Origin of the sequence: Methylomonas fluvii (assembly GCF_014850975.1) — a bacterium.
GTDB lineage: Bacteria > Pseudomonadota > Gammaproteobacteria > Methylococcales > Methylomonadaceae > Methylomonas > Methylomonas fluvii.
In genome coordinates this window covers 1,497,095-1,702,054 of record NZ_JACXST010000003.1, presented here as the reverse complement: position 1 = coordinate 1,702,054, position 204,960 = coordinate 1,497,095, and the positions used below count along the sequence as shown (strand labels likewise).

The following is a 204,960-nucleotide window of genomic DNA, read 5'->3' as shown; positions in this document are numbered from 1 at the left end:
GGGAGGGTGTTATCTCGGGCATGGTATTGGCGTGAGGCTTTGCGGTCAAATCGAAGTGCCTAACGCTTGAATTTGGCAGGTTTTACGATTGCTTCAAACCACGGCCCATTCGATGGCAAACAGACGCTTAGTTTCGGTTTTCTGCGTCAAACGGCGTTCCAGAGTTTCGATGAGCTGGTCGCGTTTTACAATGACGTCGTCTTCGACTTGAAAGATTTCCTGGCGTTGGCGGCGTTGCTGTTTTTCCAGCTTGAGAATTTTTTGCTGGATGTCGTGCTGTTCGTCCAGGTTGGTTGCCATTCGGGCTTGGCGTTGCAGGATTTTGATTTGTTCCTTGGTGTCTTTCAGCGCCTTTTCGGCGGCCAGCACCATATCGTCGGCCCATTTTTCCAGTTTTTCCCGCGCTTCGTTGAAATGTTTGTGGTTGGCTTCCAAGGATTGGCTGATGGTGGCTTTGACGTGGCGTTGCGCGTCTTGCTGCAAACGTTGCTCGATAGCATCCGGCCATGAGGTGATTCCGGCCATTTCGGCATAACAACTGAACAGTTTTTCGCAGGTTTCCTGGTCTAGTGGGGAACTATCATCAGCGATTGCCGAGAACAACAAATATTCCTCGCGTTGGTAGCTTTCGATGGCCAATGCCGTCAATACCAAATATCCAAACTTACCGCGCAAAGCTTCCACCAGATGCAAACGAGTCCGATGCTGGCTGATGTTGAAAACCACTTTGGCGACCGGCGTGTCGATGATTTTGCCGTGGTCGACAACATATTCGCCTAGCGGATGCGACAGCCGGTACAAGAAGTTACCGTAATCGGCATTTGATTCGGCAACCGACTGGGCATTATGGTCGGGTTTGGGTGCCGATTTGGAAATCAGGTGGTAGCGGCCAGTGGCTATGCCTTGCAGCGGCGACTGCACTAAATCGAAAATCAGTTGCTGGTCGTCGAATCGTGCCCTGTCCTGCAGCATGAATTGCGTTAGCAACCAAAAGCGTTTGCCGAATTTATCCAGTTGCGCTTTGGCATCGCTCAGTTGGACTTTCAGGCGTTCGTGAACGTCTTCATCAAAGTTTTCCAGTAACAGTTTACGGGTGTCGGTCATGCGGGCCTGAATGCTTTCGTCCAATTCGGCTTGCAAGGCTTTGAAAGCGGTTTCAATCTCGGCAGGCGTGCGGCATTGCTGGTAGATGGTCAATATCCGTTTTTCGAAATCGACGCCGGATTCGATGCTACCCAAGACTTCATCAGACGCACCAAATACGCCGTTGAACAGGTTGAACTTCTCGGTCAGCAGTTCTAGGACACGGCGGTCAGCATCGTTGCGCTCATTGAGAAAATTGATGACCACTACATCGTGTAGTTGTCCGTAGCGATGGCAGCGACCAATACGCTGTTCGACGCGCTGTGGGTTCCAGGGCAGGTCGTAGTTGATGACCAAGGAACAGAATTGGATGTTGACGCCTTCCGCAGCAGCTTCGGTGGCAATCAGGATGGTGGCCTGATTGCGGAAATGTTCAATCAATGCGGCACGAATATCGATGTCGCGGGAGCCGGTGATGCGTCCGGTATCGCGGTTGGCAAGCAGCCATTGTTGATAGATGGCGGTAGCTTCCGAGCTGTTGTTGGTACCACTGAATTCGACCACTTCGCCGGCATAGCCGTTGGCTTCCAGAAATTGCTTTAAGTAGGTTTGGGTACGCTTGGATTCGGTAAAGATGAGCGCTTTGCGCTGAGCGTCGGTGGCGGCCATTTGCTCGAAACCGATGTCGAGGGCATTTAATAATGTGCGGGTTTTGGTGTCGGTACCTATACTTTTGGCCCAGTTAGCCAGGTTGGCCAATTCGGCAATTTCCTGATTCAGCAGTTTGCGGTCGATAGTTGGCGGTTGGTTTTCGGTTTCGGTTTCGGCTTCCGGTGGATCGATGTCGAGAATTTCGTCGAGCAGATCGTCTTCCATGTCTTCTTCACTAACCAGTAGTTCGGTGAATTCGGGATCATCTTTGACTTTCTCGTCCCGCAACGTTTCCAACCGCTGTTTCATGGTCTCCAAGGTGCCGGCGATTGCCATCGACGATGACGCCAACAATTTACGCAGAATTAATTCGGTCAGATGGCGTTGCCGTCTGGGTATGGCGTAACTGCTTTCGCGCATTAGAAACGCCGTGACCGCTTCGTAGAGCTTGTGCTCGTCGTCGGTTGGACGGAAAGGACGGGTGATGGCGCGCCGTTCGGTATAACGAATATATTCCGTAACTTGGTTACGCAACGTGCGACGACAAAACCCGCCAAGACGTTGTCGCAGACCTTCCAAATCACCGCCCGCATTGGTGTACTGACTGCGGAAGGCATTAACGTCGCCGAAGATGTGCTCGTCTATTAAGGTGGATAAGCCGTACAGCTCTAGTAGCGAGTTTTGTAGCGGGGTGGCGGTCAATAAAAGCTTACGTGAATCTTCGGTTGCCCAGCGAATGCCCTGGCCGATTTTGTTGCTTTCCCGGTAAGCGTTACGCAGTTTGTGCGCTTCGTCGATGACCACCAAATCCCAGGCGATGGCTTTGAGTTCATCGCGAATTCGGTTGGCATAGTTATAGGACAACACCACGATAGCCTTCTGGCTTAACGGCGATTTGCCCAATTTAACCGCATCCCGCCAGGTCCGGGCATCCAACACCACTGAGGGAAGGTTGAATTTTTCTTCCAGCTCAATCGCCCATTGTTTACGCAAAGAAGCCGGACAGATCACCAATAGCCGGCGTTTTCGTTCCGACCATAACTGGCACAGCACGATACCGGCTTCTATGGTTTTACCCAGACCCACTTCGTCGGCAAGCAGAACACCCTTGGAAATGGGTGAGCGCAAGGCAAATAATGCGGCTTCAATCTGATGCGGATTCAGGTCGACGCTGGCGTCGAACAACGATTGCGACAAACGGCCAACATCGTTGGCGGCGTGTTGTCGGGTTAGGTCGTAGGAATAATACTTGGCGTGGAAGGGTGTAATGCCTTTAGGAGCGGTCAATGCGCGCTCCTAAAGATCAATGATTGTAGGGCTGCGTTCATAAGCTGTTTTTATTCCCTTGAGCTTGGAGCGGTTACTGCAAGATTTATTTGCGGTGATTACTAACTATATCTATCCCTAACAATGGTAGCAGATCGGAATACTGGTCTTACGGCTCTCCTACCAAAGTTTGGTGAGAGTGTAAGTTTGATAGTCTAGCTGTGGGCTGGAGGGTGTCCTGAATTTTGTGTAAACGGGTTTTGGTTTAGTGGCTTGGCATCCTATTCTCCATGATTGGGGGAAATATTGGAAACCAAGTAATGGTTGAGGATGGGCTCCCATTTAGTGTAAAGAATGTTGCACTGTTCAAATACTACAGTAGAAACCTAATCTTTCCGTTTTTCATAAAAAAATACATGGAGAATTTGGCGGTAAATTTGCAGTTTTCTGCTGTTGGTGGTGCCCAGCCCTTTGTTGCGTTGGGAACATTACGGAATCTTGTCATGGCTTTGCCACCGCTTTCAGAACAACACCGCATCGTCGCCAAAGTCGATGAACTGATGGCCCTCTGCGACCAACTAAAAGCCCGCCTCGCCGCCGCTAATCAATTACAGCAAAAGCTGGCGGATGGGATGGTTGAGCGGGCTATCATGCCATGATGTTCTGCTCAACGCCTGAGCAGAAAAGCCGCCTTCAGTCATTTTTCCGAGCGTTTATACCGATGGGCAGTGCCAGCTATGGCGTTTGCCGAGCTGGTTTGTGCTGGGCGAAGCCGATGTGGCCGATGTGAGGATTGATTTCGGTCCCGCCAGGTCAACGGGAAATTGTTTGGTGTGCTTAGCTTGACGGCGCTAAATTGCTTTACACCCAGCAGACAACGCTGCCGGGTGTAAAGGCTGACCGTATTATGCAGTAACGCTGGATTTGCGACGGCCAGTGTACAAAATGCCCATAAGAGCGCTGGTCATCAACCAAGCGGTAGCAGGTAGAGGAACTGCGGCAACGCCTGAACCTGGGAAATCGGTGGTTGCTTGAGAGGGTTTGATATCAAAAGCAAATAATCTTTGCTCGTTATTTGCACCATGAATACTGGAGTCAACAAAAGCCAGGCTCCAAGAGGTTTGGCCTAGCAAGCTGATCGCGCTGCTTGAATGTTCCGTTACCCAGCCGCTTGGAGACCACCAGCCCAATTGAAAATTGCTGGAACCCAAAAGCACACCACTCGAGGTGGCGGTACTAACAGCCACATCGTTACCGCTGGCGGCAAAGGTGACGGTTGCCGCATCGAAGAAGCTCTATACTGGAGTGATATTCAAATCGCCGGTGGTGCTGCTCAGGGAAGCGGTATCTTCAAACAGGGCAAATTTTTCCCCGGTAGGGATGTTAAACAACAAGGCGTACAGGTTGGCAAATTGGCTGTCGCTGTTGGTGGGGGCCCAAACGCTTGCGGAGCTTGCGTTAGACATAGCCAGCAGGCCAGCAACGATACCGGTCTTTACAAGAGTATTTAGTTTCATGTTTTTGATGTCCAAAGTTAAAAGATTCAGCTGAATTTTAAAATTTGTGACTATCGGCACAATCGCACTAAAGGCTCATGACAGGAATGTCAGTTCGGCAGATGTTCGCCAACATCAGGCTTAATGCACCTGGGCTATTGATTCAGGCCCTGGAATGCGAATAAGCCAATACTGCTTATCCATTCCGCACGGCTTAATAACGCGCTGTTACTTAAACACCAGCCATGGCGCAACAAAACCTAAATGCGCGTCATTGCTGATGCTGTGGATTATTGCGTCCGGCTGCCGGTAATTTGCCACAGATGTAAGGGCTGGCGGCTTGTAAAGTGCTTATGCCGGCAAACAGCAAGGGTTTGCGACCCGACCGATCAATGGTCGTCGCCGGTCAGATTGCAATAGGCATTGCTTTTTGGCTCCGGCCAGCAAAGGGAGGAGCTGGCCAAGAGCATCAGCGATTTGAATGGGTGTGCCCAAAACGGCAGGCGGATGAGCGCTTCGCTTAAACACCGATCGGTTCAAGTCGCGGTTTGGAACCACCATTTTTCGGTGGGATTTTTTGATATTTCAAAGGAGCCAGTTAAATGAACACGCAATTAACGCAAAATTTTAGGGTTCTGAATACTGAAGAACTGCAACAGGTATCCGGCGGTTGGTGCGGAACGCCTTACCCCGGTTTTTGGAAAGGGCCAAAACCTGGTCCGCTGCCCGACTTGTTTAATGGCGCGGTCAGCAAGCTATCCATGGTCAGTTTGAATCCGCAACCGTTGCCACCCGCTGAAATCAGCTTTTTCGCGTAGTAAGTGCTCAAGCTTAGAAAAGCCGGCCCAGTGCCGGCTTTTTTACGTGGTGGCAAGCCAATAAAGGCTGAGTTAGTGTCCTAGAGAAAAAAAGCCATGCCGCCAACAAATTGCTTGCTAACGGCATGGCAGGTAGGAGGGAACGCTGGAAGATTTACACGCTGGCTTTTTTGCGTTTACCCAAGCCCATGACGCCCAGGATGCCGCTTAGAAACAGCCAGGTGGCAGCCGGCAGCGGTACGGCGGAAACACCGGATACCGAGAAGGCTTGGTTAAACGTGGTGCCGCCAACGATGTCGGTGCCGATTCTCAGCCAGTCAGGGTCCAGGTTGCCGTCGCGTATCCAGGATTGCAGGTCCGGCGTGAACGGACCGCTGCCGCCGACTATCGGTTTGGCCGCAGACAACCAGAGGAAATTGCCGTTTTTCAATTCCACCTGCGGTACGAAAAAGTAATGGTCGGCCGCCAGCGAGATGGCGTCGTTAAAATTAATGTCAAATCTGACTTCCTGCCCGGAAACAGCGCCTTCGCCACCGGTGGTTTGGTTGGGTAGCGGATGAATGCCGTTGATTACCGAATTGCCGGCCGAAGCGTTACCATTCAGTAAAGTGACACTATAACTCAACGAGTTGCTGGCCGATTCGCGGCCCAAAAACGCCACATCCGAAGGTGAGTTGACGCGGGTAGGCACGCGGCCGGAGGGTGGGTTTACCGAATCCTTACCGAATACCCGGTAGATTTCCACATTTACATTGGCGATGTCACCCAGCGTGGCGCCGTTGGCTAGTAAACCGGTGAATGTGGCTTGGTTTAGTTGGGTGTGTTGCGTCAACACGAAGTCGTCTGCGGATTCTATTTCCTGGCTGGTGCCGCCGGCTTGCGCGCCGGTGGCGATTCGGTAATCCGGACCGCCGGTGCTGAACGAGAAGGCTGCGGCGTCGGCGTTGGCGGCGAACAAAGTGGACATAGCCAGAAGGGGGATTAATTTGGTTTGCATATCGGTACTCCTAAAACGGTTAAAGTGCTGAGAATGTGTCTCGGATAAAGAAACTGCTGGCAGCTTCTGTCTCTAACAATGCGAGTAGCGTGCCAAGAGTGATTTTTATAAAAATATAATTAAAATCAGTGCTTTAAGATTGATTTTTCTGCGCTTGTGCCGGCGAGTGGGTGCGACAAAGGTTGCAGCAAAGGTGCTCGCAAGCGCAGCGATGCAGGACCCTAAGCGGCGGAGGGTGGTTGACAGAGTGGCTTATTCAGCAACTTTTGTCTCAGGGGGACGGAGCGCTTATAAATCAATGCCGTTAAGTTAAGCCGTTCGTGGTGAGCCTGTCGAACCATGATCGGCTTAACCATTCACCCTTCGACACGCTCAGGGTGAACGGTTAAACCTTAACTTATAAAGGCATTGGTTAATAAACCTGGCCCGATGATCGCAGCAAAAGGCCGTTGATTCAGCGCGAAATTTAGGCTTACCGCGATTTCAATCGAGGATAGAATGAAGACCGGATTCGTAAACCACGCTTTGACACACGTAAACATGACGCAGAAAAGTATGTTTGGGCTTTTTTTAGCGGCTGGCATGGGGATGGCCTTAACGATGGTCGCGCGGGCGCAAACCCCGGAACCGCTGGCGCCCTTGCCGCTCAAGGTGGCTTTAGATGCGCCGCGCGTGCTGTTGGGCCAACGCTTATTTCACGATCCCAAACTCTCCGACCAAGGCCAGCGCTCTTGCGCCAGTTGTCATCCGCTAGACAGCGGTGGCATGGACGGCAAAGTCCGCGCCGAAGCGGCGGACGGGATTTCGCGGCTGCGCAATACCCCCAGCTTGTTCAATGTCTCCTTCAACTATTTTTTTAATTGGGATGGGGTCGTCACCACGCTGGAAGCCCACACCGAAAAAGTCATGCTTAATCCGAAAATCATGAACGCCAAATGGCCGGAGTTGCTCGAGCGTTTGCGCGGGGTGCCGGATTATGTCGATGCATTTACTCGAATCTACCCGGACGGATTGACCAAAGCCAACGTCGTCGATGCCTTGAGCCATTTTGAACGCAGTTTGATCACGCCCAATGCCCGCTTCGACCGCTTTCTACGCGGTGAAACAACGGCGCTTGACGCTGACGAACAGGAAGGCTTTCATGGGTTCAAGGCCCTGGGCTGCGTGGCCTGCCATCAGGGCGTCAATCTGGGCGGCAACCTATTCCAGAAGTTCGGCATATTCGGCGCACCGCAAGGCCAGCAAGGCCCAGTAGACGAGGGGCGCTACAGCGTAACCGGCAACGACAGAGACCGAGGCGTGTTTCGGGTGCCCAGCTTGCGTAATGTCGCTGTGACCGCGCCCTATTTTCACGATGGCCGTGCCGCTACTTTGGAAGCGGCGGTGGATACGATGGCCGAGCATCAACTGGGTAAGCGGCTGGCGGCGAAGCAGCGCGATGCTATCGTTAAATTTCTAAAGACATTGACCGGGGAATACGCCGGTAAGGCTTTGGTCGCCAGCCAAGCAGCCAAACCATGACCGCGATTTCCTGGCAGCCCAGGCTGATCGTCGCCGGTCTGTTGCTGGCCTTGACCTATCTCTGGCTACAAAGCGCCAGCCCGGAACTGGAGCGGCGTAACCGTCTGCAAAGCACGTTGCGTATCATCGAATTGCGCGATGCGGAACTGATGCGCGATATTTTGCTGGCCCGCGCCGGCCTGCTCGCTAACTACGATGCCCTGACCAAAGCCGGTCAGGAGCTGCTGCGCTTGTCGCAGAGTTTGCAAACCGAATTGCAAACGGTGGAGCAGGGGCAATTGCTTGGTAATTTAGCGGACCAGTTAACCGCAACAGTCCAGGAGCGCTTGGGGCAGATCGAATACCTAAAATCCGATAATGCCTTGCTGCGCAATTCGGTGATGTCCTTCGACGAAATTGGTAAAACCTTGCGGGCCGCCGCAAAGCCCGGTGATGCCGCCAAGCTGGGCAATTTATGGCGCTTGATGTTTAGTTTCATGGACAGCCCGCAGCCGGAATTGGCCGTGGAAATTCAGCAGGAGCTTGATCGGCTAGCCGGGCTGGCCGCACAGTCGGATGATTATCGGGTGCTGATCGCCCACGGCCGACTGATTATCGACGTGTCGCCCAAAGTGGATTCGCTCTTGCGGCAGATCATCGCCCAGCCTATCGTCAGCCGGGTCGATGATTTGCAACAAGCCCTGCGCCAGTACAGTGGCAGCGTGGAGCAACAAGCCGAAGCCTATCGTTTGGCGCTGTATTTGGTCGCCGTCATCCTGTTGGCGTATTTGCTGTATCAATTTGTCATGCTCAGGGCGAACACGCTGGCTTTGCGAAAGGTCCACGCCAATTTGCAACAAGAAACCAACGAACGCCTGCAAGCCGAATCCTGGTTACGGGAAAGTGAAGCCCGGCTGCGCGCCATTACCGACTCGGCGCATGAGGCGATTGTCTCTGTGGACATGCAAGGCAATATCGTATCCTGGAACCAGGGCGCGCAACTGATGTTTGGCTTTCCGGCAGGCCAGATGCTAGGTCAGCCATTTCAGCAATTGCTGGCAAACCCGTCGCCAGACTTTTTCGACCAAATTCGCGAAGCAGGGGAGATAAATCGACTTACTAGTCCGATGCTGGATTCGATAGCTTTAAGGCAGGACAGCAGCGAGTTTCCGGTCGAATTGTCGCTATCCCGTTGGACGCGCGGGACCGAGCACTATTTGACCGCAATCATCCGCGACATTAGTGTCCGCAAGCAACTGGAACAGGTCGCCCGCCAGCAAGAACTGCAACTGATTCAGGCCAATAAAATGACGGCCTTGGGTACTTTGGTATCCGGCGTCGCGCATGAAATCAATAACCCCAATCAACTGATTCTGTTTAATTCCGGGTTACTTGCCGATATTTGGAGCGATGCGCTGGAGGTGTTGGAAGAGCATTATCAAACGGCCGGCGAATTTGCCTTAGGCGGCTTGCCTTACAGCGAAATGCGCAATAGCGCGGCGGTGTTGATCCGCGATGTCAGGGATGGCGCCAAACGCATTGAACGCATAGTCGCGGAACTGAAACATTATGCCCGCCCGCCCAGCAGTGAGGCTGCTGTATCGTTTGCTATTAACGATGTGGTGGCGCGGGCGCTAGCTTTACTGAAGCATTTGCTAGACCAAAAAACCCGGCATTTCAAAACCGATTTGGCCGAGGGCTTGCCGGAGCTGCGCGGCAAGCCGCAGCAAGTGGAACAGGTGCTGGTCAATCTGTTGATTAATGCCCTGGAAGCGCTCCCTGACCCGGAAAAATCCGTCAGCGTTACCACCAAACTGTTGAATGACGGCCGGCAGTTGTGTGTGGAAGTGCGAGACGAAGGCATCGGTATTGCCGCCGAACATATCCAACAACTCTGCGACCCGTTCTTTACCACGAAACAAGCTAATGGCGGCACCGGCTTGGGTTTGGCGATCAGCGCTTCATTGCTGCGCGCCCAAGGCGGAAGCTTAAGTTTTTCATCCGAGCCGGGGCAAGGCACCTGTGCGCGGGTTATTTTTTCGGTGAATTCCGGGCCGGCGATGGCAGCGAATCATGCAATGTAAAGACCTGGGCAATCTGCCTATCTTGTTGGTGGACGACGAAGCGCAGTTGTTGCACAGCGCCAGTTTGGTGTTGCGTAGCGCCGGTTTTAGCGAGGTGCTGACGCTGGACGATAGCCGGACGGTATTGCCATTGCTGGCAAACCGGCCCATCGGCGTAATCGTGCTGGATTTGACCATGCCGCATCTGTCCGGCCGGGAATTATTGGAGCAGATAGCCGTTGAGTATCCGGAAATCCCGCTGATAATGATGACCGCCACCAACGATTTGCAGATTGCGGTGGCGTGCATGCGCAGCGGCGCCAGCGATTATTTACTGAAGCCGGTGGAGCAAAACTGTCTGGTGGCCGCAGTGCGGCGGGCGGTGGAAAGTAGGGTGCTGCGCGCAGAATTTTTGTCGCTGAAAGAGCGGATGCTTACCAATAGCCCGCATGAACCCAGCGCATTCGCCGACATCGTCACGCAAAGCCCGGCCATGTTTGCCATCTTCCGTTACATCGAAGCCATCGCCGCTTCGCCGCAGCCGGTGTTGATTAGCGGCGAAACCGGGGCCGGCAAGGAGCTGATTGCCCGCGCCTTGCATCGGCTGTCCGGGCGCGCGGGTGATTTGGTGGCAGTCAACGTCGCCGGCCTGGACGACACCTTGTTTTCCGATACGTTGTTCGGCCATGCCAAAGGCTCGTTCACCGGCGCCGAACGGGCGCGCGACGGTTTGTTGGCCAGTACCGGCGATGGCACGCTGTTTCTGGATGAAATCGGCGACCTCAGCATCGCATCGCAAGTCAAGCTGTTGCGTTTATTGCAGGATGGTTCGTTTTATCCGATAGGCGCGGATCGGCCCCGGCAGAGCAGGGCGCGCATCATCGTGGCGACCCATTGTGATGTCAGACGCCAGGTTGATTTGGGCAGCTTTCGCAAGGATTTATACTTTCGCTTGCGGACCCATCATATCCAACTGCCGCCGCTACGCGAACGCCGGGAAGACTTACCGCAGCTGACGCTGCATTTTGTGGAGAAAGCTGCCGACAGCCTGGGCAAGCCCGCACTCAGCGTACCGCCGGCGTTGTTTCAGTGGTTGCATAATTACGCGTTCCCCGGCAATATCCGCGAACTCGAAGGCATGGCCTTCGATGCGGTGGCTCGTAGCCAGGGCGCGGTGCTGTCCTTACAGAGTTTCAAGGAGGCCATTGCCGAGCACATGCCAAGCTCTGGCGAAGAGGATTTGGCAAGTGCGAATCTGGCATCGTCCGGCAATTTCCCGGCGCGTTTGCCGACGCTGAAAGAAGCCGAAGAGTCGCTGATCAGCGAGGCCTTAAAGCGTGCCCAAGGCAATCAGGGCGTCGCAGCCGGCCTGTTGGGTATTAGCCGGCAGGCACTCAACAAGCGGCTGATTCGCCGCGACGCGGAAAGCTTGTGAGCCGGTAACTTTTTTGTTCGGGCGGTATAGATGCCGTCAGACGCCATCGAATTTAATATAACAACGCTAAGGAGAGCCAAGCGTGGCTTTAATATCTTTACGACAACTTTTGGATTATGCCGCCGAACACAGCTTTGCCGTGCCGGCTTTTAACATCAGTAATATGGAGCAAGTGCAGGCCATCATGCAGGCGGCGGATGCCTGTGACAGCCCGGTGATTATGCAAGGTTCGGCTGGCGCTAATCGCTATGCCGGCGAGGTGTTTCTGCGGCATTTGATCTTGGCTGCCGTCGAGCAATATCCGCATATTCCGGTGGTGATGCACCGCGATCACGCGCCATCGCCGGATATTTGCGCTCAAGCTATTCAATCGGGATTTAGTTCGGTGATGATGGACGGTTCGTTGCTGGAAGATATGAAAACGCCGGCGTCGTTTGTCTATAACGTCGAGGTGACCCGCCGCGTGGTGAATATGGCGCATGCCTGTGGCGTGTCGGTGGAAGGTGAAATCGGTTGCTTGGGTTCGCTGGAAAGTCAGCAGGATGCGGATCACAGCCGCTTGCTGACCGATCCCGACGAGGCGGTGGAATTTGTCAAACAAACCCAAATCGATGCGTTGGCGGTGGCCATAGGCACCAGTCATGGCGCGTATAAATTTAGCAAGCCGCCGACAGGCGAAGTGTTGGTGATCAGTCGTTTAAAAACCTTGCAACAGCGTCTGCCGAATATGCATTTTGTCATGCACGGCTCCAGCTCGGTGCCGCAAGACTGGTTGCAAGTTATCAACGCATACGGCGGCGATATTCCGGAAACCTATGGCGTGCCGGTGGCGGAAATTGTGGAAGGCATTAAATACGGGGTGCGCAAAGTCAATATCGATACCGATTTACGCATGGCCTCCACTGGCGCGATTCGCCGCTTTGTCGCCCAACCGGAACATGCCGCGGAATTGGATGCCCGCAAGATTTACCAAGCCGCCAGAGATGCGATGCAGACGCTTTGCCAGGCACGTTACGAAGTATTCGGTTCAGCTGGACACGCCGGTAAAATTAAAGCCAAGCCATTAAGCGAAATGGCGCAGCGCTATAAGTAGGCCATCGATGAGCCGCTCGGATCTCCGCAGATTGCGGGAAATCCGGGCACGGCCCTGCCGATGCGCGTCGTCGTTATTCCCACCTCTTGGTCGCGGACCCACAAACGCGACAGACTCAATTATTGCCGGAAAGCCCACTGGTCTCTGTTTTTTACCTGGCTGAACAAAGGTATTGAGGTTTAGGGCAGCTAAAGCCTTATCAGGTCGAACTTTAGCGGGCGCGATATTTGCGGATCGCTAAGAAGAGGGCTACCAATCCCCTCAAGTAATTTGAATTTAACCACCAAGGTTGGCGAGATATTCAGGCCCGCAAGCGGATTGACAGTCTTGTTAAGACAAAAAAAATAATCATCTTAAAAATGTTACAATCCCAGGCCGCTTAAGTTTGTCTGAAAGTGTGTAGTTCATTTATCTGTGATGCTGGAAACGGCCTGCGGCATAGTATTCGGGAGGTAAGGTGAGAATTTTAGTTGTGATTTTAATGGCATCGCTTGGATGGTCGATAGGCGCTTGCAGCAAGGCGAATCAGATCAATGCGCGGAGTTTGCAGTCTGCGCAGAAGTCCGTTTTTTATATTAAAGAGCATTTAGCGCTGGAGGAGCGGATACCGTTTGAGGTGGCCTATTGGCTGTTGCGCGATCAAATCAAGAACAATGATGAATTCTTGCAAGCCATTGACGGGAAAACCTCGAAAGAGTTGATCGATTTGGGGAAGGATAATTTCGCTAAACGCAAAGCCTCCGGTGATACGGAATATGCCCAGTATGAAAATTGGGAACAGATGATTTCAAAATCTATACAACAACGTGGCGTTCAAGACACTGCTGACAGTACTGATCCCCGCGATAAGAAGGGCTATCCGCGAGTCGATTACAAAATGCATGCGATGTAATTTAGTTCCAATGGCTACCCGCCATAAGAATTCGTTAGCTTGAATTTATTTAAAGCATGGATGAACTGGGACTGTTGTATGAAAAATAAAAAATAGTTCACACATTTATGGCATTTTGCTATCCTCGCAAAGAATCAGGTTTTGCTTAAGCCTGGAACTTATGCCGATCAGGCTGGATAGAGAGATCAGATATATGAAGGATGCCTTGCCGTTATTAGCAGTGTTGTTAGTGCTTGGAGATGTGAGCCTGGTTTTTGCCGAATCATCAGCTTATTTACCAGTTGTTGGAACGCAAGTACAGAAATCGAGTGCACAGCACCTTGACGAACTTCCTGACGTCGAGGTGGCTGAAAACGTCGAAAAAGCGGCAACCTTTTCCGGCACGACGGCGGTGATCGATAAAGAAACCTTGGCGCGCGACCAGGTATTTACCGTCAACGAAGCCTTGCGCAAGGCACCGGGCGTGTTTGTCCGCGACGAGGAAGGCTTGGGTATTCGCCCCAATATCGGTATACGCGGCATGAATCCGTTTCGGTCCACCAAGGTGTTATTTCTGGAAGATGGCTTGCCGTTCAACTTCGCGCCCTATGGCGACAACGACATTTACTATCATCCGCCGATTGAGCGCTACGACGGCATCGAAATTTATAAAGGCGCCGATCTGACCCAGTTCGGTCCGCAAACCCTTAGCGGCGCGGTGAATTATCTGACGCCGAAAGTGCCGACCAAGCCCGGCGGCTTTGCCAGTTTTACCGGCGGCAATCGCGACTATTTGAACGGTCACGTTCGTTACGGCGGCATGTTCAATGGCATTCCCGGTGTCGATAGCGCCGGCGGCACCATCGACTATATCCACAAGGAAGGCGATGGCGCCCGCGATAACACCTTCGCCAAGCTCGACGATGTCAATTTAAAGAGCATCATCGATATCGATGCCAGGCACCGCTTGACCTTGCGCGGCGACTTTTATCAGGAAGATTCGCAATCGACTTTCGGTTTGACCGAGGCCGAGTACCGCAACTTCGGCTCGCGTTACAACCCGTTCAAAAACGATCGTTTTACAACTAACCGCTGGGCGGCGTCGGCGACGCACGAATACAGTTTCAATAAAGATGTGACGCTGGAAACCAGTTTTTATTGGTCCGGATTTCACCGCGATTGGTGGCGGCAGGAAAATCAGCAGCCGACCGATACCGTGGGTTGCGGCACGGCGTTTCGCGCGGCCCGGATGAATGGCGAGGCCGTGAATGTCGATACCGATTGTCCGTGGGTGCGGGGTCGCTTGCGCGATTACGAAACCTGGGGCGTGGCACCCACTCTTCACGCCAAGCATGACTTGTTCGGCGTAGAAAGCCAGCTGGAAGCCGGGTTTCGCGCGCACATGGAAAGTCAATACCGGCGCACCGAGGAAGGCACATCGGGTATTGCTCGCAGCGGCACGCGCAGCGAATTTCAGGAACGTTTTGCCGAGGCCTATTCCGGTTTCGTGCAGAACAAATTGATCTGGCGCAACTGGACCGCAACACCCGGCGTGCGGGTCGAGTCGGTCAGTTACGAGCGTTTGAACAAGTTAAACGGCGCGCGGGGCGGTTCGTCGGTAACCGAGCCCTTGCCGTCGTTTGCGATGACCTATTCGCCGGTTGACGAAGCGACGCTGTTCTTTGGCGTGCATCGAGGGTTTGCGCCGCAACGGGTCGAGGATACGATTGGCGCCGACGGCAACAGTGTGGAGATCGGCGCCGAGAAAAGCTGGAATTTCGAGTTTGGCGTCCGTAGTCAACCGCTGCGCGGTATCAAAAGCGAGTTGACTTTCTTCCATAACGATTTCCAGGTACTCACCGCATTGGGTACGGTGGGCGGCAACGATTCGCCGGTCGCTCAGGGCTCGGCCCTGTTCGAGGGTGTGGAGTTTTTCAATCGGGTCGATTTGGGCGATGTGTTTGGCTGGAATCATAATCCTTATCTGCAAATTGCTTATACCTGGCTGCCGACCGCCGAATCGACATCGGCGTTCCGCTGCATGCTGCGCTCCAACGGCACGCCGCAGCCGGAAAGCAGTTGCCCGAGCGGCAATGTTTACGGTTCCGAAGCGGGAAAACGCTTGCCCTATGCGCCCGAAAACTTGCTGACCGCTACCGTCGGTTATTCGCATTCCAACGGCTTCGATGCGCATTTCGAAACGGTGTTCGTCGATCAACAATTTGGCGATTTCATGAATTTGCAAAGCGGTGCCCAGCATCCCAACGGTGCCGGCAGCGTGGAAGCCCTGTCCGGGCAATACGGCAAAGTTAACGAATACATCGTGGTCAATTTTGCCACCTCTTACAAAGTGCAAAAGAATCTGACTTTGCACGTCGCGTTGAAAAATATGTTGGATAACGATTATCTGGTAGACCGGGTGCGCGGTATGTTGCCGGGATCGCCACGGTTGGTGCAGGCAGGTATTAAATACGAATTTTGAGGGAATTATTAACGAAAAGAGGGTTAGAAAAAATAGTAAGAAAATTTATTTTAATTTCATAATAGTGCTAAAATTGCTCCGCATTCCGAATAATAAAAGTACAGTTTGTTAAGTTCTGGATATGTTTTTGCCGTCGGATTCTATGAAGGATTTTTTCGTGTATGAGGCTTAATGGCGCAATAAGTGCCTCAGAAGGAAATGCTGTTAATCTCGTTTAGAGTAAGTGCGTTTCTAATGCTTATTGCGCCTTTTTTAAGGAAACGCCAAACGAAATTGAAAATAACGTATTTTAGAGTTTTATCGAGTATTTAGCGGTTTTTTTTGCGATAAGAATTTAGGTCTGTGAGTTGATTTTTCGAATAACTTTGACTTTGCTTAAAGTCAAGTTCAATGCTGCCAGTTCGCGGAATAAATAATACCCTTACCGCACAAGGCATAGCGGAAATGCAAAATAGATATAAAGGACTTAGAAATTTAGCTTGCTAACAGGATGAAAAATTCAGTCAGCCGCGACCGGTTGAATTTCTATAGTTTCGGTAAACTCGGAAGTGGCTTGGCGCTTCTGTCTATGTGGTTAGCAGGGCATCAAGATTTTTATTTCAATACCTGCCAAATGCCAATCAAATTTTATGACTTAGTTTAGGGGAACGCTATGAATAGTAAGGCAAGATACTTTCAGATATTTGGTTTGGCGGCATTTTTGCTGCCGCTCTCTGTTGACGCACACCCCCTGCATATCGGGGCTGCGGAAGTTGGATTTCTAAGCGGCATAATTCATCCGCTAGAAAGTTTTGACCATATTTTAACGATGCTGGCCGTCGGATTGTGGTTATCTCGATCCGCCAAACAAACCATTTATCTCATGCCTTGGGCGTTTGTGGTTTTGATGTTAATCGGAGGCGGCCTGATTTTTATGCCTGTTGATTTAGTTCATGCCGAAATCATTATGAATTTATCGGTATTGCTGTTGAGCTTGATGCTGGCGTTTAGATTTAAGGCTTCATTACTTATAGAAGCGATTATCGGCGGTAATATCATGCTATTTCATGGTTACGTGCATGCCTATGACATATGGTTGGATGAGGATGCCTTAGCTTATACCGCTGGCTTCGCCATGATGACTGCGATGCTGATGGCAACCGGGATTGTTGTCAAAAACCGGCTGTTAAATTGCCTCGAAGCCAAATATCCGCTCGCAGGGCGGACGGTCTAACGCCAGTTTAAATGCGGAGATATTCTCGAATCCTGGTTTATACGAAAGGTCCCCAGATTAAATCATTCACGTTAAAAGGAGTACAAGATATCCTGAAATAAAATGCTACATTAAATACAGCCTTTGTTTACCTTAAAAAATAAATTATTCATCGAAGAGATTTAGATATGACATTAAAGAAAATATTTATCGCATTTATCATGTTTTTTGCAATGCTGGGTTTATCCGGTTCAGCATTTGCAAAAGAAGCCAAGAAAAATGTGCCTGAGATATTGAAAGATGTGGATGCTAAAGTTCAATTAGCCTTGAATGCCATTCCGTCAGGCAACTCGCAAGAAATTGCCACGCTGATTAAGGATATTTCCGAAAATGCCAGCGAGCTGAGCGCCAACTACAAATTTGAATTCGAACGTGACAAGGTGGTGCTGAGGTTGAAAAAAGCCAGAGACTTAGCAAAAAAATCTGATTTTGCAGGTACAGAACAAGAGCTGAAAGAAGTCCGCGAAGCATTTGCAAAATTGACAAACTACTTGTAACCGAAAATATCCGGACAAACATACAACCATGGACTGGTTCCCTGGTTGTATATCCTGCGCATAATCCGGTTTTTAACCAGCCTTAATTGCCGCTACCAAACGCCTGATTGGCGAACGGATTAAAGTTGGGTTGTACCACCACATTAAAACCAAAGGCGGTACTTTGGTGGCATGTATTACAGGCGGCGGTTAGCCCATTGTAATTATCTATAAATCCCTGCAAATTTTTGTCCTTGATAGCTTGTTCGATTCCCGCCAGTGGCTTATCCATATATCGGGCGATCAATTCCGGAATCGGCTGTTTAATTTCTTTGTGGGTGGGATGATACTTGCCGGCGTCCGCAAAGCCTTCGTGTAACTCATCGATTTCATATGCGGCTAGCTCCCAGTTTCGCTCCTGTCCGGCAAACCAAAGTTTGGTATGGCGAGCGGCTGTTTGCGCCATGATTTCACCCAGTCCGGGCGTAAAAAATGCGTTCTGTTGCTGCTCGTGTTCATGGTGATGTAAGTCGGCGCAGGCAAGTAATAAGCTGGTCGAGCCAATCAGCATGGTGGCAGCTAAGCGTGATAAGTTCATGATGGTCTCCTGAGCCGATGTTATTGGAAGTGGTTTTGGTAAGTTTTGGTCAATTCGGCAAGCGCTGCGATGGCACGCCGAAGTGGAATATAGCGTTTATCCCTTCGACCATTTGTAAGGCATTTTTGGATTTACGCAGGCTAGGCGTCGGCAGGTTTTGATCTCAACAGCCGAGGCAGGAAGTAAGCCAATGCCGCTACTAATATCCCGATCACAATGAAAAATATCCACAGCGGCTTTTCGGTGGCGGGTTGTTCGACAACCAAGGCGACTGTCAGTGGGATATGCAAGGCGCTAATTTCCGGATCTGTATGCAAATCCGTGTCGTTAACCAGTAATGTTGCTTGATATTTTCCGGGGGACTTAAAATCCACGCCCACGGAAACCACGCCCTGCTTGGCAACTGCCATCGGCAGTTCGGCAAGCGTTGCGCCGTCTTCGCGCAGAATTTTCAACGCCACCGGTTTTTTGCGAACGTCTCTATCCAGCAAATCCAAGGTAATCTGGGTTTTGCCCACTGACGGGATGTCGATGCATTCCGCAGTCGGCAGGGTTTTGCTGTCCTTGGTTTGGCTGGGATCGAATTGGTAGGCCGCGAAGTTGACCACATAGTAATTGTTGCTTTGCATGCATCCGTACATGTCAAAGGCGCCGCCCACGCCTTTTCGATTGCCGCCCAGCGGCACCGAGGCGCCGGCTTGCCAGGCAAACGCGCAAAGTAGCGTGGCTAGCAGCCAGGTTTTCAAAGTAGTCATGGTTTTACCTCGGTGCTGTCGGTCACTGTAAATTTCAGTACGCCGCTGACGATCAATCCGTCCTCAGTGACGACCCGGTAACGGATCGCGTGCGGGCCGGGCTGCAAGGCTCTGGTGCTGGCGGTTAGGCGATGGCGTTCGCCGAGCACCAGCCGGGTATCCGCATTGTCGACACGTTTGCCCTGGCCATCAACGACTACCACGGAGGGTGAGCGTTCGCTGACATTGCCGCTAAACCAGAGTTTGATATTGCCATCAAAGTTCGCTACCTCGGTATTGTCTTTGGGCTCGGATTTGAGCAATACGCCTTCCGCAAGGCATGCCAAACTGAAGCCCATTAGCACCAGTGCGGCGGCGATTGTTTTCGCGGTCTTGTGAGTCATAAATGTCAGCCAGCCTTTTCAGAATAATGCGGCAATAAATAGCACGATGGGGTCGGAAAGCGGATGGAAGAAGCCCAGTGTAATCAAGCCTAAGGCGGCGATAAAAACCTTAGTCCAAGCGCTTAGCGATAAATTTTGTTTGCGCCAGAGCACATGGAATAGCAGCCAGCTGACAAACCATACGAACAACGCCAGGGTTTCTTTGCCGGTGTAAGAGCCGATACTGCCGTCGGGACCGCTGCCCTGTGAGCCGGGTATCCAATAACCAAAGCTGTGTACCATGTTGTCCAGTCCGGGGGAAAGCCTGGAAATATGGTGGCTGACCATTAGCGTGAAAAAGGCCAACAACACCGATAAGCTGGCGGCTACTGCCGGACCTGTATAGGCTGTTCGCTCTGTGCTTGGCTGCTGAAGTTGATCAGGTTTCATCGTAAGCTCCCTAAACGAAACGCAATTTGGCCAGAATCAGGCCGACTACGAAGCCGAGCATCAAAAAGCTCCAGGACACCAGGATAGTGATGCCGACAAATTTGCATAAGTCGCGACGGATTTGCATCGGCAGGCCGTAGTAATAGAGTAGTACGGTGGCGGACAGCATTAACGGAAACGGGAACAGCGAGATGAATTCCTTGAATTCCATCAATACGTTATGAAACAGCGGTCGATGTGCCAAGATCCAGTCGCGCGGTCCGTCCTGGCCCCGATAGCGCATATAGATCCAATTACCGCTAATCGCGCCGGCCAAATTCAGCAAGGTGGCGGCCAGCAACCAGCGACGCAACGACTCCAAATTGACTTTCATACCTTTAATCAAAGGAAAAGCTCTATGCGTCAAAAAGGTGCCGACTAATACGGCCAAAATGGCGCTTACGCCGTGTATGCCGGCTTTCAGGCTGTAGGCGGACGGAAACCAGAAATCCGCGGCTACAAGCGTGAGCAACAGCAAGAGTGCGATCAAAATCTGACTGCGTATCAGAATCTTGGTGAAGTTATCGTGCGTGTATTGCCCGGCGGACATGAAATGCCTCTATCAAAAAGTGAGCCGGAAAACCGGTGGAATGTTATCTGTTTCGGCAATGGCTGGGCCGCCCCCGCGTCAGTAGAGATGGGCTTGCGTTATAATTCTGTGGTTTCCCATAACAATAAGCATAGGAGCAGACTGTGGAGCGTTTTACCATCTCACTCAGCGACGAACTGGCCGCGCAATTCGACCAATGGATAGCTGCGCATAGTTATTCGAACCGTTCAGAGGCTGTCCGCGACATACTACGCAAGGAAATAGAAACCAAGCGTCTGGTTCAGGATCAAGCCATCTACAGTATTGCCACCTTGTCTTATGTCTACAATCATCACGAGCGCAATCTGGCGGAACGTTTGACCAACCACCAACACGAAGCCCACGATCTGGTGGTGTCATCTATGCACGTGCATCTGGATCACGATGACTGTCTGGAAACTTTGTTTCTGCGCGGTTTAACGGCGCAAATTCGCTCACTCGCCGATAAATTGTCTGCCGAAACCGGTGTACGGCACAGCTCCCTTAACCTGATACCCATAAAAATTGCTACCTTGCAACATTCCCATCACGGTCATTCTTCGCACGCCCACTTTCATACGCACAGTTAAAAAGCGACTAGCCCGCTATAGCATCTTGTCAACTGAGCAATAGGTCGCAGAATGCAGACTTAAGAATGTTTTTTTTATTTTCATACACAATCAACCTCAATGTCTAGTTCGGTTTTTCGCAGCGAAGCGATTGAACGCGAATTGCGGATGGGTTTCCATAGAAAACCGTGGACAATCTGCTTGGGTTTTTGACGGCTACAGGGTGTGGCGCAAGCCTTGCCAATGCTTGCTTTAAGCGGCTGATTCGGCTGAATTCGCGGCATTCTCAAAAATGCCGAAACCGCAACGTATACTGAAATTTAAGCGCGAAATTTTTAAATTCATATTTTTGCGGTATCATCTGACCCCTCTTCAAGTAGCGCAAACGCTTTGCCATAGACACCATGAAATCCAGTCCTACCAGCAAATTTGCCGATGCCGGACGTAGTCCCGGCAAGCTATTGCTATCGTTTGGGTTGCCGTTTTTGTTGTTGTTGGCCTTTTTGAGCACGCAATTTATCGATTTCGATGATATAGGGTGGAGTAACGGTTTTAATCACCCCCTGATCGGTCTCGATCACTTGGTCACCATGTTGGCCGTGGGTATCTGGGCTGCGCAATTGCGCGGACAGGCCATCTGGATGTTGCCGCTGGCCTTCGTCGGCGTGATGAGTTTGGGTGGATTGGCCGGTGCGGCCGGCATCGCGCTTCCCAGCGTCGAAGGCATCATCCTGTTGTCGTGCGCGGTGTTCAGCGTATTGATTACCCGCAAGGTGCGTTTCAGCGCCAAAGTTAACGTGTTGATCGTGGCGTTTTTTGCGTTCTTCCACGGTTACGCGCACGGTCAGGAAATATCCACCTCGGCCAGTTTGATTTCATACACCTTGGGCTTCATGCTGGCGACCTTGCTGTTGCATGGCGCGGGGATATTGGTCGCCAAACTGGTGGTGTTTTGCGTCACGTGTCTGTTGACTGCGATGTTTGCGAACGCGGCATTGGCCAAATCCGCTGATGCTGACCGTGAAGACCATTTGAATGCGCCTGCCAAATTACTGGTGCACCATGCCGGTTTGCCGCAAACAACTTCAACTTGGTGGGCAATGCAGGCCGCGGGAGGGGACTATGCTCGTTCGCTCGCCCTGCAACTAGAGCTTATCGCTGATTTGCAAGCATGCCGAGACATGGCAAGCGTTGCTGTCACGCACGGGGCTGTTGGTAAGCTAAAACTATCGTTTAACAAGCCTCAGGGTGGCAGTGGTGCTCAAGATTATCGCTTGCTTGTCGACACCCAACCTTCTCAGCTTGTAGCTATTTGCCCGGATCGAGCGTTGTTCGACGCCGATCATCTGGTCAATGCCGGATTAGATTTCAAGCACTATTACCGGGATGTCAACCACACCCCCGGCAAGCATCTGCTCAGCAACGGCGTCGGCCTCACTTCGCCGCCCGTTTCGAAAGTTTTAGCCTCCTCGCAAGCGTTTCAAAATTCCTGCACCACCTCGAATTCCTTCATTGAAGAGTTTGCTCTTCAAGCGAAATTTGCCCGACCTTACAGCGGCAATCTCCCTACCCAAACGACCATACACTTCAGGCCTGATGGCGCCGTTGGCAATCAAGATCCTAGTCGGCATTCTGCCAGCGCCCGCTTGGTTTGCCCTACAAATTTTCTATCGTCTTTAACCGCCGAGGCTAAGTCTCTAGGCGGGATTGTTAGCATTCATTTGCTTTGGGTAAGCCAATTGCGCTTGCCGTTTGCAATGTCAGTAAAACCGCTCGACAGAGCGATTCCCTATCCAAACATAACAATAAAAACCAACAAAGTATTCAACTTATGAGGAAGACAATGCACAGCCAAACTCACGTCCGCCGAGCCCAAGTCGTTTATGCGCTAACACCTGTTAACGGTCAGTAAAGGAGCTGAAATGAATCCGTATAACGCCATGATGAAAAAGAAACCGTTGATTGTTGCCCTGGAAATCATTTTGGGCCTAAGCTGCGCGACCTTGCAGGCCGCGCCAAGTGCCGAGCCGGTTGAGCAGGAGACACAATCCGAGCCTGCGGAACAGGTTAAACAGCCGAGGAAAACCAAGCATGCCGCGAAGGCTGAAAAAGCCGAAGAACTGGAAGCAGTAGCGGTAGAGGAAGATGGTAGAGGCAAAAACCTGATCGGCATCGCCGGTTCAGCCTCACAAGGCGAGGTTGACCAGAAACAATTTGAACACCGGCCGTTCTCCCGCAACGGCGAACTGATCGAGGTCGTCCCCGGTGCGGTGGCGACGCAACACAGCGGCTCCGGCAAGGCCAACCAGTACTTCCTGCGCGGTTTTAACCTGGATCACGGTACCGATTTCACGACTTACGTGGATGGCATCCCGATGAACATGACCACCCATGCGCATGGTCAAGGTTATATGGACATCAACAGCATCATTCCCGAGCTGGTGAAAAAAGTCGAATATGGCAAAGGCCCGTATTATGCGGAAGTGGGCGATTTCTCGGCGGCCGGTTACGCCAAGATGTTCACAGTAGACAAGTTAGATAAGGGTATCGCCAAATTTACCGCCGGGTCGTTCGATTACTACCGGACCCTAGTTGCCAATTCCTCCAAAGTGGGCGATGGCGATTTGCTGTATGCCGGCGAATTCAATCTCTACAACGGCGTTTGGGAAGTGCCGGAAGACTCTAAAAAGTTCAACGGCCAGCTGCGTTACACGCTGGATCGTGGCGATTGGGGCATGTCGATTAACGGCAAGGCTTACACCAATAGCTGGACCGCTACCAATCAGATTCCCCAAGCAGCTGTCGACAACGGCAGCATCGGCTTGTATGGCAGTATGGACCCGACCGACGGTGGCGAATCCAACCGCTACAGTGTCTCCAGCAGTTTTTGGAATCAAGGCGACAATTGGAAGAACGATGCCAATCTGTACGCGCTGTATACCGATTTGCACTTGTTTTCCAATTTCAGCGGTTTTACCCGCGGCCCGGAAGGCGACCAGATTCTGCAATCCGAACGCCGTATCCAAACCGGTGGCCATTTCGAACATACCCGCTATAACAAGCTGTTTGGGTTTGAAATGGACAACAGTGTCGGCTTGCAATTTCGCAACGATCAGATTCTGGATTTAGGTCTGTATGAGACTCAGGCCCGGCAAATCCTGAATACCGTCAGCAAAAGCAATGTCGGTGTGACTACTGTCGGTACCTATTTTAAAAATACCACGCACTGGCATGAAAAAGTCCGCACCGTCGCCGGTTTGCGCGGTGATTTCATCAACAATGAGGTTGAGGTGCTGGATAACAAGAACCACGATCCCGGCATCAACGCAGCCAACTCCGGTAGCCGTGGCAAAGCGATGGTTAGTCCGAAGTTAAGCTTGGTGGTCGGCCCTTGGTACGACACCGAATATTTCTTCAACGTCGGCTATGGCTATCATTCCAACGATGCGCGCGGTACTACCTTGCAAGCCAATCCCAATGACGGCAGCCCGGTCGATTCGGCCGCAGCTAGAATCAGGCCTGCTGCCTGGTCGCGCGGCGGCGAGGCGGGTATTCGTAGTAATTACATTCCCGGTTTGAGCAGTACCTTTGCTCTATGGTGGTTAGAGTCCAGCCAGGAGCTGGTATTCGTCGGCGACGAGGGCACTACCGACGTCACCGGCAAATCGCATCGTTACGGTGTCGAGTTCACCAACTATTACAAACCCTTCGAGTGGCTGACGCTAGACGCCGATTTTGCCTTGACCACCGCCAAGTACGCAGCCGATAACGCGTATATCCCCAACTCGGTAGGCCGTGTCGTTTCTACCGGCGCTACCATCGAGGCGCCGAACGGATTGTTCGGTACCATCCGCTTGCGCCATTTCGGACGAGTTTATCTGGGACAGGATGATAACGGCGCCGATCAATGGTCAGGCGACACCAACATCGTCAACCTGGGAGCCGGCTATAAGCAAAAGCAATACAAGTTTGAAATCGATATATTCAATATCCTCGGTTCGCAAAGCAACGACATCGCCTATGCCTACGGCTATGAATATCCGCAAGGTTCGGCCGGTTCCGGCATCCTGAAACATCCGGTCGAGCCACGCATGGTGCGCGGCACCATCACGGTCAATTTTTAAGGACCGCCAGATGAAATTTCGTACTTTGAAAGACTTAAGAGGGTTGGTGGCTGTGCTGATGATGTCGCAGTCTATGTGGGTCTACGCGCATCCGCCGGGCTTGAGCTCCTTGGATGTGACCATTAAACCCGCGCAACTCGATGCCAAAGTCACGTTTGCGTTGCAAGACATCGAAGCCTTCACGCCGATGGATGCCGATTTGGACGCGGAGGTGACCGATGCCGAACGTGAAGCGGCCAAGCCGGCTATTGCCAAACTGTTGGCCGAGCAACTGCGCGTGAATATCGATAGCCATGATGTTCTGCCCAGCGAACCAGGACAGGTCAGTTTCGACGAGCAAAATAATGCGCGGGTGGAACTGCACTATGCGGGGCCGGTGCAAACCGCTTTGTTAGTGCAGTCGAAGTTTTTGGCTTTGCTGCCCGACGGCCATCAGCAGTATTTGACGGTCAGGGACGCCAACGGCAAAGCGCTCAGCGAGAAAATGCTCGGCAAACACGACGACCAAATCAGTTTACCAATCGCCAACGTCGCGGCCGCGGAGTCCCCCCAAGCTCCGTTCGCGGCGTTTGGCGATTTTTTTAAACTGGGCATCGAGCACATCCTCACCGGTTACGATCATTTGCTGTTCCTGTTCGCGCTGTTGGCGGTGACTCATAGCTTTTGGCCGGCCTTGAAAATCATCACGTTCTTTACCATCGCCCATTCCATCACGCTGGCTTGCGCCGGGCTTAATCTGATTGAATTGCCGAGCAGTTTCGTCGAGCCGTTTATTGCCGCGACGATTATCTACGTGGGGGTAGAAAACATCATCCGCGGCGACCATCCCAAGGGCCGGCATTGGCTGACCTTTGGCTTCGGTTTGATTCATGGTTTTGGGTTTGCCGGGGTGTTACAGGAAATGGACATTTCTTCCGGCGACACCGGCATCTTGCTGCCCTTGTTGTCGTTCAACTTGGGCATAGAAACCGGGCAAATCGCCGTCGCCGCTATCGTGTTGCCGATGATCTGGTGGTTGAACAATCAGGTCGAGGCCTCTGCGAAATTTTTGAGAGGCGGCTCGGTCGCGGTCAGTTTGATGGGAGCATTCTGGTTGGTGGAGAGAACCATGTTGTAAATAAAACCGAACGGCGGCTTTGCTAAGCCGCCGTAAAACTCGCAAGGCCGGCTCAAGCTGGTCTGACTCAATCCCAATCCGAAAAAAATGGTTCTTTCGAGCCACGGCCCGTTATTGCCTGTCGTTTAGGTTAATGCGGCTGCCGTATGTCGAGCAAGAGATTGATTGGTAAAGATTTTTTAATAAAACAACAACAATTTTATAGAGGAGGAAGGCCGTGGAACTCACCCATACGCTAGAACAAATTCTGTACATGATCTCGTCGTCGCTCTACCTGCCGGTATTGCTGATCGTCACCTTACTGGCCGCTTATTCGGTCTACACCTGTGGCCGCTTGGCGCAGGAATGGCTCGAGCGGCGCCAAGCCGGATCGCGTACGGTGCGCTTATTTACTCTCGATCTGGCTGTCGCGCTGGGTCGCCAGCAACGCGCCAATGCCGCGCCGCTGGATGTCGAACTGGAACTGTTACTGCAAACACATGAGCATCGGCAATTGATCAAACTGGATCAGGTGCGTTTCGTCATTAAATTGGGGCCAGCGCTGGGCTTGATGGGTACTTTGATTCCGATGGGCATTTCCCTGGCCGCCTTGGCGCAAGGCAATATTCCCAGCATGGCCGGCAGCATGGTCACGGCCTTTACAGCCACCGTCACCGGTCTGGGTTGCGGTGTGATTACCTATTTGGTGGCACTGGTGCGCGAGCAATGGTTGCGCGCCGATTTTGCGGCGATGCGCCACCAGGCCGAACTGGCCGCCAGCCGGGTATTGGATGTGCAGGATTTGGCAATCGAGGAGGACGGCCATGCGCTATCTGAGACGCTCTAGTCTGCACCGCAACAGCGAGCCGTTGGAAGACCCGATTGCCGGCGTCGCCAATTTGTTCGACGCCAGCGTGGTGTTCATTGTCAGCATGATGGTGGCCTTGTTCATGGCCTACAACATGCTGGATCTGATGAACCCGGAATCGACGGTAACCATGACCAAGGAAAACGCCGATGGCACCATGGAAATCGTCAGCAAGAAAGGCTCGCAAATCAAGGTATCCAAAGTCACCGACCGCAAACTCAGCGGTTCCGGCGAGCGTTTGGGCACCGCCTATCGATTGAATGACGGCAAGGTGATTTATGTACCTGAATAAATATCGGGCTTGGCTGCTGACCCTGCTGCTATGGCTGGCGGCCGGCTCGGCCACTGCCGAAACGCCCATCAACCTGAGCCTGATCCTCGGCGACCTGGATTCGCAAACCGCCGTCGCGGCCACCGCCAAACTGCAAAACGATCCGCTGTTGCAAGGCGTGAAGTTGCGTGTTTATTCCAGCTCCAAATTGGCCCAGGCCGATCAGGCCGAAATGCAACAGTCCAATCTGGTATTGGCGCAGATCACCGGCCGCGGCATTCTGCGCGAGGGCGGCGAGGTGTTTAAACAGATCGCCGCGCATGGTGGCAAGCTGTACGCGGTGGGTTTGAGTTACGACGCCGATTTCGCCGACTACGGCCTGCAACTGGATAAAGACCTGCAAGCCTATATGTCGGCCGGCGGCGCGGACAATGCCGCCAATATGGTCCGGCTGGCCTTGGCTAAACTCAAAAACGTCCAGGCCGACATCGCAGAGCCGCAAGCCCAGCCGGAAATCGGCGCCTTCGATGTACGCAGCAAGCAATTGTTTGCCGACTTCGACAGCTACCAAAAAGCTTATGCCGGTTACAAAGCCGACCGGCCCTGGATCGCGATTTTGTTTTACCGCTCCTCGGCCTTGTCCGGCCAAACCGATACGGTAAAAACGCTGGCCGAACAACTGGAAGCCAAGGGTTACAACGTGCTGCCGGTATTCGGCTATCCCTACGACAAAACCCTGGAAAAAATGCTGGTCGATGGCAACGGTAAATCTCGCGTCGAAGCTATCGCCGCGCTGGCCTTGAAGATCGGCGCCAGCCCGGACAAGACCGTTCCCACACTGACGCGTCTGGGCGTGCCGGTGCTGAACGGCATCGCCTTGAACAGCCAAAGCCAGGTGCAATGGACCGAATCGGCGACCGGTCTGGATGTGATGGAACGGGCCTGGCAAGTGGCCTTACCGGAATTCGCCGGCGAAATTGCCCCGACCGTGGTCGCCAGCAAGGAAAGCGTGCACGATAAAGCCACCGGCCAGGATTTCGTCCGCGAAGTGCCGATCCCGGAGCGCATCGCCCGCTACGCCGACCGTTTAGACAAATGGGCCAAGTTGCGCCATACCGCCAACGCCGACAAAAAAGTCGCGCTGCTGTATTACAACTACCCGCCCGGCAAGGAAAACATCGGCGCGTCGTATTTGAACGTGCTGCCGGAATCGCTGTTGAACATCATGCAGCGCATGCGCCAGGAAGGCTACCAGTTGGGCGACGCGCCAACCGACGGCGCAGCCTTGAAAGCGGCCGTGAAAAATCACGGCATCAATCTGGGTAACTGGGAACCGGGCGCGATTGCCGAAGCCGCCGCCAGCGGCCGCGCGGTCTTGTTGCCAATTGCCGATTATCGAAAATGGTTCGATGCCTTGCCGGAAACCTTCAAGGCGGCAATGCTGAAAGCCTGGGGCAAGCCGGAAGACAGCAAGATCGGCTCCTGGACCGACAGCAAAGGCGAACGCTTTTTGATCCTGCCGGCGCTGCAATACGGCAATCTGCTGCTCGCGCCGCAACCGTCGCGCGGCTGGGAGCAGGACGTCAAAAAGCTTTATCACGACGTGAGCATGCCGCCGCACCATCAATATGTGGCGTTTTATTTGTGGCTGCAAAAAGGCTACCGCGCCGATGCGATGATTCATCTCGGCACCCACGCCACCCACGAATGGCTGTCCGGTAAGGAAGTCGGCTTCACGGCCGCCGATCCCGGCGAGATTTTGATGGCCGACGTGCCGCAAATTTACCCCTACATCATGGACGACGTCGGCGAAGCCTTGCAGGCCAAGCGCCGGGCGATGGCCACTATCATTTCCCACATGACGCCGCCGCTGGACAAGGCCGACTTAAATCCGGAACTGGCCAAACTGGCGGGTTTGCTGGATGACTACAACGTCGCTGCCCAAAAAAGCGAGCAATTGGCGAAGATTCGGCTGGACGAGATTAATCAAATCGCCAGCAAGGCCGGCTTGTTGAAAGACCTGAAAATGGAACGGGCCGAAACCGGAGACCAGTTGGAAGAGCTGGAGCATTACCTAAAGGAAATCCGCGAGAAAAAAGTGCCGCTGGGTTTGCATACCTTTGGTAAGGCGCCGGACGAAGCGGCTAGACAGCGTTTCGCCGAAGCCATCGTCGCCCGCGATCCCAAGCTGAAAGGCGAGGCGTTGAAACAAAAAATCCAGGCTACGGCCAAATTGCTGGCAGACAGCGCCAACGCCGAAATGGACGCGCTGATCGATGCGCTGGCCGGCCGCTACATCCCGGCCGGTAGCGGCGGCGATCCGTTGCGCAACCCGGATGCCTTGCCGACCGGCAAGGATTTGTACGGTTTCGACCCGTCGCGGATTCCCAGCGAGGCGGTGTACAACGAAGGCGCGCGGCTGGCAGAGCAAGTGGTCGCTGACTTTAAAAAGCAGCACGGCCAGTATCCGGAACGGCTGGTGTTCAATTTGTGGGGCGTGGAAAGCTCGCGCCATGAAGGCGTGATGGAAGCCGAAATCCTGCATCTGCTCGGCGTCAAACCGCATTGGGACGAACGCGGCCGCACCCAGGGCGTGGACGTCATCGCCCGCGACAAACTGGGCCGGCCCAGGGTCGATGTCACCATCATCCCGTCGGGTTTGTACCGCGACTTGTTCGCGTCGGTGATCAAACTGCTGGATCAGGCTGAAACCAAGGCGCAGGAACAAGACGAGCCTGACAACCCGTTGCGCCGGCATATCCAGGAAACCCAGGCCGAGTTGATGAAACGCGGCTTGAAAGCCGAGGAAGCGCTGGACATGGCTTCGGCGCGCTTGTTCAGCGTACCGTCCGGCGCCTACGGCACCAATCTGGACCGGGCGATTCCGTTGTCCAACACCTGGACCGACGAAAAGCAACTGGCCGACGTGTTCTTTAACCGCATGCACCACGTCTACGGCCGTGGCCATTGGGGCGAAGCGGCCAGCAAGGACGCAACGCTGGCGGTGGATTTGTTCAAACTGTCGTTGAAGGACACCGACGCGGTGATCCACAGCCGCTCCAGCAACGTCTACGCTACGCTGGACGGCGACGACTTCTTCCAATATCTGGGCGGCACCGCGATGGCGGCGCGGCAGGTCAACGGTAAAACGCCGGAAGTACTGGTTGCCGACTTGGCCGACCCGACCGCCGCCAAGACCATGAGTCTGGAGCGCTACCAGGGCCGGGAAATGCAAAGCCGCTACCTAAACCCGAAATGGATAGAGTCGATGTTGAAAGAAGGTTACTCGGGAGCGCGCTTCATCAATATGGTCGCGGAAAACCTGTGGGGCTGGCAGGTGACGGTGCCGGAAGCGGTCGGCGCCGAGAAATGGCAGGCCATGTACGAAACCTATGTCGAGGACAAATACCAGCTCGACATCCAGAAAAAGTTCGAACAGGCCGACAACCTGCTGGCTTACCAAGCCATGGTGGATCGGATGCTGGTGGCGGTGAACAAAGGCTATTGGAAGGCCGATCCGGCGGTGAAAGCCAAGTTGGAGCAGGTTAACCGGGAAGTGATCGCCAAGGCCGGCGTGGCTTGCAACAAGGACACCTGCAGCAGCCCGGAAATCACCAAACTGGCCGAGCAGCAGGATGCGGCCAAGGCTGCGAAAGCCGCCGCGCCGGGTGCGCAGGCGCAACCACCGGCGGCTTCGGCGTCTCAGCCGCCACCGCAGCCGACCCAAGCCCAGCAGCAAGCTCAAGCTCAACAATCGCCGGCCCAGACTCAAGCCGCGCCGAATACCGCCAAGCCGCTGGAAGGCTATGAAATGGAAGAGAAGAAAACTGCCAGCGAGAACGCCGAACAGCAACAAACCTTGAGTGCGGCGCAAAGCTGGTGGTTGGGCTTCGTGGTCTTGCTGTTGTTTGTGATCGGTTATCTGCGCGGTTATTGGGAGCAAGGGCGGCAAAAACCTAAAAGTCCCGGCTGACGGCGTTCCCGCGAAGGCGGGAACCTCAGAATACCGGAAATCTGAATCGCCGCTTTGGCGGCGATGACTAGGTTTTTTGGGCCTATTGGCCGTCTCGCCGTGATAGACGCAATGCCCTGAGCGGTTTGCTCTCGATGTAAGAAAAATTAAAAATAAATCCAACACAACCACATAAAGCCGTTTTTGTTTAACGGTGCATCACAGGAGGAAGTGACTTTGTCTCGTTTACACGTAATAACGCTGTTGGCCTTGACCAACCTGGCTTACAGCAATCAAATCCTGGCGGAAGATAGCGACCAAACGACCGCTGGGCAAACCGAAACCGCTAACACCGACGATTCGGCTGGCAACGACGGCACGCTGGGCACGATGGTGGTGACCGCTACCCGCTCGGAAATGAGCGCGGCGATGGCGCCGGCCAATGTCAGTGTGATTACTGCCGAAAATACGGAAAACCGCCTGACCCAACGTATTGGTGACGCCTTGAAGGATGTGCCGGGGGTGTATTTACGCGGTAGTGCTTATGGCACCAGTTTCCCGGGCTCCAGTGTTAGCTCGTCTGCATTCCACGGCATCAGTGGTACGAATCGATCTTTATTTTTAGTGGATGGGCTGCCGGTAAACAATGCCAACTCAGGGCTTGTTGATTGGAATATTTTGAATATGGATGACGCTCAGCAAGTGGAATATGTCCCTGGGCCATTTTCAGCGCTATACGGTAGCGGCGCGATGGGCGGCGTACTGAATGTGATCTCCAAAGTACCCACTAAACGCGAAGGGCGCCTGTCATTTGGCGCCGGTGGCGCGGCTGTTGACCAATGGGGCATCAAGGGCCGTTACCGGGATCGTTTTGAAAATGGTTTAGGTATTTCGGTGACGTTTAACCATATGGACAGCGATAACTGGGCGGTTTCCGATTACGTGACAGCCTCTCCGGTAAGCTTTACGCCATCGGCTACCGTGATACCGAATCCGGTAGTCAGAGCGAACACAGCTACTGCGTTAAGAAACGCCTCGACACCTGTATTTGGCGCCATGCCGACCGCAACCACCCAAGGTGGTTCGACTTATATCATAGGTGATAAAGGGGAACGCCCTTGGGAGCAGAACACCGCTTCCTTGCATCTGTATTACGATCTGACTGATCGAACCGAGATTGATGGTGGTATGAGCTGGAGCCGCAGCGAAACCAGCGCAGGCACATTTAATAGTTATTTGACCACTGCCGGAGGCGCGCCAATAGCCATCGCTAACGGAAACCCCACCGTCAATTCAGTCGCCGGCGTGGCCGGCCTGGCGCAAAGCAACAACTTGAATTTGAATGGCCAGCGCCTTTCTGTCTATGAACAGCAGTTCTTGCATTTCCTGCCTTCCGTGGAAGACACGCGGCGCTATTTTGCGCACCTGAAACATGATTTTGGGCATGACGTGAAATTGAATGTCGATTTTCAATATATGGATCACGAGACTTATTCACCCAGCCCAAACAGCGCGGCGTTAGACGATACCTTAAGTGGTGGCAGAGGCCAGTTAACCGTCACGCCTAGCCAACGGATCGACGGTAATGTGGCATTGCGCTTCCCGTTTTTGTGGGATCAACGTAACTTTGTCACCGTCGGTTTTGGCGCAAACCATAACAATTTGGAAGGTCAAAAACGTTTGGCCTTGAGTAATTGGCAAGATTGGTCCTCAGTGACGAATACTGTTTACGATGGCAAGGGCGAGTCGAGTATTTACTCGGCCTTTATTCAGGACGAAATTTGGCTGCGTAAAAATTTGATTGCCCATCTCGGGGTGCGCTATGACGATTGGTCCACATCAGGCTCTATCGTACAAAAGGCCACGGTCACTTCCACAGGCACCACCACTAACCTGACGCAAAGTTACAGCGAACGCTCAGTGTCGCAATTCAATCCCAAGTTCAGTTTGACCTGGTTGCCGGCGGATGGCTACAAGCTGTTTGCTTCAACCGGTTGGGCATTTCGTCCACCCACCAACTCGGATTTGTATTCGACATCACAAACGGCTAGCGGCAGTGTTTTTACCCTGACGCAAGCCGGGCCGAATTTAAAACCGGAAACCATGTATTCATGGGAAGTTGGCGGAGAGGCCACCCCTGTTGAGGGTACAACGATTGCTGCCACCTATTTTCATCACTACATCTCTGATTTGATTTACCGTAAAGATACGACATTGAGCGCAACCAATCGGCTCCAAGAGCGGCAAAATGCGGGTGAAGCTGAGGTTGAAGGCGTGGAGGCCAAACTAAGGCAGAAATTGTATTGGGACTGGCTGCATTTTACGGGAACCTACACCTTAAATGATTCGATAATTACCAAGAATGAGGCGAATCCGCTGTCGATTGGCAAGCAGATGGTGTTGTTACCGGAGACCATGTTCAGTGGCGGCTTGGATGTCAAATATGAGAAATGGAGCGGTGGCATTATTGGGCGCTATGTCAGCCAGCAGTATACGAACGACCAAAATCTGGATCAGGTAACCAACGTTCCCGGCAGTTATGACCCTTATTTTCTGGTCGACACCCGTATCGCCTACCAGGCGACGAAAAATATCGATCTGTCGTTTTCGGTGAATAATCTGTTGGATCGGGAATATTCCTCTTTTTACCAACAAGCCGGCCGAACCGTTTATGGGGAAGTGTCTTACAGCTTCTAATGCGACTGACTGTCGCTGCCGGCGCAATCTACTCCGGATATTCGCAAACCGAGTACCCGGAGTATTGGCTATTGGCAGTTTATAGCGCTCGCTTAGCGTGCACAGTTCACAAAAATTGGCGATGTAAGCGCTGGCTTTGCTGTCTTCATCTGTTCTTAATCTTTTCCTAATCAAGACTTAAACATTGCTCTCTAGAATCAAGTCATAGATCAATTGTTCTCGATAAAGGGGATTTATGTTTAGAGTGGCAAGTGTCGTGGTAATTAGTCTGTTGGTTTCGCCATTAGCCATGGCTGACGGGCATGGACGAGGTCATCACAAACATCACCACCACGACCGATATGTCGAGGTCGAGCGGGCGTATGTTCCGGGTCGGGTTGTGCAATACGTGCCGGCACCGCCGCCCGCACCGCGCTACAACAGTTACGACCAACGATCCACTCAGGGCTTGGTAGGCGGCGCGTTAGGTAGCGCGGCGGGTTACGAGATGAGTAGAGGCGATCCGTTGGGAGCAGGCATCGGTGCCGCCGCAGGTGCCTGGATCGGCAACGGCATGAGCCGTTAATCAGCAGTTACTGCCAATTAATTAACCGGCTTTGAATTTTGGGATGACTCATGCGACAGGAGGACAAAATGAGAATAAAAAATGGTAAAAAATATCAACAAGAGCAATACAGCAGAGTAGAAAAGCTATTGAATGTATTGTTGTTTTTTGTCGTTGTTTATTATAGCTATTATGTGTTGTCTTTCTCCCAAATGGGTGCTTGAGACCACTGACAGCTGCGGTTTATTGTCCGTTTGTGTTCCTGCCATACAGTCCGGATAAGCAAACGCTAGATCGAATCAGAACCCTGCAAGTCCCAAGACTTGCAGGGTTTTTTATTGCCCGTTGTTGAACAATATCGAAGAGACATCTAAAAATCCTAATTCCGGAACAAACTGCCGATTGATCCGTTGTTGACGACACGGGTGTTTCGGAGATTCAATCCCAGCCCTTGAATGTGCTGGCTGCGCTTAGTTTATTGTTAACCTGTTCAAGCCGTTGACAATGCCGGACCCAGCTGATAGCTTTGCTGTCTGGCACTCACTAATATCGAGTGCTAACGGAATTTGGGGGATGACGTGGCTGGCGGACAAGATTTAAACGAAAGATCGCTGTATTTATTAAAAACCTTGGTTGAGCGTTATATCCAGGACGGCCAGCCTGTTGGTTCGCGATTATTATCTAAAGATCCGCAGCTAAAGCTTAGTCCGGCCAGTATCCGCAACGTGATGGCAGATCTGGAAGAGATGGGTTTGATCCATTCCCCGCACACTTCCGCCGGCCGAGTACCGACCGTGAGTGGCTATCGTTTATTTGTTGACAGTTTGTTAACCGTCAAGCCTTTGGCATCCAGCGAATTGGATCAGCTGCAACATGGCCTGAAAGGACAGGCGGATAAGGCTAGCGACGTGTTGAACAAGGCTTCGAAATTACTGTCGGACGTCACGCGGATGGCCGGCGTGGTGACTTTGCCGCGCCGAGAAAGCGTCACATTGCGACACATCGAATTCCTGCCTATGTCCAATACCCGGGTGTTGGTGATTTTCGTCACCGACGACCAGGAAGTGCACAATAAAATTATTCATACCCACAAGCAATTCAGTCCTGCGGAATTACAACAGGCTGCCAACTATTTGAATTCGGTTTATTCCGGCCGCAGCTTGGCGAAAATTCGCGATTTGATCGTGCGAGAGATGGAGCACGATCAGCGGCAGGTCAATCAAGGCATGATGGACGCGGTGAACATGGCGCAACTCACCTTCAGCGAACAACCCAACGACGACTATGTATTGAGCGGAGAAACCAATCTAATGGGTTTTTCCGAGTTGTCGGACATGGAGCGCCTTAAGCAGCTGTTTGAAGCGTTCAGCCAAAAGCGCGGCGTCATTCATTTATTGGATCAGTGTTTACAGGCCGAAGGCGTGCAGATTTTTATCGGTGAAGAATCGGGTTACAGCGCATTCGATCATTGTAGCCTGGTGACGGCACCTTATTCAGTAAATGACGAAGTGGTGGGAGTGTTGGGGGTGATTGGACCAACCCGCATGGCTTACGAAAAAGTGATTCCGTTCGTGGATGTGACGGCAAAATTATTGGGCGCGGCCTTGAATCCCAAATAAATGGCCCTATCGTTAGGCCAACCAAAAAATTTAGAACCATGGAGTAAGTAATGAGTCATCAGCAATCTAGCCACGAACCACAATCGGATAGCGATTTGATCGCCGAAGTTTTGGAACAAACCAAGCCAATCGACGCGGACGAACAGCCAACCGAAGCCTCTGGTGCCGCCGCAGTCACTGTGGAAGCTTTGCAGGAACAATTGGAGCAAGCCCAGCAACAGGCTGCCGCCAATCTGGATAAAGCCATCCGCACCATGGCTGAGATGGAAAATTTAAAAAAACGTGTGCAAAAAGACTTGGACGACGAACGCAAATACGGTCTGGCGAAATTTGCGAAAGAATTGCTGAGTGTTCTGGATAGTTTGGAATTAGGCCTGCAAGCGGCAACCGGCGATAGTCCGGAGATAGTCAAATTGCGCGAAGGCAGCGAATTGACCATCAAACAATTTGAGTCGGTATTTGCCAAGTTTAATATCGAAACCGTCGACCCTATCGGTCAAGCGTTCAATCCGGAATTGCACCAAGCGATGGTCATGCAGCCAAGTGCCACCGCCCAACCCAATACCGTATTAAACGTCTTCCAAAAGGGTTATGTATTGAACGGCCGTTTATTGCGTCCTGCCATGGTAGTGGTGGCGAAAGCCGACGACAAACCGGCCGATAGCGCAAAAATCGATGAGCAGGCTTGAAATTAAGACGATCAACCGCATATCGCTAACAACTTTTTAATTTATTACCAATTCAAGTCTGGAGAATATCAATGGGCAAAATGATCGGCATCGATTTAGGAACCACCAACTCCTGCGTCGCAGTCCTGGAAAATGGCACCGCGCGGGTTATCGAAAACAGCGAAGGCGCGCGCACCACGCCTTCCATCATCGCCTTCACCGGCGACAACGAAGTGTTGGTCGGCCAGTCCGCCAAACGTCAGGCGGTGACCAACCCTGAAAACACTTTGTTCGCGATCAAACGCTTGATCGGCCGCCGCTTTAAAGAAGATGCGGTACAAAAAGACATCAAAATGGTGCCTTACAAAATTATGGAAGCCAACAACGGCGACGCCTGGGTGGAATGCCACGGTAAAAAAATGGCGCCGCCCGAAGTATCGTCACGTGTGTTGATGAAACTGAAAAAAGACGCTGAAGCGTTCCTGGGCGAAGAAGTCACCGAAGCGGTTATCACCGTACCGGCTTACTTCAACGACTCGCAACGTCAAGCCACCAAAGACGCCGGCCGTATCGCCGGTCTGGACGTCAAACGCATCATCAACGAGCCGACTGCGGCGGCGTTGGCGTTCGGTATGGATAAACCGAAAGGTGACACCACCATTGCGGTCTATGACTTGGGCGGCGGTACTTTCGATATTTCCATCATCGAAATCGCCGAAATCGAAGGCGAGCACCAATTCGAAGTATTGGCCACCAACGGCGATACCTTCCTGGGCGGTGAAGATTTCGACTCGCGCATTATCGAATTTTTGGCAGGTGAGTTTAAACGCGACAGCGGCATTGATCTGCACAACGATCCGTTGGCGCTGCAACGTCTGAAAGAAGCCGCTGAGAAAGCTAAAATCGAATTGTCTTCGGCCGAGCAAACCGACATCAATCTGCCGTATATCACCGCCGATGCCTCGGGTCCGAAGCATTTGAACGTCAAACTGACCCGCGCCAAATTGGAGTCGCTGGTTGACGAGCTGATCGAACGGACCAAAGGACCTTGCTTGCAAGCGATTAAAGACGCCGGTATTTCGACATCTAAAATCAACGATGTGATTCTAGTTGGCGGTCAAACCCGCATGCCGAAAGTGCAAGCGTTCGTTAAAGAATTGTTCGGCAAAGAGCCGCGTAAAGACGTTAACCCTGATGAGGCGGTTGCGTTGGGTGCGGCGATTCAAGCCGGTGTATTGGGCGGCGACGTTAAAGATGTGTTGTTGTTGGACGTAACACCTCTATCTTTGGGTATCGAAACCTTGGGTGGGGTGATGACGAAATTGATCGAGAAAAACACCACGATCCCAACCAATGCCTCGCAAACCTTCTCGACTGCGGATGATAACCAAACCGCGGTGACCGTGCATGTATTGCAGGGCGAGCGGGAAGTGGCTGCCGGCAATAAATCGCTGGGTCGTTTTGATTTGCAGGACATTCCACCGGCACCGCGCGGTATTCCGCAAATTGAAGTGTCGTTCGATATTGATGCTAACGGTATCTTGAACGTCTCGGCGAAAGACAAAGCTACCGGTAAAAAGCAATCCATTGTGATTAAAGCCTCCAGCGGTTTGTCGGACGACGAAGTCGAACGCATGATCAAGGACGCCGAAGCACACGCCGACGAAGACCGGAAACTGAAAGAATTGGTTTCGGCCCGTAACTCAGCGGAAGGCATGATCCACGCCACCGAAAAATCGCTGAAAGAATTGGGCGATCAAGTAGCCGGCGACGAAAAATCGGCCATCGAATCGGCGATCAAAGACCTGCAAGCAGTGCTTAAGTCCGACGATAAAGACGCGATTGAAGCAAAAACCCATGCCTTGACCGAGTTGTCCGGTAAATTGGCCGAGCGCGTTTACGCACAGAAAGGTGCGGAAGGTGGTGCCGAGGCTGGACATGCGGCCGGCGCATCTGAAGCGGCTGCGGAGCACGATCACAATGTAGTCGATGCGGAGTTTGAAGAGGTTAAGGACGATAAGAAATAAATAAGTAAGTGGGGCATAGGGCGGGGGCGAGAGCCATCCGCCTTTTTGTCTATCAAGTAGCGGCGTCTCTGGCAGCTATCGTCACATATTTTCTAAAGAGCTGAGTTCATATGGATTTTGATAACCCAGGATTCCGACTACTAAACTTGCTTGAACAAGGTAAAAAAATTCCTGCTAATAAAGTATGTAGGGATGCCTGGTCGGAGTTATTAGATGCGCCAGTAGCAAGTCCTCAATTACTGGGTAGACTGGGAAAGGTTATGGAACTAGTCGCAATTGTAGAAACCGAAATTCGAGAAGCGTATCCAGATGAAGCCAGTACCTGTGAGCATTGGACATCTCAAGTAAAGGCTGCATTTATGAATCAGCACTTGCAAGGAGAGTGGGATACTTTTATTGCTCACATTGATGGTCATTCGCTTAATTATTTACGGATGCAGGCTAGGATGTTACAAATGCTTTCAAATGCGAAATCCGTGGAATATGAAGTGTTAGAGCAATCAAGGAATGATCTGAATGATATTTTAAATGAGTTGTTGGCTTCAGAAATTGATTTTGAAGTTAAAAAATATTTATCAAGAAATCTTAGAGGTTTGATCGCTGCTATAGACGAATATAAGCTAACTGGAACCACGGGGTTATTTGACTCCATAGAGATATTGGTAGGGCACTCTTTTTTTGATTCAAAATATAAGAAATCAATTAAGGAGACGAAAATTGGGCAGAAAATTATAGATACAATAGGTTTGCTAGCTGATGCCATGACAATAGCAACGGGGCTGCCTCAGATCGGTGGAGCAATTTCTAATCTCATTGCATTGAGTCAGAAATAATTTTGTAGCCATGTAGGGTACGCACCGCGTACCTTTTTGTTTTTCCGAGGTAGATATGCAAACTGCTGTTAGGGAAGTCAAAGAATTACTTAATAGATTGCCCGAAGAAAGCGGCTATGAAGATATTCAATATCATCTTTATGTCATGGCTAAAATTCGGCAAGGAATCACTAGGGCAGAAATCGAAGGGATTGTTCCGCACGAGGAAGTCGAAAAACAATTTGATTGCGTGTTTGTTTGAATACAACCTTCCAAGGTATTTTTTGAGGTAAGAATTATGGATAGCACAGTAATCGAACGCGAAGCCCTTCATCTTCCAGCGGCGGAACGCGCTAAACTTGCTCATAATTTACTGTTAAGCTTAGAAAACCTCTCCGATGCTGAATTGCATGAAGCTTGGCTAGACGAAGCTCAACGACGTGCCGATGAAATAGATCAAGGTTTGGTCGAATTAATTTCAGCGGAGGAAGTCAGCGCTAAAGCGCGGTTATTGTTGAAATGAACTATCGATTTCACCCTGGCGCTCAGCATGAACATTTAGAAATTATCGGATTTTACGAATCAAGGCAGCCAGGTTTAGGTGTTGCCTATTTGGCGGAGTTTGAGAGTTTTATGATTAGCGTCGCCAATATGCCCGGACGTTATCGAGTTGAGCGAAAACCTAATATCCGAGTGGTTTCCCTACTTAAATTTCCTTATAAAATTATCTTTAGGGACACTCATGCAGGTGTACAAGTTTTGGCGGTTTCGCATAAGAAAAGAAGGCCCGATTATTGGTTGGGTCGGTTATAACTGAATATATCAACACTGAATAATAATACCGAAGACATTTAAATGGCCGCAAAAGAAGACTTTTACAAACTGCTGGAACTGGATCGCAACGCGAGCGAAGCCGAGATCAAGAAGAGCTATCGCAAGATGGCGATGAAATTTCATCCCGACAGAAATAACGATAATCCGGAAGAAGCGGAGAAGAAATTCAAACTGGTCAAGGAAGCTTACGAGGTGCTGTCCGACCCCAAAAAGCGTGCCGCTTACGATCAATTCGGCCATGCCGGCGTCGATTCGTCGATGGGCGGCGGTCGCGGTGGGTTTAGCGGCGCAGAGAATTTTAGCGATATTTTCGGCGATGTATTCGGCGATATTTTCGGTGGCGGTCGGCAGCAGCGCAGCAGCGTGCAACGCGGTGCCGATTTGCGCTACAACCTTGAACTGACCCTGGAAGAAGCGGTGGGCGGTACTGAAGCGACCGTCAAAGTGCCGGTATTGGTGGCTTGCGTTGAGTGTAACGGCAGCGGCGCTAAAAAAGGCAGCAGCCCGGTCACCTGTAATACCTGTCATGGTCACGGCCAAGTCAGGATGCAACAAGGTTTTTTTTCGGTACAACAAACCTGTCCGACTTGTCGGGGTACCGGCAAACAAATCAAGGATCCTTGCCCGAAATGTTACGGTCAAGGCCGCGTACAGGAAACCAAAACCCTCAACGTCAAAGTGCCGGCCGGTGTGGATACCGGTGACCGGATTCGTTTGGCCGGTGAAGGCGAAGCCGGTGCGAACGGCGGACCAGCCGGGGATTTATACGTACAAGTGCAGGTCAAGGATCATCCGATCTTCACCCGCGATGGTGCGAATCTTTACTGCGAAGTGCCAATCAGTTTCCCGATGGCTTGTTTGGGTGGTGAGCTGGAAGTACCTACGCTGGACGGCAAGGTGATGTTGAAAATTCCACCGGAAACTCAAACCGGACGCATGTTCCGTTTGCGCGGCAAAGGTGTGAAACCGGTTAGGGGCGGCGCGGTCGGTGATCTGTTGTGCAAGGTGCAACTGGAAACCCCGGTACATCTGACCAAAGATCAAAAAGCCATGATTGAGAAGTTGGGCGAATCCTTATCCGGCGGCGGCAAACACCACAGTCCGCAAGAGCATGGCTGGATGGATGGCGTTAAAAACTTCTTCGACAAGTTGACGGGATAAACCATGGTGCGGATTGCGGTAGTGGGCGCTTCCGGGCGCATGGGTTTGTGTTTGTTGAAAGCTGTGCTGGCGGCCGAAAACGCCGAGTTGACGGTAGCGGTATCCCGTCCGGATAGTTTGGCAATTGGCAAGGATGCCGGTGAACTGGCCGGTGTGTCGGCGGCTGGCATTAAGGTCAGCGCTGATCTGGCAGCACTGGCGGACCAGTTTGACGTATTGATCGACTTCACCCGGCCCGATGCGTCAATGGATTACATCGAAATCTGCCGCCAAGCAGGGAAACAGGTGGTGATCGGCACCACCGGTTACAGCGAGGCGCAAAAAGCCGCGATTGCCGAAGCTGCCCAGGATGTGGCAATAGTCATCGCACCCAATTTCAGCGTCGGCGTCAACCTATCCTTAAAGCTGCTGGAAATGACCGCCAAGGTGATGGGCGATTACACCGACATCGAAGTGATTGAGGCACATCACCGACACAAAGTCGATGCGCCATCCGGTACCGCGTTGCGGATGGGTGAAGTGGTTGCTGCTGCGTTGGGGCGCGATCTGAAAGACTGCGCCATCTATGGCCGCGAAGGCGATACCGGCGCCCGCGACCGTAAAACCATCGGCTTTTCCACGATTCGGGCCGGCGATATAGTCGGCGAGCATACCGTGATGTTTGCCGACGAAGGCGAACGCGTGGAAATCACCCATAAAGCCACCAGCCGTATGACCTTCGCCAATGGCGCGGTAAGAGCGGCAGCTTGGTTGGCGGACAAACCGAAGGGGTTGTTCGATATGCAGGATGTGTTGGGTCTGAAAGGCTGATCAGGCCTTAAATCTTGTCTGCACGCCGCTGAATCAGCTAAGGCTTATATTCTTAGCGGCGTTACCTCGCCAGTCAGTTTATAATGCCGGTAATCCGCGATAACCTGAGCGTGATCGAACGCCAACAGGCTGGGCAGATTGTCGAAGTTGAATAAACCAAAGTTTTTAGCATCGTCGGCCGCCATCGGGGTGCCATGCGCTTGCGCCAGGTAGACGGCGGTGACTGTGTGGTTGCGTGGGTCGCGTTGCGGATTGGAGTAAAGGCCCAGCAGTACGGTTAGTTCCACATCCAGACAGGTTTCTTCCTTGGCTTCGCGGATGGCCGCGTGCTCAAGCGTTTCGCCGACATCGACAAACCCGCCGGGCACAGCCCAGCCATAGGGTGGATATTTTCGCTCTATCAACACGAAGGGGCGCTGTGGATGGTCGATCAATTCGATCAAAATATCGGCGGCTAACAAGGGGGTGACGGGCTTTGCCATGGCATTCCTGAAAATGATGAGTTTTAGCGCATTGAAAATATGAGCGTTCTGCTAAATTTAACCATGTTTTCAAGCGTTTCTGAAATTCTCGATGCTTTTTCCGCGACCAATTAATCATGAATTAATCTGCTTTGCATATCATCCCGGCCGCTTTACACGGCGCTTTTAAAGTCGAATCAAATTTCCAAGAATCAAAACATGAATGAGTTTATTCCCGGCCAACGCTGGATTAGTAATACCGAATCGGAACTCGGTTTGGGTATGGTCATAGACGCCGAATTTAACCGCGTCACCGTGCTATTTTTAGCGACCGGCGACCGGCGGGTGTACGCCAGAGATAACGCGCCGTTGACCCGGGTGCAGTTCAACGAAGGCGATGTGATCGAATCGGCGGATTACGCGAAAATTAGCGTGCAGCAGGTGCAGCAACACAATGGTTTATTGACCTACATTGGAGTCGATGAAGACGGCCAGCTGCAACAAATTGATGAGATGGAGCTTAACCATCATATTCAATTTAACAAGCCGCAAGACCGCTTGTTTACCGGGCAATTCGATCCGACGGCCTGGTTTTTATTGCGCTACGAAACCTGGCGGCGCCAGCAACAGCACCAACAAGCCGCGACCAAAGGTTTGCAGGGTGCACGGGCTTCGCTGATTCCGCATCAGCTGTATATCGCCCATCAAGCCGCCAGCCGCGCCTTGCCGCGCATTATGCTGGCCGACGAAGTGGGTTTGGGTAAAACCATCGAAGCCGGTTTAATCATCCAACATCGCTTGATTAACGGCTTAAGTAAACGTGTGTTGATTTTGGTACCGGAAAGTCTGTTGCATCAATGGTTGGTGGAGATGCTGCGCCGCTTCAATCTGCGCTTCAGCATTTTCGACGAAAGCCGCTGCTTTGCCAGTCCCGACGAGAACCCGTTTCTCAGCGAGCAATTAGTGCTGTGTAGCCAGCGCTTCTTTGCCGATTCTCCGCATCGCCAGCAACAAGCCTTGGATGCCGGTTGGGATCTGGTGGTGGTCGATGAGGCGCATCATCTGGAATGGAGCGAAGACGCGCCTAGCGCCGACTATTTATTTGTCGAGCAATTGGCCTTGGCGTCCCCCGGTCTGATTCTGTTGACCGCTACCCCTGAGCAGTTGGGTAAGGAAAGCCATTTTGCGCGCTTGCGCTTACTCGACCCGGATCGTTTTTATAGTTTTGAACAGTTTTTAATTGAAGAAAGCCAGTTTGAGCCGGTGGCTCGACTGGCTAATTTGCTGATTTCCGGCGAAGCGTTGGATGCCGGACAGCAGGAGCAATTGAAAGTTTTATTAAAACAGGACAATGTCGACAAACTGCTGCAACAGGTTAACGACAGCCAAGCCAATGCTCGGGAAGAGTTGATCAAATTGTTGCTCGATCATCATGGCACCGGCCGGATTTTATTTAGAAACTCTCGGCAAACCGTGCAGGGCTTTCCGGATCGGCAACGCCATGCTTATCCGCTGCAAGGTGAAGACACGGCGGACTTAGCCAACAGCCCTTATCTGCATTGGCTGGTTGCGCAGTTGAAAGCCTTGGGCGATGAAAAGTCCTTATTAATCTGCAAACGTGCGGAAACTGCGATCCAACTGGAGCAATTGTTACGGCAGCACGTTGGGCATACCGCCGCGGTGTTTCATGAAGGCATGAGTATCGTCGAGCGGGATAGGGCGGCGGCATTTTTTGCCGACGAAGAGAGCCGGGCGCAAGTGTTGATTTGCTCCGAGATTGGCAGTGAAGGGCGCAATTTTCAATTCGTGCGCCATCTGTTTTTGTTCGATCTGCCGGAAAATCCCGATTTGTTGCAGCAGCGTATCGGTCGTCTGGATCGTATCGGCCAAAAGCATGTGATTCAAATTCATATCCCTTATCTGCTCGATAGTGCTCAGCACGTATTATTCCGCTGGTACGACGAGGGCTTGGACGCATTCCGGCATAATTGTTCGGGGGCCGCACAAGTCTTGAAGTTGCTCGGCGATGCTCGTGACAGAGCGTTGCTCAGCCGCGATGCGGCGGCAGTAGAAGCCTTGATCGCCAACACCAAGGCCCTGAACAGCCAGGTTGAAGAGGAATTGCATAAAGGCCGCGATTTGCTGCTGGAACTGAATTCTTGTCGGCCGCAAGAAGCCGCGCGCCTGGTGGAAGAGATCAGTGCCGGCGAACGCGACGGTAGTTTGTGGCCGTTTATGGAAGCGATGTTCGATTGTTATGGCGTCGATGTCGAAGATCATTCGCGCGATTGCCATATCCTCTGGCCTAGCGAAAATCTGCGCATCGCCCATTTTCCGATGCTGCAAGACGACGGCTTGACGGTAACCATCAACCGAGACATCGCGCTGGCCAGGGAAGACATGCAATTTCTGTCCGCCGAACATCCTATGGTGTTGTCGGCGATGGATTTGGTGTTATCCAGCGAGACCGGCAATGCCGCGGTCAGCGTGGTTAAACATCCACAACTGAAAGCTGGTCAATTCCTGCTGGAGTTGTTGTTTGTTGCGGAATGCAGCGCGCCCGCCGAATTACAAATTGGCCGGTTTTTACCGCACACGCCGCTGCGAGTTTTGGTCGATCAAAATAAAAAGGATCTAACGGCTGTTATTAGCCACGACAGCTTGGTCGAGACTGGCGATAGCTTCGATAAGGCGCAAATCAGCCAGTTTTTGAACAGTCAACGCCAGCATATTCAGGATATGATCAAAGTCGCGGAGCAGTTGGCGGGCGCGCAAATGCAGAAGTTGATAGCGGAAAGCAGTAATCTGATGATTGCCACGCTAACCAGTGAAATCAAACGTCTGGTGCGGCTGAAAAAGATCAATCCCGGCATCAAGGAGCAGGAAATAGAGCAACTCAAGGAAATGACCATGCTCTCGCACGAAAGCATACAGGAAACTCAGTTGCGGCTGGATGCGGTGCGGTTTGTGATTACCAGCTAACTTGCCGACAGCGATTTACGGCGAGCAGGTGCCGTTTTGTGCCGGGATGACGATTAAGCGGTTTTGATCAGCACGGTGGTGTCGTCCAGTTCCACGCATTCAAACATCAGATCGTCGATAGAACCTTCGACGTGGTCGACATAGTGCAGACCGCACTCGGAGTCGACATGTTGATGTTTCAGAATGCCGTGTACACTGAACGGCGTTCCCGATTCAGGCAATACCATGGTGATTTTAACTTTGCCGGCAACATCGGGACTGATGGGGTCTTGAAGTTTAACCCTGATGCCGCTATAGCTGATGTCCAGAATTTCCGCATTCAGCGAAATTTCCCGGGGTGTTCTGCTATTGAAAATAATGCCGGCCTGCAGGCCTCTAGGTTTTACTCTACGGTGAATTCGTTTTTCGAAACTCATGTGTTGTGGCCTCTGCTGAAGAATCGCGGTAACGCTATTGAGGATTTAGTGTAGGTGCAAAGTCAGTTTTTGCTACTGTGGCGTGCCCATCATGCCATATCTTTTCTATTCATACACCCGTTAATTACGGGTATAAAATAAGGTTTTTGCATGTTATTTTCAGAATTGGGTTTGTCCGAGCAACTACTTAAGGCGGTTGCTGAACAAGGTTATGAAACCCCGACGCCGATTCAGGCGCAGGCCATTCCGGTCATTTTGCAAGGCCGCGATGTGCTGGCGGGTGCGCAAACCGGTACCGGCAAAACCGCCGGATTTACCTTGCCTCTGCTGCAGCTATTACAAGAACAACCGGTTCCACAAAAGCCGCGGCCGGTTCGAGTGTTGATTTTAACGCCTACCCGCGAATTAGCGATGCAGGTCTATGAAAGCGTCAGAACCTATGGCAAGCATTTACCTTTTTTTGCCGAGGCGATTTTTGGCGGCGTCAGTATTAATCCGCAGATTCAGAAGATCCAGCGCGGCACCGATATTGTCGTTGCTACGCCCGGCCGTTTGCTGGATTTGATTCAGCAACAGCATCTGGATTTGTCGAAGGTCGAGCATTTCGTACTCGATGAAGCCGACCGAATGTTGGATATGGGTTTTATTCGCGATATTCGTCGAATCATCGCTTTGCTGCCCAATAAACGCCAGAACCTGCTGTTTTCGGCGACCTATGCCCCGGAAATTAGCGCGCTAGCGGAACAAATCCTCAATGACCCTGTAGAAATCTCGGTCGCGAAGCGCAATGCTGCCGCCGATACCGTTTCGCAGCTGGTGTATGGCATTAACCGCGAATACAAGCGCGAATTACTGTCCTACCTGATCGGCAATGGCCATTGGCAGCAGGTGTTGGTGTTCGTCCGCACCAAGCATGGCGCGGATCGTTTGGCCAAGCAATTGATCAAGGACGGCATTCGTTGCGCGGCTTTGCACGGCGACAAGAGTCAGGGCGCTCGTGTCCGGGCCTTGGAGGAATTTAAAAACGGCTCGATTACCGCACTAATTGCCACCGACATCGCCGCGCGCGGCTTGGACATCGATCAATTGCCACATGTGGTGAATTTCGATTTGCCGCAAGTAGCGGAAGATTATGTGCACCGTATCGGCCGTACCGGTCGCGCCGGCGCTGAAGGGCAGGCAATTTCGCTAGTTGATCCGGAAGAGGCGTACTTGTTGGCTGCCATCGAAAAGCTGTTGAAAAGGCAGATTCCGCGAGTCGACGATACTGGCTATCCAAACGTGTCATTGGCAGTGACCAATAGCAAGCCGCAACCAAAACCGGCTCAGCCGAACAAGCCGGCGGCCAGACGGCCGCAAAATGGCCGGGCAGGGGAGTCGGCTAAACGAGCGCCGAATTCGCGCAAACCGCGTGCGCAAACTGCCAAGCCCCGCTAATCCGTTTGACGTGTCGTGCCCGGTCATGGGCACGGCCGTGGTCTCTCGCCGAATGCTCGTTTATTCAGCAACCGGCTCCGCGAAAATATGGATTGCCAGCCATATGGATTCAAGGTCCGGATGGGTCCAATCCACCCTATGCCGGCAATGCGCCGGAATCAGCAGATAGTCGCCGGGCTTTAGATCGACTGGTGCGGATTGGGCAAATGCCAGCCGCGCTTCGCCTTGTAACAACATCACCCACTCGTCCTGATTTTGATCGTACCAGTCGTTTTCGGCGCTGCAATGGCCCTTGGAAACGATGCGTTCAATGCGAATATTAGGCTTGCTAAGCAAGGTTTGGCATAATTCTATTGGCAACTGAGCTGGAATGTCTGTAAAAATGCACGAACTGCTGATGTTCATAAAAGCGGGTACATAATAAAAAATTGGGGGAGGGGAATGAAAATGAATAATACGTCTTTTACTGCGTTAATGGCGGTGGTTATCGATAAACTACCGGGGATTATGCAACTGTCGCAACGCAGTTGCGATTCTGCTAAATGCGTGGATTTTTTGGCGCCGCTGTTGCTGCGGCTATATTTGGCGCCGGTATTTTGGATGGCAGGTACCAAAAAATTCGCCAATTTCTCTGACACGGCCGAATGGTTCGGTAATGCTGAATGGGGCTTGGGTTTGCCGGCGCCGTATGTGTTGGTATTTATGGTGGCGCTATTTGAAATCGTCGGCGCCTTGTTTTTGCTGTTAGGTTTTGCCACGCGGCCTATCACCTTGCCACTAATGATCATCATGGTGGTCGCAGCGGTCAGTGCGCATCTCCAAAACGGTTGGTTGGCCATTGCCTCCGGTAGCGGCATTTTTGCCAGCGAACGCACGATAGGTGCGATTGAGCGACTGGAGCGTGCCAAGGAAATTTTACAGGTGCAGGGCGACTATCAATGGCTGACCGAGAACGGCGCCTTGGTGATACTGAATAACGGGATAGAGTTTGCCGCCACCTATTTCGTCATGTTGCTGGCTTTGTTTTTCCTGGGCGGCGGCCGGTTTGTCAGTGTGGATTATTGGTTGGCCCGCAAGTATTTGCCTGAACTAGCACCCAGGGCCTGACTACGACAGCCCAAACCGAGCTGTTGGCGCTGATCCATTCGTCGGCCTGTCGATCCGAAACATGACCGATTAGGCCGGCATCCAGCCATTGCTCAACTTGCGCCTTGTTGTCGCGCGAGACCTGATACGCCACTTCCACCAGATCCAGTTCCTTGGCGACCGAGATCGCCAGTCCTGCCGCGAAAAATCGTTGCAACTCGGCCCAGGGAATGGACGAGGTTTCCAAATTCACCTTGGCTTTTTCCAGATCGGGGAGTGAGTCGTTCATTAACATTTTCCGGTTGGGATGTTGTAGTATGCCCAGCTATTTTATCGTAACCCGGTTTATAAAACAGAAGTGAGGATTCATCGATGTCGCTATTGAGTTCATTTAAAAAGCGTTCCACCCTGGACGCGGCTATCAAGCAAGTTGCCCAGGCCCGTAAAAGCGAAGGCAGCAAAGCCGAGCAACTATACAAGGGTGCGTACCAAGGCTTTGCAAATGTCATTGCCGACCATTTGATCGTATCCGAAGCACTGTATCACTGGGGGTTTGGGCTATTACACGAAGCCCGGACGCAAGAGCCCAAATTGGCTATTGAAATTTACGAAGACGCCATTTCCAAGTTTTCTTTTTGTTTGCTGATTTCGCCTAACTATTTAGGGGCGGCGATAGACGGTGGCGTAGCATTTATGGAATTGGCTCGCATCAGTGCCGAGGCGGCGAAGCCCGACCTTTACGATTTGGCGGAAGATTTTTTCGAAAAGGCCTGTGGTATTCAAAAAGGCAGCGCGGCTTACAATCTGGCCTGTGTTTATGCGTTACGCGGCGATAACGATGCCTGTTTGGCCGCGTTGCAAACTGCCAGGGAGTTTGGCAGTTTGCCCGACGAACAAAATATATTGCAAGACGAAGACATGGCAAGTGTGATCAACGCCCAATGGTTCAAGGAGTTTATGGAGGAGGTTCGCGTCACGCCCGCACCGGAAAAAACCAAACTCAAGGATATTGAAATTAATGTCGAGCCGGGCTTCAAGATAGAGAAAAAAGAGGACTTTGATTACTACTCATAAATTAATAGGCCATTCAAACTTGAATACCCTGCGGGCACCAAGGCTTGGCGGGGTTTTAGGTCTGAATGAGTCAGCCTGTCCATCTGCGCGGTTTTCCATATAGGCAAGCCGTTTTTGTCCGCGGACGAGGGATGAAAAGCAATCTAATGGCATAAAAAGTTAAAGGCGTCCTCGGCGCAGATGCCGTCCGATTGCAATCGATACATAAAACAAGCGACCGATCTCGGTTTCCACCGGCAATTTAAACCAGCCGGCGCGTCTTAGTCAAAACCCCAACCGACCACGGCGCGTACTTTGGTCGTCATCCTGGCGCCGATTATCCCGCCTTAAAACCATTCTCAAAACTTGACCGCCGGCATTAATCCGGTCTGTCCATCCAGGTCGTGCGTGGTGCCGGCAAGATGAACTCTTTACTATGTCTTTCAGGATTTAGCTGATAGTGAATGCGCTTTGGTTTCGATGGCAGGCTTGGCGTCGCCGGCATCCTTGTAACGTTGAGCTGTTTCATCGAATGCTTCGGCGATAGCCAAAAAGGCATCGGTGATATCCGGATCAAAGTGAGTTCCCCGGCCTTTAGCGATCAGCCGCACAGCTTCTTCGTGGGGATACGCTTCTTTATAAACGCGTTTGCTGATAAGAGCGTCGTAAACGTCGGCGACTGCCATCAAACGGGCGCTAAGCGGGATTTGCTCTCCCGAAAGCCCTTGCGGATAACCGGCGCCATCCCATCTTTCATGGTGGCAATAAGCAATCTCCACCGCGTAATTTAAAAATGACCAGTCGCTGTCGCCAAAATCCCGTGCCGCCGACAAGATGGCAGACCTGCCCTCCTCGCAGTGCGTTTTCATAATCTTCCATTCATCCGGCGATAGTTTTCCCGGCTTAAGCAGTATCGCATCGGGAATGGCAACCTTGCCGATGTCGTGCAGAGGCGCGGATTTAAACAACAGTTCGATGGCGCCATCGGAGAGACTATAGCGAGCATTGGTGCGCAACCGTTCGGCCAACAGTTTTACGTATCGTTGGGTACGGCGTATATGGTTGCCGGTCTCGTTGTCCCTGACCTCCGCCAACGCACAAAAAGCCGCGATGATGGAGCTTTGCGCGGCGATCAGCTGCCTATCTTTGCGGAACAACTCTTCCGTGCGCTCGGCCACTAATTGCTCAAGATTTTCGTTATGCTGTTTCAGCTCGCGCCTGGTGGTGGCCAGGGCCAGATGATTACGGACCCGGGCCAACACCACCGGTGCGGATGCCGGTTTGTGAATAAAATCCTCGGCGCCTAGCGAGAGGCCACACTCTTCGTCTACAGCGCTATCCAAGCTGGTCAGAAAAATCACCGGAATATCGCGAGTCGCGAGGTTGGCTTTAAGTTGCTTACAAACCTCGAAGCCGTCGATGCCCGGCATGACGACATCCAGCAATATCAGGTCCGGCGCGTCCCGGCTAATCAGCGCCAAAGCCTCGGAGCCATCGCTGGCAAAGCTGGTGCTGTATCCCTTGCCCAAGATGTTGCTCAACACCTCGATATTATTTAAGGAGTCGTCTACGATCAGGATTTTTGGTCGTTTATCTTGGCTATTCATGGTCTGTCCAGCTATTGCGTTCTAAGAGTTTCTCTAATGCAATCAATGCTGCATCGTAGCGCAATTCGTGTGTCGCTTGCGCAATTTCCGCAAATTCCAAGGCTAGTTCTTGATCGCCTATCTTGCGGACGAGATCGGTGACCGAATATCGGGCATCCAGGTTCTTAGCTTTCAACTGGCGAAGTAATTTTTTTAGGTCGGGCAGCAGGTTGGCATTTTTAAACAGTTCTTCTGAATTGACCGATAAGGCAAGCAGTTCATCGTCAGCATTTGCTTCAGACTGACTCAATAAAAGGTGTGCTGCCTCGCATTCCTGTGCAAGTATTTCCGTTTGCGCCGTCAAATTCCTCTCTTCTGCGCTTTTGAGCATCCGGCACAGTCGGTCGGCCGAAGCTTGAAGCGCGCCGAAACCTAAATTGCCGGCCTCGCCTTTCAGGCTGTGAGCGACGAAAAACAGTTGCTCTGTATCGCCGTCGACAAGCTTTTGGCGCAATAGCGTTGCAGCGTTCCGATGCTGTTCGGCAAATGCGAGCAACAGGCGCCGGTAAAGATAAATGTTGCCTCCCAGCCGAGCCAAAGCCGCTTGCACCGCCACGCCTGGCAGATTGCTCTCAAGTTTGGCAATGGCTTTGGTATCCGGGCGAATGTCGGCAGCTTTTTCCTGTTGCGCTGCAGCGGGTTTGGGTTTGATCCACTTCGCCAGGGCATTGGCAAGTTCTTCCGGTTCGACAGGCTTGGCGATGTGGTCATTCATGCCGGCCGCTACGCAGGCCTCTTTATCCTGATTCATCGCCGCCGCGGTCATTGCGATGATGGGCAATTCCTTTAACGCCGCCGATTGGCGAATCCTACGGGTGGCCTCCAGGCCGTCCAGCACCGGCATATGCAGGTCCATCAACACCGCATCGAAACTGGATTTCTCCAGCCATGCCAAGGCCTCCAGGCCATTGTTGGCAGTCGTGACCTCCAGACCGCCTTTGATGAGAAATTCCTGTGCTACCTGTTGATTGAGTGGATTATCCTCGACCAGCAAGATCCGAGCGCCGCGGATGGCTGCCAGCGTGGTTCGGGTGGCGTTGAATACTTCGGCAACGGGAACAGGCTGGCTGGTTTCGTTTCGTTGCAGTTGGATCAGGGTGTTGAGCAGGCTGGAGGGTGTGACCGGCTTGGCGATGATCGCATCCACTCGAATGTTGCCGGCCGACTTGGCCAGCACCTCGCGCTCATAAGCCGTGATCATGATGGATATTGGCGGCCGGCTGTTATGCTCGCTATGAGCTATGAGCTATGAGCTATGAGCTATGAGCTATGAGCTATGAGCTATGAGCTATGAGCTATGAGCTATGGCCTCGGCCAGCTCCAGACCGTTCATGCCGGGCATTTTCCAATCCAATAACAACAACTCGAAGGGTTTGCCGCATCGCGCTGCTTCGGCGAACAAGCGCAAACCTGTTTCGCCCGAACCGGCTGTCACCACCTCGAATTGCCAACTTTCCAGAATCGAGCGCAGTATCGTCAGCGAGGTTTCCTGATCGTCGACCACCAGGGTGCGCATGGGGTGCAAACCCTGCAAACGCCGGCCTTGTGTCTGCTCGCTGGATGAAACGCCGGCCGGTAGGCCTAGTCGAACCGTAAAGGTAAAGGTACTGCCGGATCCGGGTTCGCTCTCCAGGGTGATTTCTCCCTCCATCAATTCCACCAGACGTTTCGAGATTGTCAGCCCCAAGCCGGTGCCGCCGAATTTGCGGGTGATACTGGCGTCGGCCTGTGCGAAAGGCTGGAACAGTTGGCCGGCTTGTTCAGCCGTGATGCCGATGCCGGTATCTCTCACCGCAAAACGCAGGCGTATGGCATCGTCCGTTCTTTCCAGAGTCTCGACGCGAAGGTGGACTTCACCCTGTTGGGTAAATTTAATGGCGTTGCCGACCAGGTTGTTAATGACCTGGCTGAGGCGGAGCGGGTCGCCCTGCAACTGATTGGGCACATCCAGCGCCATATCGATGAACAGCTCGAGGCCTTTTTCATCGGCACGTATGGAGAACAAGTCTGCTGTCGCCCGCAGTATTTCTTCCAAGCTGAATTCGATGGCCTCGATGTCTATGCGCCCGGCTTCGATTTTCGAGTAATCGAGAATGTCATTGAGAATACCCAGCAAGGCTCGCGACGAATTCAATACCTTGCTGAGGTAATCGTGTTGCTTCCGGTTCAGTTCGGTATCCAGTGCCAGTTGCGTCAGGCCGATGATGGCGTTCATCGGTGTGCGTATTTCGTGGCTCATGTTCGCCAAGAAATCGGATTTGGCCAGGTTGGCATTGTCGGCTTGTTTCCTGGCGTCCAACAACTCCGTCGTGCGCTCGTTTACCAGGTGTTCGAGATGACTTTTGTAGTGCTCCAATTCGACTTCGTAGCGTTTACGGTCGGTAATGTCCATGCGTATGCCCAGGATGCGGGTGACCATGTCGTCTTCGCCGCGCTGCACGCAGAACGCTTTAACACTTATCCAGCGATAGCTGCCGTTGGCATGGCGCATCCGGGCTTCGTAACTGTAGGCATTGGCCTGCTTTGATAATACGGCAGCAATTTTTTCGGCGATGCCGGCCCTGTCGTCCGGATGGAGACGCTCCAGCCATTCGTTACGATCACCCGGACCGGGTTTTGCTTGATAGCCCAGCATCGTGAAATAAATCGGTGACATCTCGAAACTGTCCTTTTTGACATCCCAATCGAAAACGCCGATTTGTGCCACATCCATCGTCAAACGCAGACGCTCTTCCGATGTTTTGAGCTGCTCTTCGACTTGCTTACGTTCGGTAATGTCGAGCGTAAAACCGTTGATTTGTCCACTTTCTTCATCCAGATAAGCAGACATCGAGAACCATTTGGTTTGCCCGGTTACGAGCACCGCTTGCGCTTCAAAGTCGCGTACTTCTTTATTTGTCTGCAGCAACTGATAAAACAACTTCAATTGATTGAGATCGGCCCATAGCTTATCGGCCGGAACATAACGTTGCAGAAAGGTATCGACGGAGTCGCAATCCAATTGGCGTGCCAAAGTGAGATTCAGAAAGCTAAACTGACCTGCAAAATTTCTCTGAAAAATGCCGACCGGAGCATTCTCGATAATGTAGCGGTAATTTCTTTCGTCGTTCTGCCATTTTAAACGGCTGTGCCGCGCAACCAAGGCTAACACTAACGAAGCGATCAAGATGACGAGTCCGGCCGTGCCGTACCAAACTAAATGTTTTCGCCACTCGGCTAGATAATCCTGTTCGGCGATGGCAGCCAGCACGTACAAAGGATAATCGCCGACCCGCCGAAAACTGTAGAGGCGTTTGACGCCATCGGCCGGGCCGGGCTGTAGATAGGAGCCGTGGGTCATACCCTGGGCGATGTATTGGTGCAGGGGGTGGTTAGGCATGGTTTTGCCTAGATTGGCTTCCAGATGCGGATGGCGAGCCCAAAGCCTCATTTGTTCGTCGCGGAGTAAAACCGCGCCGTGCTCGCCTAGGTTCAGCGTCGCGTAAAAACTTTCGAACGAACTCAATTGCACGATGACGTTAATGTATCCGGCAAAGCCGCCGTCGGGAAAATCGATACGCCGGGTCAGGGAGATATGCCAGATGCCCAAGGTACGGGATATTTCCGGCGGGGAAATGTGTAAGCCAAGCTGGCGATGATTCCTGTGAATTTGAAAGCTTTCTTTGTCGGCGACATTGATGGCTGGCTGGGCGTCGATGGAACTGTAGATACAATCGCCGTTGGCATTGAATATCTGGATTCCGCCGATCTCGATCACCGCCGCTTGCTGAATATCGTTAGCCTTTTCCTTCAGCAAGGCTTGCATAGCATGGTTTTCAACAGCGTTATCGAACTGGCTGCTGCGCATGTCGTCGGGTCGAATATGCCCCTGAAGATCTTTCAGAATCAGATCGATTTTTTGTATTGTGGCCAGCGCATGCCCCTCCAGAACCAGAGCGATATTTGCCGTTTCGATACGCGCGTGTTCTATGTGTTTATCGCGCTCTTGCTGCAGGCTCAAGGCCATCAGCGCCGCAAATCCCAAGATACCGACCAAGCCCGCGGCGATTGCCAACCCAAATGCCGATATTCTTGGAAAACGTTGTTTCACGTGCCACTCCCGGCTATAAATTATCACCTAAATTGGGCAATTGCTAAAAAGCCAAGGATTCAAAGTGAGCCGCTGAGATGGCCGCGCATAAACTGGCGCGAGGCGAATTCCATAGTGAACGGCTTATACAATCCCACCGAATCAACAATTCGACAGGCTTATTTTGCGCCGCGGCCTTGCTATCAGAACTTGGCTAATCTTGAAACGAGAAAACCGAACGCATCCGGCAAATATTTCCGCTACTGTTGGTAGCAGGCATTTACAATCGCCCGCAATTTTTCCAGGCCCAATTCGCGGGTAAGCGCTATATTGCGGTCGGGAATGCCCTCCGGGTCGGGATGGCTGGCGACGGCTTTTTCGATGCTGTCTTCGCGAATCAGATGCAGCATGGGGTAGGGGGAACGGTTGGTGTAATTGCTGGGGTCGTTTGTCGGCGTTTGTGCAAAGCAATAGTCTGGGTGAAAACTGGCCAATTGGTAGATGCCTTCGTAGCCTTGATCGATCAGCAATTGCTCGGCGATAGCCAGCAAATCTAGGAAATCTTCGAAGTCGGCAAACCCCTCATTAAATATCAGCAAGGTGGTTTCGGTATCGGGCTCGGAATCAAGATGCGCGCACTCGGCAATGACCGCTTCCAGGCTATCCTCAATGCTGTTGCTCGACACGACCTGATAGCGAATACTGCCTTTTTCCTGCTCGCGCCGGGCAAACGGGCAGATATTGTATTCAATAACAAAAGTTTTTAGCCAAGCCTGCGTAGCGGCGATAATTTGTTGGTTAGTCATGGTGATCGAAAAAAAATGAAGAAAAGCACTAAACACTGTCTTTGGCTGTTGGCGTTATTGCCGGCTTTAGTAAACGCCGAAGTCTATCAATGGACCGATTCGCAAGGTCGCCGCCATTATGCCGATCATGGCAATGAAAACGCCAAAGTCTTAAGCATCGATCCTGGCGTCGCCTCCTATCGGGTAGAAAAGGTGTTCGATGGCGATACTATCTTATTAAGCGACGGCCAGAAAGTCCGTTTTTTAGGGATCAATACCCCGGAGGTTGCCGGCCGTAACAAGTCAGCAGAGGCCGGTGGCGAGCAGGCCAAGGCCTGGTTGAAGCAAAAGTTGGAGCATCAGAAGGTATTCCTGCAAGGCGATGTGGAAAAACAGGACAAATATCAGCGTACTTTGGCCTACGTGTTTACCGAAGACAAGGAGCATATCAATCTGGAACTGGTAAAACGCGGATTAGCCACGGTGAATATTTTTCCGCCGAACTTCAAATATCTCGATAGCTTGCTGTCGGCTCAGCGCAGTGCCGAGCAAGCCAAATTAGGGATTTGGGGTGACCAGGCCTATGCGCCGCTGGCTGCGGAACTGCTCGATGAGGGCAATTACCAGGGCTGGAAGCGCTTAACCGGACGCATTCGCGCGGTCAAAAGGACGGCTAAACACAGCTACTTGCAATTCTCCGATGCGGTATCCATCAGTGTCGAGCCAATATCGGCCGGCTTGTTTCCGCCGCTGGAAACCTATGTGGGTAAGGATGTGGAAGTGAGGGGGTGGGTGAGGCGCTCGAAACAACGTTTTGCCGTGCAGGTGCGGCATCCGGCGGACATCGTGTTGCGTTGATGCTGGCGCCGGGCCGCTTACTCTTCTTCGGCGAATAAAGCCTGGATCATTTGCTTTTCCTCGTCGTCGAGGATGTGCTCTGCGGAAAACCAGCGAGTGCGTTGAAACGGGATTTCCCGCTCCGCGTCGCGCAGTCCCGCTCGACGATCAATCTCGCGGCGCTCGGCCCGCCGCCGATCCAAAACCCGCCGATCTTGTTTTGGCCACAGCACATATTGTTGCTGAACGAAAGCGATCCACTCTGCGGAATTGAAGGCGAACGGATTAGTCCGGCGTTCTTGCTGACGGCGCGCCCCTCGGCGGCGTGCCGAATCATCGCTAGTCATCATAGTGGCTACCACTGACCTATGCCGCCGCATACACGCATGCTGTAGAGGACAACCGGCGAATTGATGTAAAAAACATACTTCCTAAATAACATTCGACCAAAATAATAAGCTTCTCAAGAAAATCTGAGTATCTAGGTAGGGATTTTAAATGTACCCGCCCAAATGCTCAATCAAACTTAGTTCTCGGATGTCATTTTACGGGACAAAGTTCCCGGTAAGCGCGGCAGTTGATCAGTCAGCACCAGCAATTTGGGTGGCGATCTAAAAATCCGGTTGCTATTGAACTGCGGTTGTTAGTTTTGAAATGAGCTGTTGGTCGGACGACAGGCCGCTTATGCTTGCAAAACGGCTTTTGACAGCGCTGATGGCAGCCCGGGAGACATTCTTGGCTATGCCTTATTCCGCCGAACAAGGCAGGCCTGCAAGCGCTTTTTATTGTTTTGGCGGCTATGGCGCTATGCGCCATTCGCATCTGGAGAGCTCTGGGAACAATGTATTGATTAATAGCCGCGAATCGACCAAGCCTTTTTTCATCAGCGCAATCAATGTTTTATTAGTGGATCCAACCGGTACGACAGCCCATTCCTTAGGGCATTTATTCAGCAGATTTTTTTGAGCAGTAGTAAGTTTTTCTCTAGTCATTGTTACACCTATTTTCGGATTTGGTATTGCTAACGGGTCTTGTAAATGGAGTTTTACTTGAGGTTGGCATACGGTAAGTCAAAAAACAGGATTTGTTAAATTAGTAATATTCATCAGGCCTATCAATGGCGTGCATTTGGGTCTATTGAGCCTCGCATTTATGGAAACAAAGGTTAGCGAAGGGCCGGTTTAATGGGATAGATGCACTCAGATTCGGCAGGCCTCATAGATCCGGGCGAGTTCCAGCAGATTCGTCGCGCCGGTTTTCTCCATCACCTTGGCGCGGTGGATTTCAACAGTGCGGTGACTAATCCCCAAACGTCTGGCTATTTCTTTGTTGGTTAGACCGGCCACCACCATCCCCATAATCTCGAGTTCGCGTGACGTCAGCCCGCTTAGCCGATTTAGCCCTTTTATGGCCTGTGCCTGGGTGTTGATTTCACTCTGTAGCGCGGCCTGTACCCTGTCGAGCAATAGTTCGGTACTGACCGGTTTGGTCAGAAAATCAACGGCTCCCGCCTTCATCGCGCGCACTGTCATCGGTATGTCGCCATAGGCGGTCAGGAAAATAATGGGAAGGTGGATGTGGCGGCGGATAAGTTCGGCTTGCAGTTCGTGACCATCCAGACCCGGCATGTTGACATCCAGTACCAGACAGCCTGGCTGTTCCGGACAATAGCTTTCCAGAAAGCACTCGGCACTGGCAAATGTTTGATACGCGAGGCTCGCAGTTTCAAATACTAAACCCAAGCTGTCGCGGACCGCATCATCGTCGTCCACCACGAATACACAGGGCTGAGTATTCATTTCGCAAACGGCAAGGTAAAGAACAGGCTGAGGCCGTCGCCGACATTCCGCTCCGCCCACAGTTGGCCGCCATGGGCTTGAATCAAGGCGCGGCTGATGGCCAAGCCCATTCCCAGTCCCGCGGGTTTAGTCGAGTAAAAAGGTTGAAAGAGGGATTTCAGGGCAATCGCATTCGCCAAGCCTTTACCGCTGTCACAAACACAGACTATTGCCATATCAGGATCGTCTGCGTATCGGCCGGTGGTTACGCGCAATACTTCGGAGAGCTTACCGTGTTCCTGCATCGATTCCAGACCATTACTGATCAGATTGACCAGCACCTTTTGAATTTGCAGCGCATTGACAGTGGTCTGAGGCAAGTCGGCGGCGAGGTCTAGTTCTATGTTAAAAGTGTCTAGGGTTTTGTCGTTTTTCACAAACGCGCAGGCTTCTGTCACGAGAAAATTAATATCGATCCGTTCACCGACGGTCTCGGTTTTATTCAAATGGCTAAATAATTGTCTGATGACTTCACCGGCACGCTGAGCTTGTTGCACGCAGGCTTCCAAAACATGGTTGAGTTTTTGCGAATCCGGTTTTTCGGATTGGTAGAGGCGTAAGGCCACATCGGCATACGAGGAAATGGCGGCCAGGGGTTGGTTTAGTTCGTGGGCAATTGCCGCTATCGTCTGCGTCGCCAACGATACCCGAAATGACTGTTCCATCCGATTTCGGCGTTCGCTCAATTCCCGGGTCAGTTTGTAGTCAGTGATGTCGAAATTGATGCCCAGCAATCGATAAGGCCGGTTATTTTTATCGTGCAATAAGCTGCCGCGCGAATGGATCCAGCGGTAGGAGCCATTCTTGTGGCGCAAGCGGAATTCCAGTTCGTAAGCAGGTAAATGTCCGGACAGGTAGTCTTTAGTGCTTGCCAGGACCCATGCCCGATCATCCGGATGCAATCGAGATTCCCACTCTTCCCAGCGGTTCTGCATCTCATGGTCGTCAAAACCGATTTGCCGTTTCCATTCCGGCGAGAGAAATAAGGTTTGCGAGACTAAATCCCAGTCCCAATAACCGGCGTTCACTTCGTCGATGATCAGTGCCAGACGGGTCTCGGTATGCCGTAACTCCGCGTGAGTGCGCTTCAGTTCGGTAATGTCTACATGGGTAATAATCATGCCCTGGAAACCTTGGGTAATGCGTTTGGCATGCATCATAAACCATAGCTCGCCAAGCGCGGTTCGACAGGGATATTCCATCATAAACTCTTGCTGGTGGCCGGCTATCAGGGCCTCAAGGCCGGTCAAAGCCTTCTGTGCGTCCCGGTCGCCTGTCGCCGACGAGCGGCGGCAAACCTCAAGGTAGTTGGCGCCTTCCGACAATTGACTGGACGAACCGCCGTTCTCGATAGCAAAGCAATCCCAAGGCGCGTTGACCGTCGTCACCAAGCCGCTATCATCCAATACCGCCACATGCGCGGGCAGCGAATTCAGAACACAGCGTACGAAAGCCTCGTTGCGGCGCAGGGCGTCATCAGCCACTTTCAGCGGTGTAATGTCCAAAAATGCGCCAACGGCTCCGCGCGGTTGGCCCTTATCGTCCAGCAAGGGCGATGCATTGGATACCACGGTAATCACTTTGCCGTCCGGGCGGACTATATCCAGTGTCTCGCCGCTCACCACTTCTCCCCGGCACGCACGCTGAATCGGCAGATCTTCAGCGGCCAGCGGATAGCCGTTTTGCAATACTGTTATGGCCGGCGGGATCTCGCTGGACAGTGATAGTTCCGAGGTGGGGGGTAAGCCTAACATCTGCTCATTGGCCCGATTTCCACGGATATGTTGCCCGCTATTGTCACCGGCGATGGCGAGTCCAATGGGTACCGTGTTGTAAATAACCTGCATTTCCTCCAGACGGCGTTCCAAGCGTTGGTTCAATAGGGCAATTTTCTGCTCGGACAGTTTGCGCTCTTCGATGTCGATCACATGCACCACAATACCTTTCAACCTGCCGGCTTCATCGGCATTGGGAATATAGGTCGCGTGCACCCAGCGGGGTTTACCGTTGCCATAGGGAATTTGCTGGTCAAAGCTAACCGGCTCGCCCGTCAATGCCCGTTCCAGATACGGCCGGACCATGTCCCAGGCCGCACCACCCAGAATATCCGGTACGCTGCGGCCGATAACCTGTTCCGGAGAAATACCGAACCAGTGTTCGTAAGTCGCATTCACCCGTACATAGCGAAAATTGACATCCAAATAGGCGATCAGCGCCGGCGTGGCATCCATGATCAGTTGCAGTTCCCTATCCTGGTCGCGATAGACCGATTCAGCCTGTTTTCGCGCGGTAATATCTTGGAGATAGCCATGCCACAAAATGCTGCCGCCCTGTTCCCGCATCGGCATGGAATGACCTTCAATCCAGATTTCGCCTTTACTAGGGTGTTGGTAGCGAAAGGTGTCGCGCCAAGGCTTCAGGCTGCGCGCCGATTCGCTGATGGTTTCGTTGATCAGTTTGATGTCGTCGGGATGCACCCTGGCAAATACCGGACTAAAGTCTTCGGCCACTTCTTCGGGAGGCAGTCCGTACAAGGATTCAAGTGCCTGACTGGCATAAGGCATGCTGGCTGAACCATCCGTAGCCAAACGAAAAGAACAAATAACGCCCGGTACGGAAGCCGCTACTTTGGACAGCTGATCCTGCAAATGATATTCGGCTGGTAGTGGGCTGTGCCCGTTCGCATCGCGCAAGATGAGGGAATAAAAGAATTGCCCGCCTGTGTCTATCTCGGTAATGGCGGCTGCCATCGGAAACTCTTCGCCGCTAGCGCGCATACCGGTGACTGTGCGAAGTTCGTGCGCCTGATGATCGCTATCGCCTCCTGGCTTTGGCGCTGAATAAATGGCCGGAAAGCCAGCCGGAATAAAGCGTTGGATAGCGTCGCCAATGGCTTGACCCGCCTGGCAGCCGAACAGCTTGCCGGCTGCGGGATTGAATAATACGACACGGTATTGTGCGTCGATGCAGACGATGGCATCCCGGGCCGATTGTATAACCGCCGCGCACAGCACCGGGCTTTGCGCCTGCAGCGATGATTTTGCCTGCGTTTGACGAGTGCGGTCGGTGAGAGCAATGCGCAGTTCCGTCTGGTCGGCGAGATCGGTAAGCATCAGGCAGTCGAGTCTGGCAGGAAATGCAGCGTTATCGCCACGCAGCATTGGCAATTCGCAAGGCTGATTTTCGCCGCGTTGCTGAATCTGCAATAAATGCTGTTGCCAAAAGCCGCGGCTCTGATCGGCAATCAAGCTTGAAAAATGACGGCCAATTAAGTTTTGGCGCTCAACACCCAACAATGCTGCGGCCGCAAAGTTGATAGCGGATATTCGCTGGTTCGGGCTGAGTGTGAGGTAGGCGATCGGGGCGAAATCGTAAAGATGCTGGAAGCGGTCTCGCGATTGCTGAAGTATATGTTGGGCCTGAATGAGCGATTGATTTTGGGTTTCTAATTCAAGCAGACGTGCTTGCAGTTCATGTAAGGTTGTCTCTGAAGCATCTGGGGAACAGGTGGTTTTGTTTGAGCTTGGGCGTCTGTTCTCCGCTTTTTGTCGAACAGTACTTTCAGTGTGTGCGGACTTACAGCGCTCGTCAGTCATGAGACATCTTCCATTTTGGACAGAGTTTAGATCGCTTCAGGCTTTCTTACTATGGTTGTAACTCAAGCCCTATTGTGCGGATGAGGGTGGCCTGGAAGCCCTGTTTCGGCAATAGCGGGAGTTGGCAGCCGGGTTTTAACCCGGCCATAAGCCGAAATAGCTGGCCTTAGTTTGTGAAGATCTATGCCTAGACTTGGCTTCTTGCCCCGGTTCGCGCAGAAGTATGCTGGCGAAAAATTAGCCCTGTCAAACTTATCTGCAATCTAAGTAGCAGTACGTATTTTTAGCGGATAGCGGCTGTGTTAAAACGCGCTATGTTGGTATGGATTTACCGTTTCAGCAATATGAATACCTGATGCAGCCCTCGCCAAACAATCCGGAAATAACTGATGAGTGAAATGGACCAGCCAAGACAAAACCAGCTTCTCGCCATGCTGCCCCCGCCTCATTATGCCTATGTTTTCAGTCTACTGGAACGGGTTGAAATGAGTTGTGGCGATGTGCTTTGTGAACCGGATGAGTCATTGCGTTATGTCTACTTCCCGGTGACCGGGGTGATAGCCGAGCTTTACTTTACTGAGCATGGCGCTTCCAGCGAACTGGCTTTGATTGGCAACGAAGGCATGCTGGGCATATCGCTGTTCATGGGCGGTGAATCCATACCGTATCAAGCCTTAGTGGTGACGCCGGGCTACGCCTATCGTTTGCGCAAAAGCGTATTTGATGAGGAAATTGAGCGGATGGATGGACAGTGTTGCGGAGCGCTGCAAGGGTTGTTACTCCGCTATACCCAGGCACTGCTGACGCATATGACGCAAACAGCGGCTTGCAACGGGCACCATGCAATTGAACAACAATTCTCGCGTTGGCTATTGATGATCCTGGATCGGCAGAGCGGGAGCGAGATCGCAATAACGCAGCAATCCATCGCCAGTCTGTTGGGCGTGCGCCGCGAAGGCATCACTGAGGCTGCCGGGAAATTACAGCAAGCCGGGGTCATTCGGTATTGCCGTGGTCAAATCAGCGTGCTGGAGCGCGCCGGCCTGGAAGCGCAAAGTTGCGAGTGTTACCAGGTCATCAAAAACGAGTTTGCTCGGCTACTTGCTGTCAGCGCCAATCCGTCGCTGCTGTCCAAACCTATTACCGCCATTACCACTTATGGACATGCTAAAGATCTCAGGAGACGCTACGCGTTTGGCTGATAAAGGCTACCGGCGTTGAAAAATCGCCCCGTGGTTTTGTCTGGTCACTCCGGCTATTGAAACCCAGTCACCGATAGGGGGCGATTTTATGAGTACTGCATCAGCCAAAGCCAATAGCTGCTTACTTGTTATGGACCACGATCCTGCCAGCCGGATGGCGAACAAACATTCCTTGGCGGCGTTTCGGGATCATGACTCGGCGTTTTGTGAGGGAGAACCCAGTCATCATGGTCTTAAACTCGCCGAAGACCGCCAGCCCGAAAGAATGCGCTGGGACCGGCAATCACCGGATATGCTGGCCGCCGACTACATTGCCAATCAAGCGGAAACGGTCGAGCAGGCTAATGTCTCCATCCTGATGCAGATGGAATTGGATGATGCGGCCGTTGTCACGGACCAATCTGACGACTGCGCTGGCAACGCGGACGCCGCATCGCCCACTGACGTCTGCCGAGAGCAGGATGAACAGCACACGCTTGCGGAGAAGGACGAGGCCCTGGCGCAATTGCGTGAGGCGGAAGCTAAGTACCGGGCCTTGGTGGAACAAATGCCGGTGATTGCTTATATCGCATCGCTGGAAACGCCGGTAAAGCTGTTATATGTCAGTCCGCAAATTGCTCAATTAGGTTTTCCCGAGCAAGCTTGGCTTGATGATCCGCAAGGTTTGCTGAAGCGGGTGCATCCGGACGATCTGGCAGTGGCCGTAGAAGCCTATGCCTATACCTATGAACATCATGCGCCGCTGCGGTGCGAATACCGATTACGCAAACAGGATGGAAGCCATCGCTGGTTTCTCGACGAAGCCAACGTAGTGCGGAATGAAGCCGGCGAAAGTTTGTTTTTGCAGGGTGTCCTGATTGATATTACCAAAGACAAAGAAACCGAACAGGAGCTGAGCTATTACCGGCAACGTTTGGAGGAGTTGGTATTTAAGCGTACGGAACAACTGGAAAAACAATGCGCCATCCTCAAGTCCGCCAATGCCAGTCTTGACGCCACTTTGGTGAAGCTCAAACACGCCAATACCGAGGCGCGCAACAGCGAGAGGCGTTTTCGCTTACTGCTGGATTCGGCCGGCGAAGGTATTGTCGGTCTTGATGTGAATGGTCGCTGCAGTTTCGTTAACCGGGCCGCGTTGCAGATTTTGGGTTACGCCGATATAGACGTGCTGGGGCAGGACATCGTTGCCATGATAGCGGAGGATTTGACCTTAGCGCTGGAAGCGCTCAAGTTGCCTGATATGGCCCGCGACATCATCGCTCAACGTAGTACCGCTAATTTTAAACGCAAGGATGGCCGGTCATTTCCGGTTGAATATTCGTTTTATCCGGTCGCGCTGGATGGATTTGTCGACAGCTTGATGTTGGTGTTTTGGGATATGTCGGCAGCTCACGCCAAACGCCAGAGTTTGGCCTATCAGGCTAGTCACGACCCCTTGACCGGGCTGCTTAATCGGACCGCTTTTGAACAACGCGTGGCTAGAGTATTGGCGAGCGCCCGTCCCGGCTATTTTCAACATGCGCTCTGTTATCTCGATCTGGATCATTTTAAGCAGGTCAACGATACCTGTGGACGCGCGGCCGGGGACGAATTACTGCGCAGAATAAGTAGCGTTTTGTCCTTCAAACTGCGGCAACGCGACACTCTGGCCCGATTGGGTGGCGACGAATTCGCGTTGTTGCTAGAACACACCACACTTGATCAAGCGCGAAATATTGCCCATGAACTATGCAATAGCCTGCGCAATTTCAAATTTAACTGGGGTGATGCCGAATTTACCGTGAGCGCTAGCATTGGCGTAGCTGCTGTGACCTGTACCGTTCGGGATGTTGATGAGTTTTTAAGTAACGCCGATAGCGCGTGCTACAGAGCCAAGGAAAAAGGCCGGAACCAGGTGCATGTATTTTTACCTGATAACGTCGAGCGCCTCGATCAATTCCTGCAATGGAAAGCTTGAAGATTTTGCTAAAACGCATTTTGTGTATGAAGAACGGAGCCAGCGAATCACTGGGTGGCAATCCGGCCCTATTTATCAACGGCATCCCGCTCCGGCTATGTTTATCGAAGCCAATTAGGGGACTTCGCCAACAGGTGCGGAGCGAAAGGTAATAATCGACCGAATAAAACACTCAGTGTTCAGGATGAATGTCAATCTACTCGGAGTATCGCCATGAAACACTACCTATTGATAATACTGGGCATTTTACAATGCCTGATCGTCGTGCAAGCCATTGAGCATGCGCCTGCTAAACCCATCAATCAAGAACAGTTACAGACAATAGTGCCTTACGCGGTGCAGGGGACGGTACAAACCTTTACTAAAACGGTGCACGGCGGTGTCCAGCATGTGGTGATCAAATCCGCGGACAATGATGCCTCGCAAATCAAATTAATTCAGGGGCATTTGCAAAAAAGGGCGGAACAATACCAAGCGGGTAATTATGCGGCGACGGAACGTCTGCATGGTGCGGAAATGCCGGGGCTGGCGCAGTTAAAAAAGGCAAAAGTCGATGATATTAAAGTTCAATATCAAGCTTTGGATAACGGCGGACAGATTCATTTTTCTACCGAATATCCCCAATTCGTTCAGGCCCTGCACGAATGGTTCGATGCTCAAGCCGAGGACCACGGCAATCCGGACATACCTGATCACAATAGCCATCATTCGCCGGCTGCTGAATGATGGCGGAGGCGTGTCTGTTCGGGGCAACCCCAGGCGCGCATGAGGGCTTACTGAGCCGGCGCGGTTCGTTGAGTGGTATGAGTCGCTGGTCCTTCTCTCTGTGTACCGGCGACAGCTTCTCTTTGATCTGCGTATTAGGTCCTTTTACTATCAAAAACAAACCCACAGCGTGTCGGGGCTATAGCCTCAATTCAATCAGCATCCCACTGCCAATCCGCAAACCAGTCCGGCAAGTCGCGCGACTCGCCTAGCGCAAGTAGCCGATGATCAATGCCGTCATGGTTGCCCCACACCACTTCGCTCAGCGCACCATCACTTACGCGCGCTTCGATGTCTTTGCAGTACAGCCCCTGATCGCGCTGGACATAGAAACCGTAAGTTCGGCAAGCGATAGGGCGGTGTGCATAGACCAGGCAAGCGCCATTGGCTTTGTCCAACATCGGACAGATGACCGGGCGCGCTGTTTGGCCGGCTAACGCTGCAATCTCCCCACCGATTTTCCGAAATTGTTCCGGCGGTAAAGCCATCAGGCCTTGTTGCAGACAATGCCATTCGTCTGCGGTGATCTTGGGTACTGCGGCAAGCCTGCGGCAACAGCCGTCACAACCCTGGCGGCATAGCCAATCGGGCTGGTTGTCGCGGATGGTTTTTACCCGCGTGTCGATATCTGCATGGAGTTGGGTGAGGTTTTTCATTGGAACATACTGCCTGTTTAATCGGGTTTTGCAAAGCCTTTCCGAGCGTGACGCCGGTTCGTGTGTACTGAGCAGCCGGCGGCGTTTTAACCGGATTCTAATCAAAGCTTAAGTAGATTTTAAGTCGCCAAACTTAGAATTTTTCGCAAGTGAACGACTTACGGAGCGATTATGTGTGACTCGAATACTGCTATCAATCAACAGCTTGGCGAAAAACGCATCGGCGGCGGCATCTATGTTGCCATTGACGGTCTTTTAAAATACTGCATCACTGCGCCCCTACTCGAGCTGCCGATAGATTTTAAGGAATGGTACATACCCATCGGCAGCATTATCTCGCAACTTTATCCACTCTATTGCGTGCCGGAGCAATCCTCCGTAGCGCCAGCCGCTCCATATCTCAAACAGCAATGTTGAGATTTTAGCTTACGATTTAAACATGCCTTTTGGAGAAAAAAATGACACAAAAATATTTCGGCAGTATGTTGTTACTTGCCACGTTAACCAGCGGTTGCGCATCCATGAGTGGCTGGCATCCGATCATCGACCCGCGCTTGGACCAACAGCCGCAAACCACGCAACGCGACATGGTCGAGTGTAAGTCTCTTGCGGAACAAGCGTCGGATATCACCAAAGAAATCGGCATGGGCGCCGGTGTCGGTGCGGTTACCGGTGCAGCGGGCGGCGCGGCAGTCGGTGCGATAGCCGGCAGCGCCGCCACCGGCGCAGCCGGCGGTGCAATATTGGCTATCCCCGCGGGATTATGGGAAGGTTACAAAGCTAACGAGGGCTTTAAACGGGCATTTAAAACCTGCATGCGCCAACGCGGCCATACCCTGGTTAACTAAAGAAAATATCTGAAAATCCTGATTTTTGCCATGGAGGGCGAGGATGTTTAAAGGTCGGTTCAATGGTCTACATACTATAAATATCCGTTATCAGGCATGGGCTTGATAATATATCTCCTGGATATTTATCGAACTTATTTAGAACCGACGATGCGTGAATTAACCGACCGAGAGCTGTATCAGGCCCTGCAATACGCCAAAAGCCAGGATGAAAACGCTGGCCGCAGCATACTTCAGCAATTCCAAACCGAGCAGAGCGCCTTGGCGCAAACGATCTTTGGCGTGTTTTCGGCTTTGATTGCCGACAAGGATAGAAATTTGGCAAATCTATTCATGGATCTTTGTTTCGATGTGATTTGCGTATTCCGGCATGCCTTTGGCGATTTGCCGGAGCAAAGAGCATTGAGTATGGAATGGTTACAGAATACGGCCGCCTTACTCGATGCGGAGTTGCAGGCATTTATGCCGGGTAACCCGATGGATACGAAATTTCGCGACAAATTTCAGAATCGATTTACCGAGCGTCTGATCGAGAGCAATTCGCAAGCCGGCTTGGTTAAATTCATGGATGATTCCATCAGCGCCTATGTTGCCGATAGCCCGGCGGATCCTGATGCGGTTCGTACTGCTAGAACCATGATTTATGTCGTTATTCAGCTATTTGGCGCGATGTACGATCAGGCGGAACGCCAAGCAACGGCTTAATGATTCCAGAGATTTAGAAGAATCTTTGTGGCTTCGCGCCGAGTTGAAAAATCTGAACTCGGCGCTCTGTGTCACGTTTAATGCAGGGCGGCCAGGGCGCTGACGTAGTCAGGCTCGTCGGCAATTTCGCTGACCAACTGGGTGTAGATCACTTTGTCGTTTTCGTCGATGATCACGATAGCGCGGGCGGTTAGGCCTGCCAGGATGCTGTCCAATAATTCGACACCATAGTCATGGGCAAATTTAGAACGAAAGGTCGACAGCGGCACGACGTGTTTGATGCCTTCGACTTCGCAAAATCGCACTTGCGCGAAGGGCAGGTCAGCCGACACAACCAGCACTACGGTATTGTCCAGGTGCGCAGCCTTTTCGTTGAATTTGCGCGTCGAGGTGGCGCAGGTGGGCGTATCCAGGCTGGGGACAATGTTCAGCACTTTACGTTTGCCGGCGAATTCAGCCAAGCCGACGTCCTGCATTTTACGATTGGTTAATTGGAAATCCGGCGCTTGCGTACCTACCGCCGGTAAATCGCCGATAGTGTTGATCGGTTTGCCTTGGAAAGTGATAGTTGCCATATGTTGCTCCCTGTATGTTTTTATTTTTTGCGTTTGCTGAAATCGATCAAGCGTTTGCGTTTTTTCACCTGGCGATCACTTAGCGGATTTTTCTGGCCTTGAAACGGGTTTTCCGGCGACTTGAATACCAAGCGTATCGGCGTGCCCGTCAGTCGCAACTGGTCGCGGAAATAATTCATCAAATAGCGTTTGTAGGCACCGGGCAGGGCATCGGTCTGGGTGCCGTGGATCACGACAACAGGCGGATTGCGGCCGCCCTGGTGCGCATACTTCAATTTGATGCGGCGGCCGCCGACCAGCGGCGGCTGATGCGCTGCCAGGGCATCGGTCAAAATCCGGGTCAGCAAGGGCGTTGACATATCGGTCATCGCCGAGTCGTACAAGGTATGCACCACGTCGAACAACTTCCCAACACCGCTGCCATGCAGCGCAGAGATCGGATGCTTTTCGGCAAACTCTAGAAACGATAATTTGATTTCGATTTGTTTCTTGACGAAATCACGGTGCTCGGCGTTTAGACCGTCCCATTTATTCAGACCGATGATCAAGGCCCGGCCGGCTTCCAGCACCAAGCCCAAAATGTGTGCATCCTGATCGGTCACGCCTTCGCGGGCATCGATCAAATAAATCACCACATGCGCTTTTTCGATGGCTTGCAGCGATTTGATGATGCTGAATTTTTCCACCGTCAATGACACTCTGGAGCGGCGGCGCATGCCGGCGGTATCGATTAACGTGAATTTCTGGCCGTTGCGCTCGAACGGAATATAGATACTGTCGCGGGTGGTGCCGGCTTCATCGAATACCACCACGCGTTCTTCGCCCAGCAGGCGATTCACTAGCGTCGATTTGCCGACATTCGGCCGGCCGACGATCGCAATGGCGATACCCGGATCTTGTTCTTCGAATTCGTCCTCGACTACTGGCAATAATTCGTCAATGCGATCCAGTAAATCGTGGACATTACGGCCGTGGGTAGCGGCAATCCCGATCGGTTCGCCCAGCGCCAGGCTATAGAAATCGTTGGTCACGGTATTGCTGTCGATGCCGTCGACCTTATTCACCACCAGCACCACCGGTTTGCCGAGTTTGCGCAGCATATCGGCTATCGCTTCATCGGTGGCGTTCAGGCCGTCGCGGGCATCGACCATGAAAAACACCACATCGGCTTCCTGCAGCGCTATTTCCACCTGCTTTTTGGCGAAGACGTCTATGCCTTCCTGCTCGTTGGTAATCCCACCAGTATCGACTATCAGGCAATCGCGCTCGCCGCGTTTGACGCGGCCGTACTGGCGATCACGGGTCAGGCCGGGATAATCGGCAACTAATGCTTCGCGACTGCGCGTTAGGTAATTAAACAGCGTAGATTTGCCCACATTGGGGCGGCCCACTAGGGCGATCACAGGTAACATGAATTTATTTTGCTCTCAAAGCGGCCAAGGTGCCGTCTTTGGCGTAAATGAAAACAGTGTCGTCCACGACTACCGGCTTGGCTTCTATCGCCGCTTTACTGACCTGAATCCGGCCCAATTGGCGGCCGTCGCTATTGGACAGCCAATGTACATAGCCTTCGAAATCGCCGGCCACCACATAATTTTGATAAACCACCGCCGCCGTCAATTGGCGGTTGTGTAAGTCTTTTTGTTTCCACAGCGAGGCACCGCTGCGTTGATCCAGTTGCCAGACCTCGCTTTGGGTATCGCTGACATAAAGGTAGCGATAATCCAGACTCAGACCGGTGTAGGACGACACCGCTTCGTTGCGCCACAGCACGTCGCCGTCCACTTCGGATACCGAAGACGTGCCGCCGGTGAAGCCGGCAATATAAATAGCGCCGCGCGCCGCGACCGGATCGACATCCAGATCGACCAAGCGTTCGACTTCGGACCGACCGCTGGGTATTGCGATGGTAGCTTCCCAGATGGATTTGCCATCTTTCAATTGCAGGGCTTCCAGCTTGCCATTAGCCGAGCCGGCAATCACATTGTCGTCAATGATGATGGGTGCACCGGTGCCGCGGATACTCAAGGCCGGCACGTTGTGCTCAAAGGTCCAGAGTTGCGCGCCATTCTCTTCTTTTAGGCCGATGATTTTGCCGTCGGTAGTACGGACGATGACGATGCCGCGACTCACCACAGGGGCGGCCAATACTTCGCTGGGCACGTCGATTTTCCAGCGTTGTTCACCGTTGGCTTTGTCAAAACCTATAACTTCGCCGGTGCTGGTACCCATCACCACCGTGTGTACACCGAGTCCGGGACCCGCTGAAAAGCTGTAATCGGTGTTGTTTTCCCAGGTCAGACTACCGTTACCGGCGCCACGCGCCTGTAAATGGCCTTTGTTGTCGGCAACATACACGGTGCCTTCGGCAACTGCGGGTATCAGTTTCAGGTATTTTTCGTCCGCGCCATTACCGACGGATTCTTTCCACAGCACCTCGACTTGCACTTCCGGGGTATATTCCTGCAAGGCAGCCGGTGGATCGGCGTTGTCGTCGTCACCGGTGATATATTCCGTTAAGCCCGAGATAAAATCGCGTCCGGCATCCAATCCCGCGCAGCCGGCCAGCATCGGCAGGCAGGCAAGCAGCGGGAGAACTGAGCGGTATCTGAAATTCCTGATTGACATGCTAAAGCGTGTATCCGTTGGCGTGAGCTTAATTGGCGGGCGCAGGGGCAGCGTTGCTAGGCGTTGCGACGTCGTCCAGCTTGAACTGCGTCAGCGGGGTGGCTTGACCGGTTCTGATGGCGCTTTGGTAAGCGCTACGGGCTTCGTCCAAGCGGTCCAGCGCCACGTACAGATCGCCCTGCAATTCGTCGTAACTGGCGGAAAAGCCTTCCGATTTGGCCGGATCGACCGCAGCGATCAATTGCAAACCTTGTTCGTATTGGCCGGTAGCCAGCATTAACTGAATCAGGCGCAGACGGGCCACATGTCTTAATTCATCGCTGTCGGCTTCTTTGATCGATTTTTCCAGAATGGCTTTAGCGCCTTCCAGATCGCCTTTTTGCACTTTACTTTTGGCTAGTTGCAGGCCGGCATAGTGGGCGTAAGCGGTGCCGGGAAATTCGATAGGCAAGCGTTCCGCCAGTTTTTCGGTGGATTCGCCATTGTCCTTGGCCGCGCTGTCCAATAATTGTTGGTACATTTGCGAGGCTTGATTGCGTTTGTCCAGTTGGTGGTTTTGCCAAAGATTCCAGCCGCTCACCAATACTATTGCGGTGACAACACCGGCGATCAATGAAGTCTGATTGGCTTCCCACCATTTTTTCAACTGTTCCAGTTGTTCTTCTTCGGTATCGTAAATTGCCACGGTAGTTCTCTTCTATTATCAGGTTACAAGGGATTATTGGCTGCAACAGTCTTGCAGGGTTTGCAGGAGTTGGTCGTGATTGTGCGTACTTTGTTCTGCGTCGATGCGCAAGGGTTTCAAGGCCACTTCGCCGCGTTGGGCTTCGTCGTCGCCGATAATGATGGCGTACTCGGCGCCGGATTTATCGGCTTTTTTAAACTGGCTTTTGAAGCTGCCGCCGCCGCAATTGACTTGTAACTTCAAGCCTGGAAGCGCATCGCGGATGCGTTCGGCCAGGCGCATGCCGGCGGCTTCGGCATTTGTGCCGACGCGTATCATGTAGACGTCGGTGCTGGTGGCAACCGGGACGTGATCCAGCAACTCCAATAGAGCCAGGATACGCTCCATGCCCATCGCAAAGCCGATGGCGTGATTAGCCTTGCCGCCCAGTTGTTCGATCAATCCATCGTAGCGGCCGCCGGCGCAGATAGTGCCTTGCGAACCCAAGTGTTCGGTGACCCATTCGAATACGGTCTTGCCGTAATAGTCCAGGCCGCGCACCAAGCGGGTATTTAGTTGGTAGGTAATGCCCAGATCGTCCAACGTAGCTTTTAGGCTATTGAAATGTGCCAGGCTTTCTTCGCCTAGGTGCTCAAGCAACACCGGAGCCTGCTGCAGCATGGCCTGCATATCCGGATTTTTACTGTCCAGGATCCGTAACGGATTGGTTTCCAGACGGCGCAAGCTGTCTTCGTCCAAAACCGCCAGATGTTGTTGGAAATACTCGACCAGTTTGCCGCGATAGGCCAGACGTTCTTCGCTGGTACCCAAGGAGTTGATTTGCAGCTCGACTTTGTCGCGGATGCCCAGTTGCTTCCAGAGTCGGTCGGTCAGCGCGATGATTTCCGCGTCGATGTCCGGGCCGGGCATGCCGTAGGTTTCCACGCCCAGCTGGTAGAACTGCCGGTAACGGCCTTTCTGCGGGCGTTCGTGGCGGAACATGGGGCCGTAGTACCACAAACGATGGCTTTGGTTATGCAATAAACCGTGCTCCAGGCAGGCGCGTAGACAGCCGGCGGTGCCTTCGGGGCGGAGGGTTAACGAATCGCCGTTGCGGTCGTCGAAGGTATACATTTCTTTTTCGACGATGTCAGTCACTTCGCCGATCGAGCGTTTGAAAAGTTCGGTTTTTTCGACGATGGGCAGCCTGATTTCCTGATAGCCGTAGGCACCCAGCACTTGTCTAGCCTGGCCTTCCAGCCATTGCCAATAGGGCGATTGCTCAGGAAGAATGTCGTGCATGCCGCGGATGGCTTGGATAGCCTGTTGTTGTTTTGCCATGATCTTGTTTGTTGCCGGATTATTTGCTGATCGCGGTTTTGACTTGTTGTGCTTCTTTGGAAGCAGGAAATGAGCTAATCAATTGCTCGCGGTATTCTTCGGATATTTTACTGTTACCCAGCGCCCGTTCGGTTTGAAAGGCTATCCACAGCGTTTCAGGGGTATGTTTGGCGACACCCAGGTAGCGTTCCAGAAACGCCCTGGCCGACATGAACTGGCCATTCTGATAACTGATACGTTGCATTTCCTGTAAGGCAGGTGAGTAATCGGGCTGAGATTGTAAGGCCTGGCGAAAATACTCTTCGGCGCGCTGCATGTCGTTCTGCTTAACGTAACAAACGCCCAGATTGGTTAATGCAAACCAAGGTCGGTTGTTCATTGGCGATGCCATCGAGTCTTGGAGCAGCGCGATGCCTTTGTCGAATTTGCCTTGCTCGCACAAGAAGCGGCCGTAGTTATTCTTGATGCTGAAATTATCCGAATCCTTATTCAGCGCGGTTTGATAGCTGTCGCTGGCTGCTTCGGTTTGTTTGATGCGCTCGTAAAAGACCGCCAGGGCGTTATGGGTTTCCGGGTTGCTGGAATCCAACCGCACGGCAGTTTCCAGCTTTTCCTTGGCGATGTCGAGCATGCCCATATCCAGATAACGCGCGCCCATTTGTAGATTGAGCTTGGCTTTTTCGGCATTACTCATCGTCTCGCGGGTGTCCGGTAGCAGGCCGCAAGCGCCTAGCAATAAGCTCATCAGCACTAATCCGCGAGCAGCCCGCCTATTGGCCATGCGAGAGTCCTTGTGCTTGCAATTTTAAATGTCTGCGGCTTTTATCCTGTACTTGACCGACCAATTGCCCACAGGCTGCATCGATGTCTTCACCGCGGGTCTTGCGGACGGTCGTGACGATGCCGGCATTATGCAGAATATCCCGAAATTTCAGGATGGCGGCGTTACTGGAGCAACGGTAATGTGATTGCGGAAACGGATTGAACGGAATCAAATTCAGTTTGGACGGCACGGTTTTCAATAGCTTGACTAAGGTGCGGGCGTCTTCCGGGCTATCGTTGATGCCATCCAGCATCACGTATTCAAAGGTGATGTGCTTGCGTGGACCGGTTTTGGCGTATTCGCGGCAGGCTTCCATCAACTCTTTTAGCGGGTATTTGACGTTGATCGGCACCAATTGGTCGCGTAATGCGTCATGCGGGGCGTGCAAGGAAACGGCGACGCTGACGTCGCAGACTTCGTTCAGGCGCTTCATTGCCGGGACGATACCCGAGGTGCTGATGGTGACGCGGCGTTTGGACAGGCCGTAACAAAAGTCATCCATCATTAAATTCATGGCTGCCACGACGTTGTCGAAGTTCAGCAGCGGCTCGCCCATGCCCATCATCACTACATTGGTGATGCGGCGTTCCGGTCCCAGGCGTTGCTGAGCCAGATAGAGCTGGCCGATGATTTCGGCGGTGGAGAGGTTGCGGTTGAAGCCTTGTTTGGCGGTCGAGCAAAAGGTGCAGGCTAGGGCGCAGCCCACTTGCGAGGACACGCATAGCGTAGCGCGGCGTTCTTCCGGGATGTAAACGGTCTCCACCCGATTGCCGCAGTGCATCTGCACGGCCCATTTACAAGTGCCGTCGGACGCCAATTGTTCGGCGACGATTTCCGGGACTTTGATCTGGCAGTGTTCTTTTAAATGACTGCGTAGCGATTTGCTCAGGTTGGTCATCTCGTCAAAATCCGAGATGCCTTCCTGATAAATCCATTTCAACACCTGGGTGGCGCGAAACGGCTTTTCGCCGAGCTCGACAAAAAAGGCTTGCAAGCCTTTTCTGTCGAAATCCAGCAGATTAATCAATGCCGGCTTAGCGGATACGGTCGCAGAGTTCATTAGCAGAGAAGAAGTAAGCGATTTCTCTCGCGGCAGATTCTGGCGCATCGGAACCGTGGACGGCGTTTTCGTCGATGCTGACTGCGAAGTCGGCGCGAATGGTGCCGGCCGCCGCTTCTTTAGGATTGGTGGCGCCCATCAGTTCACGGTTTTTCAGAACCGCGTTTTCGCCTTCCAATACTTGGACAACGACAGGGCCGGAAGTCATAAAGCTAACCAAGTCTTTGAAAAAGCCACGTTCTTTATGCTCGGCATAAAAGCCTTCGGCTTGCTCTTGGGTCAGTTGCAGCATTTTGGATGCGACGATGCGCAGGCCGTTTTTTTCGAAGCGGCTAACAATTTCCCCAATCACATTTTTAGCGACTGCATCAGGCTTGATGATTGAGAAAGTACGTTCGATTGCCATTGTGTAACTCCAGTGAGGATGTTGATTGAAAAATTAATTGCGCATTATAGCTTGTCAGGCAGGGTGTTGAAAAACGCCCTGCCGTATAGTGTGTTCCCGAAGCCGCTGAAGCGGTCCGGTTTGTGCTGAGCCGAGACCAAATTTTGGCTAGATGGAAATTTTATCGCTGCGATGGTCGTTGCCGTAGAACCAGTTAACCAACATCCGGGTGCCAGTGACCGCGGTAAATACCGAAGTGGCAATCCCAATCATCAAGACCAGTGCGAACCCCTTAACCGGGCCTGTGCCAAAGCCGAACAACAATACTGCCACGATGAAGTGGGTAACGTTGGAGTCGAGAATAGTCGCAAACGCTTTCTCGTAACCGACATATATGCTGGCCTGCCGGCTCAAGCCGTTACGCAGTTCCTCGCGGATCCGTTCGTTGATCAATACGTTGGCGTCCACCGCCATACCCACTGTCAAGACGATACCGGCCATGCCTGGCAAGGTCAGAGTGGCTTGCAACACGGACATGATGGAGATCAGCAGCACGACGTTGAATAACAAAGCAAAGTTGGCGATCAAGCCGAAAGCGCGGTAATAAGCGACCATGAAAAACACGACCAGCAGGAAGCCGGCGGTAATCGACATCATGCCTTGATCGATATTTTCCTGACCCAAGCTGGGGCCGACCGTGCGTTCTTCGACGATTTCAACCGGAGCAGCTAAGGCGCCGGCTCTGAGTAATAAGGCCAAGGTGCGGGCTTCTTCTGGGCTATCCAGACCGGTGGTTTGGAAGCGTTTGCTGAAGCTGTCGCGAATGGTGGCGACGCTGATGACTTTTTCGACTTTTTCCTTGTGTTGGACTTTCTCGCCGTTAACGACCCGGGTTTCGGATTTGTATTCGATGAACACCACGGCCATCGGCTTGCCGATATTTTCCTGGGTCATCTTGCCCATTTTCTTGGCGCCGACGCCATCCAATGTAATGAATACGGCAGGCGAACCGTCTTGATCCAAGCCTGATGACGCATCGGTGATCTGGTCGCCGGTGACGATAACCGCGCGTTTCAACAGCACTGGTGCGCCGTTTTTGTCTTTATATAAGCGGCTGCCGATAGGTTCGTGACCGCCCAACGCCGATTGCACATCATGCTCCACGTCCACCAAACGGTATTCCAGTGTGGCGGTGGTGCCTAACAATTCTTTTGCGCGGGTGGTGTCTTGCACGCCGGGTAATTGCACTACAATGCGGCTATCGCCTTGTTGTTGAATGATAGGCTCGGCCACACCCAGTTCGTTGACCCGGTTGCGCAGCGTGGTAATGTTTTGGCCCAGCGCGGATTTCTTGATTTCGCGCAGGTTGCGTTCGGGGATGTTTAATGTAAATTCATTCGGACCGCTTTCCACTAAATCCAGGCCGCGGAAGTCTTTATTGAGTACTTCTGTGGCGGCCACTCTGGATTCTTCGTTAGGCAACACGACTTTGATGCCGCCTGCTTCCTTAGAAACGGATTGATACCGAACCTTTGCATCGCGGAAGGCCGAGCGAATATCGTTGGTGTAGCGTTCTTCGGCTTGTTTCAGTGCGGAGTCCATGTCAACTTCCAGCAGGAAGTGCACCCCGCCGCGCAAGTCTAAGCCCAGGTGCATAGGGTTTGCACCGAAAGCGCGTAGCCAAGCCGGGGTGGCAGGCGCTAAATTCAAGGCGACTGTGGCTTTGCCAGACATTTGTTCGCGCAATATGTCTGCCGCTTTCATTTGTTCGTCGGTGTTATTGAATCGCGCCAGGATTTTGCCGTCGGCAAATTCAAAGCTTTTCAACGTGAAACCAGCGTTTTTGATGCTGGCGGCGACTGCGTCAGCCTGAGACTGCTGCAATGGCGTCGGACTAGACGAAGCCAATTGCACTGCCGGGTCGTTGCCATAAAGATTAGGCAACGCGTAAATCGTACCGACTAACAGCACGAAAATTACTAGGATATTTTTCCAGACAGGGAAATGATTTTGCATGGTTATTCCATTAAAAGCAGTGACAGCCAGGCTGTTGCGAATAAAAGCGGGGTATATCGCAGGGTTAAAGCAAACTTATTCTTTGGTTTTTTTGCTGTTCAAGGTTTTGTAAGTGCCTTTAGGCATCATGTTGGCGATGGCATGGCGCTGCACTTGAATAAAACTGTTATCGGATACTTCCAGTTTGACGAAGTTGTCGTCCAGTTCGGCCACTTTACCCAAAATACCGCCGGTGGTGACCACCTCGGCGCCTTTACCCAACGCAGCCAGCATTTGTTTCTGTTCCTTGGTGCGCTTGGATTGTGGGCGGATGAACAGGAAATAGAAAAATATCAGAATACCCAATGGGAACAGCATGCCTTCAAAACCGGGTTGTACGGCGGAGGGCGCTGTTTGGGCCAGCGCATCAGAAATCAAGAAACTCATGGTAATCCTCTTATTGTTATCGTCGTTTTAATGGTCCGGCCGGGCGGACAGGCGCGCATTATGCCACACTAGCAGTGCTTATCACATTACGCTGTCAATTTGCCCGGATTATGCTAGCGTTCGGCCAATTGCCTCGCCCAGTTGTACCGCTCTGCCGCTGGAGACGTCGTCGTTCCAAGCTATTTTTTCTTTACCGAACAGGACGATAATCGTCGAGCCCATATTGAACCTACCCATTTCCACGCCTTTTTCAATAATCGGCGGATTGTCATCGTAACGCCAAGTTCTGGGCTTACTGAAGCTTGGCGGCGTTACGACACCGTGCCAGACGGTTTCGACGCTGGACACGAAAATCGCGCCGACCAGAATCAAAGCCATTGGTCCGGCGGCCGTGTCAAAAATACAGGCTACGCGTTCGTTACGGGAGAACAGATTCGGCACGGCGCCGACGGTAGTGTTATTCACGCTAAACAGCCGGCCGGGAATATGCACCATTTCTTTCAAAGTACCGGTTAGCGGCATATGCAGACGGTGATAATCCTTTGGCGATAAGTAAATGGTGGCGAACGAGCCATTTTCAAAGGCCTGTGCCCGTTCGGCGTCGCCGCCCAGCAATTCCAATGCGCTATAGTCGTGGCCCTTGGCTTGAAAAATTCGACCGTTGCTGATCGGTCCGGCTTGGCTGACCGCTCCGTCTGCCGGACAGGCTATGGCGTCGGCGGCTGAGTTAATCTGTCTGGCGCCGTCTTTTAATTCGCGGGTAAAAAAATCATTGAAGCTGGCGTAGTGCTCCAGGTCTTGAAACTTGGCTTCCTGCATATTTACCCCGTACAGCTGCACGATGGACTTGATAAACAGGTTCTTCCAGATTTTGTTTTGGCAGTGAGTCAGTTTGGACATCACGCCGGAGAGTGCGTGATGCGGCAATGCGTATTGCGGCAGCACGGTAAAAGTTTCTTTTAAATTCATGATTCGGAATCGGGGGTTTTGCCGCTGATGAAATACGCAAAGGCGATGACTTCGGCGACAGCAATATAGAGTTGTTGGGGGATTTCCTCACCGAGCGGGACTTGCGCCAAAATTCGCGCCAGCTCCGGTTCGTTTTGCAGCGGTACGCCGTGTTTTTCGGCGATGGCCAGAATTTGCTGAGCGGTAAAACCTTCGCCTTTGGCGGTGACTTTCGGCGCATTTTTGCCGTCGTATTGCAGGGCGACGGCAATATCGCTGTTGTAGAAAGTTCTGCCGCTCACGCTAATTTACGGCAGATTGACCAATTCAGGGGCTTGCCAGCTTGGATCGCGATGCTCGGCGATTACCGTGGTGTAAATGCCGCCGCGCACATTGAACTCGGCGCGCAGACGCATGAAATTGGGCGAAATTGTCGCGACGATATGATCCAAAATTTCGTTGGTGACAGCCTCATGAAACGCGCCACGTTCGCGGAAAGTCCACATATACAGCTTCAAAGACTTGAGTTCCACGCATAATTTATTGGGTACATATTCCAGCACCAATTTGGCAAAGTCGGGCTGGCCTGTCATCGGGCACAAACAGGTAAATTCCGGTATGTCGATGCGAATCGTAAAGTCGCGCGCCGGCCTGGGGTTTTCGAAAGTGGTGAGGTCTGCGCTGGGTTTTGTAGTCATTGCTTAATTTGGGTTGTTAGGGATTCCGGAGTGGCGAATGGGATGTCCGCCGGTTAAGTCTGGCGATATTTTACCAGCTAAGAAGCAAAAACGTATTAAGCATTTAAACTCAATGAGTTATCGTGTAATTTTGCGCTGGCGCTTGTGTCCGGTCCCGGGTTTGTTTCTCCTGAATCAGTCGAAACAATTGATGGGCAGAATTGTCAACAACTTGCGGCGAATGATGTAAAATTATTGTTAAGGCGAATCGCAAAAACCGCTAAGATGTGAGTCTAACTTGCAGGGGAGTCGACGATGGAAATCAACACTACATACCCAAACCCAAATTCCTTGGCTAGCCAAGGTGTATCCAAAGATCAAAAAGCCGGCGGGATTGAAGCGTTGGCCGAACGCAGGAAGGTTGCCAATTCGCAAAATCAGGCGGAGAGACCCGAGCCGAGCCCAAGCGACACGGTCAGTTTGTCCCAGGAATCTTTGAAATTGGCGCAGGCTGCCAGCGGACAAAATAGTGACAGTCAGGCCCAAATTAATAGCCCGGAACAGGCGCAACAGCTGCTTGGAAGGTTAATCTCGGATATCCAAAACAATCCCGGTCAAGCGCAATCCGCTGTCGCTAATCGGCGGCCTAACAACTTAGGCGCATTGTTGAATTAGCTGCGGGCCGTTTTTAGGCCAGGGCATCGACGGCAAGAGCCAGTCTTGATGACTAGCTCGCTTCTTTCTAATCCGTTAAAACCACGTGGTTTTCCGGAACCAAATACCTCAACACGGCCGCCATCCTTTCAATTTCGATAGAAATTAACCGTAACAGGCTTCTCGATCAGTTTTTAGATTCCTAGAATCTTGGACTCCCACCTCGACAGGCCAGCACCGAGTGCAGCCAACAGATTAGAAAGAACCGCTGTTTCAGGCCGGGTCAATCATTAATCGTCATCGTTAACCGCCATGCGATACCCCACCCCCACTTCGGTGAGCAAATAACGGGGCCGCGCCGGATTGGCTTCCAGTTTGTGCCGCAATTGCCCCATATAAATACGTAGATAATGTTGATCATGTATGTGTTCAGCACCCCAAACCTCTTGAAGCAGTTGGCGATGAGTGACGACCACCCCGGCATGGCGGATTAGAATGCCGAGTAGCCGAAATTCGATTGGGGTTATGCGCACTTCGTGGTCGGCAACAAATACTTTGCGCCGTGTCAAATCAACTTTTAACTGACCGGTTTCAAAAGTCTCTTGATTGCTCAGGCTACGTGCAACCCTGCGCATTAAAGCTTGTAGCCGAGCATGCAATTCGCCGCTGCCAAAGGGTTTGGTCAAGTAATCGTCGGCCCCTGCATCCAGCGCCATGATCTTGTTTTGTTCCTGGCTGCGCGCCGACAATATCAGGATGGGCAGGTCAGACAGTTGTCGCAAGCGTCGTGTTACCGCGATTCCGTCCATGTCAGGTAAGCCCAGATCCAAGATCACCAAGTCGGGATTGGCATTGCTCAGCATCGCCAGGCCGGATTTGCCGCAGTCGGTTTCGATCATGGACCAGCCGCGAAGGCTTAGGCTGGTTTTTAGAAAACGTCGGGTTTGCGCGTCGTCTTCTATTAACAAAATTAAAGGCGCAGTAGTCATGCCAGGCTTCCAAGCGCTTCCGATTCGGCCAGCGGCGGCGGTTCGTGCAGCGGTAGTTCGATAAGAAACTCCGCGCCCTTACCGATGCGGTTTTTCACATAAATCATCCCGCCATGTGCCTCGATAATCGCCTTGCACAATGCGAGTCCCAGGCCGACCCCGTTTTGCCTGGTTTCGGAGGTGCCGCGATAAAACTTTTCGAAAATCTGAATTTGTTGGTTCTTGGCGATGCCCGGACCGTAATCCCCTAAGGTTAAGCGGAATTGATCGCTCAGCGATACAGCTTCGATGTCAATCGGGCTGCCTGGCGACGTGTACTTAACCGCGTTTTCGATTAGATTGACCAACACCTGTTCTATCAGCACGGCATCTATCCAAACAAGAGGCAAGCTATCAGGCAGCAGGGTGCGGACCGGTCTGTCCTTTAACTGCCTATCCATACGGTTCAGAGCGCTGCCGACGATTTCCTCAATGGTGTTCCAGCTCCGGTGCAAAATGATTTGACCGCTACTCAAGCGGGCCATGTCCAGAATTTTGCCGGTCAACTCCGACATGCGTTGCGCTTCTTCCAATACCGATTGATTCAGCTCTTGGCGTTCCGAGGCTGATAATCCGGCATCATTCTCGATAGCGGTACCGACCGCGCCAATGATGCGAGTCAAAGGTGTGCGCAAGTCATGGGAGATCGAGCTTAACAGGGCGTTGCGCAAGGCTTCGGTTTCGGCTTGCAGATTGGCCTCGCGGGCTCGAGCAGCTAGCTGAAATCGCTCCAAGGTTTGCGCGATTAAATGGCAGAAGGTGTTTACTTCCGGCGTTTGACTGGCCAAGGCTTCGGTTTGCAGGATGGTTAACATGCCTTGCGCGGCGCTAGATCCTTCTAGCGGGTAATAGCTTAATGGGGGCTGCAGTCTGACTTCACCTGTCTCGAAGGCCTGCTGCGCTAGTGTAAGGTCGAGGCTTTGCAGTGAAATGGGCAATGCTTGAGTCGTTTGGACTTGCAGGCAGTTTTCGGTATTGGCAATCAGCAGAATCGAATCGGTACCAAATTCGTTGTCGATATGTTCGGCCGCAATGCGTGCGACGGCGTTGTGATTCTGTGCCGCCGCCAGATCCCGACTCAATCGATAGAGCGCATTGGTATGCGATTCACGCTGTTTGGCTAACTCGGCTTGCATGCGCGATTTTTCAAGCAGACTGCCGGTGACATTCGCGACGATGATCATCACCGCCAAGCCGACGATATTTTCCAAGTCGCTAATCGCAAAGGAGAATATGGGGCGGGCAAAATAAAAGGCAAAGGTTGGTGCACTGAGTAGCGAGGCGACGATGGATGCGCTGCGGCCGTAGCGGCTGGCGACCAGAAATACGCCCAGTAAGTACGTCATCAGGATGCTGGCCGGTCCCAACAGATCGCGCAAAGGCCAATCGATCAGCGTGCAAATGAAGGGAGCGGCGATGCCCCAGGCATGGCCGAGGAAGCGCTCACGCTTTTGCGCGGATAGCCAGGCTTCAGATAGTGTCATCGGGACGTCGATATTAGCGCGTGGAGTGGGATTGTTAGCCATTCGACCGGTCAGAAAGATCCGGCATTGACCAGCATATGCGTACCGATACTGGCGAAGTAAGCCAACAGGATGACCGGGCACCATTTCATGTGGCTAGCAAAGGTGTATTGCCCCTTGGCTTGTCCCATCAAACCGATGCCCGGCGCAGAGCCGATGGCCAGCAGGCTGCCGCCGACGCCGAGGGTCAAGGTCAGCAACAACCATTGTCCTTGCGGAATATCCGGGTGCATGGTTAACACCGCAAACATAAGCGTACCGTTGTCGACGAATGCCGACGATAAACCGATCATCACATTCGCCAGAGTCGGGCTGAATTGTCCGTATAACACCTGAGAAATGGCATCAAGATAGCCGATAAAGCCCAAGCCGCCAATTCCCATCATCGCGCCGTAGAAAAACAGTAAGGTATCCCATTCCAGTCGGCCCACTTTATCGAAAATATCCAGGCGCTTGGCTTCGTTAGTCATCAAGTTTACGTCGCCGCCGCCGAAAAATAGCGAAAACTCCGACTGTTGTGAACTGCTCGGTTTATCGGATTTTTGGAGATAGAAATAAAAGAATTGTAACAAGGACAGGCCTGCCATCATGCCGGCCGCCGCCGGCAATCCCAACGCCATGTCAAAACCAACCGCCAAGCTGATGGTGACGCCGAATAGGAATAAGATGCGCTTGGCGCCGCGGGGTAACGAAATTTGCTCGGGTTCGACGATAGGTTTGTCTTTAGGTAAGGCAAAATGCATAGCCGCAGCCGGGACCAGAAAATTTACGAGACAAGGCACGAACAATTTAAAAAACTCGGTAAAACCCAGCATGCCATGTTGCCAAACAAATAGCGTCGATATGCCGCCCAGTGGGCTAAACGTACCGCCGGCATTGGTGGCAATGACGATGTTCAAGCAGCCTAAGGAGACAAAGCGCGGGCTATTTTTACCAACAGCCACCACGACAGCGCCCATTAATAAACCGGCAGTCAGGCCGTTGACGATACAGGAAATTAAAAAAACTAAAAATCCCGTTATCCAAAATAGTCGGCGATAGCTGAGGTCTTTACTGACCAGCCAGATCTTCAGCGCGTTAAAAATGCCCATGTCCTCCATCGCATTCAAATACGTCATCGAAACCATGATGAACAAGAGTAATTCAATATACGCCTGCAAGTTGCCCTTGAAGGCGGTAGTCGCCGGTAAGCTATTACCGTGTTGTTGATATGCCAGGACAATGACAAACCAGATTAAAGCTGCCGCTAGCAGCATGGGTTTGGATTTACGCAGATTGGTTACATCTTCGAGCATCGCCGAGATATAGGCAACGATCATCACGACCAGCGAAAAGTAGCCAACCCAATGTTGAGTAAGGTCAAGATGAAAGGTCTGTGGCGCTGCCGGCGCCGAGTCGGCAGAAACGAGTTCCGGAAAAATCAGTGATACCAATCCAAACAGATAATTGACCCGCAGCATGCGTTCTCCGGTTAATGAGATTAATTAAATGCCGCAAAATTGCTTGGTTTCCGGCAACTTTTGGCGATCTGCGGATTTTATTTTTAGCCGTGTAAAAAAGGCGTAAAGAGCTGGTGTTTGCGGGTAATGCCGCGGTATGCGCAAAGCTGAAGTCAACTGTATTATCTGGCGGTTTTCGGTTGCTGTAGTTGGCGGTCTGACTTATAAGTCGATTTGGTCAAGCGATGCCCGCAATCTGTTTACGTATTGATTTTCGAGACGAAATGCTGAGCTCGGTTTGGGGCCCGGTGTTAAGCCGATTTAAATTCCATTCGAATCGAAACGGCATTTCGACGATAATAGCCGGCTTTGTAATCCGCGCCGGAATCCCCATCGCCAGTCATGAAGCTGGAAAAAATCAAACTTTCGGGTTTTAAATCCTTTGTCGATCCCACCACGATACCGATCAATGGCAATCTGACCGCGATTGTCGGTCCTAACGGTTGCGGCAAATCCAATATCATCGACGCAGTGCGTTGGGTGATGGGCGAGAGCTCGGCCAAGCATTTGCGCGGCGGCAATATGGCCGACGTGATTTTCAATGGCTCGTCGGGCCGCAAACCGGTCAGTATGGCGTCAGTCGAATTGGTGTTCGACAACAGCGAGGGCAAGGCTGGCGGCGAATATTCACAGTACGCCACCATTTCCATCAAGCGCCAGGTTAGCCGAGATGGGCAATCGCTATTCATGTTGAACGGCTCCAAATGCCGGCGCAAGGATATTACCGATCTGTTTTTGGGTACCGGTCTCGGTTCGCGTAGCTATGCGATCATCGAGCAGGGCACGATTTCGCGGATGGTGGAAGCCAAGCCGGAAGATTTGCGGGTGCATATCGAGGAAGCGGCGGGGGTTTCCAAATATAAGGAACGGCGCTCGGAAACCGAAACCCGCATGCGCCATACCCGCGAGAATCTGGAGCGCTTGAACGACTTGCGCGACGAAGTCGAAAAGCAAATCAAGAATCTGGCCAAGCAGGCCGAAAAAGCCGAAAAATATACCGAGCTGAAAAAGCAGGAACGCCAATACAAGCAAGAGCTGTTGGCGATGCGCTGGCAAAACTTTCAGCGTTCTGCGCAGAAGTTGGAAGAAAAGCTGCAAAGTATCGCCGCCGAACACAATCGTTTGTTCGTGTTGCTGCGCGATACTGAAAAAGGCATGGAGTTGAAGCGCGGCGAACAAAAAGCCCAGCAGCAGCACCTGGATAGCACCCAAGCCGAATATTATGCCGTGGTCGCCGAAGTCAGTCGACTGGAACAGACCATCAAGCACAATCAAAAAAGCCACGAAGAAACCCTGGTTGAGATCAATCGCTTGAAACTGCAAGCCGAACAGGCGCAATCTGAATGCGAACAAGATAGGCAACAGCTGGAAGAAATTCGTCAGACCTTGCTGGAAGCGGAAGAAACCATGATCGTGGCCCGCGAGCGCGAGGAAGATTTGCTGGGCATTCAGCAAGACGCGCATCTGCAAAAGCAGCAATGGCAGCAGCAGTGGGAAGCTTTTTTGGCGGAAAACGCCGGTTATCGAGAGCAAGCCGAAGTGCAGCGGACCAAGCTGGTACAGCTGGAAAATCAAAACCGCCAGTTGCAGACCCGCTTAGATAAATTAAATAGCGAACGCGGCGGCCTAGCTGACACCCAATTGCAACTGGAATTGGAAACCTTGGATAGCAGTATCGAATTGATCGAAGCCGAGCGCGAGCAGTTGCAGCAACAGCTGGATACCGTTTTGCAGCGCATCGCCGAACTAAGGCCGGCCATCAAACAGCTGCATGATAGCCTGCACGCCAGTCGCGCCGAGTTGCAGAAGGTTAACGGCAAGATCAGTTCCTTGGAATTATTGCAGCAGCACGCGATGGGCAAGGACAAAAAAGAGTTAGGCGTGTGGCTGGAACAAGTCGGGTTGGAGCAACAACCGCGCCTTGCCGAGTTTCTGGATGCCGAGGAAGGCTGGGAAACCGCCGTGGAAACGGTGTTGGGCAGTTACCTGGAAGCGATCTGTGTGGATAGCGCCGATTCGATATTGGGCGAGTTGCAGGATTTGACCAAGCAGTCTTTGGTGGTTTTTGAAACGCACGCTAACCCGGCCGGCGCTAGTGCCGACTCCGTCGCATTGGCGAGTAAGTTGCGCAGTCGCTGGGATTTATCCAGTTTGTTGAGCGGCATTTATTGCGCTGAGACTATGCAGCAAGCCCGGCAAATGCATCTGCAGGCGCACGAGTCGGTGGTATTGGCCGACGGCACTTGGTTAGGTAAGGACTGGATCAAAATCAGCCGTGGTAGCGACAGCAAGGCTGGGGTATTGCACCGAGAAAAGGAATTACGCGAACTGAAGCAGCGGCAAAGCGAATTGCAGATGATGATAGCCGAGGACGAAGAGCAATTAGCCCACTCCGAACAAGAGTTGAAGGCCGCCGAGAGTAATCGCGAGCAATATCAACAAAAGGAAAAGCTGCTCAGCGCTGAGTTTTCCGCGAAGAGCGCCGAATACAGCGCGCAGTCGGCTCGTTTCGAACAGCAAAAACGCCGCCTGGAACAGCTCGATCATGAGATCGAAGAAATCAGCCAGCAGCTGGCGGAAAACGCTGAGAGTATTTCCGAAGCGGAAATGATCAAGCAGGACGCCGAGCAGGCCTTGGGTGATTTGGGTGACAAGAAAACCGAATTGGAGCAACTAAATCAACAGATTCAAGCGCAACAGCAAAACACCGATGCCTCGGTTGATGAAGCACGCCGGCATTTGCATCGTTTGCATGCGCAAATCGAATCGCTGAAGTCTTCGGAAGTGCTGACCGCGAAACAGATCGAGCGCTTGCAATTGCAGCATCAGCAATCGGCTGATCGAATCGCTGAATTGGAAAACAAGTTGCACTTTTCATTAGCACCGCTCGACGATGAGAAAATGCAGTTGGAAGAATTGTTGGAGCGTAAAGCCGAATTCGAGGATAACTTGCAGTCCGAGCGTCAGGCCCAGCAAGCCAGCGAACAGACGGTCAGTCAGTTGGCCGAGCAATATTCGCAAACCCAACGGTCCCTGGAAAAACAAAAAGAGGCTTTGGATCAGGTACGTTTCGAGCAGCAAGATAGCCGAGTCAGGCAGCAAACCATTGCCGAGCAATTGACGGAGGTGGATGCCGATCCGGAGGTGATTCTAAGCAATCTAACCGAAGGCGCGAGCGAAACGAAATGGAAAAATGCCGTCGATGAGCTGACTGATCAAATAGAAAAGTTGGGATCCATAAATTTGACAGCGATCGAGGAATTCAAAACCCAATCCGAACGGATGAAGTTTTTAAACGAGCAGCACGACGACTTGGTTGATGCCTTGAATACTTTGGATCAAGCGATTAGCAAGATCGACAAGGAAAGCCGCCAGCGCTTTAAAGAGACTTTCGACAAGATCAATAGTGGCTTGAAAGAAAAGTTTCCGCGTTTGTTCGGTGGCGGTCAGGCTTATCTGGAGTTAACCGAAGACGACTTGCTTGAAGCCGGCGTCAACATCATTGCTCGGCCGCCCGGCAAGCGCAACAGCTCGATTCATTTGTTGTCCGGCGGTGAGAAAGCTTTGACTGCGGTGGCTTTAGTGTTTTCGATATTCGAGTTGAACCCGGCGCCGTTTTGTTTGCTGGATGAAGTCGATGCGCCTCTGGATGATGCTAACGTCGTGCGCTTTTCGCAGATGGTGGAAGACATGTCGGCAACCGTACAGTTTTTGTATATTTCGCACAACAAAGTCACAATGGAAATTGCAAAACATCTGGCAGGTGTTACCATGAAGGAGCCTGGAGTATCCAGAATGGTGGCGGTTGATATTGATGAAGCAGTGAGCATGGCAGAAAGCTAATGGATAAAGAATTATTAAGAGTCGTGATTATTTTGATCGGCGTGCTGGTGATGATCGGCATGGTGTTGTGGCATTTCGTCAAATCGTTGCGAGAAAGACGCACGCCTGACGATTATTACGACGAGGACTCTTACGACGACCGGGTGGTTGACGAGTTTTCGGTTGAGGAAGACGACGATGAGATGGATGTATTTGCGTTGGGCACCGAGTTGGTTGATGGAGATGCTCTGTTAGACGATCAAGCCATCAAGCCCAGCCCAAAACCCACTGCTGATGCCTCTCGCAAGGATGTCGAGAAAAAACAAGCCGCGACTTTGGCTCATTCGCGGCGTTTGGAATTGCCAGCTTTGATCGAGTTCAGCATCGTTGCCCGTGCCGACCAAGGCTTTAATGGCGAAGATCTGTTCGAGGCTTTCGAACGTGTGGGCTTACGCTATGGTAGTGTGCGGGTATTCGAGCGTGTGGATGCTAACCGTATGGTCGATTTCGCGGTCGCCAGTATGGTTGACCCCGGTACTTTCCCTGACACCGGGCTACAAGACTTTTATTGTCCCGGCATCGTGTTTTTTATGCAACCGCGCGAAGTCGATGCGCCGTTGGCGGTATTTGATGACTTCATGGAGACCATCGATACGTTGGCCGACGAACTTGACGGCGTTGTCTGGGATAACCAGCGGCAGCCGCTGACTGCTGAAACAGTCGCGCAATTCAGACAAATATTGGCCAAGGCCGCCTAAAGCAGTACCTCGCGGGGGCAGGGCAGCCGCCGCATTTATTCTGTAAACCTAACGAATTAACTAGAAGCTAAGTGGATCAAAAAAATATCAGAAATTTCTCCATCATTGCCCATATCGATCACGGGAAATCGACATTGGCAGACCGATTCATTCAAATTTGTGGCGGCTTAAGCGACCGGGAAATGGAGGCGCAGGTACTCGATTCCATGGATCTGGAACGGGAACGTGGCATTACCATCAAGGCGCAAAGCGTCACCCTGGATTACAAGGCCAGCGATGGCGTCACCTATCAGCTGAACTTTATCGACACGCCGGGCCACGTGGACTTTTCCTATGAAGTTTCGCGCTCCCTGGCGGCTTGCGAGGGCGCATTGCTGGTTGTGGATGCCGCCCAAGGCGTCGAAGCGCAAAGCGTCGCGAATTGCTACACCGCCATTGAACAAGGTTTGGAAGTCGTGCCGGTCTTGAATAAGATCGATTTGCCGTCAGCTGAACCCGAGCGGGTGATGGAAGAAATTGAGAATGTGATCGGCATTCCGGCCGACGAAGCTTTGAAGATCAGTGCGAAGACCGGCATCGGCGTGGAAGCGGTGCTGGATCAATTAATTCAAAAGATTCCGCCCCCGGCCGGCGACGAGAATGCGCCGTTACAGGCTTTAATCATCGATTCCTGGTTCGACAACTATTTGGGCGTGGTGTCCTTAGTGCGCATCGTCAACGGTAGTCTGCGCAAAAAGCAAAAAATTACCGTCATGTCGACCGGTAAGTCGTTCTTAGTCGACAAGTTGGGCGTTTATACCCCCAAGCAATTGGAAAAGCAGCAACTCAACACCGGTGAGGTGGGATTCATCGTCGCCGGCATCAAGGATATTTTTGGCGCACCGGTTGGGGATACCATTACCGCGACAGATAACCCTGCCACTGAAGCCTTACCGGGTTTTGAAAAAGTCCAGCCCCGAGTGTTTGCCGGTTTGTATCCCGTCAGTTCCGACGACTTTGGCGCCATGCGCGAAGCGTTGGATAAATTGCGACTAAACGACTCGGCACTCAATTACGAGCCGGAAACCTCGCAAGCGCTGGGTTTTGGCTTTCGTTGCGGTTTCCTCGGCATGTTGCATATGGAGATTGTCCAGGAACGGCTGGAGCGAGAATACAATATCGATCTGATTACCACCGCGCCGACCGTTATTTACGAAGTGGAAACCCATGGCGGCGAGATCGTCATGGTCGATAACCCGGCTAAACTGCCGGATGTCGGCACCATTGTTGAGATTCGCGAACCTATCATTTTGGCGAATATTCTGGTGCCGCAAGCCTACTTGGGCAACGTGATAAATCTGTGCATCGAAAAACGCGGCATTCAGAAAAACATGCAGTATGCCGGTAGTCAGGTGTCGCTGAGCTACGAGTTACCGATGAGCGAAGTGGTGCTCGACTTCTTTGACCGTTTGAAGTCGGTCAGTCGTGGTTATGCGTCTTTCGATTACGAATTTTTGCGCTTCGAGCCGGCGCCGCTGGTTAAGCTGGACGTCTTGATCAATGGTGACAAAGTCGATGCCTTGTCTATTATTGTGCATCGGGATTTGAGTCAGAATCGTGGTCGAGATTTAGTCGAAAAGATGAAAGACCTGATTCCACGACAAATGTACGAAGTGGCTATCCAGGCGGCTATCGGTGCAAAAGTCATCGCCCGCTCTACGGTCAAAGCCATGCGCAAAAACGTCACAGCCAAATGTTATGGTGGTGACATTACCCGTAAGAAAAAGCTGCTGGAAAAACAGAAAGCCGGTAAGAAACGCATGAAGCAGGTGGGTAGTATCGAGATTCCACAGGAAGCCTTCCTGGCGGTGTTGCAGGTCAATAAAGAGTAATAACGATCAATTATGGATTACGATTTTTCATTTTTCCTGGTGGTAGCCAGTTTTGTCACCGGCGTTGTCTGGGGTGGCTATAGCTTATATCTGAAGCGGGCAAATTTGCCTTATCCTACTGAGAACGAGCCGCTATTGGTCGAATATGCCCGTTCGTTTTTCCCGGTGGTATTGATCGTATTGTTGCTGCGCTCGTTTCTGTTCGAACCTTTCCGGATTCCCTCGGGATCGATGATGCCGACATTGTTGGTCGGTGATTTTATTTTGGTGAATAAATTCAGTTATGGGGTGCGTTTACCGGTGCTGAACACCAAGGTTATCGAAATGGGTGAACCCAAGCGCGGCGACATCGTGGTGTTTAGGTTTCCGAAACAACCGGAAGTTGATTACATCAAACGGGTGATTGGTTTGCCGGGTGACCGCGTCGCTTACTTTGATAAAAAGCTTTACGTCAACGGCGTACCCGCCAAGCAAGTGTCGTTGGGACGTTATCAAGGCGTCGGGCAGGGCAGCAATATGAGTGGTGCCGAGCGTCTGGAAGAGGATTTGTTGGGGGTTGAGCATTCCATCCTGGTGAGTCACGGGGCTTCGTCTGTAGAGGATGTGTTCGTGGTGCCGCAAGGCCAGTATTTCGTCATGGGTGATAACCGCGACAACAGCAACGATAGTCGTTATTGGGGTACGGTACCGGAAGCTAATCTGGTGGGTAGAGCCTTTTTTATCTGGATGAATTGGGACTGGCAAAATAACGGTATTGCTTTCGACCGGCTAGGCACCGTGCTGCGTTGAGCGGTTTGCTGCGAGATAATCCGAAAAAACAATGCTTAATGCGGTGGATTCTCAATAGTCGGCGGTTTGTTTCTAATTTTTCTCGGGGGTAGTGTTATGCCGTCATCATTAAAAAAACAACGCGGTTTAACTTTTTTGTCCATTGCCTTTATTTTGGCGTTAATTGGTTTTTTTACCTTATTGATTCTAAAAATTGCGCCGATTTACATTAATCATAGTCGCGTAGTTAACGCCTTGAAAGCAGTTGAAAACACTACTGATATCGTGACTAAATCCAAGGCAGATATAAAGGGCAGTCTGGAAAAGCGCTTTGATATGAACTATGTCGAGCATGTTACAAACGACAATATCAAAATCGTTGCTCAGCCCGGTTATGTGCGGGTTGACATAGACTACGAGCGTGTGGAACCCATCATGGGAAATTTGAGTGTGTTGGTTGAGTTCCATGAGGGATTCGAAGCTGGCAACAAGTGATTAAGAAGCCTGAAATTCTTGCCGGCAAGTTGGGTTTAAGGTTTAACGATCCCGGCTTATTTGCGATGGCTTTGACTCATCGCAGCATGGGTGCTAGAAACAACGAGCGTCTCGAATATTTGGGCGATTCCGTGCTGGGCTTCGTCATCGCCCAAAAACTATACGAACTGTTCCCCGATGCGGGAGAAGGCGCCTTAAGTCGGCTACGCGCCAGTTTGGTCAACCAGAATTCGCTGGCGGAAGTGGCTAGGCAGCACAATATCGGTGATTATTTGATTCTCGGCTCCGGCGAATTGAAAAGCGGTGGTTTTCGTAGAGATTCGATTCTTTCGGATGCGTTGGAAGCCATCATGGGGGCCTTGCTGAAAGACCAAGGAGTTGAGGTTTGCCAGCAGTGGATATTGCGATTATTCGATGACAAACTGACCGCGCTGAAAGTAGACGATTGGACCAAAGACCCGAAAACCCGTTTGCAGGAGTTGATGCAAGCCAGCCGTAAACCCTTGCCGATTTACGAATTGGTCAGCATGTCCGGCGCGGATCATGCCCAAACCTTTGAAGTGAAATGCACCATCGCATTAACACCGGAAACGCGCAACGGCGTCGGTATTTCCAGAAAAAAGGCCGAGCAGGCTGCTGCCGAAAATATGTTAAATTTTTTACAATCCAGGGATAAATGAACTGCGGATATGTTGCTTTAATCGGTAGGCCCAATGTCGGCAAATCGACGTTGATGAATCATTTGCTGGGTCAGAAACTCAGTATCACCTCAAGAAAACCGCAAACTACCCGGCATCGAATTCTGGGTATCAAGACGACAGCCGCCGGACAAGCCATTTTTATGGATACGCCGGGCATGCACAGCGATGAAAAAAAGGTATTGAACCGTTATCTGAATAAGACTGCGGACAGCACCCTGCTGGGAGTCGATGTCGTGATTTGGTTGTTGGATGGCCTGTATTGGCACGACTATGACGAAAAGATTTTCAAGAAACTCGAGCAAGCCGGATTGCCGGTTATCTTGGCCATTAACAAGGTCGATAAAATCAAGGATAAGGACGCGGTGCTGAAGTTCTTCGCCGAGGCCCAGCAAAAATATCCGTTTCAGCATATCGTGCCGGTTTCGGCTTTGAAAAATACCAATCTTGAACTGCTGGAACAGCACATCATGGCTTTGCTGCCCGAGGCCGAGCTCATTTATCCGGAAGATCAAATCACTGATCGGCCGGAGCGCTTTTTTGCTGCCGAAATTATTCGCGAAAAACTGACCCGGCGTTTAGGTGACGAATTACCTTATGCGCTGACTGTGGAAATCGAACGTTACGAGGAGTTTCCGGAGCTTTGCAAAATATACGCGGCGATTTTGGTAGAGCGGGACAGCCAAAAATGCATCGTCATCGGTAAACAAGGCGAAATGCTGAAAAAAGTCGGTAGCGAAGCGCGGGTCGATATTGAAAAATTGATCGGCCAAAAAGTCTATCTGGAATTGTGGGTCAAAGTGAAAAAGGGTTGGTCGGATAACGAGCGCGCCTTACAGAGTTTAGGTTTTAGCGATTTTGGCCATTAATGAGCGGCTCGGCCGTTTATTTACAGCCGGGGTTTGTTCTGCAGCATCGGCCATACCGGGAAACCAGCGTATTGTTAGATGTCTTCACGCGGGATTTTGGCGTGATTTCCATGCTCGCCAAGGGCGTACGTAAGGAAAAGTCGAAAATAGCCGGGTTGTTATTGCCTTTCAGCGCCTTGCGGCTGTCTTTTGTCGATAAAAACGAATTAAAAATTCTTTCTCAAGTGGAATATGTCGACGGCTACCCTTTAAAGCGCTTGGCGCTGTACTGCGGATTTTATGTGAACGAGCTGGTGCAGATATTTGTACACAAAGACGATCCCCAGCCCGAGATATTTAGCTGCTACGAGCGCTGCTTGAGTGGTTTATTGCTTGGTGAATGTATCGAGCAGACTTTGCGCTATTTTGAACTGGATTTATTGCAAGAGGCTGGCTACGCCGTTGCGATGAATTCGGAAGCTAACGGTAATCCCATCAAGATAGGTCAGCGCTACAATTTTTTGGCTGATTTCGGCATGGTCGCGGATAACGAAGGTTTGATCGGTGGTGAAACCTTGTCCATATTGGCCGCAAGAGCTCCGTTGGAAGGCCGCGCTTTGCTCGAAGCCAAGCTACTCTTCAGAAAAATGCTGGATGGACATTTGCAAGGCAGGCAGCTAAAAAGCAGGGATGTTCTGGCAAAAATTATTAAGTATTTATAGGCGAAAGACAAAAGTCAGGATAGGTTGACCGTCTTTCATCCCTCTTTCTCATCCGCTTGCGGACTCATATTCAATGGAAAAACAAATCATCTTATTAGGTGTCAACATCGACCATGTTGCGACCTTGCGCCAGGCTAGAGGTACTCGTTATCCCGAGCCGGTGCAGGCTGCGCTGATCGCCGAGCAAGCCGGTGCCGATGGCATTACCGCGCATTTGCGCGAAGACAGACGGCATATTCAGGACAGAGATATTTATTTGTTAAAGGATATGTTGCACACCCGGTTGAATCTGGAAATGGCCGTGACCGATGCCATGTTGGCGCTTGCGGTTAAAGTTGAGCCGCAAGCTTGTTGTTTGGTGCCGGAGCGCCGAGAGGAATTGACGACCGAAGGCGGTCTGGATGTGGCCGGTGCCGCGGACAAGATGCGTTCTGCCTGCCAACAATTGGCGGATGCGAATATAGAAGTCTCCTTGTTTATCGATCCGGATTGTCGGCAAATCGACGCAGCGGTCCAGGCGGGTGCGCCGGTGGTGGAGTTACATACCGGCCGCTATGCCGATGCCGCAAGCAAACTAGAGCGGGAGAAAGAATTGCAGCGAATCCGCGCGGCCGCGGCCTATGCCCACCAAGCCGGATTGCAAGTCAATGCCGGCCACGGCTTGAATATCGCCAATGTGGAGGCTATTTGCCGGATCGAGCAGATTGTCGAGCTAAATATTGGTCATTCCTTGATTGCACAGGCTTTGTTTTTAGGCCTGGATAGCGCGGTCAGGGACATGAAGCGCGTCATGCGGGAGTCGCGTTTACACGGTTGATGTAATGCAGAACGAACTCGAGTTTTATCAATTAACCTCGATAGGCAATCGAGAGGTCAATCAGGATTGCATGGCGCACCGGGTGTGCGCTAATTACGCATTATTTGTCGTCGCTGACGGATTAGGCGGGCATTACTCCGGCGAAAAAGCGTCACAATTTTTTTGCCGTAGCTTGATTGCTCTGGCGGAAAAGTATCATGCTCATATATCCTCAGTGAAGGCAGAAACGGTCATGGCCGCTTGGATTGCGGAAGCTGTCAGGAATATGAGTGAACTATTTGCCGGCGATCCGTTTGCAAGCGATGCTCACACCACCTGCGCAATTCTGTATCTGGACAAGGAGCGAGCGATAGTGGCGCATTGCGGAGATTCGCGAGTTTATCGGATCAATTCCGAGCAAGTCCTATGGCGTACAAAAGATCATTCGGTGCCCCAACAACTGTTTAACGAGGGAAAAATCAGCGAATGGGAGATGGGGGTTCATCCCGATCAGCATAAGCTGACACGAAGTATCAATGTGTTGAGTGCGCCTGCGGTAGATATTGCCTGTTTCCCACCGATGAAATGCGGCGAAACCTTTCTGCTCTGTAGCGACGGTTTTTGGGAGTTTGTAAAGGAACAGGAGTTGTTGGCGTTATCTCAAGAGGGTAGCGGAAAGCCGGAGTTGCAGAAGATGGCAAAAATGGCAGTATTACGCGCTCAAGGTAAAAGCGATAATGTCACCGTGCAGTGGGTAAGGCGGCGTTAGCTGTTTAGCAGGAGGGCAGGGGCTGAACCATGCAGCCCCAGTAAACCGGATGGTTTAGTGTGTTGCCAAGCCGTGCTTTTGAATCCGGTAAAGCAAGGTGTCTCTGGAAATGCCCAATAAGCGCGCCGATTTGCTGCGATTGCCCTTGGTTCTGTTCAATGCTTGCAGAATCATATCTGCTTCCAGCGCATCGAGTTGTAGACCCAACTCCGGCAAAGTAAAGTCAGAGCTGACTGTTATTGCGCTGCGGTTAAATTCGTGGGGCAGATTTTCCGGCTCGATTACTTTGCCCGCCAGCAGAATACTTAGTCTTTCGCAAAGATTGCGCAATTCACGTACATTACCCGGCCATTTGTAGCTGCGCAGCGTTTTTATGGTTTGTCTGCTGAAAGTAGGCGGCTCCAGGGAATGTGCGGCCGAGAAGTGCGTGAAAAAATGTTTGGCCAGTATTTCTATATCTTCGGTGCGCTGATGCAATGCCGGCAATTCCAGCGGCACTACATTTAAGCGGAAATACAAGTCCTGGCGAAACTGACCGTTTTCTATCAATTTGGTGAGGTCGGCATTGGAGGCCGCAATTACGCGCACATTCACCATGTAGGGTTTGGTGCCGCCAACGGGCAAACATTCTCCCGACTCCAGAAATCGCAAAAGCTTTGCCTGGATTCCTAAGGGTAAAGAATTGATTTCGTCCAGAAACAAAGTGCCGCCATCGGCTGCTTGAAACAGACCTTGCTTGTCTGATACCGCGCCGGTAAAAGCGCCTTTCTTATGACCGAATATTTCTGATTCAACCAAACCTTCAGGGAGTGCCGCGCAATTTAAGGCGATGAAAGGTTTATTTGCGCGGGGGCTATCCTTTTGAATTGCCGTTGCCAGTACTTCTTTTCCCGTGCCGGTTTCGCCTTTGATCAGCACGGTAACGTCGGTCGCCGCAACGATACGAGCGCTGCGAATCAATGCTTCGATTGCGGGAGATTGTCCAATAATAGGATCGAAGTTATCCACTGTAAAACCTCTCAAAACGTCATGATGTGTTCAACGCGCATTGGATAGAGCCATGGGAAGGATGCCAATAGCGCAAAGATAATAAACAAGGCTGCAACCGCGTGTTTAAAGTGCCGGATTTTCGAAAGCCTCGCCAGTAATGAGGTCATTATACCGACACCCATCACGGCAGGTAAAGTGCCCAATCCAAATGCCAACATCGTGAGCGCGCTGTGGGTAATGCTCCCCGTGGTAACTGCTAGTGCCAATGCCGTATAAATCAGGCCGCAGGGTAGCCAGCCCCACACCATACCAAACAACAAAGCTTGGGTGCGGTTTTGTACCGGAATCAATCGGCGGCCGAATGGTTCGATCAGTTTCCAGAAGCGTGCGCCCATTTTTTCGATGTAGGCAAAGTAAGGAAACCAACCGCCGAGGTAAAGTCCCGCTCCCGCCATCACCACGGCCGAGAGCAGTTGCAAAAATCTGTGCGCTTGACCTTGAGCAAAAGGTAAAGTTAAAAAGGCCTCCAGAGCGCCCACCAAGGCGCCGGCCATCGCGTAGCTTAGAACCCTGCCGATGTTGTAATTCAACACTATGCCAAACAGACGGCGTTTATCGTTACGAAGTTCGGGTTTCAGACTGTAAGTAAGGGTGCCGATAATGGAGCCGCACATGCCTATGCAATGCAGGCTGCTGAATAAACCCATTACAAACGCGGCAAGATAGGAAGCATTAAAGTCGAGGTAAAGATGCATAAACAAAAAGCCGGGGTAATAAGGTATGGAGTGGATTAGCTGGGATTATAGACGCTTTCCTAAACGGTAACGATGCGCAGATATCTAAACTACCTGCCATTGGACAAGTTATTCGCGCAGATACGATTCCGGCCTTGATGCTTGGCCTGATATAACGCATCGTCCGCCGCTTTCAGTAAACTGGCAACGTCGTCGAATGTGTGGGCCTGCAGCGTCGCAACGCCGATGGATATGGTCACGAAATTGTTGGGATTGTTCTGCGTATGCCGTATTTTCAGGTTCTCTATGGTTTCGCGGTACTGCTCGGCACGCATCAGGGCGCCTATGCTGTCGGTGTTGGGAAGCAAGATAGCGAACTCTTCGCCGCCCAATCTTGCCACCAAGTCTTCGGGTCTGTGGGTAATTGTTTGTAAGGCACGCGCCACCCGTTTCAGGCATTCGTCGCCCATAGGGTGGCCAAAGTAGTCGTTAAATTGTTTGAAATTGTCAATATCGGCAATTAACAGCGAGAGCGGCATGCCGGTGCGTTTGGACTGGTTCCATTGGCGTTCCAGGGCGGCGTCAAATGCTCTGCGGTTGGGTATCTCGGTCAGGCCATCCAGCGACGCCAGTTTTTCCAATAAATCGGATTTGGTTTTTAGCTGAATTTGAGTGCGTACTCTTGCTAAAACAATCGACGGCGAAAACGGTTTGGTGATGTAGTCGCTACCGCCGATTCGAAAGCCGTGCACCTCATCTTCTTCCGAGCGTTTGGCGGTCAGAAAAATAATCGGAATATTGCGGGTTTTATCCGACGACTTGAGCTGATGGCATATTTCATAACCATCCATGTCGTCCAGGATGATGTCCAGCAGGATCAGATCGGGAAGCTGGCTGGTAGCGATATGTAAAGCCAGTTCACTATGCACGGCTACTTTTACCGTGTAATGGGGTTCGAGAATATTCTTGATAAGATCCAGATTTTCCGGGCTATCATCCACGGCCAGAATGGTATGCGTGTTTCTACTTTCCATTTTCCTATATCCGATGTTCCAGTATGTGGTTGAGAGCTTGCGCGGCATCTACAAACTGGTAATTGGCAATTTGTTTTTTGATGGGCAATAAGATTTGCAGCAGAGCTTTTTCATCGATATGGCGCATAATCCGCTCAAGTTGCTGGTCCGAGTCGGAGTCGAAGGTTTGCAGTTTATCAATCAATATGGCCAACTGTTGCCGAGTTTCCAGCGTCGAGTAGCGTGGTTCAGCGTCGCCCTGGCTTTCGCTGTTGGTCAAATTACTGTTGATACTACTGATAACCTTGCTCATCTCCAGTGTTGTAGCGGCAATATTACTATCGATATGCGGGACGTCGGCAATATTGGCGCGGAAATCGATTAGCGAAGCTTCCAACTGCACTAAGTGGCTTTGCAATTGTAGCGCGCCGAGCGAGCCGACCAAACCTTTCAAAGTATGGACTAATTGATAGGCCTTGTCGTACTGGTTATGTGTTAAGGCTTGGCTGATTTCGTTCATGGTATCCGCATGATTTTCAGCAAATTTTAGTAACACTTTCCGATAGACGGCCAGGTTGCCGGCGGTATGTTGTAAGCCGGCGGAGGTGTCTATGCCATAAAGATAAGGAAGCGGATTGCTTTCCTGCTGTTCGCTGTTGGGATCGGTCTGGGGCATTCGGTCAGTTCGCGGTTTAATCCATTTTGCCAGTGTGGCGTAAAGTGTTTCCGGTAATATCGGTTTGCTGATGAAATCGTCCATATCGGCTTGAAAGCATCTGTTGCGATCATTACTCATTGCGTTAGCGGTCATCGCTATGACCGGCAAGGTTTGACAGCCGGGTAATGCTCGTAGTTGTTTGGTGGTTTGATAGCCATCCATCACTGGCATTTGCACGTCCATTAGCACGCAGTCGTAAGTGGTTTGTTGCAGTTTGCCCAAGGCGATTTCGCCGTTTTCGGCCACGTCGACTTGCAAATGTGCTTGATCCAGCAGTTCGATGGCTACAATTCGATTCACTTCGTTGTCTTCAACCAGCAATACTCGGGCACCGCTGATATGCTGCAATTTCCCGGTATCGAAGGGGAGCTTTTGTTGGTATTGCGCGTTGCGTATTGAAGCAAGGCTGGTGATGCCCAGTTTGACGCTAAAGGTAAATGTCGAGCCGAAGTTTTCTTGGCTGGAGACGCTGATCGTTCCGCCCATTTGTTCGACCAATTGTTTGGAAATGATCAGACCCAAGCCGGTACCACCGTAATGACGCGTGACGCTACTGTCGCCTTGGCTGAACGCCTGGAATAGTTTGGCTTGTTTTTCTGCATTCATGCCGATGCCAGTATCGCTGATACTAAACTGCAAACAAGTCTGTTGCGCGGAGCGCTTAAGTTCGGTGAGCGTGACTCTTACCTCGCCATGTTCGGTAAATTTGATCGCGTTCCCGATCAGATTGATAAAAATTTGCCTTAGCCGTTGCGGGTCGCCGATCACCGGGAGAAAAGTTAGCGTCTTAGGTGGGCGAATCAAGGCTATGCCTTTGCTGGCACAAAGTTCGGACATCGTGGAAAACACCTTATCCAGCATTTCTTCCAAGAGAAAAGGTACGGATTCCAGTTGCATTTTTCCAGCTTCCATTTTGGAAAAGTCCAGAATATCGTCGATGATGGTCATCAACGAGCGCGAGGCGGTTTCCACTCTTTCCAGGTAGTCGCGATGTTTGGCGGAGATGCTGCTGTTCAGACATAATTCAACCAAACCGATAATGGCATTCATCGGCGTGCGGATTTCGTGGCTCATATTGGCGAGAAATTCCGATTTTACCCGTGTTGCCTGTTCTGCCTGCTGCTTGGCTTCCAACAGCCTTTGCTCGGTTTGCAGCCGGTCGGTGATGTCTTGCATGGTGCCTTGAACGCCAGTGGGTTTGTCATTAACATCGCGAATAACTTGTCCGCGTTGGTGGACATGACGAATTTGGTCGTTACCGAGCACTATCCGATGTCTGAAATCGATACTGCCGCTACTGATCGCGTTTTGCATCGATGTTTTGAAAAAGCTTTGGTCGTCCGGGTGAACCAGTGTGCTTAAAATGCTGGAAAAGTTGGGGGTAAAAACAGCTTTACTGGTTGCGGTGATCCGATACATTTCGTCCGACCAGCTAAAGTGATTGTCCGGCAAATGCCAATGCCAATCGCCGATATGGGAAATACTTTGCGCATCCAGTAAGCGCTGTTTTTGGTCTTGCAGCGCATTGATGGCGCGGCTGCGTTCCAGTTCGGCGGTAATTTGCAACGCGAATAATTTCAGGGTGTCTGTGGCAAAGTTGGTATCGGGAATGGGCCGACAATAGGATACCGAGATAAATCCGAAACTATTTTGTTGTTTATCGTGTAACGGAATGCCCAGATAACCCTGAATTTGTTGGCGTCGCAGCCAGTCGGCGTCGGGGAATCGTTTCGCTACATCGTGTTCGACGCAACAAATAGTGCCGGCGGCCACCTCGCGGCAAGGCGAGTTATCTAGGCTGAATTCCCGGTTGCTGACAATTTTGCCTTTTGCGCAAAGCGATAGGCTGCGGGCACGTCCATTGCCTGTTGTTTCGGCAATTAATGCAAAATCGGCTCCCAGGGTTTCCACGGTCAATAGCGTCAGATTATCCAGCAGCGACGCGGCACTTTGCGGCAGGTTGCTGGAGACGATATTCCTAATCACACTGGATTGCTGGCGCTGCTGAGTGATGTCGCTAACTAGGCCCTGATAGTCGATAATCTTGCCTTGCTCGTTGCGCACCACCATCTTGCGGTCTTGCACCCATTTTATACCGCCGTTTTGGGCGACGATGCGATAGGGTTGATGCGCTATTTCGGAGCAGTCCGGATCGTTGCGGCAGGTGGCTATCTCGCGAAGGAAAACCCCGACATCGTCGGGATGGATCAGGTTGAGATAAAACAGATTGCCGGTAATCAATTGTTCGACACTGTAGCCGAATAGCTGGCGGGCGTTCTCAGTGGCGAATTCTATCGGTAATCCTTCGGAATTATTCCATTTCAATACCACTGCCGCGCTCTGGCTGATAATTTGATAGGCGCGTTGCAGATTATGCTCCGACTGCTTACGCACGCTGATGTCTTGGTGCGTGCCGCATAGCCGGCTTGGACCGCCGCTGACCGGATCGTAGGCTACAACGGCGCCGGAGCCTTGTATCCATACCCAATGGCCGAGTTTATGGCGCATGCGAAATTCCACGACATAGGGGCGGTCGGAGGCTATATGCTTGGCAACGAATTGTTTCACTCGTTGCCTGTCTTCCGGATGCAGGCGTTTGTCCCAGTCGCTGACATAGTTATCCAGCTCGTCATGGCTGAGGCCCAACATGTCCAGCCAGCGTTGATTCACGGAATGTTTGCCGCTTAGATAATTCCAATCCCAGTAGCCTAACTGGGCGCCGTCTATTACCAGGGCCAATTGTTCTTCAATTTGCTTTCGCGGCGTGATGTCGATATGGAACTGAATTAATTGACTGTTGTTATGCGTGGACAGGCGGGTAAGCGAGATTTGCTGCCATGTTTGATTTGGAAAGGCAAAGTCGCTGGCCGGCATAGCCTTGCCGGCCTTGATATGTTGGCATAAGGGGCACTCAGTTTCGGTATGGCTGGTCGGGTGAAACCAGGCGTGTATGGCTTGTCCGGCTAATTCTGCCGGGCACTTGCCCACCGACAAAGCTGCGGCTTGGTTGGCATGGCGAATAATCCCCTGATTATCGACCACGATGGCGGATTGGGTGAGATGGTCGTAAAAATCGCCGATGGGTGCCAGTCCAGAGGACAGATGTTGCCGATTTGACAGAAGTTCGCTAAAGATCAGCAAGGCTGCCAGACCGGGCAGCAACACTATCAGTATTTTGGTCAGTTCACCCGTGCCGTTTATGTTTTGATAGAGTACAACGGTAATGTCACTTATCAACAGCAAACACACTGCGACCAGCACGAACCGGCGTATCTGATTGGCAGTGTTTGCGAGTTTATCTGTCATAGTTTGCTGATGTCGGGGATCTGACCGGGAGGCACGGGAAAAATCTTAGACCGGGTATCGGTAAATGTGAATCCGTGTCGCCGGAAAACTGTCCGGTGCTTAGCAAATTGGGATTTTATACGCAGCTCCGGCCTGTTCTTTAACCAGTTTGGGAACCAGATAGCCGGGTAGATGGCTTTGCATATCTTCGAGTAATTGCCTGGCTACAGTTTCGGATACTTCAAAATGGCCGGTGCCGCTGGCATGATCCAGTACATGCAGATAGTAGGGCAAAATACCTAGTTCAAACAGTTTTTCGCTCAGTTCGCAGAGCGCCGTGCCGGCATCGTTAACTCCCTTCAGCAGAACGCTTTGATTCAATAAAGTGATGCCGTGGCGGCGTAAATCGCTACAAACTGCTCCAACGGCAGGGCTCAGCTCATTCGCATGATTGGCGTGAAATACCATCACAACTTGTTGCGAAAGGCTGGATAAGGTGTTCAGCAGTTGTTGAGTGACGCGCATTGGCAACACGATGGGCACTCGGCTATGAATGCGAATACGTTTGATGTGTTCAATCTCACCTAGCTGTGCCAACAGCTGGCCGAGTTTTTCGTCATTGAGCAGCAAGGGGTCGCCGCCGCTGAGTATCACTTCGCTTATTTCCGGATGGCTAATGATGTAGCTAAGCGCTTGTTGAACTTTTTGGGTCGACAACTGCAACTCCGCATAAGGAAAATTCCGCCGAAAACAATACCGGCAGTGCACCGCGCAAGCGCCGGTGCTGATCAATAATACCCGGCCATGATACTTATGAATAATACCTGCTTCGGCGACCGCGCCGAGGTCGCCTACCGGATCATGGTTGTAGCCCGGATAGTCGATCAGTTCGTTCTGAGTCGGCAGCACTTGTCTTAGCAAGGGGTCATTTGGATCGCCGCGGCGCATGCAATCAGCAAAACCGCGTGGCACGCGGAGCGGAAAGGCTTTGAAATCCGGCAGCATTGCCACGCTGTCTGTTGAAATATTCAAAAAGTCACAAAGGGCCTCGACGCTGGTAAATGCGTCGGCCAGCGCCTGTTGCCAGCCGGCGGTTTGGGTGTTCAATGCTGCTCCAGTTTCCGATTAAAAATCTTATCCATTATAATCGCCCGACTATTATTTGTTTCACGAGGAAAAAATGGCGACTTTTAGCACCAACGAGTTCAAGGGCGGTTTGAAAATCATGCTGGACAACGACCCTTGTTCGATTATCGAAAACGAGTTTGTTAAGCCGGGCAAGGGGCAGGCGTTCAATCGGGTCAGGATCAGAAATCTGAAAACCGGCCGGGTCATCGAGCGTACCTTCAAATCCGGCGATACCGTCGAAGGTGCGGACGTCGTTGATAAGGAAATGCAATATTTGTATAGCGATGGTGAGTTCTGGCATTTCATGGTGCCGGATACTTTTGAACAGTACCAAGCCGATAAAAATGCGGTCTCCGATGCCATTAAATGGCTGAAAGAACAAGATATTTGCACGATGACCTTGTGGAACGACTCACCGTTATCGGTTACGCCGCCCAATTTCGTAGAATTGACCATCACCGAAACCGATCCTGGTTTGAAAGGCGATACGTCCGGCGGCGGCGGAAAACCTGCAACGCTGGAATCCGGTGCCGTGGTGCGCGTACCCTTGTTTGTACAAATCGGCGAAGTCATTAAAGTCGATACCCGTACCGGCGAATACGTCTCCCGCGTCAAAGAGTGACGGTAAGCTGGCAGCCGAGCTGCCCACTGGCGCATTTGCGCACTCGCGCGCAAATGCTGGCAGCGATACGGCGTTTTTTCGAGGCGAGGGATGTGCTGGAAGTCGAAACGCCGCTATTGTGTCCAGCCACGGGTACCGATCCGCAGCTGGATTTTTTCAGCAGTCAGTTTAACTTCCCCCCCAGCCGACCCATCCTGTTTCTGCAAACCTCGCCTGAGTTCGCGATGAAACGGCTGTTGGCTGCTGGCAGCGGCAGTATTTATCAGATCTGCAAGGCGTTTAGGAATGGTGAAGCAGGGCGCTACCACAATCCGGAATTCACGATTTTGGAATGGTATCAGGTTGGCTACGATTTGCGACAATTGATGGCGGAAGTTGCCGAATTATTGTCGCAGCTGTTGCAACCTTTTCATGCCTCATTGCCAACCAAGCAAATCAGCCACCAACAACTATTTTTGGATGCCACCGGCTTGGATCCGTTGATTTTTTGCGTCAGCGATTATCAGGCTTATGCGTCTGCGAATGCGCTTCCGGAGGCTTTCGACCTATGCGGCGACGATCATGCCTTGTGGCTGGATTTTATTTTTAGCCATTGCGTCCAGCGGATGATGGATAAAAATACGATTTATTTGCTGCATAGCTATCCGGCAATACAGTCTTCGCTGGCGCGCCTGCATGTCGATGATCCAAGGATCAGTGAGCGTTTTGAAGTGTTCATTAATGGCGTGGAACTGGGCAATGGTTTTTATGAACTTGCCGATCCGCAAGAGCAGGAGGCACGTTTTGATAAGGAAATTGCTTATCGGCTAAGCCATGACTTGCCGGTAGTTAGCAAAGATGAAGCATTTTTGCAGGCATTGAAATTCGGTTTGCCGGATTGCAGCGGGGTAGCAATTGGTTTGGATCGGCTGCTGATGATTGCTTTGGGCAGCGAGTCTATTAGCGATGTGCTGGCTTTTCCGGTCCGGGTTTGAGGCTCAATGTTGAACAGTCTGAAAAAACTCCCCCTTCGCCGAAGGGGGGATGTAGTCGGTAGGTGTCCCTAAAAACGATTAAGCGATTTGCTTAGTAGGGCCAACTGAGCGAGCTTTTTTGCTGGTCCGGGTGATCTGCAGCATCTAGCGCCGTTTGTATGTCGTCTAAGAAAAAGCGTCTGAGACCGCGGCCAAGGCGGTGGGCTAGCACCGGCAGAGCTTGATCTTTGTCTAGGTAGGCCACGGGTTCGCGCCCCTTGCGGTAATGGTGTAGCGCTCTTCTGACTGCACCGCACAGATAGCACTCTGCACCCTCAGGAAGAGTGGCGTTTAAGTCGCGAAGTAGATGTGGAGTTATTTTATTCATAGCATCCCCCTCCTCATTCGGAGTGTTGGGCGGTAATCCTTATGCCATGCGAAGATCCGCAACCAGGATCTGTTATTTGATAAAAATAACGTGATTAACTTATCAATTTGGTAAAAAAAGTCAACGAGTATTTGGGGTGCTTTTTTGACGTATATCAATACCTTGGATGACTGCTTCGCAAGTTATCCGGTGGCAAGCTTAACAAGAAGAAAGGGCGGACAAGACTGTCCGCCCTCAGGTTTATCTTAATCCTGCTTTTCGGTTTTGCCTGCAGGGGTACGCAGCCTGATACCCAATTCTTTCAATTGTTCTTCGCTGACCAATGCTGGGGCGTTGAACAGTGGGCAAGCGGCAGTCTGGGTTTTCGGAAATGCGATGACGTCGCGAATCGAGCTGGCGCCAGTCATTAACATCACCAGACGGTCCAAGCCAAAGGCGATGCCGCCGTGCGGTGGCGCGCCATATTTCAAGGCATCCAGCAAGAAGCCAAATTTTTCGCGGGCTTCTTCGTGGCCGATACCCAGAATGTCGAATACGGTTTGCTGCATCGCGGTGCGGTTGATCCGGATCGAGCCGCCGCCGACTTCGGTGCCGTTCAACACCAAGTCGTAAGCGCGCGACAGAGCAGTGCCGGGGTTGGCGACCAATTCTTCCACCGAACAGCTCGGTGCGGTGAACGGATGATGGATAGCCGTATAGCGTTGGGCTTTTTCGTCCCAGGCAAACATTGGAAAATCCACGACCCAAAGCGGTTTCCAAGGTCCAGTCAGCAGATTGCGATCCAAGCCCAGTTTGACGCGCAGTGCGCCCATGGCTTCGTTGACGATACCGGTTTTGTCGGCACCGAAGAAAATCAAGTCGCCGTTCTGCGCGCCGACTTTTTCCATGACTTTGGCCCAGACATCAGCCGGAGCGAATTTGACGATAGGCGATTGCAAGCCTTCGACGCCGGCCGCCAAGTCGTTAACTTTGATATATGCTAGGCCCTTTGCGCCGTAAATGCCGACGAACTTAGTTAATTCGTCGATCACGCTGCGGCTCAAGTCGCCGCCTTCAGGCAATTTCATTGCCACGACGCGGCCGTTTGGATCGTTGGCGGGGCCGGAGAAGACTTTGAAATCCACGCCTTTCATTTCCTCGGCAATGTCTACCAGTTCCAGCGGGATACGCAGGTCCGGACGGTCAGAACCGTAACGATTCATGGCTTCGGCATAACTCATGACCGGGAATTGGTCGCCCAAATCCACGTCGATGATGTCCTTGAACAGGCGGCGGATCATTTCTTCCATCACCGCCATGATTTGCTGCTCGTTCATGAACGAGGTCTCGATATCGAGCTGGGTAAATTCCGGCTGACGATCAGCGCGCAAGTCTTCGTCGCGGAAGCAGCGCACAACTTGGTAATAGCGGTCCATGCCGGCAATCATCAGCAGCTGTTTGTAAAGCTGCGGAGATTGCGGTAAAGCAAAGAATGAATTTTGGTGGGTACGGCTAGGCACGATATAGTCGCGCGCGCCTTCCGGGGTAGCTTTGGTCAGATACGGCGTTTCGATTTCGAAAAACTCGTGATCGTCCAGATATTGACGCAGGTTGCGGGTCACATCGCGGCGTACTTTCATTTTTTGTTGCATCGCGGTGCGGCGCAGATCGATGTAACGGAAACGCAGGCGGGTCTCTTCGTTGACTTCGATGTCGCTTTCCAACGGGAATGGCGGCGTTTCGGCTTCGTTCAAGACTTCAATATGTTTGCCCAATATTTCAATTTGGCCTGTAGACATATTGGGATTATGCGTGCCTTCAGGCCGGTCACGGACGATACCTTCGATACGCAGCACGTATTCACTGCGGACGTGTTCGGCAATCGCAAAGCTTTCGGCCATATCGGGATCGAACACCACTTGCACCAAGCCGGCGCGGTCTCTCAAGTCGATAAAAATAACGCCGCCGTGGTCACGGCGGCGATGTACCCAGCCGCACAGGGCAACGGTTTGACCTAGATGTTGGGTGTTCAATTCTCCACACTTGTGGCTACGCATAGTTGTTCTCGGGTTAATCAAAATACGGGGGTAGGTAAAAATTAGGAATTGCCAGTCATTTTAAAAAACTGGCAGTTACCAAGGGTTTCCTAATGGTTATGGTTGGGACAGCCACTGCAACTGCTGGCTTTTTCTGGAGCTTTGCTTTCGCCGGCCACATTTTTCTTCGTGCCGCTTTTAAAATCGGTTTCGTACCAGCCGCCACCTTTCAAACGAAATCCCGCCGCAGAAATTTTCTTTTTTAATTCCGCTTCATTGCAGGCAGGGCAAACGACCAGGGGCTCGGCACCCAATTTTTGCAGCGCTTCGTGTTCGTGTCCGCAAGCATTGCATTGGTATTCGTAAATAGGCATCTGCTTCTCCAGTTTAAATTGTCTAAAACGGCTTACTAAGGGCGGGGTTTTAAATTTTCAAGGCCCTTAATGTTAGAATAACTGGCTATTTTAAATGAAAACGCCCGGAGATTATGGATAAATTGACCATCCGCCAACCTGATGATTGGCATTTGCACGTCAGAACCGGCAGTATTTTAAAAACGGTGATCGGTCATACTGCCAGACAGTTCGGTCGCGCTATTATCATGCCGAATCTGAAACCCCCGGTCACCACGGTCGCGCAGGCCTTACTTTACAGGCAGGAGATTTTGGCTGCTTTGCCGCCAGATTCCACGTTTCAGCCTTTGATGACTTTGTATCTAACGGCAAGTACCTCCGTTGAGGAAATCAAAAAGGTGGCCGATGCCGAGCATGTTTATGCGTTTAAACTGTATCCGGCCGGAGCAACCACCAATTCCGATGCCGGTGTTGCCGACATTGAAGCAGCTTATGCTTTATTTGCGGCGATGGAGCAATACGGCGTACCGCTGTTAATCCACGGCGAAGTCACGGATGCGGAATACGATATTTTTGACCGGGAAAAAATATTTATCGATAGTAAGTTAAGCAAACTTGCCCGGCAATTCCCGGCATTACGCATCGTCCTTGAGCATCTTACTACCCTGGAAGCGGTGCAGTTTGTCGAAGCCGCTGCCGCGAATGTCGCCGCGACTATCACCCCGCAACATTTGCTCTATAACCGCAATGCCATTTTGGCGGGCGGTCTTCGTCCGCATTTCTATTGTTTGCCCATTTTAAAGCGCGAGCAGCATCGCCAAGCCCTGATAAAAGCCGCTACCAGCGGTAACCCCAAATTTTTCCTTGGTACCGATAGCGCGCCGCATTTGACCGGCTTGAAAGAAAATAGCTGCGGCTGCGCCGGTTGTTACAGCGCGCATGCGGCATTGGAATTGTATGTCGAAGCCTTTGAGCAGGTTGGCGCATTGGATAAGCTGGAAGGCTTCGCCAGTTTTTACGGTGCGGATTTTTACGGTTTGCCGCGGAACTCTGCGAGCGTTACGTTGGAAAAACAAGCCTGGATCGTGCCGGAAGCCTATGCCAATACCGATGACACTATTACCCCATTACGGGCTGGCGAGAGTTTGTCGTGGCGCTTAGTGGCCGCCTGATCCCTTGTGATGAGTGGGGCAATTCAACCCGCTTAACGGTTTGTTTCAACCTATCCTCTCGGCCTTTTGATGTCGGCTTGAGATGTCTTGGGCTTTGTCGGCTGTATTAGTGTTGGCATGAAATTGGCTTAAGCTTTTGTCATAACGCTGGCGTGATTCTGATCGCTTGGATGTCCAGCGCCCGGATCGATATTTTCTCGAAAAATGACCATACCCGATAAACTGATTTACCGCTGGGGCATCCTGCCGCTTTGGCTTCTGTTGTCCGCAAGCGTTTATTTTCGCTCGACCATACCCATCGATGAAACGCGCTATCTCAGTGTGGCTTGGGAGATGTGGCTGCGCGGCGACTTTCTGGTGCCGTATTTGAATGGTGAAACCTACAGCCATAAGCCGCCATTATTATTTTGGTTGATTCAAGCCGGGTGGTGGATATTCGGCGTTAATCAGTGGTGGCCTAGTTTGGTCGGGCCGTTGGCTGCATTGGCAAATCTGTTGCTGACGCGGAAATTGGCGGAAAAACTTTGGCCGGAGCAAGCAGCGGTAGCATTGGCGGCGCCGTGGGTCTTGACTGCAACCTTGCTGTGGACCTTATTCGCCACGTCCATCATGTTTGATATTCTGCTGACTAGCTGTGTGTTGTTGGGAATGCTCGGTTTGCTGGAAGTCTTGCAAGGCTCGGAACGTAAGGGTTGGATGTTGGTGGCGGCAGCAGTGGGTTTCGGTATTTTAAGTAAAGGGCCTGTGGTTTTTTTGCATCTAATCCCTGCCGCAATTTTGGTCGTGGTTTGGGCGCCGCGTCCGATTGTTTTTAGTCGCTGGTTTAGTGGCTTGTTAATAGCAGTCTTAACCGGAGCCGCGATAGCGCTGGTTTGGGCGCTTCCTGCCGCGATTGCCGGTGGCGACCAATACGCCAACGCGATACTTTGGCATCAGACCGCTGATCGCGCAGTCAGCACCAAAATCCATACCCGTTCGCTGTTTTGGTATCTGCCTTTTTTACCGATGTTTTTGTTCCCCTGGTTGTTCTGGCCGCATTTCTGGGGCAGTTTGCGCGGCAGCCGATTTTTGAATGATAGCGGCCTGCGCTTTTGTCTGGTTTGGCTGGTATCAACCTTTGTGGCGTTTTCGTTATTGCCCAGCAAGCAAATTCATTATTTGATTCCGATGTTACCGGCGTTTGCGTTGTTGGTAGCCAAGGTGGTGGTGAATACCCAAAAGCCGAGATTGGGCGGCGAGTGGTTGCTGCCGGGGCTGTTCGCCGCAATCGGGGTGTTTTTAGTTTATCTGTCCAAGGTACCCGGCTTGTCGACATTGAACTGGGTTCAGACTGTGCAGCCGGCATGGGGTTTGAGTGTGTTGGCTATTGCCATCATGTTGGTGCTATTGGTTTGGATTAAGCGCACGTTGTCGGTTGCGGCAATCTCGACAGCGCTGGTGGCGGCAATTTTCGTCGGATTTATATTTTTCTTCCGCTATGCCGGCGCGGCATACGACCTGCAACCAGCCGCGTTAAAGGTGAAAAGCTTTAACGATCAGCATATTCCTTATGTTTATGTTGGCAATTACCAAGGGCAATTCAATTTCTTGGGGCGATTAACCCAGCCACTGCCGGTTTTACCTGCTGAACGGCTTGCCGATTGGGCGGCACAGCATGCGGACGGTTACCTGATTTCTCTGGAAAAAAATCAGCCTAGCGACGCCGTATACCTACAGCCGCATCGGGAATATTGGGTGGTATTTCGGCGCGCGGGGCAGGCTGCTGATGTCAAGCCCCTATAACTCAAACCTGTACAAAATTCTTATCCGTGCATAAGCGTTTGATACAATTCACAACTTTTTCAACTTTTACCAAGATATGAAGATTTCTGTAGTAGTCCCCGTTCACAATGAAACGGACAATGTCGAATTGCTGATCGAGGAAATCCATCGCGCGCTGGGCAATGGGGAAACCTATGAAATGATTTTTGTGGACGACGGCAGTACCGATGACACCGGCGTCAAACTGCAAGGTGCGATGCAGCAATATCCGACTCTGCGGGTGCTGACACATCAACGCAGTTGCGGACAAAGCCGTGCAGTGCACACCGGTGTGTCCGCGGCGCGCTACCCATGGATTGCCACCTTGGACGGCGACGGCCAGAACGATCCGGCCGATATACCCAATCTGGTCGCGGCCTGGCGCGAACAAAACGACAGCCAATTATGGATGCTGGCCGGCTTTCGGCATAAGCGTAACGATACCGGTTGGCGCAAGTTTTCCTCCAAATTTGCCAATGCGGTGCGGCAGTCAATTTTGCATGACGCCACGCCGGATACCGGTTGCGGCTTGAAGTTATTCTTGCGCGATAAGTTTTTGGCCTTACCGTATTTTGATCATATTCACCGTTTCTTGCCGGCGTTAATCCGGATGGCGGGCGGAAATGTCATTTCCGTAAAAGTGAATCATAGGCCGAGAAATTTCGGCACGTCGAAATACGGAACCTTGGATCGGGCGCTGGTTGGCATCGTCGACTTGCTGGGTGTGGTTTGGTTGAAAAAACGCCATAGCCTGCCGATTGTTAGCGAGATTCAGCCTGACTAGTCGCTGGATTCAACCCATTTGTTCCGCCGTATTTTAGGAGTCGTTAACATGGATAATGGTATCGTTTATTTTTTTACGCATTTGGCGGATAAATGGCAGCACCACTTGTCCGTCATGGATTCGAATGACATCATTTGGCTCAGCATCGGTTTGGTGGGGCAGACTTTGTTCATGATGCGTTTTATCGTGCAATGGATACACAGCGAGCGGCATCAGAAGAGCATGATTCCGGTGAGTTTTTGGTATTTCAGTTTGTCGGGTGGTGTCATCGTGTTGGCTTACGGTATTCACCGTGTGGATCCAGTGATTATCTTGGGTCAATTACCCGGTACTTTCGTATATGCCAGAAACCTAATGTTAATTCGCCGCGAACATCGTGATGCGTTGGCGGAAATGACCGAGCAAGATCTGGGGACCTAATCGATTTGACTACCCGGAAAACTACATAAGCTATTTTGGTGCAAGGGTTTTTCCTAACTATTGAAAACAGACTGAATTTTTACCCTAAACTATGGCCCGAGCAAATGGCGTTTTGGCGAGGTGTGCGATGAGGGTGTTAATTTTGCTGACGATGGTTCTGAGTTATCACTCGGCAAGCGCGGAAGTGTTTAAATGTATCGGCAAGGACGGCAAAACCGTTTATCAGGCCAAATCTTGCCAAACCAGCGATAAAACCGTGCAGTTGGATATTCAAGCCAATGAAGCACAAGAGGCAGCGGCCAAAGCCAAGCTGGAAGCCTTGCAAAACGAACAGGAAGCTGCCAAAGCCGCCAAACTGGAAGCTGAAAGACGGGATGCGATGCTGAAAAACCAAACCGAATCGACAAATGCCCTAAAGCAAAGCGCGATTGCGCAACAGCAGCAAGTTGAAGCGGAACAACGCCAAGCGGCAGCCCTGGAAAGACAAACGCAACAAAACAGTAATCGGGTGCTGATTGTCGCGCCTCCCACCGCGTTACCGGGCATGCCCGCGCCGGTGACCACCGAAATTTTACGTTAGTCAGCCTCGGGAACCTCATGCTCTGGTTAAAAGCCTTACATTTGATTTTTATGGTGACGTGGTTTGCCGGCTTGTTTTATTTGCCCAGGTTATTTGTTTATCACGCCATGAGCGATGACAGTATCAGCAATGAGCGCTTCAAAGTAATGGAGCGCAAGTTGTACTTTGGCATCATGACACCGGGCATGATTTGTACCTTTATCTTTGGCGTGTGGATGTTGGGCGATTACGCCTGGATGCTATATTCCGGAAGTGGTTGGTTGCATCTAAAGTTGGGGTTATTGGGCTTGCTAGTGGGTTACCATTTGTTTTGCGGCAAGTGGTTATTGGATTTCAAGCATGATCGCAACCGGCATTCGCATGTGTATTTCCGCTGGATCAACGAGATTCCGGTATTGTTCTTAGTCGCCATAGTCTTGCTGGCCGTCGTCAAGCCATTCTAGTTAGCGGCATCCTCGGTATGTTTGCTCCTGTCGCGAGCATGTTGTTTACCCAATTCAGCCAAGCGTTCCGGTGTGCCTATGTCCATCCACAAGCCGGAAAACTTCTCCCCGCTAATCCGCTGCTGTTGCATGGCTCGGTTTAACACCGGTCTTAGTTTTAACGGGGCAATGGGGATGTTGGCAAACAGCTTGGGATGATAAACGCCGATACCGCTGAAGGTTAGTTTGTTCACGCCTTGTTCCGACAAAACACTGTCGGCATTCAGCGAAAAATCGCCTTCCGGATGATGTGGCGGATTATTAATCATCACCAGATGAGCCAGATCGATGGCTCTGGTCCGCAAGTTGGCCAGCGGATAATCGCAAATAATGTCGGCGTTAAGTACCAGGAACGGCTTATTGCCCAGCAGAGGCAGGGCCTTGGCGATGCCGCCGGCGGTTTCCAGTGCGGTTTCGACTTCATCAGAATACTCAATCGAGACATTCCAGCGCTTACCATCTCCGCAATAGTCTTTAATCTGCCCGCCTAGATGGGCGATGTTGATGACGATTTCGGTAAAGCCGGCGGCTGCCAGGTTTTCCAGCGTGTATTCGATCAGCGCCTTGCCGGCTGCTTTCAGTAAAGGTTTGGGAGTGTGGTCGGTCAAGGGCCGCATTCTTTCGCCGCGCCCGGCCGCCAAAATCATTGCCTTCATGCAGATGCTCCGGTACGTGGCAGCACCTGTTCTTGCAGAAACTGCTGCATGTCGGTTAACTCGGGATAGAGCTCGCAAACCCTGGCGATATAAGCCAGGGTGCGCGGAATGTCGGCCAAATAATCGGATTTTCCATCGCGCAGATGCAGTCTGGCGAAAATGCCGACTGCTTTCAGGTGGCGCTGCATGCCCATCAGATCGAACCAGCGTTTGAACCGATTGAAATCGGCTTTCAGCAGTCCGGCTGCCAACAAACGTTGATGATATTGCTGGGCCCAGCTGATGACTTGCTGTTCGGGCCAAGCGATGTAACAGTCGCGCAGCAGCGACACCAAATCATAGCTGATAGGACCGACGACGGCGTCTTGGAAGTCGATAACACCCGGCGAGTTGTGTTTCAACACCATCAGGTTGCGCGAGTGGAAGTCGCGGTGCACGCAGACTTGCGGCTGTTCAAGCGCCGAATCGATCAACATAGTGTTGAGAGATGTAGCGAGCGTATCGTGAATCGTAATGCCCAATAGTTTTTCCAAAAACCATTCGTAAAAAATACCGAGTTCTCGGAGTAGCAAGGCCTTATCGTAAGCCGGCAAGCCGCAATCGAGCGGATTTACGCCGGTTTGCAATTTGAACAAGCTGTCCATGGCTTGCCGATACAACACTTCGGCATCGCCGGTTTGTAAGCGGTCGAGAAAGCTTGTGGAGCCAAAGTCTTCCAGCAACAGAAAACCTTGTCGGCTATTCTGTTGATAGATATTCGGGACATGAATATCGCTTGGTTTCAGCAATCCGGCGACGCGTACGAACGGTTCGGTATTTTCCTTGTCCGGCGGTGCGTCCATGGCAATGTGGCAGCCGTCCCGGTGCTCAACTCGGAAATATCGCCTGAAGCTGGCGTCGCTGGAAGCCGGGGTGATTTGTTGTATATCAAGTGCGACGTCGTTATTGAGCCAATCGACAAGCTCCGCCAAGCGGCGGTCTGAGCTGGAAACGTACATTTTTATTAATTGCGGGTCAACCTAAGGTAAAATGATGAGAAGCATTTTATTCGATTTCCATTCCGCTAAGTCAATTTAGCTGCATTCGCCAAAACATGAATTATCGGTTTTATACAATTTCTTCAGCATTATTGTTTTTTACGGGCGTCGCCTCTGCTGCCAATAATGGGGCGTGGAATTGTGAGCAAACCAAAAATGGCGAATGGACTTGTCTAAATCAAACACCTGCTGGCAACGAGCCAACTGCTCAGCCGCAAGTGATTAAAACTACCCCACCGCCCCAAACCAAGCCCGCACAGCCGGAAACCGTCGCTCAGCCGCCCACTCCGGTTGTGCCCGCACCCGTTCAGCAGGCGGCCAAACCGGAACCGGAGCCGGAAAAAGTTAAGGTGGTCGAAAAGGCGGTGGAAAAAGCCGTTGCCGAGCCACAAAAGTTGCGGGTTAAAGTCACTGAAAATCAAAAGCCGGTGCTGGAAAAAGTCGAGCCCAAGACCGAGACAGCCAATGCCAACACCGGCAAAGTGCCGGGTTGGACTTGCAAAACCGGTGATGATAAGAGCGGTTGGAACTGTAATCTGGTGGGTGCCGATCCGAAAGGCGAGGCCCATGTCGTAGCAGATGGCGGCGGCACTGAAGAGTCCGGTTCGTATTTGTTTACGCCTACCTTTGATCGCAAACAAGAGCGGGATTTTCAAACCTTGCGGGCCGAGTTTGATAAAGATCCTTGGCAAAGCTGTGAAGTGTGGGGCGCTAAAAAGCGCAAAATCAGAGCCACCTCCGCCGAGGTTCGCGATGCGGCGACCACCGACATCAATGCCGACTTTTCGGAAGTGTTCGATGGCGAAGTGCTTAATTTTGCCGGCAATGTCGATATGGTGCGCGCCGATCAGCACTTGATTGCCGACAAGGCCAGTTACGATACGGTTGCCGAGACCTTGGACGCGCAAGGTAGCGTGTTATACAGCGAAGACCAAATGGCGTTCTCCAGCGAGACCGCCTCCTTGAGCCTGGGTAAAGACGAAGCGCGCTTGCGGAAGGCGCAATTTATCGTCGCGGAGGCGCCGTTTCGCGGTAATGCCGAGGTGGTTTATCGCGAGAGCAAAGGTTTGTCGCGTTACAACGACGCCGCATTTACCAGTTGTGCGCCGGGCAACCAGGACTGGATTGTGCATGCGTCGCGGATGAAAATTAACCGGGACAGCGGACAAGGCTCAGCGAAAAACGCTTGGCTGGAATTTAAAGGCGTACCGGTGCTGTACACGCCGTATATTTCCTTCCCTACCGACAATCGCCGTCTGTCGGGCCTGTTAGCGCCCACCTGGGGTAACACACAGCGGAACGGTTTCGACTTTTCCGTGCCGTTTTATTGGAATATCGCCCCCAACTTCGACGATATCGTCACGCCGCGTTACATGACCAAGCGTGGCGAGCAATTACGTAATAAATTCCGCTACCTGACCGATATGTCCAGAGGCACGTTTTCTGCGGAATATATGCCCAACGATCAATTGGTCAACAAGGCCCGTTACTCGGCAAGCTGGAAAGACCAAACCAGTTTGCTACCCGGTTTAAATTCCTTGTTGGATTTGAACTATGTGTCCGATAAAACCTATTTCAACGACTTGAACAATGCCTTGGGCTTCCAAAATACCAGCTATTTGCCCAGTACCGCGTTGCTGAGTTACGGCGGCGCGGTTGCCGGCACCGGAGTGGGCCTGTCGGTTGGTGCATACCATTACCAATCGGTGGATAAAACCATTCCCGATGCCGCAATGCCCTACGATATGCTGCCTCGCGTCAATTTCAACGTGGCGCGTGCGTTCGAAGGCTTGCCGGTTACGCTGGCGATGAATAACGAGTTTACTCATTTCTACCACACCGATTTGGTAAACGGTCAGCGCTTCAATATTGCACCATCGATTAGTTTGCCATTGGAAAGTAGTGCTGGATTTGTCATACCTAAAATTACTGGTCAGTACACTCAATACCAGTTAAGTAGTCAGACTCAGGCGGGATTGCCATCTACAATAAGCCGTGCATTACCAATTTTTTCGCTGGATAGCGGCATGACATTCGAAAAAGAATTGAATTTGTCCGGTTCTCCATATCTGAATACCTTGGAACCTAGATTATTTTATTTGTACATCCCTCGTAAAGATCAGAGCAACATTCCCGTTTTCGATACTGCTTTGTACGATACTAATTTTTACAGCTTGTTTAGGGAAAATCGCTTCGCCGGCGGCGATAGAGTTCAGGACGCGAACCAGGTTACTTTAGCTGCGACATCGAGGTTCATCGATTCAAATACTGGCTTAGAACCATTGAAGTTGAGTATTGGTCAGATCCTCTATTTCCAGGATCGAACAGTGGATTTGTATGATAAAAATAACCCAACCGTGCGTCCGTTTACAGCCCCCCAAACAAGCAGTACGTCCAACCTGATCGGAGAGCTCAGTGGGCAATTCAGCCGTAACTTGTCATATATGACCGGAACGCAATGGGATCCTGAAGCTAATGGTTTTGCCAGAGGCCAAGTTGCATTAACGTATCGCAGGCAGCCAAACGAGATACTTAATCTAGGGTATCGCTATCGCCGTAATCCTCTGGATAGTTTACAAACTATCTCGCAAACCGATGTATCGTTCCGCTTACCTTTGTTTGGCGAATGGTATGGCTTCGGACGTTGGCAATATTCTTTGAATTTCGACAAAACCACGGAAAGTTTCATTGGTGTGGAAAAGGAAAACTGTTGTTGGCGCTTCCGCATCCTCGGTAGGCGCTTTATCAATGGTGCGAACACCGGTACTGTTACCTTTATCGATCCGAGCACGAAGCCGGAAACGGCGTTTTTCGTACAGTTGGAACTGAAAGGTCTGTCGAGCTTCGGTGACAATGTCGATACCTTCCTGCAAACCAACCTGAAAGGCTATCGCAAAGCCAGCTATTTTGAGTAAGCAACGCATGATAAAAAAATGGTTAGTGATTTTCTGTTTGCTCCTGGGTGCTTACATGGCTCCGGGTCAGGCTCAGGTATTGGACCGGATAGTGGCGGTGGTGGAAGAGGATGTGATTCTGGATCGCGAACTGAATAACGAGGTCGGGGCCATCGTCAGTAAATTGCGAAGTAACAACGTGACGATGCCGCCCGAATATGTGTTGCGGAAACAGGTGTTGGAACGCATGGTAGTCGACAAGTTGCAACGGCAACTGGCGGCTAAATCGGGTGTACAGGTCAGCGATGAAATGCTCAGCGCTTCGGTCGCCGATATAGCCAGCCGGAACGGCTTGTCGGTTGAAAGTTTTCGTAACGAGTTGGCCAAGCAAGGCATGGACTACAAAGCTTTCGAGGATAATCTGCGCAACGAAATTATCATCAATCAGCTGCGCGGTCGGGAAATCGGTTCGCGGGTCAAGGTCACCGATGCTGAAGTGTTGCATTATATGGAAACGCAGAGCAAAGCCGGCCAGAGCAATTCCCAGTATCATTTGGGGCATATTCTGATCGCGGTGTCGGAAGCGGCTTCGGCTACCGCGATTCAAAAAGCGAAGGATAAGGCTGATCAAGTTATCGCCGATTTACGCGGCGGCAAAGATTTCAAACAAGTCGCGGTCAGTGTCTCTGACGACGATAACGCCTTGAAGGGCGGCGATTTGGGTTGGCGCAGCATCGGCCAGATACCATCCCTGTTTACGGACGTGGTGACGACGATGAACCAAGGCGATGTCTCTGAAGCTATCCGCAGTCCTAGCGGCTTTCATATCATCAAAATGTTGGAAACCGAGGGTGCAGGGCAGCATATCGTTACCAAAACCAAGGTCAGGCACATTCTGATCAAGACCAATGAATTGGTAGACGACGCCGAAGCGCAGAAGCGTTTGATAGCGCTGAGAGAACGGATTAATGACGGTGACGATTTTGCCAATTTGGCGCGCGCGCATTCCGACGACAAAGGGTCGGCGATTAATGGCGGTTCGCTGGATTGGGTCGGTCCTGGCGCCTTAGTGCCGCCTTTCGAGGAAGCGATGAACAAGTTGGCGATTAACGAGATTAGCCAGCCGGTGCAAACCCAGTTCGGTTGGCATATGATCCAGGTGTTAGGTCGCGAAAATCAGGACAACAGCGAGCAATTCAAAAAAGACAAGATCCGCGAGGAAATCCGCAAGCGTAAAATCGAGGAAGAAACCGAATTATGGTTGCGGCGCTTGCGCGACGAGGCTTTCGTGGAAATCGATCTGGATAGACTGTAAGGTACTATGAACGCTTTCTCTGTCGAAAGTCGTAAGGAAGATAAGTTTAAAAGGCGCTTGCAGCGCATAGTCACCGAAGAAGACTTGACCCAGCAACGGGAGTTGATTCAGCGTACCGCGGCCGAATTGGATATCGATCTATTGACTTGTGCCGCGGCCTTGGTTTACCTAAGCCAACCAAACCTGTATCCCGCACATACCCAACAACCCAAATTGTTGGTCCCTCTACCGCAGCCTCTCAGTCGCGGTCCGCATGCAAACGGCAAAATGGTGCGTTATCGCCTGGCCGTCGGTAGCCAGCACCAAGTCAGCCGCGACGATATTCAGGCGGTATTGGTCGAAGAGTCCGGTGTAGATAAAAAGCGCATCGGCAGGATCGATATTCGCGATACGCACACCTTGGTGGAATTACCGGACGGCATGCCGGCGGATATTTTTCAGTTATTGACGGAAGCTTCAATAGGACCGCATCGCCTCAATATTAAACGCATCAAGCCGAATAAATACAGACAAATCCGTAACAACCAGCTAGACGAGGAAAACGGCTAATTTCAGCCGTTTTCCTGCGCCCAAGTTTGGCCTACATCGTCAGGCGAATGCCTATCCAAGCGGCACGCGGCGCGCCCACGCCCACGAAGCGGCTTTGTTGGTCGCCTGGCAATCCTACGCCGTCGAGTACATCCCCAGTATTGCCCCAGGTGCCGAAATTGGCATATTGACGGTCGAACAAGTTGCTCACTTTACCGAACAGCGCGACGTTTTTGTTGAAGCGGTATTCGCTACGCAAATTAAATACGACGAATCCAGGGAGCTTAGCCGTCAAATTGGCTTCGTCGCCGCGCAGATATTGTGAACTGTTGTAGTTCATATCCATTCCGAGAGTCCAGGCAGAGACAATGTCGAAGTCGGTGCTGAACTTGAACTGATGTGCGGGAATGCCGGGTAACTTGTCGCCGGCCTTTACATGGATATTGCCGTCTCCATCCGCCAGCGGATTGTTGGGGCTGCTGCCCAGAAACGGCGTTTCGAAGCTGGCATCGATATAGGTGTAATGGGTTGACCAGCGCCAGCGCTCGTAAAAATTGCCGGATAGTCCTGCTTCCACGCCCTGGCGCAGGGTCGAGCCGACGTTGTCGAAATAGCCGACGTTGCTGCCGACACCGCCGGTACTCTTGAAGATGATGTCGTTATTGTTGATGGTGCGGAATAAAGCCAAATTCCAATCCATGTAGCCCGGCAGCAAGTTTTTCAAGCGGCCGCGCACACCGGTTTCGAAGGTATTGGCGACTACTTGCTTGAGAGGCGGATCGGATACGAAGGCGTTCGGCAAACGGCAAGGATCGTCCGGGTTGGCGCAGCTTAGCTCCATCGGTGTCGGCACCCGCGAGGATTCGCTGTAGTTGCCGAAAAAGGTCAATTCCGGCATAAACGCGTAGGTCAGACCCGCCGCCGGATTGAAGCGGTCGAATGAGTGCGAGCCGTTCAGGTCGTCGCCGACATGGTCGCGAAGTTTAATATGGGATTGGTTGTAACGGCCGGAGACGGTTAGATCCAGTTTGTCGGTCAATGAATAGGTGTCGGTTAAAAACACGCCGTAGTGATCGGTCTCGGTAGTCAGGCGGACATGGGCATCTTGCAGCAATACCCCGCCCCCGGAAACCCCACGGTCAGCGGTTAACGAACCAAGCTGGGTGTCGGCATGATAGCGGGCGTTGCCGTGGTCGAAACTAGCCCCGCCCACTAGGTGGTTGTTGCGGCCGAATATTTTCTGGTCGAATGCGTTTTGCAAGGCAAAGCCGAACGATTGCTGTAGCGTGCTGGAGGTGTTGATGGTGCCGCCCTCGACCACAGGTGAGGCGTCTATGTTATTGCCTGCTAAATCGAAAAGTCCTTCGTCTGCCAGTTCGCCATCGGTTTCTTGACACAAAAAGGCATTTTCACCGCCACCCTCGTCCAAGCAGGCGCCAAACTCGCTGCCATCGCCATTATAGGTGCCGATCTTATTCCGGCGGTAATACATCGTGCCGGATAATTGATTGTGGTCGTTCAGCCAGGTATCACCGGCCAGCGACACCAGCATCATCCGGTTGCGGGTGATGTCGGGATGCGTAAATACCTGGTCGCGGCCGAATGCCAGCATTTCCTGAGGAAGGGCGCCGTTGCCGCGCAAGGTGTTGTCACTGCCGGCGATGCTAAAATCCAGGCCGGATTTAACGCCGCGCCAACTCAAAGTGCCGAAACCTTGCTTGGCTTCGCTCGGGGAGTGAGCGCGCCAGCCTTTCTCGTTGAAATACTTGGCATCCAGGAAATAGCCCCAGGTGCCGTTGTTCCAACCGCTGGTGAGCTCTTCGGAATGGCGGTCCCAAGAGCCGCCTTGAGCTTCGAAACTGTGGCCGGGTGCCGAGAAACCGGTCTTGGTGTTGATGTTGATTGAGCCACCCAGCGCATTCAAACCAAACGCCGGGTTTGATGCCGGTTGCAGGCTCATATTATCGATGGCGCCATTGGGGATTAAGTCCCAGTTGATCATGTCGCCGAACGGCTCATTGAAGCGAATGCCGTTGACATAGGTGGCCAAGCCTTGCGGCAAGCCCATCAGCGGCGAAGCGCTGAAGCCGCGGTATTGCACATCCGGTTGCAAGGGGTTGTTTTGCGCATCGTTGATGTTGACGCTGCCGAGATAGCGGTTCATGTAGTCCGCCAAAGACAGGGCTTGGGCTTCCTGCAATTTTTCGGCTGATACTGTTTGCACATTCGCCGGAATTTTATTGATATCGACGCCGCCGAATTGTAAAGGCGTTACCGCCACAACTTCCACTTCCTCCAGATTGGTCGCTACTTCCGCGGCTATGGCTTCGGCTAAGGGCAGCATGCTGAACAATGGCAGCACGCCGAGCGCAACTTTTTTCATAAATTTACCTGAGAATACAAAACAAAAGCGGCATGGTAAACAAGCGGGGGCGGGGGTTCCATTGCTGGCAATAAAAAGGAAAAATTCCTGCTTTGCATCGCGGCGGCCAATGCCGGAATATTTCAGTCAATAAGGCCCCAACGGGGTAAAATACGCAGTCACGCCGTTTTTCGGCAAGCCCTGTTAATTGCCATAGCGACTATGACTATTCAATATATCAACCGCCCGGATCAACTCGATAGCCTTTGCCAACTGATCAGCCAGGAGCCATGGATCGCCCTGGATACCGAATTCCTCCGTGAAAAAACCTACTACCCCAAGTTTTGTTTGCTGCAAATAGCCGCGCCGGGTTGGGTGGCTTGTGTCGATCCCTTGGCTATTGCCGATTTAACACCGTTGTTAGAGGCTATTTACAATCCCAATATTGTCAAAGTGTTGCATTCCTGCCGGCAGGATCTGGAAATTTTTTACCAGATTACCGGCAAAATTCCCGGCCCGATTTTCGATACGCAGATTGCCGCGCCGCTGCTGGGTTTTCAGGAAAATCCGGGTTATGCGATGCTGGTATCCAGCTTTTTGAACGTCAATCTCAGCAAAGCGCATACCCGTACCGACTGGTCGGAGCGGCCCTTGAGCCAGGATCAAATTCAGTATGCCGCCGACGATGTGATTTACCTGTGCAAGATCTACAAAATCATGTTGGAGCAATTGGCTAAACTGGGGCGTGCAAACTGGTTGGAGAGTGATTTTGCCTTGTTGAACGATCCGGAGCTGTATCAATTGTCGCCGGAAAATGCCTGGTTGAAAATTCGCGGCAAGAACAAGCTGACCGGCAAGCAATTGTCCATCATGCAAAGTTTAACCGAATGGCGCGAACGCACCGCCCAGCAAGAAAACAAACCGCGCAGTTGGCTGTTGCAGGATGATTTGTTGCTGGAACTGGGCAAATTACAACCCGTGACATTGGCCGATTTAGCCAAGATCCGCAACATTAACGACCGCACCGTCAATCGTTACGGCAAAACGATTTGCGAATTGATTGACAGCGCCAAACAACGTCCGCCCAAACCCTTGGCCGAAAAGGATCAAGCCGGCAAGAAAACCCAACAGCATGAAGCGATACTGGATGTACTCAGCGCGGTCGTCAGGATCCGTGCTGAGGAAAACTCGCTGAATCCCATCATCTTGGCTACCCGCAAGGATCTGGAACAATTACTGTCCGGCGATGAGGATTGCTTGTTGTTGCACGGCTGGCGTTACAACATGGCGGGCAGGGAGTTGCAGGGCTTATTGCGTGGTGATTTGACCTTGAGCTTGCAGCCAGATGGCGTGGTGATAAGTGCGGTTTAGCATGCGGCGGCCTGCAATAATGCTGAATTATTAATCCCCCTATGTATCGGTGGCCGGCATATCCGTATAAGCCGGTCTATCGATTAGCAGCGTTTTTATTGACTGGGCTCCCGCCTGTGCGGTAGCGAGTGCGATAACAAAGATAACTGCATCGGCGGCGAGGAACGGCTGAGAATCCGCTATGCTGATTTACCGAATTGTTGTTCAAACGCTGCCGCCGACAGCGGTCTGGCAAACAGATAGCCCTGACCGTAATCGCAGCCGATAGCGGTTAGTAAGTCCCGTTGCTGCTCGGTTTCCACACCTTCCGCGATGACTTTCAAGCCCAATTTATGCGCCATCACGATGATGGCTTCGCAGAGCACGAAGTCGTTCGAATCCTCCGTTAAATTGCGAACGAACGACTGGTCTATTTTCAAATAATCGATGTCGAATTTTTTCAGATAGGACAACGCGGAATACCCGGTGCCGAAGTCATCTATCGCGACTTGCATGCCGGCATCGCGGAACGCCATTAAATGATTGTGTACAGCAAGATTGGCGTCCAACAGCAAGCCTTCGGTGATTTCCACCACAATACTTTGGCCCGACAATCCCAGTCGATTCAAATAGTTGAACCAGTCTTCAGGGGCATGCTCGGGGCTTTGAAATTGTACCGGCGATTTGTTGACGCTGATTTGAAATTCCGGATGGATAGTGGTTCGCCAAGTTTGTACTTGTCGTGCTGCGGTTTCGAATACCCAATCACCGATTTCTCTGATTAGACCGGTTTCTTCCGCCAGCGGTATAAATTCTGCCGGGTTAATCAAGCCACGTTTTGGGTGATGCCAGCGTAGCAAGGCTTCCGCTTTATGCACTTCGCCGCTCATTAAGTCGACGATAGGTTGATAGCACAGCAAAAATTGCGCGTTGGCCAGTGCGGTACGTAAGTCGCCGAGCATCGTGGCGCGGGCTTCCAGCGCGTCCTGTAAGGCTTGGGTAAAGAAGCGGTAGTTGTTACGGCCCTGGTTTTTGGCGGCGTACATGGCCTGATCGGCGTTTTTTTGTAATTGGCTTAAATCGGTGCTGTCGTTTGGATAAAACGTGATGCCGATACTCGCGGAGACATAAGCCATTTCGCCGTCCAAGCTAAACGGCGCACTGAGTTTTTGCAGCAGGTTTTTAGCTATCGGTTCGGACACTTCGATGCAGTCCAACTCGCTCAAGATAATCGTGAATTCGTCGCCCCCCAAGCGCGCTACGGTATCGGACTCCCGCACGCAGGTCTGTAAACGCCGCGCGGTTTCCTTCAGTAAGTTGTCGCCCATATCGTGGCCCAGCGTATCGTTGATTTCCTTGAAGCGGTCCAGGTCGATAAACAACAGCGCAAACAATTGTCCCATGCGGTGGGCTTTTTTGATTTCCTGCTCCAGCCGGTCGCGGAACATGCGCCGATTAGGCAGGCCGGTGAGCGGATCGAAGTTGGCTTGCCGCCAGATTTGTTCCTCGGACTGTTTACGCTGAGTAATGTCGGAAAACAGGGCGACCCGGCGTAGCGGCTTGCCTTCCGCATCATAAATGGTGTTAATGGCCAGCTCTTCGACGAACAGGCGGCCGTCCTTACTGCGGTTTTTTATTTCTCCGCGCCAAGCCCCGGTGGTATCCAGCGTGGCCCATAGTTGTCGGTAAAACGCCGCATCATGTTCGCCGGAACTGAGAACATGCGGACTTTTACCGACAACTTCTGCCTCGGTATAGCCGGTCATCGTCGTAAAGGCGGGGTTGACGCTGAGGATGGTGTTATCGCTGTCCACCACTATCATCGCTTCACTACTGTTGTGATAAACCAGCGCCGCCAGCCTCAGATTTTCTTCGGTTTTGCGCAACTCGCTGATGTCGCGGGCAAAACCAACCGTACCCAGCAACTGACCTTGCTCATCCATCACCGGCGCTTTATAAGTCTCGAACCATTTGCGTACCCCGCGATCGACAATTTCTTCTTCGACAACCAATTTATCTCTCAAAGTCAACACGAGCCGGTCATCGGCGACGTAGCTTTCGGCTAGTTCCGCGGGGGCAATATCGAAATCGTTTTTGCCCGCCAGCGCCTCCGGGTTGACAGCGGAAAATACGTTGGCGAACTCCTGGTTCACCGCCAGCAGGCGACTGTCGGTATCTTTTAGCCAAATCGCATGCGGAATGTTATCCAGCAATGCGCGTTGATAATATTCTTTCTTTTGTAGCGCTTGCTCCGTACGATGTTGATTACTGATGTCGCGAAAACTCCAGACACGGCCCACAATTTTGTCGGCGATACTTTGTGGCTTGGAATAGCGTTCAAAAATCCGGCCATCGGTAAACTCGATCAGATCGTAGCTTTCTGCCTCGGGGTGATTGTAAAGAGTCTGAACTTTGTCGAAAAATGCGTCGGGATTTTTTAGCTGATTAACGGCTAAATGCAAAAGTTTTATATCGTCTTTATCTTCTCCAACAGCCGTATCAGGTAACTGCCAGAGTTCAAAAAAACGCTGATTGTAAGTGACGATCTGACCTTGCAGGCTGACCACCAAAATGCCGTCGGCCGTGGCTTCCAGCGTCGCCTTTAGCAAGGAAACCGATTGGGCTAAAGCGTTTTCGCGGACTTTGTTTTCGGTAATGTCTTCGTAGATCCCCAAAATGCCGATCATTGCATGATCGGAATTGCGCAAGGGTATTTTCGAGGTGCGTAGCCAAATGGTATTGCCGGCAGGTGTGGTTTGGGGTTCTTCATACGCCAGTTTGCCTACACCCGATGCTATCACCTGGCGATCATCCGCTTGGTAACTTGCGGCTTGATCTTGCCAATTCAGTTGGCTGTCGTCCTTGCCGATTAAATCGTTGGAGCTGGATTGTCCGGCATCGCCGGCAAATAGCGCGTTACAGCCCAAATAGCGAGAATTCAGGTCTTTCCAGAATACGCGGATTGGCAAGGTTTCCAGGATGGTATGCAACAGTAAATTGGATTCGGTCAGCGCTTTTTCGGATTTTAGTTGCTCGGTAATATCGAACAAAATGACCAGATTATCTCCGACATACGATTCGCCCAGGGATACCGAGCCGGCGAGCACAGTGCGCCGCTCGCCGTGTTTGCAATGAATTTCCGCTTGGAGGGTTTCGAAACTTTGTACGCGACGGGCTTTATCAGTTAACTCCAGCCATGTGTCCAAAATGGTCCGGCGGTAGGCAGGGTCCGGGTATGCTTTGGGCCACCATTCGTCAAGCGTTTTAATGTCTTCCAAGGTGTAACCGAAAGCTTTGCTGAAAGCCGGATTTAGCAATGTGAACTTGCCTTCGGCGTCGTAAGTGGCCTGGGGTACTGGCGAGTAGTCGATGATAGCCTTCAAACGTCTTTCGCTATCGGTCAGTCCTGCGGTAATCAGTTGCTGTTTGTGCAGGGTAAGCGCCAAAGTGGTGCCGGTCCAGGACAGTACCAATATATAAAACCAAAGGTTCAGCAACTCGCTTTTCTCGAAGTCGTCGCCGAAAAAGCCTAGATGATGTGCGGATCCGAATAGAGCTTGGATGGTAATCAAGCCGGAAATCAGTGTCACGCCATGGCGATTGAACCGGAGTGCGGCCCAAATCGCAAACAGAAACATCCAGTAGCCGCGGGCGATTTTGCCAAAGACAGGCTGGAAAGCGTCGAGGAATACTACTTGGCCGGCGAACAAGGTCAGAATGATCAGCAGCAAGGCTTCCAGGCCGCGTTTTTCAGCAAACCATTGGTTTGGCCAATTCCGCCAAACCAATAATATCGGCGTGGCCGTGACAATGCCGAAAGCATCCGCCATCCACCAATGTAAAATCGCTTGCGGCATAGTCGCCAGTGGTATGAAGCCGGCCTGATGTAAAGCCAAAGGGCCAATGCCCGCACTGATCAACGAGCAAGTGGCGCCGGTCAGGGTTAGCCAGATAAAGTGGCCTGGCTCGGTTAAGTCTAAAGAAAAACGCTGTTGGTGTTTTAGCAGGTAGGCGGCTATCACCGATTCCAGTGTGTTGCCCGTTGCAATAGCAAAGGACAAAGGGAGCGAGTCGTCTACCATCAAACCGGCGGCGAACGCGCCCAGAAATATGCCTGGCCAATAGCGAAGGCCTTTCAGCAATAAGGCGGCCAATCCTAATCCGCCGGAAAACCACACCAGGGTAATATTGCCGGTCTCCGAGAAATAAGACAGTACAATTTTAGCTAATAGGCAATAAAGCCCCGCCAAGCCGAGTATCGCCGCAACGTCTAGCCAGCGGTAATTGGGAAATGCCATGAATCGCGTCAAGTCTGGATTTGGCTAAAGTTGCGGCAGTAAACCCGCGGTCAGCAAGCTTTCGTAGGCTTTATAAGCCGCAATTGCCGATAAAATCAGGAAAAACACGCCGCTGGCTTTATGCAGCAAAGACAGGGGGATTTTTTGCAACACGGTGCGCCCGGCCAGTACGCCCAGTGCGGATGTCAATGCCAGCGCCAACGTCGAGCCCAGCCAGACCGCAATCGGTTGGGCCGTACTGCTGAATGCAACGACAGCCAATTGAGTCTTATCGCCAAATTCGGCGACGGTAATTAATAAAAAGGTCGTAAAAAAAATGCCGTGGCCGCTTTTCTCGACGATTTCCTCGTCGTCATCGTCTTCGTCGTGGTTGAGCAAAGCATGCAGACCAAATGCCGCAAACAGCAGGGCGACGGTGGCCGCGACCAGATATTCCGGTAACCATGTCGCAATCGCCGCACCAAAAACCACCGCCAAAGTGTTCAGCAGCGCGAACGCGGCAATCGCTCCTAATAGCACCGGAGCCGGTCTGTGCTTGGAGGCCAGGGTCATGCATACCAATTGACTTTTATCGCCGATTTCTGCGGCGGCTATCAGAGCAAAGCTGGTGCCGCCGGTCGCCAGCAATTCCGTAAAGTTTAAAGCACTTATTTGGGTGATGAATGCGGTTAGGTATTCCATTCGGTACTAAGGAGTTTGATCGGGATATAAAGCCCCGAAGCGGCTACTGCCTTTTCGGGGCGCTTGGGTTAAACGGTGGTTATGTCAGTATTTTGTCCAGGATCATCATGATGATGAAACCGGCCATTAATGAAAACGTAGCGATGCGCGAACGGCCTTTGGAGTGCGTTTCCGGGATGATTTCTTCGCTGATGACGAACAACATTGCACCGGCTGCAAACCCCATCGCAATTGGCAATATCGACGAAAACACGGTGACCATGGTAATGCCCAACAGGCCGCCCACCGGTTCCACCAAACCGGTCAACGTAGCGATGGCGACAGCTTTCCATTTGTTGTAACCCAAGCCAACCAGGGGCAGGGCGACGGCCAGGCCTTCCGGCAAGTTTTGCAAGGCAATGGCAATCGACAATACCAAGCCATTTTTCATATCACCGGAGCCAAAGCTGACGCCGACTGACATGCCTTCCGGGAAGTTGTGAATGGTGATGGCGATGATGAACAATGAGATTTTTTGCAGCGAATCCAGCGAATGGTCGTTGACGTTGTCAAAATGCAAATGGGGTAAGCGGCTGTCCGCGAAGTGCAAAAATACTGCACCGATCAGCATGCCGGCAGACACGATCCATAAACCTTTGCCGGGCCAGATTTGCTCGCCATAGTCCAAGCCGGGCACCAGCAGCGAAAACGCTGTGGCCGCCAGCATGACACCGGCCGCGGCACCCAGTAGGCTATTGAACAATCGGTCGGAAATGTTTTTGAAGAACAGGGCTGGCAGGGCGCCGATGCCGGTCGCCAATCCCGCCAGCACGCTGGCCAGAAAGCCGATCACCACCACTTTGTCAAAAATAAGGTACAGGCTGCCGAATACCAAAAGCTGGGAGAGTAAAAACAAACCGATAAATACCCCCCAGCGTTGCATCAGCGGCAAGGTCATCACATGCAGGTATTGGGGATGGGCTTGCAAGCGAAGATAGTAGTCTTCGAGCGTCTTTTGAATATTCAGCATATTTTTACCTTTATTGTTCTTGTGGCTAAAGCTGGGATTATACTGAATTCATGCGAATTGCCGATTTTTACCCACAATGTTTGCGGGGAGTTTCTCGGTTATCGGCAGATAACACTCCGTCTTTGGACAGGAAGCCGCGGTTGTCCGCCTGCGGCGCATTGGCTTTATAAAAGGGCCCTGGTTGTATCCTGGGCCGGTTTCGATTTACAGTGCCGGTTTGGGCGGCCATGATTTGGCTCGGTCCGGTATTTCGGCGTTTTTCAGGAGTTCGACAGAATGAAGGTTTTGCAAGGTTTTACAGCAGTCAGTGTTCTCGCGGTCATCAGCGCTTGCGCACCGGTTCAACAGCAGGTTTCAGATCAGACTTTCGCCTTGGGCGGATCACAGGCCGGCTATGGTGCTGCGGGTTCTATCGCCGGTGCGGTGGGACAGGCCAACCAACTAGGGCTAATCGATATATTGGTCGGGCAATTGGGAGTCAGCCCGCAGCAAGCGCTGGGTGGCGTGGGTTCAATTTTTTCAGTGGCGCAGCAACGCATGAATCCCGGTGACTTCTCGCAATTGAGCAATGCCGTGCCGGGTATGGACCGCTATTTGTCCTCGGTACCGCAACAGGTTTCCGTTTCCGGCTCGCAATCTTTGTTGGGTGCTGCGGGCGGATTAATGGGAGGCCAGTTAGGCAGCTTGGCGAATTTAGCCGGATCGTTTCAATCTTTGGGGATGAGTCCGTCCATGGTCAGCCAGTTTGTGCCGGTGGTTTTACAATATGTGCAAAACCAAAGCGGTGCTGGCGCTATGAGTTTGCTTCAGCACGCTTTATATTGAGCTGCGCGCCAACTTTTCCGACTTGAGTCCCGCTTCTCCGCCCGCGAATATCGTCGCTCCCGCTCAGGCGGGTATGACGACACCTGAATATATAAGGGCCTGGTGAATGAAATGGCGCGGAGTTCAATCTAATTTTTACAATCACAGACTAAAAAAATCATGGAAATATTATTGATAGGCGCCGTTTTGATGATCTTCGCCATTTTGTTATCAGCATGGCTGATGACATTTGCAAGATGGTTTCCAGTCAAAGGCATCGACGGTGAATTTTTAAAAGACTACAAAACGCTGATCAGGGCGCATGTGGACTTTGCGTTGATGGCGCTGTTTTGCCTGGGCTTTTACGGTACAAAAGTGCCGTTGCCGGTCACCGCTTGTTGGTTGGTCGTGATAGGCGGTTTGACCAATCCCGGCGTGTTTGTGGTGGCGGCATTCGATCCGGATTTTTGGTCCAAGCCGATATGGCGGATTTATTCGGCTTTGAGTTTTGTCGTCACCACCCTTGGTTTTGGCTGGATTGGCCTCACTTTACTGAATCATGCTTTGTCGGCATGACCCATGGAGCCGGCTGTAAAATGCCGGGCCTAAGTTTTCGAAATTCTCGCTTTTTGTTTTCAGGTTAAAAAATGACTGCAGCCTTACCCATACATGATTACGCCCTGCTCGATGATGCCGAATGTGCCACGCGCATAGAAGTCGCCAAAGCCAAACTCGGCAAGCGCTGCATTATTCTGGGCCATCATTACCAACGCGACGAAGTATTCAAACATGCGGATATATTCGGCGACTCATTGAAATTGTCGCGGGAAGCGGCACAATCCGAAGCCGAATACATCGTCTTTTGCGGCGTCCATTTCATGGCGGAAGTGGCGGACATTTTGTCGCGGCCGGAGCAAATCGCAATTTTGCCCGATTTGGCGGCCGGTTGTTCGATGGCCGACATGGCCAATAAGGTCAAAGTCCAACAATGCTGGGACGAGTTGGCGAAAGTGATTGATGTGGAAAACACTGTCACCCCGGTGACTTACATCAATTCTGCTGCCGATTTAAAAGCGTTTTGCGGCCAGCATGACGGAATTGTCTGTACCTCTTCCAACGCCGAAAAAATTCTGAACTGGAGCTTTGCCAAACGCGAAAAAGTTTTGTTTTTCCCCGATCAGCATTTGGGCCGCAACACCGGTTATCGGATGGGTATCCCGTTGGAACAGATGGTGACCTGGGATTTCAATAAACCGCAGGGCGGTTTGACCGAACAGCAAATCCGCGATGCCAAGATTATTCTATGGAAAGGTTATTGTTCCGTGCATCAGGCCTTCCAGCCGGAGCAAATCGATGCCTTCAAGGAAAAACACCCGGAAACCATCGTCATATCTCACCCGGAAGCCTGTTTTGAAGTCTGTGAAAAATCCGATTACATCGGTTCTACCGAAATGATCTTGAAAATCGTCCGCGAAGCCGAAGCCAATACCCGTTGGTTGGTAGCGACCGAACTGAATCTGGTCAATCGCCTGAACCAAGAATGCAAGGCGCAAGGTAAAAGCGTGCATTTTATGGCGCCCACTTTAAGCATGTGCTCAACGATGTTTCGTACCGACCCGCAGCATTTATGCTGGGTTTTGGAAAATCTGGCGGCCGGGCATGTGGTCAATCAAGTCTCGGTGCCTCCCGAGCAGGCGGCGTTGGCGAAAAAGACTTTGGATAATATGCTGCTAGCGTCGTAACGCCTTCTCAGCTTGTGCTCGCTGGCCGTGCTGGCGAGTTCGATCGGGTTAATAATCTGAATGCAGTGCGGGCTGTAACAGAATTTTTCTGACGCCGGCTTGAGCGGCGTGATTGAATGCTGCCAGTCCATCGCTCAGTGGGTATTGGCCGTCTATCATCGTTGCCACGGGTAGTTTGCCTTCGGCCAACAGTGTTAGTGCCTCTGTGAACGGACCGCAGCGGGAGCCGATAATATTGATTTCGTAAACCACCACTTTGCTTAAATCCAGGGCTGCGCCGGCCGCGAAGGTGCTTTTTAACACCAAGGTGCCGCGCGGTTTGACTAAGCGCAAGGCTTGCGCAAAGCCTGTGGCTTGGCCGCTGGCGTCTACAACGCAGTCGAAAGAGTTATCTGGAGTTTCGGTCGTCATGCCGGTCGCCAGTTGCCATTGCTTAGGCAATGCCAAGGAACTTGTTGATCGGCCTAGCGCGGTGGCCTGGTAGCCGGCCAGACTTAACACTTTGGCGATCAACAAACCCAATCTGCCTGGGCCAACCACGGCGATGTCGGTGAGGGGGAGGGCGGCAATTTGTTTCACTACTCGCAGAGCAGCGGCCAGCGGCTCAGTAAACACGGCGGCTTGGTCAGATACCGAATCTGGCAAGGGATACAAGTTAACAACCGGCAAACTGAAATAATCGGCAAATACCCCATCTTTGCCGCGTATTCCCAGCACTTTACGATGCTGGCAATGCTCGGGACCGTCGCTCCGGCACACTTCGCAGACGCTGCAGCCTATGTTGATGGAACCGACCACGCGCCGGTTCAGCCAATCTCGGTGTTTGTCATCGGCAACAGCGATGACCTTACCAACAAATTCGTGGCCGAGAATGCCGGAAAAACCGGCATAGCCTTTCACCAGTTCCAGGTCGGTAGCGCAGATGCCGGCCAGGCGCAGTTCAATCAAAGCTTCGCCGGCAGCTAATTCCGGTATCGGCATATCGTTGCGGTACGATAATGATGTGTCTAATCTCAGTGCTTGCATCGGTATCATCAAGGTGCTGTGCAGAGTTAACTTTTTACCAGACATTCAATCCAAGAATATACCTTTAGCGCTTTTCCAGCATTTTTCAGGTGGTTTGCGATGAGCTATTTACCGACTACATCTTCCGCGGCAGCATTTCAAAATTTTCTGTCCACGCCATTGGATAATTTGTTTGCCGAACATCAAGCGCTTGATCCGCAGCAAAAAATGCTGGCTTTATTTCAGCGTTGTGCGGCAGAGGTTCCCGCTTATCGGCAGTTTTTACAAGCTCAGCAAATCGATCCCGTGCAGATCAGGACTTACTCTGATTTCCAACATCTGCCCTTAATCAACAAGGTTAACTACATGCAAACCTATCCTTTGCCGGCGCGTTGTTTCGGTGGCAATTTAAGCGGTGCGGATAGAGTGGCAGTGTCGTCCGGCTCCACTGGCGTGCCGACCTTTTGGCCGCGTTCGGCAGCGTATGAACTGGATGTGGCCGTGCGGTTCGAGCAAGTGTTCAAGGACAGTTTCCAGGCCGATAAACGCAGCACGCTGGCGGTGGTGTGTTTTGCGCTGGGCAATTGGGTGGGAGGCTTGTTTACCACGTCTTGCTGCTGGCATCTGGCGCGTAAAGGCTATCCGTTAATGGTGGCGACGCCGGGCAATAATAAAGCCGAGATTTTTCGGGTGGTGCGCGAACTGGCGCCGCATTTCGAGCAGACCGTTCTGCTAGGTTATCCGCCGTTTGTCAAAGACGTGATCGATGCTGGCGCCGCCGAAGGCATAGATTGGGTGCAATTCAAGCCCAAATTAGTGTTTGCCGGCGAAGTATTCAGCGAAGAATGGCGCAGCTTACTGTCCGAGCGTATCGGCTCTAAGTCGGTTTGTTTCGATTCCGCATCGCTATACGGTACGGCCGACGGTGGTGTGTTGGGTAACGAAACGCCGCTCAGCATCGCCATTCGCCGCTGGCTGGCGCAACGGCCGGAAGCGGCTCGAAGCTTGTTTGGCGAGTCGCGGCTACCAACCCTAGTGCAATACGATCCGCATAGCCGTTTCTTTGAAGTACACGAAGGCACGTTGGTGGTCTCCGGCGAGAACAGCGTACCGTTGTTGCGCTATCACATTGCCGATAAGGGTGGGGTGTTGAGCTATGCGCAAATTTGGGATTTTTTGCGCGAGCACGGTGTGCATGCAGTCGAGGATTTAGGTCTGGACGCGAGTTATCAAGCCCGCCAATTGCCTTTTGTGTATGTGTTCGGCCGCGCGGATTTTACTGTGTCGTTTTACGGCGCCAATATCTATCCGGAAAACGTCACGGTAGGGTTGGAGCAGCCGGAGATCATGGCTTGGGTGACTGGGAAATTCGTACTGCAAACTCAGGAAAACGCCGATGGCGATAAGTATCTGCATATCGCCGTAGAACTATTGCCAGGAGTGGCGCCCGAACCGGCACTGGCACCGACCATAGCCGTTGCCATCCGCACGCAACTGCTGCGGCTGAACAGCGAATTTGCCCATTACACGCCAGTCGAGAAGCAGTTGCCCCAGATCAGCCTACATGGTTTTGCGGATGCGGATTATTTTCCTGCAGGGGTAAAGCATCGCTATACCCGAGGTTAACGGAACTAAGGAACTTCCGAAAAACAGCCGTTTTTAGCAGAAGTCTTTTTTAAAATGATTCAAAAATTTTAATATCTCCCTGATTTTGATCAAAACAGCGGTTTTTTCGAACAGCTAATTTTTCGCGCTGAAATCGGATGGGACCCATTTTAGCTTTACCGAAAAATGCTGGCGCTCTTGATAAATTCTTAAGTTTTGTGCAGATAAACGTCTTCGTTTGGTGTTCCGTATTTCGGCCCGGGTAGGTGTTTTTTCAGTTGCTGGCGCACAAGAAATTGGCCCTGTTTATTTCCTTATGTTTCATAAGGAATGGACTACAATTAGATGTACATCACAAAATTGGCCGGGGCAGGGAGCTGGCGATCACGCCGTAAGCTGCTGGCTAAGCTTTTGAGGGATCGTTCTGTTGTAAAGGAGATTGAACATGTCTGTTCCATATCCATCAGCCGACGGCGGTATTTCGGTAGAACTCGGCAAGAGCTCCGCAATGCCTGACTCCGGTTCCGGCAAAATCGATTTATTTCCCATCGCCAATCAAGATTTCCAGAACATTAAAACTCTGAAGGACTTGGCGCTACGCAACATTACGCTGACACAATTCCCGGTCGTTAAGGCTTGGCGCGAGAAACTGTTTGCGCCGGAAGGCACGCCGGAGATTTGCGACGAGTTGCCGCGCTTACTGACCGAATTCCTGCGCAAGCCCGAGAATCAGGTCTTGCCGCCCTACACCCGGCGCGCTATGGCGCTGCAATATATCTTTAGCAACAAAACAGCTATCGTGCATCCCGAGGACTTACTGCCCGGTCAAACCACCATCAGCTTCGTCGGTCCGGTGGTTTATGCCGATACCATCGGTTATTGCATCTGGCCGGAATTAAAAACCGTCACGACCCGCGCGCAAAATCCGTTCAAGATTCGCCCGGAAGTGGCCGACCGCCTGAATCGGGAGATATTTCCATTTTGGTTGGAACAGAAGCCAATCCAAGAGTTGGCCCGCTATAGCGATTACGATAGTGCTGAATATGAAAATCGGGACCGGGTAGGTAGCAACTATCAACCGTCGATCGATCCGCCATTAAGCAAAAAAGCCGGACAAACTCCAAAGGCCCAGGAATTGATGGAGCGGGTCGCGTTCTTTCTGTCTGATAAGGCCACTTGCGTTTCCCATACGGTGCCGGATTTTGAGCGGGTTTTGAAATATGGCTTCGATGGCTTAATCGACCGCGCCCGGCAAGACATCGCCAATGGCGCGGCGGCCACGCCGCAGCAGGTAGAATTCCTGGAAGGTGTGATTGCAGTTTACGAAGGCGCCAAAATTTATGCGCAACACCTAGCCGAGGCTGCCGAGCAAGCCGGCAATCAAGAATTGGCGGCCATTTGCCGGAAAGTGCCGGCTCAGCCCGCCGAAACCTTGCACGAAGCGCTCGCGGTCGTCTGGATTTGTTATCACCTGTTATTGCAGGAAAACACCAATTTCGGTTTTTCCATCGGCCGCCTGGATCAAATCCTCAATCCATTCTATCTGGCCGACTGGCAAAAACTGGATAGTGCCCAAGCGCAAGACGGTTATATCCGCCATGCCGTGGAGCTAGTCAGCCATTTTTTCTTGCATTGTTCCGATCATGTGCCGCTGTCCACCTCCGGTTCGGAAACCCTGTTCGCCGGCAGCGGCTCCAATCAGGCCCTGACCGTCGGTGGTACCCGCTACGAAAACGGTCAGGTTGTCGATGCCGTCAACGACATGACTTATATCATCCTCAAGGCTACCGAGATTTTGTCGATCCGAGATCCGAACGTGCATGCCCGCTATCACCGGGATGTGCATCACCGCGACTCGCAAGGCGAGCCGCTGCCAGCCGAGGTGATGGACCCATACCTAAGACGCATCTGCCAGGTCAATATTTTGACCAGGGCTACACCGGCGCTACATGGCGACGCGGCGGTGGTGCCGGCCATGGCTAGTTACTATGCGGCACACGCCGGCATTAGCTCCGAAGAGGCCTTGGCGGATGCCTACGACTACACCTCGATCGGCTGCATCGAAGAAAACGCCGCGCACAAACATTACGGCAACACCGGCTCGACTTTGATGGTGCTGCCGGCGGTGTTGGAGTTGGCCTTGTACGGCGGCAAACATCGTAGCGACGGCGTGGCGCCGAAATCGCCAAATCTGTTTTACGGCGACGAGCGCTACACCACCTTGCCGTTAACCAAACTGGACGGCATGCCAGCCTTTATCGAGGCCTTTAAATTTCAATTGAACGAAATGGCCAGGCATGTCGTGCAATGCAACAATTATTTTGGCCGATTCTACGAACAATCCCGGCAGTCGCCGTTTTTGTCCGGCTTATTTACCGGTCCGACCAATACCCCTGACAGTAACGGAGCCAGTTTTAGCGATCTGACCGCCGGTGGCGCCAAATACAATTCGGCCGGGATTGCTGTGATCGGTTTGGCCGATGTGATCGATTCGTTTTGCGTGCTGGATACCTTGGTGTTTGGCGGCAAAATCTCGGCCGGCGAATTGTTGGCGGCGATGCAAGCCGATTTTGAAGCCAGCAGCTTGCAGCCGAAAAGCCTCTGGACGGCATTTAGGGAATGGCTGCAAAACAGGCTGCATCCCGAAGACGCGCCATTGCCCCTACCCACTTTAAGCGCCGAGCGTTTGACTCAAATCAAGGAAATGATCCGTCTGGCCCCCAAATACGGCGCCGGTGTCGATCAAACTCCGGGCGGTATTTACAACAACGCTACAGCCGTCAAATATACCCATCTGTTGACCGAGATGTTACAGGAAGTGTTTGCCCAATACCGCACCCATCGCGGCGGGCGTTATCTGCCGGGTTACTGGAGCATGACCAATCATGCCGGCTTCGGCATGTTGACCAAAGCCACACCCAATGGACGGCGTAGCGGCGAGTCTTTCGCCAGTGGCATCACGCCGTGTCCCGGCGTTGTCAAAGCCAACGGCGAGCCGGTTAATCTGTTGGATCATATGCTGTCGGTCACGTCGGTGAACGCCAATACGGTGCAGAACGGCTACACCTATAATCTCAGCCTGACTACCCGTGATCGAGGCCATTTCGAAGAAGACACCGAATTGTTCTCGCGTTACATGAAAGCTTTTGCCGACCAAAACGGCGTATTGGTACAAATGTGCGTGTCGTCGATCAACGATCTGGTGGCCGCCGACCGCGCCGCCACGGCCGCCGGACAGGCGGGTGCCGGCGATACCGAGCATAAGGCCTTGGAACCGTTCAAGGATCTGATGATACGGGTGGCGGGCTACTCGGCATATTTCGTTACCCTTAGCCCGCAAATGCGCAAAGAGATTATTCAACGAGCTAACTTTGGTTTGGATACCGGCGCCGAGCAACATACGCTCAGCGCGCTATAAGAGGAGAACTGTCATGCATGCCGGATTTCCCGTTTTATTACCGAATTTACAAAAAACCTTACGCTTGGGTATCAATGCCGCCATTGATGCCGGCGAGTTGCCAGCGGTGTTGGACAAAGTCGAGGGCCGACTACTGGCTGGCGGCATGGCTGTCGCGCTGCGTTTGGGTTTTGGCTATTTATTGCGCGACAGCCATCTGGATGCCGCGCAAGCCGCCAAGGCTCATGCGTTTTTCGAGGAAAATTTCGTCATTCTCGATCCCGCCGCGCCGGGCGGCCGCCGTTACTACCAAGGTAAATTTCTGATCCGCACCAGCCGACGCGGCGACGATATGAACGTGCTATTGCGGTTTTGCCCCAATCCCGAGGCGCTATATATCAAGACCCCGTTCGGACAGGCGCTGAACTCACTGGCGCTGGTCGATACCCAAGTGCTGACCGAAAACCAGGCCGACCAAATTGAGAACGATCCCAGCCGGGTCGATTTAGTGGTGCGCTTTAAAGACGTGCAATCCATCATCGGCCTGCTGGGCCGTTCGGGCGTGGATATCGTCGGTTTGCTGCTGGAAAATCTGGTGCAGTTGACCGGCCACGTCGGCCACCTCTTCAAACTGGGCGCGATCGCCACGGATATTCAGTTGTCCTTGGATCTTCCCAAAGCGGCCTGAACAGGGAGCAGGAAGATGGACAGCAAAGCCTACATCTTCGATATCAAACGCAACACCAGCGAAGACGGGCCGGGCATCCGTACCACGGTGTTTTTCAAAGGCTGTCCGCTGAGTTGCAGTTGGTGTCAAAACCCAGAGGGCATTGTTTCGGGGCCGTCCTTATCTTTTCGTGCCGAGTTATGTCATCCGGACGACTGCGAGCGGCCTTGTCTCAAGGCTTGTAAAACCCAAGCCTTAACCCTGCGGGACCGGCAACTGCGGTTTGACAGGGAACGTTGTGATCAATGCGGACGTTGCGCGGCGGTGTGCTCGCGGCATGCCCTGGAGCAGGTCGGCCAATGGCTGAGTGTGGACGAACTGTTTTACCGGGTGGTTATCGATAAACCCTTTTTCGATGCCACCGGCGGCGGCGTCACAGCCTCGGGGGGCGAATGTACGATGCAGATGAATTTTCTGCACGAATTTTTCAAAAAACTGAAAGCCGCCGGCATTCGTACCGCCATCGAAACTAACGGCATGTTCAATTTTGGGCGTTTTGCCCGCTTATTGCTGCCTTGGCTGGATTTGATCTATTTCGACTTAAAACTGATCGACGAAGCCGCCAGCGTTCAGCACACCGGCCATTCCAATCGGCCTATTTTGGATAACTTGTTGCGCCTGACCGAGAGCGCCGAGATTCCGGTCAAAGTACGCATTCCATTGATCCCCAATATTACCGCTACCGATGAAAATCTGCGCGGCATAGCTCGGTTTTTGCGGGAGCACCGGATCAAGCAGGTCAGCGCCCTGCCTTATAACCCATTATGGCTGGACAAGCTGCAGCGCTTTGGTATCGATGTCGAGTATCGGCGCAGCGCATTCATGAGCGATGCGGAGATCGAACACTGCATCGATTGCTTGCAAGCCAGCTGATTTCAAGGAGAGTCATCATGCAAACCGATTTCCATCACGCCGTTACTTATGTCACCGCCCGCATTGCGGGCTTTGCGCATCGGGAAGCCGACATCATTGCCTATTCGGCGCAATACGTGGACGATGCCGTCAGCGAAGGCGTCGTGCATTTCGACAACGACGCTTTTTATGCGCGGATACATTCCTCGCATAAAAGTACCGATGTCGGCAATTTGAACAACGATTACAACCACCTGATCTGGTTGCCGTTCCATTTTCTCCCGGGTAACGGGGGTAAAGGGCCGGGAGAGGATCCGGACGGCACGTTTATCCAGAAAATCGTCTGCTTGCCGGATAGTCCGCCGGCCAAGGAAATGGTACAAGCCGCGCTCCATGATAAAGACAAGCCTTACAGTCTGCATCGGCTGGGGATAGCCTTGCATGTGTATGCCGATACCTGGTCGCATCAGGGTTTTGCCGGCGTGATACATGAGATCAATGAAGTGGAACATGCCCGGGAACTGACGAGCTCCGGCATGTATAGCAAACAGCTGCAGCATGTGCTGGAGGATATTCTGGATGACGTGATTCCGCCGTTGGGTCATGGCCGCGCCAAGGATTTTCCCGATCTGCCGTTTTTACATTGGCAGTATCGGAACGGTCGCGGTGTTTGGGTTGATCGCGAGAACCCAAAGGATTTTTGTAAGGCCGCGGACGCGATGTGTAAAGTCATGCAGCAATATTTGGGTAAAGCGCAGGTTGGACTACCGGCCGCCGACAAAGCGCTGCTGGAAAAAATCTTTCTTGATTTAAAGATTAAGGATGATAAAGCCCGTCATGCGAAATGGCTGGAGATCGTCAAGAACGGCTTCAAAGACGAGAAATTCAGTTTCGGTACGGCCGAGATTAGCTATGCCGCCGAAGGCGCCAATTCCTGGAAGGAAAAAGCACTGGGCAGCAGTTGGGATATCCGTGTGCATAAATACACGCCGGAGTTTTTGCGCAGCAATTGGAAGTTGTTTCACGACGCGCTGCAATTGCATCGGTTGACGGTGCTGCACGATATTTTACCCAAGTACGGCATTTGTGCGGGCTGAGCCGATAAGCAGGAGATTAAACATGAATGCCAAATCCGAATCCGATCTGTCGTGCCGGACGCTATACCCCATCGTTTTGTTACACGGCGTAGGTTATCGCGACGACTTGCTGATGCTGAATTCCTGGGGACGGATTCCGAAAACCTTGGAAGCCGCCGGCGCCCGGGTTTTTCAGGGTGGCTTGGATGCCTGGAATAGCCACGAAAGCAGCGCGCTCGCACTGAAGCCGAATATTGAGCGAATACTTAGCGAAACCGGCGCGGCTAAGGTCAATATCGTCGCCCATTCCAAGGGCGGCCTGGAAGCGCGTTATCTGATTTCCAAATTGGATATGGCCGGTAAGGTGGCCAGTTTGACCACGGTCTGCACGCCGCATCACGGTTCTGCCGTGGCGGATTTGGTGGCCGGCGACATTCCCGATACGCAAAATCTGCTAAGCGTAAATTTCTTTAAACGCCTGGCGCAGAGATTGGGCTTTGGGGTAATGGACATTCTGGCCAGGATCACCGGCGACAAAAGTCCCCAAGCCGGCATGGCTATCAAACAGCTGACGTGTACCTACCTAGCGGAATTTAATCAACACGTGCCGGATATGCCGGGCGTTTACTACCAAAGCTACGGCACGCTGATGCGCCGGGCTATCGACGATCCGGTGTTTGCCGCCACGCAAGTGTTGCTGAAGCGCATAGAAGGCGACAACGACGGCATGGTCTCCACGCTATCCTGCCAGTGGGGCAGGTTTCGCGGGCTGATAGGGGCTAGCAATCCGGATCGAGGTTTGTCGCATGGCGACTTGGTGGACTATCGCGGCGTGCTGCTGACGCATTTCAATGTCCCGGCCGTGTATATCGACATCGTTAAAGACCTAACACAACAAGGCTTTTAAGCGGGGCTTACGCGTCCGGTTTAAGCGAAAAATATAACAAGTACAAGGGAAGGACCATGAACAACTATCTCAATGTCGCCAATTTCCCAACTGCGTCGGAGCAAGAGCAGCAAGCGCTGGCAAACGCTCTCGACGCCATTTTTAACAACGATCTTAAAGCTGGCGCGCTGCCTATGCTGGGCAGCTATCGCAAGATTTTGGGCGATAACCTGCGCCGCGAGGAATGGGAGGGTATCCACGAAAAGCTGCTGACCTTATTCAAATGCGGCACCAGCACGCCGCTGGACGGGCCGATGATCGGTGTGTCGATGTCCATCCGCGACAGCGATTATTTCAAGGAAGCCGCCAAGAAGCACGGCGACAACCGTTCGATGTTGGCGCATCTGGAATGGATGGCGACCTTGTGGAATGTCACTTATGCCAGTACCGGCTTATGGATGGGCAAGACCTTTGAGCCGGTGGCTAAAGAGGTGTTTGCTGCGAAATGTGGCCACGACCCGGTATCGATCTTTAATTACGATCCGGAAACGACTCGGATTGGCCGGAATTTTTTCCGTGAACCGAACGATCCCAATTTCATTCAAAGCTTGGGCTTGCCGGTGCTGACGCAGTTCTGGAATCTTCGGGACCGACCATTGGATAACAAAGCGCAGGGTTTCGATAGCCAATTGCTTGCCCAAAATTTGACCAAGGAAAAGGCCATTCCGTATGTGAAAACCGGCGGAATTTTCCTGTCCTTGCCTGGCAAGTCGGTGGTTGGAGAGATGAACGGCAAAGCCGTTTATCAGCTTAATTACCGTTGGCACGACTTACATCCGGCGTTTCCGATGACGCGGCTGATCGACGAGTTGGTGCAGATCGACGACGGCGTCTATTTGGGCCAATTGGTCATGGCCACCCATCATTACAGTTTGGGCACCTTGCAGATGCCCTTGTTCGGCGATCACCCGCCGGAGTGGGAATTGGGCGAAGCGTATACCGGCGATAACGCGATAGATTACGGCTATCAAAATAACGGTTTCTTTTTGATGATAGATACCGCTCGCGCCCGCGAGGCGTTTGCTGACGAAGCTTTTCCGAACCTGCGGCCGCGGCCTGGCGAGCGCGGCTGGAAGGAATTGGGCTACGATAAACCGGTGTCTACCAAACCGGGCGTTGCACCAGATGGTGTGGATTGGGCGATTGGCTGGCGAGACGATCCCGAGTTACAGCGTAAATTCACCACCTTTTGCCTGGAAGCATCGCCAAATGGTGACGATGGCGATGTGCGCGAGTTACTGCAGCCAGGCGAATCCATTTTGCAAATGTTGCAACGCCAGCAGGGCAAAATATCCGCGGCGAGCGGTTTCGACGATCACCTGCGGCATTTTGAGGTATTGAATCGCCTGTTTCGCGCCGGCGTCGCACCCGGCATTGTCGATGGCGTGTTTCAAGGGCAGGGTAGAGGCTACAACACCCGCTTCGATGCGCCCGAAGCGCGCGATTGGTACGGGCAGAGCGATCCGTGCAGCTGCTTTGATTATTACCATGGTGCCACGCTGAATTTGCATTGGGGCTTTGGCGACAGTTTTATCGCCAACATCGCCCGCTCTTTGCAGGAACACAGCATGATTCCGGCTGCGTTGGCAGATAAGCTGCAAAACGATCCGCGTGCACCCAATGCGTTGAATGCGGTGTGGGCTAATATCGGCCGGTTTATTTTTCCGTGGGCCGGCAAGTCTTTTGAACGTATCAGCGGCCGTAAATTGAGTATGCTGCTGGACGAAAGTGACGATTTGGTCCAGCGCTATCCGGAGCGGGTGGCCGAGCTTAAAGCGCATCCGACCAGCTTTCCGCATTACGCCCTGGTCGAAAAAAACCGCGAGCATTATTGGCAGCAGCCGGGCGTGTACGCCGAACATCTGAGCTGCGGCAGTTGGGACAATAGCATGTCGAAAACCGACAAGGCCTTCTGGGAACGGGAAGCCGCCGAACATTGGGTATTTGGCAATAATATCCAGGATTCGCGCATTCTGCCGACTGACGCCTTGTTCCGGGTATTGGATATGAATTACCATCCGCCGCTACCCTCCATCCAGCAATTAGCCGATGCCGGCCCTTCGCCGTTCGTCAGGCAGGGCTACAGCTTTTTGGGCGTGGATGATAGGGAGTCGATCTTGCCGATGAACAACGGACCTGATCGGCCTAAGAAAGTGTTCCAGTTCCATTACCGCTACCCGCTAATCGGCGGGCCGGCGCCGATCGGCACGTGTCTGGATGAGTTGGTGGAGATTGCCGAGGGCTTGTTTCTGGGGCAGCTGATTTATTCCACCGCTTTGCTGGTACCGTTTCATTCGGCCACCGACCCGGCGGAATATCAGTATCAGCTATTCGGTTATTTTTTGTTGCTGGATAACACCTGGGAGAAACACCGGCAGGCGATAGGTTTGGACGTCAATACCTGAGCAGCATTGGCGGATTGACGTAACATTGGATTGGTAACTGGCCGCATCGCGGTGTGCGGCGCGGCGGGCTGGTGGGACTCTCCGTGGGAGAGTCCCAAGGGTTAGGCGTCAGTCAGTTAAGCCCTGATTAACGTTTTTCGTCAGCCTCTTCGCCGATTTCCCATTCCTCGGTGGCGGTTTCGATGATTTTACCGCTGGCGGCATCCACTTCGATTTTGGTTTCGTTGCCTTTGTCATTCACTATGTCGAATTCGTAAGACGAGCCGCCGTTTTCCTCGACTTCGTATTCGACTTCTTGAATCGTGCCGGGGTTGGCTTTTAGCGCAATTGCCGCGGCATCTTCTTCAGTGACTTTGACATTCTTCTTGAATGCCTGGCTATTGGGGTCGGCTACTTCCGATTCTTTTTCAGTCAGCTTGCCGCTGTCGGCATCGCACATGTATTCCCATTCCTGGCGGTTGTTGTCGCGCAGTTCCAGTTCATATGCGCCTTTGCCGGCTACGTTGAGCTTTTCCAGTTTGATCAACTCGCCCGCTTTTTCTTTTTTGACGGCTTGGATGCAATTTTCCAAGCCTTGATCGGCTGCCAAAGCATTAGCGGACAACATGCCCAAACCGGCTAATACAGATAATGCTAACACTGACTTTTTCATAAACCACCTCGCAAAAATAGGAAAAATTCCCGAATAACGGGAATCATACGCCTTTGTGCATAATCAAGCCATGGCTATTGGCAAATTCTGTCAGTGTGTCCCGATTGTCGATAGCCAGTTTCAGCTTGATTTGAGTTTGACAATTGGAGACAGTTTTACTGCTGATACCCAGTTGCGTGGCTATCGTTTGCAATGAACAGCCTTCGGCTAACAGACAAAACACATCAAATTCGCGGGAGCTGAGAGAAACAAAGGGTTCTAATTGTTTTTTGATTTGCCGCATGGCCAGTAACTGGGCAATCGCTTGGTCCAGGTAGTATTCACCTTGCACAATCGCGCGGATGATCTCAGCCAATTTGGCCGCGTCGGGAAACCATCTCAGCAACCCGGTCACTCCGACCTGCATATAGGTCAGGGCATGGGCGCTGGAATGGCTAAGCAGGACTATAAATTTACAGCAGGGTGCAATGCCTTTTATTTGATTGATCAGGTCCAGATTGTCTGGCAACGCCGAGTCACCATCGATCAGGACGACGTCTAAAGCCAACAAATTCATCGGTTCCGTAGTGTTTGGCTCGATTGTTATGACGGCAATGCCTTGGTTTTCCAATTCTTTCGGATTAAGGCTAATTTCTGCAAACCCTTGCGCGGGTAGCAATAACCTGATGACTGACACGATATATTGCCTATTGTCTAAACGGTTGGAATGGCAAACCTAGGACCTTTTGCTAAAGAAGGTATTGTACGGGCTAGCGATGACATCGGGCGATCAGGGGATGGCCGTTTTTGGTTTGAGCCTAGCTGAACTTAGAGATTAACGGAAACAGCGCGAGTTAGCGCCGATTTAATGACTCTCGATGTTTTTCAGCATCCGTTCGATAGATTGCATGTATATTTGCACGCTGCTCTCAAAAGCCGGCGAAATGGCGGTAAATTGAAAACCTATCCGATGCGCGGTGTTTATCGTATTGGTTTTGACGTCGATACTGTATTTGGCGCGCATCCCGACGTCGGCGTGGTGATGTTCATGGTCGTGCAGAAATAACATGCCACTGACGGCTTCAATACTAAGCAATTCCTGCTGCAAATCATGGTCCGGATTCAATAAAGCCAGGCCACATAAGCCAATATCCATCAGTTTGAAGGTTTTAACGACAGATATTTGTTCGCCATCCGCATCGCTTAACTTAAAACCGAATTGGCAATACGTACCTGTATGCGACTGCGGTACTTTCACCCGGTAATAATTGCGCCGCTGCCGCCAGTAAAGCCTATCGGGCAGGGGCATGGTCAAAACTGCGCCATGCTCGCTTTGCGCCAGTTTGATGTTCACCCCTTGAAAAGCCGCGTCAATCCCATCCACCTGCGTGAAGAAATGCGCGCACTTGTTCAGTAACAAACGGTCCGTCAATTCCTGGGTGGGAGCAATGTCTATCGCCAAGGTATTGTGCTTAAGGTCGATTTGCACAATCGCGGTTAAAAACGCCTGATTATCCGCGCCATAGCGAGCCGACAAAATGCAATTACGCTGCTGGATTTCCGTTAAATAATTGACAATCTGCTTCGGGCTAAAAATCGCGTAGTCGTTTTCCATTGCTAGTGATCATTGGTTTTGCAAATATGCGGAAAATATACGTTAAAAACCGGATTGTTGCCTTGTTGGAAATAAGGAGGGGCTTAAGCTTTTTAGGGCGGGGAAGTTTAGGTCTAGTGGGTGCGACGCTGGAGCAATCAGCGAGTGCCAATGTGACAAAGTCAGGCTAAGTTGTCAGGGAAGCCTAGCACGCATATATGGACTCCTCCCCAATTGCCAGCCAAGATTCCCAAAAATAATGTTTCCAACAGAGATCGAGATTGCAGCCATATATTCGGTCTCTTGATGAAGGTGCTTGATTGACCTTCGGACCCTGATGAATCTATCCGCGCGCTTTTTCCACTAACACCTTAACGGTTTCTAAAGAACCTATGCGCTAAACGGGATTTAAAAGCACCGGTCTGACCTGTTGAATGTCATCACTTTTGAGTGACTTGCCTCCGCAATCTGTTGAACTCGTTTATAGCGTTTGCATCACCGGATTGAGAGTTGTCCACGCTTTGCCCGACGCCGGAACCCTTCTCTCGTGTGGAGGCGTTGGGCAAAGGGTGGGCAACTCGGACATCACTCAATCAAGCCACTTGGGCCGCATATTCGCCAGAGCCAGTGGCCAGTGCCCAGATAATCCGGGCATTCTTGTTAGCTAAGGCCACGGCGGCCTTGTTGAAGCCTCGCCGTTCGATTAAGGCTTGTAGCCAGCGGCTCAACGGGTCGCTCTTGTCGCCGCAGTATTTCAATACCGCCCGGGCGCCGTGGATCAACAAGGTGCGCAAGCGCCGATTACCCCGTTTGCTGATGCCGAGCAAGACTTGGCGGTCGCCGCTACTATGCTGTCTGGGCACCACGCCCAAACTGGCGGCGTAATCACGACTGGACGTATAACCTTTGCCATCCCCCACATCGGCGGCGGCCAAAGTGGCGGTGAGCGGGCCTATGCCCGGAATGGCAATCAGACGTTTGCTCAAGGCATTTTGCCGGCACAGCGCTTCGATCTGCCGATCCATAGTTTTGATGGCCTCATCAATCGCCACCAGGGCTTGATACTGTTCGGCAAACAGCGCGCGGCTGAGCGTCGACAGTTGCTTCTCGGCATCTTCCAACATCAACGGCAACTGTTTTCTGACCTGATGGGCACTTTTCGGCAACACCAGCCCGCGCTCGGCCAAATGCCCGCGAATCTGATTGATCAAGGCCGTACGCTCCTCGACTTTGCCTTGGCGAATGCCATGCACCATGGCCAGGTCTTGTTGTTCCATGTTTTTAATGGCCACCGTACGTTTGTTCGGTTGCCGCGCCGCCGTAAAGATCGCCTCGGCATCGTTGAAATCGTTTTTGTTGCCCACCACGAAGGCTTTCACGTAACGGGCGTTCAATAGCACGACCTCATGACCCAGTGCTTGGAACGACCGTGCCCAGTGGTGCGAACCACCGCAGGCTTCCAGCGCGATCAGGCTTGGTGGTAGTTGAGCTATGAATTCCAGGAGTTCCGAGCGCTTTAGTTTCCGCTTGATCGCTTTGCCCTCGAGCATCATGAACAGATGAAACACTTGTTTTGCTATATCCAAACCCACTACGTTACGATTCATTTCGGACTCCTCTTTGTCCCGTTTAAATTTTCGGGTGCATTGTGACACCGCTAGGGGTGAGGAGGAGTCCATGTCATCACCTTAATCTATAGAGCTTTGGTATTTACGGCCGCCTGAGAGCGGTAAAGGTATTTGAAGGCTGGGATCGACTGCCGGATGCTCAAAACAGTCTGTCCGGTGGTAAGGTCGAGGTGACGGGCGTAAGCCCGTCACTCCAATTCAATCTTTACAGCATCTCCGCGATCTGAACCGCCGCTCTCTTAACATCAAGAAATATCAAGCCCAATTTGGCCGATGACTTGGTCAAAACCGTGAGAACACCCTCGGAACCGGCATAGGTCATTAACACATAGCCAGCCTTACCTTTGATCAGCACTTGCTCCAACTCGCCTCTCGCCAGCTCTTGCGCAGTCCTATCACCCAATGACAACATGGCGGCGCTCATCGCACCTACCCGGTCTTCGTCCATGGAAGCCGGTAATACCGAGGCCATCATTAAACCATCAGTCGATATCACGCCACTGGCTTCGATATCAGCCGATGAACCATTCAATTCCGTCAAAACAGATATTAATAAATCCGAACGCATGGTGATCTCCTTATTTGTCTCTGTAGGCCAAAGCCAGATTGGTGAATAACGTGCGGCTCATGCCGGAAATTTTCAAAAACTTTTCCAGTTCTTCCGCCAAGCTCGACGCTTGATAGGATTGCTGCATCACTAGCAATGAAAAGCCGGTTACCGAATTAACCGCGGCAATCGTCCGAGCACAATATTGTTTATCTTCACCATAGGTTTCAACTATCAGCGTGAAAAGATGGTTATTGATCAAAGTCATCGCCCCGGCCATGAATTCGACAGGCAGTTTAACCTTGACATGCACATCACCGACCTTGAACATCTGTGCGGTAAAGTCTTTATCATAGGGGCCTGTGAATAGCCCTTCCATCCATAGGCGGTGGGTATTTTTCAAACCCTCGACTCGCCCTTCCAGAAACGAAGCTGTTTCGGGTATGGTGCTCAACTGTTGATAAAATTCGTCGGTTACCGCCGCCAGATGTGGCTTAATTTGCGACCCAACCTCTAGCAACAAAGCTTCCTTATCGGGGGTAAACCCGCTAAACGATTTGCTGTATACGGTCAGCTTCTCGAAATCCAATGACATTAAAAACTCTCCTCGTGAACTTAAAAAAATGCAGCCGACTTTATGGGAGTGTTTTTTAGTGCGGCCGCATGGTCTTGCTAGTTAGACTCAGCGCGGTAAGCATATACTAGGTTTTTTGTTAGGTATTTTTCTGCGCGGCTTATTTGCGGCTTATGAGAATTAGCTCGCAAACCAGAGCGTTATTAATATTTTCGAGCGTCTATCGCTAAGGCATTGTGCTTAAGGTCAATTTGTAGCATTGCGGTTAAAACCGATTGATCATTAACGGCATAGCGAGCGGACAAAATGCAATGACGCCGCTGGGTTTCCGTTAGGTAATTGATAATTTGTTTTGGGTTAGAAATTGCGTAATTGTCTTCTATCGATAGTGATCGTCGGTTTTGCAAATATTCGGAAAATATACGTTAAAGACCGGATTGTTGCTGGCTTGAGAGTGGGGTACTTGATTTTTTAATGTTTAGAATCTAAGTCAGAGTACGCTAGTGCGCAATCTGAGCTACCTAGATCAGAGACGGCAGAATGAATAAAATTCTTCGCTTGTGGCGACTGCGTGGAATTCGTCGTCTGACGGCAAAAAGCCATAAGGCAGAGGATTTTGTGCGCAAGGGTTGTGAATGATGGCAGATGGCTGATGGTTGCCAAGGATTCGGCAACCATTAAAGTCCACAGCCCACAATGCACTAATCATGTTGTGCGTCGGATTGAGAAATGCGTCTGCGGGTACTGCTTTTCCTTTTGGCTTGGGAATGTTCAGCCTCTCCTGATAGCCTTGGTCAACGATATTCATGGTCGCTCTGTCGAAGTGCACTTGATAGGGGCCGATTGGGAAAACCGCTTCTGCGGCATATGGAAATTGACTCATACCGTGCAGTGCGGAAAACGGACCATGGCGCAGTTGGCAGCCGTTAATCGCGATTACGTATAAGTCTTGTTCAGAGACGATACCGTTGGCAAGATAGCTGATCGGTTTGCCAGATGGATTACCAAGCAATCTTTCCGCTTTTTCTTTGTAGGCACTAGCCCAGCGAAGCAGAATTTCGGTATTTGGGGCGGTTGGCGCTCTGTTTAATTGTATTTCTAGCCAATCATCTGGGATGCCAGAGGGGGTGGGACAGATAACCTCAATCCACAATTTTCGTCCATTGCACTCAATTAGAAAGTCTGGTCCAACGCCAATGTTTCGCCGTGATAAAAAATGCTTTCCCCTCAGTTGTTCAAAGATCAGTGCTTCGGAGAGGCAAGACCAGAATTTAGACGTATGGTGACTCGTAAGCTCGTTTTCAAATTTGTCGTCAGCATAGCCAGACTGGATGAATTCTTCACACAGCCTTATGATTTCAGTACGAAAGATGGCCCTCTCGCGACTACCTGGGTACTTTTGCTCCAAATACTGATGAATGCGAGACATATTGATTTATGGATTAAGGGAATTAGGATCCTATGATGATCTGAACAATATGAAATAATGTGGTCGCTATTGTACTGTTTCTCAATGACTTGCCGACAAACTCAACACCACCTCCGCCCCGCAGCCCTCGGCATTGCCAACCTTGATCTCGCCGCCATGCAGCGCAGCCACTTCCCGAACAAAGGCCAAACCCAGGCCGGTACTCTTCCGGCCATTGTTGGGGCGAGGTAGGGAGTAGAAGCGTTCAAATAAACGCTCCAGTGCGTAGCCGGGGATGCCGGGACCGTGGTCGCGGATACGTAAAACGATTTGCTTACCATCGCGGCGGCCGTCGATTTCGATCGTCGAAGCGGCGGGCGCGAAGGCCAATGCGTTATCCAGTAAATTGGAGATGGCCTGCCGTAATAAAAACTCTTCCGCCAGCACTGGTAGCGGTTCGTCTACCGACACGGCGGTGTGCAGATTGAGTTGCCGCAGTTGCGGGGTTTTTTCGGCCAGGACGCTATTCAGCAATTCGCCTAAATCCAATAGCTGTGGGTCGGATAATTGCTGGCGCTGCTCTAATTCCGCCAGTCCCAATAGCCGTTCAATCAACTGATCCAAACGCTCGGCTTGTTCGCGGGCATTGGCGGCGAAGCGGCGGCGGTCGGCGTCCGGCAGCGGTTCTTCCAGCAATTCCGCCGCGCCGCGTATCGCCGCGAGCGGGCTTTTCATTTCATGGGTCAGGGTTTGCACGTAGCGCTCGACGTATTGTTTGCCTTCCAGTTCCTGGCGCATGCTTTCCAGGGCGTGTGCCAGCGTGGACAGTTCGACGCTGCGCAATTTGGGCGGGCTGGCTTTGCCGCCGGACGCGACGCTGCGGGCGTAGCCGACCAATAAATCTATGGCGCGGGTCAGACGCCAGTTGAAAACCGCGCCGAATAGCAACGCGCCACCGAACAGCCAGAAGGCGCCGCGTTGTATGGTATGTTTGCTGGCTTCGACGATGGGTTGCAGCAGGGCGGTGGGATAGGCGACGGTAACCACGCCGATCAATTTATCGCCGTCGCGCACCGGCGCGGCGACATGCATGGTCGAGCTGGTCTTGTCGCCGGAGTTGGCCTGCGAGGAGCGCGCGCCGTATTGGCCTTGCAGAGTGAGATACACGTCGTTCCAGCGCGAGTAGTTTTCGCCGATTGCCGTTCCCGCCGAGTCGAAACGGACGATGCCGGCCGCGTCGGTGACGTAAACTCGGTAATCCAGACTTTGTTTCGGAAAGCCAAAGATGTTCGCCGATACCGGCCGCTTGCTATAGCGCTTCACCGCTTGAGCGAAATGGCCGTCGGCGATGCTGCCATGCCGCAAATCCGGCGCGGCCAGTTCGGCGAGCAGGTTGGCGGTATCCACCAAACTGGCTTCCAGCGCGGTACGAACGCCGGGACCGATCTGCTTCACCACCAGCATTAACACCAGTTGCCCGGTCACGGCCACCAGCAGGAAGTAGCCCAGAAATAAACGTACCGATAACTTCATCGGCTTTGCAAGCTATAACCCAGGCCGCGATGGGTGCGTATCGGATCTTGATCGGCGGCGGCCAAGCGCAGTTTGGCGCGCAGGGTTTTGATGTGGGTATCGACGGTGCGGTCGAACACGTCGCCGGGGTCTTGCCAGATTCTTGCCAACAGTTGTTCGCGGGAGAAAATCCGTTCCGGGTTTTCGATCAATAGTTTCAGCAACAAAAACTCGTAACGGGTTAATTCCAGCAAGTGTCCGCAATAGCGGATGCGACCGGCTTGGCTATCTAGGTCAAACGGCGTGTTCGCTGCCGGTGTTTGCTTGTTATTAACCCGGCCCTCAAATATCGTCGCTCCCGCGTAGGTTGGAGCCCAGTTGTCACGCTGGATTCCCGCTTCTGCGGGAATGACGGCACCAGGAAATTTGAGGGCCTGGTTAACAACATCGGCAGTGCCCAGCCGGCGCAGAATCACTCCGACTCTGGCCGCCACTTCGCGTGGGCTGAACGGCTTGGTGACATAGTCGTCGGCGCCGATCTCCAAACCGACGATACGGTCGATTTCGTCGCCGTGCGCGGTTAGAAAAATCACCGGAATGTCGGAAAAACGCCGTATTTGCCGGCACAAGTCAAAGCCGTTACCGTCCGGTAGACCGACATCGAGAATAGCCAGAGAGAACGAGTCGGTTTGCAGCCTAGACAACGCAGTTTGCAGCAAGCCGACATGTTCGGTTTGATAACCGCTGCTGTTCAGCACATAAATCAAGGTATCGGCAATCGTCGGTTCGTCTTCGACGATTAAGATGCGTTTGGCGGCAGTCATGGCCTTAATAAGTCATGCAGGCTGCGCTTAATAAGCCCGCCGCCAGCGCAAAGCCGGCCAGGACGATGGCGGGTCCCAGTTCGTCGTCTGCAATGCGTTTGCACAGGTCCGCGAAAGCTAGCCGCAGCCCAACAAACACCAGCACCTGTAAAAATAAAGCGATGCCGGCCCAAATCAGCATATCCAGAAACGACACGCTGTTGGCGATAGCCCCGCACAGCGCCAATACAAAGCCCAGCAGTGCGGCGCTAAACGCCACGGCCGGGGCGGTTTTGCCCTCGCGGATCAGTTTGAATTCCGCGTAGGGTGTAATCCAAAGATAACAGAAAGCAAACGCGCCGGTTAGCGCGGCGGCCGCGACGAAGTGCAGAAAAAAGCCGTTGGCGCCGGCCAGGATGTGAGAGAGGTCTAGCGATTCCATGGTCAATTCTCGACGAAATAATGTGGGATGAAGCGGCTATTGTTGCCGGTGATTTCGGTTTTGTCTTCCCGGATGCCGATGCCGGCGGGTTGATCGGCGATGATCCAGGAGCCGATCACTGGAAAATTGCCGGCAAACTCGGGCAGCGGCGTATAGCGTTGATAAATGCAGGCCTCGCCGCCGTAGCTGCCGCCGGTTTCGACGAGGCTGGCGCCCCGGTGAATCTGGATATTGGCGCCTTCGCGGGAATACAGCGGCTTGCGTACATAGTCGCCCAACAAGGGTTTATCGGCGAAGCTGGCCTCCAGCAAATTGGGGTGGCCGGGAAACAGCTCCCATAAAATCGGCAATAGGCCTTTGTTGCTGAGTAGCAGTTTCCAGGGCGGTTCCAGCATCGCCGGCTGGGTTTGCGGCAGGTAAGGGCCAAACTCTTCTTGCAACAGCCATTCCCAGGGATACAGTTTGAACAGCGCGCGGATGGGGTTATTGCGCAGATCGACAAAGCGTTGCCGGTCGGCGTCCCAGCCGATTTGTTCGATAGCCAGGCGTTGGGTTTGCAGGCCGGCTTGCACAGCGGTATCGCGCAGATATTCCAGGTTGTCGCTGTCTTCGTCGCTGCTATCAACGCCGACAAAGTGCAGGCTGGGTTGGCGCTGCCGGTAATGTTGCCAAAAGCCGAGCAGTTTTTCGTGTATGGAATTGAATTGATCGGCGTCCGGATAGCAATCCCGTAACCAGAACCATTGCACCACCGCCGCTTCCAGCAGTGCAGTGGGTGTGTCGGCGTTGTATTCCAGCAATTTCGGTTGGCCGCTGCCGTCCCAGGCCAGATCGAAACGGCCGTAAACGCTAGGTTCGCGGCGTTCCCACGAATCGACGATATAGGGCACGGCCCAATCCGGAATTAACAGTTTGTTGAACAACTTGCGGTCGATGATGGCTTGTACGGCTTGTAGACACAGTGCATGCAATTCGGCGGTGGCATCGTCGAGAATATCGATCTGGCTGGCCGTGAATCGATAGCAGGCCGATTCGTCCCAATAAACATCGCCGTCCAGGGTGTGATAATTCATACCCACGGCCTCCACCCGCTGTTGCCAATCGGCGCGAGGCCTTAGTTCTATCCGTTGCATGCTTAGCCGCCGAAAGAACTGTGCGAACCACCGAAGAAACCGAAGCCGCCGCGTCTAACCAAACCATGGCTGTCCGAGCTGCTATTACCGCGATAACTGGAACTTGAGCCGCCGCCATGGCTACCGCTGCTTCGACATTCAATAGGATTGCCCTGGTCGTCTACGCAATCTTGTTGGCGGATCCGAAAATCGTCGGGGTTGCCGTGATAATTGGCTAGCGATAAGCCGCCCAACAAGGCCAAGGAAACCTGCATGGAACGCCGAGGGACTGTCGCTTGCACCGGCCGCGTTTCCGGTGCGGCTTGCAACACGCTTTCCCAGGTGGATAGCCGAGGATAAAAGTCGTAGTGATAAAGCGCGCCTATCGACAGCAGCAGGTAAAAATCCAGCCTGTTACCGCACAGCAAAAACAGCGGCAGACCTAACCAAGCCACACCGTTGGCGATTAACGCGGAACGGAAGGCCCGCTGCTGGGCCTGCGCCACGCGTAAGGAATAGTTCGGCACATTGACGGGCGGCTTGGCCAGCGTTTGCAATAGCGGATAGGCCGCCAAGGCGATGGCAACAAACAATAAGCGCATCGGCCAGGCCGGCAATTGCGGCGCGTAACCGGTGAATAGCGGATATTGCCAGTGCAGTATCGTTGCATAAATCACATACACCAACAGGTATACGGCGGTCAGCACGGCCATGAAACGAAAGGACGACACCGCTTTATCGAACTCCACGCAGACGGCACTATTGCTGCTCAGCGGGCTGCTGGAGAAGTTGCCTAGCCGATAGATATTACGTCGATACGAATCTAGCCACAGTCGTAGCTCCGGCGACAAAAAATAGCCCGCCACCTGAATAGACTCGCGGATGTTTTTGCTGGAGCCGTGAAAAAATCGGAATGATTCACCGCTACTCGAGCTCTGGATTTTAATGTCGACCAATGCATGAGTAGGAATCATGTCTTGACCGAACCACTTGCGCTTGACGATTTTATCTGGATACAGAGCAATCGATATAGTCGAGACGATGCCAAGAATCACCCATGCCCAATAAATGCCCAATAAAATAAAACTAACTTCGAGGATGAAGAAATTGCTCAGAAATCCGGCCCAGACTATTCGTAAGGCTATCGCTAATCCCAATAGGGCCAGTAGTTTTTTCCATAGACTGTATGTAAGGACCAGTTTTTTATTAAGCGACGACGATGGCATGGGCTCGGCTACATAGGGCGATGGCGTTGGGATCGATTGTGAACAATTGTCGGCGAAGCATAGCCGCTACTTGGTGTTTTTGCTGAAAATAGCCGCTAGTGGCCGGTTGCGGGAAGTGGATTGCTGATACTGGCTTCGCATCTGTCTTCGGACTTGTCTCGGATTGGCGTTTTCCTGTTTTGGTGCATTGGCAATCCGTTTTGGTGCGCGATGCGGATTTGGCTTGCTGAGCTTGGCAGCGCAAAGCTTGGTTGGGCTGGATTCAAAGCGCTGGCACAATCCGTGCTGCAATTTACCCGGTGCAATGGCGCACCCTCGGTTCCCTTCAACAACGGCGTTGAAATGTTGCTGGTTTTATTACCCGCAACACGGTTTGCTCGGCCGTTGTCCCGCTTTTTTCCCTTCAGGACTTTCGCTGACGAGCAACACGCCGTTTCCAAGGGCGCTTTAGCTTGCGCATACAGGCTCAATCAAACGAATCGCGGTGCTTGATAAACACCGACATTCAAATCCTTCCCACAATTTAAAGGTGAGTTATGTCCTATCTGATCCCTTCGGAATTCGTCACAAAGATGGTCGATGCCGGTGAATCCAAAATCTTCATGTCTACCCGCGACACGTTAATCCGCGCTTACATGGCCGGTGCTATCCTGGCGCTGGCGGCGGTATTTGCGGTCGCGATTACCGTGCAAACCAACTCGCCGATCTTTGGCGCGATTTTGTTCCCGGTGGGTTTTTGCATGCTGTATTTGCTGGGTTTCGATCTGCTTACCGGGGTTTTTGTGTTGACTCCACTGGCCTGGATCGATAAACGCGCGGGCGTCACGCTGAGCGGCGTGTTAAGAAACTGGGGCTTGGTGTTTGTCGGTAATTTTCTTGGCGCCTTGACGGTGGCGGTGATGATGTCGATTGTCTTTACTTACGGCTTCTCCGTCGAACCCGATGCAGTCGGTAAAAAACTGGCCGGCATCGGCGAAGCGCGGACCCTGGGCTATGCCAAATACGGCTTGGCGGGATGGTTTACCATTTTTATTCGCGGCATGCTCTGCAATTGGATGGTATCCACCGGCGTGGTCGGGGCGATGATTTCCACCTCGGTCAGCGGCAAGGTGATTGCAATGTGGATGCCCATCATGCTGTTCTTCGGTATGACCTTTGAGCATTCGGTGGTGAACATGTTTTTGTTCCCGTCCGGCCTGATCATGGGCGGCAATTTCTCGATCATGGATTATTTTATCTGGAATGAAATTCCGACCGTGTTGGGTAATCTGGTCGGCGGCTTGGCGTTTACCGGTTTGACTTTGTATTCCACGCATGTCAAAACCGCGCCGAAGCGTTCTTTCAACTAAGCGCTAAACGATCCGGCCCCGATGCCGCTGAGCACGGGGCTTTTTTTCGCTGTTCAAATGGGCAAAGGAGTTAAAAATGACACGCAACGAAGTGACCGAGTTGGTCGTTACGCAAAAACTGGCTAAGCAATTGAGCTGGGCGCAACTGGCTGAAGCGATTGGTTTAAGTAAGGAATGGACCACTGCCGCATTGTTGGGGCAGATGACTTTAAACGCCGAGCAAGCCGCGATCATCGGCGCGTTGTTGGAACTGCCGCCTGCGGCTATCGCCCAACTGCAAGTGGTGCCGTATAAAGGTTCGCTACCCAGCGCCGTGCCGACCGATCCGCTGATTTACCGTTTTTACGAGTTGGTGAATGTCTACGGCACCACTTTTAAGGCCTTGATCCACGAGGAATTCGGCGACGGCATCATGAGCGCCATCGATTTTAGTATGGACTTGCAGCGTGAGCCCGACCCGAAAGGCGACCGGGTCAAGATCGTCATGAGCGGGAAGTTTCTGCCTTACAAGAGTTACTAAGGTTGCTTTGCTATAAGCCATGTCCGGTAAATTAAGCATCACGGTCGGCCAATATTCCGATAAAGGCCGCAAGGCGCTGAATCAGGATTTTCATGGTGTGTATATGGCCAAGGAACCGCAGTTAAGCGCCAAAGGCGTTGCCATCGCCTTGGCCGACGGCATCAGCAGTAGCGAGGTCAGTCACATCGCCAGCCAGGCGGCGGTGACCGGTTTTTTGGCGGATTATTTTTGCACCTCGGAAGCCTGGTCGGTGAAAAAGTCGGTGCAGCGGGTGCTGACGGCCACTAATTCCTGGCTGTATGCGCAAACCCGGCAAAGCCGCGATTGCTACGATATGGATCGCGGCTATGTCTGCACCTTGAGCGCGCTGGTGATTAAATCCACCACCGCGCATCTGTTTTCTGTCGGCGACACGCGGATTTATCGGGTAAGCGGCGAGGAACTGGAACAGCTGACCCACGACCACCGTTTGTGGCTGTCTCAGGAAAAAAGCTATCTGAGCCGGGCCATGGGCATGGACTCGCATCTGGAAATTGACTATCAGGCGCTGACCGTCAGCCTGGGCGATATATTTGTATTGGCAACCGACGGCGTCTACGAATACGTTAGTCCGCGTTTTGTCACCCAAACCATCGGCCAAGCCGGCGACGATCTGGATGGCGCGGCCCAAGCTATCGTCACGGCCGCCTATGAAAATGGCAGTGGAGATAATCTGACGCTGCAGATTGTGCATGTAGACCAACTGCCGCTCCCCAGTGCCAATGAGCTGTATCAGTCCTTGACCGACTTGCCGTTCCCGCCGCAGTTGGAAGCCAGGATGGAATTCGACGGCTACACCATCTTTCGGCAGTTGCACGCCAGCAGCCGCAGCCATATTTATTTGGCGGTGGACAACGACACCCAAACCCAAGTGGTACTTAAAACCCCATCCATCGACTTACGCGGCGATCCGGCGTATTTGGAACGCTTTCTGATGGAGGATTGGATTGCCCGGCGCATCAATAACGCCCATGTATTGAAGCCCTGTGCGCAAACGCGTAAACGCAATTTTTTCTATGTGGCGACAGAATTTATCGACGGCCAGACCCTGAAACAATGGATGATCGATCACCCGCAACCGGACCTTGAAACCGTGCGCGGCATCGTCGAGCAAATCGCCAAGGGCTTGCGCGGCTTTCATAGGCTGGAAATGTTGCATCAGGATTTGCGGCCGGACAACATCATGATAGACAGCACCGGCACGGTGAAAATCATCGACTTTGGTTCCACCCGCGTCGCCGGCGTGATGGAAATGGGTACTCCTATCGGCCGCCAGCATATGCTAGGCACCGCGCAATATACCGCGCCCGAGTATTTCCTCGGCGAACCGGGCACGGTGTGCTCGGAGCAGTTTTCTCTGGCGGTGATCGCCTATCAAATGCTGACCGGCAAACTGCCTTATGGCGCGGAAGTGGCCAAATGTAAATCCAGGGCGGCGCAGAACAAACTCAGTTACGACACCACCTTGTACCGTAATCGGGATATTCCGGGTTGGGTCGACGATGCGATTCGCAAGGCCGCGCACCCCGATCCGCATAAGCGTTACGAAGACTTGTCCGAATTCATCTTTGACTTACGCCATCCCAACCCGGCGTTTCTGACCAAAACCGGTCCGGCATTGCTGGAACGCAATCCGGCGGCGTTCTGGAAGGGCGTGTCTTGCATCTTGGCGGGGATTATCGCGGCCTTGTTAATTAGTCAATCCGCAAATACCAATCAATCCGAGTCTGTTAGCTGCGCCCGGAACAGCCGGGTGGAAGAGGGTGGCCGGTCGCCCGCGCCCGCGCCAAACAGCGCCGGGTCAATCAGCAATCGCTAGCCTGCCCACCTGCATCGCCGGCCCGGATTTGCTTGTCTCTGCTATCCTTTCGCCCGTGCCGGAAAACCTGGAAGAATTGATCTGAGTTAATCGATAGGCTGAAAATTAACAAACATCGCCCGCTCCTTGGTATCCTTCGGCAAAATTAGCCCCAGTGTTAATGCATAACTTCCGAAATAACTAGTATTCCAAACTGGAGTTAGCCATGTTTGTCCGCCCGCTGCTTCTCACTTGGTGCGCTTGCCTGATCAGTGCGTCCGCGCATGCGCAACCGGTTTCCACGGAAGAGGAAGAAAAAGCTTTGTCGCAAATCTACGGTACCGAGGAAATGGTCAGTATCGCCAGCGGTTACAAGCAACCGATTTCCAAAGCCCCGTCGATTGCGACCGTTATCACGGCCAACGACATCAAGCAAATGGGCGCCACCGACATCGACGAAGCGTTGGAAAGCGTGCCCGGCCTGCACGTCGAACGCAACACCATAGGCTATAACCCGATTTACACGTTTCGCGGCATTTATTCGCAGTTTAATCAGCAAGTGTTGATGATGGTCAACGGCATCCCGATCAGCAACTCCTATACCGGCAGCCGCAGCGAGGTCTGGGGTGGCATGCCGATTCGGGACATCGCTCGTATCGAGGTGGTGCGCGGACCGGGCTCAGCGGTATATGGCGCGGATGCCTTCGCTGGCGTGATCAACGTCATTACCAAAACCAAGCAGGACATAGAAGGCACTGAAACGGGCGGGCGCGTCGGCAGTTTCGATACCTACGACGGCTGGGCCCTGCATGGCGGCGAATGGGCCGGCTTTGATGTTGCCTTGGCATTCGAATACCACAAGACCGCCGGGCAGAACGCCATCGTCGATGCCGATCTGCAAAGCCAGTTCGATAGTTTACTGGGGACCCGCGCGTCGCTGGCGCCGGGGCCACTGAACATGTCGCGAGACAATCTCGACGCGCGGCTGGATTTGTCGCGCGGCCATTGGCGGTTTCGCGGCGGATTGCAACATCGCAGCGATTCGGGTAGCGGCTCGGGTATCGCGCAAGCCCTGGACCCGGTCAACCGTTATGCCAGCGACCGTTGGAACGCGGACGTCACTTACCATAATGCCGACATCGAAAACTGGGATTTGACGACGCAAGCCAGCTATTTCGAAACCAGTCAGGAAATAGAACGTAATTTGACGCTATTTCCGGCCGGCACTACCTTGCCTATCGGCGCCAACGGCCAGATCGGCGCCGGCGCGCCGGTCACTTTTCCCAACGGTTACATCGGCAATCCCGAGGTGTGGGAACGCCATGTTCGCATCAGCCAGACCTTTGCTTACGGCGGCTTTCAGGGACATCAGTTACGCAGCGGCATCGGATTTAATTACGACAGCCTGTTCAAGGCGCGGGTCAGTCAGAATTTTGGTATCGATCCTGCCACCGGTGCGCCGATACCGTCGCTGCCGGGGATTCCGCTGACCGATGTCTCCGGCACCTCCGCGACCTTCATTCCGGAAGTGGACCGCAAAGTGGCATACCTGTTTTTACAAGACCAATGGAATTTTGCCAACGACTGGAGTTTGACTGCCGGCGCTCGTTACGACCGTTATTCGGACTTTGGCAACACCTTCAATCCGCGCGCGGCCTTGATCTGGGAAGCCCGCTACGATTTAACGGCAAAACTGATGTATGGCTCGGCGTTTCGGGCGCCGTCGTTTCAGGAAATGTATATCATCAACAACCCGGCGCAACTCGGTAACGCCGCCTTGCGCCCGGAAACCATGGAAAACGTCGAGTTGGGTTTCGACTATCGGCCGACTGACAGCCTGCGCCTGGGTTTGAATTTCTTTAACTTCTGGTGGAAGGACATCATCCGTTTTGTACCGGATGCCAATGCCACCACCTCGACCGCGCAAAATACCGGTGTCCAGCAAGGTTATGGCACCGAATTGGAAGCGGAATGGCAGGCCGCCGACACTTTGAAAATTATCGGCAACTACGCCTATCAACGTAGCCGTGACCAGGCTCTGGACCGCGATAGCGGGTATGCGCCGCATCATCAGGTCTATCTGCGTCTGAATTGGGAGTTTTTGCCCGATTGGCAACTCAGTCCGCAAGCCAAATGGATCGTGGGGCGCGACCGCAGTTTTGGCGATACGCGCAAGCCAGTCGCGGATTATACTTGGGTGGATGTGACGCTACGCCGGCAGAATTTGGCTAAGCATCTCGAAGTCGCGTTTTCTGTGCGTAATCTGTTCGATGTCAGCGCTCGGGAACCCAGTCTGGCCGGCAATCCGGCCGCTATTCCCAACGATTTGCCGTTGGCGTCGCGCAGTTTTTACGGCGAAATCAGTCTTCATTTTTAGCCGAGGCGCCGTTGGTCGGGTCTTGCTTACACCGTAGTTCGGGAGTCATTTTGTTCTATAGACTATTTCTTCAGCTGGGGTTGGCCTTATGCCTGCTGTGGCCTTTTTGCGGCGGCGCCTGGGCGCAAGCGCCCACCGTTGCCATCGTCTATCCCGATGTGCGCGAGCCCTACCGTTCGGTGTTCATGGAGATCGCGCGCGGCATGGAACAGGAGCTGGGTAAGCCGGTTGGGCATTACCTGCTGAGTGAGCGCGACAAGTCCGTCGAAAAATTGATTCAGGACCTGAAAAATGACAGGATCGATGTGGTCGTGACGCTGGGCCGCGCCGGCCTAGCGGTCGCCAAATCGGTATCCTCGGAATTTCCGGTGGTGATAGGGGCGACCATGATCCGCCCGGACGAGGTGCAAGGCTTGGCCGGTATCAGTCTGACGCCGGCCCCGGAAGCCATGTTTGACCATTTGAAGAAATTGGTGCCGGAGGTGAAAAAAATTACCGTGATCTACGATCCTCGGCAAACCGCTTGGGAGATCGAGCGCGCCGGGCGGGCGGCTCTTGAACGCGGCTTGACGCTGGTGGCGCAGCCGACCGGCAACTTACACGATTCCTCGGATCAGTTCCGGCAGATTTTGCTGGAAATTAAAGACAATTCCATCGCTCTCTGGCTGCCGCGCGAAAACGCCGCCATGGACGAATCGTCCTTGTTGCCGGAAGTGCTGCGCGAAGCCTGGGAGAAAAATTTCGTGGTGTTTTCCAGCAACCTCGACCATGTGCGCAAAGGGGCATTATTTTCTTTGTACCCGGACAATTTCAGCATGGGCCGCAGTTTGGCCGGTCTGGCCATCCAGCAACTACAAGCGGGCGGCAAATTCGAATCGGTCGAACTGCTGCGGGATTTGCTGGTGGCCGTCAATTTACGCACCGCGGAACATCTGGGTTTGCGTTTTTCCAGTCAGACACGCCGCGAATTCGCGATGGTTTTCCCGGTACCTTAAACGCCATGAAGCGTTTGCGATGGCCTAGGTTCAAGCGGGCGAGTTTCCTGCAACAGCTTGCCGTGACCTTTTGCTTCGGTCTGGTAGTGATCTCGATATTGTCGGCATTCGGCATTTCCACGCTGTCTTACTACATCGTTCGCGATAAATGGATCGCCCAAGGCCGGCAATCTACGGAAGCCTTTGCTGCGCAGAGTACGCTGGCTTTGCTGTATGCCAGCCGGGAGAATGCCGAGGAACCGGCCCGACGCTTCCTGGCGTTTCCTGATGTGCGCGGCGTAGCCATTTACAACAATGCCCTGAAGCCTTTATTCGAACGCGGCGAACCGGCCATGCCCGCCGCCGATGTCGATGCGGCGCGCTGGCCGGAATCCCTGGCCTTGGTGCATGAGGACGAACAAGCCTGGTATTTTGCAGCGCCGGTTTACGCGCGTAACACCGCGGAGCAAGAGGCGTCACCGTTCGAGGCGCACACGCCGACGCCGGAATTGGTCGGCTACGTGCGCTTGGTGATGGGCAAGCAATCGCTCAATGTCATGAAAGAAAAAATTCGCTGGACCACTTTGATGGCGTCCAGCGGCTCGGCCACGGTGTTTCTGCTGTTTCTATTGGCGATGTCGCGGCGCTTGACTTTGCCGATTCAACAACTGGCGCTGAGGATGCGCAAGGCCTCGGCCGGCGCGAAAAACGTGAGGGCCCGCTTGAGCGGGTCGCGTGACATTATCGAAATGGGCGAAGCCTTCAATACGATGATGGCGGTGTTGGAAACCCGGGAAAAGCAGTTGGAGCGGGCTCGCGACTCGGCGCTGGAATCGGCGCGCCTGAAAGGCGAGTTTGCCGCCAATGTCAGTCACGAACTACGCACGCCGCTGAACGCGGTGCTGGGTATGCTGGAGTTGCTGCAGGACATGGGGTTGACGCCCAAGCAGCTGGAATACTCGATGGTAGCCCGTAACGCCGGCGAAGCACTGTTGAAGTTAATCGAAGATCTTCTGGATTTCTCGCGCATCGAATCCGGCATGATGAAGCGGCAGCCGGTCGACTTCGTGCTTTACGAAACCTTGGATGAAGTCGTCGAGTTGATGTCCGCTCAGGCGCATCGAAAGAATCTGCAGCTCACCTACTCGATAGCCGACGATATACCGTTGGTGTTGAACGGCGAGGCTTCCAGGGTGCGGCAGGTCCTGATTAATCTGGTCGGCAACGCGCTGAAGTTTACCGAACAAGGCGGCATTGCCATTGATGTGCATGCCGACGCGACCGAGAGCGATGCCATCCCGTTGCGGTTTTGCGTGACCGACACCGGGATGGGCATACCCGAGGCAGCGCAAACCAGTATTTTTGAAGCCTTTGTCCAGGCCGACGGTTCCAGGACCCGGCATTATGAAGGCGCCGGCCTGGGATTGGCGATTTGCCGGCAATTGGTGCAACTGATGGGGGGGCAAATCGGCGTACAAAGCCGGGAAGGGCAAGGTAGTTCGTTCTGGTTTACCGTACCCTTCAATCCGCCGCGCGGTACCGAGGGCATCTCTGAGGCCCGGCAAGCCTATTTCGCCAATTTGCGGATATTGGTCGTAACCGAGAACGACAAAATGCGGCAGTTTTTGGCGCAAAGTCTTGAGCGCTGGAAAATTCACTACCGGCATAGCGGCTACGGTATCAAAGCCGTGGATATGTTGCGTTCCGCCAATGATCAGGACCAGGGGTATCATTTTGTCATCATTGATCTGAGAGATGCCGGCGACGCCACTTGGGTGGATATGATCGTTCAGGACCCGGCGCTCGCGGATGTCAAAATCGTGTTGCTGTCCGACCCGGGCAATGCCGTCAATATGCCGCGCTTGCCAAACGTGGCGGCGCAATTGGCGAAACCGGTACAGGTTTCCAAACTATACGATTTCATATTAACCGCCGGTCAGGATTATCAAGAACCCGCATCCGACTTGGCGTTCGAGGTCGAGCAAACCGTCGTGCTCGGCCGGCGGATATTGATCGTCGAAGACAACCGTGCCAGTCAAATGGTGGCCGCTGGCATGCTGGAGCGGCTGGGTTGCCGCTACGAAATCGCCGGTTCCGGCGTCGAGGCCTTGTCCTGGCTGGAGCATCAGGCTTTCGATTTGATCCTGATGGACTGCCATATGCCGACTATGGACGGCTTTGAGGCGACGCGGCGCATCAGACTGTTGCCGGAACCGCTGGGCCGGCTGCCCATCGTGGCGATGACCGCCAACGCCCAGCAAGGCGATAGCGATTTATGTCTGGCGGCCGGGATGGACGATTATCTGGCCAAGCCGATCAAGCTGAAGCCGTTGCGGGAGAAACTGCTGAGTTGGTTCGAGGGCAGGCCGTGTTTGACCGCCGAGCCGCTCGCGCCGGAGCAGGCAATCGAGACGCTGGATCACGCGGTTTTACGCCAATTGCGCGATGAAATCGGCCAGGGTTTTGTGAAGATGGTGGGCTATTACCTGGAAGATGCACCGGCGCAAATCGAGCAAATCGCTCTGGCGCTGGCGACGGACAATCGCGCGCAATTACGCGAATCGGCCCACGGCCTGAAGGGTGCCAGCCGCAATCTGGGTGCGGAAAAGCTGGCGCTGATTGCCCGGCAACTGGAAGAGCAGGCGGCTGAAGCGCAGATTGAAAACGGCGAGGCCTTATTGCAGCAGTTGCGCGACGAATACCGGTTCATTGAACAACTGTTGGGCTTGGAAATGGGCGGGGACGCCGCCGCTGAGCCGCTCCCGCAGGCGGGCCCCAGAATCCTGGTGGCGGACGACGATAGAGCCATGCGGTTTGCCTTGCAAGATGTTCTGGAGAAAGATGGCTACCGGGTGGATTTGGCTGGCACCGGTCGGCAGGCGCTGGCGCTGTGCCAGCGGCAAATGGCAGATTTGATCTTGATGGACGCGATGATGCCGGAGATGGACGGTTTCGAGGCCTGCCGCAAAATTCGCGCGCTGCCTCACGGCGCCGAGGTGCCGATACTGATGATTACCGCTTTGGAAAACGACCATTCGGTGGAATTGGCTTTCTCGATAGGGGCTAACGATTACATTCCCAAACCGATTCATTTCGCGGTATTGCGTAAACGTATCGCGCATTTGTTGGAAGCCAGCCTGACGCAGCGGACCTTAAATCGCCTGGCTTACCACGATCCCTTGACCAATCTGGCCAATCGCACGCAATTCATCGACCGGCTGAACTCGGTGATAGCCGCCAGCGCGGATCAAAATCAGCTTCACGCCGTGCTGTTTCTGGATTTGGATAGGTTCAAGCTGACGAACGACACCTTGGGGCATGATGTTGGCGACCAGTTGTTGAAAGCCGCGGCGGAACGGATTCAAGGCTGTGTGCGCCGGGAAGATATGGTGTCCCGGTTTGGCGGCGACGAATTTACGCTGTTGCTGGAAAATATCAGCAATCCGCAAGTCGCCGCTGCCGTCGCCGACAAGATCCGTATCGCCATTGCTCAGCCATTCGCGCTGATGGAGCAAGAGTTTTACATCAGCTCCAGTATCGGCATTTCGCTGTATCCGGCCGACGGCGCCGACAGCGGTTTGCTGATCAAACACGCCGATACCGCGATGTACCGCGCCAAGGAGCAGGGCAATACCTACTGTTTTTATGAAGACAATATGGAATTTGTCGTATCGACCAAGCTACGTCTGGAAAGCGACTTACGCCGGGCGCTGCAACGCGACGAATTTTTTCTTCACTACCAGCCGCAAATCGATCTGGGTTCCGGGCGGATCGTCGGCGCCGAGGCGCTGATCCGCTGGCGGCATCCCGAGTTGGGCTTGATAGCGCCCGATCAGTTCATTCCGGTCGCCGAAGAAATCGGTCTGATTGAGGCGATAGGCGCGTGGGTGTTGGGCGAGGCGTGCCGGCAGAGCCAAATTTGGCGGCAAAGCGGCTATCCGCCGTTCACGATTGCGGTCAACGTCTCGGCGCGGCAATTGGATCAGGAAGACTTTGTCGCGCAAGTTATCGCCATTGTCAACGAAACCGGCTTGCCCGCCGAATATCTGGAATTGGAGCTGACGGAAAGTTTGTTCATCCGCAATCCGGGGCGGAAGCGCGCTGTCCTGGCCAAGCTCAGAGAAGCCGGGTTGCAAATTTCGATAGACGATTTCGGCACCGGTTATTCCAGCTTGAATCAACTCAAGCAGTTCGCCTTCGATAAGCTGAAGATCGATCGCTCGTTTGTGGCGAATATACCCGACGACGCTGACGCCGCCGCGATCGTGATGGTGATTATTTCCATCGCCAAGATCCTGAAATTCAAGGTGATAGCCGAAGGCGTGGAGACTGAGCAACAGGCGCAATATTTGTTGCGAAACGATTGCGATGAGGCGCAGGGCTATCTGTTCGGCAAGCCGATGGCCGCCGAGGAGTTTTCGGCCTTGTTGGCGCGGGCAAAAGGCACTTGTGATTAGTCGCTGGCAGTTTGCGGCGGCTCCCCGCTTAGCGAGATTTTCATTCAGCCATCATTAGCGCGATGCCGGCAAGATTGCGATGCGGTTTTCAATGTCTTGCATCAGTTGTTTGTAGGCCTCGCCATCGGTGCCGCCGAAGCGGCGGATAAATTCGGCTTCGCTTAGCGATTCCGGTAAATCGGCGGTAGCCGGCATCATCTGATTTTCGTTGGCGACAGCCATAATCGTTTGGATTTTCCGTGCCATTGCCGGGCTGGCAACGGCTTGTTCGCCCATGCGCGTCCCGGCCCGGTCGGCGGCGAGGTCGTTAAACGAAAAACCGCTGCCGCCGCGCGAATCTTCTATTTCCTTAAACAAACCCACCGCGTCGGCCAGCGGGGTGCCGGAATAGGCCGCCAGCATCGCCGAAACCAAGTAATGTTTGGTCAGGTCGTCGCGGCCGTTAAGCGTTATTTGGTGCCAAATCGGGCGGGGCCAGAGTCTGGATTCCGGGAGGATTTTCGTCAGGCGCTGTTGATTGACATAAAGCGTCAATACCAGAATCAATGCCCGGTTCTCCTGAATCGGGTCGTTGCTGGCGCTTCTTTGTGCGGCCAGCTGAAACAGCGGCTTGCTGAAATCAGTGAGACTGACGCTTTTGCTATCTGTCCGGCTTAGTTCCGCTAAACACAGCTGATAAGCCTGCAGACGCTGTTGGTCATCAGGCGTTAGCAAGGCGCCGCGCAATTTGCCGGGCAGGTCAGCTTGCCAACGATAGGTTACCGTCAGGCGCTGAGGTTGAAACAGCACATGCTTGATAATATCGGCGAAGGCTTGCCGATCAGCTGCTGGTTGCAAGGTGTTGAGCGCCCATTTCAGCAAGGGTTTGGCCAGCATGCCGGGCAGCCGGAGTTGCCCCAAAGACAGTTGGTCTACTTCCGGTAAGTCGCTGGTTTGCTTAAGCTCCAGCGTCAAATTCAGATACTGGCCTACGGGATTACGGGGCAAAGGCAAGCTGGCTTCGATGTGGGCGCGGCCTTGATAGATCTGTAAACCCGCCACGCCGTTGGCGTATTGATTGGTAAGATAATTGATCGCCAGGTCCAGTTCCTGTTGATCCAGTGCCACTTGGGCGATAGCGCCTGACTTTAAACGGCGCGGATCGTTTTGCCGAAAAATCAGTTTGCCGCGGGCAATTTGTTCCGGTGTCAGGTCGGCTCGGGTTTGTAATTTGGGCGTGTCATCAATTGCCAGCCATAGCGCCAGTCCGGACAATACAGGCAATAGCAACACTGCCAGCAATACGCTTTTTGTAATCCATTTCATCGGGCGTTTAGTTCAATCCTTGCTGTGGACCATGGTCATGTTAAGCGCTTAACACCTTAATAGCTTAGAGCCGGCGTTGGGCTAACGTGGTTTGTTGCGCTGTTCTTCATAGGCGGAGGGACTGACGCCGGCGCTTGCCAGATATTCGCGCAGATGTTTGATTTCTTGTTTAGTGCATATGCCGCTGTGGTGCGGATGATGCAACACGCCTTCGACATTATTCAGCATCACGTGAAAGCGCGCACCATGGCTAGGTTGCAGGTTGGCGCCCAGGTGATGCAACAGCGATTCTATTTCCCGCCAATGGATGTTACCGCTAAGCGGGTCCTGGAATATGGCGCGCAGCAGATTTAAATGGTGGCTCATGACTACATCCTCCTGCATCAATATCGATAGCGTACGTTTGAATCAGTGAACCGGGTTGAGGTTCAACTTGGTTGGGGAACAGTCGTGTTTAATCATATTTGTTTCAAAATAAGAAACAAATCATACAATAAATGCCTTATTGTAAATAAACAGCAAAGGTTTATAGTTAAACCGTCTTCAATGAATCGACTGAAACCCAGTCAAGGTGGAAAAAATGAACAAGTCAAGCAATCTGTATAAAGACATAGTCACCGGATTGTTTTTTGCAACCGGTATGTTCAGCTTTCTGTCCGGTCAGTTTGTTCTTTCCACACTGTTTTTTGGCGCTGCTTCGCTGTTTAGCAATATCGAAGTGGCCAAACCCGTCAGGTTCTGAGTTTTTTCGTAGTACCTCCTCGTTGTAACGCTACACATTCCACAGCCTCCATCCTGCTCAAGGTGGAGGCTTTTTTTGTTGTTAAGCAGGTGATTTATCAGTCGGAATCGGATTTTTTTGAGGTGTCCGAGACCACGGTATATTCGGCTTCCAGGCTTTGTTCGTCGCCCCGCGCATTTTTAAGTTTTCGCAGCAACCACCAGCCTCTGATACCGATTATCGCCACCGGAATCAGCAGTAAGGCAAAAAACGCTGAAAATACCACGGTGCCCAGTATCGCGCCGGCAATCATCGCCGGAATGCTCAGCGCACTGGACAGCTTGCTTTGCGGCGGTGACTCGAGGCGGGGATGGGCGCCGGAGCTGTCGATGCGGATGGTTTTTTTGTAGATTTTTAACATGTCGGGCACCTATTAAAATGATACGAGGCCGGCCTCGTTGCCGAAAAGGACTAACGGGTCGTCAACTTTCCAGGGCGGGTATTTTCGCATAACCGCTGCAAACAAATTGGACCTTAAAAACGTGTCCAGCCATTGTTGCAGGGCTGGATACGGCGAACTTTCAAACCAAGCATTATCCACAGCGGCAAACTGGCGGATAAACGGTAGCGTGGCGGCATCGGCCAGACTGAAAGTATCGCCGCATAAGAATTTGTGCCGCTGCAAGCGGGTTTCCAGCTCGGCTAAAAACACTTCGCCTTGTTGACGATAGTCGGCTGGTGTTTGTTCCGGATAGCGGTCTGCGTATTTGTAACGGTCTAAATAGTGTTTGAATGCGCCGTCGTTCCATTCAATCAATCTCTGCGCGTCTTGTGGAGATGGCTCCAGCCAGTTTTGCGGATCGTGTTGCGCCAAGGCCCACTGCATAATTTCCAAGCTTTGCTCGATGACGTCGCCGTTGGGTAACAGCAATACAGGCACCGTGCCTTTCGGCGAAATGGCCTGCATGGCTTCGGGTTTATTGCTCAACTCGATTTCTCTGAGTACGACGCTCAGTCCCGCTACGGCAATGGCCATGCGCGCCCGCATCGCATACGGGCAGCGGCGGAAGCTATACAAGATGGGGTAAATTTGTTCTGTGGTGGCGGGCAGTGCGTTCATGTGGGGATGGTCAGTGACTCATTACTGTAAATGATCGTCGACTAAAGTCTGGTAAAATAACCGATTTTCGCGTCAACCTAATTTATTTCGTCTTACGCCTCAAGCGGCGACAACGCTCTTTTTACTCTTAATCCTCGGACACTCTCTTGATTTCTACCGCTAATATCACCATGCAATTCGGGGCTAAGCCCCTGTTTGAAAACGTTTCCGTCAAATTCGGCAACGGCAACCGTTACGGCTTGATCGGTGCCAACGGCTGCGGCAAGTCTACCTTCATGAAAATCCTTAGCGGCGACTTGGAGCCTACATCGGGCAACGTCAGCATCGACGCCAACGAGCGCGTGGGTATCTTGCGCCAAAACCAATTTGCCTACGAAGAGCAAAGAGTGCTGGATGTGGTGATGATGGGCCACGCCGAAATGTGGGCGGCGATGTCGGAACGGGACGCGATTTACGCCAATATGGAAGCCAGCGAAGACGATTACATGCGCGCCGCCGATCTGGAAACAGTATTCGCCGAATTCGGTGGCTATACCGCCGAGGCCAGGGCCGGCGAGTTATTGCTGGGTTTGGATATTCCACTGGAACAACATAACGGCCCGATGAGTGCGGTAGCACCTGGCTGGAAATTGCGGGTGCTGTTGGCGCAAGCCTTGTTCTCCAATCCGGACATCATGTTGCTGGACGAGCCGACCAACAACTTGGACATCAACACCATCCGCTGGCTGGAAAATGTTCTTAACGAGCGCAACTCGACGATGGTGATCATCTCGCATGACCGGCATTTCCTGAACAGCGTCTGCACCCACATGGCCGATCTGGACTATGGCGAATTGCGGGTGTACCCGGGCAATTACGACGATTACATGACCGCCGTGACCCAGGTACGCGAACAATTGCTAGCCGGCAACGCCAAGAAAAAAGCTCAGATTGCTGAGCTGCAAACCTTCGTGGCGCGGTTTTCGGCGAATGCTTCCAAAGCCAAGCAAGCCACCTCGCGCGCACGACAGTTGGAAAAAATCAAGCTCGACGAAGTCAAACCGTCCAGCCGGGTTAATCCTTTTATCCGTTTCGATCAAGCTAAAAAATTGTACCGGTTGGCGGTGGAAGCCAAGGATTTGGCCAAAGGCTATGGTACGGAACCCTTGTTTAAAAACTTGAATGTGATGATCGCGGTCGGCGAACGGGTGGCGGTGATCGGTCCCAACGGTATCGGTAAGTCCACCTTATTGAAAACTTTGGTAGGCGATTTGACGCCCGACAGCGGCGAAGTGAAATGGGCCGAGAATGCCGATGTCGGTTATTTTGCGCAGGATCATGCCGAAGATTTTGCCGAAGACATGCCGCTGATCGAATGGATGGGCCAATGGCGTAAGGAATCGGACGACGACCAAACTATTCGGGGCACGCTGGGACGTTTACTGTTTTCCAATGACGAAATCTACAAATCCGTCAAAGTCATTTCCGGTGGCGAGCAGGGCCGGATGTTGTTCGGCAAATTGATTCTGCAAAAAAATAACGTCATGGTCTTGGACGAACCCACCAACCATTTGGATATGGAATCGATCGAATCGCTGAACGCGGCTTTGGAAAACTACCCCGGCACGCTGATTTTCGTCAGCCACGACCGTGAGTTTGTCTCCTCGCTGGCTACGCGGATTATCGAACTGACGCCGAACGGCATCGTCGATTTCAGTGGTAATTATGAAGACTATTTAAACAGTCAAGACATCAACTAAGGCTAAGCCGCCAGGGTACTCCGGCGCGGATAAACCGGTCAGTAATCTCTGCCGCCGCGCACGAACAGCGTCGCACCAACGTCGGTATAGACCTCGCGGTGCGCGCTGCCGGCCGGCGCCAGTTGGTAGTCGCCGGCGCGCAGCAAAAGGTCGTCGATAAACAAGTCGCCGTCCAGCATCATGCATTCCTCTTCCAGCTGATGGCCGTGTGCCGGGCATTTGGCGCCGGCTTCCAAGCGGTAAAAGCTGGATTCGCGTTCCCCGTCCCGCCACAGCGGTTTTCTCCAGACGCCGGGGGCTATTTCCTGCCAGTCGTCTATTTGCCCGGCAAACACGCTAACCGAATCATCCTTGCCAAACGGCAGCAGACCGCCCAACACTTCCCGCAATACCTCACGGTTATCGCCCAGCGACGTACCGCGCAAATAGGCCAATGCGCCATTCGTCGAACTTATCCCGCCGTGCCGACTGCCGGCCGGCGAGGCGTGGTAATCCAAGGGGCCGAGCCGCAAGTCGCCCATTTGCAAATCGCCGCGCAGCACGATGCCTTCTTCCAGACAGTTGTGGCGGTGGGGTATCAGGCTGGCGCCGGGGGCGAATTCGATCAATACCGAATGGCCTTGCCGGCCACCGTCCCAGAGCGGTTTGACGCGGATGCCGGCTTTCAGGGGTTGCCAGGGGCTGTGTCTGGCGCGCACGGTGAGTAAGCCGGCTTGTTTGGCAAGGCTGGCCGTGACTTGCGCCATCAGGTCTTGGCGTAGCGCAGTGCGGCGTGCGCCGGCAACCGGAATCGGTGCCAAGCCGTCGGCCAGCAGCGTTTCAAGCTGCTGCAAGTCGGTGGCGTCTGTGCTATCCAAAGGCGGGAATTTGTTTGTCATATTGCTTAGTTAACCTCGCCAGTATCGGCTGTCAAAAATTGCTGCATCGTCTGCAACGCCCGGCGGATATGCGATTTCACGGTACCCAGGGGCAAACCGCTGCAGGCGGCGATTTCGTCGTGGCTCAAACCTCGGAAAAAAGCCAAAGACACCAATTGCCGGGGCAAGGGCTCCAAAGCCGCCAGGGCCGTTTGCAAGCGATGGCCGTGCTGCACTGCCGATAGTAAATCCGGTGGCATTTGGTCGGCTGGGGCTTCGATCAGCGCCAGCGCCTCCGGTTCCAACTCACTTAGGTTACCGTCGAGTTGCCGCAAGGCGTCCAGTGCCCGACTGCGAGCCATCGTCATCACCCAGGCTTTTACCGAACCTCGCTCTGCATCGAAGCGCGGCGCCTGCCGCCAGATCTGCCAGAACGTGTCTTGAACCACTTCTTCGGCGCATTGCGCCCGCCGGGTGATCCGTAGCGCCAGACCGTAGACCTGATCAACCAAGGTGTCGTACAACTTACCCAACGCGGCTTGATCCTGATCCACGACGCCGCCAAGCCATTCCCGCAATAAGGCTTCGTCGGCAGGTGTTGCTGGTTGCCTGTTCTCGTCATCGTTCAAATCGCTATCCGCCATTGTTCTCGTGTCCCTTTAAAAAGCTATACGCTGCATCGGTTGGTTTGGATGCACGACGATGGTGGGATAGCACTTAAAGTGTGAATCAGGCGACATAAGGCATATGGATTTCTCTTGGTTTGCCAAGATTTGGTAGCCGCATTCAAGAGGTCAGACACTAAGAGTTGGCCGTTGAACCACTATAAAACAGCCGTTTGCGCGTGGCAAATAGTCAAGCGGCTGATTTTGCACTGGTTAAATGCCCGTGTCGTTCGCTATCGAAAGATGCTTATGCGCCAAGTACGGACCAAGCTCGTTGTACAAAACCCTCCGCAAATATTTTTTACCTGTTTTGCATCCACCGCCGAATTTGCCGCGTATCAGTCATCGCAAGCCGGCGCGAATGCCGTGTCTCACCATCCGAATGCGAAATCCGCTGGAGGCTTGCTATTTCTAACCACAGACTTAGAGGAAGCCACGATGAAAAAGCTATTTCCGGTTGCGTTGTTGGGCGCCTGCCTGACTGCAGCCACGGCGGTTGCGGCCGCGGACTTTGATTTTAACGGCAACTTTGCCAACGATAACGATAAGCTGAGCTTTGCCTTTTCGCTCGGCTCGCCCGGCACGGTGACCTTGTTTACCTCGTCCTGGTTGGGCGGCGGTTTCGATCCGATTTTGACGCTGTGGGACGGTGCCGGCAACCAATTGGCCGAGCAAGACGACGGCGATTTGGGCGGCAGCCAATTGTCGAACGGGGTTAATTTCAATTACGGTGAATTCGACAGTTATCTGGCCATCAATCTGGTCGCCGGGAATTACCTGGCAACCTTGACTCAATACGACAACTTTTCGGTCAGTACCGCGCTAGCCGATGGTTTTTTAAGGGATGCCGATCCGCAATTCACCGCCGCTTTCGGTTGTTCGAACGGCCGGTTTTGCGAAGGTTCGTTAACCGATAGCAATGGCGATCCGGTCGAACCGAATCGCACGGCAGCTTGGAATTTACACATTCTCAACGTCGCTAATGCCCAGATTGCCAGCGTACCGGAACCCCCAACCTTGATGCTGTTGAGTTTGTCCGGCTTGTTCGTGCTCGGTGGCCGGCTGGGCAAGGCTAGATCCGCGCCGCGAGCCGACGCGCAAGCGGCCAGCCCGGTCCGTTTGGCATAAATTCCATTTTCCGGCATCCGTTTGCCGATTTTCCGCGTATTCCCTAACGCAGCTGGCTGAAGCTGCGACATTAGCTAATGAGGAATTTGATTATGAAAGACTTACATCACAACAGCCGTTGGCCGCTGACACTGTTCGCCAGCTCATTACTATTAATGGGCGGCCTACCGTCCGTTCAGGCCGCCAATCATCGCGAAGCACCGTTAACTGCGTTGGATACCAAGGCCGACATCACCGATTGGTATGCCTTTGTCAGTTATAACGATCCCAGCAAGGTGACGATGATTCTGAATGTCGATCCCTTGCTGGAACCCAGCAACGGCCCGAATTATTTTCCGTTCGATCCGGAAATTTTGTATGAAATGAAAGTGGATAACAATTTCGACGCCGACGAAGACATTACCCTCCAGTTCAGATTTAAAACCGAAAACCGCTCGCCCGGCGTGTTTACCGGATTTGTCGGTGCCGGCACCGGCATTGTAGCGCCGGCTAATTCACCCAACCCGATCGCAGCCGGTACCTTGATTGTGCCGCCGGCCATTACCGCGCTGGATGGCCCAGGCTCGGAAGGTTTGGGGTTGCGGCAAAGTTATACGGTGACGCTAATCAAAGGGAAGGGCGCCAACCGGCAAGTTATCGATCTGACCAATCAGCAAAAGCTCTACGCTGTGCCTTCCAACGTCGGACCGCGCACCATGCCCAACTATCAAAATCTGGCCAGCCAGGGAATTTATGATTTAGGCGGCGGGGTTAGCGTGTTTGCCGGTACCGTCGACGATCCGTTTTACATCGATTTGGGCGCGACTTTCGATACCTTTAACTTTAGGGCCGGTGCGTCCGGCGTGGGCGTGCCGGGGGTGTTTTCCGAAGATCAAAATGATGCGGAAAACCAAAACTTCGCGTCCGACGACGTGTCCGGTTACAACGTCAATTCCATCGCCATCGAATTGCCTATCGCCATGCTCACCCAGGACGGCAAGCAACATAGCGCCGGCGAAGCCTTGGCGGTAATCGGCACCTACGCCACCACCTCGCGGCCACGCACCAAAGCGTATGCCGATAGACCGGGCGGCAAACCCAAACTCGCCAATGCCTATGTGCAGATACAGCGCATGGGTAACCCGTTGATCAATGAAGTGTTGATCGGCACCGGCGATAAAGACAAATTCAGCATGAGCGAACCTAAGGACGACGCGAGTTTTGCCGGTTATGTGCTGGACCCGCTTTTAGCTAGAGTCGTCAACGCCGCTTACGGCGGTGCGGTACCCATTCCAACGCCACCGCGCGTTAATCCGGCCAACCCCAGTTTCGATCTAGGCCCCTTGGTGTTTTATGCCGCGCCGATTTGTCCCGGCTGTTCTCCAGCGCAGCGCGGGCCGGTGGCTGACTTGCTGCGTTTGAACACCGGCATCGGTCCCGCGCCCTCAAGCGCCCGCAAACGCATGGCGTTTCTGGCGGGCGATAGCGCCGGTTTTCCGAACGGGCGGCGGGTCTCCGACGACGTCACCGATATTGCCGCGCAAGCGGTGGTAGGGGTGTTGAATCCGGCGTTTAACAGTTTTCCGAATAACCGGATCGCAGACGGCGTTAACACCAACGATAGAAGCTATCAGGAAGTGTTTCCTTATGTCGCTTTTGCCAATAGCGGCCGGCAAAGCCGCCATGTCGACCCTGGTGAGGCCAGTTGCTTCGATGCCGTCTCCCTGGCTGTGGGAAGTTGTCCAAACAATTAGAAGAGGGCAGGGGGCGGCTGCGTTCGCCCCCTGTTAGCTAACCATCCGAAGGAGGAGTCAATGAAGCACTGGCTTACATTAGGTTTATTGATGTCTGTTGCTGTGTTCAGCGATGCAGAGGCAGAGGCGCAAGCTTATCTACCCAAGACCGATGACGAAATCGTCGAAGTCTTGCCGGCCAGGGGCGACAGTTGGCTGGAAATTCGTTACTTGCGCAAACAAGTCGCGGCGCAGCCCAATGACTTGGAACCGGCGTTAGCTTTAGTCCGGCGCTATATAGAACTGGGCCGCGCCGAATCCGACCCACGCTATTTCGGCTACGCGGAAGCCGCATTGACACCTTGGCTGGCGGTCGCGCAGCCGACAGCCGAAGTGCTGACGTTGCGAGCGACCTTGTTTCAAAATCGCCACGAATTTCCGGCGGCCCTGGACTATTTGCATCGGGCTTTGGCGCGTCAGCCGCGCTTGGCACAAGCCTGGTTAACGCGGGCGGCCATTTTGGAAGTGCAAGGCCAACACGCCGAAGCGCGGAACAGTTGTATACCTTTGCTGAAATTAGCTGAGCCGCTGATTGGCCAAGTTTGCCTAAATTCCATTCTGAGTGTTTCCGGCCAGCTCGACACTGCTTATCGCCAGTTGGCTCTCGCAGTAAGCACTGTGCGAAGTGCCGCACCGGCAGATAAACAATGGGCATTGACCACGCTGGCGGAAATGGCCGAGCGCATGGGTAATACCGATGCGGCCGACGGTTATTACCGGCAGGCGCTGCAAATGCCGCGCCGCAATGGTTATCTGTTGGCTACCTATGCCGATTATTTATTAGACCGGAATCGTTTCCAAGAGGTGGTGGAATTGTTAGCCAACGATACGCGTGCCGATGGCTTGTTACTGCGGCTGACTTTTGCCGAAAAAGCATTGCGGCTGCCAATTGTCGCTGTGCATATAGACGCGCTGACCGCTCGCTTTGCTGCCAGCCGCATGCGCGGCGATACTAGCCATCAAGGCGATGAGGCGCGTTTTTTATTGCATGTGCTGAACCAGCCTGAATCGGCGCTGGCGCTGGCGCAAGCCAATTGGGCCGTGCAGCGCGAGCCGCGCGATGCGCGCATTTTCTTGGAATCGGCGCTGGCAGCCGGCAAAGAGCTTCAACCGCTGCTGACTTTTTTAAGTGAGTCCAAATTGCAAGATGTGCGACTGCAAACGCTACTCGCGCAAATTGGTGGGAGCGGAGTATGAACGGGCCGGAAAAATTACTTCACCCCTTAAATACTGTTTGCCCTGGGCCTCTCGACTGCGCTCACGGCAGGCCTGTCGACGGGCAGGCCCCGCCAAGCTTAGACGGGTTAGGCTCGAACCGAATACCCGGGGTCATTTGGGTCGGGTTAATCATGGTCTGGCTGCTGACTGCAAGTTTTAGCGTTTTTGCCCATAAGGCCAGCGATAGTTACATGACGGTGCAGGTTGACGGGCAGCAGATCTCCGGGCAATGGGATATTGCCTTACGCGACCTGGATTACGCCTTGGGTTTGGATACCAACGACGACGGCAATATTACCTGGGCGGAGTTGCGAAATAGTCGGGATGTTGTGTATGCCTATGCGCTGAGTCGTTTGCAAATGACGATGGCTAAGCAAGTCTGTTCGCTGCAGGCAGGGGATTTACGGGTGGACGAACACAGCGATGGTCATTACGCCGTATTAAATTTCCGGGCGATTTGTCCGTCTGCGTCCGGGCCGTTGTCGATAGAATATCGCTTGCTTTTCGATCTCGACCCGCAGCATCGCGGGCTGATAAGCGTTGTTCATGCCGGTCAAACCGATACTGCGATCTTTAGTCCGGATCGGCAAACCAGCGAGTTTATCTTGGACGCTGAGCAATCCTGGTGGCGAACGTTGGGCCATTTTAGTTACGAAGGGCTTTGGCATATCTGGATCGGCTTTGACCATATCCTATTTTTGCTGAGTCTGTTGCTGCCGGCGGCTTTGGCATGGGAGAAGGGCGTTTGGCAGCCAAAACCCAGCTTTAAGTCGGTATTTTTCGACGTGCTGGGGGTGGTTACAGCCTTTACACTGGCACATTCATTAACCTTGAGTCTGACCGTGTTGCACTACATTTCACTGCCGTCCCGCTGGGTGGAATCGGCCATTGCCGCGTCGGTGGTATTGGCGGCGCTGAATAATATTTATCCGGTCTTGGTAAAACGCCGCACCTGGTTTGCCTTTGCTTTCGGCTTGATTCACGGCATGGGTATCGCTAGTGTGCTGCTGGACATGGGCTTGCCGGATACGCAACGGATATTACCGCTATGGGGCTTTAATTTGGGTGTGGAAGCAGGGCAGTTGGCGATTGTCGGTGCGGTTTTGCCTTTGATAACCGGCTTTAGCCGCTACCGGTATTATCCGGTATTGGTGATGAAAACCGGTTCGGCATCCATCGTCTCCGTGGCTTTGGTCTGGTTAGCGGAACGAACGCTGGATTTTCAGATGAATATTTTTTGAACAACTCGTTTACATCATTCCGCCGGATATTCACCAGATACTCTGGGGTAAAACGTGGTTATTGTCATTTCCTCTTCGGAAAAGGCCGGGCCGGTGGAGATTTTTCAAACAGCTCCCCATTATCCCAGTTGACCGGCTTGGGTGCTTTTGCGAAATGGCGGAACCCTTAACCTAACGGCGTGGGCTAATAAATTGCCCCTTGAATAAGTTGCTCTCGTCATGACAGCGCACGCAGGATTCGGAACACTGAATTCAAACTACCGGATTAAATGGGTGGCATACCAAGCCTGCGCGGCGATATTTTTGAGCTGAGTGAGGACATCGGGTCGCCAATATCAAAGGACTTAGTTAAATCAGCCGGCACATTGTCGTCGACCTTCTATACTTAGTGGAGACTGATTTTGTGCACTAAGGAGAGTCAAGCCATGCTAGAGCGCAGAGGACAATTAAGACGAAGAGAATCAGATCGCGTCGAGGACGATCTTTACAAGACCTTTTCCACCCCGCATTGCCATCATTGCCTGCAAAGCTGGGATGAAAATGAACTATTACTGGATAGCCAAAAACAACTGATTTATATATCGCCACAAGCCACCGGCATCATCAAACAACACCCCACGCTGTTTGCGCTGTCGCCGGGATTTAAACTACTCAACCCCCAACACGCCGCCAAACTGGAAAGCTTCGGCACTGGCAAAGCTCATCACACCGAGCCACTTTGTCTCTTGCTGGAAAATGACCAGGAATCGCAAAGAATCCTGCTGAGCTGCCATCAATTACCCAAGCCCGCCACCAGCATTCCCCATGCCGCCCGCTACCTGCTTAAGCTGCATTATTTCTGTCATTTTCAATCCCTGAAATGGCAGCAGTTCATACGCCAATATGCCTTGACCCGTGCCGAAATCCGCTTGTGTAAAAGTCTGGTGGAAGGATTGACCCTGACTGAATACAGTGCTCAGTGGAATATCACCACCGGTACCGCGCGTAGCCAATTGCATGGGGTGTTAGGGAAAACTGGGACGAGAAGGCAGGCGGATTTGTTGCGATTGATTTATTTGTTTACGTAGGGGTAGGGGTGAGGGGGTTTGTCTATCAGTTGGTAGATGTGGCGGTTTACGTGCGCTGATATTCTTAAGTTGCCGTTGTAGAACGGTGGGTGTGATTAGTGGAGTTTAGTCGCACGAAGAAGTTTGTTCTTCCGAATACGCTTCGCTATTCGGCGCTACGCGGGCTGACTAAGGGATGCGGGAACGGGCAACATAACAATCTCCAAAACCGATTTTTAACGCAGTTTGGATGATATACAGAAGGGAAAAATCCTTGTAGTTCACGAATTAATTGTTGCAACCCAAGTTTCGTGGTTGATATACCGTTATCAGCTTAATAACTTGTTGATTCGACGACATGAATCTCATGGCAAAAATTAGACAAAGGCGAAAAAAAATGGTTTTGAGCGTAACCGCTTTTTGGTACGCGCTTAACTTTGTTAAAGCGGATACCAAAAAGCGGTTACGTACTTCAAATTTTGAATTTTTTTTCGCCTCATTTTCAAGTGTGGTCATGCGCATCATGGCGCACATCAACTAAAAGCTCGAGCTGACTCCGCTTCGCTCCGCAGCTCAGCTTTCTGTTAGGGCGCAGGAGATTAGCGCCAAGTGGAGCTGGTTACCACTGAAAAAAACAGGGCGGTTTCCGAAAAGCCTTACGAGTAGGAAAACCCATAGTCTTAGGAGAACGGTATGTCATACACGGTAATCGATAGAAAATCAGAGTCGCATAATTAGTCGTCCCTGAAAAAGCCGATATTTTCCGAACACCAGCATTCAGGCCGACAATAAAAACGGCGCGCTCAATGGCCGCGCCAAAATCCGACATGGCGGTCTCCAAAAATGAGGCAAAAAAATCCTCAACTGCCTGAGGATCATACGGATATTGTGGCCAGCACCGCATAAGATGGCATGCATGGCATCGCCCAGTTCGCCTTTCAGGTAATTGCGGCCCAGCAATCCGTCGTTTTTGAGGTGCCCGATGACGGGTTCGATGGCATTGCGGCGTTTGAGGGCGCGTTTGAGTCGCCGGGTGTTTATTCCTCTCTTTTGCCGGGCTTTGTAAATGGTCACGTTCGGGACCTCGACACCACGGTATCCTAAATCCACAAAAGCTTCTTTTGCGCGTGTACCGCTTAGAATCTCCGCCTGTTCCAGACACGATTCCAGGGTGTGTCCATCGTAGGGATTACCGGAAAAGCTGCGGGCGCCGAGCACAAAATTACTTTTGTTGGTGACGGTGATGCCCACTTTGACGCCGAATTCATACTTCTTGTGGACTTTGCCTTTGGAAATGCATTCGACTTCCGTGGCGTGGAAACTGTACAGCTTGTTTTTATCCTGGGGTTGTTGGTTCAAAATCCGTTGGGTTTTCTCTAGCGTCTCTTTAAAAGCCAATTTGACTGCATCGGATTGATCCGTCAATTGGCGCTCGATATCTCGGTAAACCCGACCCACCAAAGTTTTGAGCTGTTTGAGCATTTTGCGTTTGCGCTTCATTTGCTTGGCATGACTGTACCGGTTCGCCATCATCAGCAAATAGGGGGCTTTGCGGTTGTAGTTCTGCCGTAGTGTAATCTCATGCTGCTCAGCCAGACGTACCATGTGCTGGCGACAGCGTTCATACAATTTTCCATCGGTCGGATACGTGATGGCTTTCTCTTGCACCGTGCTATCAACCGTCACCGATTCAAAATCCTGTTTCTTCACGGTCTTGCTGGCTACGCCAGCCTGGATCGTCACCGATAACATCCACTCGCAACCTTCTTCTCCGATCCGTTTTCGCCAATAGGTCAGTGACGTGGGGTGGCAAGGTATCTGGTGTTGGAAATACTCTTCGCCACAAAAATATTGCCAATAGGGATTTTCAAGCCACTGTGCCACGACCGCTTCGTCCGAGCGTGCAAACGCATGTTTGAGGTAATGAAGCCCGGCAATAAGACGCGTTGGCAACGCCGGAGCGCCTTGGTTCTCGGTAAAAAATTCACCGAACGCATCATCCAGTACTTTCCAATCGATCAAATTTGCCAGTTGGTAAAGCTCATGCTTCGGATTCAACAGGTCGGCCAGTGGTGTGTTGAATAGATCGATTTGGCCGCTACTTTCTTGGGATTTTGGCTTCATTTTCGATAAAAATTTGCAAGAAATTAATATCTATTTTACTAATTTCTTGCAATTATTGCCCGTCTTTTTCTTCAATTATTTATTGTGTTTCAATGCTTTAGCCGTGAATTTGTGGCTTTTCAGGGGCGACTAATTACGGTAAATGGCGCCTAACAGAGAGTGTTACTACAACGTTAACACTGCTGAACATGGGTAATGGCAAGATAGGGGTAAGTTACGACTCAGTCTTTAGTGGCGTGAAAAGCGGCCATGTTCAAGGAGGGCCTATAGAAATCAATGGCGACATAACAAAGGTCGTCAATGATTCACCCCGAGTGGCAGTCATTGTTAGCCAGTTCAACAAGAGTCCAAATTACATATCGATGCACATTGCGATTACGGTAGACATTCCGGTAATCGGAACGCAAACGCTCTATAGTCAGACGCTTGGCGGCCACTACGACGCCATCACGGGATGGACGGTTGCCATAAGTAATATCAACATCAAGGAGCAGAACACCTAGCGAGGAGCTCAAGCCGACCCAGCGCGGCCGGCGTCGTGGGTTGTCTCAAGCGTCGTGCCACGCGCTGGTCGGCTTACTTTGGTCGTTATGTTTCGCAGCCCGGTAGGTTGGGTTAGGCGCTAGCCGTAACCCAACACGTTGGCCTCCGATTGTTGGGTTACGCTCTATTGAGCTAACCCAACCTAAGGTACTGGTGATGAAAACCGGTTCGGCATCCATCGTCTCCGTGGCTTTGGTCTGGTTAGCGGAACGAACTCTGGATTTTCAGATGAATATTTTTTAGCTACTTGGCGTATGTCGGTGCTGCTTATTGCATGTGGATACAGCTGTAGTTGCCTGGTCTTAGTGCAAATCAATATCTCGAGCGGATTTTTGTGGAGTTGATATGGCAGCCAGCGCGGTTGTTTCGATGTGCGCCATCAGCTCGACGATTTGCTGGTCCAACATAAAGCGCAGCTCCCATTCCATCGCCAAATCGTCGGCCAAGCTGTCTATCCCATGATGATCGATATAGCTTTGATGCAGACGTGTTTGATGTTTGGCAAGCTCAACCCGCTTGCCCGGTTGCTTGCTCTGCAAAAGCTCGGCGGCATGCTCGATGGCATCAGCCAGCGCGGTATCGAATGCCCGGCTGAGCTGTTGTAATTCGTCGGGAAAATGGCTGAAGCGCTGGCCGCTGAGTAAGCGATAGCGTTTGCGGACCTGCAACAAGCCGGATAAATGGCCGGCGTCTCTGACAATAGCCCGTAATGCTGCCCGTTCATGCACTTTTTCGGCCAGGCGCGCATCCGGTTCCAATACTGCATGCGCCAATAAGTCTTGCGCGGCGGCCAGCTGTTTTTCCGCCGATAGCCGTAAGGGTAAGGTGTAAGTAAATAGCTGACTGACATCGGGTAAGCGGCTGGTGAAATTGGCAAGGGTGCGCAACGCCGCAATGCTGTGATGGCGGGCCAGCACTGTCGAGCGCCGCGGCCACAGCGCATAATCGATAACACCCATTACGATCAGTCCCAGCAAAATGCCGATGACCCGGTCGCGCGGCAGATACAGATCGGTGACTTGACCGAAATCGTGCAGCACAAACAACGCAAACGAAAACCCCAGTTGCCGGCCCAGGTAGGCGATGCGTTCGCTGCCGGCGGTGATCCAGGCCGCCAATGCCCAGAAAGGCGCTGTGGCGAAGGCAAAGCCGACCACGGTATCGAGCTGAGATTGGAAGATCAATACATAAAAATAAGCGCAGATGCCGCCGACGGCGGCACCCGTCACCCGCAACAGCGAGAGCCGATAGTCGGCGCCGAGACTGGTTTGCGCCGCGACCAGACAGGTGGGAATGGCGGTGTTGATGTCCGGCCAGCCCAGGCTTTCCACGATCAGCATGCACAGGATCGCGCCCAACGAGAATTTAATGCCAAATTGCACGCTGTCGGCATGGCTTGCCCAAAACGCGTAACCCAACCAGGCCGGCAGCCAGCCATGTTCAGGCTTATCGTCGGATTGCTGGTCGATGTCGCTAGTGCCCGCAGCATCTACAGGTTGATATAAAGCCTGCGTCAAACCGGCAATGCGTTGCAAGGCCCGCCACAAGGCGGTTAACAGCGACGGATTCGACTCCCGGGCATAACCTTGCAATACCTCCTCGCTTAACAAGCCCGTGACGTCTGCGGACACATCACGTGATTCCGCCAGACCTTGCCGCAAGTTATCGCAGGCGCTTTGCAAGGCCTGATAAACATTTAGTTTTTCCGGCGTCAGTGGCTGGGCTCGATATTCCGCGGCCAATACCTGATTCAGCCAATCCGCCAACTGCCGCAGACCGTCGATTTCCAGCAGAAGTGCCCGGTAAGTTTGATGGCGTTGGTGCAATCCGGGGTGGATCAATTCGGCATTCGCCAGCAAACCCAAAAGCTTGCCGAGGTTGCCGGCAGCGGCATGCATGGCGGTGTCAGGTCTGGGGCTATAGGCGCCGGCATCGGCCAGGCGGGCGCTGAAGATGTATTCCACCGCCGCCAGCTGCGTGGCAATCTCGGCTTTTAACAACTTAAGAGGATCTTGCGGTTTGATAGTCAGATGCACGACCGTCCAGGTTCCCAGCGCCAATACGCCAATGATCGGGATGTTCCATAAGGCATGGTAAATGTTTTCATCCGGCGTGCTGGGGCTGTACAGCACCGCCACCGAAAACCATAACGCAATGCCGGTGGGCCAGGCGATCAGCCGGGCGTGAAACAGCGATAAAGCCAAGATAACGAACGACAGCGGCAACAATAACCAAGGGTCGTTGCCGGCTAGCATCAGCGTCAATACCGATGCCAAGGTCGTAACCATCAGGTAGCCGAGCTGGCGTATTCCAAATGCCAGGGATTGGCCGGCGTTGGCGTAAGCGTCGTAGCTTAGGCAAATCAGGATGGAAATCGCCCCCAGCGGCGGGATGTGCAAGGTTTGGCTAACAAGTGCGATCGTCAGTGTGACGACGAATAAGCGCAGAGCGGCGACGCGACGCGCCGGTGTATCTTTGAGTTCGGCAGTGAGGAATTGCCCCAGGCTGGTGCCAAACCAAAGCCGGCTGGATTTTGGCTGCGCGCTTGAAACTGGCTGGCTGTCGCCACGGGTCATGACGGCGGCAGAGCTGCACCGGCTGCGTCGGCAGTGGCTTTCAGTACCGTGACAAACGCGGTCATACCCATGCGCAACGGATGCTCGGGGTCGTGCTCTTTAACCTCGATTCTTACCGGAAAACGCGAAGCCAGAATGACCCAGTTCAGCGTGCGATCCACTTCCGGCAACACGCCATGCTGTTTGATATTGTCGGGTGAGTTGGCCCAGCCGATCCCGGTCACCACGCCGCGAAAGCGCTTGCTCGGATAAGCAACCAGAAACACCTCGGCTTCCTGGCCGGGTTTGATCGACTGTAAATAAGTTTCCTTGAAGTCGGCGATCACATACCACTGGCGGTCATCGACCAAAGCGAACATTTGCGCGCCGGCCTTGGCGTATTCGCCTTCGCGGGTATTCAAATTGGTGACGTAGGCATTAAACGGCGCGCGCACATAACAGTATTCCAGATCGAGTTCGGCGGCGGTGACCATGGCTCTAGCCGCTTCGATGCGGGCATTGACGTCGCCGACTTGGGCGATTAACGATACCGCCCGCCGGCTATCGCTTTTGGCTTCCTCGATGGCACTGCGAGCCGACAGTTCTTTGGCTTTCGCATCCGCCAATTCGGCGCGCGAGGCGGCATAGCGGGAGCGCGCCTGTTTGAGCTGGTCGGTGGTGACATATTGCTTGTCGGCCAAAGGTTCCAGGCGTTCCAGATAGTTATGCAGATATTCGTCTTCCGCCTCGATTTTTTTCACTTCGGCATTGGCGGCAGCGCGCTGATGCTCCAGGCGTTCGATGGCCATTTCGGCGGAACCGCTGGAGGCACGCCGGGAATCCACCTCTTTTTCCGCCAGCAGTAATTCGGCCTTGGCCTTGTCCAGTCTGGCTTGATACGGTTGCGGGTTAATCACATACAGCAAGTCGCCTTGTTTGACGTACTGATTGTCTTGTACATGCAGTTCTACGATGCGGCCGCTGACTTCCGGGGCGATGCCGACGATGTTGGCGCGCACCATCGCATCGTTGGTGCGCGGATATTGATAATTGATATGCCAAACCAGCGAACCGGTCGCCACCGCGCCCAGCACGATGGCTATGCCAATGATACGGCCGAGCAATATCCGGTTTTTCAGGCTTAACCCTGGGCTATCGTTTTGAGTGTTTTCCATCAGGCACCGCCGTTTTCATGCTGCATAAAACACCAACCAGATGACAAAGGTGCATAAGGCCCACAGGCTGGGCGCAATCAGCAGCGGCGATCCCAAATGGGGCGCCAGCCGGTAGCGCACCAGTTGCCACATCAGCAGCATACTGGCGGCCAGTCCGCTGAGAATGCAAATAATCCAAGCCGGCCAGAACGAACCTTGCAGGCTGAGCAGCGGATCGCACCCGGTCAGGAAAATCGAGAGACTCGCCAATAAAAATCGGTAGCGAATTTGTGCCATAGCCATCATTCGCACGACCTTAAGCTTAGAGTTCGAGCGTTAAAATTCATCATCGAGTGGTTCGATATGATTGCCGCGAGCGGCGATGACCGCTTCATGCAGCCGCTGTAAATCCGCCTCCAGCTTTGCGATGTCCTCGGGCACATAATCGTCGAATAGGCGACCGATATGGGCCAAATGTTCGGGGAAAGTCTGTTCGTATATGGCGCGGCCCGCATCGGTCAGGCGGATTATCTGGCTGCGGCCGTCTTTTTTCGAGGCCGACCTTTCCACTAGGCCCTTATCCTCCAAGCGGCTGACCACGCCGGTGAGCGTGCCTTTGGTAATCAAGGTTTCTTCGCCAAGTTTTTTGGGCTGCATGCCGACGGTTTTGCCCAGCGTGATGATGACATCGTATTGCGGCAAGGTTAATTCAAGCCGGTGAACGTGCCTTGCGGCATAAGACAAAAAGGCTTGGTGGGTGCGGAGTAACTGGCGCAAAACGCTTGGAAATGTAGAGTCTGAGGACATAATGTGAAAATAATTGTTCTAATTAGGATTCGATAATAGCTGTAAGCGCATTCATGCTCAAGACCATCCCGGTGAATGGGGTTGCCGTTATCGGCTATGTTGTCTAAAAAACGGCCATTTAACGCTCGTCAGGCACGTCTTGGTTTTGCTTGCCTGACACATAAACCAGTGTCGCGGCGGCACGCAATAAGCTCGCCCGACTGTCGATTTCGGTAAAGCGGGCGCGCGCCAGATCTTTTTGTGCCGACAACAGCTCGATTACCGTCGAAAAGCCGTGGGTGTAAGACTCCTGGGTGGCGGCATAGGACTCTTCGGCGGCTTTCAACAGCGCCAAGGCAAACTCGCGCTTTTCCAGCGCGGTTTTGGTATCGGCGTAGGCTTTCCAGATGTCGCGCATGATTTCCAGACGTAAGGCTTCCAACTGAGCTTGGGATGCCGACCTTTTGGCCTCGGCTTCCCGCACCGCATTGCTGCGTTCAAAACCGTCGAACAAGGTCCATTCCACATTCAACATGGCCGTATCGACCATGGCGTTGGCGGAATAATTCTCTCCGCCGCTCGGCTTGGTATGCACGTCGCCCCAATATTGATTTCCGACCATGCCGCGTAGCGAAATCTTAGGCCAGAATTCCGCTCTGGCCTTTTTAACTTCCGCTTCGCGGGCGCGCAATTCGGCGAGGCGCGCCAGCAAATCGGGACGTTGTTCCAAGGCCTGGTCGACGATTTTTTCCACCGATTGCGCCAGTTCGGCGGGTAAGGGCAGCTGGCTCAGGTCGACCAAATGCAGGCTGTAAGCCGGCGAAATACCCAAATTCGTGGTCAAATCGGCCCGTGCCTGAGTCACCGAGCCGCGTGCATCTTGCAGGTCATAACTGGATTTTGCCTGCTCTTGCAAAGCCAGCAACAGGTCGGGTTTGGTGGCCAGGCCTTGTTTGAGTTTGGCTTGCACCGAGTCGGCGTTGGTCTTGGCCGACTCGAAAGTTTGCTGCGCCGCCGTCACCTTGGCCAAGGCGGCCTGATAAACAAAAAAACTGCTGGCCACCCGATAGGCAATTTCTTGGTGTTTGCGGTTGAAGGCAAAATTAGCCGCACTCAAACGCTCCGCACCGGCATCCACCAACGCCTCCCGTCGCCCAAAATCGAATAAGGTCCATGCCAAATCCAGACTGGCGAACGCCGCGTAACCGTTGCTGACCAGCGCGCTGCCGGGGATGGGAAAGCTGCTGGTGAAATGCTGGCCGAAAGCCATTGCCGTTAGCGTTGGATACCACGTGCTGCGATTTCTTTCCAGGCGCGCGGCGGCGGCTTTTGCTTCCTCCCAGCTAATCCGGGTTTCCGGATGTGTGCGCAAGGCCAAGTCCACCAAGGCCGGCAAATCGTAGGTTTGCTGGGTATCGATTCCGGCGTCTGCAGCGCTAGAACTGGATGTATCAGGTGCTGGCGGGCGGTTTTGGGCTTGATAAACGCGCCAAGACACAGCCGACTGGGCAGGGACTGGCGGAATGTTTTCTGCAAGCGGTAGCGGCGTCGGTACGTTGCAGGCTGTCGACAATGTCAATGCCGCAATCGCCGCGTTGCGATAGGTTGGCGCTAAATAGGCCAATAGTGCCGAACTGGAAACGAATTTTTTCAAGCGTTTATTGGGTTGTCGAATCACTCTAATTTGGAAAAAATCCCCTGGTCATTGCTGTATTGTTTAAACCCGACTCTATCATTTATTTGGGGCCGGCGAGAAACAGTTCATTGATGCAGTGACTGTTTTATAAAGTCGTTGCACGTCAAATTGCAGTTTTTTTGATTCCCACTCCCCACTCCCTCCCGGCGGGGAGAGAGTGGATCTGCCGAAATTTGCTGTGCGAATGGTCTATCAGGTCTTGAGATCACGACAAAGCCGGTATTTTGCCGATAGGAGCTGCGGTTTCAGTCGTTGGTCTGGACAATTTGCCGTTGTCCCTCCGTTTTGCCGGCTGGGCTGCCTTGGGCGGTGCGATCTTGCGGCCCTGCATCAACTCGTCGATCTGATATTTATCCAACGTCTCCCAATCCAACAAAGCTTGCGCCATATTGTGCAGAATATCCATATGCGCTTTCAGGAGGGCTTCGGCGCGTCGGTAGTTATTCGCCAGGGTTTGTCTGATTTCATGATCGATCAGGCGCGCCATTTGCTCCGACATCGGTTTGGTCGAGCCCATAAATCCGCTGTCGTTGTCGCCGCAATCCATGGGGCCCAGACGATCGGATAAGCCCCATTTGGTGACCATATTGCGCGCCAACTGCGTTGCGCGCTGAATGTCGTTGGAAGCGCCGGTGGTGACTTTATTTTTGCCGTAAATCAAGGCCTCGGCAATTCGGCCGCCGAACAGGCTGGAAATTTGGCCCTCCAGTTTATCTTTGCAGGCACTGTATTGGTCGTGTTCCGGCAGAAACATGGTAATACCCAGCGCGCCGCCGCGCGGCATGATACTGACTTTATAAACCGGGTCGTGCTCAGGCACCAAACGGCCGACGATGGCGTGGCCGGCTTCATGGTAAGCCGTCATCAGCAAATCTTCGCGACTCATGATCATCGTGCGTTTCTCCGCGCCCATGATAGCTTTGTCGCGGGCGCTGTCCAGGTCGTGCATTGTCACTTCCCGCTGGTTGTTCCGGGCTGCGAATAGGGCGCCTTCGTTAATCAGATTGGCCAGTTCGGCGCCCGAAAAACCTGGTGTGCCGCGCGCTAGATCGTTGATGTTGACATCGTCGGCCAAGGGCACTCGGGTGGCGTGGACTTTGAGAATTTGTTCGCGGCCCTTGATGTCCGGCAAGCCGATTTGCACTTGGCGATCAAAACGGCCCGGTCTGAGCAAAGCCTTGTCCAGCACATCGACGCGGTTGGTCGCAGCAATGACGATGATGCCTTCGTTGCCACTAAAACCGTCCATTTCCACTAATAACTGGTTAAGGGTTTGTTCGCGTTCTTCGCCGCCGCCGATGTTACCGCCGCTGCTGCGCTGGCGGCCGACGGCATCGATTTCATCAATAAAAATAATGCAGGGCGCGCGCTTTTTAGCTTGCTCAAACATGTCGCGCACCCTAGAGGCGCCAACGCCGACAAACATTTCCACGAAGTCGGAACCGGAAATCGAGAAGAATGGTACGCCAGCCTCGCCGGCAATCGCTCGAGCCAGTAGGGTTTTACCGGTGCCAGGAGGGCCCACCATCAACACGCCGCGCGGAATTTTACCGCCCAAAGCTTCGTATTTGCCCGGATCTTTCAGGAAATCGACCATTTCGGCCACGTCCTGTTTGGCTTCCTCGGCGCCGGCCACGTCATCGAAACGCACTTTGACCTGATCTTCGGTCATCAATTTAGCCCGGCTTTTACCGAAGCCATTTTGCGCACCGGCACCCAATTGCTGCTTACGCATGAAATAGATTAATACCCCAATCAGCAGCAAAGTGGGAGCCCATGAGAATAATAGTTGTGTCAGGGTGGATTGGGTCTCAGGCCGCTCGACTTTGATCTTGACGTCATACTCCAATAGATCATCAATTATCCGCGCATCGCCAGGATTGTATGTCGCAAACCGCGTACCGTTTTGGCGGCGGCCATCGATAGATTTGCCATCTATTACCACTTCGGCCACAGACTTGCTGCGCACATCCTTGATGAAATCGGAATAGGAAATGTCGTTTTGCGAATTGTATGCAGACAGCCTGGGGTTGAATGCCGCGAATAGCGCGATAGCAATGCCAACGGTTATGGACAGGGCGATTAAGAGCTTTTTCATGATTGCGATCTCCTGTTTAGGATGCAAGGTTCAAGTGATACGCTTCGGCAAGACTTGGGTTGGTGCACGGACGTTTGCCGCATCGAACTAGGCGAGAACAGAGAACCCTGGTTCGACATAAAAAATCAGCAATTTTTGCGCCATTAGTTCGAGAATAAAAAAGACCCGCATCACCGCTTCGCCAGCTGGCGAAGGAGTTAACTGTCACGATTTTCTTTTCGGAGGTAAGAAAACGCTTGGTCCATAGGTCCAAGGCCGACGCACGCGCATCAAATGCGCCGGCGGAATCCGCAATGCGGGTCGTAAATGGCAGCCTTTACATACGGCTTGAGCCCTACAATGCCCAAGCCTGTGTCCAATTTGTAACTAAAACGCCCCGATTTTGTGCGCCGCTCGGCCCTTTGATGCGTGCCTCAAACGGCGGCTTTACGCGGCTTAATGGCTGGAAATATAAAGATTGTGCATTTCCTCGTAGCGGCTCAAAGCTTCTTTTAACGATTCGCCGGCCAACTGCAAATCGCCGCCGCGGGCTGCTTTCCATGCGGTATTCAGGCGTTTGCCGGCATGCTGGCGTTTGACTTCGAGATCGTTGTTCTCGATGTCTTTTTGCTGTTGTTTGGCATTGCTGACCAACTCGGCTACCGTTTCTTTGTCTGCGCCGTTTTCCACTGCGGAGATGGACGCTTTGACTTTGGAAATAGTGCTTTCCAGAGCGGCTCTTACTTCTTCGTGGCTAAAAGTCGCCGCGGAGACAGGAAAACTCAGCACACTGATAAGGGAGATTGCTATAGAGAAAGTTATGAATTTTTTGCATGACATCATGATGTTAGCCTCGGTAAACAAGAAAAAAATAAATCGATAGCGGATTGCGCCTCGGCACTTCAGGATCGAAACGAACTTATGTTTCGAGAGCTTCGTTTCAATTGATAGTGTGAGTAAAGTCTATCAGATTATGGTTCTTATTAGAACTTAATTTGTTTTCATAAGAACTATATATGTGCTTTTCGTCACACTTTTTATTGACCCGGACCTTAAATATCGTTCGGGCTGAGTGTGTCGAAGGACGCGCGGCATAAGGCTTCGACGCGCTCAGCCCGAACGGTGTACCCGTGTTAAATAGGGCCGGGTTTATAATTGAGTATGCATAGCGTGCCAGCTATAGTGGGTGCGCTGGCGCTTGCTTGATTGAATTGAACGCCAGCAATTTGCGGTTTTATTGGTAAGCTAAAGGCATAACTATTCTTATAACCACGCCTCGGAGAAAATAATGATCACGCTATTAAAAATTGCCGCCGCCACTTTGTTGAGTTTGAGCGGCACTGCGGCACATGCCTACGGCAGCAGCCAGAGTTCGCAGCACTGCGATAAACCGGTGTTTACGGAGTTTCAGCCGGCAACCAATAAATATTTGCAATCGTTCAGCGAGTTTTCGTTGATGGCTTCCGCCAACACCACACTGACTTCGGTGGTGGTTAATGTCAGTGCCGGCGAAACCAAATACCATTTCACCTCAAAGCAACTGCAAATTACCCAACAACCTAGCGGTCGCTTGGAGATAAAAGGCAAAGTGGATAGACCTATAGAAGGTGGATTTGCGCGCTTGAGTATTACCGCGCATAGCAAACCCGGTTGTGAAAAAACCGACGGCTATCTGATTCGCATTCATTAATCGCTAATTAATCCGTCCCTCAAACATCGTCGCTCCCGCGCAGGCGGGAGTGCCATTCTTCAGTGGGGCCGCTGCACCGTCCTTTGGCGGGCATGGCCTCTACAGGGCATTCAAAGTCTTCCCTTCCAGAACGCTGTAATCACCAAACTCAACGAATAAAGCGCATCCGGCAAGACTTGGTATCTGGTCTATAGTTGCGATTGACTGGCATATCCAGTGCTGGGACGTTAGATGCGCTCAGAGTAGCGCTTCATTCCGGCATGGCCACGAGCCGGACAACTGGTTTTATCCCGCTTGCCGCGCGCTAACTTTCGCAAAGATCGGATAGCGTTGACCGCAGTTCAAGTGAGTAAAAGGGTGATAACAATGATTAAAAAGCCTGGGTTTTATCTGTTTGCTATGTTGTTTTTCGCATCCGCCGCCGCCGCTGATTACAAAGCCGACATTGGCTATCAAGCCTTGCTGAATCAATTAGGTGCAAACACGCCGACCGGCGCTGGTGTCAATGTGGTTCACGCCGAAGCCTCATTAGTCGAATCGCGGGACCACTCGGATTACCCCATCTATGCGCCGAATATTCGTAACACCCAATTTGCCGGTAAGACGTTCAGCTTTCCGGGAAAAAAAGCCAGTACCTCACCATCGGGACATGCTGACAGCGTCGGTGCCAGATTTTACGGTAAGGATTCCATTGCCAACGGCATCGGCAACATCGCCAGTTATGATGCCAACGCCTGGATCGATAGTCTGATTAGTCCAACGGCCTTGGCTCCCTTCAACGCCAGTCGGATTGCCAACCATAGCTGGGTCGGCAAAGGCGACACCGTGCCGGAAACGGCGATGATTCTGCGCCTGGTTGATCGACAGGTGCAGCGCAACGAATTCATCCAGGTAGTTGGTATGCACAATGGCCTTAGCGACTCGCCTTTATTGGGCAGTGCTTACAATGTGATTGCGGTGGGGCGCACGGACGGTAAGCAGGATAGGGGATCCGATGCGGTCGACTCGTTATATATATCGGGGCGGACGCGCCCCGATTTAGTGGCGCCGCAAACCACCACTAGCGGAGCCACGCCTATAGTGGCCGCTGCTGCCGCGCTATTAGTTGAGACCGGCCATAAGGGCGGGGCTAATTTATCGCAGGGATCTATTGATATTGAAGGCGTGGGAACCGTTTACAACGCCGAACGCGCCGCAACCGTCAAAGCTGCGTTGCTGGCGGGCGCCGACAGAGCGACGCAGAATACTTCAACCACGGATAACATCACTGACTATCGCAGCAGCGGGCATCAAACGCTGAACGGCCTGGACGATAGATTTGGCGCCGGCCAGCTGAATATTTTGCATAGTTACCAAATCATCGCCGGTGGCGAACAAGATAGTCTGGAGGATGGCGGTGCTGCAAACGGCATCGGCTTGGCCGGCTTCGATGTCGATACCGCTTTCGGCGGCTTGGCCAGTAACAGTCTGGCGACCTATCAGTTCGCCGCTGCGACGGATTTGAATTTGCAGGCGTCTTTGGTGTGGAATCTGGGGGTATCGAACGACCTGAATCTGACGACCACCTTACACGATATGAATCTGGAGTTATTCGATGCCACTGAGCAAAACATTGCCGCTTTCTCGGCGAGCAGCGCCGACAACAGCGAGAACTTGTGGCTTAGTTTGGTCACAGGCCACCACTACGAATTGCGGGTCAAGTCCGGTGAAGCCAGTCCGTTCAGTTGGGATTACGCATTGGCTTGGCATATGAGCCCGCTACATTCGGCGCCGGTGCCGTTACCGGGTGCGTTTTCCCTGTTTCTTTCCGTACTCGGCGGGTTTGGCTGGCTGGTTCGCGGGAAAAGGTGTAACACTGAAGTTTGCTGATTTAAGGAATCTCTGCACAAGCAGCTTTCATCAGCGGTTGCGCTCCCTCTCTTCAGTCTATTCAGTAGGCCCTTAAATTGCTCGGCTCCGCTATTCCCGCGTTGGCTGGAGCGACGATATTTGAGGGTCGGATTAATAAGCGGCTTCAGCTAAACCAAAAAATCCGTAATGCCTATGCAGATACCCAAAGGGCATAAATTGCGGCAAATCACGTTGTGCGTAAGTTATTTCACGGAAAATTCACCGCGCATTAGCACTTGTTATCGACGTATCTTTCTGTATTTAAACAAAAATATGTTGTGGTCTAAATATTGTATGTGGATCACCGTGCTTAGCCATAGGCGTGGAAACGGCTAACACGATTAAGGACTTCCAATAATTCATACTCGTTTCTATCGCGGACTTAGCAAACTAAGCGCGCCGCGGCCTAACTGCTTCCAAATACGCGGGAACGGCGAATTTTGAGAGGCTCCGACAATCAAATTCCCTACGCGCTCTAACTTCAATCAACATAAAGGTTGTAATCGTGAATAAATTAATAAAATCAATCGGCGTCGCCGGATTGGCGGGGTGTGCGCTCATTGCCGAGGCCCAAGCAAATACTCTGCAAGTGTCAGGAACCATTTATAAAGTAAGCGGCGGCACTACTTACGATACTTGGAAAATCAATATGCTTAGCGGCGGTACGTTCAAAGTTGATGTGTTGGCTTATGAGGCCACGCAAAAGCAAACATCCACCGCCGGTTATCAGGAAGTCGACCTGAACAACGACGGTGAAATTACTTTTCTGGATCCGGATACTTATATTTACCGAGATGACGGCTTGCTGGATGCCGGCGACATGTTGGCGCGTTGCGACGATTCCGACGGCAATCACTGCCCCGATAGCAGCAATCAGCCGATTTTGACTAATACCGACGGTTCGGCGGATGGTTCGCTTTTCTTACGTGATCCGGCGTTTAACGTCACCTTGCAAGCCGGCAATTATTTATACCTGGTGGCTGATTACACCTTATCGACCAGTGAAGCCGTTGCCGGTATTAACACTAACGATAACTTGACCTTACCGACCGGGCTTCCCGTTCGCGATCATGGCGATTATCGGCTGACCTTAAGTTCCGATACTCTAAATTTTTCCTTGGCGGGTAATACCATCACTGTCTCGCAAGTGCCGGTTCCCGGCGCCGTTTGGCTATTCGGCAGCGCGCTGGCCGGATTGGCGACAGTAGGGCGGCGTAAGATAGCTGTGGTTTGATCTTGCTTATCAGCGGGAGGCTTCGGCTTCCCGCTGTTTTTTGTTCTGATATGGCACCAAAGCCGGCGAACTCCTTACACGCCGCTCTTCCAAAATTTCCCTGAAAACCTTTGTTTCCGGCAAGCCTGGCTATGCGTCGGTGTGCTATGTATTCGGAATCTTATATCTTAATATAAGATATTTAATTCTAAATATATCGTTTTTGTTGGTTATTGGCTTTGCGTAGCATAAGCCCCGTGGTCAAACAAAATTCAGCTTGCCGCAAGCAGATCGATAACCTTTTTTCAGGAGCACCCATGAGATTCACCCATACCTTCAAACCCTTACTCTTCGGCATCGCTCTGGCCCTCAGCGGCAACGCGCTGGCCGAACGCACCCTGCTGAACGTGTCATACGACCCGACCCGCGAGTTGTATAAAGAATATAACCAACTGTTTACCCAATACTGGAAAACCAAAACCGGCGAAGACGTCACGGTTCAACAATCGCATGGCGGCGGCGGCAAACAGACCCGAGCCGTGATCGACGGCCTGGAAGCTGACGTGGTGACCTTGGCCCTGTCCGGCGACATTGATCAAATTCACGATAAAGCTAATCTTTTGCCCAAAGACTGGCAAAGCAAACTGCCCAACAGCAGTTTGCCCTACACTTCGACTATCGTGTTTCTGGTGCGCAAGGGCAACCCCAAAGCCATCAAAAACTGGGATGATCTGATCAAGGACGGCGTCTCAGTCGTCACTCCCAACCCAAAAACCTCTGGCGGCGCTCGCTATAACTACCTGGCAGCCTGGGCGTTCGCAGAAAAGAAAAACGGCAGCAAGGACGCCGCCAAGGCTTTCGTGGAGAAGCTGTTTAAAAACGTGCCGGTTCTCGACTCCGGCGCACGCGGCTCTACCACTACTTTTGCCGAACGCGAAATCGGCGATGTGTTAATCACCTGGGAAAACGAAGCGTATTTGGTGTTGAAAGAATTCGGTGCCGATAAATTCGAAGTCGTCACCCCGCCGTTCAGCATCCTGGCCGAACCGCCGGTCGCGGTGATCGAAGCGGTGGCGAAAAAGAACGGCACCCAGGACCTGGCAACCGAATACCTTAAATATCTTTACACCAAGGAAGCCCAAGAGATCATCGCCAAAAACTTCTACCGGCCAACCGACAAAGACATCGCGGCTAAATATGCCAAACAGTTCCCCTCGCTGGAATTGGTCAGCGTCGCCCAGTTGGGCGGTTGGAGTGCGATACAAAAACAACACTTCGATGATAACGGGGTGTTTGACAAGATTTATGGCCGCTAAGAACGCTTAGGCAGAGGAGGGTGTAGCCATGGTGGAAAATACCATCGAATTGCTTCGTGACGATCTGGAACGGGCGTTGTATCTGGACTTGGACGAGTTCAAACTGGAAATCGAGCAACAGGAAGTGCTGAGCCGGTTCATTGGCCTGAAATTGCGCAGCGAGTTTCAACCGATATTCGATGCCGGCAAGTCCCAAGGACTGTTGGGCTACGAAGCCTTGCTGCGCACGTCCACCGGCTTGGAAGCCGTGGGTCCGAATTTTGCGTTCAGTTGGGCGGATAACCAAGGCAAATTGGTGAAGCTGGATAGGGTGGCTAGAACGCTGCACATGCTGAATTATCTGAATCTGCCGGCGGACAAGGGCTTGCTGTTTTTAAACGTACATCCCAAATTGCTAGTTAGCGTGAATACGCACGGCAAGGTGTTCGAACACATTCTGCATCTGCACTCGGTGCCGACCACCAAGGTAGTGCTGGAGATCATGGAAAACGCGGTGGAAGCCGACCAACAGTTGCTCGAAGCGGTGGACAATTACCGCGACCGCGGCTTCCAGGTGGCTGTCGATAACTTCGGCAGCCGGCATTCTAATCTGGACCGTTTGTGGCGCTTATCGCCCAGCTTTGTGAAACTGGATTTAAGCATCATCCATCAGGCGCAAACCGATACCAAGATTCGCCGGGTGCTGCCGAAGTTAATCGAAATCATCCAGGCCCTGGGCGCGCAAGCGATTATCGAAGGCATTGAAAACGAAGTGCAACTGGATGTTGCCTTGGATGCCGGCGGCAAATTGCTGCAAGGTTATTTCCTGGGCCGGCCGGCGGCGGCAGGGCATTGGCAAAAACCCAGGCTGGCGGTGCAAGAGAATCCGTTAATGCCTGGCGCACCGCAGCATTTTGGTAGTTTCAGTGTGCCGGCCCAGCACGGTATGTAGTGTGCGACCATCGCAAGATAGTTTGATGATTGACCGAAAACTGGTGAAATGTGCTCTCCTGTGGCAATCCTGCTAACCCCGCCTTCTCGGCGGGGGCTTTTTTGGGGGGTGGGTCAGGGCTGAAAACCTTGCGCTTTAGTATCCGTAACTCAAATTGCGGATTTTTTTCAATTCGCCGTCTTCAAACTCCAACAGCTGTTGAAATTTGCGCGGCCCGAAGTTGTAAATCCATTCTTCGATCAGTACCTCTTCAAATTGATCGATTTCCAATGCGCCGTAGGGATGCCGCAAGCGGCTGCCGCGGATTGCTCGGCGCTGTTCGACCGAATCGGGCTCCCCGCATTTGTCCAAGACTTCGGATTTATAATCACCCACCTGGACCAGTTTATGTCCGCAGCGTAGCGCAAGCGCATCGCCAGTAAACGCCAGTAAGCCCAATGCCAATACAATGCCTCTGATTGGCGAACTGGCCATTAGGGGCTTACCGTGTAACTTTGCGAGTAGCTGCCGCCTTTATTGCAGACGTTTCGGCTGGTGGGGGATTCACACGATACATCGGTAAATTCGGCTTTTAACTCGCCGGCCTTATCCGGTACAAAATAGAAGCGGAAATTTGGGTCGGCGCTGATCGCAATATCGATTTTGGCGTTAAGCACGGGCTTGTCGTTAAAAGTCACTTTCAGTTGATCGATAAAGTGCGATTTTCGGATGAATCGGGTCATTTGATCCATCTGCATGCCCGTAAGGTTGGGATGGCTGATCATCAATTGCGTCAAGGCCGGTTGGCCGCTTTGAATGCCGTCGTCGAGTCGAAATTTAACCTTGCCCAGCCGCTTCATGGCTTCATCCAGGTCGGCGCCAATCGGCGCCGAGCAGCCGCCGCTGGCTTTGACGAATTTTTTGGTCATGCTGAACTTGCCGTCATTGGTTTCGGCAACGGCGCGAATGTCGCTATAGGTATTGACGCGCACCCGCAAAGCTAAATCGGCTTTGCCACTCTCCGGAAAGAACTCGAACTCACCAACAAATGGAAACGGGTTTTTATCGACAAACAGCCAGATTTTTTTGATGTATTTATCTTTGCTTTGCGCAAATTTGCTGCTGACTTTAACCGGTACAATCGCCGGATCTTCCGCCCGATAAGGAGCATCCAAGTCGATAACCGCATTGGATTCTTCGATATTTTTACCGGCGAAAAACTGGCTTTTCAAAACGGTGTTCCAGGTAATGTCGTCGCCTTCGGCAACCGCGATGGCCGGCAAAATCATTAAAGCCAGCAGAAAAATAGCGTTGTAAGGTTTGTGCATGCTTTTAATCTCCTCTGTTTAATCTTCCCATTCCAGCTCAGCAAACGCGATGGTCACGTTTTTGCGGTGGAATTGTTCAAATAATTGCCAATTTTTTTTAGCAGGCAAGCCGACGGTATTCACAGCTTGTTCCAAGGTTTTGCCTTGTTTGATCATAGCCCGTACTTCGGTAGCCAGACTGTTCAAATAGGCTTTTTGCGGTTGCAGACTTGCCGGCCAATCTTTCACCAAATGACCGTGGCCGGGTACAACTAATTTGTAGTGATTTTTCTCCAAGCGCTCGATCTCAGACAACCAGCCTTTGATGCTGCCGTCTATCACCGGAATATGCTCCAAAAACAACAGATCGGCTAGCCAGATAGTCTCGGTCGTTTTGTCGTAAACGCTCAAATCGTTATCGGTATGCGCACTGGGATGGGCGGTCAGCACCAGTTCGCGATTACCGATGTTTAGGGTCATGCTGTCATTCACTTCTATATCGGGCGGAATGATGTTGTCGTGATTGACTTGAATATCCAGCAATTCCGCTGCGCGACCGAGATAATGGTCGCCACGCGTGGCCATGGCTCGCGCCAGCTTATGATGGCCGACAAACTGCACGCCCGGTTCCTTGAAAGCGATATTGCCGTAGATATGGTCAGGATGCACATGGGTGTTGATCACATAACAAACCGGTTTGGCGGTAACTTGCCTGATGGTATTTCGCAACGCGGCGCCCTGCTGTGGACTGCCACCGCTATCGATCACCGCTACGCAGCGCTCACCAACAATAAAGCCGATATTGGCAATCTCGCCGTGATTGTCCCGATCCGGCCAATGATGCGCTGAGGTATGCAGATAGATACCTGGCGCCACTTGGCTGAAAGACAGCGGCGGCGCAGCCATACTGCTGTAACTGGTCAATAGGCCCATTATCAACAATACAAACTTCATTCAGCTGGCTCCTATGCGGCGATGCGTTTGAAAAATTCGGTCTCGGCAATAATATCTTGGTTATTTTCCACCCTATCCAGATAGACCAATCCCAAAAGATGATCGAACTCGTGTTGGAAGACTCTGGCCGGAAAATCCTGCAGGGCCAAGCGGTGAGGTTCGCCTTGCCGATCTTGATATTGCACTTCGATAGCCCGGTAACGCGGCACTAGCGCCCGGATACCCGGCACGCTTAAACAGCCTTCCCAATCTTTATGCAATGAGTTATCGACAATCTTAAAACTTGGATTGACCATCAGGATCGGCGGCATTTCCGGGGCTTGCGGATAACGGGCTGTCGGCCGGGAAGCGATGATCAAAACTTGCCAGGAAGCGCCCAATTGCGGCGCGGCTATGCCGACACCACTGGCCTCCAGCATAGTCTCTTGCATGGTTTTAATCAGTTTATGGAACTCCGGGCAGGCAAAGTCGTCAACAGGCTGCGCCTGCTGCCGCAATACCTCGGCTCCCAGTTGGGCAATTGGTGTTTTCGAAGTCATGGTTGTGCCGGATAGCGTATAGGCAGGTTGCGGAAATAAGTCGTTTCGGGCGAAAGTATACTGCCGATTGGCGGAATCTTCCTGCCTTTACTTTGCAAGGCTTTTTTGTGATATTAGCAGCAGGCCAGTTGCCGGAAATGCAGGGTTCCGGTTGCAAACCGCTTATTAGAACAATTAGTTTTTTCCACAGGAGATAGTATGAAGAAAATCAACAAAACCCCGTTCGCCATTGCAATCGGCGCATCTCTGCTGCCAACGCTGGCGGGCAATTTTGCTCAAGCTGACACCAATCCGTTTGCGTTGTCTGAGTTGAGCTCGGGCTATATGCTGACTGCCGAAGCGAAACCTGAAGCCGGTGCCGATAAAATGAAAGACGGTTCTTGCGGAGAAGGGAAATGCGGCGCGTCTATGATGAAAAAAAGCACTGATAGCAAAGCCGCTACCGAAGGCAAGTGTGCTGGTAACAAAGCGGCTGCTCCAGCCGGCGACAAAGCTGCTGAAGGCAAAAAAATGGAAGGAAACTGCGGCGCTAATATGAAGTAAGCGCCGATGACGCCGGCTTTATCTAAATAGGAAAGCCGGCGTTTCTTACACTAAACTGAAAAACTCTCCCCGCAACCGCAGGTACCTTTTACATTCGGGTTGTTGAACTTAAAGGCCTCGTTAAAACCTTCTTTGGCATAATCCAGCTCAATACCGCTCAATTTATCCAGATCAGCCTGTTTCACCAGTACTTTTACATCGTATTGATCGAATACTACCTCATCGGCCTCAGCCTGATCGGCATAATCCAACACATAGGCATACCCGGAGCATCCGGAGGTTTTCACCCCCAATCTCAAGCCTAAGCCTGTGCCGCGCTTTTGTAACTGTTTTTGGATTTGCCGGGCGGCACTTTCGGTCACGGTAATAGCCATTGCTAATTCTCCTAATTAATTTGCTATCAATGTTTTTAACACATCGACGAATTGATCGATCTCGGTTTCTTGGTTGTCTTTACCCAAACTGACGCGGATAGCCGATTTAGCCAAAGAGGCTTCCACTCCCATAGCCGTCAACACCGGGCTGATCTCGCCGGACGACGCTGAACAGGCGGAGCCGCTGGAAACTGCGATATTGCGCTGATCCAACTGCATTAATAACATTTCGCCGTTAATGCCGGGAATACCAAACTGCACGGTATTCGGCAATCGTTTGGCTTGTTCGGCAAATATCACCAAGCCCGGAATGGTGCGCAGGGCTTGTTCCAAACGCATTCTCAGCGCCAGCATGCGGGTTTCCCTTGTGTCTATTTCCGTCTTAGCCAACTCGGCTGCCTTGCCAAAACCCACTATTGCCGCCACATTTTCCGTGCCGGCCCGCCAGCCATACTGTTGATCGCCGCCGCGCAGCCAGGGCTTTAGCACAAAATCTTCTGCGACGGCTAATGCCCCGCAGCCTTTTGGTCCGTATATTTTGTGGCTGGATAAACTCATCAATTTAACGCCCAGCTTTTTGAACGAAAATGAGATTTTACCCAAAGCCTGGACGGCATCGGTATGCAGGTTGACTCCGCGTTCAGCCAAACGTTCGGCGATAACCGCAAGGTCTTGAACAACGCCGGTTTCATTATTCGCCAACATCACCGACGCCATGTCGCCGGCTTGCCAATTTGCTTTGTCCAGCGCGAGTAAGGGCATTGTTCCAGCGCCATCCACCTCAAGCGTTTGCAAGTCGCGAAAACACTGTCGGTAGTACACGGCGTTTTCGAAAATGGAGGGATGTTCGATTGCAGAAATTGCTAGTCCGCGGTCAAGGGCGCTGGCTAGTGCCAACGCATTTGCTTCAGTCCCGCCGCTGGTAAATACAATCTGTGCTCCTGGCGCATCAATCAGCCCCAAGATTTGCTCCCTGGCGGTGTCGATGGCGCTACGGGCTATGCGGCCAAGCTTATACAAACTGGATGGATTGCCGTACATGCCATGCAAATAGGGCAGCATCGCTTCCACCACGCGCTCGTCACAACGGGTGGTGGCGTTATGATCCAGATAGATCATTACGCGATGCGTTTTTCCTGGCGGGGTTGCATTTCGATGACATGCTCGATTTGTTTGCTCTGCCTTTTCGCCACATCACTGACAAAATCGCGCTCCAGCAATTGTCCGAGACTGATTTCTTTTAAGTAAGCGCGAATTTGCTCACTCAAACCCATCCACAAATCGTGGGTCAGGCAAGGTTCATCGTTGTGGCAATTGGCTTTACCACCGCATTTTGTTGAATCGACAGGTTCGTCGACTGCTTCGATAATGTCGGCAATATTAATATCCCGGGCGCTACGGCTGAGCGTATAACCGCCACCCGGTCCTCTTACGCCTTTCACCATGCCAGCTTTGCGTAAACGAGCAAACAATTGTTCAAGATAAGACAAGGAAATGGTTTGCCGAGTCGCAATGTCAGTCAAAGTAACCGGGTTGGATTGACTGTGAAAAGCCAAATCCAGCATCGCGGTGACCGCGTAACGCCCTTTTGTGGTAAGCCGCATTTCAAACCCCTTACAAACTAATGAAAATAATGCTGACTATAAATAAACCCAGTAATTTGGTCAAGTATTCAATCGTAACTGGTTTTTGAGGCATTAAACACGTGCAATCTGTAGCGCATATTTTTGAATTCTGAGGACAGATCAAGCGTTTTACAGCTTGAATTCGTTGGGAGTTTGCGGGGTTGAAATACCGCGAATCTGCAAAAAGCTCAAAGCAAACACTACTCAGTTTGAGTCGAGCAGATGACCAGCGCTGGAGCATTCGGTATTAGAAAATACCTGCCAGCGTTATTGCTTATCCTTAATTTCACAGTCATCCAATGCCGACATGGCCTGACGATGGCAATTGATACCGGCATCATTTAACACCTGTTGCATATCGGCTATTTGCTTGTCGAGCTGATGGATATGGTCAAGCATCAGATTGATGGCATTGGCGATGGGGTCCGGCATGTCACCCGTGGCGCCGTATGCATCGAAACCCATTTTCTGCGCCATCGCATCGCGCCGGGCTTTTTCTTGTTTGGCTTTGGGGTCGACGATATGTGCGGGAATCCCGACTACCGTCACCCCCATGGGCACCGATTTCACTACTACCGAATTCGAACCGACTCTCGCGCCATCGCCGATCTCGATCGGTCCCAGCACCTTGGCGCCGGCACCTATCACCACGCCATTGCCCAGGGTCGGGTGGCGCTTACCCTTGTTCCAACTGGTGCCGCCCAAGGTCACGCCATGATATAGCGTGCAATCGTCGCCGATCACGGCGGTTTCACCGATCACTACACCCATGCCGTGGTCGATAAAGAACCGCCGGCCGATTTGCGCGCCGGGATGAATTTCGATACCGGTCAGCCATCGGCCCAAGAACGATACATAACGGCCGGCCCATTTAAAACCACGCAACCACAACCAATGGCTGCAATGGTGAATCAGTACGGCGTGAAAGCCAGGGTAGGTTGTTATCACTTCAAAAGCCGACTGCGCGGCCGGGTCTCGGGCAAATACGCAGTTAATATCTTCTTTGAGTCTGACCAGCATGGGGTTATTTGGCGTTGTGATTTTGGGAGAAGCGCAGTATGCCTCTCAGGATATCCAGCTCCTTGGTATCGAGCTGGGTCCGATTAAAGATGCGCCGCAAGCGACGCATGATTGATTTAGAGCGCTCCGGGTGCAGAAAACCTATATCCGCCATGGTCTGCTGGAGATGCACATAAAACGCTTCCATTTGTTCGGCCGTCGCCAGAGGTTCTTCGCCAATATCGCCTACCGTGCTGACCATTTCCTGGCCGGATGCGACGAATAGCTCGTAGCAC

General features: G+C 52.4%; 183 protein-coding genes (1 of these 183 running past the window's edge). 95 read left to right on the top strand and 88 right to left on the bottom strand.

The features are described from left to right. Nucleotides 1-93: 93 nt before the first annotated feature. Nucleotides 94-3,021, bottom strand: coding sequence for an SNF2-related protein (locus tag EBB_RS25305; RefSeq protein WP_223146916.1), 2,928 nt, complete (start codon nt 3,019-3,021; stop codon nt 94-96). A gap of 269 nt (nt 3,022-3,290) precedes the next feature. On the opposite strand from EBB_RS25305, the gene EBB_RS25300 reads away from it, so the two are divergent. Then, nucleotides 3,291-3,659: a restriction endonuclease subunit S gene (locus tag EBB_RS25300; RefSeq protein WP_192396388.1), complete on the top strand. Its 369-nt coding sequence runs from the start codon at nt 3,291-3,293 to the stop codon at nt 3,657-3,659. A gap of 246 nt (nt 3,660-3,905) precedes the next feature. Here the strand turns inward: EBB_RS25300 and EBB_RS25295 are convergent, their stop codons facing one another. Continuing rightward, the gene (locus EBB_RS25295) at nt 3,906-4,247 is read right to left on the bottom strand and encodes a hypothetical protein (RefSeq protein WP_195880910.1); all 342 of its coding nucleotides are present in this window, start codon (nt 4,245-4,247) and stop codon (nt 3,906-3,908) included. Nucleotides 4,248-4,295: 48 nt separating this feature from the next. After that, on the bottom strand, nt 4,296-4,532 hold the full coding sequence (locus EBB_RS25290) for a hypothetical protein (RefSeq protein ID WP_192396386.1): 237 nt from the start codon (nt 4,530-4,532) through the stop codon (nt 4,296-4,298). Between the two features lie 566 nt (nt 4,533-5,098). Between EBB_RS25290 and EBB_RS25285 the strand changes: the two genes are divergently transcribed. After that, complete coding sequence (locus EBB_RS25285) at nt 5,099-5,314, top strand: ComC/BlpC family leader-containing pheromone/bacteriocin (protein ID WP_192396385.1); 216 nt, start codon at nt 5,099-5,101, stop codon at nt 5,312-5,314. A 154-nt stretch (nt 5,315-5,468) separates the two neighbouring features. On the opposite strand, the gene EBB_RS25280 is transcribed toward EBB_RS25285, so the two are convergent. Beyond that, complete coding sequence (locus EBB_RS25280) at nt 5,469-6,311, bottom strand: PEP-CTERM sorting domain-containing protein (protein ID WP_192396384.1); 843 nt, start codon at nt 6,309-6,311, stop codon at nt 5,469-5,471. 555 nt (nt 6,312-6,866) lie between these two features. On the opposite strand from EBB_RS25280, the gene EBB_RS25275 reads away from it, so the two are divergent. The 8 genes from EBB_RS25275 (at nt 6,867) to EBB_RS25240 (ending at nt 17,504) form a co-directional block, all read left to right on the top strand. Further along, nucleotides 6,867-7,832 carry a cytochrome-c peroxidase gene (locus EBB_RS25275; protein WP_225587761.1) on the top strand — a complete coding sequence of 322 codons (966 nt, stop codon included), beginning with the start codon at nt 6,867-6,869 and terminating at the stop codon, nt 7,830-7,832. Further along, nucleotides 7,829-9,895, top strand: coding sequence for a DAHL domain-containing protein (locus tag EBB_RS25270; RefSeq protein ID WP_192396382.1), 2,067 nt, complete (start codon nt 7,829-7,831; stop codon nt 9,893-9,895). Before EBB_RS25275 ends, EBB_RS25270 begins: the two co-directional genes overlap by 4 nt. Beyond that, entirely contained in the window at nt 9,885-11,309 is a 1,425-nt protein-coding gene (locus EBB_RS25265; protein WP_192396381.1) for a sigma-54-dependent transcriptional regulator, read from the top strand. Before EBB_RS25270 ends, EBB_RS25265 begins: the two co-directional genes overlap by 11 nt. Nucleotides 11,310-11,391: 82 nt before the next feature. Further along, nucleotides 11,392-12,402 carry a class II fructose-bisphosphate aldolase gene (fba, locus tag EBB_RS25260; protein WP_192396380.1) on the top strand — a complete coding sequence of 337 codons (1,011 nt, stop codon included), beginning with the start codon at nt 11,392-11,394 and terminating at the stop codon, nt 12,400-12,402. A gap of 457 nt (nt 12,403-12,859) precedes the next feature. Continuing rightward, complete coding sequence (locus tag EBB_RS25255; protein WP_229427642.1) at nt 12,860-13,294, top strand: hypothetical protein; 435 nt, start codon at nt 12,860-12,862, stop codon at nt 13,292-13,294. Nucleotides 13,295-13,487: 193 nt separating this feature from the next. Then, the gene (locus EBB_RS25250) at nt 13,488-15,755 is read left to right on the top strand and encodes a TonB-dependent receptor family protein (RefSeq protein ID WP_192396379.1); all 2,268 of its coding nucleotides are present in this window, start codon (nt 13,488-13,490) and stop codon (nt 15,753-15,755) included. A gap of 652 nt (nt 15,756-16,407) precedes the next feature. Next, nucleotides 16,408-16,968: a HupE/UreJ family protein gene (locus EBB_RS25245; RefSeq protein WP_192396378.1), complete on the top strand. Its 561-nt coding sequence runs from the start codon at nt 16,408-16,410 to the stop codon at nt 16,966-16,968. 167 nt (nt 16,969-17,135) lie between these two features. Further along, on the top strand, nt 17,136-17,504 hold the full coding sequence (locus EBB_RS25240; RefSeq protein WP_192396377.1) for a hypothetical protein: 369 nt from the start codon (nt 17,136-17,138) through the stop codon (nt 17,502-17,504). Nucleotides 17,505-17,586: 82 nt separating this feature from the next. Here EBB_RS25240 and EBB_RS25235 read toward each other — a convergent pair whose 3' ends face one another. The 5 genes from EBB_RS25235 to EBB_RS25215 form a co-directional block, all read right to left on the bottom strand. Beyond that, nucleotides 17,587-18,081 (bottom strand): hypothetical protein, encoded by a 495-nt coding sequence (locus EBB_RS25235; protein ID WP_192396376.1) that lies wholly within the window; start codon nt 18,079-18,081, stop codon nt 17,587-17,589. A 140-nt stretch (nt 18,082-18,221) separates the two neighbouring features. Then, entirely contained in the window at nt 18,222-18,836 is a 615-nt protein-coding gene (locus EBB_RS25230; RefSeq protein ID WP_192396375.1) for a hypothetical protein, read from the bottom strand. After that, on the bottom strand, nt 18,833-19,219 hold the full coding sequence (locus EBB_RS25225) for a copper resistance CopC family protein (protein ID WP_192396374.1): 387 nt from the start codon (nt 19,217-19,219) through the stop codon (nt 18,833-18,835). The genes EBB_RS25230 and EBB_RS25225 overlap by 4 nt, the downstream gene beginning before the upstream one ends. Nucleotides 19,220-19,237: 18 nt before the next feature. Then, nucleotides 19,238-19,648 carry a hypothetical protein gene (locus tag EBB_RS25220; protein ID WP_192396373.1) on the bottom strand — a complete coding sequence of 137 codons (411 nt, stop codon included), beginning with the start codon at nt 19,646-19,648 and terminating at the stop codon, nt 19,238-19,240. A gap of 10 nt (nt 19,649-19,658) precedes the next feature. Beyond that, entirely contained in the window at nt 19,659-20,237 is a 579-nt protein-coding gene (locus EBB_RS25215) for a hypothetical protein (RefSeq protein WP_192396372.1), read from the bottom strand. 143 nt (nt 20,238-20,380) lie between these two features. Here EBB_RS25215 and nikR point away from each other — a divergent pair, with 143 nt between their 5' ends. The 19 genes from nikR to dapB all read left to right on the top strand — a co-directional run bounded on the left by nikR (nt 20,381) and on the right by dapB (nt 42,307). Then, entirely contained in the window at nt 20,381-20,845 is a 465-nt protein-coding gene (gene nikR / locus EBB_RS25210; RefSeq protein ID WP_192396371.1) for a nickel-responsive transcriptional regulator NikR, read from the top strand. A 383-nt stretch (nt 20,846-21,228) separates the two neighbouring features. Further along, nucleotides 21,229-22,659: a HupE/UreJ family protein gene (locus EBB_RS25205; RefSeq protein ID WP_192396370.1), complete on the top strand. Its 1,431-nt coding sequence runs from the start codon at nt 21,229-21,231 to the stop codon at nt 22,657-22,659. An 87-nt stretch (nt 22,660-22,746) separates the two neighbouring features. Next, the gene (locus tag EBB_RS25200; RefSeq protein ID WP_225587759.1) at nt 22,747-24,948 is read left to right on the top strand and encodes a TonB-dependent receptor; all 2,202 of its coding nucleotides are present in this window, start codon (nt 22,747-22,749) and stop codon (nt 24,946-24,948) included. 10 nt (nt 24,949-24,958) lie between these two features. Then, nucleotides 24,959-26,065 (top strand): HupE/UreJ family protein, encoded by a 1,107-nt coding sequence (locus tag EBB_RS25195; RefSeq protein WP_192396369.1) that lies wholly within the window; start codon nt 24,959-24,961, stop codon nt 26,063-26,065. Nucleotides 26,066-26,282: 217 nt separating this feature from the next. Next, nucleotides 26,283-26,891, top strand: coding sequence for a MotA/TolQ/ExbB proton channel family protein (locus tag EBB_RS25190; RefSeq protein ID WP_229427641.1), 609 nt, complete (start codon nt 26,283-26,285; stop codon nt 26,889-26,891). Beyond that, on the top strand, nt 26,869-27,204 hold the full coding sequence (locus tag EBB_RS25185) for a DUF2149 domain-containing protein (protein ID WP_192396368.1): 336 nt from the start codon (nt 26,869-26,871) through the stop codon (nt 27,202-27,204). Before EBB_RS25190 ends, EBB_RS25185 begins: the two co-directional genes overlap by 23 nt. Further along, on the top strand, nt 27,191-31,156 hold the full coding sequence (locus EBB_RS25180; RefSeq protein ID WP_192396367.1) for a cobaltochelatase subunit CobN: 3,966 nt from the start codon (nt 27,191-27,193) through the stop codon (nt 31,154-31,156). Before EBB_RS25185 ends, EBB_RS25180 begins: the two co-directional genes overlap by 14 nt. A gap of 216 nt (nt 31,157-31,372) precedes the next feature. Next, nucleotides 31,373-33,832 carry a TonB-dependent receptor gene (locus tag EBB_RS25175; RefSeq protein WP_192396366.1) on the top strand — a complete coding sequence of 820 codons (2,460 nt, stop codon included), beginning with the start codon at nt 31,373-31,375 and terminating at the stop codon, nt 33,830-33,832. A 235-nt stretch (nt 33,833-34,067) separates the two neighbouring features. Then, the gene (locus EBB_RS25170) at nt 34,068-34,397 is read left to right on the top strand and encodes a hypothetical protein (protein ID WP_192396365.1); all 330 of its coding nucleotides are present in this window, start codon (nt 34,068-34,070) and stop codon (nt 34,395-34,397) included. A gap of 68 nt (nt 34,398-34,465) precedes the next feature. Then, nucleotides 34,466-34,600, top strand: a complete 135-nt coding sequence (locus EBB_RS26580) for a hypothetical protein (protein ID WP_020485237.1) — start codon at nt 34,466-34,468, stop codon at nt 34,598-34,600. Between the two features lie 354 nt (nt 34,601-34,954). After that, nucleotides 34,955-35,995, top strand: coding sequence for a heat-inducible transcriptional repressor HrcA (hrcA, locus tag EBB_RS25165; protein ID WP_192396364.1), 1,041 nt, complete (start codon nt 34,955-34,957; stop codon nt 35,993-35,995). A 50-nt stretch (nt 35,996-36,045) separates the two neighbouring features. After that, nucleotides 36,046-36,684, top strand: a complete 639-nt coding sequence (gene grpE / locus EBB_RS25160) for a nucleotide exchange factor GrpE (RefSeq protein WP_192396363.1) — start codon at nt 36,046-36,048, stop codon at nt 36,682-36,684. A 71-nt stretch (nt 36,685-36,755) separates the two neighbouring features. After that, nucleotides 36,756-38,690 carry a molecular chaperone DnaK gene (gene dnaK, locus EBB_RS25155; protein WP_192396362.1) on the top strand — a complete coding sequence of 645 codons (1,935 nt, stop codon included), beginning with the start codon at nt 36,756-36,758 and terminating at the stop codon, nt 38,688-38,690. A 110-nt stretch (nt 38,691-38,800) separates the two neighbouring features. Next, entirely contained in the window at nt 38,801-39,523 is a 723-nt protein-coding gene (locus EBB_RS25150; RefSeq protein ID WP_192396361.1) for a hypothetical protein, read from the top strand. 55 nt (nt 39,524-39,578) lie between these two features. Next, on the top strand, nt 39,579-39,764 hold the full coding sequence (locus tag EBB_RS25145) for a hypothetical protein (protein ID WP_192396360.1): 186 nt from the start codon (nt 39,579-39,581) through the stop codon (nt 39,762-39,764). Between the two features lie 36 nt (nt 39,765-39,800). After that, nucleotides 39,801-40,025 carry an addiction module protein gene (locus EBB_RS25140; protein WP_033155575.1) on the top strand — a complete coding sequence of 75 codons (225 nt, stop codon included), beginning with the start codon at nt 39,801-39,803 and terminating at the stop codon, nt 40,023-40,025. Beyond that, on the top strand, nt 40,022-40,315 hold the full coding sequence (locus tag EBB_RS25135; RefSeq protein ID WP_192396359.1) for a type II toxin-antitoxin system RelE/ParE family toxin: 294 nt from the start codon (nt 40,022-40,024) through the stop codon (nt 40,313-40,315). Before EBB_RS25140 ends, EBB_RS25135 begins: the two co-directional genes overlap by 4 nt. Nucleotides 40,316-40,357: 42 nt before the next feature. After that, on the top strand, nt 40,358-41,497 hold the full coding sequence (gene dnaJ / locus EBB_RS25130) for a molecular chaperone DnaJ (RefSeq protein WP_192396358.1): 1,140 nt from the start codon (nt 40,358-40,360) through the stop codon (nt 41,495-41,497). Nucleotides 41,498-41,500: 3 nt separating this feature from the next. Then, nucleotides 41,501-42,307, top strand: coding sequence for a 4-hydroxy-tetrahydrodipicolinate reductase (dapB, locus tag EBB_RS25125; RefSeq protein WP_192396357.1), 807 nt, complete (start codon nt 41,501-41,503; stop codon nt 42,305-42,307). A gap of 44 nt (nt 42,308-42,351) precedes the next feature. Here the strand turns inward: dapB and EBB_RS25120 are convergent, their stop codons facing one another. After that, nucleotides 42,352-42,789 (bottom strand): NUDIX domain-containing protein, encoded by a 438-nt coding sequence (locus EBB_RS25120; protein WP_192396356.1) that lies wholly within the window; start codon nt 42,787-42,789, stop codon nt 42,352-42,354. A 198-nt stretch (nt 42,790-42,987) separates the two neighbouring features. Here EBB_RS25120 and rapA point away from each other — a divergent pair, with 198 nt between their 5' ends. After that, nucleotides 42,988-45,750 (top strand): RNA polymerase-associated protein RapA, encoded by a 2,763-nt coding sequence (gene rapA / locus EBB_RS25115; protein WP_192396355.1) that lies wholly within the window; start codon nt 42,988-42,990, stop codon nt 45,748-45,750. Nucleotides 45,751-45,803: 53 nt separating this feature from the next. On the opposite strand, the gene EBB_RS25110 is transcribed toward rapA, so the two are convergent. Beyond that, nucleotides 45,804-46,166 (bottom strand): PilZ domain-containing protein, encoded by a 363-nt coding sequence (locus EBB_RS25110; RefSeq protein WP_033155569.1) that lies wholly within the window; start codon nt 46,164-46,166, stop codon nt 45,804-45,806. Between the two features lie 150 nt (nt 46,167-46,316). Between EBB_RS25110 and EBB_RS25105 the strand changes: the two genes are divergently transcribed. Next, the gene (locus tag EBB_RS25105; protein ID WP_192396354.1) at nt 46,317-47,603 is read left to right on the top strand and encodes a DEAD/DEAH box helicase; all 1,287 of its coding nucleotides are present in this window, start codon (nt 46,317-46,319) and stop codon (nt 47,601-47,603) included. 60 nt (nt 47,604-47,663) lie between these two features. On the opposite strand, the gene EBB_RS25100 is transcribed toward EBB_RS25105, so the two are convergent. Further along, the gene (locus EBB_RS25100) at nt 47,664-48,008 is read right to left on the bottom strand and encodes a cupin domain-containing protein (RefSeq protein WP_192396353.1); all 345 of its coding nucleotides are present in this window, start codon (nt 48,006-48,008) and stop codon (nt 47,664-47,666) included. Nucleotides 48,009-48,050: 42 nt separating this feature from the next. Between EBB_RS25100 and EBB_RS25095 the strand changes: the two genes are divergently transcribed. Beyond that, on the top strand, nt 48,051-48,710 hold the full coding sequence (locus EBB_RS25095) for an HvfX family Cu-binding RiPP maturation protein (protein WP_225587755.1): 660 nt from the start codon (nt 48,051-48,053) through the stop codon (nt 48,708-48,710). Here EBB_RS25095 and EBB_RS25090 read toward each other — a convergent pair. Further along, nucleotides 48,652-48,978 (bottom strand): DUF2288 domain-containing protein, encoded by a 327-nt coding sequence (locus EBB_RS25090; protein ID WP_192396352.1) that lies wholly within the window; start codon nt 48,976-48,978, stop codon nt 48,652-48,654. The genes EBB_RS25095 and EBB_RS25090 overlap by 59 nt on opposite strands. Before the next feature lie 83 nt (nt 48,979-49,061). On the opposite strand from EBB_RS25090, the gene EBB_RS25085 reads away from it, so the two are divergent. Next, the gene (locus EBB_RS25085; protein ID WP_192396351.1) at nt 49,062-49,763 is read left to right on the top strand and encodes a TPR end-of-group domain-containing protein; all 702 of its coding nucleotides are present in this window, start codon (nt 49,062-49,064) and stop codon (nt 49,761-49,763) included. A gap of 422 nt (nt 49,764-50,185) precedes the next feature. Here the strand turns inward: EBB_RS25085 and EBB_RS25080 are convergent, their stop codons facing one another. The 4 genes from EBB_RS25080 to EBB_RS25065 all read right to left on the bottom strand — a co-directional run bounded on the left by EBB_RS25080 (nt 50,186) and on the right by EBB_RS25065 (nt 56,263). Next, nucleotides 50,186-51,349 (bottom strand): response regulator, encoded by a 1,164-nt coding sequence (locus tag EBB_RS25080; RefSeq protein WP_192396350.1) that lies wholly within the window; start codon nt 51,347-51,349, stop codon nt 50,186-50,188. After that, nucleotides 51,342-52,589, bottom strand: a complete 1,248-nt coding sequence (locus tag EBB_RS25075; protein WP_192396349.1) for a response regulator — start codon at nt 52,587-52,589, stop codon at nt 51,342-51,344. Before EBB_RS25075 ends, EBB_RS25080 begins: the two co-directional genes overlap by 8 nt. An 87-nt stretch (nt 52,590-52,676) precedes the next feature. Next, nucleotides 52,677-55,478 (bottom strand): ATP-binding protein, encoded by a 2,802-nt coding sequence (locus tag EBB_RS26815; RefSeq protein WP_192396348.1) that lies wholly within the window; start codon nt 55,476-55,478, stop codon nt 52,677-52,679. A 239-nt stretch (nt 55,479-55,717) separates the two neighbouring features. After that, on the bottom strand, nt 55,718-56,263 hold the full coding sequence (locus EBB_RS25065; protein ID WP_192396347.1) for a DUF1415 domain-containing protein: 546 nt from the start codon (nt 56,261-56,263) through the stop codon (nt 55,718-55,720). Between the two features lie 15 nt (nt 56,264-56,278). On the opposite strand from EBB_RS25065, the gene EBB_RS25060 reads away from it, so the two are divergent. Beyond that, the gene (locus EBB_RS25060; RefSeq protein WP_192396346.1) at nt 56,279-57,100 is read left to right on the top strand and encodes a thermonuclease family protein; all 822 of its coding nucleotides are present in this window, start codon (nt 56,279-56,281) and stop codon (nt 57,098-57,100) included. A gap of 17 nt (nt 57,101-57,117) precedes the next feature. Here the strand turns inward: EBB_RS25060 and EBB_RS25055 are convergent, their stop codons facing one another. Next, nucleotides 57,118-57,429 carry a hypothetical protein gene (locus EBB_RS25055; RefSeq protein ID WP_051669669.1) on the bottom strand — a complete coding sequence of 104 codons (312 nt, stop codon included), beginning with the start codon at nt 57,427-57,429 and terminating at the stop codon, nt 57,118-57,120. A gap of 334 nt (nt 57,430-57,763) precedes the next feature. Here EBB_RS25055 and EBB_RS25050 point away from each other — a divergent pair, with 334 nt between their 5' ends. Next, a complete protein-coding gene (locus tag EBB_RS25050; protein ID WP_192396345.1) occupies nt 57,764-58,045 on the top strand; it encodes a hypothetical protein in 282 nt (93 codons plus the stop codon). A 233-nt stretch (nt 58,046-58,278) separates the two neighbouring features. Here the strand turns inward: EBB_RS25050 and EBB_RS25045 are convergent, their stop codons facing one another. Together EBB_RS25045 and EBB_RS25040 are read right to left on the bottom strand one after the other, a co-directional pair. Then, on the bottom strand, nt 58,279-58,878 hold the full coding sequence (locus EBB_RS25045; protein ID WP_192396344.1) for a response regulator transcription factor: 600 nt from the start codon (nt 58,876-58,878) through the stop codon (nt 58,279-58,281). Further along, complete coding sequence (locus tag EBB_RS25040) at nt 58,875-62,513, bottom strand: PAS domain S-box protein (RefSeq protein WP_192396343.1); 3,639 nt, start codon at nt 62,511-62,513, stop codon at nt 58,875-58,877. Before EBB_RS25040 ends, EBB_RS25045 begins: the two co-directional genes overlap by 4 nt. 389 nt (nt 62,514-62,902) lie before the next feature. On the opposite strand from EBB_RS25040, the gene EBB_RS25035 reads away from it, so the two are divergent. From EBB_RS25035 to EBB_RS25025, 3 genes are all read left to right on the top strand, one after another. Then, the gene (locus EBB_RS25035; RefSeq protein ID WP_192396342.1) at nt 62,903-63,715 is read left to right on the top strand and encodes a Crp/Fnr family transcriptional regulator; all 813 of its coding nucleotides are present in this window, start codon (nt 62,903-62,905) and stop codon (nt 63,713-63,715) included. An 88-nt stretch (nt 63,716-63,803) separates the two neighbouring features. After that, a complete protein-coding gene (locus EBB_RS25030) occupies nt 63,804-65,672 on the top strand; it encodes a diguanylate cyclase domain-containing protein (RefSeq protein ID WP_192396341.1) in 1,869 nt (622 codons plus the stop codon). A 213-nt stretch (nt 65,673-65,885) separates the two neighbouring features. Next, nucleotides 65,886-66,398 (top strand): aspartate carbamoyltransferase, encoded by a 513-nt coding sequence (locus EBB_RS25025; protein ID WP_192396340.1) that lies wholly within the window; start codon nt 65,886-65,888, stop codon nt 66,396-66,398. Nucleotides 66,399-66,589: 191 nt separating this feature from the next. On the opposite strand, the gene EBB_RS25020 is transcribed toward EBB_RS25025, so the two are convergent. Then, a complete protein-coding gene (locus EBB_RS25020; RefSeq protein WP_192396339.1) occupies nt 66,590-67,093 on the bottom strand; it encodes a YkgJ family cysteine cluster protein in 504 nt (167 codons plus the stop codon). Nucleotides 67,094-67,264: 171 nt separating this feature from the next. Here EBB_RS25020 and EBB_RS25015 point away from each other — a divergent pair, with 171 nt between their 5' ends. From EBB_RS25015 to EBB_RS25005, 3 genes are all read left to right on the top strand, one after another. Further along, nucleotides 67,265-67,510 carry a hypothetical protein gene (locus tag EBB_RS25015; RefSeq protein WP_192396473.1) on the top strand — a complete coding sequence of 82 codons (246 nt, stop codon included), beginning with the start codon at nt 67,265-67,267 and terminating at the stop codon, nt 67,508-67,510. Nucleotides 67,511-67,551: 41 nt separating this feature from the next. After that, nucleotides 67,552-67,941, top strand: a complete 390-nt coding sequence (locus EBB_RS25010) for a glycine zipper family protein (RefSeq protein WP_192396338.1) — start codon at nt 67,552-67,554, stop codon at nt 67,939-67,941. A 150-nt stretch (nt 67,942-68,091) separates the two neighbouring features. Next, a complete protein-coding gene (locus EBB_RS25005; RefSeq protein ID WP_192396337.1) occupies nt 68,092-68,646 on the top strand; it encodes a hypothetical protein in 555 nt (184 codons plus the stop codon). 77 nt (nt 68,647-68,723) lie between these two features. On the opposite strand, the gene tpx is transcribed toward EBB_RS25005, so the two are convergent. The 13 genes from tpx to queF all read right to left on the bottom strand — a co-directional run bounded on the left by tpx (nt 68,724) and on the right by queF (nt 80,210). Further along, nucleotides 68,724-69,221, bottom strand: a complete 498-nt coding sequence (gene tpx, locus EBB_RS25000; RefSeq protein WP_192396336.1) for a thiol peroxidase — start codon at nt 69,219-69,221, stop codon at nt 68,724-68,726. 20 nt (nt 69,222-69,241) lie between these two features. Further along, complete coding sequence (gene der / locus EBB_RS24995) at nt 69,242-70,633, bottom strand: ribosome biogenesis GTPase Der (protein ID WP_192396335.1); 1,392 nt, start codon at nt 70,631-70,633, stop codon at nt 69,242-69,244. A 4-nt stretch (nt 70,634-70,637) separates the two neighbouring features. After that, nucleotides 70,638-71,849: an outer membrane protein assembly factor BamB gene (bamB, locus tag EBB_RS24990; protein ID WP_192396334.1), complete on the bottom strand. Its 1,212-nt coding sequence runs from the start codon at nt 71,847-71,849 to the stop codon at nt 70,638-70,640. A 28-nt stretch (nt 71,850-71,877) separates the two neighbouring features. Then, entirely contained in the window at nt 71,878-72,534 is a 657-nt protein-coding gene (locus EBB_RS24985) for a YfgM family protein (protein WP_192396333.1), read from the bottom strand. Between the two features lie 33 nt (nt 72,535-72,567). Beyond that, complete coding sequence (gene hisS / locus EBB_RS24980; RefSeq protein ID WP_192396332.1) at nt 72,568-73,854, bottom strand: histidine--tRNA ligase; 1,287 nt, start codon at nt 73,852-73,854, stop codon at nt 72,568-72,570. A gap of 19 nt (nt 73,855-73,873) precedes the next feature. Further along, nucleotides 73,874-74,599, bottom strand: coding sequence for a type IV pilus biogenesis/stability protein PilW (gene pilW / locus EBB_RS24975; protein WP_225587753.1), 726 nt, complete (start codon nt 74,597-74,599; stop codon nt 73,874-73,876). Nucleotides 74,600-74,624: 25 nt separating this feature from the next. Next, on the bottom strand, nt 74,625-75,737 hold the full coding sequence (gene rlmN, locus EBB_RS24970; RefSeq protein ID WP_020485276.1) for a dual-specificity RNA methyltransferase RlmN: 1,113 nt from the start codon (nt 75,735-75,737) through the stop codon (nt 74,625-74,627). Continuing rightward, nucleotides 75,712-76,143, bottom strand: a complete 432-nt coding sequence (gene ndk, locus EBB_RS24965; protein WP_033155547.1) for a nucleoside-diphosphate kinase — start codon at nt 76,141-76,143, stop codon at nt 75,712-75,714. Before ndk ends, rlmN begins: the two co-directional genes overlap by 26 nt. Nucleotides 76,144-76,290: 147 nt before the next feature. Continuing rightward, nucleotides 76,291-78,138, bottom strand: a complete 1,848-nt coding sequence (gene secD, locus EBB_RS24960; RefSeq protein WP_192396330.1) for a protein translocase subunit SecD — start codon at nt 78,136-78,138, stop codon at nt 76,291-76,293. 75 nt (nt 78,139-78,213) lie between these two features. Next, on the bottom strand, nt 78,214-78,564 hold the full coding sequence (gene yajC / locus EBB_RS24955; protein WP_082769132.1) for a preprotein translocase subunit YajC: 351 nt from the start codon (nt 78,562-78,564) through the stop codon (nt 78,214-78,216). 108 nt (nt 78,565-78,672) lie between these two features. After that, nucleotides 78,673-79,533, bottom strand: coding sequence for an archaetidylserine decarboxylase (asd, locus tag EBB_RS24950; protein ID WP_192396329.1), 861 nt, complete (start codon nt 79,531-79,533; stop codon nt 78,673-78,675). Continuing rightward, entirely contained in the window at nt 79,530-79,814 is a 285-nt protein-coding gene (locus tag EBB_RS24945) for an EscU/YscU/HrcU family type III secretion system export apparatus switch protein (protein WP_026603899.1), read from the bottom strand. Before EBB_RS24945 ends, asd begins: the two co-directional genes overlap by 4 nt. Nucleotides 79,815-79,820: 6 nt before the next feature. Continuing rightward, the gene (gene queF / locus EBB_RS24940) at nt 79,821-80,210 is read right to left on the bottom strand and encodes a preQ(1) synthase (protein ID WP_192396328.1); all 390 of its coding nucleotides are present in this window, start codon (nt 80,208-80,210) and stop codon (nt 79,821-79,823) included. Nucleotides 80,211-80,504: 294 nt separating this feature from the next. On the opposite strand from queF, the gene EBB_RS24935 reads away from it, so the two are divergent. Next, nucleotides 80,505-80,864 (top strand): hypothetical protein, encoded by a 360-nt coding sequence (locus EBB_RS24935; protein WP_192396327.1) that lies wholly within the window; start codon nt 80,505-80,507, stop codon nt 80,862-80,864. Nucleotides 80,865-81,133: 269 nt separating this feature from the next. Here the strand turns inward: EBB_RS24935 and EBB_RS24930 are convergent, their stop codons facing one another. From EBB_RS24930 to nhaD, 3 genes are read right to left on the bottom strand one after another with little or no spacing between them, the layout of a single operon-like run. Then, complete coding sequence (locus EBB_RS24930; RefSeq protein ID WP_192396326.1) at nt 81,134-81,832, bottom strand: response regulator; 699 nt, start codon at nt 81,830-81,832, stop codon at nt 81,134-81,136. Further along, complete coding sequence (locus tag EBB_RS24925; protein WP_225587751.1) at nt 81,829-83,397, bottom strand: DUF4118 domain-containing protein; 1,569 nt, start codon at nt 83,395-83,397, stop codon at nt 81,829-81,831. The genes EBB_RS24930 and EBB_RS24925 overlap by 4 nt, the downstream gene beginning before the upstream one ends. Nucleotides 83,398-83,405: 8 nt before the next feature. Further along, nucleotides 83,406-84,854, bottom strand: coding sequence for a sodium:proton antiporter NhaD (gene nhaD, locus EBB_RS24920; protein WP_192396325.1), 1,449 nt, complete (start codon nt 84,852-84,854; stop codon nt 83,406-83,408). A 381-nt stretch (nt 84,855-85,235) separates the two neighbouring features. On the opposite strand from nhaD, the gene smc reads away from it, so the two are divergent. The 10 genes from smc to EBB_RS24870 all read left to right on the top strand — a co-directional run bounded on the left by smc (nt 85,236) and on the right by EBB_RS24870 (nt 96,440). Further along, nucleotides 85,236-88,736 carry a chromosome segregation protein SMC gene (smc, locus tag EBB_RS24915; protein WP_192396324.1) on the top strand — a complete coding sequence of 1,167 codons (3,501 nt, stop codon included), beginning with the start codon at nt 85,236-85,238 and terminating at the stop codon, nt 88,734-88,736. After that, entirely contained in the window at nt 88,736-89,473 is a 738-nt protein-coding gene (locus EBB_RS24910) for a cell division protein ZipA C-terminal FtsZ-binding domain-containing protein (RefSeq protein WP_192396323.1), read from the top strand. The genes smc and EBB_RS24910 overlap by 1 nt, the downstream gene beginning before the upstream one ends. Before the next feature lie 71 nt (nt 89,474-89,544). After that, complete coding sequence (gene lepA, locus EBB_RS24905; RefSeq protein WP_192396322.1) at nt 89,545-91,344, top strand: translation elongation factor 4; 1,800 nt, start codon at nt 89,545-89,547, stop codon at nt 91,342-91,344. 12 nt (nt 91,345-91,356) lie between these two features. Beyond that, entirely contained in the window at nt 91,357-92,133 is a 777-nt protein-coding gene (gene lepB / locus EBB_RS24900; RefSeq protein ID WP_033155536.1) for a signal peptidase I, read from the top strand. Nucleotides 92,134-92,229: 96 nt separating this feature from the next. After that, nucleotides 92,230-92,607: a DUF4845 domain-containing protein gene (locus tag EBB_RS24895; RefSeq protein ID WP_192396321.1), complete on the top strand. Its 378-nt coding sequence runs from the start codon at nt 92,230-92,232 to the stop codon at nt 92,605-92,607. After that, entirely contained in the window at nt 92,604-93,287 is a 684-nt protein-coding gene (gene rnc, locus EBB_RS24890; protein ID WP_192396320.1) for a ribonuclease III, read from the top strand. The genes EBB_RS24895 and rnc overlap by 4 nt, the downstream gene beginning before the upstream one ends. Continuing rightward, nucleotides 93,284-94,174 carry a GTPase Era gene (gene era / locus EBB_RS24885; protein ID WP_192396319.1) on the top strand — a complete coding sequence of 297 codons (891 nt, stop codon included), beginning with the start codon at nt 93,284-93,286 and terminating at the stop codon, nt 94,172-94,174. Before rnc ends, era begins: the two co-directional genes overlap by 4 nt. Then, a complete protein-coding gene (gene recO / locus EBB_RS24880) occupies nt 94,174-94,875 on the top strand; it encodes a DNA repair protein RecO (RefSeq protein WP_192396318.1) in 702 nt (233 codons plus the stop codon). The genes era and recO overlap by 1 nt, the downstream gene beginning before the upstream one ends. Nucleotides 94,876-94,948: 73 nt before the next feature. Further along, entirely contained in the window at nt 94,949-95,692 is a 744-nt protein-coding gene (pdxJ, locus tag EBB_RS24875; protein WP_192396317.1) for a pyridoxine 5'-phosphate synthase, read from the top strand. Nucleotides 95,693-95,696: 4 nt separating this feature from the next. Next, nucleotides 95,697-96,440, top strand: coding sequence for a PP2C family protein-serine/threonine phosphatase (locus EBB_RS24870; RefSeq protein ID WP_192396316.1), 744 nt, complete (start codon nt 95,697-95,699; stop codon nt 96,438-96,440). A gap of 54 nt (nt 96,441-96,494) precedes the next feature. Here the strand turns inward: EBB_RS24870 and EBB_RS24865 are convergent, their stop codons facing one another. The 5 genes from EBB_RS24865 to epmB form a co-directional block, all read right to left on the bottom strand. After that, on the bottom strand, nt 96,495-97,448 hold the full coding sequence (locus EBB_RS24865) for a sigma-54 interaction domain-containing protein (protein WP_192396315.1): 954 nt from the start codon (nt 97,446-97,448) through the stop codon (nt 96,495-96,497). A gap of 11 nt (nt 97,449-97,459) precedes the next feature. Then, on the bottom strand, nt 97,460-98,185 hold the full coding sequence (locus EBB_RS24860; RefSeq protein ID WP_192396314.1) for a sulfite exporter TauE/SafE family protein: 726 nt from the start codon (nt 98,183-98,185) through the stop codon (nt 97,460-97,462). Nucleotides 98,186-98,274: 89 nt separating this feature from the next. Further along, nucleotides 98,275-99,198 (bottom strand): diguanylate cyclase domain-containing protein, encoded by a 924-nt coding sequence (locus EBB_RS24855; RefSeq protein ID WP_192396313.1) that lies wholly within the window; start codon nt 99,196-99,198, stop codon nt 98,275-98,277. 4 nt (nt 99,199-99,202) lie between these two features. Next, nucleotides 99,203-103,201 carry a PAS domain-containing protein gene (locus EBB_RS24850; protein ID WP_192396312.1) on the bottom strand — a complete coding sequence of 1,333 codons (3,999 nt, stop codon included), beginning with the start codon at nt 103,199-103,201 and terminating at the stop codon, nt 99,203-99,205. 99 nt (nt 103,202-103,300) lie between these two features. Beyond that, on the bottom strand, nt 103,301-104,287 hold the full coding sequence (gene epmB, locus EBB_RS24845; RefSeq protein WP_192396311.1) for an EF-P beta-lysylation protein EpmB: 987 nt from the start codon (nt 104,285-104,287) through the stop codon (nt 103,301-103,303). Nucleotides 104,288-104,360: 73 nt separating this feature from the next. On the opposite strand from epmB, the gene efp reads away from it, so the two are divergent. Together efp and epmA are read left to right on the top strand one after the other, a co-directional pair. Beyond that, entirely contained in the window at nt 104,361-104,930 is a 570-nt protein-coding gene (efp, locus tag EBB_RS24840) for an elongation factor P (protein ID WP_192396310.1), read from the top strand. Continuing rightward, complete coding sequence (gene epmA / locus EBB_RS24835; protein WP_192396309.1) at nt 104,927-105,904, top strand: EF-P lysine aminoacylase EpmA; 978 nt, start codon at nt 104,927-104,929, stop codon at nt 105,902-105,904. Before efp ends, epmA begins: the two co-directional genes overlap by 4 nt. Before the next feature lie 612 nt (nt 105,905-106,516). Here epmA and aspS read toward each other — a convergent pair. Together aspS and EBB_RS24825 are read right to left on the bottom strand one after the other, a co-directional pair. After that, nucleotides 106,517-108,307, bottom strand: coding sequence for an aspartate--tRNA ligase (gene aspS / locus EBB_RS24830; RefSeq protein WP_192396308.1), 1,791 nt, complete (start codon nt 108,305-108,307; stop codon nt 106,517-106,519). Nucleotides 108,308-108,396: 89 nt separating this feature from the next. Next, on the bottom strand, nt 108,397-108,660 hold the full coding sequence (locus tag EBB_RS24825) for an FmdB family zinc ribbon protein (protein WP_192396307.1): 264 nt from the start codon (nt 108,658-108,660) through the stop codon (nt 108,397-108,399). 113 nt (nt 108,661-108,773) lie between these two features. On the opposite strand from EBB_RS24825, the gene pyrC reads away from it, so the two are divergent. Further along, on the top strand, nt 108,774-109,811 hold the full coding sequence (gene pyrC, locus EBB_RS24820) for a dihydroorotase (RefSeq protein ID WP_192396306.1): 1,038 nt from the start codon (nt 108,774-108,776) through the stop codon (nt 109,809-109,811). Between the two features lie 45 nt (nt 109,812-109,856). Here the strand turns inward: pyrC and EBB_RS26875 are convergent, their stop codons facing one another. Beyond that, nucleotides 109,857-110,177 carry a hypothetical protein gene (locus EBB_RS26875; protein ID WP_503466905.1) on the bottom strand — a complete coding sequence of 107 codons (321 nt, stop codon included), beginning with the start codon at nt 110,175-110,177 and terminating at the stop codon, nt 109,857-109,859. Between EBB_RS26875 and EBB_RS24815 the strand changes: the two genes are divergently transcribed. The 5 genes from EBB_RS24815 to hemJ all read left to right on the top strand — a co-directional run bounded on the left by EBB_RS24815 (nt 110,073) and on the right by hemJ (nt 113,838). After that, nucleotides 110,073-111,593, top strand: a complete 1,521-nt coding sequence (locus tag EBB_RS24815; protein WP_503466904.1) for an ArnT family glycosyltransferase — start codon at nt 110,073-110,075, stop codon at nt 111,591-111,593. The genes EBB_RS26875 and EBB_RS24815 overlap by 105 nt on opposite strands. A gap of 76 nt (nt 111,594-111,669) precedes the next feature. Then, entirely contained in the window at nt 111,670-112,395 is a 726-nt protein-coding gene (locus tag EBB_RS24810) for a glycosyltransferase family 2 protein (RefSeq protein WP_192396304.1), read from the top strand. A gap of 48 nt (nt 112,396-112,443) precedes the next feature. Beyond that, a complete protein-coding gene (locus tag EBB_RS24805) occupies nt 112,444-112,815 on the top strand; it encodes a lipid-A-disaccharide synthase N-terminal domain-containing protein (RefSeq protein WP_192396303.1) in 372 nt (123 codons plus the stop codon). 127 nt (nt 112,816-112,942) lie between these two features. Beyond that, nucleotides 112,943-113,395 (top strand): DUF4124 domain-containing protein, encoded by a 453-nt coding sequence (locus EBB_RS24800; RefSeq protein WP_192396302.1) that lies wholly within the window; start codon nt 112,943-112,945, stop codon nt 113,393-113,395. A 17-nt stretch (nt 113,396-113,412) separates the two neighbouring features. Next, entirely contained in the window at nt 113,413-113,838 is a 426-nt protein-coding gene (hemJ, locus tag EBB_RS24795; RefSeq protein WP_192396301.1) for a protoporphyrinogen oxidase HemJ, read from the top strand. On the opposite strand, the gene murU is transcribed toward hemJ, so the two are convergent. Then, on the bottom strand, nt 113,835-114,533 hold the full coding sequence (gene murU / locus EBB_RS24790) for an N-acetylmuramate alpha-1-phosphate uridylyltransferase MurU (RefSeq protein ID WP_192396300.1): 699 nt from the start codon (nt 114,531-114,533) through the stop codon (nt 113,835-113,837). The two genes, hemJ and murU, sit on opposite strands and share 4 nt — an antisense overlap. Beyond that, nucleotides 114,530-115,531, bottom strand: a complete 1,002-nt coding sequence (locus EBB_RS24785; protein WP_192396299.1) for an aminoglycoside phosphotransferase family protein — start codon at nt 115,529-115,531, stop codon at nt 114,530-114,532. Before EBB_RS24785 ends, murU begins: the two co-directional genes overlap by 4 nt. 257 nt (nt 115,532-115,788) lie before the next feature. Here EBB_RS24785 and EBB_RS24780 point away from each other — a divergent pair, with 257 nt between their 5' ends. The 3 genes from EBB_RS24780 to EBB_RS24770 are packed head-to-tail and all read left to right on the top strand — an operon-like array spanning nt 115,789 to nt 120,328. Then, complete coding sequence (locus EBB_RS24780) at nt 115,789-118,485, top strand: LPS assembly protein LptD (protein WP_229427640.1); 2,697 nt, start codon at nt 115,789-115,791, stop codon at nt 118,483-118,485. A 7-nt stretch (nt 118,486-118,492) separates the two neighbouring features. Continuing rightward, entirely contained in the window at nt 118,493-119,779 is a 1,287-nt protein-coding gene (locus EBB_RS24775; protein WP_192396297.1) for a peptidylprolyl isomerase, read from the top strand. A gap of 6 nt (nt 119,780-119,785) precedes the next feature. Continuing rightward, nucleotides 119,786-120,328 (top strand): DbpA RNA binding domain-containing protein, encoded by a 543-nt coding sequence (locus tag EBB_RS24770; RefSeq protein WP_192396296.1) that lies wholly within the window; start codon nt 119,786-119,788, stop codon nt 120,326-120,328. Between the two features lie 31 nt (nt 120,329-120,359). On the opposite strand, the gene EBB_RS24765 is transcribed toward EBB_RS24770, so the two are convergent. Then, nucleotides 120,360-122,690: a TonB-dependent receptor gene (locus tag EBB_RS24765; RefSeq protein WP_192396295.1), complete on the bottom strand. Its 2,331-nt coding sequence runs from the start codon at nt 122,688-122,690 to the stop codon at nt 120,360-120,362. A 201-nt stretch (nt 122,691-122,891) separates the two neighbouring features. Here EBB_RS24765 and rnd point away from each other — a divergent pair, with 201 nt between their 5' ends. After that, nucleotides 122,892-124,040, top strand: coding sequence for a ribonuclease D (gene rnd, locus EBB_RS24760; RefSeq protein WP_192396294.1), 1,149 nt, complete (start codon nt 122,892-122,894; stop codon nt 124,038-124,040). Between the two features lie 179 nt (nt 124,041-124,219). On the opposite strand, the gene EBB_RS24755 is transcribed toward rnd, so the two are convergent. From EBB_RS24755 to EBB_RS24745, 3 genes are all read right to left on the bottom strand, one after another. After that, nucleotides 124,220-128,317: an EAL domain-containing protein gene (locus tag EBB_RS24755; RefSeq protein ID WP_192396293.1), complete on the bottom strand. Its 4,098-nt coding sequence runs from the start codon at nt 128,315-128,317 to the stop codon at nt 124,220-124,222. Between the two features lie 24 nt (nt 128,318-128,341). Then, the gene (locus EBB_RS24750) at nt 128,342-128,998 is read right to left on the bottom strand and encodes a TMEM165/GDT1 family protein (RefSeq protein ID WP_192396292.1); all 657 of its coding nucleotides are present in this window, start codon (nt 128,996-128,998) and stop codon (nt 128,342-128,344) included. 79 nt (nt 128,999-129,077) lie between these two features. Then, nucleotides 129,078-130,007 (bottom strand): ZIP family metal transporter, encoded by a 930-nt coding sequence (locus EBB_RS24745; RefSeq protein WP_192396291.1) that lies wholly within the window; start codon nt 130,005-130,007, stop codon nt 129,078-129,080. 276 nt (nt 130,008-130,283) lie between these two features. Here EBB_RS24745 and EBB_RS24740 point away from each other — a divergent pair, with 276 nt between their 5' ends. The 3 genes from EBB_RS24740 (at nt 130,284) to nadA (ending at nt 132,553) form a co-directional block, all read left to right on the top strand. Then, nucleotides 130,284-130,832: a DUF2780 domain-containing protein gene (locus EBB_RS24740; protein WP_192396290.1), complete on the top strand. Its 549-nt coding sequence runs from the start codon at nt 130,284-130,286 to the stop codon at nt 130,830-130,832. A gap of 159 nt (nt 130,833-130,991) precedes the next feature. Beyond that, entirely contained in the window at nt 130,992-131,387 is a 396-nt protein-coding gene (locus tag EBB_RS24735) for a hypothetical protein (protein WP_192396289.1), read from the top strand. Between the two features lie 71 nt (nt 131,388-131,458). After that, complete coding sequence (gene nadA, locus EBB_RS24730; protein ID WP_192396288.1) at nt 131,459-132,553, top strand: quinolinate synthase NadA; 1,095 nt, start codon at nt 131,459-131,461, stop codon at nt 132,551-132,553. Nucleotides 132,554-132,601: 48 nt separating this feature from the next. Here the strand turns inward: nadA and EBB_RS24725 are convergent, their stop codons facing one another. Beyond that, nucleotides 132,602-133,579, bottom strand: coding sequence for an MDR/zinc-dependent alcohol dehydrogenase-like family protein (locus EBB_RS24725; protein WP_225587747.1), 978 nt, complete (start codon nt 133,577-133,579; stop codon nt 132,602-132,604). A 99-nt stretch (nt 133,580-133,678) separates the two neighbouring features. Between EBB_RS24725 and EBB_RS24720 the strand changes: the two genes are divergently transcribed. From EBB_RS24720 to EBB_RS24690, 7 genes are all read left to right on the top strand, one after another. Beyond that, nucleotides 133,679-135,184 (top strand): phenylacetate--CoA ligase family protein, encoded by a 1,506-nt coding sequence (locus EBB_RS24720; RefSeq protein WP_192396286.1) that lies wholly within the window; start codon nt 133,679-133,681, stop codon nt 135,182-135,184. Nucleotides 135,185-135,608: 424 nt separating this feature from the next. Then, nucleotides 135,609-138,581, top strand: a complete 2,973-nt coding sequence (locus EBB_RS24715; protein WP_192396285.1) for a pyruvate formate lyase family protein — start codon at nt 135,609-135,611, stop codon at nt 138,579-138,581. 13 nt (nt 138,582-138,594) lie between these two features. Then, nucleotides 138,595-139,248, top strand: coding sequence for a hypothetical protein (locus tag EBB_RS24710; RefSeq protein WP_192396284.1), 654 nt, complete (start codon nt 138,595-138,597; stop codon nt 139,246-139,248). Nucleotides 139,249-139,263: 15 nt separating this feature from the next. Beyond that, the gene (locus EBB_RS24705; RefSeq protein ID WP_192396283.1) at nt 139,264-140,160 is read left to right on the top strand and encodes a glycyl-radical enzyme activating protein; all 897 of its coding nucleotides are present in this window, start codon (nt 139,264-139,266) and stop codon (nt 140,158-140,160) included. Nucleotides 140,161-140,177: 17 nt separating this feature from the next. Continuing rightward, the gene (locus tag EBB_RS24700) at nt 140,178-141,236 is read left to right on the top strand and encodes a DUF6765 family protein (RefSeq protein ID WP_192396282.1); all 1,059 of its coding nucleotides are present in this window, start codon (nt 140,178-140,180) and stop codon (nt 141,234-141,236) included. A 22-nt stretch (nt 141,237-141,258) separates the two neighbouring features. After that, the gene (locus EBB_RS24695; protein ID WP_192396281.1) at nt 141,259-142,122 is read left to right on the top strand and encodes an esterase/lipase family protein; all 864 of its coding nucleotides are present in this window, start codon (nt 141,259-141,261) and stop codon (nt 142,120-142,122) included. Nucleotides 142,123-142,178: 56 nt separating this feature from the next. Then, nucleotides 142,179-144,566: a hypothetical protein gene (locus tag EBB_RS24690; RefSeq protein WP_192396280.1), complete on the top strand. Its 2,388-nt coding sequence runs from the start codon at nt 142,179-142,181 to the stop codon at nt 144,564-144,566. Nucleotides 144,567-144,693: 127 nt separating this feature from the next. Here the strand turns inward: EBB_RS24690 and EBB_RS24685 are convergent, their stop codons facing one another. The 13 genes from EBB_RS24685 to EBB_RS24625 all read right to left on the bottom strand — a co-directional run bounded on the left by EBB_RS24685 (nt 144,694) and on the right by EBB_RS24625 (nt 156,043). Next, nucleotides 144,694-145,218 carry a PepSY domain-containing protein gene (locus EBB_RS24685; RefSeq protein ID WP_192396279.1) on the bottom strand — a complete coding sequence of 175 codons (525 nt, stop codon included), beginning with the start codon at nt 145,216-145,218 and terminating at the stop codon, nt 144,694-144,696. Between the two features lie 43 nt (nt 145,219-145,261). Next, complete coding sequence (locus EBB_RS26810) at nt 145,262-145,894, bottom strand: LuxR C-terminal-related transcriptional regulator (protein WP_192396278.1); 633 nt, start codon at nt 145,892-145,894, stop codon at nt 145,262-145,264. A 168-nt stretch (nt 145,895-146,062) separates the two neighbouring features. Then, nucleotides 146,063-146,812, bottom strand: a complete 750-nt coding sequence (locus EBB_RS24675) for a flagellar brake protein (protein ID WP_192396277.1) — start codon at nt 146,810-146,812, stop codon at nt 146,063-146,065. Between the two features lie 572 nt (nt 146,813-147,384). Further along, nucleotides 147,385-148,398 (bottom strand): IS110 family RNA-guided transposase, encoded by a 1,014-nt coding sequence (locus EBB_RS24670; RefSeq protein WP_192392543.1) that lies wholly within the window; start codon nt 148,396-148,398, stop codon nt 147,385-147,387. Between the two features lie 226 nt (nt 148,399-148,624). Beyond that, nucleotides 148,625-148,987 carry a roadblock/LC7 domain-containing protein gene (locus EBB_RS24665; RefSeq protein WP_192373826.1) on the bottom strand — a complete coding sequence of 121 codons (363 nt, stop codon included), beginning with the start codon at nt 148,985-148,987 and terminating at the stop codon, nt 148,625-148,627. Between the two features lie 10 nt (nt 148,988-148,997). Next, entirely contained in the window at nt 148,998-149,561 is a 564-nt protein-coding gene (locus tag EBB_RS24660; protein WP_192396276.1) for a protoglobin domain-containing protein, read from the bottom strand. Nucleotides 149,562-149,743: 182 nt separating this feature from the next. Further along, nucleotides 149,744-149,947, bottom strand: coding sequence for a flagellar regulator YcgR PilZN domain-containing protein (locus tag EBB_RS26805; RefSeq protein WP_192396275.1), 204 nt, complete (start codon nt 149,945-149,947; stop codon nt 149,744-149,746). Between the two features lie 119 nt (nt 149,948-150,066). Continuing rightward, entirely contained in the window at nt 150,067-150,969 is a 903-nt protein-coding gene (locus EBB_RS24650) for a hypothetical protein (protein ID WP_192396274.1), read from the bottom strand. A gap of 81 nt (nt 150,970-151,050) precedes the next feature. Beyond that, nucleotides 151,051-152,481: a two-component system sensor histidine kinase CreC gene (creC, locus tag EBB_RS24645; RefSeq protein ID WP_192396273.1), complete on the bottom strand. Its 1,431-nt coding sequence runs from the start codon at nt 152,479-152,481 to the stop codon at nt 151,051-151,053. Next, entirely contained in the window at nt 152,478-153,284 is an 807-nt protein-coding gene (locus EBB_RS24640) for a response regulator (RefSeq protein ID WP_192396272.1), read from the bottom strand. Before EBB_RS24640 ends, creC begins: the two co-directional genes overlap by 4 nt. 4 nt (nt 153,285-153,288) lie before the next feature. Next, the gene (locus tag EBB_RS24635) at nt 153,289-153,705 is read right to left on the bottom strand and encodes a DUF350 domain-containing protein (RefSeq protein ID WP_192396271.1); all 417 of its coding nucleotides are present in this window, start codon (nt 153,703-153,705) and stop codon (nt 153,289-153,291) included. A gap of 2 nt (nt 153,706-153,707) precedes the next feature. Continuing rightward, the gene (locus tag EBB_RS24630) at nt 153,708-154,838 is read right to left on the bottom strand and encodes a glutathionylspermidine synthase family protein (RefSeq protein ID WP_192396270.1); all 1,131 of its coding nucleotides are present in this window, start codon (nt 154,836-154,838) and stop codon (nt 153,708-153,710) included. A gap of 2 nt (nt 154,839-154,840) precedes the next feature. Then, the gene (locus EBB_RS24625) at nt 154,841-156,043 is read right to left on the bottom strand and encodes a hypothetical protein (RefSeq protein WP_192396269.1); all 1,203 of its coding nucleotides are present in this window, start codon (nt 156,041-156,043) and stop codon (nt 154,841-154,843) included. Between the two features lie 120 nt (nt 156,044-156,163). Here EBB_RS24625 and EBB_RS24620 point away from each other — a divergent pair, with 120 nt between their 5' ends. The 7 genes from EBB_RS24620 (at nt 156,164) to EBB_RS24590 (ending at nt 167,557) form a co-directional block, all read left to right on the top strand. Next, entirely contained in the window at nt 156,164-156,535 is a 372-nt protein-coding gene (locus tag EBB_RS24620; RefSeq protein ID WP_192396268.1) for a hypothetical protein, read from the top strand. Between the two features lie 44 nt (nt 156,536-156,579). Further along, entirely contained in the window at nt 156,580-157,392 is an 813-nt protein-coding gene (locus EBB_RS24615) for a formate/nitrite transporter family protein (RefSeq protein WP_192396267.1), read from the top strand. Nucleotides 157,393-157,468: 76 nt separating this feature from the next. Next, a complete protein-coding gene (gene cynS / locus EBB_RS24610; RefSeq protein WP_101054970.1) occupies nt 157,469-157,912 on the top strand; it encodes a cyanase in 444 nt (147 codons plus the stop codon). Between the two features lie 19 nt (nt 157,913-157,931). After that, nucleotides 157,932-159,770, top strand: coding sequence for a bifunctional protein-serine/threonine kinase/phosphatase (locus EBB_RS24605; RefSeq protein WP_225587745.1), 1,839 nt, complete (start codon nt 157,932-157,934; stop codon nt 159,768-159,770). A 205-nt stretch (nt 159,771-159,975) separates the two neighbouring features. Then, a complete protein-coding gene (locus tag EBB_RS24600; RefSeq protein ID WP_192396266.1) occupies nt 159,976-162,126 on the top strand; it encodes a TonB-dependent receptor plug domain-containing protein in 2,151 nt (716 codons plus the stop codon). Between the two features lie 50 nt (nt 162,127-162,176). Further along, nucleotides 162,177-163,121, top strand: a complete 945-nt coding sequence (locus EBB_RS24595) for an ABC transporter substrate-binding protein (protein WP_192396265.1) — start codon at nt 162,177-162,179, stop codon at nt 163,119-163,121. 5 nt (nt 163,122-163,126) lie between these two features. Continuing rightward, the gene (locus EBB_RS24590; RefSeq protein WP_192396264.1) at nt 163,127-167,557 is read left to right on the top strand and encodes an EAL domain-containing protein; all 4,431 of its coding nucleotides are present in this window, start codon (nt 163,127-163,129) and stop codon (nt 167,555-167,557) included. Nucleotides 167,558-167,611: 54 nt separating this feature from the next. On the opposite strand, the gene EBB_RS24585 is transcribed toward EBB_RS24590, so the two are convergent. Then, nucleotides 167,612-168,862 carry a YfiM family lipoprotein gene (locus tag EBB_RS24585; RefSeq protein WP_192396263.1) on the bottom strand — a complete coding sequence of 417 codons (1,251 nt, stop codon included), beginning with the start codon at nt 168,860-168,862 and terminating at the stop codon, nt 167,612-167,614. An 81-nt stretch (nt 168,863-168,943) separates the two neighbouring features. Then, nucleotides 168,944-169,228, bottom strand: coding sequence for a type II toxin-antitoxin system HicA family toxin (locus EBB_RS24580; protein ID WP_192396262.1), 285 nt, complete (start codon nt 169,226-169,228; stop codon nt 168,944-168,946). Nucleotides 169,229-169,442: 214 nt separating this feature from the next. On the opposite strand from EBB_RS24580, the gene EBB_RS24575 reads away from it, so the two are divergent. Beyond that, entirely contained in the window at nt 169,443-169,604 is a 162-nt protein-coding gene (locus EBB_RS24575; protein WP_165786391.1) for a hypothetical protein, read from the top strand. A 97-nt stretch (nt 169,605-169,701) separates the two neighbouring features. Here the strand turns inward: EBB_RS24575 and EBB_RS24570 are convergent, their stop codons facing one another. Together EBB_RS24570 and EBB_RS24565 are read right to left on the bottom strand one after the other, a co-directional pair. Then, a complete protein-coding gene (locus EBB_RS24570; RefSeq protein WP_192396261.1) occupies nt 169,702-170,004 on the bottom strand; it encodes a DUF805 domain-containing protein in 303 nt (100 codons plus the stop codon). 12 nt (nt 170,005-170,016) lie between these two features. Further along, nucleotides 170,017-170,703 (bottom strand): glutathione S-transferase, encoded by a 687-nt coding sequence (locus tag EBB_RS24565; RefSeq protein ID WP_192396260.1) that lies wholly within the window; start codon nt 170,701-170,703, stop codon nt 170,017-170,019. Between the two features lie 146 nt (nt 170,704-170,849). On the opposite strand from EBB_RS24565, the gene EBB_RS24560 reads away from it, so the two are divergent. Next, nucleotides 170,850-172,442, top strand: coding sequence for an ABC-F family ATPase (locus tag EBB_RS24560; RefSeq protein ID WP_192396259.1), 1,593 nt, complete (start codon nt 170,850-170,852; stop codon nt 172,440-172,442). Nucleotides 172,443-172,480: 38 nt separating this feature from the next. Here the strand turns inward: EBB_RS24560 and EBB_RS24555 are convergent, their stop codons facing one another. Further along, nucleotides 172,481-173,320: a cupin domain-containing protein gene (locus tag EBB_RS24555; protein WP_192396258.1), complete on the bottom strand. Its 840-nt coding sequence runs from the start codon at nt 173,318-173,320 to the stop codon at nt 172,481-172,483. 5 nt (nt 173,321-173,325) lie between these two features. Continuing rightward, entirely contained in the window at nt 173,326-173,943 is a 618-nt protein-coding gene (locus tag EBB_RS24550; protein WP_192396257.1) for a sigma-70 family RNA polymerase sigma factor, read from the bottom strand. Between the two features lie 459 nt (nt 173,944-174,402). Between EBB_RS24550 and EBB_RS24545 the strand changes: the two genes are divergently transcribed. The 5 genes from EBB_RS24545 (at nt 174,403) to EBB_RS24525 (ending at nt 180,390) form a co-directional block, all read left to right on the top strand. Next, entirely contained in the window at nt 174,403-175,092 is a 690-nt protein-coding gene (locus tag EBB_RS24545; RefSeq protein WP_192396256.1) for a DVUA0089 family protein, read from the top strand. A 92-nt stretch (nt 175,093-175,184) separates the two neighbouring features. Then, nucleotides 175,185-176,825 (top strand): DUF4331 domain-containing protein, encoded by a 1,641-nt coding sequence (locus tag EBB_RS24540; RefSeq protein WP_192396255.1) that lies wholly within the window; start codon nt 175,185-175,187, stop codon nt 176,823-176,825. Between the two features lie 60 nt (nt 176,826-176,885). Next, nucleotides 176,886-178,061: a tetratricopeptide repeat protein gene (locus tag EBB_RS24535; protein ID WP_192396254.1), complete on the top strand. Its 1,176-nt coding sequence runs from the start codon at nt 176,886-176,888 to the stop codon at nt 178,059-178,061. A 152-nt stretch (nt 178,062-178,213) separates the two neighbouring features. Continuing rightward, complete coding sequence (locus EBB_RS24530) at nt 178,214-179,323, top strand: HupE/UreJ family protein (protein WP_192396253.1); 1,110 nt, start codon at nt 178,214-178,216, stop codon at nt 179,321-179,323. Between the two features lie 425 nt (nt 179,324-179,748). After that, nucleotides 179,749-180,390, top strand: a complete 642-nt coding sequence (locus EBB_RS24525; RefSeq protein WP_192396252.1) for a helix-turn-helix transcriptional regulator — start codon at nt 179,749-179,751, stop codon at nt 180,388-180,390. 756 nt (nt 180,391-181,146) lie between these two features. On the opposite strand, the gene EBB_RS24520 is transcribed toward EBB_RS24525, so the two are convergent. Further along, on the bottom strand, nt 181,147-182,493 hold the full coding sequence (locus EBB_RS24520) for an IS5 family transposase (RefSeq protein ID WP_225587194.1): 1,347 nt from the start codon (nt 182,491-182,493) through the stop codon (nt 181,147-181,149). 188 nt (nt 182,494-182,681) lie between these two features. Between EBB_RS24520 and EBB_RS24515 the strand changes: the two genes are divergently transcribed. Continuing rightward, nucleotides 182,682-182,996, top strand: coding sequence for a hypothetical protein (locus tag EBB_RS24515; RefSeq protein WP_192396251.1), 315 nt, complete (start codon nt 182,682-182,684; stop codon nt 182,994-182,996). Between the two features lie 342 nt (nt 182,997-183,338). On the opposite strand, the gene EBB_RS24510 is transcribed toward EBB_RS24515, so the two are convergent. From EBB_RS24510 to EBB_RS24480, 7 genes are all read right to left on the bottom strand, one after another. Further along, nucleotides 183,339-185,612, bottom strand: coding sequence for an FUSC family protein (locus tag EBB_RS24510; protein WP_192396250.1), 2,274 nt, complete (start codon nt 185,610-185,612; stop codon nt 183,339-183,341). Beyond that, a complete protein-coding gene (locus tag EBB_RS24505; RefSeq protein ID WP_192396249.1) occupies nt 185,609-186,766 on the bottom strand; it encodes an HlyD family secretion protein in 1,158 nt (385 codons plus the stop codon). The genes EBB_RS24510 and EBB_RS24505 overlap by 4 nt, the downstream gene beginning before the upstream one ends. 15 nt (nt 186,767-186,781) lie before the next feature. Next, entirely contained in the window at nt 186,782-187,051 is a 270-nt protein-coding gene (locus EBB_RS24500; protein WP_192396248.1) for a YtcA family lipoprotein, read from the bottom strand. A gap of 30 nt (nt 187,052-187,081) precedes the next feature. Beyond that, nucleotides 187,082-187,522, bottom strand: coding sequence for a MarR family winged helix-turn-helix transcriptional regulator (locus tag EBB_RS24495; RefSeq protein WP_225587743.1), 441 nt, complete (start codon nt 187,520-187,522; stop codon nt 187,082-187,084). A 148-nt stretch (nt 187,523-187,670) separates the two neighbouring features. Continuing rightward, a complete protein-coding gene (locus EBB_RS24490) occupies nt 187,671-189,185 on the bottom strand; it encodes a TolC family protein (RefSeq protein ID WP_225587742.1) in 1,515 nt (504 codons plus the stop codon). 247 nt (nt 189,186-189,432) lie between these two features. Further along, nucleotides 189,433-191,325 (bottom strand): ATP-dependent zinc metalloprotease FtsH, encoded by a 1,893-nt coding sequence (gene ftsH / locus EBB_RS24485; RefSeq protein ID WP_192396245.1) that lies wholly within the window; start codon nt 191,323-191,325, stop codon nt 189,433-189,435. 435 nt (nt 191,326-191,760) lie between these two features. Then, the gene (locus EBB_RS24480) at nt 191,761-192,147 is read right to left on the bottom strand and encodes a hypothetical protein (protein WP_192396244.1); all 387 of its coding nucleotides are present in this window, start codon (nt 192,145-192,147) and stop codon (nt 191,761-191,763) included. Nucleotides 192,148-192,592: 445 nt separating this feature from the next. On the opposite strand from EBB_RS24480, the gene EBB_RS24475 reads away from it, so the two are divergent. The 5 genes from EBB_RS24475 (at nt 192,593) to EBB_RS24455 (ending at nt 198,344) form a co-directional block, all read left to right on the top strand. Further along, entirely contained in the window at nt 192,593-192,994 is a 402-nt protein-coding gene (locus tag EBB_RS24475) for a hypothetical protein (RefSeq protein WP_192396243.1), read from the top strand. A gap of 366 nt (nt 192,995-193,360) precedes the next feature. Continuing rightward, nucleotides 193,361-194,863, top strand: coding sequence for a hypothetical protein (locus EBB_RS24470; protein ID WP_192396242.1), 1,503 nt, complete (start codon nt 193,361-193,363; stop codon nt 194,861-194,863). Between the two features lie 526 nt (nt 194,864-195,389). Beyond that, the gene (locus tag EBB_RS26265; RefSeq protein WP_229427639.1) at nt 195,390-196,118 is read left to right on the top strand and encodes a VPLPA-CTERM sorting domain-containing protein; all 729 of its coding nucleotides are present in this window, start codon (nt 195,390-195,392) and stop codon (nt 196,116-196,118) included. 296 nt (nt 196,119-196,414) lie between these two features. Then, nucleotides 196,415-197,413, top strand: a complete 999-nt coding sequence (locus tag EBB_RS24460; RefSeq protein ID WP_192396241.1) for a sulfate ABC transporter substrate-binding protein — start codon at nt 196,415-196,417, stop codon at nt 197,411-197,413. Between the two features lie 28 nt (nt 197,414-197,441). After that, nucleotides 197,442-198,344 (top strand): EAL domain-containing protein, encoded by a 903-nt coding sequence (locus EBB_RS24455; protein ID WP_192396240.1) that lies wholly within the window; start codon nt 197,442-197,444, stop codon nt 198,342-198,344. 135 nt (nt 198,345-198,479) lie between these two features. Here EBB_RS24455 and EBB_RS24450 read toward each other — a convergent pair whose 3' ends face one another. Genes EBB_RS24450 through def form a run of 4 tightly spaced genes read right to left on the bottom strand, consistent with a single transcriptional unit; the run spans nt 198,480 to nt 201,123 of the window. After that, the gene (locus EBB_RS24450; protein ID WP_192396239.1) at nt 198,480-198,818 is read right to left on the bottom strand and encodes a DUF2845 domain-containing protein; all 339 of its coding nucleotides are present in this window, start codon (nt 198,816-198,818) and stop codon (nt 198,480-198,482) included. Then, nucleotides 198,818-199,651 (bottom strand): quinoprotein dehydrogenase-associated SoxYZ-like carrier, encoded by an 834-nt coding sequence (locus EBB_RS24445; RefSeq protein WP_192396238.1) that lies wholly within the window; start codon nt 199,649-199,651, stop codon nt 198,818-198,820. Before EBB_RS24445 ends, EBB_RS24450 begins: the two co-directional genes overlap by 1 nt. An 18-nt stretch (nt 199,652-199,669) precedes the next feature. Then, a complete protein-coding gene (locus EBB_RS24440) occupies nt 199,670-200,584 on the bottom strand; it encodes a quinoprotein relay system zinc metallohydrolase 2 (protein WP_192396237.1) in 915 nt (304 codons plus the stop codon). Nucleotides 200,585-200,595: 11 nt separating this feature from the next. After that, complete coding sequence (def, locus tag EBB_RS24435; RefSeq protein WP_192396236.1) at nt 200,596-201,123, bottom strand: peptide deformylase; 528 nt, start codon at nt 201,121-201,123, stop codon at nt 200,596-200,598. Between the two features lie 198 nt (nt 201,124-201,321). Here def and EBB_RS24430 point away from each other — a divergent pair, with 198 nt between their 5' ends. Then, a complete protein-coding gene (locus EBB_RS24430; protein WP_192396235.1) occupies nt 201,322-201,666 on the top strand; it encodes an HvfA family oxazolone/thioamide-modified RiPP metallophore in 345 nt (114 codons plus the stop codon). Nucleotides 201,667-201,716: 50 nt separating this feature from the next. On the opposite strand, the gene EBB_RS24425 is transcribed toward EBB_RS24430, so the two are convergent. From EBB_RS24425 to EBB_RS24405, 5 genes are all read right to left on the bottom strand, one after another. After that, on the bottom strand, nt 201,717-202,040 hold the full coding sequence (locus EBB_RS24425) for a HesB/IscA family protein (protein ID WP_064007417.1): 324 nt from the start codon (nt 202,038-202,040) through the stop codon (nt 201,717-201,719). Between the two features lie 15 nt (nt 202,041-202,055). Continuing rightward, nucleotides 202,056-203,159, bottom strand: coding sequence for a cysteine desulfurase family protein (locus EBB_RS24420; RefSeq protein WP_192396234.1), 1,104 nt, complete (start codon nt 203,157-203,159; stop codon nt 202,056-202,058). Then, nucleotides 203,159-203,644, bottom strand: coding sequence for a Fe-S cluster assembly transcriptional regulator IscR (gene iscR / locus EBB_RS24415; protein WP_192396233.1), 486 nt, complete (start codon nt 203,642-203,644; stop codon nt 203,159-203,161). Before iscR ends, EBB_RS24420 begins: the two co-directional genes overlap by 1 nt. A 288-nt stretch (nt 203,645-203,932) precedes the next feature. Then, nucleotides 203,933-204,685: a serine O-acetyltransferase gene (cysE, locus tag EBB_RS24410; protein ID WP_192396232.1), complete on the bottom strand. Its 753-nt coding sequence runs from the start codon at nt 204,683-204,685 to the stop codon at nt 203,933-203,935. 4 nt (nt 204,686-204,689) lie between these two features. Next, on the bottom strand, nt 204,690-204,960 hold the 3' portion of the coding sequence (locus tag EBB_RS24405) for an RNA methyltransferase (protein WP_192396231.1). 455 nt of this gene lie beyond the right edge of the window; only the last 271 of its 726 coding nucleotides appear in the window; its start codon lies beyond the right edge, outside the window; its stop codon occupies nt 204,690-204,692.

Coding starts and splice junctions, on each gene's coding strand:
- EBB_RS25300 (WP_192396388.1), top strand. CDS start 3,291: ATGATTGGGGGAAATATTGGAAACCAAGTAATGGTTGAGGATGGGCTC.
- EBB_RS25285 (WP_192396385.1), top strand. CDS start 5,099: ATGAACACGCAATTAACGCAAAATTTTAGGGTTCTGAATACTGAAGAA.
- EBB_RS25280 (WP_192396384.1), bottom strand. CDS start 6,311: ATGCAAACCAAATTAATCCCCCTTCTGGCTATGTCCACTTTGTTCGCC.
- EBB_RS25275 (WP_225587761.1), top strand. CDS start 6,867: ATGTTTGGGCTTTTTTTAGCGGCTGGCATGGGGATGGCCTTAACGATG.
- EBB_RS25270 (WP_192396382.1), top strand. CDS start 7,829: ATGACCGCGATTTCCTGGCAGCCCAGGCTGATCGTCGCCGGTCTGTTG.
- EBB_RS25265 (WP_192396381.1), top strand. CDS start 9,885: ATGCAATGTAAAGACCTGGGCAATCTGCCTATCTTGTTGGTGGACGAC.
- EBB_RS25250 (WP_192396379.1), top strand. CDS start 13,488: ATGAAGGATGCCTTGCCGTTATTAGCAGTGTTGTTAGTGCTTGGAGAT.
- EBB_RS25245 (WP_192396378.1), top strand. CDS start 16,408: ATGAATAGTAAGGCAAGATACTTTCAGATATTTGGTTTGGCGGCATTT.
- EBB_RS25240 (WP_192396377.1), top strand. CDS start 17,136: ATGACATTAAAGAAAATATTTATCGCATTTATCATGTTTTTTGCAATG.
- EBB_RS25235 (WP_192396376.1), bottom strand. CDS start 18,081: ATGAACTTATCACGCTTAGCTGCCACCATGCTGATTGGCTCGACCAGC.
- EBB_RS25230 (WP_192396375.1), bottom strand. CDS start 18,836: ATGACTACTTTGAAAACCTGGCTGCTAGCCACGCTACTTTGCGCGTTT.
- EBB_RS25225 (WP_192396374.1), bottom strand. CDS start 19,219: ATGACTCACAAGACCGCGAAAACAATCGCCGCCGCACTGGTGCTAATG.
- EBB_RS25220 (WP_192396373.1), bottom strand. CDS start 19,648: ATGAAACCTGATCAACTTCAGCAGCCAAGCACAGAGCGAACAGCCTAT.
- EBB_RS25215 (WP_192396372.1), bottom strand. CDS start 20,237: ATGTCCGCCGGGCAATACACGCACGATAACTTCACCAAGATTCTGATA.
- EBB_RS25205 (WP_192396370.1), top strand. CDS start 21,229: ATGAAATCCAGTCCTACCAGCAAATTTGCCGATGCCGGACGTAGTCCC.
- EBB_RS25200 (WP_225587759.1), top strand. CDS start 22,747: ATGAATCCGTATAACGCCATGATGAAAAAGAAACCGTTGATTGTTGCC.
- EBB_RS25195 (WP_192396369.1), top strand. CDS start 24,959: ATGAAATTTCGTACTTTGAAAGACTTAAGAGGGTTGGTGGCTGTGCTG.
- EBB_RS25185 (WP_192396368.1), top strand. CDS start 26,869: ATGCGCTATCTGAGACGCTCTAGTCTGCACCGCAACAGCGAGCCGTTG.
- EBB_RS25180 (WP_192396367.1), top strand. CDS start 27,191: ATGTACCTGAATAAATATCGGGCTTGGCTGCTGACCCTGCTGCTATGG.
- EBB_RS25170 (WP_192396365.1), top strand. CDS start 34,068: ATGTTTAGAGTGGCAAGTGTCGTGGTAATTAGTCTGTTGGTTTCGCCA.
- EBB_RS26580 (WP_020485237.1), top strand. CDS start 34,466: ATGAGAATAAAAAATGGTAAAAAATATCAACAAGAGCAATACAGCAGA.
- grpE (WP_192396363.1), top strand. CDS start 36,046: ATGAGTCATCAGCAATCTAGCCACGAACCACAATCGGATAGCGATTTG.
- dnaK (WP_192396362.1), top strand. CDS start 36,756: ATGGGCAAAATGATCGGCATCGATTTAGGAACCACCAACTCCTGCGTC.
- EBB_RS25150 (WP_192396361.1), top strand. CDS start 38,801: ATGGATTTTGATAACCCAGGATTCCGACTACTAAACTTGCTTGAACAA.
- EBB_RS25145 (WP_192396360.1), top strand. CDS start 39,579: ATGCAAACTGCTGTTAGGGAAGTCAAAGAATTACTTAATAGATTGCCC.
- EBB_RS25140 (WP_033155575.1), top strand. CDS start 39,801: ATGGATAGCACAGTAATCGAACGCGAAGCCCTTCATCTTCCAGCGGCG.
- EBB_RS25135 (WP_192396359.1), top strand. CDS start 40,022: ATGAACTATCGATTTCACCCTGGCGCTCAGCATGAACATTTAGAAATT.
- dnaJ (WP_192396358.1), top strand. CDS start 40,358: ATGGCCGCAAAAGAAGACTTTTACAAACTGCTGGAACTGGATCGCAAC.
- dapB (WP_192396357.1), top strand. CDS start 41,501: ATGGTGCGGATTGCGGTAGTGGGCGCTTCCGGGCGCATGGGTTTGTGT.
- EBB_RS25120 (WP_192396356.1), bottom strand. CDS start 42,789: ATGGCAAAGCCCGTCACCCCCTTGTTAGCCGCCGATATTTTGATCGAA.
- rapA (WP_192396355.1), top strand. CDS start 42,988: ATGAATGAGTTTATTCCCGGCCAACGCTGGATTAGTAATACCGAATCG.
- EBB_RS25110 (WP_033155569.1), bottom strand. CDS start 46,166: ATGAGTTTCGAAAAACGAATTCACCGTAGAGTAAAACCTAGAGGCCTG.
- EBB_RS25105 (WP_192396354.1), top strand. CDS start 46,317: ATGTTATTTTCAGAATTGGGTTTGTCCGAGCAACTACTTAAGGCGGTT.
- EBB_RS25100 (WP_192396353.1), bottom strand. CDS start 48,008: ATGAACATCAGCAGTTCGTGCATTTTTACAGACATTCCAGCTCAGTTG.
- EBB_RS25095 (WP_225587755.1), top strand. CDS start 48,051: ATGAATAATACGTCTTTTACTGCGTTAATGGCGGTGGTTATCGATAAA.
- EBB_RS25090 (WP_192396352.1), bottom strand. CDS start 48,978: ATGAACGACTCACTCCCCGATCTGGAAAAAGCCAAGGTGAATTTGGAA.
- EBB_RS25085 (WP_192396351.1), top strand. CDS start 49,062: ATGTCGCTATTGAGTTCATTTAAAAAGCGTTCCACCCTGGACGCGGCT.
- EBB_RS25080 (WP_192396350.1), bottom strand. CDS start 51,349: ATGAATAGCCAAGATAAACGACCAAAAATCCTGATCGTAGACGACTCC.
- EBB_RS25075 (WP_192396349.1), bottom strand. CDS start 52,589: ATGATCACGGCTTATGAGCGCGAGGTGCTGGCCAAGTCGGCCGGCAAC.
- EBB_RS25065 (WP_192396347.1), bottom strand. CDS start 56,263: ATGACTAACCAACAAATTATCGCCGCTACGCAGGCTTGGCTAAAAACT.
- EBB_RS25060 (WP_192396346.1), top strand. CDS start 56,279: ATGAAGAAAAGCACTAAACACTGTCTTTGGCTGTTGGCGTTATTGCCG.
- EBB_RS25055 (WP_051669669.1), bottom strand. CDS start 57,429: ATGATGACTAGCGATGATTCGGCACGCCGCCGAGGGGCGCGCCGTCAG.
- EBB_RS25050 (WP_192396345.1), top strand. CDS start 57,764: ATGCTTGCAAAACGGCTTTTGACAGCGCTGATGGCAGCCCGGGAGACA.
- EBB_RS25045 (WP_192396344.1), bottom strand. CDS start 58,878: ATGAATACTCAGCCCTGTGTATTCGTGGTGGACGACGATGATGCGGTC.
- EBB_RS25040 (WP_192396343.1), bottom strand. CDS start 62,513: ATGACTGACGAGCGCTGTAAGTCCGCACACACTGAAAGTACTGTTCGA.
- EBB_RS25035 (WP_192396342.1), top strand. CDS start 62,903: ATGAGTGAAATGGACCAGCCAAGACAAAACCAGCTTCTCGCCATGCTG.
- EBB_RS25030 (WP_192396341.1), top strand. CDS start 63,804: ATGAGTACTGCATCAGCCAAAGCCAATAGCTGCTTACTTGTTATGGAC.
- EBB_RS25025 (WP_192396340.1), top strand. CDS start 65,886: ATGAAACACTACCTATTGATAATACTGGGCATTTTACAATGCCTGATC.
- EBB_RS25020 (WP_192396339.1), bottom strand. CDS start 67,093: ATGAAAAACCTCACCCAACTCCATGCAGATATCGACACGCGGGTAAAA.
- EBB_RS25015 (WP_192396473.1), top strand. CDS start 67,265: ATGTGTGACTCGAATACTGCTATCAATCAACAGCTTGGCGAAAAACGC.
- EBB_RS25010 (WP_192396338.1), top strand. CDS start 67,552: ATGACACAAAAATATTTCGGCAGTATGTTGTTACTTGCCACGTTAACC.
- EBB_RS25005 (WP_192396337.1), top strand. CDS start 68,092: ATGCGTGAATTAACCGACCGAGAGCTGTATCAGGCCCTGCAATACGCC.
- tpx (WP_192396336.1), bottom strand. CDS start 69,221: ATGGCAACTATCACTTTCCAAGGCAAACCGATCAACACTATCGGCGAT.
- der (WP_192396335.1), bottom strand. CDS start 70,633: ATGTTACCTGTGATCGCCCTAGTGGGCCGCCCCAATGTGGGCAAATCT.
- bamB (WP_192396334.1), bottom strand. CDS start 71,849: ATGTCAATCAGGAATTTCAGATACCGCTCAGTTCTCCCGCTGCTTGCC.
- hisS (WP_192396332.1), bottom strand. CDS start 73,854: ATGGCAAAACAACAACAGGCTATCCAAGCCATCCGCGGCATGCACGAC.
- pilW (WP_225587753.1), bottom strand. CDS start 74,599: ATGAGCTTATTGCTAGGCGCTTGCGGCCTGCTACCGGACACCCGCGAG.
- rlmN (WP_020485276.1), bottom strand. CDS start 75,737: ATGAACTCTGCGACCGTATCCGCTAAGCCGGCATTGATTAATCTGCTG.
- ndk (WP_033155547.1), bottom strand. CDS start 76,143: ATGGCAATCGAACGTACTTTCTCAATCATCAAGCCTGATGCAGTCGCT.
- secD (WP_192396330.1), bottom strand. CDS start 78,138: ATGCAAAATCATTTCCCTGTCTGGAAAAATATCCTAGTAATTTTCGTG.
- yajC (WP_082769132.1), bottom strand. CDS start 78,564: ATGAGTTTCTTGATTTCTGATGCGCTGGCCCAAACAGCGCCCTCCGCC.
- asd (WP_192396329.1), bottom strand. CDS start 79,533: ATGAATTTAAAAGAAACTTTTACCGTGCTGCCGCAATACGCATTGCCG.
- queF (WP_192396328.1), bottom strand. CDS start 80,210: ATGACTACAAAACCCAGCGCAGACCTCACCACTTTCGAAAACCCCAGG.
- EBB_RS24935 (WP_192396327.1), top strand. CDS start 80,505: ATGGAAATCAACACTACATACCCAAACCCAAATTCCTTGGCTAGCCAA.
- EBB_RS24930 (WP_192396326.1), bottom strand. CDS start 81,832: ATGACTACTGCGCCTTTAATTTTGTTAATAGAAGACGACGCGCAAACC.
- EBB_RS24925 (WP_225587751.1), bottom strand. CDS start 83,397: ATGGCTAACAATCCCACTCCACGCGCTAATATCGACGTCCCGATGACA.
- nhaD (WP_192396325.1), bottom strand. CDS start 84,854: ATGCTGCGGGTCAATTATCTGTTTGGATTGGTATCACTGATTTTTCCG.
- smc (WP_192396324.1), top strand. CDS start 85,236: ATGAAGCTGGAAAAAATCAAACTTTCGGGTTTTAAATCCTTTGTCGAT.
- EBB_RS24910 (WP_192396323.1), top strand. CDS start 88,736: ATGGATAAAGAATTATTAAGAGTCGTGATTATTTTGATCGGCGTGCTG.
- lepB (WP_033155536.1), top strand. CDS start 91,357: ATGGATTACGATTTTTCATTTTTCCTGGTGGTAGCCAGTTTTGTCACC.
- EBB_RS24895 (WP_192396321.1), top strand. CDS start 92,230: ATGCCGTCATCATTAAAAAAACAACGCGGTTTAACTTTTTTGTCCATT.
- era (WP_192396319.1), top strand. CDS start 93,284: ATGAACTGCGGATATGTTGCTTTAATCGGTAGGCCCAATGTCGGCAAA.
- recO (WP_192396318.1), top strand. CDS start 94,174: ATGAGCGGCTCGGCCGTTTATTTACAGCCGGGGTTTGTTCTGCAGCAT.
- pdxJ (WP_192396317.1), top strand. CDS start 94,949: ATGGAAAAACAAATCATCTTATTAGGTGTCAACATCGACCATGTTGCG.
- EBB_RS24870 (WP_192396316.1), top strand. CDS start 95,697: ATGCAGAACGAACTCGAGTTTTATCAATTAACCTCGATAGGCAATCGA.
- EBB_RS24860 (WP_192396314.1), bottom strand. CDS start 98,185: ATGCATCTTTACCTCGACTTTAATGCTTCCTATCTTGCCGCGTTTGTA.
- EBB_RS24855 (WP_192396313.1), bottom strand. CDS start 99,198: ATGGAAAGTAGAAACACGCATACCATTCTGGCCGTGGATGATAGCCCG.
- EBB_RS24850 (WP_192396312.1), bottom strand. CDS start 103,201: ATGACAGATAAACTCGCAAACACTGCCAATCAGATACGCCGGTTCGTG.
- efp (WP_192396310.1), top strand. CDS start 104,361: ATGGCGACTTTTAGCACCAACGAGTTCAAGGGCGGTTTGAAAATCATG.
- aspS (WP_192396308.1), bottom strand. CDS start 108,307: ATGCGTAGCCACAAGTGTGGAGAATTGAACACCCAACATCTAGGTCAA.
- EBB_RS24825 (WP_192396307.1), bottom strand. CDS start 108,660: ATGCCTATTTACGAATACCAATGCAATGCTTGCGGACACGAACACGAA.
- pyrC (WP_192396306.1), top strand. CDS start 108,774: ATGGATAAATTGACCATCCGCCAACCTGATGATTGGCATTTGCACGTC.
- EBB_RS24810 (WP_192396304.1), top strand. CDS start 111,670: ATGAAGATTTCTGTAGTAGTCCCCGTTCACAATGAAACGGACAATGTC.
- EBB_RS24805 (WP_192396303.1), top strand. CDS start 112,444: ATGGATAATGGTATCGTTTATTTTTTTACGCATTTGGCGGATAAATGG.
- EBB_RS24800 (WP_192396302.1), top strand. CDS start 112,943: ATGAGGGTGTTAATTTTGCTGACGATGGTTCTGAGTTATCACTCGGCA.
- hemJ (WP_192396301.1), top strand. CDS start 113,413: ATGCTCTGGTTAAAAGCCTTACATTTGATTTTTATGGTGACGTGGTTT.
- murU (WP_192396300.1), bottom strand. CDS start 114,533: ATGAAGGCAATGATTTTGGCGGCCGGGCGCGGCGAAAGAATGCGGCCC.
- EBB_RS24785 (WP_192396299.1), bottom strand. CDS start 115,531: ATGTACGTTTCCAGCTCAGACCGCCGCTTGGCGGAGCTTGTCGATTGG.
- EBB_RS24775 (WP_192396297.1), top strand. CDS start 118,493: ATGATAAAAAAATGGTTAGTGATTTTCTGTTTGCTCCTGGGTGCTTAC.
- EBB_RS24770 (WP_192396296.1), top strand. CDS start 119,786: ATGAACGCTTTCTCTGTCGAAAGTCGTAAGGAAGATAAGTTTAAAAGG.
- EBB_RS24765 (WP_192396295.1), bottom strand. CDS start 122,690: ATGAAAAAAGTTGCGCTCGGCGTGCTGCCATTGTTCAGCATGCTGCCC.
- rnd (WP_192396294.1), top strand. CDS start 122,892: ATGACTATTCAATATATCAACCGCCCGGATCAACTCGATAGCCTTTGC.
- EBB_RS24755 (WP_192396293.1), bottom strand. CDS start 128,317: ATGGCATTTCCCAATTACCGCTGGCTAGACGTTGCGGCGATACTCGGC.
- EBB_RS24750 (WP_192396292.1), bottom strand. CDS start 128,998: ATGGAATACCTAACCGCATTCATCACCCAAATAAGTGCTTTAAACTTT.
- EBB_RS24745 (WP_192396291.1), bottom strand. CDS start 130,007: ATGCTGAATATTCAAAAGACGCTCGAAGACTACTATCTTCGCTTGCAA.
- EBB_RS24740 (WP_192396290.1), top strand. CDS start 130,284: ATGAAGGTTTTGCAAGGTTTTACAGCAGTCAGTGTTCTCGCGGTCATC.
- EBB_RS24735 (WP_192396289.1), top strand. CDS start 130,992: ATGGAAATATTATTGATAGGCGCCGTTTTGATGATCTTCGCCATTTTG.
- nadA (WP_192396288.1), top strand. CDS start 131,459: ATGACTGCAGCCTTACCCATACATGATTACGCCCTGCTCGATGATGCC.
- EBB_RS24725 (WP_225587747.1), bottom strand. CDS start 133,579: ATGCAAGCACTGAGATTAGACACATCATTATCGTACCGCAACGATATG.
- EBB_RS24720 (WP_192396286.1), top strand. CDS start 133,679: ATGAGCTATTTACCGACTACATCTTCCGCGGCAGCATTTCAAAATTTT.
- EBB_RS24715 (WP_192396285.1), top strand. CDS start 135,609: ATGTCTGTTCCATATCCATCAGCCGACGGCGGTATTTCGGTAGAACTC.
- EBB_RS24710 (WP_192396284.1), top strand. CDS start 138,595: ATGCATGCCGGATTTCCCGTTTTATTACCGAATTTACAAAAAACCTTA.
- EBB_RS24705 (WP_192396283.1), top strand. CDS start 139,264: ATGGACAGCAAAGCCTACATCTTCGATATCAAACGCAACACCAGCGAA.
- EBB_RS24700 (WP_192396282.1), top strand. CDS start 140,178: ATGCAAACCGATTTCCATCACGCCGTTACTTATGTCACCGCCCGCATT.
- EBB_RS24695 (WP_192396281.1), top strand. CDS start 141,259: ATGAATGCCAAATCCGAATCCGATCTGTCGTGCCGGACGCTATACCCC.
- EBB_RS24690 (WP_192396280.1), top strand. CDS start 142,179: ATGAACAACTATCTCAATGTCGCCAATTTCCCAACTGCGTCGGAGCAA.
- EBB_RS24685 (WP_192396279.1), bottom strand. CDS start 145,218: ATGAAAAAGTCAGTGTTAGCATTATCTGTATTAGCCGGTTTGGGCATG.
- EBB_RS24675 (WP_192396277.1), bottom strand. CDS start 146,812: ATGGAAAACGACTACGCGATTTTTAGCCCGAAGCAGATTGTCAATTAT.
- EBB_RS24670 (WP_192392543.1), bottom strand. CDS start 148,398: ATGAATCGTAACGTAGTGGGTTTGGATATAGCAAAACAAGTGTTTCAT.
- EBB_RS24665 (WP_192373826.1), bottom strand. CDS start 148,987: ATGCGTTCGGATTTATTAATATCTGTTTTGACGGAATTGAATGGTTCA.
- EBB_RS24660 (WP_192396276.1), bottom strand. CDS start 149,561: ATGTCATTGGATTTCGAGAAGCTGACCGTATACAGCAAATCGTTTAGC.
- EBB_RS24650 (WP_192396274.1), bottom strand. CDS start 150,969: ATGTCTCGCATTCATCAGTATTTGGAGCAAAAGTACCCAGGTAGTCGC.
- creC (WP_192396273.1), bottom strand. CDS start 152,481: ATGAAGTTATCGGTACGTTTATTTCTGGGCTACTTCCTGCTGGTGGCC.
- EBB_RS24640 (WP_192396272.1), bottom strand. CDS start 153,284: ATGACTGCCGCCAAACGCATCTTAATCGTCGAAGACGAACCGACGATT.
- EBB_RS24635 (WP_192396271.1), bottom strand. CDS start 153,705: ATGGAATCGCTAGACCTCTCTCACATCCTGGCCGGCGCCAACGGCTTT.
- EBB_RS24630 (WP_192396270.1), bottom strand. CDS start 154,838: ATGCAACGGATAGAACTAAGGCCTCGCGCCGATTGGCAACAGCGGGTG.
- EBB_RS24625 (WP_192396269.1), bottom strand. CDS start 156,043: ATGCCATCGTCGTCGCTTAATAAAAAACTGGTCCTTACATACAGTCTA.
- EBB_RS24615 (WP_192396267.1), top strand. CDS start 156,580: ATGTCCTATCTGATCCCTTCGGAATTCGTCACAAAGATGGTCGATGCC.
- cynS (WP_101054970.1), top strand. CDS start 157,469: ATGACACGCAACGAAGTGACCGAGTTGGTCGTTACGCAAAAACTGGCT.
- EBB_RS24605 (WP_225587745.1), top strand. CDS start 157,932: ATGTCCGGTAAATTAAGCATCACGGTCGGCCAATATTCCGATAAAGGC.
- EBB_RS24600 (WP_192396266.1), top strand. CDS start 159,976: ATGTTTGTCCGCCCGCTGCTTCTCACTTGGTGCGCTTGCCTGATCAGT.
- EBB_RS24590 (WP_192396264.1), top strand. CDS start 163,127: ATGAAGCGTTTGCGATGGCCTAGGTTCAAGCGGGCGAGTTTCCTGCAA.
- EBB_RS24585 (WP_192396263.1), bottom strand. CDS start 168,862: ATGAAATGGATTACAAAAAGCGTATTGCTGGCAGTGTTGCTATTGCCT.
- EBB_RS24580 (WP_192396262.1), bottom strand. CDS start 169,228: ATGAGCCACCATTTAAATCTGCTGCGCGCCATATTCCAGGACCCGCTT.
- EBB_RS24575 (WP_165786391.1), top strand. CDS start 169,443: ATGAACAAGTCAAGCAATCTGTATAAAGACATAGTCACCGGATTGTTT.
- EBB_RS24570 (WP_192396261.1), bottom strand. CDS start 170,004: ATGTTAAAAATCTACAAAAAAACCATCCGCATCGACAGCTCCGGCGCC.
- EBB_RS24565 (WP_192396260.1), bottom strand. CDS start 170,703: ATGAACGCACTGCCCGCCACCACAGAACAAATTTACCCCATCTTGTAT.
- EBB_RS24555 (WP_192396258.1), bottom strand. CDS start 173,320: ATGACAAACAAATTCCCGCCTTTGGATAGCACAGACGCCACCGACTTG.
- EBB_RS24550 (WP_192396257.1), bottom strand. CDS start 173,943: ATGGCGGATAGCGATTTGAACGATGACGAGAACAGGCAACCAGCAACA.
- EBB_RS24545 (WP_192396256.1), top strand. CDS start 174,403: ATGAAAAAGCTATTTCCGGTTGCGTTGTTGGGCGCCTGCCTGACTGCA.
- EBB_RS24540 (WP_192396255.1), top strand. CDS start 175,185: ATGAAAGACTTACATCACAACAGCCGTTGGCCGCTGACACTGTTCGCC.
- EBB_RS24535 (WP_192396254.1), top strand. CDS start 176,886: ATGAAGCACTGGCTTACATTAGGTTTATTGATGTCTGTTGCTGTGTTC.
- EBB_RS24530 (WP_192396253.1), top strand. CDS start 178,214: ATGGTCTGGCTGCTGACTGCAAGTTTTAGCGTTTTTGCCCATAAGGCC.
- EBB_RS24525 (WP_192396252.1), top strand. CDS start 179,749: ATGCTAGAGCGCAGAGGACAATTAAGACGAAGAGAATCAGATCGCGTC.
- EBB_RS24520 (WP_225587194.1), bottom strand. CDS start 182,493: ATGAAGCCAAAATCCCAAGAAAGTAGCGGCCAAATCGATCTATTCAAC.
- EBB_RS24515 (WP_192396251.1), top strand. CDS start 182,682: ATGGGTAATGGCAAGATAGGGGTAAGTTACGACTCAGTCTTTAGTGGC.
- EBB_RS24510 (WP_192396250.1), bottom strand. CDS start 185,612: ATGACCCGTGGCGACAGCCAGCCAGTTTCAAGCGCGCAGCCAAAATCC.
- EBB_RS24505 (WP_192396249.1), bottom strand. CDS start 186,766: ATGGAAAACACTCAAAACGATAGCCCAGGGTTAAGCCTGAAAAACCGG.
- EBB_RS24500 (WP_192396248.1), bottom strand. CDS start 187,051: ATGATGGCTATGGCACAAATTCGCTACCGATTTTTATTGGCGAGTCTC.
- ftsH (WP_192396245.1), bottom strand. CDS start 191,325: ATGAAAAAGCTCTTAATCGCCCTGTCCATAACCGTTGGCATTGCTATC.
- EBB_RS24480 (WP_192396244.1), bottom strand. CDS start 192,147: ATGATGTCATGCAAAAAATTCATAACTTTCTCTATAGCAATCTCCCTT.
- EBB_RS24475 (WP_192396243.1), top strand. CDS start 192,593: ATGATCACGCTATTAAAAATTGCCGCCGCCACTTTGTTGAGTTTGAGC.
- EBB_RS24470 (WP_192396242.1), top strand. CDS start 193,361: ATGATTAAAAAGCCTGGGTTTTATCTGTTTGCTATGTTGTTTTTCGCA.
- EBB_RS24460 (WP_192396241.1), top strand. CDS start 196,415: ATGAGATTCACCCATACCTTCAAACCCTTACTCTTCGGCATCGCTCTG.
- EBB_RS24455 (WP_192396240.1), top strand. CDS start 197,442: ATGGTGGAAAATACCATCGAATTGCTTCGTGACGATCTGGAACGGGCG.
- EBB_RS24450 (WP_192396239.1), bottom strand. CDS start 198,818: ATGGCCAGTTCGCCAATCAGAGGCATTGTATTGGCATTGGGCTTACTG.
- EBB_RS24445 (WP_192396238.1), bottom strand. CDS start 199,651: ATGCACAAACCTTACAACGCTATTTTTCTGCTGGCTTTAATGATTTTG.
- EBB_RS24440 (WP_192396237.1), bottom strand. CDS start 200,584: ATGAAGTTTGTATTGTTGATAATGGGCCTATTGACCAGTTACAGCAGT.
- def (WP_192396236.1), bottom strand. CDS start 201,123: ATGACTTCGAAAACACCAATTGCCCAACTGGGAGCCGAGGTATTGCGG.
- EBB_RS24430 (WP_192396235.1), top strand. CDS start 201,322: ATGAAGAAAATCAACAAAACCCCGTTCGCCATTGCAATCGGCGCATCT.
- EBB_RS24425 (WP_064007417.1), bottom strand. CDS start 202,040: ATGGCTATTACCGTGACCGAAAGTGCCGCCCGGCAAATCCAAAAACAG.
- EBB_RS24420 (WP_192396234.1), bottom strand. CDS start 203,159: ATGATCTATCTGGATCATAACGCCACCACCCGTTGTGACGAGCGCGTG.
- iscR (WP_192396233.1), bottom strand. CDS start 203,644: ATGCGGCTTACCACAAAAGGGCGTTACGCGGTCACCGCGATGCTGGAT.
- cysE (WP_192396232.1), bottom strand. CDS start 204,685: ATGCTGGTCAGACTCAAAGAAGATATTAACTGCGTATTTGCCCGAGAC.